The sequence below is a fragment of the Paenibacillus sp. FSL R7-0302 genome (assembly GCF_038006885.1).
In the GTDB taxonomy this organism is placed as follows: Bacteria; Bacillota; Bacilli; order Paenibacillales; family Paenibacillaceae; genus Paenibacillus_AQ.
The window spans coordinates 2,998,154-3,228,839 of the sequence record NZ_JBBOWB010000001.1 but is presented as its reverse complement, the minus strand read 5'-3'; the positions used below and the strand labels follow the sequence as shown (position 1 = coordinate 3,228,839).

Annotated in this window: 215 protein-coding genes and 2 pseudogenes (1 of these 217 only partly in view); 167 read left to right on the top strand and 50 right to left on the bottom strand. The window is 52.6% G+C overall.

Annotation, left to right across the window (positions count from 1 at the left end; translation table 11 throughout):
* Window positions 1-9: 9 nt before the first annotated feature.
* The 7 genes from MKY96_RS14110 to mnhG all read left to right on the top strand — a co-directional run bounded on the left by MKY96_RS14110 (window position 10) and on the right by mnhG (window position 6,499).
* Window positions 10-618: a hypothetical protein gene (locus MKY96_RS14110; protein WP_340941157.1), complete on the top strand. Its 609-nt coding sequence runs from the start codon at window positions 10-12 to the stop codon at window positions 616-618.
* A gap of 66 nt (window positions 619-684) precedes the next feature.
* Window positions 685-3,549 carry a Na+/H+ antiporter subunit A gene (locus MKY96_RS14105; protein ID WP_340941154.1) on the top strand — a complete coding sequence of 955 codons (2,865 nt, stop codon included), beginning with the start codon at window positions 685-687 and terminating at the stop codon, window positions 3,547-3,549.
* Complete coding sequence (locus MKY96_RS14100) at window positions 3,549-3,884, top strand: Na(+)/H(+) antiporter subunit C (protein WP_036729053.1); 336 nt, start codon at window positions 3,549-3,551, stop codon at window positions 3,882-3,884. Before MKY96_RS14105 ends, MKY96_RS14100 begins: the two co-directional genes overlap by 1 nt.
* The gene (locus MKY96_RS14095; protein WP_340941153.1) at window positions 3,881-5,359 is read left to right on the top strand and encodes a Na+/H+ antiporter subunit D; all 1,479 of its coding nucleotides are present in this window, start codon (window positions 3,881-3,883) and stop codon (window positions 5,357-5,359) included. Before MKY96_RS14100 ends, MKY96_RS14095 begins: the two co-directional genes overlap by 4 nt.
* Before the next feature lie 6 nt (window positions 5,360-5,365).
* Window positions 5,366-5,845 carry a Na+/H+ antiporter subunit E gene (locus MKY96_RS14090; protein ID WP_340941151.1) on the top strand — a complete coding sequence of 160 codons (480 nt, stop codon included), beginning with the start codon at window positions 5,366-5,368 and terminating at the stop codon, window positions 5,843-5,845.
* The gene (locus tag MKY96_RS14085) at window positions 5,842-6,135 is read left to right on the top strand and encodes a Na(+)/H(+) antiporter subunit F1 (protein WP_340941149.1); all 294 of its coding nucleotides are present in this window, start codon (window positions 5,842-5,844) and stop codon (window positions 6,133-6,135) included. Before MKY96_RS14090 ends, MKY96_RS14085 begins: the two co-directional genes overlap by 4 nt.
* Window positions 6,110-6,499, top strand: coding sequence for a monovalent cation/H(+) antiporter subunit G (gene mnhG, locus MKY96_RS14080; RefSeq protein ID WP_340944560.1), 390 nt, complete (start codon window positions 6,110-6,112; stop codon window positions 6,497-6,499). The genes MKY96_RS14085 and mnhG overlap by 26 nt, the downstream gene beginning before the upstream one ends.
* A 67-nt stretch (window positions 6,500-6,566) precedes the next feature.
* Here mnhG and MKY96_RS14075 read toward each other — a convergent pair whose 3' ends face one another.
* Window positions 6,567-7,820: an MFS transporter gene (locus tag MKY96_RS14075; protein ID WP_340941148.1), complete on the bottom strand. Its 1,254-nt coding sequence runs from the start codon at window positions 7,818-7,820 to the stop codon at window positions 6,567-6,569.
* A gap of 464 nt (window positions 7,821-8,284) precedes the next feature.
* Here MKY96_RS14075 and MKY96_RS14070 point away from each other — a divergent pair, with 464 nt between their 5' ends.
* From MKY96_RS14070 to MKY96_RS14055, 4 genes are all read left to right on the top strand, one after another.
* The gene (locus MKY96_RS14070; protein ID WP_340941147.1) at window positions 8,285-9,397 is read left to right on the top strand and encodes a metallophosphoesterase; all 1,113 of its coding nucleotides are present in this window, start codon (window positions 8,285-8,287) and stop codon (window positions 9,395-9,397) included.
* 120 nt (window positions 9,398-9,517) lie between these two features.
* Window positions 9,518-9,904, top strand: a complete 387-nt coding sequence (locus MKY96_RS14065) for a GntR family transcriptional regulator (protein ID WP_340941146.1) — start codon at window positions 9,518-9,520, stop codon at window positions 9,902-9,904.
* Window positions 9,894-10,757, top strand: coding sequence for an ABC transporter ATP-binding protein (locus MKY96_RS14060; protein ID WP_340941144.1), 864 nt, complete (start codon window positions 9,894-9,896; stop codon window positions 10,755-10,757). The genes MKY96_RS14065 and MKY96_RS14060 overlap by 11 nt, the downstream gene beginning before the upstream one ends.
* A gap of 1 nt (window position 10,758) precedes the next feature.
* Window positions 10,759-11,397: an ABC-2 transporter permease gene (locus tag MKY96_RS14055; protein WP_340941141.1), complete on the top strand. Its 639-nt coding sequence runs from the start codon at window positions 10,759-10,761 to the stop codon at window positions 11,395-11,397.
* A 34-nt stretch (window positions 11,398-11,431) separates the two neighbouring features.
* On the opposite strand, the gene MKY96_RS14050 is transcribed toward MKY96_RS14055, so the two are convergent.
* Window positions 11,432-12,790: a cryptochrome/photolyase family protein gene (locus MKY96_RS14050; RefSeq protein ID WP_340941140.1), complete on the bottom strand. Its 1,359-nt coding sequence runs from the start codon at window positions 12,788-12,790 to the stop codon at window positions 11,432-11,434.
* Window positions 12,791-12,824: 34 nt separating this feature from the next.
* Entirely contained in the window at window positions 12,825-13,355 is a 531-nt protein-coding gene (locus MKY96_RS14045) for a MepB family protein (protein ID WP_340941138.1), read from the bottom strand.
* A 154-nt stretch (window positions 13,356-13,509) separates the two neighbouring features.
* On the opposite strand from MKY96_RS14045, the gene MKY96_RS14040 reads away from it, so the two are divergent.
* Window positions 13,510-15,435 (top strand): serine hydrolase domain-containing protein, encoded by a 1,926-nt coding sequence (locus MKY96_RS14040; protein ID WP_340941137.1) that lies wholly within the window; start codon window positions 13,510-13,512, stop codon window positions 15,433-15,435.
* 306 nt (window positions 15,436-15,741) lie between these two features.
* Here MKY96_RS14040 and MKY96_RS14035 read toward each other — a convergent pair whose 3' ends face one another.
* Window positions 15,742-16,221: a MarR family transcriptional regulator gene (locus tag MKY96_RS14035; RefSeq protein ID WP_340941135.1), complete on the bottom strand. Its 480-nt coding sequence runs from the start codon at window positions 16,219-16,221 to the stop codon at window positions 15,742-15,744.
* A 232-nt stretch (window positions 16,222-16,453) separates the two neighbouring features.
* On the opposite strand from MKY96_RS14035, the gene MKY96_RS14030 reads away from it, so the two are divergent.
* Both MKY96_RS14030 and MKY96_RS14025 read left to right on the top strand, forming a co-directional pair.
* The gene (locus MKY96_RS14030; RefSeq protein WP_340941133.1) at window positions 16,454-16,909 is read left to right on the top strand and encodes a RidA family protein; all 456 of its coding nucleotides are present in this window, start codon (window positions 16,454-16,456) and stop codon (window positions 16,907-16,909) included.
* Between the two features lie 24 nt (window positions 16,910-16,933).
* Window positions 16,934-18,430 (top strand): monooxygenase, encoded by a 1,497-nt coding sequence (locus MKY96_RS14025; protein WP_340941132.1) that lies wholly within the window; start codon window positions 16,934-16,936, stop codon window positions 18,428-18,430.
* A 108-nt stretch (window positions 18,431-18,538) separates the two neighbouring features.
* Here MKY96_RS14025 and MKY96_RS14020 read toward each other — a convergent pair whose 3' ends face one another.
* From MKY96_RS14020 to MKY96_RS14000, 5 genes are all read right to left on the bottom strand, one after another.
* Complete coding sequence (locus MKY96_RS14020) at window positions 18,539-19,462, bottom strand: carbohydrate ABC transporter permease (RefSeq protein WP_340941131.1); 924 nt, start codon at window positions 19,460-19,462, stop codon at window positions 18,539-18,541.
* A 17-nt stretch (window positions 19,463-19,479) separates the two neighbouring features.
* On the bottom strand, window positions 19,480-20,442 hold the full coding sequence (locus tag MKY96_RS14015) for an ABC transporter permease (RefSeq protein WP_051493410.1): 963 nt from the start codon (window positions 20,440-20,442) through the stop codon (window positions 19,480-19,482).
* 118 nt (window positions 20,443-20,560) lie between these two features.
* Window positions 20,561-22,243 (bottom strand): ABC transporter substrate-binding protein, encoded by a 1,683-nt coding sequence (locus tag MKY96_RS14010; protein WP_340941130.1) that lies wholly within the window; start codon window positions 22,241-22,243, stop codon window positions 20,561-20,563.
* A gap of 119 nt (window positions 22,244-22,362) precedes the next feature.
* A complete protein-coding gene (locus MKY96_RS14005) occupies window positions 22,363-24,105 on the bottom strand; it encodes a sensor histidine kinase (RefSeq protein ID WP_340941129.1) in 1,743 nt (580 codons plus the stop codon).
* Window positions 24,106-24,123: 18 nt separating this feature from the next.
* Window positions 24,124-25,677 carry a response regulator gene (locus MKY96_RS14000; RefSeq protein WP_340944559.1) on the bottom strand — a complete coding sequence of 518 codons (1,554 nt, stop codon included), beginning with the start codon at window positions 25,675-25,677 and terminating at the stop codon, window positions 24,124-24,126.
* 577 nt (window positions 25,678-26,254) lie between these two features.
* Between MKY96_RS14000 and MKY96_RS13995 the strand changes: the two genes are divergently transcribed.
* The gene (locus tag MKY96_RS13995; RefSeq protein ID WP_340941128.1) at window positions 26,255-26,455 is read left to right on the top strand and encodes a hypothetical protein; all 201 of its coding nucleotides are present in this window, start codon (window positions 26,255-26,257) and stop codon (window positions 26,453-26,455) included.
* A 109-nt stretch (window positions 26,456-26,564) separates the two neighbouring features.
* Here MKY96_RS13995 and MKY96_RS13990 read toward each other — a convergent pair whose 3' ends face one another.
* Entirely contained in the window at window positions 26,565-26,933 is a 369-nt protein-coding gene (locus MKY96_RS13990) for a hypothetical protein (protein WP_340941126.1), read from the bottom strand.
* Between the two features lie 37 nt (window positions 26,934-26,970).
* Window positions 26,971-27,870: a formylglycine-generating enzyme family protein gene (locus MKY96_RS13985; protein ID WP_340941124.1), complete on the bottom strand. Its 900-nt coding sequence runs from the start codon at window positions 27,868-27,870 to the stop codon at window positions 26,971-26,973.
* A gap of 204 nt (window positions 27,871-28,074) precedes the next feature.
* Between MKY96_RS13985 and MKY96_RS13980 the strand changes: the two genes are divergently transcribed.
* A complete protein-coding gene (locus MKY96_RS13980) occupies window positions 28,075-29,343 on the top strand; it encodes a hypothetical protein (RefSeq protein ID WP_340941122.1) in 1,269 nt (422 codons plus the stop codon).
* Window positions 29,344-29,423: 80 nt separating this feature from the next.
* Here MKY96_RS13980 and MKY96_RS13975 read toward each other — a convergent pair whose 3' ends face one another.
* The 5 genes from MKY96_RS13975 to MKY96_RS13955 all read right to left on the bottom strand — a co-directional run bounded on the left by MKY96_RS13975 (window position 29,424) and on the right by MKY96_RS13955 (window position 36,828).
* Complete coding sequence (locus tag MKY96_RS13975; protein ID WP_340941120.1) at window positions 29,424-31,484, bottom strand: methyl-accepting chemotaxis protein; 2,061 nt, start codon at window positions 31,482-31,484, stop codon at window positions 29,424-29,426.
* Between the two features lie 153 nt (window positions 31,485-31,637).
* The gene (locus MKY96_RS13970) at window positions 31,638-32,384 is read right to left on the bottom strand and encodes a (2Fe-2S)-binding protein (protein ID WP_340941118.1); all 747 of its coding nucleotides are present in this window, start codon (window positions 32,382-32,384) and stop codon (window positions 31,638-31,640) included.
* A 13-nt stretch (window positions 32,385-32,397) separates the two neighbouring features.
* Complete coding sequence (locus MKY96_RS13965; protein ID WP_340941116.1) at window positions 32,398-33,327, bottom strand: ABC transporter substrate-binding protein; 930 nt, start codon at window positions 33,325-33,327, stop codon at window positions 32,398-32,400.
* A gap of 153 nt (window positions 33,328-33,480) precedes the next feature.
* Window positions 33,481-35,133, bottom strand: a complete 1,653-nt coding sequence (locus MKY96_RS13960) for a helix-turn-helix domain-containing protein (RefSeq protein ID WP_340941115.1) — start codon at window positions 35,131-35,133, stop codon at window positions 33,481-33,483.
* A 201-nt stretch (window positions 35,134-35,334) separates the two neighbouring features.
* The gene (locus tag MKY96_RS13955) at window positions 35,335-36,828 is read right to left on the bottom strand and encodes a 4-hydroxyphenylacetate 3-hydroxylase family protein (protein ID WP_340941113.1); all 1,494 of its coding nucleotides are present in this window, start codon (window positions 36,826-36,828) and stop codon (window positions 35,335-35,337) included.
* A 244-nt stretch (window positions 36,829-37,072) separates the two neighbouring features.
* Here MKY96_RS13955 and MKY96_RS13950 point away from each other — a divergent pair, with 244 nt between their 5' ends.
* Window positions 37,073-37,978: a hypothetical protein gene (locus MKY96_RS13950; RefSeq protein WP_340941112.1), complete on the top strand. Its 906-nt coding sequence runs from the start codon at window positions 37,073-37,075 to the stop codon at window positions 37,976-37,978.
* 178 nt (window positions 37,979-38,156) lie between these two features.
* Here the strand turns inward: MKY96_RS13950 and MKY96_RS13945 are convergent, their stop codons facing one another.
* Window positions 38,157-38,603 carry an OsmC family protein gene (locus MKY96_RS13945; protein WP_340941110.1) on the bottom strand — a complete coding sequence of 149 codons (447 nt, stop codon included), beginning with the start codon at window positions 38,601-38,603 and terminating at the stop codon, window positions 38,157-38,159.
* Between the two features lie 217 nt (window positions 38,604-38,820).
* Complete coding sequence (locus MKY96_RS13940) at window positions 38,821-39,732, bottom strand: sulfurtransferase (protein WP_340941109.1); 912 nt, start codon at window positions 39,730-39,732, stop codon at window positions 38,821-38,823.
* A 166-nt stretch (window positions 39,733-39,898) separates the two neighbouring features.
* On the opposite strand from MKY96_RS13940, the gene MKY96_RS13935 reads away from it, so the two are divergent.
* Window positions 39,899-40,834: a phosphotransferase enzyme family protein gene (locus MKY96_RS13935; RefSeq protein WP_340941107.1), complete on the top strand. Its 936-nt coding sequence runs from the start codon at window positions 39,899-39,901 to the stop codon at window positions 40,832-40,834.
* A 293-nt stretch (window positions 40,835-41,127) separates the two neighbouring features.
* Here MKY96_RS13935 and MKY96_RS13930 read toward each other — a convergent pair whose 3' ends face one another.
* Window positions 41,128-41,727 (bottom strand): hypothetical protein, encoded by a 600-nt coding sequence (locus tag MKY96_RS13930; protein ID WP_340941106.1) that lies wholly within the window; start codon window positions 41,725-41,727, stop codon window positions 41,128-41,130.
* A 417-nt stretch (window positions 41,728-42,144) separates the two neighbouring features.
* Window positions 42,145-42,516 carry a hypothetical protein gene (locus tag MKY96_RS13925; protein WP_340941105.1) on the bottom strand — a complete coding sequence of 124 codons (372 nt, stop codon included), beginning with the start codon at window positions 42,514-42,516 and terminating at the stop codon, window positions 42,145-42,147.
* A 286-nt stretch (window positions 42,517-42,802) separates the two neighbouring features.
* On the opposite strand from MKY96_RS13925, the gene MKY96_RS13920 reads away from it, so the two are divergent.
* The 5 genes from MKY96_RS13920 to MKY96_RS13900 are packed head-to-tail and all read left to right on the top strand — an operon-like array spanning window position 42,803 to window position 46,334.
* Window positions 42,803-43,777, top strand: a complete 975-nt coding sequence (locus MKY96_RS13920; RefSeq protein ID WP_340941103.1) for an ABC transporter ATP-binding protein — start codon at window positions 42,803-42,805, stop codon at window positions 43,775-43,777.
* On the top strand, window positions 43,770-44,516 hold the full coding sequence (locus MKY96_RS13915) for an ABC transporter permease (RefSeq protein WP_340941102.1): 747 nt from the start codon (window positions 43,770-43,772) through the stop codon (window positions 44,514-44,516). Before MKY96_RS13920 ends, MKY96_RS13915 begins: the two co-directional genes overlap by 8 nt.
* A complete protein-coding gene (locus tag MKY96_RS13910; protein ID WP_340941101.1) occupies window positions 44,516-44,899 on the top strand; it encodes a GntR family transcriptional regulator in 384 nt (127 codons plus the stop codon). The genes MKY96_RS13915 and MKY96_RS13910 overlap by 1 nt, the downstream gene beginning before the upstream one ends.
* A 5-nt stretch (window positions 44,900-44,904) precedes the next feature.
* Window positions 44,905-45,606 (top strand): ABC transporter ATP-binding protein, encoded by a 702-nt coding sequence (locus MKY96_RS13905; protein WP_340941100.1) that lies wholly within the window; start codon window positions 44,905-44,907, stop codon window positions 45,604-45,606.
* Complete coding sequence (locus MKY96_RS13900) at window positions 45,600-46,334, top strand: hypothetical protein (protein WP_340941099.1); 735 nt, start codon at window positions 45,600-45,602, stop codon at window positions 46,332-46,334. The genes MKY96_RS13905 and MKY96_RS13900 overlap by 7 nt, the downstream gene beginning before the upstream one ends.
* Before the next feature lie 81 nt (window positions 46,335-46,415).
* Here the strand turns inward: MKY96_RS13900 and MKY96_RS13895 are convergent, their stop codons facing one another.
* Window positions 46,416-46,691 (bottom strand): PilZ domain-containing protein, encoded by a 276-nt coding sequence (locus MKY96_RS13895; protein ID WP_235218399.1) that lies wholly within the window; start codon window positions 46,689-46,691, stop codon window positions 46,416-46,418.
* Between the two features lie 248 nt (window positions 46,692-46,939).
* Here MKY96_RS13895 and MKY96_RS13890 point away from each other — a divergent pair, with 248 nt between their 5' ends.
* From MKY96_RS13890 to MKY96_RS13855, 8 genes are all read left to right on the top strand, one after another.
* The gene (locus MKY96_RS13890) at window positions 46,940-47,545 is read left to right on the top strand and encodes a pentapeptide repeat-containing protein (protein ID WP_340941098.1); all 606 of its coding nucleotides are present in this window, start codon (window positions 46,940-46,942) and stop codon (window positions 47,543-47,545) included.
* Between the two features lie 154 nt (window positions 47,546-47,699).
* On the top strand, window positions 47,700-49,331 hold the full coding sequence (locus MKY96_RS13885; RefSeq protein ID WP_340941097.1) for a diguanylate cyclase domain-containing protein: 1,632 nt from the start codon (window positions 47,700-47,702) through the stop codon (window positions 49,329-49,331).
* Window positions 49,332-49,745: 414 nt separating this feature from the next.
* The gene (locus MKY96_RS13880) at window positions 49,746-49,826 is read left to right on the top strand and encodes a YjcZ family sporulation protein (protein ID WP_245368211.1); all 81 of its coding nucleotides are present in this window, start codon (window positions 49,746-49,748) and stop codon (window positions 49,824-49,826) included.
* Window positions 49,827-49,991: 165 nt separating this feature from the next.
* Window positions 49,992-50,795 (top strand): glycoside hydrolase family 73 protein, encoded by an 804-nt coding sequence (locus MKY96_RS13875; RefSeq protein ID WP_340941096.1) that lies wholly within the window; start codon window positions 49,992-49,994, stop codon window positions 50,793-50,795.
* 5 nt (window positions 50,796-50,800) lie between these two features.
* Window positions 50,801-51,082, top strand: a complete 282-nt coding sequence (locus MKY96_RS13870) for a holin (RefSeq protein WP_340941095.1) — start codon at window positions 50,801-50,803, stop codon at window positions 51,080-51,082.
* 129 nt (window positions 51,083-51,211) lie between these two features.
* Window positions 51,212-51,634: a hypothetical protein gene (locus tag MKY96_RS13865; RefSeq protein WP_340941094.1), complete on the top strand. Its 423-nt coding sequence runs from the start codon at window positions 51,212-51,214 to the stop codon at window positions 51,632-51,634.
* A gap of 152 nt (window positions 51,635-51,786) precedes the next feature.
* On the top strand, window positions 51,787-51,921 hold the full coding sequence (locus tag MKY96_RS13860; protein WP_209873522.1) for a YjcZ family sporulation protein: 135 nt from the start codon (window positions 51,787-51,789) through the stop codon (window positions 51,919-51,921).
* Between the two features lie 176 nt (window positions 51,922-52,097).
* On the top strand, window positions 52,098-52,349 hold the full coding sequence (locus MKY96_RS13855; RefSeq protein WP_340941093.1) for a YjcQ family protein: 252 nt from the start codon (window positions 52,098-52,100) through the stop codon (window positions 52,347-52,349).
* Between the two features lie 113 nt (window positions 52,350-52,462).
* Here MKY96_RS13855 and MKY96_RS13850 read toward each other — a convergent pair whose 3' ends face one another.
* The gene (locus tag MKY96_RS13850) at window positions 52,463-53,038 is read right to left on the bottom strand and encodes a hypothetical protein (RefSeq protein WP_340941092.1); all 576 of its coding nucleotides are present in this window, start codon (window positions 53,036-53,038) and stop codon (window positions 52,463-52,465) included.
* A gap of 231 nt (window positions 53,039-53,269) precedes the next feature.
* On the opposite strand from MKY96_RS13850, the gene MKY96_RS13845 reads away from it, so the two are divergent.
* The 4 genes from MKY96_RS13845 to coaD all read left to right on the top strand — a co-directional run bounded on the left by MKY96_RS13845 (window position 53,270) and on the right by coaD (window position 55,651).
* The gene (locus tag MKY96_RS13845; RefSeq protein WP_340941091.1) at window positions 53,270-53,695 is read left to right on the top strand and encodes a hypothetical protein; all 426 of its coding nucleotides are present in this window, start codon (window positions 53,270-53,272) and stop codon (window positions 53,693-53,695) included.
* Window positions 53,696-53,769: 74 nt separating this feature from the next.
* Window positions 53,770-54,171: a hypothetical protein gene (locus MKY96_RS13840; protein WP_340941089.1), complete on the top strand. Its 402-nt coding sequence runs from the start codon at window positions 53,770-53,772 to the stop codon at window positions 54,169-54,171.
* A gap of 369 nt (window positions 54,172-54,540) precedes the next feature.
* Window positions 54,541-55,149 carry a 16S rRNA (guanine(966)-N(2))-methyltransferase RsmD gene (gene rsmD, locus MKY96_RS13835; protein WP_340941088.1) on the top strand — a complete coding sequence of 203 codons (609 nt, stop codon included), beginning with the start codon at window positions 54,541-54,543 and terminating at the stop codon, window positions 55,147-55,149.
* A complete protein-coding gene (gene coaD / locus MKY96_RS13830) occupies window positions 55,133-55,651 on the top strand; it encodes a pantetheine-phosphate adenylyltransferase (protein WP_339256363.1) in 519 nt (172 codons plus the stop codon). Before rsmD ends, coaD begins: the two co-directional genes overlap by 17 nt.
* On the opposite strand, the gene MKY96_RS13825 is transcribed toward coaD, so the two are convergent.
* Window positions 55,623-56,882, bottom strand: coding sequence for a nucleoside recognition domain-containing protein (locus MKY96_RS13825; protein ID WP_340941087.1), 1,260 nt, complete (start codon window positions 56,880-56,882; stop codon window positions 55,623-55,625). The two genes, coaD and MKY96_RS13825, sit on opposite strands and share 29 nt — an antisense overlap.
* A gap of 159 nt (window positions 56,883-57,041) precedes the next feature.
* Between MKY96_RS13825 and MKY96_RS13820 the strand changes: the two genes are divergently transcribed.
* A complete protein-coding gene (locus MKY96_RS13820) occupies window positions 57,042-58,082 on the top strand; it encodes a SepM family pheromone-processing serine protease (protein WP_340941086.1) in 1,041 nt (346 codons plus the stop codon).
* Here the strand turns inward: MKY96_RS13820 and MKY96_RS13815 are convergent.
* Entirely contained in the window at window positions 58,072-59,310 is a 1,239-nt protein-coding gene (locus MKY96_RS13815) for a tRNA(Met) cytidine acetate ligase (protein WP_340944557.1), read from the bottom strand. The two genes, MKY96_RS13820 and MKY96_RS13815, sit on opposite strands and share 11 nt — an antisense overlap.
* A 139-nt stretch (window positions 59,311-59,449) precedes the next feature.
* On the opposite strand from MKY96_RS13815, the gene MKY96_RS13810 reads away from it, so the two are divergent.
* From MKY96_RS13810 to MKY96_RS13710, 21 genes are all read left to right on the top strand, one after another.
* Entirely contained in the window at window positions 59,450-59,971 is a 522-nt protein-coding gene (locus MKY96_RS13810) for a YceD family protein (protein ID WP_340941084.1), read from the top strand.
* Between the two features lie 50 nt (window positions 59,972-60,021).
* On the top strand, window positions 60,022-60,195 hold the full coding sequence (rpmF, locus tag MKY96_RS13805; protein WP_019911234.1) for a 50S ribosomal protein L32: 174 nt from the start codon (window positions 60,022-60,024) through the stop codon (window positions 60,193-60,195).
* Between the two features lie 273 nt (window positions 60,196-60,468).
* A complete protein-coding gene (fapR, locus tag MKY96_RS13800) occupies window positions 60,469-61,065 on the top strand; it encodes a transcription factor FapR (RefSeq protein WP_076077798.1) in 597 nt (198 codons plus the stop codon).
* Window positions 61,049-62,038, top strand: a complete 990-nt coding sequence (gene plsX / locus MKY96_RS13795) for a phosphate acyltransferase PlsX (RefSeq protein ID WP_340941083.1) — start codon at window positions 61,049-61,051, stop codon at window positions 62,036-62,038. Before fapR ends, plsX begins: the two co-directional genes overlap by 17 nt.
* A gap of 8 nt (window positions 62,039-62,046) precedes the next feature.
* Window positions 62,047-63,036 (top strand): beta-ketoacyl-ACP synthase III, encoded by a 990-nt coding sequence (locus MKY96_RS13790; protein ID WP_340941080.1) that lies wholly within the window; start codon window positions 62,047-62,049, stop codon window positions 63,034-63,036.
* Between the two features lie 89 nt (window positions 63,037-63,125).
* The gene (gene fabD, locus MKY96_RS13785; protein ID WP_340941079.1) at window positions 63,126-64,049 is read left to right on the top strand and encodes an ACP S-malonyltransferase; all 924 of its coding nucleotides are present in this window, start codon (window positions 63,126-63,128) and stop codon (window positions 64,047-64,049) included.
* 51 nt (window positions 64,050-64,100) lie between these two features.
* A complete protein-coding gene (fabG, locus tag MKY96_RS13780) occupies window positions 64,101-64,850 on the top strand; it encodes a 3-oxoacyl-[acyl-carrier-protein] reductase (protein WP_036728883.1) in 750 nt (249 codons plus the stop codon).
* 123 nt (window positions 64,851-64,973) lie between these two features.
* Window positions 64,974-65,207 (top strand): acyl carrier protein, encoded by a 234-nt coding sequence (acpP, locus tag MKY96_RS13775; RefSeq protein ID WP_036694165.1) that lies wholly within the window; start codon window positions 64,974-64,976, stop codon window positions 65,205-65,207.
* 222 nt (window positions 65,208-65,429) lie between these two features.
* Window positions 65,430-66,668 (top strand): beta-ketoacyl-ACP synthase II, encoded by a 1,239-nt coding sequence (gene fabF, locus MKY96_RS13770; protein WP_081751295.1) that lies wholly within the window; start codon window positions 65,430-65,432, stop codon window positions 66,666-66,668.
* Between the two features lie 14 nt (window positions 66,669-66,682).
* Window positions 66,683-67,387, top strand: a complete 705-nt coding sequence (rnc, locus tag MKY96_RS13765) for a ribonuclease III (RefSeq protein WP_036728876.1) — start codon at window positions 66,683-66,685, stop codon at window positions 67,385-67,387.
* A gap of 207 nt (window positions 67,388-67,594) precedes the next feature.
* Complete coding sequence (gene smc / locus MKY96_RS13760) at window positions 67,595-71,164, top strand: chromosome segregation protein SMC (protein ID WP_340941078.1); 3,570 nt, start codon at window positions 67,595-67,597, stop codon at window positions 71,162-71,164.
* A 61-nt stretch (window positions 71,165-71,225) separates the two neighbouring features.
* Window positions 71,226-72,218, top strand: a complete 993-nt coding sequence (gene ftsY, locus MKY96_RS13755) for a signal recognition particle-docking protein FtsY (protein ID WP_036728871.1) — start codon at window positions 71,226-71,228, stop codon at window positions 72,216-72,218.
* Window positions 72,219-72,598: 380 nt separating this feature from the next.
* Complete coding sequence (locus tag MKY96_RS13750) at window positions 72,599-74,062, top strand: circularly permuted type 2 ATP-grasp protein (RefSeq protein ID WP_339314045.1); 1,464 nt, start codon at window positions 72,599-72,601, stop codon at window positions 74,060-74,062.
* Between the two features lie 33 nt (window positions 74,063-74,095).
* On the top strand, window positions 74,096-75,049 hold the full coding sequence (locus MKY96_RS13745; RefSeq protein WP_340941076.1) for an alpha-E domain-containing protein: 954 nt from the start codon (window positions 74,096-74,098) through the stop codon (window positions 75,047-75,049).
* Complete coding sequence (locus MKY96_RS13740) at window positions 75,046-75,912, top strand: transglutaminase family protein (protein ID WP_340941075.1); 867 nt, start codon at window positions 75,046-75,048, stop codon at window positions 75,910-75,912. Before MKY96_RS13745 ends, MKY96_RS13740 begins: the two co-directional genes overlap by 4 nt.
* A gap of 205 nt (window positions 75,913-76,117) precedes the next feature.
* On the top strand, window positions 76,118-76,927 hold the full coding sequence (locus MKY96_RS13735; protein WP_340941074.1) for an SDR family oxidoreductase: 810 nt from the start codon (window positions 76,118-76,120) through the stop codon (window positions 76,925-76,927).
* 172 nt (window positions 76,928-77,099) lie between these two features.
* The gene (locus MKY96_RS13730; RefSeq protein ID WP_445671483.1) at window positions 77,100-77,867 is read left to right on the top strand and encodes a DUF2087 domain-containing protein; all 768 of its coding nucleotides are present in this window, start codon (window positions 77,100-77,102) and stop codon (window positions 77,865-77,867) included.
* Entirely contained in the window at window positions 77,839-78,273 is a 435-nt protein-coding gene (locus tag MKY96_RS13725; RefSeq protein ID WP_340941072.1) for a GIY-YIG nuclease family protein, read from the top strand. Before MKY96_RS13730 ends, MKY96_RS13725 begins: the two co-directional genes overlap by 29 nt.
* Before the next feature lie 163 nt (window positions 78,274-78,436).
* A complete protein-coding gene (locus MKY96_RS13720) occupies window positions 78,437-78,847 on the top strand; it encodes a DnaJ family domain-containing protein (protein WP_340941071.1) in 411 nt (136 codons plus the stop codon).
* 189 nt (window positions 78,848-79,036) lie between these two features.
* Window positions 79,037-81,532 carry an ATP-dependent helicase HrpB gene (gene hrpB, locus MKY96_RS13715; RefSeq protein ID WP_340941070.1) on the top strand — a complete coding sequence of 832 codons (2,496 nt, stop codon included), beginning with the start codon at window positions 79,037-79,039 and terminating at the stop codon, window positions 81,530-81,532.
* A gap of 108 nt (window positions 81,533-81,640) precedes the next feature.
* Complete coding sequence (locus MKY96_RS13710; RefSeq protein WP_340941069.1) at window positions 81,641-82,285, top strand: general stress protein; 645 nt, start codon at window positions 81,641-81,643, stop codon at window positions 82,283-82,285.
* 415 nt (window positions 82,286-82,700) lie between these two features.
* Here MKY96_RS13710 and MKY96_RS13705 read toward each other — a convergent pair whose 3' ends face one another.
* Window positions 82,701-83,219: a GNAT family N-acetyltransferase gene (locus MKY96_RS13705; protein WP_340941068.1), complete on the bottom strand. Its 519-nt coding sequence runs from the start codon at window positions 83,217-83,219 to the stop codon at window positions 82,701-82,703.
* Between the two features lie 22 nt (window positions 83,220-83,241).
* Complete coding sequence (locus MKY96_RS13700; RefSeq protein ID WP_340941067.1) at window positions 83,242-83,694, bottom strand: MarR family winged helix-turn-helix transcriptional regulator; 453 nt, start codon at window positions 83,692-83,694, stop codon at window positions 83,242-83,244.
* Between the two features lie 580 nt (window positions 83,695-84,274).
* Here MKY96_RS13700 and MKY96_RS13695 point away from each other — a divergent pair.
* Complete coding sequence (locus tag MKY96_RS13695; RefSeq protein ID WP_340941066.1) at window positions 84,275-84,634, top strand: helix-turn-helix transcriptional regulator; 360 nt, start codon at window positions 84,275-84,277, stop codon at window positions 84,632-84,634.
* Window positions 84,635-84,698: 64 nt separating this feature from the next.
* Here MKY96_RS13695 and MKY96_RS13690 read toward each other — a convergent pair whose 3' ends face one another.
* Window positions 84,699-85,262: a TraR/DksA C4-type zinc finger protein gene (locus MKY96_RS13690; RefSeq protein WP_340941065.1), complete on the bottom strand. Its 564-nt coding sequence runs from the start codon at window positions 85,260-85,262 to the stop codon at window positions 84,699-84,701.
* Between the two features lie 187 nt (window positions 85,263-85,449).
* Between MKY96_RS13690 and MKY96_RS13685 the strand changes: the two genes are divergently transcribed.
* From MKY96_RS13685 to MKY96_RS13660, 6 genes are all read left to right on the top strand, one after another.
* On the top strand, window positions 85,450-85,845 hold the full coding sequence (locus tag MKY96_RS13685) for a DivIVA domain-containing protein (protein ID WP_036728841.1): 396 nt from the start codon (window positions 85,450-85,452) through the stop codon (window positions 85,843-85,845).
* Window positions 85,846-85,916: 71 nt separating this feature from the next.
* Entirely contained in the window at window positions 85,917-88,649 is a 2,733-nt protein-coding gene (locus MKY96_RS13680; protein WP_340941064.1) for a CHASE3 domain-containing protein, read from the top strand.
* Between the two features lie 186 nt (window positions 88,650-88,835).
* Window positions 88,836-89,702: a PRD domain-containing protein gene (locus MKY96_RS13675; protein WP_340753842.1), complete on the top strand. Its 867-nt coding sequence runs from the start codon at window positions 88,836-88,838 to the stop codon at window positions 89,700-89,702.
* 21 nt (window positions 89,703-89,723) lie between these two features.
* Window positions 89,724-90,239 carry a PTS sugar transporter subunit IIA gene (locus MKY96_RS13670; RefSeq protein ID WP_340941063.1) on the top strand — a complete coding sequence of 172 codons (516 nt, stop codon included), beginning with the start codon at window positions 89,724-89,726 and terminating at the stop codon, window positions 90,237-90,239.
* 43 nt (window positions 90,240-90,282) lie between these two features.
* The gene (gene nagE, locus MKY96_RS13665; RefSeq protein WP_340941061.1) at window positions 90,283-91,737 is read left to right on the top strand and encodes an N-acetylglucosamine-specific PTS transporter subunit IIBC; all 1,455 of its coding nucleotides are present in this window, start codon (window positions 90,283-90,285) and stop codon (window positions 91,735-91,737) included.
* 141 nt (window positions 91,738-91,878) lie between these two features.
* Window positions 91,879-92,193 carry a hypothetical protein gene (locus MKY96_RS13660; RefSeq protein WP_340941060.1) on the top strand — a complete coding sequence of 105 codons (315 nt, stop codon included), beginning with the start codon at window positions 91,879-91,881 and terminating at the stop codon, window positions 92,191-92,193.
* Between the two features lie 182 nt (window positions 92,194-92,375).
* On the opposite strand, the gene MKY96_RS13655 is transcribed toward MKY96_RS13660, so the two are convergent.
* The gene (locus MKY96_RS13655; RefSeq protein WP_445671438.1) at window positions 92,376-92,636 is read right to left on the bottom strand and encodes a hypothetical protein; all 261 of its coding nucleotides are present in this window, start codon (window positions 92,634-92,636) and stop codon (window positions 92,376-92,378) included.
* Window positions 92,637-92,808: 172 nt separating this feature from the next.
* On the opposite strand from MKY96_RS13655, the gene MKY96_RS13650 reads away from it, so the two are divergent.
* The 5 genes from MKY96_RS13650 (at window position 92,809) to MKY96_RS13630 (ending at window position 97,920) form a co-directional block, all read left to right on the top strand.
* Window positions 92,809-94,074 (top strand): stalk domain-containing protein, encoded by a 1,266-nt coding sequence (locus tag MKY96_RS13650; protein WP_340941059.1) that lies wholly within the window; start codon window positions 92,809-92,811, stop codon window positions 94,072-94,074.
* 321 nt (window positions 94,075-94,395) lie between these two features.
* The gene (locus tag MKY96_RS13645) at window positions 94,396-94,911 is read left to right on the top strand and encodes a sigma-70 family RNA polymerase sigma factor (RefSeq protein WP_340941057.1); all 516 of its coding nucleotides are present in this window, start codon (window positions 94,396-94,398) and stop codon (window positions 94,909-94,911) included.
* A gap of 23 nt (window positions 94,912-94,934) precedes the next feature.
* Window positions 94,935-96,053 (top strand): hypothetical protein, encoded by a 1,119-nt coding sequence (locus tag MKY96_RS13640; protein ID WP_340941056.1) that lies wholly within the window; start codon window positions 94,935-94,937, stop codon window positions 96,051-96,053.
* Window positions 96,050-97,042, top strand: coding sequence for an ABC transporter ATP-binding protein (locus MKY96_RS13635; RefSeq protein WP_340941055.1), 993 nt, complete (start codon window positions 96,050-96,052; stop codon window positions 97,040-97,042). The genes MKY96_RS13640 and MKY96_RS13635 overlap by 4 nt, the downstream gene beginning before the upstream one ends.
* The gene (locus MKY96_RS13630; RefSeq protein WP_340941053.1) at window positions 97,039-97,920 is read left to right on the top strand and encodes an ABC transporter permease subunit; all 882 of its coding nucleotides are present in this window, start codon (window positions 97,039-97,041) and stop codon (window positions 97,918-97,920) included. The genes MKY96_RS13635 and MKY96_RS13630 overlap by 4 nt, the downstream gene beginning before the upstream one ends.
* A 96-nt stretch (window positions 97,921-98,016) precedes the next feature.
* Here the strand turns inward: MKY96_RS13630 and MKY96_RS13625 are convergent, their stop codons facing one another.
* Window positions 98,017-98,343: a winged helix-turn-helix transcriptional regulator gene (locus MKY96_RS13625; RefSeq protein WP_340941052.1), complete on the bottom strand. Its 327-nt coding sequence runs from the start codon at window positions 98,341-98,343 to the stop codon at window positions 98,017-98,019.
* Between the two features lie 208 nt (window positions 98,344-98,551).
* Between MKY96_RS13625 and MKY96_RS13620 the strand changes: the two genes are divergently transcribed.
* The 7 genes from MKY96_RS13620 (at window position 98,552) to MKY96_RS13590 (ending at window position 105,269) form a co-directional block, all read left to right on the top strand.
* Window positions 98,552-99,334, top strand: coding sequence for a GTP cyclohydrolase II (locus tag MKY96_RS13620; protein WP_340941051.1), 783 nt, complete (start codon window positions 98,552-98,554; stop codon window positions 99,332-99,334).
* 110 nt (window positions 99,335-99,444) lie between these two features.
* Window positions 99,445-100,500 carry an ABC transporter ATP-binding protein gene (locus MKY96_RS13615; RefSeq protein WP_340941050.1) on the top strand — a complete coding sequence of 352 codons (1,056 nt, stop codon included), beginning with the start codon at window positions 99,445-99,447 and terminating at the stop codon, window positions 100,498-100,500.
* 70 nt (window positions 100,501-100,570) lie between these two features.
* The gene (locus MKY96_RS13610; RefSeq protein WP_036730060.1) at window positions 100,571-101,365 is read left to right on the top strand and encodes an ABC transporter permease; all 795 of its coding nucleotides are present in this window, start codon (window positions 100,571-100,573) and stop codon (window positions 101,363-101,365) included.
* 8 nt (window positions 101,366-101,373) lie between these two features.
* Window positions 101,374-102,159: an ABC transporter permease gene (locus tag MKY96_RS13605; protein WP_340941048.1), complete on the top strand. Its 786-nt coding sequence runs from the start codon at window positions 101,374-101,376 to the stop codon at window positions 102,157-102,159.
* 233 nt (window positions 102,160-102,392) lie between these two features.
* The gene (locus MKY96_RS13600; RefSeq protein WP_340941046.1) at window positions 102,393-103,382 is read left to right on the top strand and encodes an ROK family protein; all 990 of its coding nucleotides are present in this window, start codon (window positions 102,393-102,395) and stop codon (window positions 103,380-103,382) included.
* A gap of 308 nt (window positions 103,383-103,690) precedes the next feature.
* Window positions 103,691-104,623 (top strand): NAD-dependent epimerase/dehydratase family protein, encoded by a 933-nt coding sequence (locus MKY96_RS13595; protein ID WP_340941045.1) that lies wholly within the window; start codon window positions 103,691-103,693, stop codon window positions 104,621-104,623.
* A 115-nt stretch (window positions 104,624-104,738) separates the two neighbouring features.
* Window positions 104,739-105,269 carry a hypothetical protein gene (locus MKY96_RS13590; protein WP_209870284.1) on the top strand — a complete coding sequence of 177 codons (531 nt, stop codon included), beginning with the start codon at window positions 104,739-104,741 and terminating at the stop codon, window positions 105,267-105,269.
* A 138-nt stretch (window positions 105,270-105,407) separates the two neighbouring features.
* Here MKY96_RS13590 and MKY96_RS13585 read toward each other — a convergent pair whose 3' ends face one another.
* Window positions 105,408-105,851, bottom strand: a complete 444-nt coding sequence (locus MKY96_RS13585; RefSeq protein WP_340941042.1) for a DUF4395 domain-containing protein — start codon at window positions 105,849-105,851, stop codon at window positions 105,408-105,410.
* Between the two features lie 208 nt (window positions 105,852-106,059).
* Here MKY96_RS13585 and MKY96_RS13580 point away from each other — a divergent pair, with 208 nt between their 5' ends.
* The 10 genes from MKY96_RS13580 (at window position 106,060) to MKY96_RS13535 (ending at window position 114,487) form a co-directional block, all read left to right on the top strand.
* Window positions 106,060-106,629, top strand: a complete 570-nt coding sequence (locus MKY96_RS13580; RefSeq protein ID WP_340941041.1) for a TetR/AcrR family transcriptional regulator — start codon at window positions 106,060-106,062, stop codon at window positions 106,627-106,629.
* 66 nt (window positions 106,630-106,695) lie between these two features.
* A complete protein-coding gene (locus tag MKY96_RS13575) occupies window positions 106,696-108,150 on the top strand; it encodes a DHA2 family efflux MFS transporter permease subunit (RefSeq protein WP_340944552.1) in 1,455 nt (484 codons plus the stop codon).
* A gap of 182 nt (window positions 108,151-108,332) precedes the next feature.
* Window positions 108,333-108,665: a PadR family transcriptional regulator gene (locus tag MKY96_RS13570; RefSeq protein WP_036694109.1), complete on the top strand. Its 333-nt coding sequence runs from the start codon at window positions 108,333-108,335 to the stop codon at window positions 108,663-108,665.
* Complete coding sequence (locus MKY96_RS13565; protein ID WP_340941040.1) at window positions 108,665-109,558, top strand: permease prefix domain 1-containing protein; 894 nt, start codon at window positions 108,665-108,667, stop codon at window positions 109,556-109,558. Before MKY96_RS13570 ends, MKY96_RS13565 begins: the two co-directional genes overlap by 1 nt.
* A complete protein-coding gene (locus MKY96_RS13560; protein ID WP_340941039.1) occupies window positions 109,555-109,995 on the top strand; it encodes an FtsW/RodA/SpoVE family cell cycle protein in 441 nt (146 codons plus the stop codon). The genes MKY96_RS13565 and MKY96_RS13560 overlap by 4 nt, the downstream gene beginning before the upstream one ends.
* A gap of 69 nt (window positions 109,996-110,064) precedes the next feature.
* Entirely contained in the window at window positions 110,065-110,832 is a 768-nt protein-coding gene (locus MKY96_RS13555; RefSeq protein ID WP_340941037.1) for a M15 family metallopeptidase, read from the top strand.
* Window positions 110,833-110,931: 99 nt separating this feature from the next.
* The gene (locus tag MKY96_RS13550; RefSeq protein ID WP_340941035.1) at window positions 110,932-111,708 is read left to right on the top strand and encodes a stalk domain-containing protein; all 777 of its coding nucleotides are present in this window, start codon (window positions 110,932-110,934) and stop codon (window positions 111,706-111,708) included.
* Window positions 111,709-111,912: 204 nt separating this feature from the next.
* Window positions 111,913-112,527 carry a TetR/AcrR family transcriptional regulator gene (locus MKY96_RS13545; protein WP_340941034.1) on the top strand — a complete coding sequence of 205 codons (615 nt, stop codon included), beginning with the start codon at window positions 111,913-111,915 and terminating at the stop codon, window positions 112,525-112,527.
* Window positions 112,528-112,569: 42 nt separating this feature from the next.
* Entirely contained in the window at window positions 112,570-114,057 is a 1,488-nt protein-coding gene (locus MKY96_RS13540) for a DHA2 family efflux MFS transporter permease subunit (protein WP_340941032.1), read from the top strand.
* A gap of 142 nt (window positions 114,058-114,199) precedes the next feature.
* On the top strand, window positions 114,200-114,487 hold the full coding sequence (locus MKY96_RS13535; RefSeq protein WP_340941031.1) for a hypothetical protein: 288 nt from the start codon (window positions 114,200-114,202) through the stop codon (window positions 114,485-114,487).
* 484 nt (window positions 114,488-114,971) lie between these two features.
* Here the strand turns inward: MKY96_RS13535 and MKY96_RS13530 are convergent, their stop codons facing one another.
* On the bottom strand, window positions 114,972-115,871 hold the full coding sequence (locus MKY96_RS13530; protein ID WP_340941030.1) for a DMT family transporter: 900 nt from the start codon (window positions 115,869-115,871) through the stop codon (window positions 114,972-114,974).
* 120 nt (window positions 115,872-115,991) lie between these two features.
* Here MKY96_RS13530 and MKY96_RS13525 point away from each other — a divergent pair, with 120 nt between their 5' ends.
* Window positions 115,992-116,873 carry a LysR family transcriptional regulator gene (locus tag MKY96_RS13525; protein ID WP_340941028.1) on the top strand — a complete coding sequence of 294 codons (882 nt, stop codon included), beginning with the start codon at window positions 115,992-115,994 and terminating at the stop codon, window positions 116,871-116,873.
* Between the two features lie 172 nt (window positions 116,874-117,045).
* Here the strand turns inward: MKY96_RS13525 and MKY96_RS13520 are convergent, their stop codons facing one another.
* Complete coding sequence (locus MKY96_RS13520) at window positions 117,046-118,359, bottom strand: transcriptional regulator (RefSeq protein ID WP_340941027.1); 1,314 nt, start codon at window positions 118,357-118,359, stop codon at window positions 117,046-117,048.
* A 235-nt stretch (window positions 118,360-118,594) separates the two neighbouring features.
* Here MKY96_RS13520 and MKY96_RS13515 point away from each other — a divergent pair, with 235 nt between their 5' ends.
* The 5 genes from MKY96_RS13515 (at window position 118,595) to MKY96_RS13495 (ending at window position 124,085) form a co-directional block, all read left to right on the top strand.
* Window positions 118,595-119,812, top strand: a complete 1,218-nt coding sequence (locus tag MKY96_RS13515; RefSeq protein ID WP_340941026.1) for a M20 metallopeptidase family protein — start codon at window positions 118,595-118,597, stop codon at window positions 119,810-119,812.
* Between the two features lie 29 nt (window positions 119,813-119,841).
* On the top strand, window positions 119,842-120,681 hold the full coding sequence (locus MKY96_RS13510; protein WP_340941025.1) for an enoyl-CoA hydratase/isomerase family protein: 840 nt from the start codon (window positions 119,842-119,844) through the stop codon (window positions 120,679-120,681).
* A complete protein-coding gene (locus MKY96_RS13505; RefSeq protein ID WP_340941024.1) occupies window positions 120,668-121,507 on the top strand; it encodes an enoyl-CoA hydratase/isomerase family protein in 840 nt (279 codons plus the stop codon). The genes MKY96_RS13510 and MKY96_RS13505 overlap by 14 nt, the downstream gene beginning before the upstream one ends.
* Before the next feature lie 17 nt (window positions 121,508-121,524).
* A complete protein-coding gene (locus MKY96_RS13500; RefSeq protein ID WP_340941023.1) occupies window positions 121,525-122,733 on the top strand; it encodes an L-serine ammonia-lyase, iron-sulfur-dependent, subunit alpha in 1,209 nt (402 codons plus the stop codon).
* A 191-nt stretch (window positions 122,734-122,924) separates the two neighbouring features.
* On the top strand, window positions 122,925-124,085 hold the full coding sequence (locus MKY96_RS13495; RefSeq protein ID WP_340941022.1) for a Gfo/Idh/MocA family protein: 1,161 nt from the start codon (window positions 122,925-122,927) through the stop codon (window positions 124,083-124,085).
* A gap of 168 nt (window positions 124,086-124,253) precedes the next feature.
* Here the strand turns inward: MKY96_RS13495 and MKY96_RS13490 are convergent, their stop codons facing one another.
* Window positions 124,254-125,147: a helix-turn-helix domain-containing protein gene (locus MKY96_RS13490; protein WP_340941021.1), complete on the bottom strand. Its 894-nt coding sequence runs from the start codon at window positions 125,145-125,147 to the stop codon at window positions 124,254-124,256.
* 124 nt (window positions 125,148-125,271) lie between these two features.
* On the opposite strand from MKY96_RS13490, the gene MKY96_RS13485 reads away from it, so the two are divergent.
* Entirely contained in the window at window positions 125,272-126,159 is an 888-nt protein-coding gene (locus MKY96_RS13485; RefSeq protein ID WP_340941020.1) for a sugar phosphate isomerase/epimerase family protein, read from the top strand.
* Between the two features lie 15 nt (window positions 126,160-126,174).
* A complete protein-coding gene (locus MKY96_RS13480) occupies window positions 126,175-127,245 on the top strand; it encodes a Gfo/Idh/MocA family protein (RefSeq protein ID WP_340941019.1) in 1,071 nt (356 codons plus the stop codon).
* 90 nt (window positions 127,246-127,335) lie between these two features.
* Here MKY96_RS13480 and MKY96_RS13475 read toward each other — a convergent pair whose 3' ends face one another.
* Entirely contained in the window at window positions 127,336-129,273 is a 1,938-nt protein-coding gene (locus MKY96_RS13475) for an AraC family transcriptional regulator (RefSeq protein WP_340941018.1), read from the bottom strand.
* A 314-nt stretch (window positions 129,274-129,587) separates the two neighbouring features.
* Between MKY96_RS13475 and MKY96_RS33920 the strand changes: the two are divergent.
* Window positions 129,588-129,695 (top strand): annotated as a pseudogene (locus tag MKY96_RS33920) (class I SAM-dependent methyltransferase); the annotation flags it as partial.
* Window positions 129,696-129,785: 90 nt separating this feature from the next.
* On the opposite strand, the gene MKY96_RS13465 reads toward MKY96_RS33920, so the two are convergent.
* Window positions 129,786-129,992: a DUF1657 domain-containing protein gene (locus tag MKY96_RS13465; protein WP_340941015.1), complete on the bottom strand. Its 207-nt coding sequence runs from the start codon at window positions 129,990-129,992 to the stop codon at window positions 129,786-129,788.
* A 219-nt stretch (window positions 129,993-130,211) separates the two neighbouring features.
* On the opposite strand from MKY96_RS13465, the gene MKY96_RS13460 reads away from it, so the two are divergent.
* The 7 genes from MKY96_RS13460 to MKY96_RS13430 all read left to right on the top strand — a co-directional run bounded on the left by MKY96_RS13460 (window position 130,212) and on the right by MKY96_RS13430 (window position 138,407).
* Window positions 130,212-131,072, top strand: coding sequence for a DUF421 domain-containing protein (locus MKY96_RS13460; protein ID WP_340941014.1), 861 nt, complete (start codon window positions 130,212-130,214; stop codon window positions 131,070-131,072).
* A gap of 140 nt (window positions 131,073-131,212) precedes the next feature.
* Entirely contained in the window at window positions 131,213-132,646 is a 1,434-nt protein-coding gene (locus tag MKY96_RS13455) for a spore germination protein (RefSeq protein ID WP_445671482.1), read from the top strand.
* On the top strand, window positions 132,643-133,803 hold the full coding sequence (locus tag MKY96_RS13450) for a Ger(x)C family spore germination protein (protein WP_340941011.1): 1,161 nt from the start codon (window positions 132,643-132,645) through the stop codon (window positions 133,801-133,803). Before MKY96_RS13455 ends, MKY96_RS13450 begins: the two co-directional genes overlap by 4 nt.
* Before the next feature lie 16 nt (window positions 133,804-133,819).
* On the top strand, window positions 133,820-134,908 hold the full coding sequence (locus MKY96_RS13445; RefSeq protein ID WP_339256455.1) for a GerAB/ArcD/ProY family transporter: 1,089 nt from the start codon (window positions 133,820-133,822) through the stop codon (window positions 134,906-134,908).
* Window positions 134,909-135,009: 101 nt separating this feature from the next.
* Window positions 135,010-135,987: an AAA family ATPase gene (locus MKY96_RS13440; RefSeq protein WP_340941009.1), complete on the top strand. Its 978-nt coding sequence runs from the start codon at window positions 135,010-135,012 to the stop codon at window positions 135,985-135,987.
* Window positions 135,988-135,990: 3 nt separating this feature from the next.
* Window positions 135,991-137,079, top strand: coding sequence for a DUF58 domain-containing protein (locus MKY96_RS13435; RefSeq protein WP_340941008.1), 1,089 nt, complete (start codon window positions 135,991-135,993; stop codon window positions 137,077-137,079).
* Window positions 137,076-138,407 carry a hypothetical protein gene (locus MKY96_RS13430; RefSeq protein WP_340941006.1) on the top strand — a complete coding sequence of 444 codons (1,332 nt, stop codon included), beginning with the start codon at window positions 137,076-137,078 and terminating at the stop codon, window positions 138,405-138,407. The genes MKY96_RS13435 and MKY96_RS13430 overlap by 4 nt, the downstream gene beginning before the upstream one ends.
* Window positions 138,408-138,590: 183 nt before the next feature.
* On the opposite strand, the gene MKY96_RS13425 is transcribed toward MKY96_RS13430, so the two are convergent.
* The 3 genes from MKY96_RS13425 to MKY96_RS13415 form a co-directional block, all read right to left on the bottom strand.
* Complete coding sequence (locus MKY96_RS13425) at window positions 138,591-138,917, bottom strand: AzlD domain-containing protein (protein ID WP_340941004.1); 327 nt, start codon at window positions 138,915-138,917, stop codon at window positions 138,591-138,593.
* Window positions 138,908-139,672 (bottom strand): AzlC family ABC transporter permease, encoded by a 765-nt coding sequence (locus MKY96_RS13420; protein WP_083684804.1) that lies wholly within the window; start codon window positions 139,670-139,672, stop codon window positions 138,908-138,910. Before MKY96_RS13420 ends, MKY96_RS13425 begins: the two co-directional genes overlap by 10 nt.
* 710 nt (window positions 139,673-140,382) lie before the next feature.
* Window positions 140,383-142,446 carry a beta-galactosidase gene (locus tag MKY96_RS13415; RefSeq protein WP_340941003.1) on the bottom strand — a complete coding sequence of 688 codons (2,064 nt, stop codon included), beginning with the start codon at window positions 142,444-142,446 and terminating at the stop codon, window positions 140,383-140,385.
* A 144-nt stretch (window positions 142,447-142,590) separates the two neighbouring features.
* Here MKY96_RS13415 and MKY96_RS13410 point away from each other — a divergent pair, with 144 nt between their 5' ends.
* The 5 genes and pseudogenes from MKY96_RS13410 (at window position 142,591) to MKY96_RS13390 (ending at window position 149,714) form a co-directional block, all read left to right on the top strand.
* A complete protein-coding gene (locus MKY96_RS13410; RefSeq protein WP_340941001.1) occupies window positions 142,591-143,424 on the top strand; it encodes a helix-turn-helix transcriptional regulator in 834 nt (277 codons plus the stop codon).
* A 184-nt stretch (window positions 143,425-143,608) separates the two neighbouring features.
* Window positions 143,609-146,218 (top strand): hypothetical protein, encoded by a 2,610-nt coding sequence (locus tag MKY96_RS13405; RefSeq protein WP_340941000.1) that lies wholly within the window; start codon window positions 143,609-143,611, stop codon window positions 146,216-146,218.
* Window positions 146,219-146,271: 53 nt separating this feature from the next.
* Window positions 146,272-146,937 (top strand): annotated as a pseudogene (locus MKY96_RS13400) (ABC transporter ATP-binding protein); the annotation flags it as partial.
* Between the two features lie 263 nt (window positions 146,938-147,200).
* Window positions 147,201-148,586, top strand: coding sequence for an ABC transporter permease (locus MKY96_RS13395; RefSeq protein WP_340940998.1), 1,386 nt, complete (start codon window positions 147,201-147,203; stop codon window positions 148,584-148,586).
* A 27-nt stretch (window positions 148,587-148,613) separates the two neighbouring features.
* Complete coding sequence (locus MKY96_RS13390; RefSeq protein ID WP_340940997.1) at window positions 148,614-149,714, top strand: efflux RND transporter periplasmic adaptor subunit; 1,101 nt, start codon at window positions 148,614-148,616, stop codon at window positions 149,712-149,714.
* A gap of 142 nt (window positions 149,715-149,856) precedes the next feature.
* Here MKY96_RS13390 and nagZ read toward each other — a convergent pair whose 3' ends face one another.
* Window positions 149,857-151,203 carry a beta-N-acetylhexosaminidase gene (gene nagZ, locus MKY96_RS13385; protein ID WP_340940995.1) on the bottom strand — a complete coding sequence of 449 codons (1,347 nt, stop codon included), beginning with the start codon at window positions 151,201-151,203 and terminating at the stop codon, window positions 149,857-149,859.
* 115 nt (window positions 151,204-151,318) lie between these two features.
* On the opposite strand from nagZ, the gene MKY96_RS13380 reads away from it, so the two are divergent.
* From MKY96_RS13380 to MKY96_RS13325, 12 genes are all read left to right on the top strand, one after another.
* Entirely contained in the window at window positions 151,319-151,822 is a 504-nt protein-coding gene (locus MKY96_RS13380) for a ferritin (RefSeq protein WP_036728710.1), read from the top strand.
* Between the two features lie 322 nt (window positions 151,823-152,144).
* Complete coding sequence (locus tag MKY96_RS13375) at window positions 152,145-153,008, top strand: cation diffusion facilitator family transporter (protein ID WP_340940993.1); 864 nt, start codon at window positions 152,145-152,147, stop codon at window positions 153,006-153,008.
* Between the two features lie 404 nt (window positions 153,009-153,412).
* Window positions 153,413-154,318 carry an NUDIX hydrolase gene (locus MKY96_RS13370; protein ID WP_340940991.1) on the top strand — a complete coding sequence of 302 codons (906 nt, stop codon included), beginning with the start codon at window positions 153,413-153,415 and terminating at the stop codon, window positions 154,316-154,318.
* A gap of 120 nt (window positions 154,319-154,438) precedes the next feature.
* Window positions 154,439-154,852, top strand: a complete 414-nt coding sequence (locus MKY96_RS13365; RefSeq protein WP_340940989.1) for a bacteriohemerythrin — start codon at window positions 154,439-154,441, stop codon at window positions 154,850-154,852.
* Window positions 154,853-155,045: 193 nt separating this feature from the next.
* Window positions 155,046-155,699 (top strand): HIT domain-containing protein, encoded by a 654-nt coding sequence (locus MKY96_RS13360; RefSeq protein WP_340940987.1) that lies wholly within the window; start codon window positions 155,046-155,048, stop codon window positions 155,697-155,699.
* Window positions 155,700-155,877: 178 nt separating this feature from the next.
* Window positions 155,878-157,068 (top strand): metallophosphoesterase, encoded by a 1,191-nt coding sequence (locus tag MKY96_RS13355; protein ID WP_340944551.1) that lies wholly within the window; start codon window positions 155,878-155,880, stop codon window positions 157,066-157,068.
* 172 nt (window positions 157,069-157,240) lie between these two features.
* Window positions 157,241-157,687, top strand: a complete 447-nt coding sequence (locus MKY96_RS13350) for a MarR family winged helix-turn-helix transcriptional regulator (RefSeq protein WP_339256489.1) — start codon at window positions 157,241-157,243, stop codon at window positions 157,685-157,687.
* Window positions 157,688-157,810: 123 nt separating this feature from the next.
* A complete protein-coding gene (locus MKY96_RS13345; protein ID WP_340940986.1) occupies window positions 157,811-158,629 on the top strand; it encodes an NAD(P)H-binding protein in 819 nt (272 codons plus the stop codon).
* Between the two features lie 38 nt (window positions 158,630-158,667).
* Window positions 158,668-159,345 (top strand): response regulator transcription factor, encoded by a 678-nt coding sequence (locus tag MKY96_RS13340; protein WP_339256491.1) that lies wholly within the window; start codon window positions 158,668-158,670, stop codon window positions 159,343-159,345.
* Window positions 159,342-160,733 (top strand): sensor histidine kinase, encoded by a 1,392-nt coding sequence (locus MKY96_RS13335; protein WP_340940984.1) that lies wholly within the window; start codon window positions 159,342-159,344, stop codon window positions 160,731-160,733. Before MKY96_RS13340 ends, MKY96_RS13335 begins: the two co-directional genes overlap by 4 nt.
* Window positions 160,734-161,009: 276 nt before the next feature.
* Window positions 161,010-162,134 (top strand): ABC transporter permease, encoded by a 1,125-nt coding sequence (locus MKY96_RS13330; RefSeq protein ID WP_340940983.1) that lies wholly within the window; start codon window positions 161,010-161,012, stop codon window positions 162,132-162,134.
* Window positions 162,131-162,808 (top strand): ABC transporter ATP-binding protein, encoded by a 678-nt coding sequence (locus tag MKY96_RS13325; RefSeq protein ID WP_340940982.1) that lies wholly within the window; start codon window positions 162,131-162,133, stop codon window positions 162,806-162,808. The genes MKY96_RS13330 and MKY96_RS13325 overlap by 4 nt, the downstream gene beginning before the upstream one ends.
* Before the next feature lie 425 nt (window positions 162,809-163,233).
* On the opposite strand, the gene MKY96_RS13320 is transcribed toward MKY96_RS13325, so the two are convergent.
* Both MKY96_RS13320 and MKY96_RS13315 read right to left on the bottom strand, forming a co-directional pair.
* Window positions 163,234-164,088, bottom strand: coding sequence for an SDR family oxidoreductase (locus tag MKY96_RS13320; protein WP_340940980.1), 855 nt, complete (start codon window positions 164,086-164,088; stop codon window positions 163,234-163,236).
* A 48-nt stretch (window positions 164,089-164,136) separates the two neighbouring features.
* Window positions 164,137-164,829 (bottom strand): GntR family transcriptional regulator, encoded by a 693-nt coding sequence (locus MKY96_RS13315; RefSeq protein ID WP_340940979.1) that lies wholly within the window; start codon window positions 164,827-164,829, stop codon window positions 164,137-164,139.
* Window positions 164,830-164,984: 155 nt separating this feature from the next.
* Here MKY96_RS13315 and uxaC point away from each other — a divergent pair, with 155 nt between their 5' ends.
* Together uxaC and MKY96_RS13305 are read left to right on the top strand one after the other, a co-directional pair.
* Window positions 164,985-166,394 (top strand): glucuronate isomerase, encoded by a 1,410-nt coding sequence (gene uxaC / locus MKY96_RS13310; RefSeq protein WP_340940977.1) that lies wholly within the window; start codon window positions 164,985-164,987, stop codon window positions 166,392-166,394.
* A gap of 169 nt (window positions 166,395-166,563) precedes the next feature.
* Entirely contained in the window at window positions 166,564-167,064 is a 501-nt protein-coding gene (locus tag MKY96_RS13305; protein ID WP_340940975.1) for a hypothetical protein, read from the top strand.
* A gap of 47 nt (window positions 167,065-167,111) precedes the next feature.
* Here the strand turns inward: MKY96_RS13305 and MKY96_RS13300 are convergent, their stop codons facing one another.
* Window positions 167,112-167,951 (bottom strand): AraC family transcriptional regulator, encoded by an 840-nt coding sequence (locus tag MKY96_RS13300; protein WP_339256504.1) that lies wholly within the window; start codon window positions 167,949-167,951, stop codon window positions 167,112-167,114.
* Window positions 167,952-168,110: 159 nt separating this feature from the next.
* Between MKY96_RS13300 and MKY96_RS13295 the strand changes: the two genes are divergently transcribed.
* Genes MKY96_RS13295 through MKY96_RS13280 form a run of 4 tightly spaced genes read left to right on the top strand, consistent with a single transcriptional unit; the run spans window position 168,111 to window position 172,244 of the window.
* A complete protein-coding gene (locus MKY96_RS13295; protein ID WP_339256506.1) occupies window positions 168,111-169,274 on the top strand; it encodes a Gfo/Idh/MocA family protein in 1,164 nt (387 codons plus the stop codon).
* 53 nt (window positions 169,275-169,327) lie between these two features.
* Entirely contained in the window at window positions 169,328-170,104 is a 777-nt protein-coding gene (locus MKY96_RS13290; RefSeq protein WP_340940974.1) for a sugar phosphate isomerase/epimerase family protein, read from the top strand.
* Window positions 170,101-171,189, top strand: a complete 1,089-nt coding sequence (locus MKY96_RS13285) for a Gfo/Idh/MocA family protein (RefSeq protein ID WP_340940972.1) — start codon at window positions 170,101-170,103, stop codon at window positions 171,187-171,189. The genes MKY96_RS13290 and MKY96_RS13285 overlap by 4 nt, the downstream gene beginning before the upstream one ends.
* Window positions 171,190-171,227: 38 nt before the next feature.
* On the top strand, window positions 171,228-172,244 hold the full coding sequence (locus MKY96_RS13280) for a Gfo/Idh/MocA family protein (RefSeq protein ID WP_340940970.1): 1,017 nt from the start codon (window positions 171,228-171,230) through the stop codon (window positions 172,242-172,244).
* A gap of 82 nt (window positions 172,245-172,326) precedes the next feature.
* On the opposite strand, the gene MKY96_RS13275 is transcribed toward MKY96_RS13280, so the two are convergent.
* On the bottom strand, window positions 172,327-172,884 hold the full coding sequence (locus tag MKY96_RS13275) for a TetR/AcrR family transcriptional regulator (protein ID WP_340940969.1): 558 nt from the start codon (window positions 172,882-172,884) through the stop codon (window positions 172,327-172,329).
* 362 nt (window positions 172,885-173,246) lie between these two features.
* On the opposite strand from MKY96_RS13275, the gene msrA reads away from it, so the two are divergent.
* From msrA to MKY96_RS13220, 11 genes are all read left to right on the top strand, one after another.
* Window positions 173,247-173,762 (top strand): peptide-methionine (S)-S-oxide reductase MsrA, encoded by a 516-nt coding sequence (gene msrA, locus MKY96_RS13270; protein WP_339256516.1) that lies wholly within the window; start codon window positions 173,247-173,249, stop codon window positions 173,760-173,762.
* 366 nt (window positions 173,763-174,128) lie between these two features.
* Entirely contained in the window at window positions 174,129-175,499 is a 1,371-nt protein-coding gene (locus MKY96_RS13265; RefSeq protein ID WP_340940967.1) for a glycoside hydrolase family 64 protein, read from the top strand.
* Window positions 175,500-175,643: 144 nt separating this feature from the next.
* Window positions 175,644-176,363 (top strand): HAD family hydrolase, encoded by a 720-nt coding sequence (locus MKY96_RS13260; protein WP_340940966.1) that lies wholly within the window; start codon window positions 175,644-175,646, stop codon window positions 176,361-176,363.
* A gap of 484 nt (window positions 176,364-176,847) precedes the next feature.
* The gene (thrS, locus tag MKY96_RS13255; RefSeq protein WP_340940965.1) at window positions 176,848-178,761 is read left to right on the top strand and encodes a threonine--tRNA ligase; all 1,914 of its coding nucleotides are present in this window, start codon (window positions 176,848-176,850) and stop codon (window positions 178,759-178,761) included.
* Window positions 178,762-178,820: 59 nt separating this feature from the next.
* A complete protein-coding gene (locus MKY96_RS13250; protein ID WP_340940964.1) occupies window positions 178,821-179,417 on the top strand; it encodes a GNAT family N-acetyltransferase in 597 nt (198 codons plus the stop codon).
* Between the two features lie 274 nt (window positions 179,418-179,691).
* Window positions 179,692-181,197: a hypothetical protein gene (locus MKY96_RS13245; protein ID WP_340940963.1), complete on the top strand. Its 1,506-nt coding sequence runs from the start codon at window positions 179,692-179,694 to the stop codon at window positions 181,195-181,197.
* Between the two features lie 12 nt (window positions 181,198-181,209).
* Window positions 181,210-181,968 carry a DUF6063 family protein gene (locus MKY96_RS13240; RefSeq protein ID WP_340940962.1) on the top strand — a complete coding sequence of 253 codons (759 nt, stop codon included), beginning with the start codon at window positions 181,210-181,212 and terminating at the stop codon, window positions 181,966-181,968.
* Window positions 181,955-186,466 (top strand): hypothetical protein, encoded by a 4,512-nt coding sequence (locus MKY96_RS13235; protein ID WP_340940960.1) that lies wholly within the window; start codon window positions 181,955-181,957, stop codon window positions 186,464-186,466. The genes MKY96_RS13240 and MKY96_RS13235 overlap by 14 nt, the downstream gene beginning before the upstream one ends.
* Window positions 186,467-186,523: 57 nt before the next feature.
* Window positions 186,524-187,354 carry an aldo/keto reductase gene (locus tag MKY96_RS13230; RefSeq protein WP_445671437.1) on the top strand — a complete coding sequence of 277 codons (831 nt, stop codon included), beginning with the start codon at window positions 186,524-186,526 and terminating at the stop codon, window positions 187,352-187,354.
* Window positions 187,355-187,480: 126 nt separating this feature from the next.
* Window positions 187,481-188,968 (top strand): TPM domain-containing protein, encoded by a 1,488-nt coding sequence (locus tag MKY96_RS13225; protein WP_340940958.1) that lies wholly within the window; start codon window positions 187,481-187,483, stop codon window positions 188,966-188,968.
* 108 nt (window positions 188,969-189,076) lie between these two features.
* The gene (locus tag MKY96_RS13220) at window positions 189,077-189,586 is read left to right on the top strand and encodes a GNAT family N-acetyltransferase (protein ID WP_340940956.1); all 510 of its coding nucleotides are present in this window, start codon (window positions 189,077-189,079) and stop codon (window positions 189,584-189,586) included.
* Between the two features lie 69 nt (window positions 189,587-189,655).
* Here MKY96_RS13220 and MKY96_RS13215 read toward each other — a convergent pair whose 3' ends face one another.
* Window positions 189,656-190,195, bottom strand: coding sequence for a DUF4303 domain-containing protein (locus MKY96_RS13215; protein ID WP_340940954.1), 540 nt, complete (start codon window positions 190,193-190,195; stop codon window positions 189,656-189,658).
* Between the two features lie 82 nt (window positions 190,196-190,277).
* Window positions 190,278-191,219, bottom strand: coding sequence for a hypothetical protein (locus MKY96_RS13210; RefSeq protein ID WP_340940953.1), 942 nt, complete (start codon window positions 191,217-191,219; stop codon window positions 190,278-190,280).
* A gap of 151 nt (window positions 191,220-191,370) precedes the next feature.
* Here MKY96_RS13210 and MKY96_RS13205 point away from each other — a divergent pair, with 151 nt between their 5' ends.
* The 4 genes from MKY96_RS13205 (at window position 191,371) to MKY96_RS13190 (ending at window position 195,590) form a co-directional block, all read left to right on the top strand.
* The gene (locus tag MKY96_RS13205; RefSeq protein ID WP_340940952.1) at window positions 191,371-192,510 is read left to right on the top strand and encodes a phosphodiester glycosidase family protein; all 1,140 of its coding nucleotides are present in this window, start codon (window positions 191,371-191,373) and stop codon (window positions 192,508-192,510) included.
* Between the two features lie 125 nt (window positions 192,511-192,635).
* Window positions 192,636-193,568: a LysR family transcriptional regulator gene (locus MKY96_RS13200; RefSeq protein ID WP_076078080.1), complete on the top strand. Its 933-nt coding sequence runs from the start codon at window positions 192,636-192,638 to the stop codon at window positions 193,566-193,568.
* A 15-nt stretch (window positions 193,569-193,583) separates the two neighbouring features.
* The gene (locus MKY96_RS13195; RefSeq protein ID WP_340940951.1) at window positions 193,584-194,702 is read left to right on the top strand and encodes a 5-methyltetrahydropteroyltriglutamate--homocysteine S-methyltransferase; all 1,119 of its coding nucleotides are present in this window, start codon (window positions 193,584-193,586) and stop codon (window positions 194,700-194,702) included.
* A gap of 483 nt (window positions 194,703-195,185) precedes the next feature.
* The gene (locus MKY96_RS13190) at window positions 195,186-195,590 is read left to right on the top strand and encodes a GNAT family N-acetyltransferase (protein ID WP_340940950.1); all 405 of its coding nucleotides are present in this window, start codon (window positions 195,186-195,188) and stop codon (window positions 195,588-195,590) included.
* A gap of 117 nt (window positions 195,591-195,707) precedes the next feature.
* Here the strand turns inward: MKY96_RS13190 and MKY96_RS13185 are convergent, their stop codons facing one another.
* Window positions 195,708-196,118 (bottom strand): hypothetical protein, encoded by a 411-nt coding sequence (locus MKY96_RS13185; protein ID WP_340940949.1) that lies wholly within the window; start codon window positions 196,116-196,118, stop codon window positions 195,708-195,710.
* 615 nt (window positions 196,119-196,733) lie between these two features.
* Between MKY96_RS13185 and lysS the strand changes: the two genes are divergently transcribed.
* The 14 genes from lysS (at window position 196,734) to MKY96_RS13115 (ending at window position 210,075) form a co-directional block, all read left to right on the top strand.
* Complete coding sequence (gene lysS, locus MKY96_RS13180; RefSeq protein WP_340940948.1) at window positions 196,734-198,296, top strand: lysine--tRNA ligase; 1,563 nt, start codon at window positions 196,734-196,736, stop codon at window positions 198,294-198,296.
* A 94-nt stretch (window positions 198,297-198,390) separates the two neighbouring features.
* Window positions 198,391-199,110 (top strand): YebC/PmpR family DNA-binding transcriptional regulator, encoded by a 720-nt coding sequence (locus tag MKY96_RS13175; RefSeq protein ID WP_076078109.1) that lies wholly within the window; start codon window positions 198,391-198,393, stop codon window positions 199,108-199,110.
* 90 nt (window positions 199,111-199,200) lie between these two features.
* The gene (locus MKY96_RS13170) at window positions 199,201-199,635 is read left to right on the top strand and encodes an NUDIX hydrolase (RefSeq protein ID WP_340940947.1); all 435 of its coding nucleotides are present in this window, start codon (window positions 199,201-199,203) and stop codon (window positions 199,633-199,635) included.
* 29 nt (window positions 199,636-199,664) lie between these two features.
* On the top strand, window positions 199,665-200,342 hold the full coding sequence (locus tag MKY96_RS13165) for a TSUP family transporter (RefSeq protein WP_340940946.1): 678 nt from the start codon (window positions 199,665-199,667) through the stop codon (window positions 200,340-200,342).
* Between the two features lie 23 nt (window positions 200,343-200,365).
* Window positions 200,366-200,806 (top strand): GNAT family N-acetyltransferase, encoded by a 441-nt coding sequence (locus tag MKY96_RS13160; protein WP_340940945.1) that lies wholly within the window; start codon window positions 200,366-200,368, stop codon window positions 200,804-200,806.
* A complete protein-coding gene (locus tag MKY96_RS13155; protein WP_340940944.1) occupies window positions 200,803-201,975 on the top strand; it encodes an alanyl-tRNA editing protein in 1,173 nt (390 codons plus the stop codon). The genes MKY96_RS13160 and MKY96_RS13155 overlap by 4 nt, the downstream gene beginning before the upstream one ends.
* A gap of 53 nt (window positions 201,976-202,028) precedes the next feature.
* Window positions 202,029-202,847 carry a GNAT family N-acetyltransferase gene (locus MKY96_RS13150; protein ID WP_340940943.1) on the top strand — a complete coding sequence of 273 codons (819 nt, stop codon included), beginning with the start codon at window positions 202,029-202,031 and terminating at the stop codon, window positions 202,845-202,847.
* 34 nt (window positions 202,848-202,881) lie between these two features.
* The gene (locus MKY96_RS13145; protein ID WP_340940942.1) at window positions 202,882-203,442 is read left to right on the top strand and encodes an AAA family ATPase; all 561 of its coding nucleotides are present in this window, start codon (window positions 202,882-202,884) and stop codon (window positions 203,440-203,442) included.
* Window positions 203,443-203,537: 95 nt separating this feature from the next.
* The gene (locus tag MKY96_RS13140) at window positions 203,538-204,521 is read left to right on the top strand and encodes an aldo/keto reductase (protein ID WP_340940941.1); all 984 of its coding nucleotides are present in this window, start codon (window positions 203,538-203,540) and stop codon (window positions 204,519-204,521) included.
* 9 nt (window positions 204,522-204,530) lie between these two features.
* Window positions 204,531-206,567, top strand: coding sequence for a translation factor GTPase family protein (locus MKY96_RS13135; protein ID WP_340940940.1), 2,037 nt, complete (start codon window positions 204,531-204,533; stop codon window positions 206,565-206,567).
* Window positions 206,560-206,961, top strand: coding sequence for an NUDIX hydrolase (locus MKY96_RS13130; protein WP_340940939.1), 402 nt, complete (start codon window positions 206,560-206,562; stop codon window positions 206,959-206,961). Before MKY96_RS13135 ends, MKY96_RS13130 begins: the two co-directional genes overlap by 8 nt.
* Before the next feature lie 185 nt (window positions 206,962-207,146).
* Window positions 207,147-207,572 carry a DMT family transporter gene (locus MKY96_RS13125; protein ID WP_340940937.1) on the top strand — a complete coding sequence of 142 codons (426 nt, stop codon included), beginning with the start codon at window positions 207,147-207,149 and terminating at the stop codon, window positions 207,570-207,572.
* Between the two features lie 18 nt (window positions 207,573-207,590).
* Window positions 207,591-208,094 (top strand): DMT family transporter, encoded by a 504-nt coding sequence (locus MKY96_RS13120; RefSeq protein WP_340940935.1) that lies wholly within the window; start codon window positions 207,591-207,593, stop codon window positions 208,092-208,094.
* 658 nt (window positions 208,095-208,752) lie between these two features.
* Window positions 208,753-210,075 carry an IS4 family transposase gene (locus MKY96_RS13115; protein WP_076086935.1) on the top strand — a complete coding sequence of 441 codons (1,323 nt, stop codon included), beginning with the start codon at window positions 208,753-208,755 and terminating at the stop codon, window positions 210,073-210,075.
* Between the two features lie 316 nt (window positions 210,076-210,391).
* Here the strand turns inward: MKY96_RS13115 and MKY96_RS13110 are convergent, their stop codons facing one another.
* Window positions 210,392-211,441 carry an anthranilate phosphoribosyltransferase gene (locus tag MKY96_RS13110; RefSeq protein WP_340940934.1) on the bottom strand — a complete coding sequence of 350 codons (1,050 nt, stop codon included), beginning with the start codon at window positions 211,439-211,441 and terminating at the stop codon, window positions 210,392-210,394.
* Between the two features lie 12 nt (window positions 211,442-211,453).
* Window positions 211,454-212,050, bottom strand: coding sequence for an ANTAR domain-containing response regulator (locus MKY96_RS13105; RefSeq protein ID WP_209990328.1), 597 nt, complete (start codon window positions 212,048-212,050; stop codon window positions 211,454-211,456).
* A 339-nt stretch (window positions 212,051-212,389) separates the two neighbouring features.
* On the opposite strand from MKY96_RS13105, the gene nirB reads away from it, so the two are divergent.
* The 5 genes from nirB (at window position 212,390) to MKY96_RS13080 (ending at window position 217,378) form a co-directional block, all read left to right on the top strand.
* The gene (nirB, locus tag MKY96_RS13100; protein WP_340940931.1) at window positions 212,390-214,819 is read left to right on the top strand and encodes a nitrite reductase large subunit NirB; all 2,430 of its coding nucleotides are present in this window, start codon (window positions 212,390-212,392) and stop codon (window positions 214,817-214,819) included.
* Between the two features lie 18 nt (window positions 214,820-214,837).
* Entirely contained in the window at window positions 214,838-215,149 is a 312-nt protein-coding gene (nirD, locus tag MKY96_RS13095; RefSeq protein WP_340944547.1) for a nitrite reductase small subunit NirD, read from the top strand.
* A gap of 39 nt (window positions 215,150-215,188) precedes the next feature.
* Window positions 215,189-216,058, top strand: a complete 870-nt coding sequence (locus tag MKY96_RS13090) for a formate/nitrite transporter family protein (protein WP_340940929.1) — start codon at window positions 215,189-215,191, stop codon at window positions 216,056-216,058.
* A complete protein-coding gene (gene cobA, locus MKY96_RS13085; RefSeq protein WP_340940928.1) occupies window positions 216,055-216,822 on the top strand; it encodes a uroporphyrinogen-III C-methyltransferase in 768 nt (255 codons plus the stop codon). Before MKY96_RS13090 ends, cobA begins: the two co-directional genes overlap by 4 nt.
* A 235-nt stretch (window positions 216,823-217,057) precedes the next feature.
* Window positions 217,058-217,378 (top strand): iron-sulfur cluster biosynthesis family protein, encoded by a 321-nt coding sequence (locus MKY96_RS13080; RefSeq protein WP_340940926.1) that lies wholly within the window; start codon window positions 217,058-217,060, stop codon window positions 217,376-217,378.
* A 495-nt stretch (window positions 217,379-217,873) separates the two neighbouring features.
* Here MKY96_RS13080 and MKY96_RS13075 read toward each other — a convergent pair whose 3' ends face one another.
* Complete coding sequence (locus MKY96_RS13075) at window positions 217,874-218,632, bottom strand: SDR family oxidoreductase (RefSeq protein WP_340940925.1); 759 nt, start codon at window positions 218,630-218,632, stop codon at window positions 217,874-217,876.
* Between the two features lie 125 nt (window positions 218,633-218,757).
* Here MKY96_RS13075 and MKY96_RS13070 point away from each other — a divergent pair, with 125 nt between their 5' ends.
* Complete coding sequence (locus tag MKY96_RS13070; protein WP_340940923.1) at window positions 218,758-220,155, top strand: sedoheptulokinase; 1,398 nt, start codon at window positions 218,758-218,760, stop codon at window positions 220,153-220,155.
* A gap of 185 nt (window positions 220,156-220,340) precedes the next feature.
* Window positions 220,341-221,258 (top strand): class I SAM-dependent methyltransferase, encoded by a 918-nt coding sequence (locus tag MKY96_RS13065; protein WP_340940922.1) that lies wholly within the window; start codon window positions 220,341-220,343, stop codon window positions 221,256-221,258.
* Here the strand turns inward: MKY96_RS13065 and MKY96_RS13060 are convergent.
* Entirely contained in the window at window positions 221,248-221,847 is a 600-nt protein-coding gene (locus MKY96_RS13060) for a hypothetical protein (protein WP_340940921.1), read from the bottom strand. The genes MKY96_RS13065 and MKY96_RS13060 overlap by 11 nt on opposite strands.
* Before the next feature lie 192 nt (window positions 221,848-222,039).
* Between MKY96_RS13060 and MKY96_RS13055 the strand changes: the two genes are divergently transcribed.
* From MKY96_RS13055 to MKY96_RS13030, 6 genes are all read left to right on the top strand, one after another.
* The gene (locus MKY96_RS13055) at window positions 222,040-222,540 is read left to right on the top strand and encodes a GNAT family N-acetyltransferase (protein ID WP_340940920.1); all 501 of its coding nucleotides are present in this window, start codon (window positions 222,040-222,042) and stop codon (window positions 222,538-222,540) included.
* A gap of 275 nt (window positions 222,541-222,815) precedes the next feature.
* Window positions 222,816-224,813 carry a hypothetical protein gene (locus MKY96_RS13050; RefSeq protein WP_340940918.1) on the top strand — a complete coding sequence of 666 codons (1,998 nt, stop codon included), beginning with the start codon at window positions 222,816-222,818 and terminating at the stop codon, window positions 224,811-224,813.
* Complete coding sequence (locus tag MKY96_RS13045) at window positions 224,813-225,298, top strand: hypothetical protein (protein ID WP_340940916.1); 486 nt, start codon at window positions 224,813-224,815, stop codon at window positions 225,296-225,298. Before MKY96_RS13050 ends, MKY96_RS13045 begins: the two co-directional genes overlap by 1 nt.
* Window positions 225,299-225,556: 258 nt before the next feature.
* Window positions 225,557-226,561: a hypothetical protein gene (locus tag MKY96_RS13040; RefSeq protein WP_340940914.1), complete on the top strand. Its 1,005-nt coding sequence runs from the start codon at window positions 225,557-225,559 to the stop codon at window positions 226,559-226,561.
* Between the two features lie 35 nt (window positions 226,562-226,596).
* The gene (locus tag MKY96_RS13035) at window positions 226,597-227,094 is read left to right on the top strand and encodes a hypothetical protein (RefSeq protein WP_340940912.1); all 498 of its coding nucleotides are present in this window, start codon (window positions 226,597-226,599) and stop codon (window positions 227,092-227,094) included.
* A gap of 336 nt (window positions 227,095-227,430) precedes the next feature.
* Window positions 227,431-230,686, top strand: the 5' portion of a protein-coding gene (locus tag MKY96_RS13030; protein ID WP_340940910.1) for a discoidin domain-containing protein. Its footprint extends 653 nt past the window's final position; only the first 3,256 of its 3,909 coding nucleotides appear in the window; its start codon is at window positions 227,431-227,433; its stop codon lies off the right edge, out of view.

Here is a 230,686-nt window from a genome sequence, read left to right as displayed (position 1 = left end):
GAAAAGATTATGGTATGTGTTCATTACGGCCCGCATGGCGAGCGTTTGATCCGGCGTGGAGTCCAGTTATCCGAGTTGATCGGGGCACCGCTGTATGTGCTCAATGTGGATAGTTCAGACAGTGATGAATATAATCAAAGCAAAGAAATGTATATGGCGGTCTGGAAGCGTCTGGCTGAAGAAGCCGGTGCTGAATTCATGGTGCGCAAGCGCCGCGGCCGCAAGACCACGGATGTGATCGTTGAAGCGGCAGAAGAACATGAAGTCACTCAGGTTATTATCGGGCAATCGGCCCAGACCTTATGGCAGGAGCTGACTAAACGCAACTTCGTCAATGAACTGATCAGCAAGATGAAGATGATGGATCTGCATGTAGTGGCAGTTCAGCGTATGCGCGCCGGTCTTGAAGAGACCCATGAAGAAGGGGTAACCGCTTATTTGGTGAAGAACGACGGAATGTATCAGCTCAGCGATGAGCCGGAAGGTTCAGACTTCATCAAAGGCAAATTCTTCCACGAGTTACACACTGAATTTGAGAATGGCTTGTTCAAAATTGAGCAAGATGGTAAAGCAAGATATTTGCATATCTGTGAAGGCAACTTGGCAGATCCACTATAATTAGTCTTGTTGACAGGAAGTAAGTACCAGTGTTCACAACCTATATCACTGAAGGGAAAAGGAGGCTTGCCTTTGCTGCATATAACCGTTCTTGTTCCGTTTCTTATGGCCCTGCTGATAGCGCTTCTACGCGGGAGGGTACGCAAGCTCCACAGAGGATGGCTTGTACTGGCCGCACCGCTGATGTTATTTATCTACTTCTTTACCCGTATTCCGGTCATCAAGGGAGGGGATCTCGGATATGAGACATTGCCATGGATTCCTTCCCTTGGGATTGATCTGGTCTTCCATCTCGATGGATTAAGCCTGCTGTTCGCCTTGTTAATCACGGGAATGGGCACCCTGGTCTTTATCTATTCCATCTTTTATCTGGACAAACGCAAGGAAGAGCTGACTCCATTCTATGTGTATCTGCTGCTGTTCATGGGAGCTATGCTGGGAGTCGTCCTATCCGATAACCTGATGGTGTTATACGGATTCTGGGAGCTTACGAGTGTCTCATCCTTCCTTCTGATTGCCTACTGGCACCGGAGACAGAAATCACGCTACGGCGCGCAAAAGTCGATGCTGATCACTGTCTTCGGCGGTCTGGCGATGTTCGCAGGCTTCCTGATGCTGTATGTGATGACAGGTACCTTCAGCATCCGCGAGATCTGGAGCCAGGTGGGCGACATCAGCGGACAAACGCTGTTCATCCCCGCAATGCTGCTTATTCTGCTGGGTGCCTTCACCAAATCGGCCCAGTTTCCGTTCCACATCTGGCTGCCTGATGCAATGGAAGCGCCGACTCCGGTCAGTGCGTATCTGCATTCAGCAACCATGGTCAAAGCCGGTTTATATCTGGTAGCACGGTTCAGCCCGGTGTTTGCGGGGCAACATGAGTGGTTTTGGATAGTGTCGGGCGTCGGCCTGATCACCTTGATCTATGGATCGATCCAGGCGATGAAGCAGACGGACCTGAAGGCTCTGTTAGCTTATTCTACAATCAGCCAGCTCGGTCTGATTATGGGATTACTCGGCATGGGATCGGCAGCTTCCTTTTATACAGGGGAACAGGCTGTATTCTATACCGCCGCAACAACGGCAGCACTCTTTCATTTAATTAATCATGCCATATTCAAAGGTTCGCTCTTCATGGTGGTCGGAATTGTCGACCATGAGACGAATACCCGTGATCTGCGCAAGCTGGGGGGGCTGGTGTCCCTGATGCCGGTAACCTTCACGTTAGCGCTGATCGGCAGCTTCTCAATGGCGGGCCTTCCGCCGTTTGCCGGATTCCTGAGCAAGGAAATGTTCTTCACGGCTGTGCTGAATATCAGACAGCTGGATATCTTCAGCCCCGGGGCCTTCTTTACAATATTCCCGGTGCTGGCGTGGATTGCAAGCATATTTACCTTTGCATACAGCATGATTATGGTCTTCCATACCTTCTTTGGCAAATATCAGCCGGAGAAGCTGGACAAAAAACCGCATGAAGCGCCCCTCGGCCTTCTGCTTCCGCCAGTAATTCTGGCACTGCTGGCCGTGATCACCGGCTTCTTCCCGAACATACTGTCGGGGACACTGATCGTGCCGGGGATGAATGCCATTCATCCGGAGCTTGCAGCCAGCTCGCCTTTTTACGTCAACATCTATTTCTGGCACGGGTTCACCGCCGAGGTCTGGATGACGCTGGGCGTGATCCTTCTCGGGATTATCGTATACCGCGTATATGGCCGGTTCAGCCTTGTGGATAAGGAATGGCGCAGCGGCCTCACGCTGACACAGGTATATGACGGGAGTATCCGGCTCGTGGAGGGACTGTCCCGTGCGGTGACAGGGCTATACATGACCGGTTCGATGCGTCATTATCTGATGTATATTTTCACCCTGATTATCGCCGTAGTAGGCGGTACTATGCTTTATTCGGAGGGCATTACGTTTGGCCAGGGGAGCTACGCTCCGGTCACCTTCTTTGAAGTTGTTGCCGTACTGGTCCTGCTGACCGGTGCGCTCGCTATACCATTCGCGAAGTCCAGAGTCTCGGCGATTCTGCTTACCGGAATGGTCGGTTACATGGTGACGCTATTGTTCATCCTGTTCCGCGCACCCGATCTGGCCCTCACCCAGATGATTGTTGAAGTGGTCTCGGTCACGCTGTTCCTGCTCTGCTTCCGGCATCTGCCGAAGCTGAAGCGGGAGAAGGTCAAGCTGCGGGTCAAGGTGCCGAGGCTGATCATCGCCTTAGGCTTCGGGATCACGATGACGCTGGTGGCGCTGGCCGCGCTAGGCAGCAGTCCGTTCGAGTCTATCTCAACCTACTATGTGGAGAATAGTTATAAGCTTGGCGGCGGCAAGAACATCGTCAATGTCCTGCTGGTGGATTTCCGCGGCTTCGATACCATGTTCGAAATTACGGTGCTGGGGCTGGCGTCGCTGGCCATCTACTCGATGATCAAGCTGCAGCTGGAGCAGGATCATACGCCTGTTCTGACCAGAAACAAACCGGAGGAGAGCACGCGCCGCTATACCCGCAGCAATGATGTGTTGCTGCAATCGGTGGCAAAAGTAGCCTTCGTGATCATCATCACTTTCTCCCTGTATCTGTTCTTCGCGGGTCATAATCAGCCGGGCGGCGGCTTTATCGGAGCCTTGATGGCTGCTGCGGCGCTGGTGCTGGTCGCGATTGCCTTCGGTACGGAGTTTGTGGAGAAGGTGCTGCCGGTCGATTACCGCAAGTTAATCGCAGTCGGGATTATGATCGCTTTTCTCACCGGAATCGGTTCCTTTGTCTTCGATGCTCCGTTCCTGACCCAGGCCTTCGGTTACTTTGAACTGCCGGTCATGGGCAAGACGGAGCTAACCACGGCGATGCTGTTCGATCTGGGAGTCTACCTCTCGGTGATTGGTGTCACGATGAATATTATCTTTACGATCGGGAGGGATAACTAATGGAGATCCTTATTGCCCTGGCGATCGGTGTCTTGTTTACCGTAGGTGTCTATCTGGTCCTGTCCAAAAGTCTGCTCCGCATCCTGCTCGGGACGACGCTGCTGACGCACGGCGTTCATCTGCTGCTGCTGACGATGGCAGGCCTGAAGACGGGCGCTTCACCTCTGCTTGGCGAGAAGGCGGACAGTTATGTCGATCCGCTGCCGCAGGCGCTTATCCTGACTTCCATTGTAATCAGCTTTGGGGTATCCGCGTTCTTCATCGTTCTGGCCTACCGGGCTTACCGCTCGGCGGGGACGGATGATGTGGAAGGAAGCAAGGGGGAGAGACCATGAACAACCTGCTTGTACTGCCTTTGCTGATCCCGGCCTTTACGGCGGTCATCCTGATTTTTCTCAAGGAACGAATTAAGCTGCAGCGTATCCTCAGTGCCATCAGTGTGCTGGTGAATATCGCAGTAGCGCTTATCATTATGTACCAGGTCCATACAGATGGGATTCAGACGCTGTATATGGGAGGATGGATTCCGCCTTACGGCATCGTCTTCGTAGCTGATATGTTCGCAGCGCTGCTCGTCTTGACGGCTGCGGTGGTAGGGGCAGCTTGCCTGTTCTTCTCCTTCGCCAGCATTGGAGAGGAGCGGGAGCGGTTCTACTACTATACATTCTTCCATTTCCTGCTCACCGGTGTGTTCGGCTCGTTCCTGACAGGTGACCTGTTCAACCTGTTTGTCTGCTTCGAGGTGCTGCTGGTTGCCTCCTACGCCATGATTGTTCTGGGTGGAACCCGGATACAGCTGCGTGAGACGCTCAAGTATATCCTTGTCAACGTAATTTCCTCCACCTTGTTCGTAGCGGCGATTGCTTATCTGTACGCGGCGACAGGCACGCTGAATATGGCTCATCTGGCCATCCGTGTGGGAGAGGCCGGGCAGGGCGGAGTCATGAATGTGATTGCTGTACTCCTGCTGCTTGTGTTCTCGCTCAAAGCAGGCCTGCTGCTATTCTTCTGGCTGCCGGATTCGTACAGTGCTCCTCCGCAGGCGGTAAGGGCATTGTTCGGCGCACTGCTTACCAAGGTGGGGCTGTATGCCATCACCCGAACGTTCTCGCTGATTTTTGTCCATGACATGGGCCTGACCCATTCGCTGATCGGCTGGATGGCAGGGGCCACTATGATTCTTGGAGCCATAGGGGCACTCGCCTATAATGATCTAAGCCGGATCTTCAATTATAATATTGTCATCAGTGTGGGCTTCATCGCCTTCGGTATCTCCGTGGCTACCCAGGATTCGCTGAGCGGGGTGGTATTCTATCTGATGCACGATATGGTTGCCAAGGCACTGCTGTTCTTCCTGGGCGGTCTGATTGTCGCAGCTTCGGGGACGGAGCAGCTGAGGCTGATGGGCGGTCTGATCCGCCGGTATCCGTGGACGGGCTGGATGTTCTTCGTCCTGACGCTGGCGCTGGTCGGCGTTCCTCCGCTTAGCGGTTTTGCCGGGAAGGTCATGATGGTCCGCAGCGGCTTCGGGGAGCAGCATACCGCGCTTGCGCTTATCGCTCTGGCTTCCAGCTTCGTCGTCTTATATTCACTGATCAAAGTCTTCCAGCAGGTATTCTGGGGAGGCGAGAAGAGCGATGAAGAGATCCGTCCTCTGCGCTACAAAGCTATGATGGTACCGGCTGCGGCACTGTTTGTGCTCGTCATCCTGATGGGTATCGGCGCCGAGTGGGTGAACGGCTATGTGGGGCAGGCAGGCGCAGTCCTCGCTGATCCGGCAGCGTACATTAATGCTGTCATGAAGGAGTAGATGAAGATGGCCTTTCAAATATTGTTGAATCTCATGATCGCCTTCCTGTGGATGTTCCTGAATAATGACTGGACGGCCTCCGGCTTCATCGTCGGTTATGTGCTGGGGGTGGCCGTACTGGTGGTCATGCGGCGCTTCTTCGACGGACGGCTGTACCTGGGCAAAATATGGGCGATTCTGAAGCTGATGGCCTTGCTGCTCCGGGAGCTGGTGGCCTCCAGCTATGTAGTGGTGAAGGCGGTTCTTCGCCCGAATCTCAATATCCGCCCGGCTATCCTGATGTACCATACGGAGCTGGAATCGGACTGGGAGGTGGCGGTGCTGATTACTATGCTCTGCCTCACGCCGGGTTCAGTCGTGCTGGAGGTGTCCAAAGACAACCGGACCTTATACATTCATGCCATGGACATACAGGATGTGAAGCAGTTCGATGCGAATATCCGTAATACCTTTGAACGCGCGATTCTGGAGGTGACCCGTTCATGATTCAATCGATTCTCATGGTGGCGCTGTCGATCATGGTCATCTCCATAGCTATCTGTGCCTGGAGGCTGGTCAAGGGGCCGTCACTGCCTGACCGGGTAGCCGCACTCGATACCATCGGTATCAATCTGCTGGCGATGGTCGCCGTCCTCTCGGTCCTGTTCAAGACGCAAGCCTTTATAGAATATATTTTGCTTATTGGAATCCTCTCTTTTATCGGGACGATGGCCTTGGCCAGATATATCGAAAGGGGGGTGGTGTTTGAACATGGACATGATCAAGACGGTCATTGAGTATGTGTTTGTCCTGCTGATTCTGACCGGAGCCTTGCTTAGCGCAGTCAGCTCTGTAGGTCTGATCCGCTTGCCCGATGTATACCTGAGATCACATGCCGCGGCCAAAAGTGCTACGCTCGGTGTGCTCTGTGTACTCAGCGGCGCATTTCTCTATTTCGCCTTCTTCCTCGATTTCATCAGTGCGAAGCTGCTGCTCGGAATCGTGTTCGTATTCATGACTTCTCCGCTCTCCGCTCATCTGACCGGCCGGGCGGCTTACCGCTCCGGCGTTCCGCTCTGGAGCCGCCGCGTTCAGGATGATCTCAAGGAGGCGCTGGAGAAGGAGCAGGAACAGGTGAAGACCGATTCATCCTCATCATAGATTAGTATAAAAGCACAAACAGGGATGCTCAACGGCCGTAATGGGTCCGAGGGGCATCCCTGTTTGCTTACTGCTGAGCTTGCTGCGGAATAGTGTCTTTGTACGCCGTCCGTCTGCGGTACAGGTGCAGCAGCAGATACGAGGCGACGAACGCTGCGGTTACCAGCCACAGCGGAATTCGCGGGTCGAGCTTGTATGCCCAGCCTCCGATAATGCCCGCAGGTGCGGTGAAGACCAGGATCAGGACTGACAGCATGGAGAAGACCTTGGCCCGCTTCTCATCCTCAATGGCATTCTGCACGGCTGCCTCCAGATAAGGAGAGCTGATCATCAGGCCTACGGCGGCCAGGATGGTGCTCAGCCCGATCCAGACAAAGCTCGCTGACGGGTAGACAACCAGCATGGCATTCGACAGAGCAGATAAGCCGAAGCCTGCCATCATGGCGCGGCTTGCGCTCTGATCCGGGATTCTGGGCATCAAGAGCCACAGGGTCAGCAGCATGATGACAGAGGATACCGCCGGGAACATAGACAGGATGCCGCTGTCCAGATGGATGTAATCTGCCAGATACAGGTACAGGTAGGTGCTTTTCAGCGTAGCCTGGAAGTTGAACAGAATGTATACGCCGAAGATCAGCAGCAGATTGCGCTCAGCCCCCAGATCACGGAAGGCGCCGCCGTATTCAATCATACTCTCTCTAAGGCCAAGCTCCCGGGTCTCCTGCCTTTTGCGGATGCCTGCCTCGGTCTCCCGGGTAGTCAGATGACGGCCCACGAACTGGAAGGTCATGAAGAGGAAGGCCAGCACGTACATGATCCTCATGCCCGTGACCATTCCATACTGGTGGACAAGCAGACCGCCCAGCGGTGCGAACAGGCCTCCGATCACCCCGATGATCTGCAGCAATGTGAATACATAGGTCCGGTCAGCGGGCCGGGTATCTTCAACAATCAGGCAGTAAAAGGCGATATGCGGCACACGCTGGAAGCCGTTAATCACTGCAGCTGCGGCGAAAAACCACAGGTTCTGGGAGAAGGCCCATAACAAGGTGGCAAGGCTCCAGCTAAGCAGGTCAAAATACAGAATAGCCCGCTTGCGTCCCAGCCGGTCCGTCAAATAACCGCTGAGCAAAGAGGAGAATACCTGTACGATGAGTCCGATGGTCGTTATCCACCCGATGTTCACCTCGGTCAATCCAAGCTCATACATGTACAGGGTGGCATAGGTAGAGAACATGCTGTAGGGAATCAGGAAAAAAGGCTCAAAGGTCAAGCAGCCCCGGCTGTTTCCCTCCAGCCGCGGAAAGAAAGGTTTTGCCATGATGAAATCCTCCAGGGAACCGTTTCAGGTCAGGTTATTTTCCATAATGGAATAGATGCTTTCTATATTGGAATTGTTTGTATGGCGACCGCGCGTTGAAGCTGTGCAATAGTCATGGGTGATCATCCTATCTGAATGTATAGTGGATTCTGAAGTAGAGTGGTGTATCGCGACCTTTATATATTAACAAAAATAGTTCCAAGAAGGAGTACAAATGAGGAAAAAGAATGTAAAGAAGATGCTGTCGGTTATGCTGTTGGTGTCGGACCCTATACAGGATCTGCGGACGGGAAAAAAGGTGCAGTGCAGGTGGAAGTTACCTTCTCGGAGCATGCCATCGACGCTGAAGCTGTCAGCAGAGGCAGAGGCGGATAAGCTTAAATAAGCCCGGCTATCCCTATAGTGGAAAAGACCAAGTTGCCATGAGATAATATGTTATCCGAAAATTAGATAAGGTGGTTAACATGTTTATCATCATTGGGCTAGTATTCATTGCTTTATACGCATTAATTGTCTTCTATATTGGCTGGAGCGGCTGGGGCTGGATCAAGCCGGTCGTCTCCGGACGGTTCCGGCTGTTCTACATCATTGCGCTGATCTTCCTGGCCAGCTCGCTGATCCTCTCCAGAGTGGTGGCGGGGTCAGCGGTCTTAAGCGTCATTGGCAGTTACTGGCTGGCCGTATTCAGCCTGCTGCTCATGCTGCTGCCGCTAGTGCACCTTACGGTCTGGCTCGCGAAGCTGGTCAGGCTGCCACGCCGGGCCGTTCAGAAATGGTCCGGTATTCTAACGCTGGTGGCGCTGGTGAGCCTGCTCGGGTATGGAAGCTATAATGCATACAGCCCGGTTGTGCGTTCCTACGAGGTACAGATTGACAAGCCGGGTCCGGCCAGCGGTAAGCTTCATATCGTGATGGCTTCGGATATGCATTTCGGTTATTTATCCGGCAAACGCCATGCGGAGCGGATGGTACAGGAGATTAACGCCTTGCACCCCGATCTGATACTGCTCCCGGGCGATATCGTGGATGATGATGTCAGGCCGTATAAGGAGAAGGGACTCGGCGCTGTGCTGGCGAAGCTTGAAGCTCCGCTCGGAGTGTATGCTTCCCTGGGGAATCATGACCGGTTCAAGGGCGGGACGGAGGAGATCATCAGCCTGCTGAAGGAGAGCGGGATGCAGGTGCTCTATGATGAAGACGTCGAGGTGGGCGGCTGGCTGACGCTGATTGGACGGAAGGACTACAGCGATAAGGAGCGGGCCAAGCTGGCTGATCTGACCAAGGACATAGATCATTCCAAGCCGGTGTTCATGCTGGAGCATCAGCCGGTGGAGTTCGGGATTGCTCAGGAGCAGGGTGTGGATCTGATGGTCTCCGGCCATACCCACCGCGGGCAGATCGCGCCGGCCAATCTGATCACCTCCAGAGTGTTCGAGAATGACTGGGGCTATCTGCAGAAGGGGCAGCTTCATACCATCGTGTCTTCAGGCTTTGGCTTCTGGGGTCCGCCGATCCGCATCGGGTCGCGCTCAGAGATCGTGTCCATTCAAGTGCAGTTTTCTAACGCAGACCAGTAAGTTGACAGGGCTGACCCGAGATGGGTTAGCTCTTTTTTTGGATAAAGATTTACAAATACCTGTAGATCAGCTATATTGTACTGGTACAATAAGTACACTGTTCACGCAAGGAGGCAGCGTGTGGAGATCATCATCAGTAGTAACAGGAACAAGCCCATTTATGAGCAGATCACCTCGCAGATCAAAGGCAAGATTATGAGCGGAGAGCTTCAGGCAGGAGATCCCATACCTTCGATGCGTGCCTTGGCCAAATCCATTCAAGTCAGTGTCATCACCGTACAGAAGGCGTATGAGGATTTACAGCGCGACGGCTTCATTGAGACTACGGTGGGCCGGGGGAGCTTCGTTTCCGCCGTGAGCCAGGCCCTGTTTCAGGAAGAGCAGCAGAAGCAAGTGGAGGAGCATCTGATCACAGCGGCCGAGATCGCCCGCGCAAGCGGAATCAAACTGGAAAAGATGGTGGACATGCTGACTGTCTTTTATACGGAGGGTAATCATGAATCTTAGTTTGGAAATCACCGGACTGACCAAGTCCTATGCCGACTCCGGCTTTATGCTGGACAATGTATCATTAGCAATTCCCAGCGGGACCATTATGGGGTTCGTGGGTGAGAATGGAGCAGGGAAGACGACAACCATCAAGTCTATTCTGAACACGGTTCATAGAGACAGCGGGACGATCCGGCTGTTAGGCCAGGAGATGACGGATAGGGATACTGCATTACGCGAAGACATCGGGGTGGTGCTTGATTCAGCTAATTTCTCGGCGATATTGACCCCCGGCAAGCTTGCTAAGGTAATGCGCGGAATCTACCGGCAATGGGATCAGGAGCTCTATGTGAGGCTTACGGACAAGTTCGCCCTGCCCATGAATAGGAAGATCAAGGAATTCTCCCGGGGCATGACGATGAAGCTTGCCATAGCCGCCGCCATGTCGCATCATCCTAAGCTGCTGATCCTCGATGAAGCGACCTCAGGCCTGGACCCTGTGACCAGAGAAGAAATACTGGAGGTGTTCCTGGAGTTCGTAGAGGATGAGCGCCACGCTATACTGATGTCCTCCCATATCACAAGCGACCTTGAGAAAATTGCCGATCACATCACCTTCATACATCAGGGGAAAATTATTCTGACAGCAGTGAAAGATGAGCTGATCTATGACTACGGTGTGGCCCGCTGCACCAGCGACCAGTTCCGGCGTATTGCTGAAGGTGACAGGCTGGCTTACCGGGTGAAGGAGCATCAGACCGACGTGCTGGTGAAGGACAGAAGAGGCTTCGGGCAACAATACAGCGGGATTACGGTAGATCAGGTATCCATTGATGAGATTCTGCTGCTGCTCGTAAAGGGGGAGAAATAATATGCACGGGCTGCTGTTAAATAATTATTACTCACTGCAAAATAACATCAAATCCTCCCTCGGCATTGCGCTGCTTCTGTCGCTGGTTTCCTTTGCCGGGGTGGATCACAGTGTACTGAATGCAGTCATCGCGGTGCAGATTTGGATTTTTGTGTTGAGCATCGGGGCCTCCCTGCAGATGGATGAGGCTTCTAAATGGAACCGGTTTGAACTCACCATGCCGATCAGAAGGAGAACGGTCATCCATGCGAAGTACCTGTCCTTCCTGATGTTAATCCTCATGGGCACCGCTGTAAGTCTGGTTACTCTGGCATTAACCTATGTAAGCAAGGGAGACATAGCACATTTGAACCTGTCCACCGGGTATACCTTCGGTTTATCTTTATCTATCTCCACCCTGGCGATCTATTATCCGGTCATTCTTAAATTCGGTGTGGAAAAAAGCGAGCAGATGGTGATGATTTCGGCAGGTCTATCGGTGGGCCTTCGTTTCCTGGTGTGGATGCTGCTGAACCTGTATATGGACGATGTGAACTTTAATGGTCCTGAGACCGGGTATGCCACCCTGATCCTTGCTGTTCTCCTGTTCGCGGTCTCCTATCTGATTGCCGTGCGGATTCATCGGAATAAAGAATTCTGATGATCACCGGAATCAGATTGCGATCGGTAGACTATCAGCCTTGCCGGCTCTGCATAATCCCCTTATAAACTTCTATAGCGAAAGCCCGGGACCGCTTCAGATCTACTATGGCATCTTCATCGGGGAGGTGAATGTCTTTGTCAGACCAGTCCGCGCGTTCCGGCAGCCAGGTACGGATATAGCTGCCGCCCGGATCATGGGTCTGGGATTGGGTGACCGGATTCATCACCCGGAAATAGGGAGAGGCATCGAAGCCGAGCGAAGAGCTCCATAGCCAGCCGCCACGGTTCTGGGCGTTGTCGTAATCGCTTAGCTTCAGCCGGAAATAACGCTCGCCATAGATGAAGGGACAGCCCAGATTCTTCGTCAGGAACATGGCCGTTATCATCCGCAGCCGATTAGGCATCCAGCCGGTCTCATTCAGTTGGCGCATGGCAGCATCGATGACCGGAATGCCGGTCTTGCCCTGAGCCCAGGCCTCGAAGTGCCCGGTCCCTAGCGCAGAGAGATCATATACATTCTCATAGGTGAAAAAATCCTTGTCCAGCCGTGCCTGACCCAGATAGAAATCCCTCCAGGCTAATTGTCTCAGCCAGTCTTCGCCGATATCCTCTTCTTCAGTAAGCCTGCTGTATAGGGTCCGTGCCGAGATCGCTCCCGTATTCAAATGTCTGCTGATCCGGCTGGTCCGTTCTTGCGCGTAATGATCGCGGTTGACCTTGTAATCCTGCAGATCCGCATGCAGGAAACTCTCGAGCACATGATCCGGGTTCATCTGCTCTGCAGCGGGAGCCAGCGCTGTAAGCTCCCGGGTAATCTCTTCGGGAAGCCGGAAGGCGTCCGCGAGCTGCGGGTGAAGATCAACGGTTCGCAGACGGCTTAGCCCGGCAGAGTAAGGCGGCTGGAACCGCTGCGCTAGAAAAGTACGCCAGCGGCGGTAGAAGGGAGTAAACACCTTGAACGGCTCACTCCGGCCGCACCAGCCCATGAATGCTTCCAGATCACAGAGCATGCTGTCATGCCGGGCATGGAACCGGAGGTTCAGCGCATTGGCGGTGTCCTGCAGCAGCTGGTCGCGCTTAAGGGCATAAGGGGTATAGTCCGCATGTAGGCTGACCTCCTGAACAGGGTGGAGCTGTGCCAGCCGCCGGAGGATCACCTCCGGCTCCCCATACAGGAGATGGAGCAGCTTGCCTTCTTTCGCATATTCCTGCTGAAGCCGGGCAACATGCTGAAGGAAATTCTGTCCGCTATGCTCCAGATAACGCTTATTCCTTAGCAGAAACGGCTCCATTATTAATACATGCAGCGAGTCTTCCTGCGCCGCAGCTATAGCGTCGAAGGCTGGCAGATCAGAAGTCCGCAGGTCCTTGCGGTGTATAAATAGAATCATAGCTGTAGTTCCTTTCAGATGCAGATGCCATCTCTTAAATTGTAAACGGTAGTTCTGGCAGATACAACCGGGTCAACACCTGCATATGGTGATGGTTCATCGGATCAACTATTCCGAAATAAGGGAGCTGCCATGTCTGAGTAGCTACAGCCTGCTTATTGGTCACGGTATCCCAGGCTGGATATATCCGTATCGCCATTTTCCCCGGTGCATTATCGGTTGCCAGCACACCATGTTTTTTCAGCAGGTCCTTCGGAAAGACAAACTGTCCAAGCTCCCCGCTAACGGGATGGAAGGTGTTAATGACCAACAAATCAGGGGCATCGGCATAGGTGAAGGCCTGGTTTTTACGCTCGGCATTTTTTTCCCACATTGCGACAAATTGACCGGTCTTCGTGGGGGTGATTTTGGCAACCCGAAACCGGACCGACAGGGCACCCAGCTGGAATGTACCGGCTCCATATTCGGCATTCTGCGGTTCTTCACGTATGGAATCGGCAATGAAGCCGGCTGGTGCGTACAATGTTTCATTAATATAAGCTAATGTGGTGTGGAATTTATTCATGCACTGGCCCTTCTTCCATGAAGATAATCATGTTGCTTCTCCTAAAGATACTATCAGTGAAATCGCCCGAAAGGAAATTTTCCGGTAATCGCAGAGGTTTTTTGTTAGAATAGGGGGACTGCAGGATTTTACTCGACTAAAGGAGAGATTATATTTGTTGTTGAAAAAAGGATTTACAGTTCTGCTATTGGCATTACTGCTGCTATCGGGCAGCATTACAGCATTTGCGGCTGAGCAAGGCAGCGTAGAAGCAGGGGGAGTTACCCCGTCCGGTATACCGCTGACCGGTTTGGAAGCTTTTGCAGATGATTATGTAAAAGAGTACATAGGAAAGCAGACCGTAGGCGCGTCCGTTGTGATGGTGAAGGATGGACAGGTCGTGCTGTCCAAGGGGTACGGCTACGCCGACGTGGAACAGCAGATCCCCGTCTCCCCGGATACGGTCATGGAATGGGGCTCTATCAGCAAGCTCGCCGTATGGACATCCGTAATGCAGCTGGCTGAGCAGGGCAAACTGGATCTGAATGAAGATATCCGTAAGCTTTTGCCGGAGCATTTCCTGACCAAGCTGGAGTATGACGAGCCGATCACCATGCTGCATCTGATGAACCACAATGCCGGATTTGAAGAGTATATGTTCGATATGGCCTACCAGTCGCCTGAGGAAGTGCGGTCGCTGGAAGAGGGACTGAAGCTGGCTCAGCCGGCACAGATCTACAGACCGGGGGAGGTAGTCGCTTATTCTAACTATGGCAACTCCCTGGCTGCCTACATTGTAGAGAGAATCAGCGGGCAGCCTTATCATGAATATGTCCAGGAGCATATTTTTGAGCCGCTGGGCATGAAGCATTCCATGGCGTATTCCGTGGTGGAGGACCGCCCGGAGCTGCTGAAGCACAAGGCCAAAGGGTATTTCTTCGCCGGAACAGGCTCCTTCAAGCAAGGCCCGTGGAATTATATGTCTATGTACCCTAATGGCGGCAATAACGGGACTGCGGAGGATCTCGCCAAATTTGCCATGGCCCTCATGCCTGCAGCCGGAGAGCAATCTCCGCTGTTTCAGAAGTCAGGAACGCTGGATACGATGCTGACCCGGAGTCATTCCGCTGCGGAAGGCATGCCTGGCATCGCCCACGGGTTCTGGGAGTATCCCGGGGCACACCGGACGCTGGGACATGGCGGGAACACGATTGCTTTTGCCACCAACCTTATGCTTGTGCCTGAAGACCGGTTTGCAGTTGTCGTCATGACGAATCAGGCGGGCGAATCCCACATTGTTCATGGTCTGACCAAAGCAGTTGTGGGACAACGAGCGCAGACGGAGGCAGCCGTTCTGCCAGACGTGTCAGAGGTGGAAGGCCGATTCGTCGCGGCTCGCCGTCCCGGTCATGGCTTCATGAAGCTGTTCCCATATCTGACGATGATGAAGCTTGAGCCTCAGGGAGCAGATCAGCTTAAGGTGTCACTTGCCGGGATGAGCGGAAGCTATCAGCAGGTTCAGCCTTACCTCTATGAGAAGACGGGTGGGGATTCAGGACTGGATGCCTGGCCGATGCTGTATGCCACAATGAAAGAAGGGAAGGTAGCGTCTGTCTCGGTGTACACCTCCGATTATCTGCCGCTGTCTCCGGTCCGGTCCATGCCTGTATTGCTGATCAGTGCAGCACTTGCGGCGCTGGCGATCGTCTATTTTGTAATCGCTCCGTTTGTGTGGCTGGTACAGATGCTTATGGGCAAAAGGAGAGCACATCGTAACCGTCATGCACCCCGATCCTCCAACCGGAAGCTGACGGCCGGACTGACCTTAACCGGTACCGGTCTGGTGGTGAACAATCTGGTGCTGGCCTTACGGATGCTTGGCAACAATGAACGTGCCTATGCGGAGGTGTATCCGCAGATTATAGTGAATATTGCGCTAACCGGACTGGCTGCACTGCTTATCGCTGCGCTGTTTATAACCTTGATGAAGCGCCGGTCCCCGTCTGTCTCACCGGCCCGTAACCATTGGCCGGCCATCGTGCCCATGGTGATGATGGCAATTCTGCTGGCCCAGCTGGTATTCTGGGAATTTTACAGTTAAGTCGCAGAGGACAGGCTGAGAAGCGGCAGCTCTGAGGGGAAAGAGGCCAGGGTGCGGGGGAGAGCGGGCGTACGTTTTTCCACTTGCCTGCTACTATAGAATTACTTATTACATCCCACGTGTGCGACAATCATCTGTTCGTGGCGATGGACAGAATACCTTTCATTTTCTGTATAAATGGCTACGCTGTCCTTAAGAGGATGGCGTAGCCGTTCTCATTTCTGCAATAGGGCTAAGCAGCCTCTCACTTGAACTGTATCCCCAATTATTATTGATGTCTAACCTATGTACAATTTATTGGGTTCGTTAGCGATAGAAGTCCACCATATCTCCAAACAGCCGTTTAATAAATTCGAGCTCGCTTTCGTTATATCTTTCCAAAAATTCGTACATTCTTTGCTTTTCCTTCGCATGAAGCCCCTCATGAGCAGCAAATAGCTTTTTGCCGATAGGCGTTAGCCGAAAATACACTTCCCTTTTGTTGTCGTTGAACTGGGCTTTTCGCACCCAACCTGCCTTTAGTAATTTATTTGCGATCTTGGAGGTATTTCCTTTACTTAAATTGATTCTCTCCGCGATGGAAGTGAGATTGATCGGCTCCTGCTCTCCGATGCACGCAATCGTGTGCAGTTCCGTCATATTCAAGCTGAATTCTGATTCAATATGCTTCCGGATATCCTTCAGGTATGTGGCAGTTATTCGGGTTTCATATTGCTCTTTATGCTCAAGAAACTGAACGAAAAATTCATGAATGGCAGTTTTGTTTTTACTGGCAGTATCCATCATTATGCTGGCTCCTCGACTTATTTGTTTTATTATAGCATAGATTGTTCTCTGAGAAACATACGGGCATACCCATATTGGGATTGGGGTTGACATGGTAAAGAGTAAACAAGTAGAATGATATTGTTTCGTATGAAACTAAAATTGTATATAATTTTTATCACACTTGTTTTAACAGGCAATATAAAAGGTTCTAACGAAACAATAATTGATGAAGGAGGTTTGCCGGAAGTACTTGTCCACTTTTCAAGAGGAAATTTATAAATATGGAAATGGAGCGTACCTGCCTATGGAAATCGCAAATCCGAAGACCTTGACGGATAAGGTTACATCTGTAATTTCTCATGTCGTGGTAACTACTGCTTCCAAATTGGCCTTCATCTCAGGTCAGGTTTCTGTAGATGAAACAGGATCATTGGTTGGTTCAGGGGACTATTATGCGCAAGCGATTCAAGTGTTCACCAACCTTAAGTATGCATTGGAAGCCGTGCGAGCAGATCCCTTGTACATTGTAAAAATGAATATTTTTGTTGTAAACCACAACCCGGAATTGATTTCGATTATTTTTCAGGCAGGTTTTCATGTGTTTGGCCCTAACTGGCCGAAAACAGCAAGTACCTATATAGGCGTTCAAGCACTAGCCGATCCTGAATGGCTTATCGAAATAGACGCTATCGTGATCTTCCCATAATGTTTAAGAAAAGAGGGTTTTGATATGAAATATGAAGTCATCCTGATCGGTGGCGGGCCTGTCGGCATGATGCTGGCCGGGGAATTGGCATTAGCCGGTGTAAAGGTCTGCGTCATTGAGCGATTAAAAGAGACAACCCCTTATTCACGTGCGCTTACCGTACATCCTCGAACTCTTGAAATAATAGATATGCGTGGAGTGAAATCACATTTAATCAGTCAAGGCCGCTTACTTTCGAGAGGGCATTTCGCCGGATTAGAAACTCCTTTGGATTTCACGGTGTTGGATTCTTCTTCCAATCACACTCTCTTTTTACCGCAGAGTGAGACGGAGAAGGTGTTGGAGGAATGGGCGCTTAGCCTTGGCGCAGAGGTCTGGAGAGAGGTTGAGGCTTTATCTGTAAACCAGGACGAGGATGGGGTTGACGTTAAAATCGCAGGACCTCATGGAGAAACAACGTTAAGATCAGCTTATGTGGTAGGTACGGATGGAGCCAGAAGTTTGGTTCGCAAGCATGCAAATATATCATATGAAGGTACAGATGCGACCTTCACGGCGATTCTGGGGGATGCCGTTCTATCTGATTTGGCTCCTATGAGTGTCATATCCCGGATTACAGAACAAGGATTGGTCAGTATCATGCCGATCAATGATCATATGTATCGGGTCTTGATGATCGATATGGAGAGACGTAACATCTCTAAGGATGAGCCCGTTACATTGGAAGAGTTTCGTTCATCGCTCATCCGTACGACCGGAAGCGACCTGGGATTGAACGATGTGAAATGGATGTCCCGTTTCGGAAATGCGACGCGGCAAGCAGGACGCTATCGGAATGGTCGATTGTTCTTGGCGGGAGATTCGGCGCACATTCATTTTCCCGCTGGTGGACAGGGAATGAACGTCGGCTTACAAGAAGCGATGAACTTAGGCTGGAAGCTTGCAGGAGCAATCAAAGGCTGGGCTCCGGACTGGCTATTGGACAGTTATCATGCCGAGCGCTTTCCATGGAATACGGCCTTGCTCCGGAATACCGAGGTCCAAACCCTGCTTCTGGACGTGACTCCCCCTATCACGGAACTTCGAAGCATGTTAGCTAAACTGATTCAAATACCGGAGGCTAATTATCAAATCGCCGCACAAGTTTCCGCAATGGATGTACATTATGATCCAGACGCCGAAGCGCCTCCCCATCCTTTAAATGGGAAACGTTTCAAGGATCTAAGCTTAAAGCTGAAAGGCGGGCCATTGATTAACGCCTATCCGTTACTACACAAAGGTACTTTTCTTCTGCTGCATTTTCATTCTAATGAACAGAATAGCGGTCAATGGGAAACGTATAGCAACCTTCAAGTTGTACATGCCTCTTTGGCTGAGGCTGACGAGGATTGGAACGACGTCCACACGGCGCTTATTCGGCCGGATGGGCATATTGCCTGGGCGATTCCTCTATCCGTTCCAAATCCAATACAAAGCATAAATGAAGGAATCACTCGCTGGTGCGGAGACAGTACCGTGTAGTAATTCGTTCGAGGTGCGTAACTGATTCGAAAACAAGCGACCCTCCAGAGGCCGACAGCCCTGGTGGATCGCTTGTTTGTGTTAACGGTATTATTTGGCCCGTAAGACTTAGCCTTTGACCCCGCCGACAACCATCCCTTTGACGAAATACTTCTGCAGGAACGGATAGACGATGATAATCGGCACACTCGCTACGATAGTCATCGTGGCACGGATTGAGGTCGGTGTAACGGTCGCTTTGTTGCCCTGCGCGTTCGCAAAGGCATCGGCTGCCGAGGAGCTGGACATCGCGGTGTTGGATGTTGACAGCATCTTCATCAGCTCGTATTGCAGCGTACTCAGGCTTGGCATGGAGGAGTTGTACAGGAAGACGTCAAACCAGGAATTCCACTGATAGACCGCTACGAACAGGGAGACGGTAGCCAGCGCCGGAACGGTCAGCGGAAGCACAATGCGCGAGAAGGTGATGAAGTCGCCTGCGCCGTCGATTTTGGCCGATTCCATCAGTCCCTCAGGCAGTGCCTCAATGAAGGAGCGGATGACGATCATATTGAAAACGCCGATGATGCCCGGAATGATATAGACCCAGAAGCTGTTCAGCATGTTCAGCTCTTTGATCAGCAGGTAGCCTGGAATCAGACCACCGCTGAAGTACATGGTGAAAATAAATGTGACGGACACAAACTTCTTCAGCTTATATTCCGGACGGCTTACCGTATAGGCCAGCATCGCTGTACAGAATACGGAGACCACAGTACCGATGACCGTCCGTGCTGCAGAGACAAACGTTGAAAAGAAGATGTTGGATTCACTGAATACATACTCGAAGTTGCGCAGCGTCCATTCACGAGGCCAGATATAAATATCCCCGCGGACAGAGTCATTCGCTTCATTGAACGATAGAGCAAACATATTCAGGAACGGATAGAGGGTAACAATAACCAAGAGAATCATGAAGATCGTATTGCATATATCGAAGATTCGGTCACCAAGCGATGAATTCCGGTATGAATTGGTTTTGGATTTAGCCATTACTTGTGTCCTCCTTTCTAGTACAATCTGCTTTCGCCCATACGCTTGGCGATATTATTGGCTGCGATCAAGAAGATGAAGCTGACCAGCGTCTTGAACATACCCGCTGCGGTGGCAAGCCCGAAGTTGTTCATCTGCATCCCGTACTTCAGTACGAAGATATCCAAATTCTCCGAGTAGTCGAGGTTCATCCCGTTACCTAACAGGTACTGCGCCTCGAAGCCGGACTCTAGAATATGGCCCAGGTTCATGATCAGAATCAGAACGATAACCGGCTTGATACCCGGCAGGGTAATATAGAACATTCTTTGCAGACGGGATGCCCCGTCAATCTCAGCCGCTTCATATTGAGAAGGGTCGATGGAGGTGATGGCTGCCAGATAGATGATGGTATTCCAGCCGACATTCTTCCAGACTTCCGTAACCCCGAGTATTCCCCAGAAGTACTTGCCTTCGCCCAGCCACAGAATTGGATGATCAATAAGCTGCGCTTTGACCAGCAGCACATTGATGATCCCTTCCGGTGCCAGTGCCATTTGCACAATATTGGCCGCTACGACCCAGGAAATGAAGTAAGGCAGGTAACTGATCGTCTGCACGGTGCGTTTGAAGAACACATTGCGCAGCTCATTCAGCAGCAGGGCCAGTACGATGGCTGTAACAAATCCGAGAACCAGGTTAATGGAGCTCATAACCAGAGTATTACGAAGGACGCGATAGAATTGCTGTTCCTGGAACAGGAATTTGAAATTGTCCCAGCCGACCCACTTCTGGTCGAACAGATCCTTGGCTGGCTTGAATTTCTGAAAAGCAATGGTCCATCCCCATAGCGGGAGGTATTTGAATATAATCACCCATAACAGAAAGGGCAATGACATCAGCATCAGCATTTTTTGTTTAGATAGCTCTTTAAAAAAGGTTTTGAAGCGCGAAGTACCGGTATTATTCGATTTTGCCAACTGCACAGCGGTTTTTCCCACCTGTACCGTCCCCTTTCCAAGCTCCATATTCTCTCTTTGCTAACAAGTGTAGAAGGGAAAAGTGAAGGCTGTGCTTCACTTTTCCCGGTTCATCATGCTGCATCTGGGAAGCGGATGCTTACCATTTGCCGTCGATGCGGTCCTTGATCTTGTTAGTCATGAATTCTTCGTAGCCCTTAGCATCGAGCTTGTTGTATTCGGCCAGGTATTCACTCCAGACCTTTTCAAATTGGCCAGGGGCAGCAAGCACCATACGAGGATAGTACTTCTGCTGCAAATCGCCGGCTCTCTGGCTGAAGAGCTGCTCAGGGGAGCCAGGTTCTTTCTCAATACTCCAGGCAGGATACCATGGACGCTCTACCGGCTCGGCATAGAAGTCGGAGAAGGTCTTCAGGTTGTATTTCTCCAGCAGTGTTTTGTCGCCATCTGTGTAGTTGATCGCTGCAACTTCCGGCTGGTTGAACGGAACGTGGGCGTTGCCGTCATCATACACGGAATTGTCGCCATAACGCGGCCATTCATAATCGAAATATGCGAAGCCGAATTTACGTTTGAAATCATTGTCGTTGCGGTTTGTCAGCTGTTCTTCGCTCATCACCATACGGCCTTCAGCGTTCTTCGTGTAAGTTTCGCCTTCAATGCCCCACTCGACAAGCTTCTGGTTCTCATCGGTCAGCAGGTTGTCAAAATACTTGATGATGCGGACCGGATCTTTTGCGCTGACAGAGATACCCAGCCCGCGGTTGTTCACGAAGGACGGAGGATCAACATAAGCATCTTTAATGCCTTCGTCAAATACGATCGGAAGGGCAACGTAACGCAGATCGTCATTACCGGCGGATCTCAGATTGTTCGTGGCGTCGTTAATCTGCCAGGAATAGTTGACATATCCGAGTACACGGCCGGAGGTCAGCTTCGCCAGATACTGGTCTTTGTTCGCTGTGAACGTCTCAGGGTCAACCAGACCCTTGCCGTTCATTTCGTTCAATTTAGCCAGCCAGCGCTTCTCATCTTCGGTTCCCTGATACAGCTTGGCTTCATGAGACTCCATGTCCACCAGGACGCCGCCTTCATTCGGATAACCGGCCAGATGCATGGGCTGGTTGGTGATGGTGAAGAATTCACCGGCTGTACCGGCGAAAGTAGCGAAGCCGATGGTGTCTTTACCATCCACCTTAGGGTACTTAGCTTGGTATTTCTCAATCAAGTCAAAGTACTGGTCAAGCGTCTTCACTTCCGGGTAACCGAATTCCTTAAGGACGCGTCTCTGCATCCAGAAGGTGCTGCTTGGATCTGGCGGCGATAAGTATCCGTTTACATTTGCAGTGAAGGGAAGGATATAGATATTGCCTTCTTCATCCTTGATCTTGTTCATGTAGTCGCCATAGACACGCTTGATGTTAGGGCCATATTTCTCAATCAGATCATTAAGCGGAATGTATGCACCGGCATCGAGCAGCTTGGCCAGCTCGCCGACTGGAGAGATGACATCAGGATAGTCGCCGCCGGCAATCATAACACCGGACTTGGTGCTTCCATCGCCAACTACGTATTCCATTTTCCAGTCTACACCTGTCTGTTCCTGAAGCTTCTTACCGATGGTGGTATCACTGGCCATGGTATCCTTGTTGGCCCCGAAGCCGAAGTAAGTGAATGTTACCGGTTCTGTGCTGACTTCGCTGTTTTCTCCGCCGGACGCGCTGTTCTTTTCCCCTGAGTTGCCGTTGGAGCAGCCAACTACGAGGAGTGCGGACGCCATAACAACAGCCAGTCCGGTTTGCAACCATTTCTTTGTACGCATTTCATATCCCCTTTCTTTTCTTTGTGCTATTGAACATCCTCATTATAAAAGAAAGCGTTTAACTTTGTTACAGGGCAAACCTTAGATCAGTCTTTGAATAATTAAGGTATACCCTATATTTATTTATTCTCCAGGGGCAGACGCAGCAAAATGCGGGTTCCTGCTCCGGGCTCGCTCGTGATGGAGAAGGTGAACGAATCCCCGTAGGTGATTCTCAGTCTGGTGATTACATTCTTCATCCCGATCGAATCACCCATGGCGGACGCATCCTCCAGGTAATGCATAAGCTCACTGATTTTTGCCTGGTCCATGCCTACGCCGTTATCTGCAATGACGAAGACAATCTGCCCGTTCTCCTGGGCGATCTGAATGTTGATATACCCGATGCCGGCTATATTCTCAATCCCGTGAATACTGGCGTTCTCCACATACGGAAGGAAGGCCATCTTCGGAATTTCAATGTCGAGCAGTGACTGGTCCACCTCGATGTGATATTCAAGCTTGTTGTCGAAGCGGTATTTCTGAATCTCCAGGAAGCTCTCGATTAATTCAAGCTCCTCGCGGATCGTAACGAAGCTGCTCTTCCACATGATTGATTTGCGGAAAATCTTCGCCATGTTCTGAATCGTCCGGGCCGTCTGAGTCTCGCCCTTCATCATACTGCGCATCCGGATCGTCTCCAGCGCATTGAACAGGAAGTGAGGGTTGATCTGGCTGTGCAGCGCATGCAGCTGAGCCTGCCGTTGCCGGAGCTCAAGCTCCTTCTTCTGGATTTCTGCAACATATACATCATTGATCAGGTTCTCAATGCGTTTACTCATCCGGTTGAACTCGACGGTAAGCTCGCCAATCTCATCCCGCTCCAGGTGGTAGGGGATGAGTCCGAAGTTTTTGTCTTTTACAGACTTCATATGCCTCAGAATGTTCTTAATACGCGTGTGAATAGAACGCGACATAATCATAATTACGATGGTAGGAACCAGGAAGTTAATACCGGCAAACCAGAGGATAAATTGCCCGGATTGTCTGACGTCAGACAAAATAAGGGTCTCATCCAGGACGCCGTAAATCGACCAGCCGCTTAGATAGCGGTTATTCTGGTAAGTTTTGTCGATTACAATGGCCTGCTTAGGCTTGGGAATCTCAGTTGGGGTCAGGGTGTGCGCCGCAGTAATCAGCCCGCTGGGCTGACCGCTGGAGAGACGGCCGAAGCGGGCCTGGCCCGACGGGTCGAGAATATAGAAATCACCGCTGAAGCTGGATAAATCCAGAATCTGCCGGATATAGTTCATGTTCAGGTCGATTTTGAGCACATGCTCGTAGGTCTCCAGCCTGCGGTCGGTAAGGCGCTGGATCACGCTGATGCTGTCGGGCGTTACATAGAGATGAGGGTGGGTGTTACTGAATTGGCTAATTTGCTTATACCAGTCCTGCTGGCGCATACTGTCCTCCAGCTTAATGATATGGGCTGAGGCCAGAACGGTTGGGTTGTCGGTCATAATCACCGAGGAGCTCAGCACCTTGTTCTCTTTGTCGGTCCGGTTGAACAGATTCGATATGGCATTCAGCGACTCCACATAGCGGTCCGTTGAAGCATAGGTGGTATTCAGATGCTGGATCAGCTGCCGGTCAATAGAGTAGAGGTAGGATATGCCTGCTGCATCCTCAATCACGGTCCGCAGCTCAGCCTGCAGCAGATTCATCGCCTGCTCGGCATCCGCGGTCTTCTGATTCTTGATATTGGCGGTGGTCACCTGATAGAACATTACATTGGTCAGGATGATCGGGATGAACACGCATACAATGTAGATGACAATCAGCTTGCTTCTAAGCTTCATATGATTCAGACGGAAGTTGAACACGGCAGGGAGCCTCCTTATTTACTGCCCAATCATCATATTGCGATAATCGGTCGGCGTCATATTCTCAAGCTTTTCAAACTGGGTGGCAAAATAATCCGCATTCTGGAAGCCGACCAGCTCCGCGATTTCGTACATCCGCTTCTTGGTTTGCCGCAGCAGGCGTTTGGCCTCCTCAATCCTCAGGGACAGCAGGTATTCATTGAAATACACACCGTAGGTTTTGCGGAATAACTGTCCAAGATAGACCGGGTTCATATCAAAATCGGCGGCAATACCCTTGAGGTAGATATTTTCACGGTAATGCCCGTCGATATATTTTTTGATCCGCTCAATATTGCCTTCGCTCTTGCCGCCGCGCTTCTCTGCGATATATTCTGCGGCTTCGGCGATAAACTGCTGGAATATCTGCTTCAGCTGCTTCAGATTGCGGTATTTCAGCGGCCAGTTCAGCAGCTCATGCACCGATTGCAGCGTATTCTCGTCACCTTCGAGCTGCCGTATAATATTAATGATGGCAATCATGCTGCGCCGGATCGTGTTCGTCACCGCCCCGGGGGCGAAGTAGCGCTCTTGGAACATGGTGAAAATAGCGTCCACAGTTGAGCTGTAACCCTTGTTGTCATTGGCTTCGACCTCGTAAATCAGCTTACTGTGCAATCCTTCATCGATGTCGAAATAGTATAAGGGCAGCTCCAGCAGCTCGTCCGCCATATATATGCCCTCGAAGCCGGCGGCAAAACGGTACTGGAGACATTGCTCGGCACTGGCCCCGGAGTCTGCAATCTGCTTGAGATGGCTTACCTTCCGGCCAACGAACAAAGCAATGCTTGTTCCAACCTCCCGTTCCAGTGCATCCAGCATCGTGCGGTAGTCTCCCCACGGAGATGGATTGGGTTCATCGATCCAGTGGCCGGGTACGATCACCCCGTATTGATTATTCGTGCGTACATGAAGGAGCAGGGTCTGAGCCTCTTGCCGGAAGTAACGCAGCAATGAGTCCTTCAGTGCAGGCAGGTAATCGACTTCTCCGGCGGGGAGCTGATCCTGCATTTCTGCGATGAGATACGTATAGGAAGAGGTGAGAGGAAGCTCCAGCGCGTAGGCGATCCGCCCCATGACCTGGTCGTCGGGTTCTGTCTGCAGCAGGCTTTCGATGACCGTCTCGACCAGAGGCTTTTCACGGGTGATGGAGAGAAGCTGCTTCTTGTTCAACATATGGGCGATTTTGCCTAGGGCTACTGTAAGCTCCTGTTCGTCAACCGGCTTGAGGATATAATCGGACACATTGTACCGGAAGGCTTGCTGGGCATAAGAGAAGTCGGCATATCCGCTCAAAATAATAAAAATCGGCTCCTGCACAAGGTCCGTCTTCACTTTCTTGATCAGTCCCAGCCCGTCCAGCACGGGCATACGGATATCGCATATCACCAGCTCCGGGTTCAATTGTTCAATCAGGGTAAGCGCTTGCTCCCCGTTCTCGGCCTCACCGCAAATTTCGAATTGCGGCGAGCATTCGCTTAGAATCCGGATCAAGCCCTTCCGCACAAAAACTTCATCATCTACAATCAGCACCTTATACAATGGACTTCCTCCTTGGGGTTATTCTGGATTGCTTAGTCGTGTTCCATTCTCGGTCAAGTCGCAGTGTGATCATTATAAGCTAATTCCCTGACAGAATTCGAGTGGAAACGACTTTTTATTCTAGCATCTGCTGGAATATCCTCTTAACATGAAGAGCCTGCATCGTTAGACACAGGCTCTTGGGTATTGTATTTTCCGCTATGCGCTTAGAACACAATGTGCCAAAGCGAGTTGCGCGGGCCAAATGTATGCGGAAAACCGAACACATATCGACTTACGGGCGACCTAGACTACTCCTATCCTGCCGCATATGGAAGCATCCATCCGTACTTTTACGAACTCTGCGTGCTCAGTATGTCTCTTCTGCGCTCAGCATGCCTCACCCTGTGTAAGCCCGGATGCTCCGCATTGGGTGAGCCGGGTCTTTCCCGTATAATAGTAGACGTTACGCCGGATGTGACTTTAGAGCTTCTGTCTGGCGTATGAACTCTAGCTTCAGGAAGGGAATGAAGAAACGTTGACTTATACGAAACTGTTGGAACGAAAAGGCGAAATTCTCAAGCGAACCGTGGAAACCTGGATCATGAAAGAGAATCGTGACGGGCTGGACCGTCAAGAAGCCCATATCTACAGGAATATGGTCAAGGAGCTTCATCAGAATGAGCAGGAACTCCATGTGGCACGTGTGGAGGAACTGGATAAGAGCCCGGATTCGGACCTGGATGGAACAGCTTCCGCTAAGCGCGAGCTTGTATCACAAGGTGTATGAACCCGGTAGCCTATGAAGCTGTATTATTACCAAATCATACAATGAAAAAAGCCGCCCGGCTTCGCTTGATGCGAAGGAAGGGCGGCTTTTCGCTGAAATAAACTTCATGTCAGGGCAGCCTGATCCGGTAACAGCTGGCAGCGGCCACCTCTGTGCCTTTGGTCGTAGCGAAGCTATAGTGATCGCTGAAGGCGTAACGATTCCCGCCGCGAGTTACCCAATTACCGCTCACAGCAGCGATTTTGCCGTGAGAGATAGCGTGTTCAATCTTCAGTGCAGTGAGCTCAGGAACTGAAGCTGATCCCTGGTGAACGGCAGACAACGGATAACGTTCGCTGCCTATAAGTTCTACAACAGCATCGGCTGTCAGCAGATGGCCTAATGTCTTGGTATCTCCAGTGATAAGGGCGACTGCTAAATCTTCAGCCAGCTTATTCTTTGGTGAATTGCCGCACATGCCGCTTAATTGTATTTCCATTGCTTGTGTCTCCTTCAATAATGTGTGAATGGACAGTCTAAAGTCTCACTATACGCCGGTAGACTAGGCAATCCATCAGATCCGGCCAATCCAGCTCGGCTTCATAAGGATCGCGGAAAGCGGTCGCGGTTGGGAGATACCCGAGAGCGACACCCTGGCCGCCGTGCAGATTGCAGCCGCCGTCGCCGCCCTTGCCGGTGATGCCGTCCGGTGTGAGAACCAGCTCCTTTTTGTAAGGATCGCCGGGGAAGAGAAGACCGAACGCATTCGGCAGCTCAAGCGGGTAGGGGCCTGAATTACCGGTCTCAGCAGAACCGGATACATGCCTAAGACGTATGGATTCGTCAATCTCTTCACCCCACGGGAACAGTGTCCGTGCCCCTGCGCTGTACAGATACTCCCATTCATCCTCAGTCGGCAGGGTGAAGCCCTCCGGCAGCTCCGACTCGTACCATTCTTCGAACGATTCGCTGTCATCGAACAGGAACACTACGATCTGTTCCCCGTCCCGCTCCAGCCGGAAATACTGGGAGTACTCATAGCTGGTGTGCGGACCCTGACGGAACTCCTCTATAGCTTCGAGAATATCCCTGTCTTCTTCAGGGTCCAGCTCCTCAACCGCATATTCATACCAGCCTGCGGAAATAGGGTGACGCTGGACAAGCACTGGTCCGATCACAGCCTCGCGGACAGGAGACATCTCCGCATACATATGTGCATCCGCCCGGCCCAGGGTCAAAGTGTCGCCCGGTACGTACACATATTCACTGTCCTCATATCTGAAGACACCTGTTTCTATGGACTGTCCGTAACGTTCGAACCTTTCGAGGCGCAGCCATATGAAGCCGGCGGGCAACTGCTTAATCACCTCCTGCATCCGGTGCTTTTTCTCTTCGTTCGTTAATTGCCCCCATGTGGCGCGGTTCCATGCTTCCATGTCATACTCTCCTCCCGGGAATCGGCATTGTCAGCCTGATTACTGTCATTGTAATGGACAGCCCGGGTTACTGGCAAACGCGCCGGGAATGCGGCCGGACACACTGGTTAGATAGCATCCATTTATAACCTGTCCTTATGGTTGGTGTGCTCATATAATAGTTTAGATTGGAACACAAATACATAGACAACGAGGGATGGAAGTATGAAATCAAAACGCTTGAAATTTTTCACCGCAGGCTTTGCGCTATTACTGGCGGCACAGGTACTGCTTCCCGGGCGCTCATCGGCGGCAAAAGTTATGGAACAGCTCCCTAAGCCGGAATGGAGCTATACGCTGCCGGATGGCCTTAGCTTCTGGGGCACTATAGACACCTTACAGAGCAAGCAGCGGATGTTCATTCCGCTAGTCAAGACCGTAACGGTGTCACCGGGCAAGACGAAATCTTCCGGCATGCTGTACTCATCCATTGACCGCATTAACGGTTCTGCCAACTGGGTATATGACTATTCGGACATGGCCAACGACAAGCCGTTCACTGCTCATCGTTTTTATTCTGCCAGTAACGGCTACAGCTATTTCTATAAAATGTGGGGCGGCAAACCCTATGATCTTACCGTTGTTGATCCGAACGGCAAACGGAAATGGACCAAAATCATAACCGGGTCCTACTCGCCGGTGGTGCTGGATAACGGAAATATTGTGATTCTAACCTTGGTTAGCGGCAATGTCGCTTCTCGTGGTATTACCGAGTACAATCAGGACGGGAAGCAGGTACGCAAGCTTAAGCTGACCGGCAACTGGACCGCAGGGATGCTAGAAGTGCTTCCAAACGGGTATGTGGTGCATACTGAATACGATAAAAATAAAGTTAGCGTATACCGGAGCTTGGGCGCTCTGACGACACCGCTGGCTACCTACACTGTTCCCAAAACGGTGAACAACCCCTATTTCCAGGTGCAGCCGCTCCGTGGAGGGTCGTTCCTGATCCAGATGAGCAGCGCGGATACCTGGCTGCTACTCGGCTATGACGCTAACGGCACCAAGAAGTGGGTGCGTCCTGTGAACAAGATGGATCGGATTGATACGACAGGCAACAACTATCTGATCCGGAGCGACAACGTCTACAAATTGTACAGCAAAGACAACCAATTGCTTGGTAAACAACAGATCGGTGAAGCCGGGGACCGCGAATGGTACAGCCGGATAACGCCATCGGGCGAGATTACGGTCGAGAAGCAGTACCAATGGCAGGAGCGTCCGGCTGTGATTGATCCTGAGACCTTTGAGGGGGATATAGCGAAGGAAGATTTCTATGTGCTTGACCCGGCGAACCTGCAGATCAAATATCATCTCTCCACAAGCTGGCATGACTACGAAACCGGGCATAATTACATTTATGCGGGAGACGGGGAGCTGTACATTTCAAGGAGTTATGCGCCTAAGACGATAAGCAAATATATGTTAAAATAGCACGAGCCGAGCATATGCCTCCGAATGATAAAAACAACGCCAAGCGGGTGATCCGCTTGGCGTTGTTTTGGCATATTCCGCTACTCCAGCTTGAACTGCCGCAGCTCCTCCTCCAGCTTCAGGGAGATCACGCTCAGCTCCCGGGATAATTCCGCGACCTGTTCAATACTGCCAAGCTGCTCTTGTGTGTTGGCGCTGACCTCTTCGGTGGAGGCGGAATTCTCCTCGGTGGTGGAAGAGATGACCTCAATCGCCTGCAGGATTTCATCCTTATGCTTGTGGACAATCGAAGTGTTATTGCTGATCTGCAGCATCCGAACCTTCAGCTCCTCGAGGTCACTGTTCAGGCTGAAGAAGAGCTGCTTCGCATTCTCTACGGAGTTGGCGTTCTCTTCAGCAATCGTAAGGTTAAGCGTAGTGTGTTCTACGGACAGGTTTGTTTTTTCCTCAATGGCGCTGACCTTCTTGTATATTTCCTCGGTAGCCCGGGCCGTCTGCTCGGCAAGCTTACGCACCTCACCCGCCACCACGGCAAAACCTCTGCCATGTTCACCTGCCCGGGCAGCTTCAATGGAAGCATTCAGAGCGAGCAGATTGGTCTGGGTGGCAATTTGATTCACTGTGCCTACGATACCCGATATCTCATGACGGCTCAGATCAATATCCTCAATGAGGGATGACATCGCCTGTGTGGATCTGTGATTGTCTTCTGCGGCTTTGGAGAGCTGTTCCACCAAGTCAAGGCCTGAACTGCTGAGCTGCGCAGAGGTCTGTACCATGGTTCCTACAGCCTTGGCTTCACTGGTGATTTCGTCAATTTGATCCGATAATGCACCGGTTTTGTGGAGAATGCTCTCGGATTCAGCGGACTGGTAGTTGGTGGCATTTGCGATTTCATTGATGGCCGTAGCCGTTTCGTTCATAGTTATCGCGGTTTTGGTTGAGATGGCTTGCAGGTTGTGGGAGGACTGGGCCAGCACCTGAGTCGTATTATGGATGACCTGAATCATGCCTTGAATCTTCTGGACCATGCCCGCAATGCCATGAGCAATCTGTCCGATCTCACCCGTGGAGGCGTCACTCAGCTGAACCGTCAGGTCTCCGTCTGCAATCCGTTTGATAGCGGCCAGCAGTTTTGGAATGGAGCGTAACAGGTAGCGCAGTGTGAGATAACAGATGAACACCAGGACAACAGCGGCGACAGCAAAACCGGTAATGGTTGTCCGGGTGAAGGCCGTCAGCTCGCTAAGCGCCTCTTGCCGGGTAATGGTTAAGCCTACAGACCATCCGGTATCCTTGCTGGTGGCATAGCCGATATAACGGGGGTCACCATTATCATCAATAAGCGATACGCCGGATTCGCCGTTAATCATTTTTTTACCGATGGCTCCGAAATCGCCCGGACTCTCTGTAATTTTCTCCTTCAGTACCTTGGCTTCATCCGGGTGGTAGAGAATATCGCCAGAGCGGGTAGCCAGAATGGAGAACCCGGTGCTTCCCAGGGAGTAGCTCTGCATGATCTGCGGGATGTCATCGAAGGCAATATCTGCGGCAATGAAGCCGATCATTTGGCTGCTCTCATTCAGAATCGGATAGAAAATGCCCATCAGCATTTTGCCACTAATGACGTCGGCGTAAGGTTCAGAATAATAGAGACCCTTGGATTCGGATACAGGCTTGAAGTAGGGGCGGGCGCGGATATCAAAGTCCGATTTAGAGGTCAGACCGTCATGTTGGAGGAAATATCCCTTCCCGGATAACCCGGCCACCCAGGCATCTGCGAAGGAGGGCTCAGACTTTACAATGTCTGCCAGTGTGGCGAGTGCTTCTGCGGCGTGGGGGGAAGTGGTGATTTGATCTGCTGTAGTGCTCTCAATATATTTTTGAAAAATCGAGTTGGTGGACATTTGTTTGACCAGTGAGCCCTTCTCCTTGAACAGGGCATCGAACTGGCTGACAATTCCCTGTGTCTTGGTCATCAGCATCGACTCTTGCTGGCTTACTAGAATGCTTCGGGTGCTGGAATAGAAAAAGGTACCCAGGATCGAGAAGACGACAAGAATAATGACTAGCAGTACAATGGCCAATGTGTTGGCAATGCTGGTTGAGCGGACTGGCCGTTTTGGAATTAGCTGTGACATAGGTCATCTCCCGGATATGTATTAGAGCGAAAGCTCTTAAATAATATGTCGGAATATGGCGGATATTCTTGTAGAGTGAAGTATGTTATTTCACAGAAAAAACCGGCTGGGAAAAGGTTCCAAGCCGGTGAGTAGTCTATTAGGCCGTGCCGGTTAAATGATAGGACATCCGCCGCAATAGTCATGATCCGCTCTTAGCTGGTAGGCCAGACAGCAGGTAGCCTTCACAGATATCGCATCGTGCGGAGGGTGGGGGTCTCTCCGGAACTTGGGTGTGATACGGAATGGATTGCTGCGAAGTCCGAATGCCTCCGGCGTCAGCTCCCAGAGTACAGCTTGGAATTGCCTGTGGATCTGGCTGCGGCTGCACTCATTGGAGGCGTCAAGAGCATCCTCTTCGATAAAAGTATACAACTGATTATAGACATGCTTCCACAGCATCACCGCTTTGGTCTGTGAAGCCTCGGCAAGCGCAGCTATAATTGGTCTGACCTCGTTCGTGTAGAACAACCCTAGCTCATCTATGATCTCATTTCCATTTCTGTTCCGGTTGTAGATACCCTCCCGATGGTTATGGATAGGGAAGGCGAATTCGGGATACCCATCCGTGCGGACGAGCTGCACAGACAGGTTATTTAGTCGCAAGGCATGAGCCAGCGGGTCTGCAGCTGTGAGCAGTGCGTATTTGGCTCCGCAGATCCCGGCGATCCATGTGCAGAAGATGGCTGCCGCTATACGTTTATCCTCAGTCCCGAGCATGGAAGCATAAGTGGTAAGCAGATGCTCAGCATGTGCGGGCATACATAATTCTGTCAGTCGTAAAGTAACCACTGCGTTCTCAATAGGTTCGGGGAAGATGAAATACCGTTCAGCCCCCTGGAGCCCGTCAGTGTTGCCCATCTGAAGTCCCCCTTTATTTGGAGTTGCCTTCAAAGGCCTGAAGCACCGCATCCACCGCATAACGGTTAGCCAGAGGAGACATCCCCAGGTTGAACCAATCCTTGCCGGCCATGGTGTAGAGCTGGTTCTTTTTGACCGCCGTCATGTTCTTCCATAATGGACTCTTCAGCAGATCTTCATAGGTTTTCTTCACCCCGGCATCGTCCTCGTTATTCAACTGAAGGAAGATGTGATCGGGATTATACTCCGGCAGCTTCTCCAGGGAGATGGATAGGGAAGGATCTTTAGTCGGGAAATTCGGGATCATCTCCAGCCCAAGCGTAGTGTGAAGGAATTTTCCGCGGTCAATCTGATCCCCGTAAAGAACGAAGCTGCCCGGCATCACCATCATGTACATCACCGTTTCATTACCCACCAGATCATCCAGCTTCTGCTTGGCTTCTGCCTCTTGAGCCTCCAGATCCTTAATTACCTTCTCTGCAAGCTCCGTCTTGCCGAGTACCCCGGCGATATCCTTCAGCTCATCCCGCCAGTCATCGCGCTGCGGCAGCAGAACCGTCGGAGCGATCCCCGACAACTGGTCATAATCCTTAGCCGACCACCATGTAGGGGCGAGGATCAGATCAGGATTGGCAGAGAGAATCATTTCAAAATTCGGAGTTTGGGCTATGCCCATCTTCAGCGTATCCTTGAAGGGCTCCTCTAGATAAGTTGGGAACTCCTCCTGGTAGTTCTGTACAGCAACGGGCGTAACCCCCAGGGCCTGCAGGAATTCCGGGTAGACCACAGACAATCCAATCACTCTGGCCGGGTGGGCGGGGATTTTGATCTCGCCTTTCTCACTGCCTACTACCCGGGAATCTGCTTCAGCGTCTGCGGCCACCTTGGCCTGTCCACTGTTGTTGGAGCAAGCCGTCATGACCAATGTTAATACTATCGCCATGCAGAACACCATTCTTTGTCTCATCTGTCGCATATCTTCACTAACCTCCTGAGTATCAATACCTGTCTTCCCACCTGAGAGTGAGAATCAATATCACTGTTAGGAGTATAAAACAATCTGAAGGATTCGACTATTGACAATCACGCCAATATTTCATGTCTGATTACGCCAGAGTGCCAGTGCGGAGTCAAGAACCAGCTCCTGGGTGAACGAGTTATACTCTGTCCAAGGGTAGGGAGGGAGGTATTCGATTCGTGAAAACCCTGCGGGATCAGGGGGCAGCAAGGACTCTCTGTCCCGGAACTCAGACCATACGGCCTGCGAAGCTGCATCCTCATCCACTATGAACAGCAGCTTGTCCGCATCTGACGACCACAGCTCCTCCGGGGTTAATGTCTGATTGCTCAGTCTACGATCCACAACGGACGCCGGAATGAAATTCAGATCATCATAGAATACCTCAGCTAAGCTTCGGGTAGACAACACGGTGATGGACTGCCCGGATATGCGGGCAAGGAGCAGCTTGCCCATGGCTGAACCTTGACCTAATTGCGCCCGGATGCTCTTGGCCTTACGCTCATAGTTGTTCAGCCAAGCGGCTGCTTCCGGTGCTCTGCCCACGCATTCTCCAATGAAGTGTAATTGCGTGCGCCAATCCGTCTGGAGCGTAGACACAAAGAACGTGGGGGCGATCGCCTGAAGCTGCGGTAGCATCCTCCGGCTGACCGATGGTTCCAGCCCCAGAATGTAATCAGGGCGTAGGGAAGCAAGCTGCTGGATGCGGATAGCGTCATCTAGGGCAAGCGGCAGCACCGCATCTGTCTCATATTTACGGCGGTAATATTCTGTCCAGGGATGGTCAGCCGGTGCGGCGCAGGGAATAATATTCAGGGTAAGCAACGTCCCAATCAGGCTGCCGTGGTAGGCAACGATCTTCAGCTTGGCATTCCGCATGAAGGTCGCGGGAGCTACACCGGTAATTTGCTTGAATTTGCGCCGGAAATAAGGAACGTCCTTGTAACCGACATAAGCGGCGATATCCTTCAATTCATAATTCGTATGCGGCAGCATAAGACTTCTTGCTTGTCTGATCCGGTATTCGGTCAGGTACTCGATCGCGCTGAGACCATAGGTCTGTTTGAACAGCCGGATGAAATGCCTTACGCTAATGCCCGCTTCCCCAGCCAGCAGGGAGATGGACAGCTCTTCACGGTAGTGCTGTTCTATATAGGTCTTGGCGCGTTCCATAATCGTATCGGTATCGCTATCGCTAGGCTGCAGCTGCCTGGCATCGCTGAGCAGACTGAACAGCAGCTCATAGAATCTGCTCTGGGCAAGCAGCTGCTGTAAGGGGTCAGTACTGCCAAGGGAAGCGGTGATAGCCTCGCAGTGTTTGCTGTATGTAATCGTTGACTGAATGGCTATGTTTCCTTCCAGGGGGAAGGGGACATGAAGCTCAGTAGAGTGAACCTGCTCCGGTTGTTCAGGCCGACAGGGCTGGCTTAGCGCATCGAACCGCAGAATGAATACACTCTGTTCGCCTGTATCCTCCATTGAGGCTTCAATTAATTGCCCCGGCTGACAGACGAACACACATCCCGCCTTTAATTCGTAGTATTTGCCGTCCACTATGATGGAGCCCTGCCCCGCAATGGGAATCAGCAGCATATACGATTCCAGAAATTGCAGCCGCAGCGGCCACTCTCCCCCTGGATTACTGCCATGTGTGATGCTCCGAAGCCTGAACCACATCTGATCAAGCTGTCCGAAGGCACCCGCAGGCGGGATTCCATCCTTACTGTTCATTCTTTGCACCCCCGTTCGCTATACGCAGCTTCAATTCATAACATGTATTATATCTCACTTGATGGGCACATCCTATTTTGGAGAGGCGTAGACACCCTGATCGAGCAGGTGCCGAAGCTGCAGGAATAGACACTCTCCTCAGAATAATGAGAAGAGTGCCTTGAAGTCACAGGATTCCCCGCATAACTAATTCAGTCATTTTCAGTCATTAGAAACTCCATCCGTTGTTAAATCAGGTGAACTTTTTTCTGGCGCAATGAACTCGTGAATGATGTGACGGAAGGATTCGTGATTATCATAGCTGTTGTACATGCGCCAGGCCAGTGTGTGGGAGCTGCCAAAAAATAACCGCTCAAACTGGATTTGTCGCCCCCCGAATGCACCCGCTCCCAGTTCCCAAGCAAGCCGGAATAGAGCGTTTCGGAACCGCGCCTCCGAAGCCGTACCCTTCAAATACTGGCTGAGGTACGCACCAGCGCTTGTATCGAAGTCGGACTCCGAGAGGATCATGATGAGACCGCTTGAACTGAGATTTTGAACCATTTCAATCAGTTCTGGATAAAACTCCGAAAAGTGAACGGACGAAGCCAAAAGTGGACCTTTGTCTGGAACGAGATATCCGAATTTGTCTGGGGAGGCCCCTATTTCAGAAGCAAGTCTCAAGGCTTTGAAGGTCTCTAAATAGGTTATCGTTCTGGAAATAGGCTGAATAGTATGGGGCTCAGGGATAATGTTTTGTTCTTCTGCCAAAGATTCCAGCAACCCGAGAAAGAACTCTGTTTTTGCAATATAGCGGGTGTTGATTTGATGGGCCAGATGCGTATGGAAGTGACTTTCGCCGAATAATCGGGAACAGTACATTTCATCTCCGTAATAAAATACACGGTCATGAGGGATAAGAACGCGGTCAAATATGACTAGTGTATCCATTTCTTCATATCTTGAGCTTAGCGGATGATCGTAGGCAGATGAGGCTGCGTAGCTTTCACGGCAAAAAAAAGTCATCCCGTGCAGATCATTAGGCACTGCAAAGGCAAACGCGAACGGATTATCATCATCCACAAACGAGGGGGAAGGGGTCGGGAATACAAGCATTTCATCGCAGGTAGCCCCTTGTGTTGCCATCATAAAAGCACCGGTTACAATCATCCCTTCATCATTGATTTCAACGACTTTAGCAGCGATAGAATCCTCTGTAGCATCAAGCTGGCCGGATATTTTGCTTGCTTGAGGCTGGATGAAGGCATGGGATAAGGTAATGTCATGATCCCGGCAGTAAGCATAGTACTTCCTGAGGTTCTCAGCAAATTTCGGATTTAGCTCCTCAAGGATATCGGCCGCTGTAAACAGAGACATGAGGGCTGTATTCATATAATCCGGCGAACGTCCTAAAAACCCATGATGGCAGCTGGACCAGAGTTCAATCATTTTTCTGCGGCGCTGTAAATCTTCAGCATTCTTGGGTGGAAGAAAAGATAGACCAACAGGCTCTCCTGTAGCGGGTGAAGGGTAGGTCATCTGTGCTAAATAACGCTCATCACACTGCATGTTGTACATTTCGGCTTGGGTTTGTAGGAGACCTTGAAATGCGGGATGCTTGGATAAAGGGCCTTCGATCCGTGTTCCTTTGTAAAAGATATTGATATTTTGCTGGTCGATACGTTCGATGTATTGGCTACCTGTTTTAATAGGCACACGGTTCACCTCTTTAAAAGACAGCTTTCACTAAAAAAAGCCGTGATATTGCTGTTATTATACGTAACCATGATCTGCTTTGTACATTGTCCGTAGATCGTGTGAGAGAGCCCTAATCCATCTGCAATTTCAGTGAGCCCGAATATGTTGTATAGCATTCTTTTACCGCCTGCTCCAAAAAAGATATAATTACGTTAATGCTCCATTCCAGATAGAAAAGGTGAACCACGCTATGAATCCATTTATGAGAAAAGTCAATGTTCCTTACGTCAAATTCCGCAAAGCCAACACCCTCCGAAATGACTCGACCCAGCATGATTGGCAGCACTGGGCGGGCTACCGGGATCAGATTCAGCAAGTTCTGGAGCGAACGCTGGAACATAACCGCTGCGGGCGCGGGCATATTTTACTGCTCGGGGCCGGGAACGGAAACGATGTGCCCATTTCGTATATCGAGTCTATATTTGAACGGATCACGATCGTCGATATTGATGAAAAAGCGCTGGACCGTTTTCTGGCCAAGTCGGCACACCCGGAAAAATACGAACGGGCAATCATTGATCTGACCGGAGTAGGAACGGAAGTGTCTTCACCGGATGACTTGAAAGCAAAGGTTGACGATTTGCTGCCCAAGGTGGATTTTTCGCCGTTGCATCCTCCTTTTGACGTGGTCATGAATTTATGCTTCACGACGCAGCTCATTTCCGCCTTTTTTTACCGGAAGAAAAACAAGGTTGCCCATAAACCGGAATTCAGCGCTCAGCTGGATCGGCTGCTTGAACGGATTCATATCAACATCTTTCAATCTTTACAGGGCCTCCTGGCAGCGGACGGGGTGATTGTCCATTTAACCGATACTCTGCTGTTGCAGCGCGTATCAGCAACCGGCTATACCAGCCCGGCTACTGTGAAGACTCTGGAGCTGACGGGAGGAAATCTCCGTGAAAACTTGGACCTGATTTACGGGCATCTGCCGGAGATGGCACAACAAGGCTTGTGCCTGCCGGGAGCATTTGTCCACGTTCATCCGCAAATTATGCGGTTGTATAAAGTTGAATTAAGGTTTTCGCTGCTGTGGGAGTTCGTCCATGATGAATACGAAGACAGGGATTACTTTGTGAGTGCGCATGTGCTGACCAAACTGCAGTAGGAGGTAGCCGGACCGGTCATAGGTAGACCTGACGAAGGGGAGTGGGGGCTGCTAACCCGGAACGTTTGCAAGTTGTTGACAGGAAAGCCCAAAGAGGGCTGGGAAAGGTCACTTCCTCCTAACCTTTCCCAGCCCCCAAACCCGCGTCCGACGCGGCTCCTCGGTTCTTATCAGTCGCTTAGCTTTCGATAATTATGCTGTCCAGTTTGAGATTAACCGGATATGCAAGGGTATCTCCAACTGGGCATTTGCTTTCCAGGAACCGTACAAATTCTTCAACCTGTTCTTTGGGCGAATCTGTTTTGATTCGGAATGTATACCGAATGTCAGAATAGCCCGGACGTACCTCCGACCTGTTGAAAAAGCCATCCAGGTCAAGATCGCCTTCTACTTCCACGAAGAAATCCTTGAGGTTCACGCCGAATTTAGGCGCATACACTCTGGCCACGATAGACTGACATGCTCCCAGCGAGGCCAGCAAAGCTTCGACCGGATTCATTCCGGTATCGGTTCCGCCCAAGCTTTTGGGCTCATCGATAATAAACTCAAAGCTTCGGGAGGCTACTTTCACTTGGACTCCGTCTTGCAAATGCGCAGATGCTTTAAAGGTTTGGAGAGCGGCCATTTTTTAAGTCTCCTTTTGTAGTTTAGTTAATATTAAATCACACTAATCCGCTGTGATTATTTTAATTTGGATGCAGCACACTGTCAATCCTTAAATTACTAACTTGTCGAACTCAGGAACCGCGCGCGCGAAAATGCCAAAAAAGGGCCGTGGGCAGCCTGCCTCCCGGCAACCTGTCACAGCCCCAAAATTCGAGTCCGATGCAGTCAATCGGCTCTTACTCGTCTCCTGCCGCCACCGGGTTATCTTCATAGCTGATCCAGTCACTCCAGCTCCCCGCATACAGCCGCACCTTCGTGTATCCGGCCTTCTCCAGCGCCAGTATATTCGGGCAGGCTGTAACACCTGAGCCGCAGTAGACGATGATCTCGCGGTCTTTGTCGAGTCCGTCAAAATGCTCCTCAAGTTGCTCCGCGTTCTTGAAGCTGCCGTCTGCATTCTGCGTATCTTTCCAGAAGTAGTTCAGGGCGCCCGGAATATGTCCGGCCTTTTTGTCCAAGGTCTCGTTCAGCCCGCGGTAGCGGTCATTCGCGCGGGAGTCGATCAGAACCGGGAGAGCGCTAGGTGAGGACGATACACCTGTGCCATCATTCGTCTGGACCTCAGCTTTTGCAATCGTTCCAGCACCTACCGTTTTCTCCGAAACCTCCCGCACCTCATCAACTCCCGCCAGCATCTGCGGCTGAACATTTGCCACGAATGAGCTGGGCACGCGAATCGGCTGATGATCTGTTACCGGATATTTATCCTCTTTCCACTGGCTGAAGCCGCCCTCCAGAATGAAGACCTGCTCATGCCCAAGGTAGCGCAGCAGCCACCACAGACGGGCGGCATTCATGCCGTTCTCATCATCATAAGCGACAATCCGTGAACCGTTGCCGATTCCGAGCTTGGACAGCCGGGATGCCAGCACTTGCGTGTCGGGAAGGGGGTGTCGTCCGCCATGCCCGCCTACAGGAGCAGACAGGTCGAGTTCCAAATCGAGATAGACCGCGCCGGGAATATGCTCTTTATTATAACGTTCTTTGCCCTCCTGAGGCTTGCCCAAGGTGAACCGGCAGTCTACGATGGTCTGTTCCGGCTCATAGAGTCTGGCTAGCAGCCAGCGTTTGCTTACAGTAGAGTCCATAGGTATACCATCCTTTGCTAGTGTTATATGGTGTCTATTATAGCGGATAATTAGTTGCCCGTATAACGGTACGGCTGGCTGATCATTTGACACGGTCCTGATCTGATTCTACAATGGCTGGATACATAACCTACTATGAAAGGGGCACAAGCCTACGGAAGCCATCGTGAGTCAGGTCTGGCCTGAATGGAAGGGAACCTTGCGCAAACGGAGCGGGGGCTGGAATAATACAACGTATTTCGTGGAGAGCGGGGAGCGCCGCGCGGTGCTGCGTATCTATGACACACATAAGGATAGGAACAAAATAGAGTTCGAACATACGGTGCTGCTGAAGCTGGCCGCTGCGGGTCTGCCGTTCAGTACACCTCTTCCGATCCGAACTGCCAGTGGAGAGACCTTGGTTCAACTTGAAGAGAGCGGGAAATTCGCCTGCTTGTTTGCTTACATCGAAGGGGAATCCCCGTCCGGGCAAGCTGCGGATTACTATGAGTCTTTTGGAGAAGCGGCAGGCATCTTGTCCGCTGTACTGGCTGAGATCGATACGGGCATTCCGTCCGTATACCGTCCATACTACGAGCTGCGGACCTCCTATCCGCTATGCACCCGTGAAGCGCTGCATGGTCTGGTGACGGACCCGCCCGAGTCTCTGAAGGAGCTGCTGCCGGAGCTTACCCTATTAGTGGATGCTTACGACAATGTGGCTGACTCTCTGGAACAGCTTCAGAGCCTGCCGCATCAGCTGGTGCACGGCGATCTGAATGCTTCCAACCTGTTGGTGGATGAAGCGGATACGGCCCGGGTGACGGCGCTGCTGGATTTTGAATTCTGCACCCGGGATGTACGGGTTATGGATGCTGCTGTAATCCTGTCGGCCTTGCTCAGTCATGAGGACTCAGAGCGGATCATCCGTGATTTCTGGAGGGGTTATAACAGCAAAGTTACACTGACTCCCGAAGAACTGGCAGCTATTCCGGTGCTTATGCTCCTGCGCAAGATAGACGTATTTCTGCATTTTGTCACCCGCTACTGGGAAGGGACCGATGAGGTGAATGTCCTGCAGCAGCAGGTGAGGGAGCTGGCGGCAGAGGTAGCTGCGATGTAGGCGGGAAGCTGCAAGTGTAGGCACCAGGACCAGCAGCAAAGGCAAGTTTGCGGTTGTACGTTTTTAAGTAATAACATTTAGAGTCCTGATCGGATTGCAGCTTCCAGACCCCGGTTCTCACACTATGCAGCCTGTAGTTTGCCAAGACCTGAAAGCTGCCAATGTTAGACTGAACCTGCTCGTACAACGCTGTTGGATGGATATCCAGTGGCTTCATATTCTGTTGGTCCTCCTCGTGGAATGCCATATTTACCATAATACACCTTCTGGCGCGATCGTGTGGCCTTAAGCCTTCACTCCAGCCAGCCCTCCGCCGTACGGATATTAATAATTCTGCGGGAGGCCGGGAGATAGCGGAGGGCGGTTATGTGCGGCTCGTAAGCCAAAATAAGGCTATTCATATAGCCGTTTACACGGAATCTTCCCTGGTTCGAGGTGTCTACGACGAGCGTGCAGCTGCTGTTGGGCCCACAGCTTTTGTAGGTGTTGGTAATCTGGACAGGCTTCTCGGTGAAGCGGCTGCTTGTCCAATACTGCACCAGATCGGCTGACTGCTGTGGAGCCTGGAAGACCAGGGTAAGCAGCAGCAGGACGGCAGCGGGCCAATTCAAGAAGCTGAAGTAATAGAAGAAACGGTAGCCGCCTTTGAATTTATCTTTGGCTCTGACCGTAATGAGGTACAGCTTCAAGGTTAACAGGATGCCAGTGAGCCACAGCAGCGCAGCTTGCACGGTTTTGGCCGTAATCAGCCCCTGCTGCACCCCAAGTCCCAAGGCTGTGACATAATAGCGGTCAGCAAACGCCAGTGTGTATAAGGCAAGAGCCCCTACAGCCAGGAGCCAGAAATACTTTTGGAAAAACGGCTTGAGATGCTGCTGCGCAGTATTCTTCACCGGCCGGGAGGGGGCAGGGCCTGGCGCGCCCGAGTTCAATTTTGTACTGGAAAATTTAGATAGTCGCAATTTGATCTTCTCCTTGATGTAGTTCTTAACTATTTAAGACACACTAAAGAAATTTACAAAAAGCAAAAAGAAGCGGAGGGGAAAGTTGGAACTGTAGGAGCGGTAGCGACCGCCTTTGTGTTTGAATTTCTACCGCTAACAGTGGTTTTAATCAGGAAAATTCAAACACAACAGCGGCCGGAAGTCCAAATGTTCACCGCAGCGACGACCAAGCTTTGAGTTCTAATCTTAAGTGAGTCTTTAATAATAGTTTTTCCATGATTACCCGTATTCTAATCTATTGAACACAACAGGGCACCCTCCGGCTAGGCGATACCGGAGGGTGCCCTGTTCAGCGTGCGTATTCTGTTAGATTAAGCGGTAGCCTGCTGGAAGATCCCCGCTGCTGCGGATACGGCGGATCTGGTCCAGCGTCAGTCTCTGGTTGGTAGAGATGATCGATTCTACGTCATTGCCGGAAATGAAGTCATCCAGATCACGGATGCTGTGGTTGCCGCGAAGCACGCGGAAGCTGCCTCTGAAGCGGGTTCTGCTGAACAGAACGAGTGTAGCATTGCTGCTGGTGGAGAAGAAGCGGAGGCTTTCGATGCCATCCAGAATATTGTCCGTATCGCGGATACCGAGATTGCCTCTGTAGATTCTGCTTCTTCCCCGGAAGTTTTCTTCACTATACACTGTGAGTCTAGGATAAGTCTGCGAGATATGAACCTCTTTGTTCATGTGTATTCCTCCTTGAAGCGGTTTTGGCAAAAGCAGCATGATACTGCCACCTGCAATACTATTCTATGTATGCTGATAGCGATTGGTATGGTTAGAACCCCTGCACGGATAGCCTGTTTACATAGTGCTTCAGGAAATTTTTCACAAACCTGCTTTACAAACCAAAATCACTAGTGTACTATTTAACTAACACACCAATACAACGATGAGCATACACCTGTTTCAGCTCAGCAACAACCTGTGGAATTGCTATTCCACCCATACCTATCTTCACAAGGAGGCTGTCATGAATTCAACCGCTCTTAAGGCTCAGGGGCCGTCTGGCCCGGCGCAAGAACAAACCGTCCTGGAAATGCAGGGCGTCAGTAAAGTGATTAAAGGTAAGGCCATTGTAGATAACCTAAGCTTCAAGATTCAGAAGGGAGAGATCGTCGGGCTGCTGGGACCAAACGGCGCCGGCAAAACGACCACCATCCGGATGATGACCGGACTGATCCGCATGAGCGGAGGGGATGTTCTGATTCACGGGCACAGCATCCGCAAGGATTTCAAGCAGGCGATCTCACAGATCGGGGCGATTATTGAGAATCCCGAGTTCTATCCGCATATGAGCGGGTACGATAACCTGTTGCAATATTTACGTATGAGTGACGGAGCCGGGGCATCGCGGATCAAGGAGGTCGTGGAGCTGGTGGGACTGCAGGAGGCGATGAACAAGAAGGTTCGGGCCTACTCACTCGGTATGCGCCAGCGTCTGGGGATTGCTCAGGCCTTGCTCCACTCGCCGAAGCTGCTCATTCTGGATGAGCCGACCAACGGGCTGGACCCCGCCGGCATCCGGGAGATGCGCGACTATATGCGGAGAATAGCAGAGGTAGAGGGCATTGCCATTCTAATCTCCAGTCATATGCTGGCCGAGATTGAACAGATCTGCCACCGTGCGGTGGTCATTCAGAACGGCAAGCTTGTAACGGTGACACAGCTTACGGAAGTGCCAGAGGCGCAGAGTGAGGTAACGCTTGCTATCCGGGTAGACAAGATTGAAGCTGCACGGACTGTGGCCGGAGCCCTGCAGGGCGTCAAAGTCACTGAAGCGGATGAAGCCCATTCCGAGCTGCATGTGCAGCTGCCGGATGGAGCTGTACCGGAGCTGGTGGCGGCACTTAGCGAAGCCAAGGTCGGCATATACCGGATTACTGAGAATAGACAAAGTCTGGAAGAGGATTTCCTGAAATGGACAGGGGGCAACCGCATTGCGTAAATTTAATCTGCTTGTGCTGAATGAATGGCTCAAAATATCGAAGAAACGCAGCAATATCATTCCTTATGTCATCCTGCTGGTGCTGTCGCTGGCAGTGGGCTATATGACTCGTACATTTGCCGCAGATATGTATGCTTCAGCGGCGGATTTTACAGCGGATTCCCTTCAGCCCAGAGGCATTGGCCAGCTTCTGGCCATCCTGATCATCGTCGGGACGGCGGGAATTGTATCCAGGGAATACAGCCAGGGAACGATCAAATTTCTGCTGATCCGTGCCCGCAGCCGCACGGCGATTCTGGCTTCCAAATATGTAACTGTACTGCTCTATACACTTAGCATGCAGGTAGTTGCGACGGTGGGGCTTTTTCTCTCAGGAGCGGTCTTCTTCGGATTCAGCGGAGGGGAAGCAGGAATCAGTGAGATCCTTACTTCGCTGCTGTATTCAACTGTCTACTGCACCGTCTACGCTACGATCGGGTTCATGCTGGGGATTCTGACGAAATCAACGGGCGTAACGATCGGGGCGACCATCTTCGCCACCACTATTGATAAGCTGGTTATTTCCCGTGATTTCTACAAATATGTGTTGTTCCCTAATCTAAATCTTGCAGCCTATCAGGATGGCGGGGCACCGATGCAGGGAATGACACTGAGCTTCTCCATTATCCTGCTGTGCATCTACATGGCGCTGTTCCTGCTTGCAGGCTTCGCCGTCTTCAGACGCAGGGATGTTGCTTGATGGTGATCGAATTCGATAATAACCAGCCGATTTATCTCCAGATCATGAATTACATCAAGGGAGAGATTATCACCGGCAAGCTGAAGCCTGGAGATAAGATTCCTTCTGTCCGTGAATTGGCCGCTGAACTGCAGATTAACCCGAATACCGTGCAAAGAACATTTCAGGAACTGGAGCGTGAGACCATCGTGGAGACCCGCCGCGGTATGGGCAGATATGTGACCGGAAGCGAAGAGACGATTCTGACCATCAAGAAGGAGATGGCACAGGAGGTGCTGGACCGTTTTATCCGCGGAATGCAGGAGCTTGGCTTCCAGGGCGAAGATATACTAACTGCAGTGGCAGAGAACATTCACCAGCGGGACCAAGAACAGGGGGAGTAAGAAGAGTGGACGATATAGTTGACATTCAGAATGTAAGCAAACAGTTTGGCCCCAGACAGGCGCTGAACCAAGTCTCCTTCAAGCTGGGCAGCGGCACCATCACCGGCCTTCTGGGAAGCAACGGCAGCGGCAAAAGCACGCTCATGAAGCTGATCGCCGGACTCGCCTGGCCCGGATCGGGCCGGATCTCAGTCCTCGGGGTGCCCGTGGGCGTAGAGAGTAAGAAGCTCGTCTCCTTCATGCCGGATGTGCCGGTAACGGAGTCATGGATGAATATTGGGGATGCGCTGAGATTCCAGCAGGATTTCTACCCCGATTTCGATCAGGCCAAGGCGCTGCGGATGCTGGATTTCATGAAGCTGCGTACAGCGGATAAGGTGCGGACGTTATCCAAAGGAATGAACGAACGCCTGCAGCTGACATTAGCTCTCTCCCGCCGGGCCAGATTATATCTGCTGGATGAGCCGATTGGAGGCGTTGATCCGGTGGCCAGAACTAAGATTTTGAATGCGCTGATGGAGTTCTATGAAGAGGACAGCAGCATTCTGCTCTCCACCCATCTGGTGACGGATATCGAACGGATCTTTGATGAGGTGATTTTCCTGAAGGAGGGGGAGGTTGTACTGCATCGTCCGGTGGAGGAGCTTAGACAAGAGCATGGGAAGAGTGTAGATGAGCTGTTCAGAGAGGTGTTTGCCGAATGCTGAAGCTATTTAAATATGATCTTAAACGCAGAAAGGAACGCATTCTCGTCTTCATTGTAATTGCGTTACTCGCGCAGACCGGGCTGTGGATCTCCAGTGCAAAGGTAGACGTAAACCTGGCCTCCCTGAACCTGGCTGTATACTGCATACTGGCCATTTCGATGATATTTATAGCGGTCACCGGATATTTCCGTAATCTTAAATCCTATCAGCGGCGGCTTCTGCCGGTTACTGCGCTGCAGACGGTCCTGTCTCCCATGCTGCTGGCGCTGCTGCTGATTGGGGTGGTGATCCTCCTCGGTCTGGCCCATCTGGGGATCTACGAGCTGCTGTACACGATGGATTTCCTGCCCGGTAATCTGCTGACGGCTGGCCTCCGCGCATTGCTGCAATCGGTCTGGTCATCCTTATTTCTAATGGTGATGGTGATGTTTTCCTTTACAGTAGCCTTTAGTCTGCGTATGAAGGGGAGAATCTGGATTGGCGTAGCCCTTCTGGTCACGCTGGAGAATGTATTTGGTTATCTGGAGAAGTTTCTCTTCGACAGCTATTTCAGCGGTCTGGATAATGCCTTTAACTTCGAGATTTACCCTGGAAGACTCCAGTCCGGTAGTGATTTCACTATACAGTATCTTCCGTTCAATCAAGGGGCGCTGCTGTTTGAAGTGGCGGTGGTCTGCCTGATGGTCTATGGAATGGTTACGCTGGTGAGGAGAAGAATCGAAGTGTAAAAGATACGTTCCTATTTCACGCAAGCAAGGCTCCTAATCAGCCTTGCTTGCGTTTGTGTGCATCAATAAGGCGAGGGATAGCTATAAGCCTTGCGCGCTTCTTCCGCTGGTCCAGAGCTCCAGCTCCCGCAGCAGCTGTTCTTCCTCGTCTTCCTGCAGGTCCAGCCTTACCCCGTACTGGTATTGCCCCAGGCCGAACATCCAGCCCCAGCGGACACTGCCTTCATACTGCAGCTTCTCTTCCGCCAGCTGAAAATGAATAATCAGCTTCGTATCCCCTGCGGTGAAGCGGAGGTTCAGCGACGTGCGGACCTTACAGCCGGAGCGGCTAAGGTCAAGCAGAATACCTTCAGTCAATTTTCCCGCTCCCGGTCCCGAATTACTGGCGGGAATTTCAAGCCAGCAATCGATGGGCTGGTTCATTACATATCGGAATGGTTCTTTTCTGCTGGAGTCATCCATCATTTACCTCCGCTATTTTATTTGCTATTATATCGAAACGGCTACACTTGGACAATCTCCTAAAGTAGTATATTTAAAGAATAATATAGTATCTGTTATACCATACCTTTGCTCCAATACCCAGATAAAGAGGTGCTTAAACTATGTATCAATACCATAATGAAACCTTTAATGAGCATAATTTTGATTACGCAGCATTGCAGGATGGAGAAATAAACGGCTGCACCTTTGAGCGCTGCTCCTTTCGGGGAGCTTCTATGGAAGAGATGACCTCCACTGGCTGCCGGTTTGTCGATTGCGATTTCACCGGTGCCCTGCTGAATGCTTCGCTGCACACGGATGGCGCGTTCACCAACTGCAAGTTCACCGGAGCCAATCTGTTCGTGGCGAAGTTCGAGAACTGCAAGATGGTCGGATCGGATTTCGCCAATGCCTATATGGACGGTATCACACTGAGCGGAGGGGACTGGGCCTATACGAATCTGCGCCATCTGAATCTCAGCAGGCAGGATCTGCGGGGCATCCGGTTCACCGAGGCAGACATGCAGGGCTGCGATTTGCAAAAGGCGGATCTGCGCGGGGCGGATTTAAGCCGGGTGCAGCTTGCGCAGTGCAAGCTTACAGGGGCCGATCTGCGTGACGCCAAGCTGGAGGGGATTGACCTGAAGAGTCTGGATCTCAAAGGAGTGCGGCTGGATGTGGAGCAGGCTGTGCTGCTGGCCCGTTCCATGGGAGCGAAGGTAGGATAACGACTCAAGAAAAAACGGCGGTGTGCCTGAAAGCTGTATTATATTTCTGCCGGACTCTTCCGATAAAGAAATATCGACCCATTTCGACATGTTGCCGCAAGATATCTTCAGTGGTCGGAAGCATGAACAAGGTCATCGGAAGAGGAGAGTGTACATGTCATTAAGTCTTCGTACTTTATTTTCAACAGCATTTGCGGTTATTATCATTCTGATCACGGCTATTCTCAGCTATGTCATCGGCAACCGCTCCACCACTTCTGTGGAAGTCAGTATCGGCAGCTCCCTGGCCGCAGAGGCCAATCAAATGTCCGAGAAGCTTGATCAGTTCATGTGGTCACGTTCCGGTGAAATAGAAGTTTTGAGTAAGCTGAATGCTTTTCAGGAGCCCGTTGAACAAGCAGAGGCCGGCGGATTGCTGAATCAGCTGAAGAAGAGTCTGCCGGTATTCACCTGGGTGGGCTTCCTGGATAAGACAGGGAATGTGGTTGCTTCCACGGATCGGATTCTACAAGGAACGAATATCAGCCAGAGGCCTGTCTTTCAGCAGGCGCTTAAGGGAACCTTCGTCGGGGATGTCCACGATGCGGTGCTGCTCTCTAAGCTGTTGCCTAATCCTACAGGGGAAGCCCTGCAGTTTGTTGATGTGAGTGTGCCGGTCATGGACAAGCAAGGACAGACAAGCGGCGTACTGGCGGCACATCTTAGCTGGGAGTGGTCACGTGAAGTCGAGGCCTCCATTGTGAATCCGCTCAAGGAACGGCTTAAGGGCGTGGAGGTGTTCGTGGTCAGTAAGAAGGACGACACCATTCTATTGGGACCAGAAGCCCTCACCGGCAAAAGAATGACGGCTGCGGTCCTGCAGCAGGCCCGCAGCGGCAAGAGCTCATACGTGATCGAACAGGAGCGGGGCCGTGACTCCTATTTAACGGGATACGCCTATGGCGATGGTTACATGAACTACCCTGGCCTTGGCTGGACGGTCATTATCCGTCAGCCGGCAGACATCGCTTTTGCCTCAGTCCATCAGCTTGAACACTTCATCCTGATCAGCGGTCTGCTGACCGCTGCGGCCTTCGCACTAATCGGCTGGCTGCTGGCCGGATGGATCAGCCGACCGTTGAGGGATATCACCCGTACAGCCGACCTGCTCAGCTCCGGTGCCGATGTGGAGATCCCGGCCTCTACCCGGTTCAAGGATATGGCGATTCTGTCGGCCTCCCTGCAGGGCCTGGTGAACAACCTGACCAAGACAGAGACCAAGCTGAGCTATATGTCGGATATGGCGCTGCATGATAAGCTTACCGGCTTGCCCAACCGGGCAGCACTGGATGAGTTTTTGGCCCATGCGGTCACTAAGGCCAAGCAGAAGCGGACGACACTAAGCTTTTTGTATATGGATCTGGACGGCTTCAAAAAAGTGAATGACAGCTTCGGCCATGCGGTTGGAGATGCCTTGCTTCAGGAGGTGGCCTTCCGGCTGATGGATTGTACGCGGGACAATGAGATCGTTGCCCGGCTGGGCGGGGATGAATTCGTGATTATTCTGAATACCTCGGCGGGCAAACCGATGAAGGAAGCGGAGGTGGTGGCTTCACGGATTATCAGCAAGATCAACCAGCCGATTCTGATTAAAGGCGAGGAGCTTCGTGTAGGCTGCAGCGTAGGTGCTGCTGTATGGACTCCGGACGGCGGAGATACCACCCTGACCCTGCGGCTCGCAGACGAAGCACTGTATATCTCCAAGCGGAGCGGGAAGAACCGGATTACCTTCGAGGCGGCATCTTAGGATCAGCAATCAACAGCAGACAGCAACAACAAACAACCTTTTATCGGCAGGATGGGGATGCTTCTCTTGTGCCGGAAAAAAGGTTGTTTGACGTTGTCTCATTACGTTCAGCGTAACCGCTTACGTGGATTAGACCATCTCTTGATCCACAGAAATCCTTCGTCGTCCCGGAAAAACTTAATGCCTATCCAGCTCAGTGGTGTCCAAATTTCCTTGAAATAATATGAAGGCATAGTAAATTAGTCCCTCCGATATAGTTAATTATTACTAGTTTAAGCCAGGATGGAAGATTTAACAATACTTTTTTTTACATATAAATCCCATATTGTGCGTTCGCCCAGTTTTTTTGGGACTACAGGCATATGATGTAGAGGAATCAAAGCTGGGCATGTGCGTAAGAAAGGGGGGCTTCAGATGAGTGGAGGTCTGAGAACGTCAACGGCGACCATACTGGTGTTGTTTATTTTGCTGATTATTATCCTTAGCGTATTTTAGCGGTAGGGGATATAGGGGGGGATTGAAACAGCGCCGGGGCATCCGCTCCGGCGCTGTTTGCATGCGTATAAGCCGCAGCTTACTTCCATATACATCATAACAGGGATAAGCACAGGCAGTTTGGCAGGGTGGGGCATTCAATATAGTAGGAAAGGAAGTGATGCAATGACAAGCTCCGAATTTATCTCCCGGATCGCATCCTTCGCGGTAGCCGATATGAAGCGCAGCCGTATTGCAGCTTCGCTGACGATTGCCCAGGCGGCGCTGGAATCCGGCTGGGGAACGAGCGGCTTGACGCTGAAGGCTAACAATCTGTTCGGCATCAAGGGCAGCGGGCCTGCAGGCAGCCTCGCGCTTCCGACAACGGAATACAGGAACGGCCAAGCAGTACAGGTGACTGCCCAGTTCCGTTCCTATCATAACTGGGGAGAATCTATAGCGGATCATTCCGCACTGATTACCGGGGGAGTGTCCTGGAACCCCAAGCTGTACAGCAAGGCTATTGGAGTTGACGGCAAAACAGCCGCCCGCGAGATTGCTGCTGCAGGCTACGCAACGGACCCGGGTTATGCGTCCAAGCTGATTCAGATTATGGATTCCTATAACCTGTATCAATATGACGAGCTGAAGGAGGATGAAGAGATGTCGGCTGAAGATAAACAAAAAATTGCGGCGCTGGAAACCGAGCTGCGGGAACTGAAGGAGCTGCTGGCAGGGCTGGCTGTCAGCAGAGATACACTGAAGGCCGGCGTTCAAGAGCAAGGCCAGGCCATTAAAGGTGTCGCGGAACGTCTGGCTGTCATTGAGGGCCGTACAGTAATGAAGGTGCCGGCTTGGGCTGAGCCTGCGGTACAGGCAGCGTCTGCCGCCGGTCTGCTGGATACGCCGTCAGGAGGCAGCTATGATTTCTACCGGATGCTGACCGTATTGAACCGCGCCGGTCTGCTGGTTACAAGCAAAGGGGTGTAGCCGTTATGTACAATGATGCACTTAACAATGTACTAGCTTTTGCATCCGTATTGGCGGTATTCGTCATGGCGCTGGTCCAGCTCGTCAAGAACAGCGTTAATCTTCCGCGCAACGTAGTTCCTGCGGTGGGGCTGGCCATCGGCCTGCTGGTAGGAGCGGCTGCATACCCTTTTACAGACATGGATCTCATTCTTCGTCTATGGGCCGGAGGCCTGGCCGGATTATCGGCAACGGGACTGTTTGAACTGGCGTTCAATAAGCGGGGCGGGACTACCCGAGAGAATTAATACGGTGCAGCTCATAGTAAATCCAAATCTCAAAATAAATCCGAATATAATGAATTTCATTGGTAGATTCATCCAATCATTAATAGAGTTCTGTAAATACACTGATAAGGAAGAAAGGAGGTGCTTGATATGGGAACTTATGTTGATGGCAGAACCTCGCAAAATGCAAGTACTGCCAACTCTATTGCAATTCCAATTTTGGTTATTAATACTCCGCAGCTATTCGGTCAAATTGGCCTAATCACGGCTGGGGTAGGTGCGAATCCGCGTGTAATGCTCAAAGGAACAATATCGTTTCAGCTTCCGCTTGCGCTGGTTGGTGTCACGATTACGATTGTCAGAGGGACCGTAATTACAGACCCTGTGGTATATTCCGCTACCTCCACTTTCAATCTTAGTGTGCTGGCACCGCAGGTTATCACCTTCTCGGCAGATGATTTCCTTCCTCCGGTCACTCCGCAGTTAACCTATACTGCATTTGTCAGTTCGAACCTGCTTGGTACAGTTCGTGTAGGTCCGGAGAGCTTCGATGGAATCCTGGTATCCGATTAAGCAATAGCATGGGACATCTTGGGCTGCCCGCAACGACGGGCGGGCAGGATGCCCTTGTACATACGCCCCAAATTATGTCCGTTTCGCCCAATCTGATAAGGCTGCTTACTCATATGCTGTTCTGTAGTCAACAATATGAAGGAGGTAATCTCATGGGTGCAGATTGCGGATACGGTGGCAATGTAGGCGGCGTGAATACTTGTGGAGTAAGTCCTTGGACATCGACAGGCGCGATTCTGGTTCTTTATATCCTGCTCGTTATTATTCTGAGTGCCTGCTTCTACTAGGAGATCCAATCAGTCAGCGCAGTCCCGGCAATCCGGGACTGCGCTTGTTGCAGGTGCAGGATGGACAAGCTTTGCTGCATGACGGTGAATTTAAATTCGCCTTGCCCCGAATGGATGTGCGATAATAGAAGTCATTGTCTTCAGGGCAATTAGTGCTGGCATGAAAGAGGTGTACGATGGAAGAGAAGGAAAAGATATATGCTATCCTCAAGCGGATTGAAGCGGAACAGGCGGTTAATCAGGAGGTAATGGAACTTGAAGCTGAGGCCTTCGCCGATATAATGGAGGAGCTTATCGACAGCCGGATGGTGGAGAATATTAAGATCTCCCGATCAGGCAGCGGGATCGTGACGGTTAGAACTGCTGAAATCAAATTGACCCGGCGTGGTCATGATTTTATTTTATTGAAGGAGTCTGGCAGAATCTGAACGGAAAATAGAAGTCATTACCCGGCGCTGAAAGAGGCCGGGCTATTTTTTTTGACTAGGGTCCCGGCTTGATTATATATACGGGAGATCCCAGGCCGGAGACATAAGGAGTTTTATTTAGCTTTAATCTCTGACAACGCTTTATCCATCTGCGTTTCATTCGACTGTACGGCTTCACTGTCCACAGTATCAGCTCCGCGGAAGACATTCTTGGTGTTCTGGTAAAAGTCAGAGGCAAACTTCTTAATCGCCTCACCGTCAGGGTGATTCCGCTCAACAACGGTAGCCTTAAACAGGTTCGTCAGCATGTATCCGGCGTCTTCGCTGTGTGCGAGATAATTCCCGGCGGTGTACTCCTCCACGATCTGGGATTCAAAATCCTTAAGCTCCACCGCCGACGGAGTGTATGATTTCGCCAAAACTTCTGCGGCGTCTGCTTTTTGTGTGGCCTCCGTATCCGTAGTCGCGATTTGTTGGATAGCAGATTCCCAGTTCACTGCCCCCTTCCCGGTGGATGGTTCAGTGGCTGGTGCTGGCGTGGGCTGCGCTGCTGTTGGCTGCGCTGTCCCGGCGGGAGTGGGGGTAGCCTGATTAGCCGGAGCGTTGCAGCCTGCGGTTAGTCCAATGACACCGCCGAATACGATTACTAGGGCAAGGGACGACATCTTTTTATACAAGGGTTTCTTCATAGCGGTTCCTCCTGAATCTATCGGATATCCATATACTATATATGTAACCTTGTGTTGCCTGATTGAACTACGCAGCCTAATTACAGTCTTCACCTTAAATGGATAATACATTCCTTGAGAGGGAAACGGGGATAAATGACAAATATGAATATTTTGTGAGTCTGTAGAACTAAGTCATTTGACCTGCTATAATTGGTAAAAAATAGAATAGTAAAGAGGTGCTACTGTAAAATGAAGCGGAAACTGGCAACGCTTTTTGTAGTGTTGATGTTGGCTCTATCCTTAAGTGTGCAGCCATTATCGGCAGCAGGCAAGACTCAGAAGGTGAAGGTTACGTTTGTAAGTGCAGACCTGGTAGAGAATAATCATGTAGGCAATGAGTGGTGGTGGGGCGGATTCGTGAATGGAGAGGAGCTGGAAGAAGGGGATTCAGTCACACTGGATCTCAGTTCAACAGGAAGCATTAAGCTTCGTGCTGAAGCGCAGGAACAGGATAAGATCCCTGAAGAAGGCTCAGCGAGCGCCTCTATTAAGGTGTCAGCCCTGAAGGATACCCAGAACAAATCGCTGACAGTGAAGGTAGTCGAAAACCGCGGGCGGTATTCCGGGAACACTGCCTCCTGGAAGTTTGTTTTCAAGATCGATAAGGTCAAATGACAAGCTGAAATGAAGTAGAATAATACATTTGATTCTGGTACAATCTAAATATTAAGTTTGAAGGAGCGGAGCACATGGATAATGATTTGGTGCAGGTATTAAGATCCGTTATTCGTGAAGAATTAGTTCCTGTTAAGGCGGAATTAGGAACCGTCAACGAGCGTTTAGATCGAATAGAGACAGAGCAGCAGAACATGAAACAAGATCAGCTGACAATGAAGCAAGATCTGCAAATAATGAAGCAAGATCAGCAAACAATGAGGCAAGATCAGCAAACAATGAAGCAAGAACTGCAAACAATGAAGCAAGATCAGCAAACAATGATGCAAGATCAGGAGCAGATTAAACGTGCTGTGCTGGAAACAAACGAACGTCTCATCAACGTCGAGTCTTTATTGGAGAATCAGCACAGAATTATCGAATTGCTCTCAGCGCGCTCCATTGAGCAGGAAGCCAAGCTGAAGCGGATTATATAAGAAGTATATACTCAGCAAGCCCACGCATCTTGATTTCAAGGCGGGGGCTTTTTTGCGTGAAACAAAAATCGAGGCTCCCTTTCGGGAGCCTCTTTCATGGGAGAGGAGAAACCGGACGAAGAGCTTATGGGGAAACGTAAGCCTGCTCCGCGGTTGTCTACGACATTTTGTGATGTCGATAGTTACAGGATGACCCGGAAGCGGGAGTTTTATACATTTGCCTGCCAAATTTCTTCAGTTCCGCATTGTGACAAAGTCGGACAATCTTTTTATTTCATGGAATAATTGTGGTACTATAGGCTTGGACTTATGCCCTGTAACGGCATAGTAATGTAGAGACATAAAAGCTAAAAAGCAGGTGGATGATCGGTGAGAGTCATATCGGGAAGTGCAAAAGGCAGGCCGCTTAAAAGTGTTCCAGGCAATGGCACACGGCCTACTACCGATAAAGTAAAGGAAGCGTTATTCAGTATGATCGGGCCTTATTTTGAAGGAGGTACGGTGCTTGATCTGTATGCCGGTACCGGAGGTCTGGGGATCGAAGCCCTGAGCAGAGGGATGGAAGCCGCGGTGTTTGTGGACATGGAGCAGAAGGCGATTGACACGGTGCGTGCAAACCTGAAGGCGGCCCGGCTGGAGGCGCAGGCTGAGGTCTACCGCAATGATGCGGGAAGAGCGCTTGGGGCACTCGGGAAGCGGGGGAGAGCGTTTGATCTTGTTTTTCTGGACCCGCCTTACCGTATGAAGCATGGAGACGAGCTGATGGTTACGCTGGCGGACAAGCTGCTGCTGAACCCTGATGCAGTGATCGTGCTGGAGCATGAATCGGGGTATACCTATCCCGAGGATATACCAGGGTTCGTGAGAACGAAGCAATCCGTCTATGGAGAGGTTACGATCTCTATCTACCGGTATGAAGCTGCTGTTCCAGAAGCTGCCGCAAACGGCAAGGAGGTTAATGATGAGTCTGCAAATTAGAAAAGAGCGTGTCGCCATCTATCCCGGAACCTTCGATCCGGTTACTCTGGGGCACATGGACATTATTCACCGGGCCGCCAAGCAGTTCGACAGGCTGATTGTGGCGGTACTGAACAACCTGAGCAAGAATCCGTTGTTCTCTGTCGAGGAACGGACAGAGCTTCTGCGCCAGGCGACAGCGGATATACCGAATGTTGAGGTGGACAGCTTCCGTGATCTCCTGGTTAACTATGTGAGGCAAAAGGATGCGCAGGTTATTGTCCGGGGAATCCGGACCGTTACGGATTTTGAATACGAGCTGCAGAATGCTTCCATTAATCATAACCTTGACCCTGAAGCGGAAACTATATTTATGATGACCAATCCGAGATACTCCTATCTTAGCTCCAGTGTGGTGAAGGAGATTGCCCACTTCGGCGGGAAGGTCTCGGATTTTGTAACCCCTGAGGTGGAGCAGGCCATGAAGCTGAAGTTCAGCCGGATGGACGGCGGCTCGAAGTAAACAGCTTCACAGCAGCTGAGAGCAACAGCAACAGCATAACAAGCAGGGTCTGAAGTCCCAGGATCTGTGGGGCCAGGGTCCATATTCTTAGCGAAGTGCCTATGTCTTGGGGCTGTAAGGCCGGGGGAGAGCCGGCTAGAACAGGCAGCGCCGCAGACTGAATATGGAGCAGCGGTGTCCACAGCAGGAGTGTGAATGCAAAGGCCAATAGTCCATGCAGCAGCCTGACTGCGGTGAACGGGAGGAAGCGGACATTCGCTGCCTTCAGCACTGTCAGTGCCTGGAGCTGGGCGCAAATGCCGCTCCAGGCCAGTCCGGCCGACAGCAGTGCCGGGCCAAGAAGACCGCCTATGATGAAGCCTTCGAGTCCTGCTGCGGCCGAAGTCATTGACCGGGCTCCCAGATGAATCTCAAGCATGCTTGCTGTAACCAGAGCCGGCAGCTGAGGGAACAGCCGGGTAACAATACTTACGACAACTGCGAACATAATCATATAGCCGCCTACAATCATCAGGCTCTGTACGGCGGAGGATACGGATTCACCGAGCACCTTGCCGAAGCCCCGTCCGTCCCTTGAACGGGCCTCTGCTGCTGCCTGATGGATACGCCGGGGCAAGGATGGTTTTTTGGCGTGAGAGCGTCCGCCGGTAAGGCTGGGATCACTTTCTTGCGGAATAGGTGAGGTTATCTTATGGGAGCTATTGAAGCAGGCGGATAGAATTCCTGCGGCTACCCCTGACAGCCAGTGGATGGCCAGCAGGGCATACCCGGCGGCTGGACTGTGCAGGAAGGCTGTCCCGACCACAATAAGCAGTGTGACCGGACTGGCATAATGCACGATAGCCGCCAGCCGTCCGGCCTCCTTGTCCGTAATGTCCCCCTGCTTGTGCAGCTGCAGCACTCCTCCGGCTCCTGCCGGGAAGCCGGCGGTAAGGCCGAGCACCAGCGTCCAGCCGCCCGCCCCGGGAAGCCGGAAGCACCGCTTCATCAGCGGCTCCAGCAGGACGCCGATACCATGCACGAAGCCGGATGCGCTCAGCATCTCTGAGAGGATCAGGAAGGGCAGCAGCGCCGGAAAGACCAGGGTCCACCAGAGCGTAAGGCCCGTAAGTGAAGCCTTGAATGAGGCTTCAGGTGCTATGACTATTGCTATAGCTAGCAGAATGGCTGCAGCCCCGGGTATAAATGGAGCTGAACCCGACAGGAAGCGTCTGGATCTAAAGTTTATCATTAGAGTTATCCCCTCTTCATAGCTTAGGACATGGGCACATCTTGTTATCAATTTATGCAGGGGAGACAACCATCATTCCATAGCCGGAGTGAAGCTCCAGGCTAAGGTACCACATTCTAAGTGCCGGGGTATCATCCGCAGGAAAGAAGGGGAAGAGACTTGAGGCAGTACAAACGCCGGGTAGGCATCCGCGCTTCAGCCTATTTATTTTCATTCGTAGTCATTCTCTATGTTGTGGTCTTTATGAACACGCCTTACATTGTATATCAGCCGGGAAGCGCCTCTGAGGTGGCGCCGATGATCAAGGTTGAGAATGCCGATCCGCAGGAGCAGGGAACCTTCATGATGACTACGGTCTCTGCAAGCTATGCGAATGTGGCTCTTCTAATTGCCTCTGTGTTCAACTCGAATGCCGAGGTAGTATTGAAAGAAACCCGTCTGCAGGATAAGACGGAGCAGGAGTATGCGGCGGAGCAGGTGTTCTATATGAACAGTTCACAGTCCTATGCCGTGCAGGCAGCTTATCATGCGGCAGGGGTACCCTATGAGGATGTCGTGGATTATCTGTATGTGTTCTCCGTACCTGAAGCTGCCAATCAGGACCGGTTCAAGCCGGGGGACAAAATCATCAGTGTAGGCGGACAAAAGGCAGCCGATCCGGCCGCGCTGTCCAAATTGCTGTCGGTTCATCAAATCGGGGATACCGTAGAGGTATCGCTCCAGCGTGACGGCAAAGAGATCAAGGAACAGGTCAAGCTGGTGGGGGTCAAGGATAAAGACGCTTCGGCTGCCCGGCCGGGCTTCGGCGTCGTAATTGGTGCGGTTCAAAAGGTGGAGCCTAAGGAGGAAGGCAAAGCTGTTAGTTTCGTGGATACCAACGTGGGCGGACCCTCTGCCGGACTGATGTTCACCATGGAAATCTACAACCGGCTTACGCGGGGGGATCTCACCAAGGGCCGGAAGGTAGCAGGCACGGGTACGATAGATGCGGAGGGGAACGTGGGGCCGATCGGCGGTGTGAAGCATAAGATTGTAGCGGCCGACCGCAAGGGGGCGGAGATCTTCTTCGTTCCGGTTAAGAACTACGACGAGGCCAAGGCAAAAGCCGATCAAATCGGCACGAATATGAAGCTGGTTCCTGTCTCAACCCTGCCCGATGCCCTGAAATACATGGAGGAGCTGCCGGTCATCAAATCCTGACCGGCGGCTCAAGATAATCACTGTACAGATCGCTGCGCAGCGGGTCGGCATAAGCCCCGGCGAACACAGCGGCCGCCTGGAGGTCACGCTCGAGCATGGGATGGGCGTATCGGGCAGGGCTTGTAATCACCGGAAGAACTGCTGTCTGCTTCATCTGCTTCAGCAGCTCCCGGCCGCTCTCGCGGAAGCCAAGGACCCTTATGTAGCCCGGTCCCCGGGAGAGAACGGAGGGGGACAGCTCTGCTTTGCTGTGGTTCAGCAGGGTGTGGAGCAGCAGACGCTGGAGCCTGGTAAGGGTATACCGTCTGCTCTTAAGCTCCTGCAGCAGACCGCCGATTGTGAACTTATCCAGCTGGCGCATGCTTCGGAGCAGCCGGTTCTCCAAGCCCTCGTTCATATCCTGCACTGTGTGCAGCTCCGCAGCGGAGCGCGTATAGAGCACATGGCGCAGCGGCCCGGCGAAGTCTTCTAGCAGTACCGGGCCCCGGCCTGCGTCACGCTCCCGCTCCAGGATGGACAGGGCATACTCCGGCATATAAGCCGCCGGTGATCCGCCCTCCTGCAGCAGCCTGCGGATGGCTGTTGCACTGGCAATGGCCGACCCGCCCTCCAGCGGGTCGTGGAAGCCCGCGCCGGTCCGCGGCACGGTCAAGGGCTCGATCGCGCTGCCAAGCCGCCTTAGCGCGATCAGGTAGTGCAGGCCGAGGCTGTTGTTGGGCTGCCGTAATATATCTTCGGCATCTTCCGGTGTCTCCTCTCCCATGAAAGAGGCCCTCCAGGCCGCCGCCGCCGCTGCGCTGTAGGCGGCGGGGAATCCCGCGCCCTCAGAGAGGCGCGCGCGGATCTCCTCCTTAAGCGCGCTGCTCTCTTCGGCCAGGAAGCCGGCCAGAGGCAGCAGCACGCCCAAAGTGCCGGCTTCGGAGCCGAAGCACAGGCTGTCGACGACGCCGGTCGCCTCCAGCAGGAACACCGCTCCGAAGGCGAACCATTCTGCCGGCTGGACGGCGTACGCCACCGGCAGCTCAATGACCAGATCGGCGCCCATATGCAGCGCCATCTCGGTGCGGGCGCGCTTGCTGACCGCCGCCGGCTCGCCGCGCTGGGTGAACGGTCCGCTCATAATGACAACGGAGCGGTCCGCTCCCGATATTCTTTTGGCCTCGGTGAAATGATGGACATGCCCGTTATGTAAAGGGTTATATTCGGCTATAATACCTACAGTTGCCACAGTTGCTTCACGCCCCATTCTGGTATTTATAATGTATATCATAAATTGTCACGCCCCCTGAAACAATATAAAGGGAAAGTGGTTGACAAAGTCAGGGAATAATAGGTATAATAAATTTTGTTTGTTTGGAGTGATAGTAATGAACATTCACTTTCGCAAATTAGCGAATGCCGACGAGCCACTGGTCCTCCACGAAGTTGTGGATGTCAGCGGGATTGTCACAGGGCGCAAGGATATACTTGCTGTTGCACCACTCTCAGTAGACCTTAAAGCGCTGCCCGCGGGAACCGATAGTGTGAACGTGGTGGGAACACTGAACGGAGAAGTGGACATGTTATGTTCACGTTGTCTCGGTGAGGTCAAGAGCAAGCTGAACATTCCTTTCGCTGAGACCTTCAAGTGGCTTAAGCAGCCAATTCTTCCGGAAGATGAAGATGAGGAACTCATTTACATCACAGATGAGATTGTGGATCTTATCCCGTATGTGGAAGAAAATTTCGTACTGCACTTACCGGATTCGGTATTGTGCAAGGCAGACTGTCTTGGTCTTTGTCAGAAATGCGGACAGAACTTGAACGAAGGCACCTGCAGTTGCGACAACACAGTGATCGATCCAAGACTCGCTGCGTTGAAAGGATTCTTTACCAAGCAAGATGACTAAGAACAAATCCCGAGGAATTGGGTTACAACAAAATCAGGAGGTGTCTAACAATGGCAGTACCACAACGCAGAACGTCCAAGACTCGCCGTGACAAGCGTCGTACTCACTTTAAACTGGTTGTTCCAGGTATGGTGAAATGCGAACAATGCGGAGAGCTGAAGCTTGCTCACCACGTATGTAAAGTTTGCGGAACATACAAAGCAAGAGAAATCATCAAACAATAGTTTGCATTTAAGAGTAGCACTTCATCTGCCGGTGAAGTGCTATTTTTATGGAAATAAAGCAGGGAACGAAGCTTACATGCCTTGCACTGCGCGGGTTTTCAGGCGCTTTTCAAGCCAAAGCTTTATTTTTGCGCCGGCATGCTTTATACTACATATTAGTACCTGGTTCTAAATGGTAAGGAATAACAGAGAAACCTAACTACAGCGGCCACTCTTACGGGCCGGAAAGCTGCACATCAGGCCTGTGCCGGGAGGTGAGCCGCTATCGAGCGGATGTCCAAGAAGGAACGTCAGCAGCAGCTGCTGGCTATAATAGAAGGGAACCCGTTTGTAACTGACCGGGAATTGACCCGCCAGCTGAAGGTAAGTATCCAGACGATCCGGCTGGACCGGCTGGAGCTGGGGATTCCCGAGCTGCGTGAGCGGATGAAGCAGATGGCGGAGCATTCCTATGATCAGGTGCGTTCCCTGCCAGCTGATGAAGTGGTCGGTGATATTGTGGATCTGCAGCTGGATAAGAGCGGGATTTCGATCTTCGAGATCCGTGATGAGCATGTGTTCTCCCGCAACGGGATTGCCCGTGGCCACTACGTCTTCGGCCAGGCGAATTCGCTGGCAGTAGCCATAATTAATGATGAGATTGCCTTAACGGCTTCGGCCGACATCCGGTTTGTGCGCATGGTCCGGCTGGGAGAGAAATGCATTGCCAAGGCGCAGGTGCGCTCACTTGCGGGCCGGAACGGCAAGGCTGAAGTGGATGTATTTACATATGTCGGAGAAGAGCTGGTATTTCAAGGCCATTTTATAGTGTATCGTTCAGCAACTGAAGAGTACAACGAAGGGGGAAACCGGAGTGCGGATCGCCATTGATGCCATGGGCGGGGATAATGCTCCTGAATGTAATGTGGAAGGCGCGCTGGCAGCGGCTGCGGAGTGGAATGACATAGAGATCGTACTGGTCGGTGATGAAGCGCGGCTTGAGCCGCTGCTGAAGACTAAGCCTTCCAACGTTACCGTACGTCATGCGGGGGATGTGATCGGTTCGGATGAAGAGCCGGTGAAGGCGGTCCGCCGCAAAAAGGACTCATCCATGGTCGTAGCCGGACGGATGGTCCGCGAGGGTGAGGCCGATGCCATGATCTCCTCTGGGAATACCGGAGCATTGATGACTACAGGACTTCTGGTAGTCGGAAGAATGGAAGGGATCGAGCGGCCGGCGCTGGCCCCGATGATTCCGACGCTGGATGATGTCGGTGTGCTGGCCCTGGATCTTGGAGCCAATATGGATGCCAAGCCGCAGCATCTGGCACAGTATGCCCTGATCGGCAGCATCTACCGTAACAAAGTGCACGGCATTGCGAAGCCCCGGGTAGGCCTGCTGAACGTAGGGACGGAGCCGGGCAAGGGGAATGAATTGACCAAGGAAGCCTATCCGCTCCTGGAGGCGCTGCAGGGCATTCATTTTGTCGGCAATGTGGAAGCGCGGGATGTGCTCACCGGAAGCTGCGATGTGCTGGTCTGTGACGGCTTCGCCGGTAATATACTTCTGAAGACGCTGGAAGGAACGGCCGGCGCGATGTTCTCCCTGCTGAAGGAGCAGTTCAGCAAATCGCTGAAGACGAAGCTGGGTGCGGCGATCCTGATGCCGGAGCTTAGAAGCCTGAAGGGGAAGATGGATTATAAGGAACACGGCGGAGCGCCGCTGCTCGGTCTTAGCGGCCTGGTAGTGAAGGGGCATGGTTCGTCCGACGGCAATGCGGTGAAGAATGCGGTAAGACAGGCACGGATTGCGCTGAAGGCGGATCTGGTGCCTAGTATATCGAAGGAAATTAGCGGGAAGTGAGTGAAGACATGAGACAATTACGTCCGGTAGGAATTATTGGGACTGGCAAATATGTGCCTGAGAGAATATTAACCAACAGCGATCTGGAGAAGATCGTCGAAACGAATGATGAATGGATTGTCAGCCGCACGGGAATCCGGGAACGGCATATTGCAGCCCCGGAGCAGGCTACCTCTGATCTGGCCTATGAAGCGGCCCTGAAGGCACTGGAATCCGCAGGCATGAAGGCTGAGGAGCTGGATCTGATCATTGTCGCTACAGTAACACCTGATAGTGCTTTCCCGTCCACAGCCTGCATTCTGCAGGACAAGCTGGGAGCCAAGAACGCGGCCGCTTTCGATCTGTCGGCAGCCTGCTCCGGGTTCGTCTACAGTCTGGCTACGGCAACCGGCTTTATCCAGAATGGAATGTATAACAATGCGCTGGTAATCGGTGCAGATACGCTGTCGCGCATTACAGATTATACAGACCGCAATACCTGCGTGCTGTTCGGTGACGGTGCCGGTGCGGTAATCGTCGGCGAGGTTCCGGAAGGACGCGGCTTCCAGTCCTTCGATCTTGGGGCGGAAGGCTCTGGCGGCAGCCTGCTTAATCTTGAAGCGGGCGGCTCGCGTCTGCCAGCTTCCCAGCAGACCGTAGAAGACAAGAAGCACTTCATCTATATGAATGGCCGCGAGGTCTTCAAGTTCGCAGTACGCGTCATGGGATCGGCCACGGAGCGTGTGCTTACCAAGGCGGGATTGACTAAGGAGAATATCGACTTGTTCGTGCCGCATCAGGCCAACATCCGGATTATTCAATCCGCAATGCAGCGTCTGGATCTGCCGCCGGAGAAGGTTGTAGTCAACGTTGATAAATACGCGAATACCTCCGCAGCCTCTATTCCGCTGGCTCTTGTAGAAGCAGCCGAGGAAGGCCGGATGAAGGCAGGCGATGCAGTGCTTATGGTCGGCTTCGGCGGCGGACTTACCTGGGGAGCTTCTGTGCTGATCTGGTAAGAATCGGGGCATTAATAATAGTGACGCAGCAGCTCAATCCGGGGAATATCCGGGCTCGCTGCAGCTAAAGGGAAGGAGCTGTATACCTCATGAGCAAAATTGCATTTGTCTTTCCCGGTCAGGGTGCACAGGCAATCGGTATGGGTAAGGATGTATATGAAGCATTGCCTCAGAGCCGTGCAGTCTTTGAAAAGGGTGACGAGGTACTTGGGTTTCCGCTGAGCGGGCTTGTATTTGAAGGGCCGGACAGCGAGCTTAAGCAGACGGTGAACACTCAGCCAGCACTGGTTACAGCCAGTGTGGCTTATCTGAAAGCGCTAAGCGGCCTTCAGGTTACGCCGGATTATGTGGCAGGCCACAGTCTTGGCGAATATAGCGCTCTTGTGGCAGCCGGCGTGCTGTCCTATGAAGATGCTGTAAGGCTGGTCCGCCTGCGCGGACAATTCATGGAAGAAGCAGTTCCCGGAGGACAGGGGGCTATGGCAGCGGTGCTTGGAGCAGACCGTGAGGCGCTTACAGAATTATGCAGCAGTATTACAGCGGCGGGCACTCCCGTTGAACTGGCGAATGTCAATTGTCCGGGACAGATTGTGGTCTCCGGTTCCGTAGCCGGTGTAGATGAGGTGGTCCAGCGTGTGAAGGAAGCCGGCGGTAAACGGGCGATTCCGCTGGAGGTTAGCGGGCCGTTCCACTCCTCATTAATGAAGGGTGCGGCTGAGCGGTTGGCTGCCGAACTCCAGAAGGTAACCTTCAATGCTCCTGCTATGCCGGTAGTGGCCAATGTGACTGCTGCTCCGGTGACAGACCCTGAAGAAATCCGCAAGCTGCTGGTAGAACAGGTGTATTCTCCGGTACTCTGGCAGGATAGCGTGGAATGGCTCATTGGCGCAGGTGTAGATACTTTTGTAGAGATTGGCTCCGGCAGCGTGCTGGCTGGCCTGATCCGCAAGATTGACAGGAAGGTCAAGGTTGTGAATATCAACAGTCTGGAGAGCGTGCAGGCTGGCTGGTAAGCCGCTTGGCCTAACCGCAGCCGCATGATTATCGAAGGGGGACAACATAGCATGTTTGCAGCACTAAAAGGTCAGACCGCCCTTGTAACCGGAGGGTCCCGGGGGATCGGCCGCAGCATTGCCTTGGCACTCGCTGCTCATGGCGTGAAGGTCGCGGTGAACTATTCCGGCAGCCTTCAGGCGGCTGAAGAGACCGTAGCCCGGATTCACGAGCTGGGCTCGGAAGGAATCGCTCTGCAGGGGAATGTCGGCCGCAGCAGTGACGCCGAGAACCTGGTCAAAGAGGTTATCCAGACCTGGGGGAAAATTGATATCCTGGTGAACAATGCGGGCATTACCCGGGACAATCTGATCATGCGTATGAAAGAGGAAGAATTCGATCAGGTCATCGAGACGAATCTGAAGGGCGTCTTTAACTGCCTGAAGGCAGTAACCCGCCCGATGATGAAGCAGCGTTATGGCCGGATCATCAATATTTCCTCGGTTGTGGGCGTGACGGGGAATCCCGGACAGGTGAACTATACCGCTGCCAAGGCAGGGGTAATCGGCATGACGAAGTCTGCGGCCCGCGAGCTGTCTTCACGTGGAATCACCGTGAACTGCATCGCGCCAGGCTTCATTGATACCGACATGACCCGCGAGTTGTCCGATGAGGTTCGCAGCGAGCTGATCAAGGGGATTCCCTTGGGAGAGCTTGGGCGGGCGGAGGACATTGCGAATGCGGCGGTATTCCTGGCTTCGGAAGGGGCAGCTTACATGACAGGCCAGACGCTTCATGTGGATGGCGGAATGTACATGTAAGGCTTCGCAGGCGTCAGATCATTACGGGGGAAGATGGACAGAGGCGGCCAGGGCAGCGTTTTTTATGCTCTATGGTATTTTGACTTCATATCTCGTATAATACCAAAAGAGGAGGTGAACCGGATGTCCGATGTATTGGAGCGTGTAACACGCATTGTCATCGACCGCTTAGGTGCCGATGAAGCAGAGGTAACATTAGAAGCGTCTTTCAAAGATGATTTAGGTGCTGATTCTCTTGATGTTGTAGAATTGGTAATGGAATTGGAAGATGAATTCGACATGGAAATCTCTGATGAAGATGCAGAGAGAATTACGACCGTGGGTGAAGTTGTGAAGTACATACAATCTCATACCTAGAGTCATATGATTGAGGGTCCCGTTCCTGCCAGGGCGGGACTTCTCCTCATTTTACAGTTCTTTCAGTTAAGCTTCCGCGAAGAGACGCATGAGCATCTTTATGAAGATAATACAGAACCGCAGATTAATTAATCCTGCGGCGACTGCAGTTTATATAGACATCTGGTATGTTTGCGTTTACACATTGTAGAGGTACACAGCCTATAGACGGGGTGATTATGTTTGAATCATAGAGTAGTTGTAACTGGTATGGGTGTAATGACTTCGCTGGGTAAGGATCTTGAGACGTTCTGGGATAGCCTCATGAGCGGCAAGTCCGGAGTATCCCTGGTTGAAGCTTTTGATGTCAGTGAATATCCAACAAGAATCGCTTCCTCGGTCAAGGATTTCGATGCGGAAGCACGCTTCGGCCGCAAGGAAGCCCGCAAGATGGACCGGTTCGTACAATTCGCGGTTGCTGCCGGTGAAGATGCGCTGAAGGACAGCGGACTTACGATCGGTGAAGATATCGATGCAGAGCGGATCGGGGTATCTGTCGGCTCTGGAATCGGCGGCCTCGGCACATGGGAAGATAACCACAACCTGCTGCTCGAAAAAGGCCCGAAGCGGGTCAGCCCGTTCTTCATTCCAATGATGATTGCCAACATGGGCTCCGGCCAGCTGTCGATCAATCTCGGGGCCAAGGGACCGAATACAACGACAGTGACCGCTTGTGCAACAGGCAGCCACTCCATCGGGGAATCCTTCCGTCTGATCCAGCGCGGTGATGCGGATGCGATGATCTGCGGCGGTGCGGAAGCCACCATTCGTCCTACAGGAATGGCAGGCTTTTGTGCAATGAGAGCCATGTCTACCCGCAATGACGAGCCGGAGAAGGCCAGCCGCCCGTTTGATGTGGACCGTGACGGCTTTGTCATGGGCGAGGGTGCGGGAATCCTGATTCTCGAATCCCTGGAGCACGCCGAGAAGCGCGGAGCCAAGATCTATGCCGAAGTCATCGGATACGGTCTCAGCGCCGATGCCCACCACATGACGGAGCCTGATCCTGACGGTGCAGCGCGCTGCATGAAGATGGCGATCCGTGATGCCGGTATTAATCCTGAGGATATCGACTACATCAATGCGCATGGTACATCTACACCGGTAGGCGATAAATCCGAGACAGCCGCTGTGAAGAAGGCGCTCGGAGAGCATGCGTACAAGGTTGCGATCAGCTCAACCAAATCGATGACAGGCCACTTGCTTGGCGCTGCCGGCGGGGTGGAAGCGATTATCTGCGGGCTGTCCCTGCAGAAGGGGATGATTGCCCCTACCATCAATTTGGACAACCCTGACCCGGATTGCGATTTGGACTATGTTCCGAATGTGCCACGTCAGGCGGAGCTGAATATCGCGATGTCGAATTCCTTCGGATTCGGGGGACATAACGCGACCGTTATTCTCAAAAAATATAATAAGTAAGGGGAGACAGTGCAGTGAAAGGAGACCTGAAGCAGTTACAAAGCCAACTTCAAATCCAATTTCACGATCCTGTACTTCTGAAGCAGGCTTTCACCCATGCATCTTATGTGAACGAACACCGGTTCAATCAGCATCAGGACAACGAGCGCCTGGAGTTCCTGGGTGATGCGGTGCTTGAGCTGACGGTGTCCGAATATCTGTATAATCTGCTCCCGGACAGACCCGAAGGAGAATTGACCAAGCTGCGTGCTGCGATTGTCTGTGAGCCGTCGCTGGTCCGGTTCGCCGAGACCTTGGGCTTCGGGCGGTATGTACTGCTGGGAAAAGGGGAAGAGCTTACGGGCGGGCGTACCCGCCCGGCTCTGCTGGCTGATGTGTTTGAAGCCTTCGTGGGAGCGCTCTATCTCGATCAGGGACTGGAGACAGCCCGGAGATTCCTGGATAATCACGTATTTCCGCTGGTGGAAACCGACGGTAAGCTGCAAATGCAGATGAGCGACTTCAAGACAGAGCTTCAGGAACTGATACAGCATCATGGGATGGGTACGCTGGAATATCGGATTATTGAAGAACGCGGACCGGCGCATGAGCGTGAGTTCGTCTCAGAAGTATATATGGCCAGCCGTTCACTCGGCAGCGGCAGCGGCCGCTCCAAGAAGGAAGCGGAGCAGCAGGCAGCGGCAGCGGCGTTATTGCTTCTGAAGGAAGATGGTGCCTGAAGGCACATTTGAACATCTGAAATGCGGAGTAGAGCAGCAATGGTCTGAATGCCGGCGGTTCGGCGGAAGTCAGACTTTTGCTGCTCTTTTTCGAAAGATCAGAAATGATATGTTTTGGAGTAAACATCGAAGCAGGTGCACCACTTTGTGGGGTTGTTTTGGCAACGAAACACTATGTTATAATGGGTCAGAGGTGATTGGCGAGTTATGTTTCTGAAACGGATTGAATTAGCGGGCTTCAAATCATTTGCCGACAAAACGGAGATGGAATTTGTACGCGGAATTACGGCTGTAGTCGGTCCGAACGGCAGCGGCAAAAGTAACATATCCGACGGCATCCGCTGGGTGCTTGGGGAGCAGAGTGCCAAATCCCTGCGCGGCGGCAAGATGGAGGATATTATATTTGCCGGAAGTGATGCCCGCAAGGCGGTCAACTACGGTGAGGTCTCGCTGACGCTGGATAATGAGGATCATGTGCTGCCGCTGGATTTCAGCGAGGTGACCGTGACCCGGCGTGTCCACCGCAGCGGAGACAGTGAATACCTGATCAATAAACAGGCCTGCAGGCTGAAGGATATTACGGAGCTGTTCATGGATACCGGTATCGGCCGTGAAGCTTATTCAATTATCGGACAAGGCCGGATAGAAGAGATTCTCAGTACCCGTTCGGAAGACCGGAGGGGGATCTTTGAAGAGGCTTCAGGTATTGTTAAATATAAATCACGCAAAAAGGATGCCGGCCGCAAGCTCGATGAGACCGAGCAGAATTTGCTGCGGATTCATGACCTGATCAGCGAGCTTGAGGATCAGGTGGGACCGCTGAAGGACCAGTCTGAGAAGGCGATAAGATACAAGGAGCTGCGGGAGCAGCTAAAGCATCTGGAGATTTCGGTATATGTGCATCAGATCGAAGGCATACATACATCCTGGCAGGAGGGTAACGCCCGCCTGGAGGTGCTTAAGACGGAGCAGCTGGAGCTGTCCACTGTAGTCTCTGCCCATGATGCCAAGCTGGAGAGCGGCCGGGCAGAGCTGCGTAATCTGGAGCAGGAAGTGGAGAAGCTGCAGGAACAGCTGCTGCGCAGCAGCGAAGCCAACGAGAAGAGCGAAGGCTACGGAGAGCTGCTGAAGGAGCGCCGCAGGAATCTGGAGCAGAACCGGGAACAGCTCATGCAGACTCTGGGTTCTGTAGGCGAACGCTCTGAGGGGCGGCAGCGTGAGCTGGCGGAGCTTGAGCATAAGCTGAAGCAGACCCTGCAGACGCTTGCGGAGCTGCGGGCACAGCTGGCGGATGAGGAATCGAAGCTGCAGGGTGTGGCCGGCGGCATCAGCCAGAGCAAGGAAGAGAAGCTGAAGAGTGCTCTGCTTGAGCTGATGAACCTGATGGCTCAGGCGCGCAACGAGATCCGCTATGCGGATCAGCAGAAGGAGAGCCTGGAGCGGCGGATGAGCCGCAGCCAGGAGGAGAGCGGCAAGTGGACAGCGCGGCTGGAGGAGCTGGTCTCTGCACAGAGCGGGCTGAAGGATAAGATTGCCGCGCTAGGCAAGGAAATCGGGCTGCTGCGCGGTGCGTACATTACGGAGAGCGAGCAGACCGGCAAACGGCAGAAGCTGCTTGAAGAGACGCAGAGCGGCCTGCGCAAATGGGAGCAGAAGCGCGAAGCCCAGGTGTCCCGGCATGAGACGATGAAGGAAATGCAGGATGATTTTGACGGCTTCATGCTTGGGGTCAAAGAGGTGCTGAAGGGCGCGCGCAAAGGACAGCTAAATGGTGTACACGGGGCAGTTGCCGAATTGATCTCCGTTCCCGAGAAGCTCGAAATGGCAATTGAGACCGCCATGGGTGCTTCCTTGCAGCATGTGGTTATGGAGAATGAAGCGGTGTCCCGGCAGGCGATTGCTTTCCTGAAGCAGCGTCAGCTCGGACGGGCGACCTTCCTCCCGCTGGATGTGATCCGGCCCCGGCAGATTACCGGCAGTGACCGCAGCATGGTTCAAGGTGCCGAAGGGTTCGTCGGTATCGCCTCGGAGCTGGTCGGCTATGAAGACAAGTATGGAAGCATTATCGGAAGCCTGCTCGGCAATGTCGTAATCGCTGAGAGTCTGGAGCAGGCGAACCGCATTGCGGCCAAATGCCAATACCGCTACAGAGTGGTTACACTGGAAGGCGATGTGGTGAATGCAGGCGGTTCGATGACGGGCGGCAGCCAGCATAAGAAGAACAACAGCCTGCTTAGCCGCAAGCGTCAGCTTGACCAGCTCTCCGGCGAGATTGAAGAGAGCGAGCAGCAGATTGCCAAGCTGAAGCAGGGGATCAGCCGCTTGCGCGCTGAACAGGACAAGGGCTCCCAGAAGCTGGAGCAGCTGCGGCATGACGGTGATGAGAAGCGGCTGGAGGAACAGCGCGTATCCGGCGATCTGAAGCAGCTGGAGCAGGAGCTGCGGCATGTGCAGGAGCAGGTCGAGGGCGCAGGCGCGGAGCGCAGCGGCTTCGAGCAGGAGGTACGCGGGCTGGACGAGGCCCGCAAGCAGGCGGAAGCTGAGCTGTCCCGGCTGGAGAAGGAAGAGCAGGAGGCGCACGCAGCTATCCGCAGTGCCGAGTCGGACCGCAAGGCGAATGAATCAGCCAAGGAAGAGCTGCAGGGCAAGCTGACCGGGATGAAGGTCACGGAGGGCAAGCTGGATCAGGAGATCTTCTCGCTGGAGGAGCAGCTGCGCCGGATGAGGCAGGACGCCGGCTCCCAGGAGAAGGAGCTGCGCCAGAGCCGCAGCCTGCTTATGACCATCGAGCAGGATCTGGAAGAGAATGCACGGGAGACCGTGAAGCAGAAGGAAGAGGTCAACAGTCTGAGACTGAGCAAGGAAGATACGTCTGCGAGGCTTGACCTGGCCCGTGCCGACCGCGCGGCGATCTCGCGCAAGCTGGAGCTGGCGGAAGGCGAGACCAAAGACCAGCGGCAGGCGCTCCGGGCGGTCGAAGACAAGCTCCGTTCCACGGAGGTTGCCGTCGGGCGGCTCGATGTGGAGCTGGACAATATTCTCCGCAAGCTGAGCGATGACTACGAGCTGAGCTATGAGCTGGCGAAGCAGCGTTATCCGGTGCCGGAGGATGTGCCTGCGGCACAGCTGGAGGTGCAGCGTCTGAAGCGCAGCATCTCCGGTCTGGGCGAGGTCAACCTTGGCGCGATTGAAGAGTATCAGCGGGTGCATGAGCGGTATACTTTTCTCAGCGGGCAAAAGGATGATCTGGTGGAAGCCAAAACAACGCTGTATCATGTGATCCGTGAGATGGAAGAGGAGATGTCGAAGCGCTTCAAGCAGACCTTCGATGCCATCCGCCGCGAGTTCGGCACGGTGTTCACGAAGCTGTTCGGCGGCGGCCGGGCAGATCTGCAGCTGCTCGACCCTGAGCATATGCTCGATACAGGGATTGATATCGTTGCCCAGCCGCCGGGCAAGAAGCTGCAGAATCTCCAGCTTCTCTCCGGCGGAGAACGCGCCTTAACCGCGATGGCTCTGCTGTTCGCCATTCTGCAGGTCAAGCCGGTGCCGTTCTGCGTCCTGGATGAAGTGGAAGCGGCGCTGGATGAAGCCAATGTGGTGCGCTTCGCCCAGTACCTGCGCGAGTTCTCGGAGCAGACGCAGTTCATCGTAGTGACCCACCGCAAGGGAACGATGGAGGAAGCCGATGTGCTCTATGGCGTGACGATGGAGGAAGGCGGCGTATCCAAGCTCGTATCCGTGCGGCTGGAGGATGAAGAGGCTGAGATAGCTTAACGATATAGACGCAGGATTCATGAAGTGATCCCTATAACCCTTTAGGAGGAAGCATAAGCATATGAGTTTTTTCAAAAAACTGAAAGACAGCATCTCCGGTAAAACGGAAAGCGTAACGAAACAGTTCCGCGACGGTCTGGAGAAAACACGCAAGGGCTTCGTTGAGAAGGTCTCGGATCTGATTATCCGCCGCAAAAAGATCGATGAAGAGTTCTATGAGGAGCTGGAAGAGATTCTGATCGGCGCCGATGTAGGCGTAAATACGGTCATGAATCTGGTGGAGGAGCTGCGTGCCGAAGTGAAGCAGAAGCGGATCGAGGACGCGGCAGAGCTTCAGCCGATTCTCTCCCGCAAGCTGATGGAGCTGCTGCGCGGAGATGATGACAACAGTCTGAACGAGAATCCGGACGGCATTACCGTGATCCTGTTCGTCGGCGTGAACGGAGTCGGGAAGACGACGACCATCGGCAAGCTGGCGCACCGCTACAAGCAGGAAGGCAAGAAGGTTCTGCTGGCGGCAGGCGACACCTTCCGTGCCGGAGCCATTGAGCAGCTTGAGGTGTGGGGCAAGCGTGCCGGAGTGGATGTGATCAAGCAGCAGTCGGGCTCGGACCCGGCAGCGGTGATGTTCGATGCGGTTCAGGCTGCCAAGCAGCGCAGTGTGGATGTGCTGATCTGCGATACGGCAGGCCGGCTGCAGAACAAGAGCAATCTGATGGAAGAGCTGAACAAGATCTTCCGTGTCATTCAGCGCGAGATTCCAAGCGCCCCGCATGAGGTGCTGATGGTGCTGGATGCCACCACCGGGCAGAATGCGCTGACCCAGGCCAAGCTGTTCGGCGAGAAGAGCGGCGTGACCGGCCTGGTACTGACGAAGCTCGACGGAACGGCGAAGGGCGGAATCGTGGTAGCGATCCGCCAGGAAATGAACCTGCCGGTGAAGCTGGTCGGTCTGGGCGAGAAAATGGAAGATCTTCAGCCATTCGACTCCGACCAGTTCGTGCATGCCCTGTTCGCAGGCATGATCTCGGAAGAAGCAGATTCGGAAGAATAACTGCATAACGGCCATCGCACCCTCCCTAAGGAATGAGTCATTCCCGGGGAGGTTTTTTGTGTTATCATCCAGTTCCTCTATATATTAAAAAAACAACATATGAAAAATTCATAATAGTACTGCTTGTCAGCACTCCGGCATACAATTGGATGTGGAATGAACGCGGAGCACCCCGAAAAGCAAGTTTAAGAGAAAGGAAGCGATTCCAAACCAGCAGAATGGTGCGGAAACTCCATTTTGCTGTTATATATATTGACATGGATAATATCATTTACGTATTATGAAGGTAGTAAATCATATTTTCGTGGTGAATTTTTAAAATTTGAACTTATTTGTTAAGAAACATAACACATTATACTGATCCGAGAGGAGTCGGGCTCATGTCCAAACTAGATCCTTTGCCCGGTCTGTCTCCGTATCCGCTGCAGCATTTCTATGATGAGATGTATGCGGATGAACGGAACGTCCGGCCTCATTACAAGCATGTGAACCGCATGTTTTCCGGGATGAGCCCCGAAGAGCTGCAAGGCAAGCAGAAGCTGATGCAGCGTCGGATGATGGAAGAAGGCATTACTTTTACACTGTACAACCCGGCACAGGATCAGCCTATGGAGCGGACGATTCCCTTCGATATGATTCCGCGCATTATCCCCAAGGGGGAATGGGAACGGCTGGAGGCGGGGATTGTACAGCGGATTACCGCACTGAATCTGTTCATTCATGATATTTACCATGAGCAATATATTGTGAAGGACGGAATTGTGCCGCGGCGGATGGTGATCTCGAACTGTTATTTCCGGCCGGAAATGTCCGGACTCCGTGTACCCGGCGGTGCGTACATCACTACTTCAGGCATCGATCTGATCCGCCATCATGACGGCGAATATTATGTGCTTGAGGATAATCTGCGTACACCTTCGGGCTTCTCGTATCTGTTCAAAGGCAGATCGCTCATGAACCAGCTGTTTCCTGAGCTGTCGTTTGCCAGCTCCATCCGCGATGTGGATCACAGCCTGAACCGTTTTCTGTCCGTGCTGCGCAGCCTGTCCCCGTCCCGGACCAAGGACCCGGTCATTGCCCTGCTGACACCGGGGGAATACAATTCGGCTTATTATGAGCATGCTTTTCTGGCACAGCAGATGGGCATTCATCTGGTTGAGGGCCGTGATCTGGTCGCTCAGGACCACAAAATCTACCTGAAGGTGATGAACGGTCTGCGCAGAGTGGATGTGCTGTACCGCCGGCTGGATGATGATTTCATTGATCCCTTGGCTTTTCAGCCCAGCTCGCTGCTTGGGGTTGCAGGTCTGATGAATGCCTACCGGGCAGGAAATATCGCGATTGCCAATGCGCCCGGAACCGGGGTAGCCGATGACAAGGCCATGTATGTGTATGTGCCCGATATGATCCGCTACTACCTTAATGAAGAGCCGATTCTGGGCAATGTGCCGACCTATCTGCTGTCACGGCCGCAAGAGCGCCAGTATGTGCTGGATCATCTGTCTGAAATGGTGGTGAAGGAGACGTCTCTCTCCGGGGGCTACGGCATGCTGATCGGAAGTGAGGCATCGAAGCAGGAACTTATCGACTTCCGGCTCAAAATACTGGCGGAACCGGAGCGTTATATCGCCCAGCCGATCATGTCACTGTCCCGTGCGCCGGTCTTGTCGGAAGGCAGTATGGCTCCGCGGCATATTGATCTTAGAGCGTTTGCGCTGATGGGGGCCGACCGCAAGCCGCATGTCATTCCAGGGGGACTGACCCGGGTGGCGATGCGCGAAGGCTCGCTGGTCGTGAACTCTTCCCAAGGCGGCGGAGTGAAGGATACCTGGGTCATGGCGTAGAGACTACTATCTAAGGTGAAAGGGGGGGCTAGAATGCTGAATCGCAATGCGGAGGCTCTATTCTGGATCGGCCGGTATATTGAACGGGCTGAGAATCACGCCCGGCTGATCGATGTACATTACCATATCCAGCAGGAAGAGGATTACCAGGAAGAGGGTCACAAGTGGTCGCGCCTGATTGATGCACTCGGGGTCCGGAATGAATATCTGCGGCAGTTTGAAAGCTTCAGTGAACAGGACGTCTTATCCTTCATCACGCTGGATATGGGGAATACCAATTCCTTGTTCTCCTGTGTGCATCAGGCGAGGAATAATCTGCGCACGCTGCGCCAGCATCTGCCGAGTGAGCTGTGGGATATTATCAATGGCTTCAACCTGTGGCTCGGTGAACAGTCGGTAACAGATATCATGCGCGGCCCGCATCAATTCTATCAGCAGGTCAAGGAGCGGGCGGCGATGTTCCTCGGCGCGGAGCAATCGGTGATGCTCCGAGGCAATGAATGGCATTTCATCGAGAGCGGCCGGTTTCTGGAACGGGCGGAGAATACGACACGTATCCTGCAGACCGTCACGGTATCCTGCAAGTCGAAGGCTATCAATTCTATCTATACCCAGCTTCAGGCTGTGCTGAAATCGGTGAGCGGCTATCAGTCCTTCCGCCGGTATTACGCCGATGATATGTCGCCGGAATGCATTCTGGAATTCCTGATCGTGAACCCGCTCTTCCCGCGTTCAATCCGCTTCTCCTTCCACAAGCTGGAGGAGCATCTGGCCAAGCTGGAGCTGGATTCTTCAGAGAAGGGCTCAGGGCATGAGAAGGTGATCCGTCAGGCGGGCAAGATCAAGGCGGAGCTGGATTATATGGAGAAGGAAGAGATGTCCGGGGACCTGACCCTGGATGTGCTGGAGTCACTGATGATATCCTGTCAGAGGCTCGGCCGAACGATGGACGGTGCTTTTTTTCGCCGTGAAGGAGTCTCGGTATGAAAATACAGATCAACCACACAACCACCTACAGCTATCCCGAGCCGGTGACGGACAGTGTCAATGAGATCCGGCTGACGCCGCGCACGAACTACCGGCAATCCTGTTATCACCATGAGGTGGAGGTGCATCCGCCGGCTAATCTGCTGACCTATGAGGATTTCTTCGGCAACCGGGTCCATGCCTATTCGGTGAACAAGCCGCATACGGAAATGGTGATTCACACCAAAGCGACCGTGGTTACGCTCGACAAGGCGCAAGGCACCGATCTTCCGCATATTCCGCTGGAAGATCAGGTGAAGCTGCTGAATGACGAGAAGTTTCAGAACCGGTATATTGAGTTTATTCTGCCTACCCGGTACACCGAGGTGACGCCGGAGCTGGTGGAATTCGCGTCGCAGCATCCTTTTGAGGAAGCCGAGGATATGTACGAATGGACCCGGAAGCTGTCGTCCACCATCTACGAGCAGTTTACTTACGATCCCGAGGCGACGAGTGTCAACACTACAGTGAAAAGAGCACTGATGCTAAAGCGCGGAGTCTGCCAGGACTATGCACATCTGATGATTGCGGTCTGCCGCAGTGTCGGCTTGCCCTCGCGTTATGTGAGCGGGTACCATTTTGTAGGGGACCTGCAGGGGGGCAACGCCAACTTCGAACAGGCCTCGCATGCTTGGGTGGAGACACATATTCCGGGTACGGGCTGGCTGGGCTTCGATCCGACCAACAATGCTGAAGTAAGCTGGCGGTATATCAAGCTTGGGCATGGACGGGATTATAAGGATATCGTTCCGGTCAAAGGGGTATACCGCGGAGCAGCGGGCACGCTTACGGTTAAGGTGGATGTACGGCAGCTGGAGAATTGAATGAGTCAGAGGAGACCCCGCAGCTGCGGGGTCTTTGTTGCTGACGGTAAGCTGCTCATTAGGCCCGGTTAATGGATGCGCTGTGCATGTTGCACAAGGTTTGTGCAATTTTTTGCATAATCTGATTATAATCAAGCATCAATTGGGTAATCTTGAAACAGAGCCATTACATGCAGAATGGTATTCACGGAAGGAGAGTGTACATATGAGCCCAAATATAGCAAAAAAGCAGCGTTTTCAAGGGAAAACAGCCATAATCACAGGTGCGGGCTCGGGAATCGGCAGAGCGGCAGCGATCCAGCTGGCACGTGAAGGTGCGAATGTCGCCTTATTCGATCTGGTGAACGAACGTACCTCGATCCTTGAACAGAAATTGAATAAGCTGCGCAGGGACTGCGCATTAGCGATTGATGTGGACACTTCGGATGCCGGCCGGATGGAGGAAGCGGTGCGCAGAACCGTGGAGCATTTCGGAGGCCTGGATATTGTGTTCGCCAATGCGGGCATTAACGGAGTGGTCGGGCCGATTGAGGAGCTGAGCGTAGGCGATTGGGAGAAGACCCTCTCTGTCAATCTGACAGGCACCTTCCTGACGCTGAAATACAGCATTCCCCATCTGAAGGAGAAGGGCAAAGGCAGTATTATTATTACCAGCTCCATCAACGGCAACAGCAGATTCACCAGCTTCGGCTGGTCACCATACAGCACCACTAAGGCCGGCCAGGTCGCTTTTGCCAAGATGGCTGCACTGGAGCTGGCCAAGTTCAAAATCCGGGTCAATGTCATTTGTCCGGGAGCGATCGCCACGAATATCGACGAGAGCACGGAGTGGAACGATGATGTGGAGTCAATTGTCATTCCCATTGAATTCCCCGACGGTGCACAGCCGCTGGCTGACGGTCCGGGCAAACCGGAGAATGTGGCCGATCTGGTCGCGTTCCTGGCCTCGGATGAATCCATTCATATTACCGGCTCGCAGATTGTGATTGACGGTGCGGAGTCGCTGCTGTCTTAGGCATATTCTGCCGCCCGTTTCTGCTATGAGACACTGCCATGATTGGCGGTGTTTTTCTTTTGTCACAAACAATCTAATTAGATGGTTGTAAAATAACAAACGAAATGATAATATGTCTATATAAAAGCAAACAAAGGGTGTGATGGTCCAGTTGGCAGAAGAGAATGAAGCAGTGCGGATCTCGGAGAAATTCTGGAATGCGTCCATTGCAGAATTGAAGCAGGGCTATAATGTGGAGACGGAAGAGCGAACGGTAAAGTATCATTGTCTGGTCTGCGGAGCTGTCTTCGAGAAGGGCTTGATCTATAAGGATGGCGAGCAGTATTACGAAGCGGAGAAGTTCGCAGCTCTGCATGTGGACAGGGTTCATGGCGGGATGTTCCATTGGCTGCTGACGCTGGACAAGAAGCTGAGCGGGTTAACCGATTTGCAGAAGGGGCTGCTCCAGGCCTTCCGCCAAAGTCTTAGCGATGCGGAGGCCGCCAAGGAGCTGGGGATCGGCAGTACCTCCACAGTGCGTAACCACCGGTTCACGCTTCGCGAGAAGGTGAAGCAGGCCAAGCTGTTTCTGGCGGTTATGGAGCTGGCTGAGGAGAAGCCGGGAGCTTCATCGTCTTTTGTGAGTATACCGCGCACGGCTGTGATGGTTGATGAACGGTTCGCAATTACCGAGCAGGAGAACGCCGAGATTCTGGGCACCTATTTCAAACAGGGGCCGGACGGCCCGTTGTCAGAGTTCCCTAAGCGGCAGAAGCGGAAGGCGGCGATTCTGCGCCATTTGCTTCAGCGTTTTGAGACAGGGCGCAAGTACAGTGAGAAGGAAATCAATGCGGTGCTCGAAGCTGCTTATCCCGATTATGTAACGCTCCGGCGTTATCTGATCGATTACGGGCTGCTCGGCCGTGAAGAGGATGGAAGCAGCTACTGGGTGGAATTATAACGGAGAGATGAAGGGGAGAGAAGAAATGACGGATAAAGCCAGACGCAAGGAACTGGGATATAATTATGCGCACACGCACAGGCCAATGGGGGTATACCGGATTGTGAACACCGCGAATGAGAAAATGTATGTGGGAAGCAGCCTGAACCTGGACGGGGTCTGGAATAAGCATAAGTTCATGCTGGATATCAAAGGCCATGACAATAAGGCGCTGCAGGAAGACTGGAATGAACGCGGGGAAGCGGGCTTCCGCTTCGAGGTGCTGGAGCAGATTAAGCCGGAGGAGGATTTCGTGGCCGATGTGCAGGAGCTGAAGAAATACCGCAAGATGCTGCCGGATATGGAGAGTAAATGGCTGGAGCAACTGTCTCCTTACGGGGAGCGCGGATATCATAAGCAGAAATAGCTTTCTGCCTGGTGATAAGAAGCGATAACTTACAGGCAACCGGGAATGAATTTCAGCAGCACCCGTGCTAAAATAAGGACAAAGCGGTAGCGGCGGGTATGCCGGATGTATGCAGGATGTAACAATAGGAAATCCTCAGCTGCTGATGAAAGGTGCGGTGTGTATGGCTATATTATCTTGGCTTGCAGAACAAAGAATTCAGGAAGCTATGCGCAGCGGGGAGTTCGCCAATCTTCCGGGGCACGGTAAGCCGCTGGAGCTGGAGGATCTCTCGGGCGTACCCGAGGAGCTGCGGATGTCCTACAAGATTATGAAGAACGCCGGATTGCTGCCCGAGGAAGTCACGCTGCGGGCAGAGTGCGTAACGCTCGAAGAGCTGCTGGTGGCTTGCCACCGAAGCGGCAACAGCACTGCCGGGGAACGCAAGGAGCTGGAGGGCAGGCTCTCCCTGAAGCGGCTGCGTCTTCAGATGCTTTTGCAGGAACGGGGGCTGGAAGGCAATGCTGCATATGCGGATTACGGGGACGCGATCGGGCAACGGCTGGCTGGAGTGGAACGGGATGGTAGGGAGTAGACGAGTATTGGAAGATGAGACCTCCGGTTCATGGAACCGGGGTTTTTTGGTGCGAGATTATAGGGGAGCTTAGTGTTGAATGGGTCATCCTCTTCCAGCAGCAATGAACCGCTTGATATCTGGAATGAATTCGCCGATGATAGGGAGATGTAGATTAACTTAACCTTGAGCAGATGATGGAGAGATGAAATGAAGCAGCTTCCGATTATGCAGGTGCTCCCTGACCTGAAGAGAATTCTGACAGACCGTGCAGCGGCGATTCTGATTGCCGAGCCTGGAGCGGGGAAGACAACGGCGGTGCCGCCTGCTTTTTTGGAGGAGCCTTGGCTGGCCGGTAAAACCATTCTGATGCTGGAGCCCAGACGCCTGGCAGCCCGTTCAGCCGCAGCTTATATGGCCTCTTGTCTGGGGGAGAATGTGGGTCAGACTGTAGGCTATCGCATGCGGATGGATACCAAGGTGGGGCGGAATACACGTATTGTTGTGGTGACGGAAGGCGTGCTGACGCGAATGCTCCAGAGCGATCCTTCGCTGGGGGATGTGGGGCTTGTGATCTTCGACGAGTTCCATGAGCGCAGCCTGCATGCGGATCTTGGACTGGCACTGGCGCTTGAAGCGCAGAGTGTGCTGCGCGAGGATCTGCGCATTCTGGTGATGTCGGCGACCCTGGATGGAGAACGCGTAGCTTCTCTACTGGGTGAAGCGCCGGTCGTCCGTTGTCCGGGCCGGACGTATCCGGTGGAGACGGTCTATGTGCCGGACGCTGCCGGTGGCTCCACCCCCGAGAAGTCCGCAGCCGCCGCTGTCCGCCGGGCGCTTGCTGAGCAGCCGGGGGATGTGCTGGTCTTTCTGCCCGGCGAGCGGGAGATCCGCCGGACGGAGCAGGAGCTGGCATCAGGAAGCCTGCCGCCGGGAACGGTGCTCCGGCCGCTCTATGGCCAATTGCCGCAGCACCAGCAGGATGCGGCGGTGGCTCCTGCGGTGGAAGGCGAACGGAAGGTCGTACTGGCAACCTCCATTGCCGAGACGAGTCTGACCATCGAAGGGGTACGCTCGGTGATTGACACGGGGCTTCGCCGGACGCAGGTATTCTCTGCGCGTACCGGCATGCCGCGCTTAACGACGGTGCCGGTCTCGAAGGCCTCGGCCGATCAGCGGCGCGGCCGGGCAGGCCGCACAGCGCCAGGCGTCTGCTACAGGCTGTGGAGCCGGGAGGCGCATGATCATCTGCCGGACGATAGCGTGCCGGAGATCATGGAGACCGACCTGGCGCAGCTCGCCCTGGAGCTGGCGCTGTGGGGCGTGCGCGATCCGGGAGCGCTCGCCTGGCTGGATGCGCCGCCTGCCGCGCCTTACGCGCAGGCGACGGCGCTGCTGCGCCAGCTCGGCGCGCTGGACGCCGGCGGCGCCATTACGCCGCACGGCCGCAGCATGGCCGTGCTTGGCGCGCACCCGCGCATCGCGCATATGCTGCTGCGCGCGGCAGACCTTGCAGCTGCGCCGCTCGCCGCCAGGCTCGCTGCGCTGCTGCAGGAGCGGGACCTCTTCCGGGGTCCCGCGGCTCTAGACAGCGACCTCACGCTGCGCGTGGAGGCGCTGCTCGGGTTCGAGCGCTCCGCCGGCAGCGGCGGAGCGGACCCGGCGGCCTTGCGCGCGGTGCAGCGCGAGAGCCGCAGCTTCCTGGCGCAGCTGCAGGCAGCGCCGGGCGAAGGGCCTGGCGACATCAGCCGAAGCGGCCTGCTGCTGTCGTTCGCCTATCCCGACCGGATCGGGCAGGAGCGCGGCAATGGCGCGTTCCTGCTCTCCGGTGGCCGGGGGGCGGCGATGCGCGAGGGGCAGCCGCTGGCGCGCTCGCCCTACATCGTGGCACCCGGCGTGGATGACCGTGCCGGGCAGAGCCGGATTATGCTTGCCGCAGCGCTCTCCGAGCAGGACCTGCTGAAGCATCATGCGGACAGCCTTCTGGAGGAGCGCGAAGTCTACTGGGACAGTGAGAGCGGAAGCGTGAAGGCGCGAAGAGTGACCCGGCTGGGGGCGCTCATTCTGAAGCAAACGACCCATGAGCGGGCTACTCCCGAGGAGACGGAGAGCGTACTGCTGAAGGTGATCGCGGCGGAAGGGCTACAACTGCTGCCATGGGAGAAAGGGACCACTCAGCTGCGGCAGCGGATGGAATTCATGCACTCACTGCGGGCCGACTGGCCCGATATGTCGGATGAGGCGTTGACAGATACATTGGAGGAATGGCTGGCACCCTTTATACAAGGGATGCGGAATCTCCGTGATTTACAGCGGGTGAAGCTGACGCAGGCGCTGGAGGGGATGCTGGACTGGAACAGCCGCCAGCTGCTGAACAAGGAGGCGCCGACGCATATTACGGTACCGAGCGGTTCGCGGGTTCCCCTGGATTACAGTAATCCGGGGGCGCCGGTACTGGCAGTCAGGCTGCAGGAGATGTTCGGGCAGACGGATACTCCGCGGATCGGCGGAGGGAAGGTCCCGGTGCTGCTGCACCTGCTGTCTCCGGCGAGAAGGCCGATGCAGATCACCTCAGATCTGGCCAGCTTCTGGCAGAACACCTATTTCGAGGTGAAAAAAGATCTGAAAGGCCGTTATCCCAAGCACTACTGGCCGGATAATCCGCTGGAGGCAGCACCGACCAACCGTACCCGTCCTACCAAATAGAATGTAGTTGTGATCAGGCATTAATGCATCCGAAGAAGCTTTTCCTGTTTGGGCACCGCGTGAACGGGTAATACAATAGCGAACAACAATTACGAAGGAGGGCTTCAAGTGACAGAGAAAATTATTGGCGTATTCGATACGGAACAAGAAGCAACCAGAGCAATTGAAAGTTTGCAGAGACAAGGGTTCACGAACGATGAGATTTCAGTAATAACGAAGGATCGAGATGACCTGAAACACATCTCCGAAGATACAGGAACGATGGCGCCGGAAGGCGTTGCTACAGGTGCGGCCACCGGCGGCGTAGTGGGCGGAATTACCGGCCTGCTGGCCGGGATCGGTGCGCTGGCCATTCCGGGAATTGGTCCAATCCTTGCTGCAGGCCCAATCGCAGCTACACTAACAGGGGCTGCCATCGGAGTAGGAGCAGGCGGACTGGTGGGCGGATTAATCGGACTCGGAATTCCCGAGGATGAGGCCAGAGATTACGAAGGCTACATCGACAGCGGCAAAATCCTCGTCCTGGTCGATGACAACGGCCGTGGAAGAGATATCCATACCGTGTTCAGGGGTAACCGTTCACTCAACTCGGGCCGGTACGACAGCCTGTACCCGGAGGATACACTGGCGGACCGCGGAGCAACTAACCCTGATCTGGTCCCTAGGGACACAACGGTTGGCAATACCTTGGGCAACAGAGGCTCGATGAATGCAGACCGTGACCCGGACCTCTACAACCGCGACAAAATCTAAAAATTAGAGCAGGCTTAAGCCCGCTCCTATAGCATACTTAAGGACTGCCTGCGGCGAACATGCCGGGGCAGTTCTTTGTGCTTGTTTAGGAAATTATAATATCCGTCTGCTATGGATAAGGGAGGAACAGAGACCGCATGAGTGAATAAGGAGGAATCCTGCAAAAAGTGCAACAATACAGCCCCAAAGAAGCGGTCTATGATGAAATCCTGCACGAATTGCAACAAATTCAGCGTTAACTTGCTCTAAACACCGAAATTTGTGCAAATAATGCAACATTGTACTTCAACCCGTAAAAGGTATAGAGAAATCCTGCAAAAATTGCAACATTGCTGCTCCTTAAAAGCGGCCGGTGAGAGAGGCATGAGCATCATTCACCCGGCACAGCGATTTTGTGCTGATTAAATTAATTGTGCTAGAGGATGATTCTGGTCATGATCAGATCTGTTTGCTCCTCGTCACCCATATAGAAAGAGTGAGTTCCTGTCTGTACGAAATTCAATTTTGTATAAAAGGCAACTGCGTTTCCGTTTTGTTCCCAAACCCCCAGCCAGAGCTTCCTCTTATTCTTTTCGGCCGCGATTTCCACCGCTTTCTCAATCAGCTTTTTCCCTAGCCCCAGTCTATGAAAGGGCCTTCTAATATAGATCCGTTCCACTTCAAGCGAGTCCTTGTCCATATGTTCAGTTTGGGCATCATCGGCGTTAACCTTCAGGTACCCGGCAATTTCTTCATTATAATAGATGAAATAAAATTCAGAATGGCGGTTGGCGCATTCTTTTTTTAATTGCTCTGTACAATAAGCTCTTTTCAAATAAGCTTCCATAGCTTCTGGTGAATTTTGATTTTTGAAGGTGTCTGTAAACGTTTCAATACTGATTTTTTGCAAGGTCTCCAGATCGCCGGAAGAGCATCTCTTTATCAAAATAGTCATCTATAATTCTCCTTTTGTATAATCAATAGTCCCGTTTGTTTCCCTTTTTTACATATTCCCAGTCTTTTTCCACATTGGACCTGACTCTTTGCAGGAGTTTTACCAGGGTTTCAGCCTCACTTTCGGAGAAGCCGGACAGCGCTACGCTATTAGAATAATCGTTCTCTCTCTTGAGCAGAGGGTAGACGGCCTGCCCTTTCTCTGTAGGGATCAGCCTCTTGATTTTTTTGTTGTGCCGATCTTCATTTTTTTCAATAAAACCGTTAATCTCAAGCTTCTGTATAGCGCGGGCAGCCGTTGTCCGGTCCACCTTAATCATTTCAGCCAGCTTCTCCTGGATCATCCCCGGATGCTCACAGATCCGCACCAGATACAAATATTGCCCCCGGGTAAGGTCATATTGCTTAAATTCGATATTGCTGATGGAGTCCAGTGACCGGGCAATCATTCCAACCTCGCGTAGAATCTCCTTCATAATCGCAGCTCCATTGATCATTTATTTTCCAAGCCTATAGTTTTAAAATAATACATGAATTTTGTTGCAATTACAACAAAATAAATAAGAGTGATCGTCTGTGGAGAGGCAGAGAGGGGGGGGTTATTCATGTCAATTCATCATATGAAAAATTCACAATAATGACCCCGAAATATTAATAAAAGACTTATTGCGTCCACAATAACCTTTATTCTACAGAGGCGTTAAGCAACGGGTGTCAGGGGACGCAAGTTAAAGTCGTTCTCTATTAATATAATTTCATTATATGAAAAATTCACAATAGAAGAACAAAACCACCCACCGTATCTACCTATACCATCTAAACGCCTCACAACATCCGTACCTATCTTCTTCAAAACGGAAAAAGTAAACCTAAACTCCGCACCGAAAAAATGAAACTATAAAATATAACTTGTTGTGAAAGCTGGGAAATAGAGTTTATACTAGAGTTGTAGCTGGAAATGCTACCCACATCATTTGACTGCCGGATTTAAGTGACAAGGGTCTATGGCTGTTCTTCTCTAAGGATTCCACAAAAAAACACCCCGGGAGGTGTCTTATGGCGTTTATGATTGCCCAGCGGGCGTTTATAAAAGTATATCTGATTACGATGGTGGAGCAGCACAAGGGGTATGGTTATCAGATGCTGGAGGATTTGCGCAGAGATTTCAAAGCCCATGGTTATTCTCCTCCCCAAAGTGAAATCTACCGTGCCCTGCATGAGCTAGTGCAGCAGGGGATACTCTACCGCACCAAGCAGTTGAAGGGAAACGACCCCAAGGTCGATTTCCAGGAGATTGTCCTGTATCATTTCACCTCGGACGGGGAGGAGAAGGCCAAGCTCTACAAAAAGCAAGTGAAGACCGACCTCGACCGCTGTCTGGGTATCCTTAATAAGGCGGTCGCTGACAACTTCTGAGCGGGCTTCCGGCGCTTACGAAATTCGTTAGCCCGGAATTAAGATTTGGCTTCGGCCTGCCGGCTCAGGTATCCTCTTCTTCAGAGTCCTGGCCCGGCGGGGTTACCGGCGAGCTTGCGCTGCCATAATCCTCCACGGCTTCCCAGGCACCGGCGTCATCGAATCTGCCGCTATTCTGCTGACGTCCTTCGCCTGCACCGGCTGGCGGCGGGGTCATAACCTCTTCTTCCACAGGGCGTGCGCCGGTGTCACGGCTGGTTGGGGCATGCTCCACGGTATAGCGGGTGTAGGGGATGGCCTCAAGCCGCTCATAAGGAATCTCTTGCTTGCTGGCTTCGCAGATGCCGTACGTTCCGTCATCCATCCGCGCAAGAGCAGCCTCGATCTCCGTTAATTCTTCGGATAGCGAGGTGTTGATGGACAGGTCGCGGCTGCGTTCAAACGTCTCCGTTCCTGTATCGGCGGGATGGTTATCGACTGAAGAGAGCTCGCCCGTAGAGAGGATAAGGGAATCGCCAAGCAGGCTGTCTTCTGCTCCATTGCCGGAGAAATGCTGCTCCAGCTCTGCCTTGCGCTCCTCAAGGGCTGCCCGGAGTGTATTCAATTGGTCTTTGGTTAAGTGGCTCATGTGTCATCTTCCTTTCAGTTGGATTAGTAGTTACACTGTCGTAATCTTTCCTTACCCTAATGTGTTATAGGGCAATCAGCAGGCATCCCTATGCTGAATTGTAACTTTAGTGATATTTTCATGCTGCTTTCACCCTGTTATAATAATACCTGCCGGATGAATGCAGCATACACTTGGAGGTTATGAAATGGACGAACATATGAAACGGCGGCTGGATAAGCAGAGAAAGCTGTTCAGCCAGCTCGGTATTACCCTTGATGCACTTACCATTCATGAGAAGGAATTCAGTATGAAGCTTCGCGGCTATGATGCCGAAGAGGTGGATACGTTCCTGGACAGCGTCATTAAGGATTATGAACGGTTCTATGCTACCATAGCGGATCTGATGGATAAGTGGCAGGAGCAGCAGATTGAGATGAAAGAGCTGAAGGCAGAGGTGAAGACCGCAGCCACTCCGGCCCCGGTTCCGATTATTAAGGGAATTGATCCGCAGGATCTGGAGGATATCATCATCAAGCTGGAAGCCAATGTGCGTCAGCTCAAGGACAGATTGCCTATACCCCGCACGGAGGGGTATTTGTAAGCCCTGTACAGCCACAGCGTGAGAGACAACAATATGCAGCATAAGTATAACTCTGGACGGGGGTTGGACCATTGCCGGAGAAGCATGCTTGGAGCTTGAAGATCCGCGGCAAAATCGCACTTGGATATGTCATCATACTATTAATGCTGGGGCTATTTCTGATTATAGTCTCTGGCCGGATTAACAGCCTGGAGAAAGAAACCGTGTTCTTGAGCGATCATGATATAGAAGTTCATGAACTTACATATCAAATTGAGAAAAATGTACTGGATATGGAGACCGGACAGCGGGGGTACGTCCTTACCGACGATGAGTCATACCTGGCGCCGTATAATGACGGGCTGGTGCAGTGGAGGATTAATGCAGCGAAGCTGAATAATCTCATTGCCGATAACCCGAAGCAGGTACGGAATCTGGACACGATTACGGATAATATCGAGAAGTGGGTCGATGTCGCCGGACAGCATGTGGTTGAGCTGAAGAAGAATGGCCATACGGAAGCGGTCAACGCTTTTTTTCGCAACGATACGGGAAAAAACCTGGTCGACACGATCCGATCCCAGTCCGATTACTTCCGTGACATCGAACGTACGCTCACGAACGACCGGATCAGCAACCTGAAGGACAGCAATCATAAGCTGCTGATTACCATGTACATATTGTGGGGATTGGTGGTCATACTTGCGCTGCTCATCACTTATCTGCTCTCGGCCAGCATTGTGAATCCGTTGCACAGCGTCATACAGGCCATCAACAGTATTGCCTCCGGCGGTAACCGCTCGGAGCGCATTAAGGTGAAGACTCTGGATGAAATCTATGACCTGGGCGAAGCGACGAACGGGCTGCTGGATAACGTGCAGCGGGAGCAGTGGACGAGCGAGCAGCTCACCTCCATGTCGATTGCCCTGCAAGAGACCGTTGATATGCCTTCGCTGTGCAGAATTTTTGTCAGCCGGTTGTCGGTTATGCTGGAAATGCAGTATGCCACTATATACGTCGTGAATAACGAGGAACTGTTCGAGCGCATCTATTCCTATGCAGGCGCAGAGAATAAGGAAGAACGCATCGGGCCGGAGGTTATTCAGCCGGGAGTAGGCCTGGCAGGTCAATGTGCGCTGGATCAGCGGATGAATGTGATTGAGCAATTGCCTGATGACTATATCTCCATCAGCTCCGCGCTGGGCAGAACGCCGCCGAGGTTCGCTGTGATTGCTCCGATTATTTTTGAGAACAAGACCGTTGCTGTCCTGGAGATTGCTGCGCTGACCCGTTGGGCGCCTTACCATTTCGAGCTGCTGAAGGAATTGCTGGACATGATGGGTGTTACCGTGAATTCGGTGAAGACCCGGATGGAGATCCAGAGGCTTCTGCATGAGTCGCAGGTGATGAACGAAGAGCTTCAGGTTCAATCCGAAGAGCTTCAGACCCAGTCCGAGGAGATGCAGATGCAGACGGAGGAGCTTCAGAGTCAGACCAGCGAGCTGCTAACCGTGAACAAGGAGCTGGAGAACCAGAAAGCGGTAGCCGAGAATGCAGCGATCGAGCTGGAGCGGTACAATGAACAGCTGGAGCAGAGCTCGCGCTACAAGTCTGAATTCCTGGCCAATATGTCGCATGAGCTGCGTACTCCGCTGAACAGTATGCTGATTCTCTCGCAGCTCCTGACGGAGAACCGCAATCATACGTTAACCGAGGAAGAATTGGGCTATGCCTCAGTCATTTACAATTCCGGCAGTGATCTGCTTAGTATGATTAACGATATTCTGGATCTCTCCAAGGTGGAAGCGGGCAAAATGCTGGTGGAAATGGACGCCGTTAATCTCACCGAGCTGCCCTCGCTGCTGCAGGGGTATTTCGGTAAGCTTGCTGAATCGCAGAACGTGGAGTTTAACGTAACCCTGAACCCGGAGGTTCCGGATCTGTTCTTCACCGATGAGATGCGCCTGCATCAGATTCTGCGGAATCTGCTGTCCAATGCCTTCAAATTCACTGAGCAGGGCTCTGTGACCGTGGAGATTACCAAGCTGGCGGCATATTCGGATCAGAGTTACATAACAGAAGGGCCGGTGCTGGCCTTTGCTGTCCAGGATACCGGAATCGGCATCTCCGAAGAGAACCGTGAGCTGATCTTCGAGGCCTTCCGCCAGGTGGACGGAACGACTGCCCGCAAATTCGGGGGAACCGGTCTGGGCTTGTCCATCTCCCAGCAATTGGCTCAGCTGCTGGGCGGGCATATCAGCCTGGAGAGCGAAGAAGGGAAGGGCAGTACATTCACCTTGTATCTCCCTTGCCGTGAACTGGACAGTGAAGAAGAACCGTTCCATCCGGCGGAGCTGGCTCAGACTGCAGCCGGGTCGGAGCACTCCAGAACCGTTCATGATACAGGGCAGCCGGGTAATAGCGGTGACTCCCTGTTCGAGAAAGAATACGCCATGCTGCAAGGCAGGACTGTCCTGATTGTGGATGATGATATGCGTAATATTTATGCCTTGCAGAAGGGTCTGGAGCCTTATGGAATGATCATCATGACCGCTCAGACGGGTTATGAATGTCTTCAAGTGGTTAGAGAGCAGCCGGAGGTGGATATCGTACTCCTGGATATTATGATGCCGGTTCTGGACGGCTATGACACGCTGTCTATTATCCGTGAGGAGATGCATCTCACCGACCTCCCGATCATTGCAATCTCTGCCAAGACGATGAAGGAAGACCGTGAGCGTTGCCTGGCCGCCGGAGCCACTGATTTCATCAGCAAGCCGGTATTGATGCAGGACGTCATTACACGAATGTGCCGGTACATTTGACTTTTCCAAAAACCCATTGACGGGAATACAAGGTATGCTTTATGATGGGTTCATAAATGATCATTTATATGCAGTGGCGTGTTACCTTAACAGGGCATGAGCCAAGATTCGTACTCAATACTTTGAGTCCAGTCTTGGCTCTTTTTTGTGCAAAAAATCAGGCAATGGGCGGAAAGGAGGGGGAACTTGGCGAGGGACACTGAACAATTTCAGGTGCTGCGGGTGATTGGGAATAATGTCGTAATGGTAGAGGGCGGCAAGAAGAGCAAGGAATATGTAATTATCGGCAAGGGCATCGGGTTTGCGCTTAAGGATACGGGTGTTATTGATTCGGATGATCCCCGGATTGAGAAGCTGTTTCGGCTGGAGGACCGGGAGGAATGGAGTCAGTATCAGATTCTGCTGGAGGACATTGATCCCAAGGTCATGAGGATTACGGATGAGATTATCTCTGATATCGCCCGTGAGTTTCCCGGCAAGCTAAACGACAAGATCTATTTGGCGCTCCCCAGCCATATCCAATTCACCATTTTCCGCTTGCGCAGCGGGATGGACATTGTGAATCCATTCCTGGAGGAGACCCGGATGACATTCCCCAAGGAATTTGAGATCGCTTCCAAGGCGGCCGGGAAGATCAGCGAAGGCTTTGAAGTGCAGATTCCTGAGGACGAGGTCGGTTTCCTTACTTACCACGTCTATTCTGCGGTCAGCAATGTGCCGGTGGGCCAGCTTGTGAAGGCCTCCAACATTGTCAGTGAACTAATGGAGATGATCCGCAGTGAACGCAAGATCCGCTTTGAGCAGGGCAGTATGAATCATGTCCGGCTGATGGTTCACTTGAGATTCTCGATTGAACGGATTCTGCAGGGTTCGCTCATCGACAATCCTTTTGTGAAGCATATCAAGAAGGAATACAAGGATGAATACAAGCTCGCGCATCGGATGGGCAAAGTCATGCAGGGCAAGCTCAGTGTAGATGTACCCGAAGAAGAAATCTGCTTCCTGGCTATGCATCTGCACCGGCTGTTCCAGACGATAGAGAAGAATAAATAGCAGCAGCAAGGAGTGACTTTTATGTTTTCGAGATGGAAAGCTAAAAAAGAAGAGAAACCTACTGAGGCGGTAAGCCGCCTGGAGATATACGCTCCGGTCAGCGGACAATCCGTACCGTTAACGGAAGTGCCGGACGAGACCTTTGCTGGCGGGCATATGGGCCAAGGTATTGCCATAGAACCTATAGAGGGACGTTTAACGGCCCCGTTTGACGGAAAAATTGCGCATGTGGTTAAAACGAATCACGCTCTAATCCTGGAGCATGCCTCAGGGTTACAGCTGCTGATGCACATCGGAATTGATACGGTCAGCTTGCGGGGGGAAGGCTTCATCAGCCATATTGCCAACGGAGATGAAGTGCAGGCAGGGCAGACGCTGATCGAATTCGATCTGGAAGCGATCCGTGCTGCGGGGTACCGTACCATTACTCCAGTCATTGTGACCCATAACGGGGAGGAACCTCCGGAGGTCGATTGCCATTACGGCCAGGTTACGGCAGGAACAAGCACTATTCTTACAGTAGCTTCACAGGCTTAGAACATACATGTACTAAATATGAAACCAGGGGGATGATTTCATTATGTTGGCTTTTCTACAGAAGTTAGGGAAATCTCTGATGCTTCCAGTCGCAACTTTACCGGCGGCAGCCATTCTGCAAGGGTTCGGACTAATTAATTATGAGAAGGATTTCCATCTGGGCAGTACCGTCGGCGGATTCCTCAACCAGTATGTGGCTCCTTTTCTGAATGCGGGTGCGGGTGCTATATTCGGTAATCTGGCGCTGATTTTTGCAATTGGGGTAGCGATCGGGTTCGCAGGGGATGCGGTTGCCGCGCTGTCTGCCCTCATTGCTTATCAGGTGCTGGACAGTATTCTTAAGGTGCTTCCGGCCCAAATGCCGTTCATCGCCGATGATGTGAAGCTCAATATGGGCGTGCTGGGCGGGATTTTTGCCGGAGCCTGGGCTGCTTACCTGTACAAGAAATATCATAATATTAAAATGCCCGACTGGTTGGGCTTCTTCGCAGGCAAACGTTTCGTACCCATTATCACCGCTATCACCACCATGATTCTCGCAGTGCTGATCGGCATGATCTGGAGCCCGATTCAGGATGTCATCAGTGACTTCGGCACTTGGGTTGTCGGTCTTGGCGGTGCAGGGGCATTTGTATTCGGGACAGCTAACCGTCTGCTGCTTCCGTTCGGCCTGCATCATGTAATCAACGCCATCGCCTGGTTCCAGCTCGGTGATTTCACGAACGCTGCAGGGGATATTGTTCACGGAGATCTGACGCGCTTCTTCGCCGGAGACAAGACTGCGGGAATGTTCATGACAGGCTTCTTCCCGATTATGATGTTCGCTATGCCGGGTGCTGCCCTGGCGTTCATTCACACAGCCAAACCGTCGAAACGCAAAATGGTCGCGTCCATCTTCATCGGATCGGCGATTGCTTCCTTCCTGACAGGAATCACGGAGCCGCTGGAATTCTCCTTCATGTTCCTCGCACCGCTGCTGTATCTGGTACACGCTTTGCTGACGGGTTTTGCCGGATTCCTGATGTATGTGCTGGATGTGAAGCTCGGGTTCGGATTCTCTGCCGGGCTCATTGATTACCTGCTTAACATGAAGCAGTCCACCAACGCGTGGGTGCTGATTCCGGTTGGGCTTGGCTTCTTCGTCCTCTACTATGTGCTGTTCCGGTTCATCATCGTCAAGTTCAACCTCAAAACTCCCGGACGCGAGGATGAGACGGAAGATGACCTGATTGATCTGTCCAAGAGTGGTACAGCCGCGTCGTCCTCTTCCAGAGCCGCCAAGATTCTGGAGAACATCGGCGGTCCTGCGAACATCCGCAGCATCGATGCCTGTATCACCCGCTTGCGTCTTAACGTAAATGATGACAAAGCGGTTAAGGACTCCGCGCTCAAGCAACTGGGTGCTTCCGGTGTCATGCGGCTTGGGCAGGGTGCCGTACAGATTGTGTTCGGACCGCAGTCCGAACAGCTGAAGGATGATATTAAGAAGCTGATGTAGCTTGAAGCTGGTCAGCACAGAAGAATAGCTTTTCCTGGCAGGCATCCTTCATGGGATGTCTGTTTTTTTATGCGCAGACTATTGCAATATCTACAATACCGAGTATAATACTTGGTATAAAGAAAAAAGGAGTCGGTACCTTTGTCAATAGATGATTATCTGGATTTGCTGAATTACGCCAAGGCAATTAACGATGAACAGTGGCAGGCTGATCTCCTGGAGCAATTGAATAACTATGAAATGCTTGCCGAAGAAAAGAAACAAGTGGATAGTGTGAGAGCGCTGTGGTCGCGGTTCGACGATATTAACTTATTGCTGATGCAATTATTCGATAAGCTGAGAGAGCAAGAGGATACAACGGATAGCGGTCTGTGGAGAGAACAAATGTGGGAGCTGAAGATGGAGCGGATTCACGTGGCTAAGCAGCTTCAAGCGCGGTATATCAAGATTAGATAGAGGATAGAGAAGAAATAATCGGAGATATGATTAGGAAGATATAGGGGTAATATAGTTTAACTAAAAAATGGCATGCAGTTAGTCTGCTCAGCCATGACATGCACAATAAAGGTGAATTTCGCAGATTCACTCTCAAGGGCTTGCCGTTGTAAACCTGGACTTACTTGGACATTTCCATTCCATTACGCATCATGGTCATACACATGGTCATCATTTCGTCGCACTGCTGCATTTGAGTCATCATCTTGTCCATATCCATGTTCATCATGCCCATTTGGGTCATGGTTTCCATGCACATTTTCATGTTCTTCATCTTCGACATCAAGTCTTCCATACACATGTTCATCATCATTTCCATACATTTCTGTTCCATCATTAGCTCCACCTTTCAATTTATAATAGTTTACACCTAATAAACTACTATATTTTATTGGCAAGATCAACCTTTTAATGGATATACACCAGATATCAGTCCTACCGCGTGCGGGAGGGCTTTTTCTGTGCGTCAAAAAATCATTTTTTGACTGGTTCTGTTTAAACGCGGGACTGACGGGTTATAAATCTAAAAATCCGTTTATTTTGCGAAAGGATGGGGTATAGGTGAGAAAAAGGCGAATGTCCGGACCTGTGATCCGGCGGTTATGGACGGCTGTCATCTGGCTGGGAGTAGCCGTAGCGCTGAGTGTATCAGCGGGCCAAGCGCAAGCTTCGCCAGCTGCGGGCAAAACGATAGAGGTCAATCTGGATGACAAACCATTGACTTTTGAGAAAGCTCCCTTGCTGGATAAAGGGACAACACTGGTTCCGTTCCGTCCGCTGTTCGAGGCGATGGGTCTCACAGTAGGCTGGAATCCCGCGCAGCAGACAGTAACCGGTACGAAGGAAGGCCTGACCATAGTAATGAAGATAGGCAGTAAGACGGCTACCGTCAATGGCACCAGTGTTCAACTACTGCAAGCGCCAACAATTATAGACAGCTACACGATGGTCCCGCTCCGCTTCGTCGGGGAGTCCACTCAGGCACTGGTCGCATGGAACCCGTATAAGCCGCAGATTCTCGTCTATACCGATCCGTATCTGGCCGCCAATGGTCTGACCAAAGCAACGGCGAAGGCGGCGGTTGACAAGCAAATTGCCGAATTCAAAAAAGTATACGATGAGCAGATCGCCAGCCAGCCGCAACCGACCAAGCCGCCGGCACCAGGGACTGTCCCGAATGCACCTGCCGGAGACGGCTCCTACAAGCCAGCCGCTTCGGACCAGGTGAATCTGAGCAATCTGCAGGGAACGTACTACGGCTTCAGCCCGGACTACGACGGGTATGAATGCGGCGGGATGTGCTGGAATATCATCACCTTCCTGCCCGGTAATAAAGTGGTTGTTGATGCTCCAAAGCAAGGCGGACCGGAGACGATCAACTGCTCGCGTGACGGCTGCCAGACTTACACCATACAGAGTGGTAAGCTGAAGCTAAGTAACGGAGATACTTATGATATTGCGGTCAAATCCGGCAAGCTGCATATTGACGATGTTGAGCTTAGCCGGGTCAAAACAGTCAAGAACGGGCTGACCCTAAGCGGTACTTATGTCCACCGTGGCTTCCAGGGGCTGGCTGGGATATCTGCCGGATCAACTTCATGGACACGGACGCTGGTGCTGAACAGCAATGGAACCTTCACCAGCGACAACCTGATGCTGGGTACCGTCCAGGGCGGAGCACCCACAACAGGCGGGGCCGGCGGTTCAGACACCGGTTCCTACAAGATAAGCGGGAATACCATCGTATTCGCTTTTGGTAACGGTAAGGTATCCAGTTCCCTATTCTTCCAGCATGATGACGGCAGCATCCAGGTTGGGGACGAGAATTACAGCAAGCAATAGTCAGGAATGGAATAGCAAGACGCAAACGGTCCCCGGGATTTTACCGGAGGACCGTTTTTTTGTGACAGATAAGCATTTATATGTTTTGGTGTCCCCGCAAAGTACCTGAGTCATCACCTACGCTAAAGCCCCACTTTGTGGGGTTATTTGGCGGATGTAGATGCATAGGACAGCGCCCGGAGTGGATGTATGCGGGTCAACCGGCCTGCCGTATAATTAGAAGATCAGAATTGCTGGAGAGAAATCTTGAGGCAAGATGATACAAATTAGCCCCAGCCTTCGTCTTACTTATAGCTGCAGCGGATAAGGAGGATTACCCTAATGAATATTCCGGAATCAGACCCATACAAATTAATCTTTTATGAGCATTACCCGAGTGTGCGTCGCAAGCTGGCGGCACTTGTGAGGGACGAGAGTGCTGCCGATGATCTGGCGCAGGAGGTTTTTATCAGACTTTACAGAAACCCGCCGGATGATCCCGCAGCGCTGGGGGCGTGGCTGCATAGAGTGCTAACACGGATCGGATATGATTATCTGAACCAGCGGGTGAGAGAGCGGCGTCTGATCAACAAGCAGGAGCTGTTATATGATGCGGGGGCTTCTGCTCCTACAGGGGAAGAATTAGTCCTCAGCAAGCTGGATCAGGAAGATGTGCGGAGCTGGCTGGAGGATCTTCCTCAGCGGGACCGGCAGGCCCTGCTGCTTAAGTATTCGGGCTACAGCTACGCGGAGATCGCCGGGGAGCTGGGAGTGAAGCCGCCGGTAGTCGGAACCCTGTTAAGCCGGGCGACAGCCAAACTGAAACACCATGCGGTGAAATCCATTCCGCAAGAATAATGAGATCCGGGAGGAAAGAAACCATGAATAGAGCAAACGGGCAGATACAGCCACAGAACACAGATGCAGCCTGGGCGAAATTACAGGAGAAGCTGGAAGACGAGCCGGTCAATCCGGTGTGGGCTACATGGGGCAAGCAAGAGACCACTCTAGAGGAACAGACTGCCAAGGCTGATAGATCAGATAGAACAGAACCGGCAGCAGATGAAGTGCTTCCGGCAGCTAAGGCGGAACATCTTGCAGCAGCGGAGTCCGTACAGAAGACAGGGCGGAAGACGAGCCGGCCTATGAGCCGCAGCCGCAAGTGGGCCGCAGCGGCAGCAGGCGTAGCGATTTTCGCAGCTGTTCTGGCCACTCCGGTAGGGAATACGGCCATGGCCGCCCTGCTGAACCAGTTCAAGATGCAGGAGGCAACCGTCGTCGAAGAAAGCGATCTGCGGGATATGTTCTATCAGGCGTCGGAAGACGGGAACTTCAGCCAAACGATGAATTCCTTCGGAGACATCTCATCCGTTAACGGGAGCATCAGCGGTGAAATTCCGGTTGGCAAAATTCAAGGTTTGCTGGGATATGAGCCTTTGAAGGGTGCGAACATTGCTGCTGCAAAGACAGCAGATGTATCACCAAGCCGGGATATTACTCTAACCCTGAAGGTGGATGAAGTGAACAAGGCACTGAAACGCCTGGGCTCGGACAATCTGCTGCCTACGTCTGTAGATGGCAAGCCGATTACGCTTCATATCCCCGAGCAGGTGTATTATGATCTGGGCACCGGTCAGCACTGGGGGTCCTTATCACAGATGAATACACCTGTCGTTACCGTAGATCCTTCTGTGGATCTGGACGAAGCGATTGATGCGGTCGTGAACTTCCCGCTGATTCCAGATAATCTGAGAAGCAGCCTGCAGAAGAGCCGGATCTTGTCCGGTGATCTGCCGATGCCGCTGATTAAGGGCAGTCATGATGAACAGATTACGGTGGCCGGTACGCAGGTCATTCTTACTGAAATGAAGTTCAGTAACAGCAACAGCTACATGGCTGTCTGGGTGCAGAAGGGGCAGGTTCTGCAGCTTAGCGGCGGAGACCTCTATCCTGACCGCGAGCAGTTCCTCCAGAAAGTACAGGAGTTGATCACACAATGAGCAGTATCCCTGCGATTGATGCGAACGCCTTGACCAAAGCTTATCCGAATGGACGCGGCTGCCGGGATGTTACTTTGACTGTGGGGAAAGGGGAAGCCTTCGGCTTCCTCGGCCCCAACGGTGCCGGCAAGAGTACCTTTGTCAAAATGCTGGTCGGACTCATCTCGCCAACAGGCGGTCAGGCTTCCATTCTGGGCCATCCGCTCGGCTCTATCGAAGCCAAAATGAAGATTGGCTATCTGCCGGAGCTGTACCGCTACCAGGATTGGCTGACCGGTGAAGAGGTGGTCAGGCTTCATGCCAAGCTGTGCCGGATTCCGAAATCCGTCATGGATCAGAGAATTCCCCAGCTCCTGCAGGAGGTAGGCATCGGGCTGCGCGGAAGGGACCGGGTCAAGCATTATTCCAAGGGAATGCAGCAGCGGCTGGGTCTTGCGTGTGCGCTGGTGAATGATCCGGAGATTCTTTTCCTGGATGAACCCTCCTCAGCCCTTGATCCCATCGGGAGAATGGAAGTGCGTAAGATTCTGCAGCGGCTGAAGGAACGGGGAATTACTATTTTTCTCAACTCTCATTTACTTGAGGATGTTGAAGTGCTGTGCGACCGGATGGCTCTGCTGAGTAACGGAGCGGTCCTGCGGCACGGTAAAGTAGCGGAGATGCTGAACAAACGGACAAGCTGGCATTTCAAAGTGGGCGGATACACGCCTTTTTTGCTGTCTTGGCTTAATGAGCATACAGGGCTATCCATCCGGGAATCCGTGCCTGCGGCGGGTAAATCGGGCTATGATCCGGCACAGGAGGAGTCAGATTCAAGCGTCGTGTGGCTGGAGGCGGAGCTGGATCATGAGGAGCAGGCGGGCTGGCTGAACGGGCTGATGGTCCAGCAGGGGATGACGCTGTATCAGGTGATCCGCCAGACGGAGCGGCTGGAGGACTGGTTCATGGATGCGGTAGCCGGGCTAAGTCATAGGGGGGAGAAGGAATGAGAACCATAGTTGCAATGACCTGGAAGGAAATGCTGCGTAAAAAAGTGATGCTGCTAACCCTCCTGCTTACCCTGGTGTTCCTGATTGCCTTCTGGTTTGTGGCCGATACCGTAGGAACGAACGATCAAGGGACCGGAACGCTGGGAAATGGCAGCGGGTTGTTCATGCAGTACATGAACGGCGCTTTTATTCTGAGTCTGGGCTTCTTCTTCGGCGCGTTCGTTATTGCCTTTCTGGCGATTTTCAGCTCTTTCTCGGTGATTGCTGGTGAAGCGGAGCAGGGGGTCATGCAGGCTCTGTTACCCCGGCCCCTGCCGCGCTGGAAATGGTATTTTGGCCGCTGGCTAGGCTTCGTTACGCTGGGAACGATCTATGCACTCATTCTGTTCACCGCAATCCTGCTGATTACAAATGCCCACGCAAATGTTCCCAGAGAAGCGGCCGTGCTGGTGAGGTCATTCCTCCTGTTTGCCTCTGTTGTTCCCTTGTTAATCTCCGTATCCATGCTGGGTTCGGGACTATTCTCGGCGCTTGGCAACGGTGTGTTCATGACAATGCTCTACGGGGCGGGATTTCTCGGCGGGATGGTAGATAAGCTTAGCGGGTCGCTGAGACTGGAGGACGACGGACTGAAGGTGCTGAATAATCTGACTGGAATGATCTCGATGATTATGCCGGCAGATACCTTGCAGCGCCGAATGACAGTCGAGCTGTTCAGCTTACAGGATATGAATGGTATGGTATCGATGGATAACGGTGCGCTTAGTCTGATGAATTTCAATTCATTTCCGTCTAATACCTTTGTCGCATACGCTGTAATCTACACTGTGGTTATCTTTGGGCTGGGGCTTTTGCGCTTTCAGCGTAAGGATCTGTAGGAATCGACCATGCTTATTATAAAATCAAACAAAGCAGCGCCCCGAAGGTTCCTGTTCAGGAGCTTCAAGGGCGCTGCTTCGCGTGCCGTGCGGGAATCATTTGGTCACGCCAATCTCGATCCAATCCGTAGACCAGTTACCGATCTCTCCAAGAATGGGAGCCAGTGCCGTACCTTTATCGGTTAACGAATACTCAATTCGTACGGGCATCTCAGGGTATACAGAACGCTGTATGATCCCTTCAGCCTCCATTTCCTTCAATCGGTCAGACAAGACCTTGCCGCTAAGATTGGACAAGCAATGCTCAATTTCCCCGAACCGCCGCGGACCATCCATCAGGACAAACACGATCAGGGCTACCCACCGCTTGCTAAGCACATCTACCGCTTTCTCGAACCGCGGGCACATTTCAAAATCATTCATAAGGATCACCTCAGCATTCATTATATCATAAACTTACAATAAGTAATTATAAATATTTAAATATATATTATAACTTGACGAAGTTATATTACAATGATAAACTAACTTACAAATAGTTACTACGTCAAAAGTTCAATATTAAAAATTAAATTAATACAATCAAAGAAGCGTATGCTATATGCTATCAAACTTTTAGGACGGTGCTCTTATGATCAACCCAGATATCCTATCTATACTACAGAACAAAATCAACCGGATTCCTATGGAAAACTCTACGAATATATTGGTCGGACCTATTACCCTGCCTGTCAATCTGGACGGGGAGACGATCACCTTCAAATGGTACAGCTGGCTGAATGTGACGGACGAAGAGCTTCAGCGCGCTGAAGGCAAGGAGGCTACCGAGCTGCTCATCAGCCGGTTGTCATCGATGAAGCTTGCGGATGGACAGCAGTCCAGTGTCCTGGTCTACGGAGATTTCGAGCATTCGGAGGAGGCACTGATCCGGATGCACAGCATTTGCCATACCGGGGACATCTTTGGCAGCAAGCGCTGCGATTGCGGCTTCCAGCTGCACCAGTCGATGAAGATGATTGCTCAGCATGGTGCCGGGGCACTCTTTTATCTGGCGAATCATGAAGGAAGAGGCATTGGCTTGTTCAGCAAAGCAATGGCATATCTTCTTCAGGAAGAAGGGTATGATACCGTAGAGGCTAATCTGGAGCTTGGGTTCGCCGATGATTCCAGAGATTACACAGATGCGATTAGTGTGCTTCAGCATTTGCGCAGCCATCCGGTGACTCTGATCACCAACAATCCGAAGAAGCTGGAAGCACTCCGGGCTGCCGGAATGAACACAGTGAAGCGGGTGCCGCTATGGGGCGATGTATCGGTCTTCAATGAGAAGTACCTGCGGACCAAGGTGGCCCGTTCCGGACATCTGGAGGCTGTGCCGGGTGCGGAGTTTTTTGAGGGAAGAGTGGCTAAATAAGCAGGGCGGGCGTAGGTGGAAGGAAAGGGACGAGGAAATAGGTAGTACTTTTGTATTCATTCTATTATAATGGGGTACTGAACCCAATTCTTAGCTTAGTGAGGTAACCTATGAATGCTATTCAAGTGCAGGACTTGCGCAAGACCTTCAAAGTCCAAAAAAACCGCGAGGGCCTCAAAGGGGCCTTCGCTGATTTGTTTAAGCGGCAATATACCGAAGTAACGGCAGTGAAGGACATCTCGTTCAGCATTCCCGAAGGTGAGATCTGCGGATATATCGGGGAGAACGGGGCCGGGAAGTCCACAACGATCAAGATGCTAACCGGAATTCTTGTCCCTACCGCCGGCAGTCTGACTGTCGGCGGCTTCGTGCCGTACGAGGAGCGCGAGAAGTTCGTGCAGAATATCGGCGTTGTCTTCGGCCAGCGGAGCCAGCTCTGGTGGGATATCGGCGTGATTGAATCCTTCCAGCTGCTGCGCAAGGTGTACCGGGTGCCAGAGCAGGCGTTCAAAAAACGGCTGGATGAGCTGGTGGAACGCCTGGAGCTTCAGGATCTGCTGAACCGTCCGGTCCGTAAGCTGAGTCTGGGCCAGCGGATGCGCTGCGAGCTGGTGGCGGCACTGCTGCACAATCCGTCCATTCTGTTCCTGGATGAACCGACGATCGGGCTGGATATTGTCGTGAAGTCGGAGATCCGCGAGTTCCTGAAGGATATGAACCGGGAGCATGGCACAACCATCCTGCTGACCACGCATGATCTGCAGGATATCGAAGCGCTCTGTTCGCGGGTCATTATGCTGGATGACGGGCGGATTATCTATGACGGAGGGCTGGATGACCTGAAGCAGCGCTGGGGAACCGGGCGTGAGGTGCAGTTCCAGTTCGGAACGGCCACGAAGCTGCAGCAGCTGATCGGCTGGACGGAAGGCATGCCGGTTACCTGGACCGCAGAGAATGAGCTGGCGGCCAAGGTCTGGATTCCGCTGGAGCTGAATGTATCGGATGTGCTGGGGCGGGTCGTCGGACAGGCCGATATTACAGACATCAAAATCATCGAAACAAACACGGATGACATCGTCCGCAGTATTTATCAGTCAGGCTCGGCAGAGAAGCCGGAGGAGCGGATCGCCGCTCTCAGCGATGAGAAAGAGGTTATCCATGTCTGAGAAGCTGGCAACCGCAGTTCCCTCCTCCGGCGGTTCTCCGGGTGGTTCCGGGGAGAATGGGCGGAGGCTGCTGCTTGGCGCTTATTTTGATTTTATCCGTATCCGGTTCCTGACGATGCTTGCTTACCGGGTGAATTATTATTCGGGGATTCTGATCTACACACTCAATATCGGGGTGAACTATTTCACCTGGAGAGCGATCTATGGCGATGGTGAGTCGCTCGGCGGCTTTACCGGGGCGCAGATGACCACGTATGTGGCGGTGTCCTGGATGGCGCGGGCTTTCTACTTCAACAATCTGGACCGGGAGATCTCCACCGACATCCGTGACGGGAGCATCGCAATCCAGTTCATCCGTCCTTATAATTATGTGCTGGTCAAAATGATGCAGGGCCTCGGCGAAGGCCTGTTCCGCTTCATGATGCTGATGATCCCGGGCATGGTGATTGCCATTCTGCTGTTTCCGGTGCAGCTCCCTACGGAGCCTTCGGCTTGGGCCGGGTTCCTGGTCATGCTGTTCTTCAGCTTCCTGATCAGCTCGCAGATTAATATTATCACAGGCCTGTCTGCCTTCTTCGTGGAGAACAATGAGGGGATGATGCGCATGAAGCGTGTGGTCGTGGATCTGTTCTCGGGGCTGATTGTGCCGATTACCTTATTCCCGGACTGGTTATCCTCCGTGCTTAAGGTACTTCCCTTCCAAGCGATTACCTATCTGCCGGGTTCTGTATTTACAGGCCGCGTGCAGGGGGTAGGAATCTGGAATGTGCTGGGTATCCAGGTCATCTGGTTCCTGATTCTGCTCATTCCGATTGTCTGGCTAAATCACGCAGCGCGCCAGCGGCTGTTCGTGCAGGGGGGTTAAGCTGAGCTATGTACTACCTGGGCTTATTGATTGAATATCTGAAGAATTATATGAAAACACGGTTAACCTACCGCGCGGATTTCTGGGTGGAGGTTATCTCCGACCTGCTGTTCCAGGCAACGAACTTCATCTTCATCCTGGTCATCTTCATGCACACCGACAGCCTGGGCGGCTGGAATCAGAACGAAGTGGTGTTCGTCTACGGCTTCTTCATGGTGCCGTTCGGCGTATTCAGCTGCTTCGTCAATATGTGGGGCTTCAGTGAACGGTATATTGTCAAAGGCGAAATGGACCGCATCCTGACCCGTCCGGCGCATAACCTGTTCCAGATCTTTCTGGAGAATGTGGACCCGCCGTCCCTGTTCGGCTCCTTCATCGGACTTATTGTCATGGCGATCAGCGGCAGCAATCTGGGCTTGCCGTTTGAATGGTGGACCCTGCCGATGCTGATCCTTCTGACCCTCAGCGCCGTAGCCATTTATACGGGGATCTATACGACATTGACATCGCTGTCGTTCTATTCGGATGCTCCGACAGGCATTCTGCCGCTGATGTATAACATCCAGACGTACGGACGTTATCCGGTAACGATCTACAACCGGGCCATTCAGGTACTGCTTACCTGGATTATCCCGTTTGCTTTTGTCGGGATATATCCGGCAGCCTTATTCCTGCACCGCGATGAGATGCGGACGATGGCGCTGCTGACCCCGCTGGTCGGCGTGGTCTTCCTCAGCATCGGCCTGATGGCCTGGAGCTTCGGCGTCAAGCGGTACAAGGGCGCCGGTTCTTAAGACGCTTGAATGAAATAGTTATACAGTGAGGGTTGTCCCGCAGCGTGAGTATTGGCTGCAGGGGCAGCCCTCTTTGTCAATAAAATAACAGCAACCGCTATCCGCAGGATGTTCGCTTTCAAGTGAAACGTACTATCCATATGCTCGGAAAATGCTACTTATCTAAAAGTTGAAAGCGCATAATAAGAGAAGAGAGGTACAGCATTCTAATGGGGAAAGAAGGATGGGGCAGGATGGAGAAATATATAGTTGGCATTGATCTGGGCGGAACCAATATTAAGGCAGGTCTGTTCGATGAGGATTTCACGGCGGTAGAGGAAATTTCACTACCCACAGAAGCGCAGGAGGGGCCCGCACATGTGCTGGAGCGGATCAGGCTTGCTGTTGCGCAGCTATGTGCAGGAAGCGGGATTTACGAGTCACAGATTGCCTGTATGGGCATGGGAATCCCCGGCCTGCTCGACCCGGAGGAGGGACTGTCGGTCTTCTCACCGAATTTTCCCGGCTGGGAGCAGGTCCATGTGGTCAATGAAATGAAGCCTTACTACGGCTTCGAGGTCTACATAGATAATGATGTGCGGGTTAATCTTTACGGGGAATGGCACCATGGTGCCGGACAAGGATACAAGCATCTGATTCTGCTCACACTCGGCACCGGTCTCGGCTCCGGGATGGTTCATGACGGCAATGTGCTGTATGGGACAACCTTCAGCGCTGGTGAAATCGGACATATGAATATGTACCGGCAGGGACGTCCCTGCCGGTGCGGAAGCTCTGGGTGCCTGGGGCGGTATGTGTCTGCGGTGGGGATGGTGAATACCTTCAAGGAGAAGCTGGAGGCAGGAAGGGTCAGCCTGATTCAGACCTGGACCGGGCAGACCCGCAAGCAGATCACGGCGCAGATGATCTCGGAGGCTTATGATCTCGGAGACCCCTTGGCCATTGAGGTCATGCATGAGACGGGGGAGCTGCTGGGATTCGGGCTGGCGAATGTGATTAATCTGCTGAACCCGGAGCTGGTTATTATCGGGGGCGGCATGTCCGCAGCAGGAGACCGTCTCCTGAATAGTGTCCGCGATACTGTAAATGCCCATGCGCTGAAGCTGTCCGCAAGCCGGTGCCGGATTGTTCAGGCTGAACTGGGCAGCCGTGCAGGTACGCTGGGTGCTGCTGTATATGCTTATCAGAAACAGAAGCATACGCAACCAGCTCATTCTAATTGAGCGGAAATTCGCGTGCTACTGGCGCACCCGCCTGATGCAAAACTATTGATTTCCAATAATTCACCATATGTCCATATAAAAGCTCAAAATCGACATGAATCGTCAAATTAACCCAATGATTACAGTGACTTGCAGGCGATATACTGATAACAACGCAGGTTACTGGAATATATATCCTTCCCTTCTATAGAAGCAGCATGGATGATCCGGTTCTTCAACAACTGCGAATTATAATCACGGGCAAATTGAATGAACCGTTAGCAGGTTGCTGAAGGTATTCATGCGTTCGATAAGGAGCCGTTCATGTTATGAATCTCGTCATTGGGGGAAATGGCGGTCTGGGCCATTCCATCACACAAGAATTACTGTCACGGGGAAGACTGGTGAAGGCTACCTACCACCGTTCCAGTCAGGCTTTACGCAGGCTGAAGGGCCCGCTGTTGACCCTGGCGGCAGTAGATGTAAGGAATGAGAAGGTGCTTGCTGAAGCGCTGAATGGGGTGACAACCGTCTATTTCTGTCTTAATGTACCGTATCAGGATTGGTACTCTGTCATGCCAGAGGCACTGGAGCGGGTAACCCGCCAGCTTAAGACTGGCCAGACCCTGGTATTTCCGGGCAATATCTACGGTTACGGCAAGCTCCAATATCTTCCGGCGGATGAACGCCATCCGAAGGAGGCACGAACCCGCAAGGGGAAGCTGCGGAATCAACTGGAGGAGCTGATTAAGACGGAGGCTGAACGGCGGGGCTTCCGTTACGTGATTCCGCGATATCCGAATTGTTACGGTCCGAATGTCACGAACCGATTATTCGGACCGATCTTCAGCGGAGCCCTCCAAGCCAGAACGATTAAGTGGCCGGTGAAGCTGGACGTTCCGCATGATCTGGTCTATATCCGCGATGCGGCCAGAGCGGCCGTGCTGCTGGCGGAGAGCGGTGAGCAGGGGGAGTGGCATGTGTCCGGCTCCGGAGCGATTGAGGGACGGCAATTTCTGATGAATATCCACCATGCGGCTGGCAGTCCGGGAAAGTGCTGTGCAGTGCCTGGCTGGGCAGTCGGATTAGCCGGTGTGTTCAATAAGGAAATAAGCGAATTCCATGAGCTTCTATACGAATTCGAGTATCCGCTTCTGCTGAATGATCATAAATTCATGATGCGGTTCCCCGAATACAATCCGACATCGTATAAAAAGGCTATTAGGGAAACCATAGAATGGTTCCGTGAAGAGCTGGGTTAGCGGAGTAAGCCAAGGGAAATGAGCAGCAGTGCTTTTCACTGACAAGCTTGCAGAATTGTACGCCGTCCCGGGTAGCATGATATGCTATAGGCAGTAATACACGGGAGGTAATATGATGACACGTGATATACAACATATGCCTTATGGCTATGAACCGCCAGCCAGTGAACGCAAGGGAACGCTGATCTTCTATGATTCGTTCGAGCATATATCGGATATGGAGCTGCTCAAGGCGGCGGAGACGGCAGTGGAGCGCAAGTTCACGAAGCTGGTGCTCTACCCGCTGCATGAAGAAACCGTCCGGCGGATGACGAAGGAGCCGGTGAAGGCCTGGTATAAGCGGGATGACCGGCTGCATGCGTGGAAAAAAGAGCAGGGACAGTCCTTCATCACCGTAGAGAGTCTCGAAGGTAAGCGAAAGAAGTACACTCCGCTGGATTCGGCGCTGCGTCATATCAGCGACATTTACCCCGCGCCGTATTTTCTCTATCTGACTCCAGATATGGCGAATCTGTTCGCCTCCTTCTCCTCCTTCGAGGAGTGGATTGTCAAGCTGCGTCTGCTGCTCTCCGAAGCGCCGGCTGAGGTCCATCCGCGACTGGAGAAGTTCCGTCACCGCTGGGATGTGGCAGGCAGGGAACGCTGAACGGGTACACCTTAGTCCGCCTCATTCCGGCAGGCGCAGGCCAGCCAAGCCTTGACAGTAGTGTTCTACTGCTGCAAGGACTGGCTGGCCTGTTCTGTGACAAGGGGTAGAGGGATGCAGCAGGAAGGGAATCCCGGATTATTTGTGAAGCCCGGCTTGCTTGCGTCTGTAAGTGTACATTCTCCACTGATAATGAATGAAGCAGCCGATGCAGAAGCCGAGTATGGCAACCGTTGCTGCGATTCCGACCATCATGGTGAAGATATATCCGGCGATCGTCCATCCGGCCAGAAAGCTGACCAGTCCGCCTGCCAGACAGAAGACGGCAATCTTCTGGTTGAATTGCTGCTGCTCCGGGTCTTCAAGCACATAGGCGGAGCGCGGCTTCGTCAGCAGCGGGCTGCATAGCCTGATGACGGGATTATATCCGAAGATTAGTCCTGATAATCCGGCCGCAAGCGGGAGAGCGAGAATCCAGTGGAGACCTGTGAGCAAGGCCAGTAATACAGAGATGACAATGAAGGCCTGATTGAGCTTCACTAGCGGGCGGGGAATTCCCTGCATTGCAGGCTTTTGACTCATTGTAATCACACCTTTCACATTGGAATAATTACTTTTAATTCGATTATAGCGGCAGAACAGATGCGTGGCAATCCTTAAGTCTTATGACCCAATAGTGAATATTAAAATTTAAAATTATTATCCATTGACAGGAGGCGTTTTTTTGTGGTTTTATTATGTAGACCAATTGTTATAATGGTTGGATCGTCAAGATAAGGAAGTGTAGAGCTTGTCGAACAAGCCTAATGCACGCGAAGCCATTGTGGATACGGCTTCCAGGTTGTTTTTTACACAGGGGTACCATGCTACCGGACTGAATCAGATCATTAAAGACAGCGAATCGCCCAAGGGTTCCTTGTATTATTATTTTCCCCACGGCAAAGAGGAGCTGGCCTTGACCTGCATTAACCGGACTAGTGAAGAGGTAGCCCGTTTATTGCGCCATTATATGGAGAGTGAAGCGGTGCCGGCTCAGGCTGTGCAGAATTTCATCATGTCTATGGCAAATGAGGCGGAGAAATCCTCTTTTGAAGGACTGGTTCCGTTCAGCTTCTGGGTAGCCGTGGAGACCTCCTGTGTCAGCCATGAGCTGCGCACTGCTTGCCAGTGTGTCTTCAGGGATTGGCAGGATATTATTGCGAAGCGTCTGATCCGGGAGGGGGTACAGGAGGAATCGGCAGAGTGCAAAGCTTCGGTGGTGGTCTCCTTGTTCGAGGGGGCGCTGCTGCAGGCGTTGACCTGCAGAAATATTCAACCGCTGGAAGCAGCAGCAGAGTGCATTCCGGCAATACTGGCTTAACCGTAATACGCAAGACCATAGAGAGATATACACAGATACCAGGAGGATACGAGAGTGAATGCAACTATGACTGACAAGGGTTCAAGTAAGCCCCGGCAATTCAAGACTTTACCCATTCTGATCTCCCTGCTGATTGCCGGCTTCATCGGCATGTTCAGTGAGACCGCCCTAAATGTAGCTTTAAGTGATCTTATGAATGTCCTGCAAATTACACCATCGACGGCACAGTGGCTGACTACCGCCTATCTGCTGACGCTGGGCATTCTGGTTCCGATCTCAGGGATGCTTCTGCAGTGGTTCACCACAAGACAGTTGTTCGTCGCTGCCCTATGCTTCTCCATTCTGGGCACGTTCCTTGCGGCGATGTCGCCGAATTTCGAGTTTCTGCTCACTGCGAGAGTGGTGCAGGCGATGGGAACCGCGCTGCTTCTGCCGCTGATGTTCAATACGATTCTAATCATCATTCCTGCTGAGAAAAGAGGGGCGGCGATGGGACTTATCGGCTTGGTAATCATGGTAGCTCCGGCGATTGGACCTACGATTGCCGGTCTGCTGATTGAGAGCCTGAGCTGGCACTGGATCTTCTGGCTGTCCCTGCCGTTCCTGGTAATGGCTCTAATTAGCGGAATCCTCTTCATGCAGAACGTCACGGAAGTGACGAAGCCTAAGATTGATGTCCTGTCCATTATTCTGTCCTCCTTCGGCTTCGGCGGTATTGTCTACGGCTTCAGCAGCGCCGGTGAAGCGGAAGGCTGGGGAAGTCCGAAGGTTATTATCGCCATCGTGATCGGTGCGATTGCCCTTATTCTGTTCTGTATCCGCCAGTTGACGATGAAGCAGCCGATGATTGATCTGCGCGCCTTCAAGTTCCCGATGTTCGTGGTAGGGGTACTGATGGTCTTCATCTGTATGATGGTCATTCTCTCCTCGATGCTGATTCTTCCGATGTATCTGCAGCAGGGACAAGGGTATTCAGCCTTCAAGGCAGGACTGCTGCTGCTGCCTGGCGGAATCATCAACGGGCTGATGTCGCCGGTCATGGGACGTCTGTTCGACAAATACGGTCCGAAATGGCTGGTTATCCCCGGACTGGTGCTCGTCGCTGTCTCCTTGTGGTTCTTCTCGGGGATTACAGCTACTTCAACCGTAGTCTTCGTGATCGTGCTTCATAGTGTGCTTATGATCGGAATCTCCATGATTATGATGCCTGCCCAGACGAATGGTATCAATCAGCTTCCGCTGGAATACTACCCGCATGGTACTGCCATTATGAATACACTTCAGCAGGTGGCGGGTGCGATTGGTACAGCACTGGCGGTAAGCATCATGACCTCCGGCTCCAAAAGCTACATGCAGACCGTCACTAACCCGGCTGATCCGCTGAACATCGGCGCTGCCTTCACTCATGGGGTGCAGAATGCCTTCATCTTCGGGATGGTCATGGCTATTATAGGTCTGGTGATTGCGTTCTTCCTTAAGCGTGTCATCGTTTCGCACAAGACTCAGGCTTCTATGCATTAATTAATCTGCTATTGACTAAGAACCTCTCCTTGCTAAAATGGGCAGCCATTTGGCGGGAGAGGTTTATTTGTGTTTGCTAATGTATGGAGGCGGATGTGAGGCGGCTGGACTTCGTTTGGTTAATACTGTATATTAAGCATAGATTAACGATGTATAGGTGAAACAAACAGGAGGAAATGCCGATGAAGGTCAGCAAAGAAATGCTGAAGGGGAGCACGGGGACGATGATCCTCACTCTGCTGCTGGACAGGCCGCTGTATGGGTACGAGCTGATTAAAGAGCTGGAGCAGCGCTCGCAGGGAGTTTTTGCCCTGAAGGAGGGTACGCTCTACCCGATTCTCCATGCGATGGAGAGCGAACGCTGGGTGGAAGCGTATTGGATGGAGGTAGACGGACGCAGACGCAAGTATTACCGGCTATTGGATGAAGGCAAGCACAAGCTTCAGGAGAAGAAGGCGGAATGGGCGCTGTTCAAGGGTGCCATGGATACCGTTCTGGGGGAGGGCAGCGGCTGATGGAGCAGAGTAAGAAGGAACTGGAGCGTTATCTGGATACAGTATGCGCAGAGGTTAGAGCCAAAGGGATGCACAGTGAAATCCGGGACGAGCTTAGCGGACACTTCACAGACCTGGTGTCGGAGCGGCTGGAGCTTGGTGCTTCCGAAGAAGAGGCGCAGCAGTATGCAATTGCACAATTGGGTGATCCGCAGGCCATCGGCCGGGATCTGCACCAGATTCATAAACCCAGGATTCCTTGGTCGCTGTTGGCGGGTGTTATTCTGTTGTCGGCGGTAAGTCTGCTGGGGATGGCGGCTGTGGAAGCGGGGTTTGGGGACTCCCCGATTCCTGATGCTCTTATGCTGCGCCAATCTGTGTATATCGTTCTTGGGATCGCGGTAATGGCTATCATGTATTTCGTCAATTTCAAACAAATACAGCGTGCCTCGGGATTTATCTATGGAGTAGCATTATTATCAATCTTTTTCAGCTTGATGCTAGGCATGAAAATGATTAATGGTGAAAACCGTTATATTGAAACTTTGGGAATCCCCTTCGATGTGATCGGATACAGTCCTTATGTGTTTGTAGTTGCTCTGGCAGGGATTTGGAACAGACAAGGCTTCATGAAATCATGGGGCGGACGAACAAGAGACTTAACGGAATTATCGTTATTGCTGCTGCCAGCCGCGATGTATGCGGTTATCCCCGCTTTTCCTGAACTAATTGTATATCTGACCGTATCCTTGATGCTCTATATCTGGATGACAGGCCGCTGGATTAGAGGTGCGGTGATTGCTGTAACCAGTCTAATGGGCGGGGCATTCTATGTGTGGAACCACCTGATCTCCGGGAGCGGTTCATCGCGGCCGTTCAAGCGGATCATAGGGATACCGGAGCAGGCTACTTGAATAGTGTAATTCACAACACGCTAACCTCCGCAGGCTGGAGAGGACAGGGAATGGGCTATAGAGGAGCGGAAGAACGCTTGTTGTTTCCTTATACGGACCTTTTTCCTGTGTACCTGATCCAAAGCTTCGGCTGGGCCGGAGGCCTGCTGCTGCTTGCACTGACCTGCTGGTTAGTACTCAAAATGTTCTCCTACGCCCGCGCGGTAAGCGATACCTACGGCAGGATGCTGATCCTTGCGTTGACGCTGATGCTCTCAATCCGCTTGCTGTATGGCTTATCTATACTCAGCGGCAGAATGCCGCTTGTGTCTATACCGTTCCCGTTCCTGAGCTACGGACAGCATGTGTTCATTGAATTCGCGGCTCTCGGGCTGCTGATGGGGGTCTACAGGCGCAAAGATATGCTCCCAGCGGGTCAAGCTCCATCCTCGCTATAGACGCTCCCTGGGGTTGCACCGTATACTGGAAGGGTAAATATGGGATGAGGCAGGTGAGGAGTAGACATTGTGAATAAGCTGCGATATAGAGGCACAAGACTGGGATTACTGTTAGGCGCAATGATTGTAAGCGGGGCTGCACTTCTAGGCGTCATGACAACGGCAGCAGCGGCACCCGTGACTCCTGAGACACCGTTTACACCAAGTACAGTTGTGAAGAAAAACAATCTCCCCGGCGGTTTTGTCTATCTGGATGAGGTTATTCCATCGGCGCAATATGAGATCCGTTACTATAGCGAGAATAATTTTACCGGCACTAGGGTGGACGGATATAAGGCACCGCTGGCGATCTTCTCGCGGACTGCCGCTGCTGCGCTGAAGAAGGTTAGTGAAGATCTGGAACAGAAGGGCTATATCCTGAGAATCTATGACGCTTACCGTCCGCAGCAAGCCGTTAATCACTTCGTGCGCTGGTCACAAGATGCCGGTGATCTGAAGATGAAGGCGCAGTATTATCCGAAGCTGGACAAGCGGAATCTGTTCAAGCTGGGCTTCATCGCCAAGAAATCGGGGCATTCCCGGGGCAGCACGATCGACCTGACCCTGGCTCAGAAGAGTACAGGTAAGCTGGTGGATATGGGCAGTCCTTATGATTTTTTCGGCGAAATCTCTTACTATAATACGACACTCATCAGCAGCACCCAACATGCTAACCGGAAGATTCTGAAGGATGCGATGACGAAGCAGGGCTTCAAGCCGTACGCCAAGGAATGGTGGCATTTCACACTGATCAAGGAGCCTTACCCGAAGCAATATTTCAACTTCAAAGTCGAGTAGGGCTGTTCCAAAGCTGTATAGAACGGTTAATGAATAATGCAAGGTTAATCTCTGAAGCATGCGTGCATAATATTCGAATATAGGAAAGGTGGGATCGATTTGTTCAAAAGAATCGCAGCCGTATTCCTTAGTGTAATGTTATTTGCAGCAGGAGCAGGTGTATTGACCAGTGATAACGTGAGTGCCACCGGAAGCTTGAGGATTATCGTGAACGGTCAGGAATTGCAGACAGGTGAAGCACCGGCCTATACCAACGGACCGGATGTCATGATTCCACTGCGTGAGACGGCCCAAGCCCTCAAATATAAGGTCACCTTCAGTGGGGCTACCGGAACGTTCCTGCTGGAACGGTTCCAGGAGAGCGTTCAGTTCAGACTATCCGGAAAGGAGCTTGTGCTGGACGGCAAGAACAAAGTACCTTTTACAGGCGGCTTTGAGTTAAAACAAAAAAGAGCGTACGCGCCGCTATCTTTTTTTGCAGCGATCGGGTTAGTTACCTCTTATAATCCGGAAACAGCTCAGGTTGACGTATACACACCGGAGGTAATGGCAAGTGCCGTAGCAGGTCTGCTGGCAACCGGTAACTATCCGGCGCTGAAGGAGCGGTATTACGCCAAGGATGCAGAACCCGCTGCTCTTCCGGTTCTCCAGCAGAGCTGGGATGGGATTAACTCGCTGGCGGGCAGTTACCACGGAGTGAAATCGACCACCAGCACACAGCAGGATGGAGTAATCACGATTGTGAGCGTATTGTCCTTCACCAAAGCGGAGGCTGTACTGACTCTGGAATTTGGCGCTTCAGGCAAGCTCACCAACCTAACTCTAACGCCGGTCCAGGCAGCCAGTGAAGTATTGGCCAGCCCAGGCCAATCCTAAATTCGCATAAGACATAACTTCACTCCCGAGGGAGAATTCCACGGCTTAAGTATAGCTGTAGGAATTCTCCCTTTAACTTTCTGTTGACAGAATGCCGGAAAGAGAGTAATTTTAAATTCGAATTAAACAATGTTTAAATCGTTGATTAGATCAATGATTAAGATTCTGTGACAGAGGAGGGCGACAAGCTGCATTATGGTTAAATTGGGCAACAAAGCTGATTCTTCAGATAAAGATACGAAGCAACTTATCCTCGATGCCACGGTTGCACTGATCCGTGAGGACGGATTCCACTGCATTACCCTGCGCAGTATCGCGGCGAGAGCTGAGACCAATCTGGCCCTGGTGAACTACCACTATGGCTCCAAGGAGAAGCTGTTCGGCGATGCTGTGAAGCAGCTTATGGCTACCTTTGACGATGCTTTCAAGGTGCTGGAGGATACATCTTTACCGCCAAAAGAGCGCTTGAAGCTGTTCTTCACGCGGTACATTGCCAATCTCAGCCGATATCCCGGTATGGCCCGGCAGATGCTTGACCAACGGCATCATATTATGGGCTCGCATGATGAATATGCGAAATATTCCAAGCTGATGCGGATTGAACGGATTCTGGATGCTCTCGGGGAGATTACCGGCGAACCGGACCGCGATAAGCTCATGATGATGAACATGCAGATCTACGGGGCGATTGTCTTCCCGGTCATTATGGTCAGCAGTTTGCCGAAGGAACGGGAGGATCTCCAGCAGATCTTCAAGCTGGCCCCGCTGGAGGAGCAGATTGACGGATTGTTTGAGCAGTATTTTCACAAGTATAACTAATTATGAATAGAGAAAAGAGTGGACAAGAGAATGTCAAAACCTATGAATCCAAGTAGCACCGCCGCCGCAGAGGCGCCGTTCTCGCTGAGAGCTATACTTCCATCGTTGCTGGCGATTATTGTCGGCATGATCATGGTTATTCTGGACAGCACCGCAGTCAATGTGGCCGTTCCGAATCTGGTGCAATATTTCGATACGGACCTGAAGACTGTTCAATGGGCAATTACCGGCTACACGCTTGCGCTCGCTGCTGTAATTCCGCTGGCAGGCTATATGACCGACCGGTTCGGGTCCAAGCAGGTATTCCTAACGACCATTGCCATGTTCGTGCTTGGCTCTGTGTTATGCTCTGTAGCTCAGACTTCGGGACAGCTTGTCTTGTTCCGCGTCATCCAAGGTCTTGGCGGCGGCATGGTCGCTCCGATCGGGATGGCGATGGTCTTCAGACTCGCTCCGGCAGAGCGCAGAGGCTCGATCATGGGGATGCTCGGTATTCCAATGCTGCTGGCTCCGGCCCTTGGCCCGATCCTCGCAGGCTATCTGGTGGAGTATGTGAGCTGGCACTGGATTTTCCTGATTAACCTGCCTATCGGTATCGTGGGTATTATTCTTGGTCTTAAATACTTGCCGGTGACCGAGAAAAAGGGAAGAGCCCACCTCGATATCCTCGGAATCCTTCTGGCCCCGATCGCATTCTCCATGCTGGCTTATGGCGTTAATCAGGGCGGCGGCGAGAGCTGGACCTCCACCGGAGCGCTTGTCGGATTATCGGTCGGCGGCGTTGCACTGGTGCTGTTTGTCATTGTAGAACTGCTGCAGAAGCACCCGCTGCTGGAGCTGCGCGTCTTCCGTTCCTCGGACTTCACGCGCGGGATTATTCTGTCCTGGGTCACACAGGCCGCTTTGTTCGGCTCCATGCTGTTCGTTCCGCTGTACCTCCAGCAGATCCGCAATTACACGCCGCTGGAGACCGGGCTGATCCTGCTTCCCCAAGCGCTGGCTTCAGGGATAGGGATGCCGCTGGGCGGCCGATTGTTCGACCGGATCGGAGCTCGTCCGCTGGTATTCGTAGGTCTCAGTATTATATCGACTGCCCTGTTCCTGCTCTCAGGAGTTACAGTAGACACCAGTCTTCCTGTTATTATGCTGTCTCTGGTTATGATGGGCCTTGGCATGGGTCTGTCGATGATGCCGGTCAATACCCATGTCCTGAACTCTGCGCCGCGTGAATGGGTGAACCGGGTTACCCCGCTTACCGCCGCTGCCCAGCAGGTTGTGGTGTCGTTCGCTGTTGCCGGCATGACCGGGTACCTGACCAGCCAGATTGCGGTGCATATGGGTAAAATGACGTCCGGAAGCAATCCGCTTGCCGCTGCCGTACAGGGCTTCGGGGATGTCTTCTTCCTCTCGGGCTGCATCGCCGTGGCCGGAGTGGTCCTCAGTCTGATTCTGCGCCGTCCGAAGACAGCAGGCGCTGCACCTTCTCCTGAAGAACAGCAGACGGATGCCGCCATGATGATGGGGCATTAATCGGCCACAATTGTTATAGACACAAGTTGTAGACAAATGTTAAAGACATACAAAAAGCGTCCCTGACTGCCGGTTGGCAGGGGGCGTTTTTTGTTGTTCCCGATGAATGATGCGGGGCGGATGTAGGGGGAAAACTGAATGCATGGGCGGGGGAGCGGCGCGTGAGCCAAATGTAATCGAAAAACCGGTTACAATTGGACCGGGGGTGGTGCGTGAGCCGAATGTAATCGAAAAATCGATTACAATTGGACCGGGAGCGGCGCGTGAGCCGAATGTAATCGAAAAACCGATTACAATTGGACCGGGAGCGGCGCGTGAGCCAAATGTAATCGAAAAACCGATTACAATTGGACCGGGAGCGGCGCGTAGACAGAATGTAATCGAAAAACCGATTACAATTGGATCGGGGGCGCGCGTGAGCCAAATGTAATCGAAAAACCGATTACAATTGGACCGGGAGCGGCGCGTAGACATAATGTAATCGAAAAACCGATTACAATTGGATCGGGAGCGGCGCGTAGACAGAATGTAATCGAAAAACCGATTACAATTGGACTGGGGGCGGCGCGTGAGCCAAATGTAATCGAAAAACCGATTACAATTGGACCGGGAGCGGCGCGTGAGCCGAATGTAATCGAAAAAGCGATTACAATTGGACTGGAGGCGGCGCGTGAGCCAAATGTAATCGAAAAACCGATTACAATTGGACCGGGGGCGGCGCGTGGGCCAAATGTAATCGAAAAACCGATTACAATTGGACTGGGCGGCGCGTGAGCCAAATGTAATCGAAAAACCGATTACATTTGGACTGGGAGCGGCGCGTGAGGGTACGTGAGAGTAGCTTTAGCCAGAAGGGAGGAGCGGATGAGCGTCTAAGGCAATTGTCCCGCATCCACTCGATCTGTCAGAAGAAGCTATAAATGCGCCCGCCGCTTCTTCAGCATCCTTGCCGGAGGAACCATATGCAGCTTGCCCAGCAGCTCGGAGGCCAGAATGCCCAGCAGGACAAGGGCGGCACCGGTGTAGCCTTGGAGCGAAAGCTGTTCGTGTACGAACAAGTAGCCGAAGAAGGCAGCGAATACCGGCTCAAGGGCGAAGATCAGACCGGTGCGGGTCGGTGTAGTGTACTTCTGGGCCACCGGCTGCAGGATGAACCCGCAGGCGCTGCAAAAGATCCCCAGAGCCAGAATCGCGATCCAGCCCGGAAGGGTGGACGGGAGCGAAGGCGTTTCGAAGATAGCCGATAGAATCAGGGCATAGCCCCCGGCGAAGCCGAGCTGCAGAATGCCGATATTCAGCGAATCGCAGGTCTTGACCGCCCGGCCCGTCACTAGAATCTGCACCGCATAGAAAACAGCGGACAGAATGCAGAGGAGATCGCCAGGCCGGATCTGAAGCGAGCCGTTCAGCGTAAGCAGCCCGATGCCGCTGATGGCGAGAACAGCTCCGAAGATCTGCGGGGGTGCGACTTTTTTTCGAAATACCAGAACCTCCAGCATCGGAACGAACACAACAGTCAGAGCAACCAGAAATCCGGCATTAGAGGTGGTGGTCGTCTTCAGCCCGAAGGTGATGCAGGTGAATACGCCAAGCAGCAGGAAGCCGAGCAAGGCTCCGTATTTCAAGGTTCTGGCATCGACACTGCGCAGCCGTCTGCGGAACAGCAGCCCCGCCAGGATGAACGCAAGCCCGAAGCGCAGTGCGATCAGATTGAATTCTCCCATTGTACCCAGTCCCAGCTTCATGAACAGGTAGGAGGAGCCCCAGAATAAGGTTACTACAATGAGCATCAGCTCGGCCTTTAGCGGCTTCATTCTTTCATCATCCTTCTTTATTTCAAGTGAGTATAGTATAATACGCTCGAATACATAAGGTAACTGAATGTTTATCATAAGATACATGAGTAATTCTCATGCTAAGCGAGGAGACTGGAGATGAGCCTGATCAAGTATGAAGTGTTCCTGAAAGTGGTGGAGCTGGGCAGCCTGACGCGGGCCGCAGAGGTGCTGGGGTTCACCCAATCCGGCATCAGCCACACGCTGAGCAGCCTGGAGCATGAATTCGGCTTCCCGCTGCTCGTGCGCAGCCGTTCGGGGGTGAAGCTCACGGTGAATGGGGAGCAGGTGATGCAGCCCATCCGGGAGATCCTCAACTGGAATGAGCAGCTCAAGCAGCAGGTGGCGGATATTCACGGTCTGGAGACAGGGACAATTACGATAGGTACCTTCACGAGTGTCTCTGTCCATTGGCTGCCGGATATGATCAAGCAGTTCCGTGAGGAATATCCTTACATTGAGTTCAAGCTGATGGAGGGCGGATATCTGGAGATTGAGCAGTGGATTGAGGCTGGGGTGGTTGATTGCGGCTTCCTCTCATTGCCGACAAGGGAGCGGTTCGAAGTCATTCCGCTTAAGCAGGACCGGATGCTGGCGATTCTCCCGCTGGACCATCCGCTGAGCAAGGCCCCTCATATGCCGCTTGCCCAGATCGCCTATGAGGACTTCATTATTCCGAAGCCCGGCTCGGATTATGATGTGCAGCGTGTGCTGGAGAAGGCCGGAATTAAGCCGAACATCAAGTTCTCGGCCGGGGACGATTACGCCATTATTGCCATGGTGGAAAAAGGCCTGGGCATCAGCATCCTCCCGGAGCTGGTCACCGGGTTCCAGCATGAGCGTGTAGCTATGCTTGAGCTGGAGGAGCGGAGCTTCCGTTCCCTTGGCATCGCGGTCAACTCCATGAAATATGCTTCACCTGCCACGCGGCGGTTCTTGCAGCATGTGCAGCACTGGTCGTCTAGCCAAGGAGCCGTTTAACTTGGTAAAAAGCGCAAAAAAGGCATGTTTTCTAAAATATAAGAAATTATATGTTTCACACGATAACTTATCCTTCTATTTCTCGCTGAAACGGTACCGTCCTTTAAAAGGACGGCAAAGCCGTTTCCACTTGTTTTGAAAACATGCCTTTTTACCAATGGTCATCCGCGTATCATCCGCTTAATTTGCGCCCTTCATTATCGAGAAACAACAGCTCGTAGTATTTTTTGGGCCGCCCCTTACTGTTGTCTCTTTTTTCAAATACTGTTTGTACTTGTTTGCTTTCCTCGATTTTGTTAAGGATGCGGTTTGCACCTTTGACGGTCATGGACAGGCACTCTGCAACATCCTCAGAGGATAATTTATTGGTTCGCATGATTTCTGCGTAGGACATGATTTTCTGCAAATTGATGTTGTTGATTCCGATGGTTTTGGCTAACGCAAGGATGTCCGGGTCCCCCTGTTCGGAGAACTGTATGACATTCATGCTCCGCATGGGGCCGGCAACCTTCTGATTCTCGTCTATAAAAAAGCTGCTGCTGCCCGTATAGGCTTCCGCCTGTCTGTGAGCCTTGGTGGCATTGACGTTCGCTTGAAAATATTCATGCCCCGAGCCCCAGCCGATCTTCACCTTGCCCTGTATGCGCTCCTCCAGATACTCCAGCAGGGAACAGTTATGAGCGTTAGAGGTGATTCTCATGAAATTGCCGAAGGTGGTGTACAGTCTGACATAGCCTTCTGAGATTTGGGCCGTGTTCGCCAGATTCACGCTGCGCAGAAACCTGCCGACAAGGACTTTCAACTCTTGAAGCTGCTCTTCAGATGCCGGCTCAGCCAATTGAACCGATAAACATGCGACCACTGCCCGCTGGTTCTTAAGCTTGAGGATGGTAATCTCGTTGATGATCTCGCTGATGGTCTCTTTAACGCTCTCCAAAGTGGGCCGGATTAAGATATATTTGACGCCGTGCTTTTGGAGTTCCGGAACAAAGTGGCCGAAGGCCGTGATGGACAGATCTATTTTCTTGTCTTCCCACAGACTGATATGGTTCTCCAGCATGGTCTCCACCCGTTCGGACAGATCTCCGCTGTCAACGGGCTTTCCCTCATGAGTCAGGTATTGCTGGAATTCGCTGAAGGATTCGATGATATATGCATAATCCACATAGATCCGGGAGATATCAAGTCCAGGTTCTGTAACCAGCAGCCGGAAAAGCTCCCTGTACAGCAGGTTCTCATCATCCTGCAAAATGTGAACAGGGACTTTATCATCCAGGCATTCCTTATCGATGGACTCGTAAAGCATCCTGCCGCTGATCACAAATCCATCCACCGCATCTAAGTTTTTAAGATAGATGTCAGTTGTTTCCTGGAAACTGCTGATGGTAAGAAAACGGAACTGGCATAAGGGCCGCATTTCTTCTTCAATGGTGCGGAAATAATCCATATGGGTCTCAGGCGTGATAATACCCAGTTTGATTGTCATAATAGATTCCTTTCATAAAACAGTTCAATCAAAAGAGTTATATCACAATAAATGTGATATTACAATGTTCCGGCAGCCTCTGAAATAATGTTCTTAAAATGTCTTAATATCTCTTGACAGCGAATGAAAATGCCAGTACGATAAAAGCGTTCTTAAAAAGTCTTAAAATAAAAAGGGGGTAATGGTTACTCTAATCTAACTTTCATTTAATTTATGCTTTGGGAGATGTTCATTTGTGATTGAAAAAGCTGGAGACTTAATGAGTATGGCCCAGCAGTTGCAGGACAAATTGGTCACGTACAGGCATCATCTTCATGCGATTCCGGAGCTTGATCTAAGTTTGCCCAGGACAACGGCCTATGTAAAAGAGGTGTTGGAGTCGATGGGGCTTAAGCCCGCTCCCGTAGGGGAATCTGGGCTAACCGTTACCATTGGCGGACAGCAGGGCGGAAAGGTAGTTCTGATCCGTGCGGATATGGACGGGCTGCCCATTCAAGAAGAAACGGAGCTTCCTTATGCATCGTTGAATGGAAACATGCATGCTTGCGGCCATGATATGCATACCTCTATGCTGCTGGGAGCCGCAGAGATCCTGAAGGCGGGCGAAGCGCAGCTTCGCGGGACGGTCAAGCTTATGTTTCAGCCTGGTGAAGAGACGCTGCATGGGGCCAAAATGATGCTTGAAAGCGGGATTCTCGATAATCCCCAGGTGGATGCAGCCATGATGCTCCATGTGTTGACCGGAATGCCGCTGCCTCTCGGACAATTTGTAGTGCCTGAGGAAGGTGGAGCGATTTCAGCTTCCTCGGATTGGTTCGAAATCATCATCCGGGGGAGGGGCTCACATGGCGCTATGCCCGAGGCCGCAGTGGACCCCTTAAATGTAGCGGCTCATCTTCATCTGGCGCTGCAGGGTATTCTAAGCCGGGAAGTTTCACCGATTGACAATGCAGTGCTTACCATTGGCGTGATGGAAGGCGGAACTACGAACAACGTGATTCCCGATACGGCCAGATTGAAAGGCAGTGTACGCACATTTAACACCGCATTGCGGGGTAAAATGGAGACCCGTATCCGCGAAATTGCAGCAGGTATCGGAGAAACTTTTCAGGCAAATGTGGAAGTGATCTATACGCGGGGTTGTCCTGAGGTGAAAACGGATGGCGGACTTAATGAGCAAATGAGGGCTTCGATTGCAAATACCTTTGGCGACGGCTCCTATATCGGTATAACTGAGCTGGTACCCGGCGGTAAATTAATGGGCTCGGAAGACTTCGCCTTTGTCTCACAGACGGTGCCAAGTACCACAGTGTTCCTAAACGCAGGCAATATCGAAGAAGGTTATAGTTACCCTGTACACCATCCAAAGACGATGTTCGCGGATGAGGTGCTTCATAGAGGGGCTGCGGCTTATGCAGCTTTTGCCAGAGACTGGCTTGAACGAAACAGTTAAGCTCTAAACCAAACTTAGGAGGAATTACAATGACAGAGAGACGTATGATTGGACCCACCAAATTCGAAGAGTACTCGGAGAAATACAAGGAATTCCTGTTAATGACCCGCCGTGACGGTATCCTTGAAGTTCGTCTGCACACCGATGGAGGTTCGTACACGCACAATTGGGAAGCTCATACCGCCTGGTCTCATGCCTGGTCAGATATTGGCCGTGACCCTGAGAACGAAGTCATGATTATTACGGGAACCGGGGATAAATGGCTGATTGGCGACCCTGAGGTCTGGAATACGAAATTCATGGACTGGCCGAAGCAAAAGAAGCTCGAACAGTATCATGAATCACTGAGACTGCTTGAGAATTTGATCTTCTGCATTGACATTCCGACGATCGGGGCGGTTAACGGGCCAGGAACGCACTGTGAACTCGCAACGCTCTGTGATATTACCATTTGTACGGAAGACGCGGACTTTTTCGATCCGCATTATCTGGGAGGCACGCCTCCGGGAGATGGAATGCTGCTCACCCTGCAAAACATGATCGGGTTCAAAAAAGCAGCCTACTACGCCTACACCGGCAAGAATATCAATGGTCAGACCGCATTGGACCTGGGTATCGTCAGTGAAGTGCTGCCCCGCGAAAAGCTTCTTCCGCGCGCTTGGGAGCTGGCGGAGATGATCATGCAGGCACCGCGTTCAACGAGACATCTGTCTCACTCCATTATCTCCCGGCCATGGAAGCAGGCGCTGGTCGCCGATCAGGGATTCCAGCTGGCCCACCAGATGTACGACATGGCCATTGATGAAGAAGGAGCGCTGGAGCGGCTGAAGAAAATGCAAGGACGCCTGATGGGCAATGATGTTCAATAGAAAGATGACGGGACCTACCCGGCTCGAAGAGTATTCTGAGAAGTACAAGGACTTATTCCTCATGACCCGCCGCGGCGGCATCCTCGAAGTACGTATGCACACTGACGGGGGACCTTTACATTTCGACTGGCCGGTCCAAGCGGCATATGGTCAGGTATGGTCAGATATTGGCCGTGATCCTGAGAATGAGGTCATGATCCTTACAGGGACAGGAGAGCTGTGGCAGACAGGCAATCCTGAAGTCTGGACCACCAAATTCATGGATTGGCCGAACCGCCGGAAGCTGGAGATGTATCATGAATCGCTCCGAATGATTGAAAATATGGTTCATTGCCTGGATATCCCCACGATTGGGGCGATCAATGGCACAGGCGCGCACTGGCAATTGGGAACGCTTTGTGATATTACCATTTGTGCGGAGGACACCGTGTTCTTCGATGCCCATTATCTGGGCGGTGTTCCGCCTGGAGACGGAATCGTCCTGGCCCTTCAAAGGATACTGGGAACCAAGAAAGCGGCATACTATGCATACACGGGGATGAACATTACTGCAGAGGAGGCACTAGACCTCGGACTGGTCAGTGAGGTATTGCCTCGTGAACAGCTTCTTCCACGGGCATGGGAGCTGGCAGAGATGATCATGCAGGCCCCCCGCTCTACAAGACATCTTACGCATTCGATTGTCGCGCACCCGTGGAAACAAGCTTTGGCAGAGAATCAAGGTCTTCAGCTTACTCACCAATTGGTTGACATGGCGATTGATGAAGAGGGGATTCATGAGCGGCTGATGAAGCTCAAGGAACGTTTTCAGAGGAATGACAACTGAGAAGGGATAAGGGTGCTATGAGATCGTTGACTGAGCTATTTAAGATTGGCAGCGGACCGTCCAGCTCCCACACCATGGGGCCGGAGAAGGCGGCCGGAATCTTCAAAGCAGAAAATGAAGACGCAGACCAGTTCAAGGCACTGATCTATGGTTCCCTTGCCAAAACAGGCAAAGGCCATATGACGGACAAGGCCATTATTCGGGCATTGTCACCCGCTTCAGCGGAGGTTGAATTTGTTCCGCAGCCTGACTTTGATCTGCCCCATCCCAATACTATGGACTTGTTCGCTTACAAGGACGGTCAGCAAACCAATTCCATGCGTGTTGCCAGTATCGGCGGCGGGGAGATCGTGATTGATGGGCGGGAGGAGACGCGGGGACCTGATGTCTACCCGGAGAACAGCTTTGCCGAGATCAGCGCCTATTGTAAAGCGAATCATATCCGTCTAAGCGATTACGTCGAGCAGCGTGAAGGCATACAGATCTGGGAGTTCCTCCAAGGCATCTGGGAAGCGATGAAGCGTTCGATCGACGAGGGATTATCCGTCACAGGTATTCTGGAAGGCGGGCTTAATGTTGAGCGCAAGGCGAAATTTCTCTATCATCAGGGACATGCGGATGAGAGCCCGGAGACGCGTGAGAACCGGATCGTCAGCGCGTACGCTTTTGCCGTCAACGAACAGAATGCGGCTGCCGGTACAGTCGTAACGGCTCCAACCTGCGGGGCCTGCGGTGTTGTACCCGCCTCGCTCCGTTATATGCAGGAGAAGCTGCAGGTCCCGGACGAACAGATTCTCCGGGCGCTGGCGGTCGGCGGGCTCATCGGTAATCTGGTCAAGCAGAACGCCTCGATCAGCGGCGCTCAGTGCGGCTGCCAGGCGGAGGTGGGCACGGCTTGCTCTATGGCTGCGGCTGCACTCGCCGAACTGTCGGGTATGGAGATCGACCAGATTGAGTATGCGGCGGAGGTGGCCATGGAGCACCACTTGGGGTTAACCTGTGATCCGATTAACGGACTGGTTCAGATCCCTTGTATTGAGCGGAATGCTGTGGGTGCGATGCGGGCGATCAATGCGCTGAGTCTGGCGAAGTTCTTGTCCGGTTCCCGTAAAATATCCTTCGATCTGGTTGTACAGACCATGTATGAGACAGGCCTGGACATGAACAGCAGGTACCGTGAGACTTCAGAGGGCGGGCTCGCTAAGTTCTACAACATGGGCAGTTAAATGAAAATGATATCGCTATAGACGAGGAACGTCCCTGGCTGCCGGTTGGCAGAGGGGGCGTTTTTTCGTTGTGCGGGAGGATCTGTAGGACGGAGCCCGCTGTAAGAAAAGAAGTGATTTGACGGAGGGCGGCCGGGATGAGAAAATGTATGCGTGTACATCGAGTAGTCTATTCAGTGAGGAGGCACCAAATGAAACAGCTACGCATTGGAATGATAGGTTATAAATTCATGGGCAAGGCCCACAGCAACGCTTACCGCAGTCTGCCGATGTTCTTCCCCAAGGCAGTTAAGCCGCAAATGTCGGTCATCTGCGGACGCAATGAGGAAGCGGTTACAGAAGCGGCAGCACAGCTTGGCTGGTCAGAGAGTGTGACCGACTGGAAAGAGCTGATTGCCCGCAGCGATATTGATCTGGTCGATATTAATGCGCCAAGTAATGCCCATAAAGAGATTGCAATTGCGGCTGCGGCCGCAGGCAAGCATATCTTCTGCGAGAAGCCGCTGGCGCTGAATCTGGAGGATTCCCGCGAGATGCTGGAGGCTGCTGAAAAGGCGGGAATTGCGCATATGATTGGCTTCAACTACCGTTTCTCCCCGGCGGTGCGGCTGGCGAAGCGTCTGATTGATAGCGGCCGGCTGGGCACCATCTATCACTTCCGCGCATGGTTCCTGCAGGACTGGATTCTCGATCCGGAATTCCCGCTGGTCTGGCGGCTTCAGAAGGAGGTTGCCGGTTCGGGATCGCATGGTGATCTGGGGGCGCATCTGATTGACCTGGCCCATTTTCTCGTAGGGGATGTGGAGGAGGTTATCGGGATGAGCGAGACCTTCGTCAAGGAGCGGCCGCTGGCAACGGAGATGACTGGTCTGAGTGCCAAGGCAGGCAAGGATGCGCCGCGCGGTCCGGTAACCGTAGACGATGCAACGCTGTTCCTGGCCCGCTTCAGCAGCGGTGCGCTGGGCAGCTTCGAGGCGACACGCTTCGCAGCCGGACACCGCTCGACCAATTCCTTCGAGATCAACGGCAGCCTGGGCAGTGTGAAGTTCGACTTTGAACGGATGAACGAGCTGGAGGTCTACCTGACCTCGGACGACGCGGATGTGCAGGGCTTCCGCCGCGTACTTGCCACCGATCCGGCGCATGACTATGCAGACGCCTGGTGGCCGCCGGGCCACACCATCGGATTCGAGCATACCTTCATTCATGAGATGCTGGAGCTGTCGAATGCCATTGAGGAAGGCCGTCAGCCGGAGCCGAACTTCAACGACGGCGTGAAATGCCAGGCGGTGCTTGAAGCGGTCGAGCGTTCGATTGAGCAGCGGCGCTGGGTTCCGATATCAGAGATGTAAGGGAAGACAGGGAAACACCGCCGGCCGCTTGATGGCCTGCGGTGTTTTTTTTGGCTGTGGCCCGGACAGGCCGGGAAGGCGTATGAGCCAAATGTAGTCGAAAAACCGACCACATTTGGACTGTACACGCCACATAGGCTGGATGGTCAGCAGTAGCGCCCCATTCTTTCACCCCTGTTTCCGTGCCTGGGAAGGGGTTAGACCCTTGTATTGCTTGTACAGCTTGGTGAAGTAATTCGGATTGTCACAGCCGACCCGGCCTGAGATCTCGGTAATGCTAAGGTCTGTTTCCAGCAAGAGCCGCTGCGCCTCATCCATTCTGCAGAAATTCACATAATCGATGAACGTCCGCCCGGTCAGCCTTTTGAAGGTTTTGCAGAAATGAAAAGGGTTCAGATTCACAAACCTGGCGGCAGCCTCAATCGACATCTTCTGATCTGTGTGGTTCTCCAGGTGTTCCAGCAGCGGCTTGAAGCGTTCGCGGTGGATGCCGCCCCGTTCCCCCTGCTCCCGCTCGCTGCGCTGCCGGGCCGGGAAGGCCCGGGACATCAGGGTGAAGAACAGGTGCAGCTGATTCTTCACCACGAGCTGAAAAGCCGGCTGCTTCGCCTCCACTTCGGCAATCACCCGCTCCAGCAAATGATAATACGCGGCGCATTCAGGCTGCTGGGCCGCAGGCATAACCGGGAATTGATTCAGATTATTGAGGTATGGGGCTACGAATTGCTCATGCTGGGAATCCTGGTTCCGGTCCTTGAACAGCGAGGCATGGAACACAATTGAGACATACGACAGGTCACCGCTGCACAGGCTATAGCCGACATGAAGCCCGCCGGACGGCACCATAAGGACATCCCCCGGACCGGCCTCATAAGGCTTGCTATCCACATGGAAAATAGCTTGGCCTTCGCGCATAATAATGATCTCGAAATGCTCATGCCAGTGCAGAAACAGGATGTTCTGTTCAGGCGACACCTCCCGGCAGGTGTTGAAGAACAGACGGAACGGATACGTTTTCTCTTCCAGCCTTGGATATTCCTTGAGTTCCTTCGGATAGTTCATGCTTGGTTCAACTCCCGCAAGATTCAGCTAGTTTAGCACAAGATAAGTAGAGATTTTGCCCAAAATGAGCGATATACTAGGAATGTTGCATTAACTATAAACCAATATTGGAGTGGCATACAAGATGCAGGATACATTAAGAATCGGAACACTGGTTGGAGGCGGGGATGCGCTCAGAGTCATTCCGCAGATTATTGGACATGGATTCGAATCCTTCAGCTTAACCTTCTGGCAGACTACAGGGACTACTGATTTGGCAGAAACAGCGGCACGGGTGCGTGAACTGGCTGCGGAGCATGATTTCACAATTTCTTCAGTCGGCATATTCGGGAATCCGCTTACAGGGACAGGCGATAATTCAGATACGGTAGCCAGCTGGGAACGGCTGATCGACCATGCCCATTTGTTCGGGACGGACCTGGTCTCCGGCTTCACCGGACGTCTGCCCGGCGTATCTATAGATGAGTCGATTCCGAAGTACGCTGAGGTGTTCGGTGAGCTGTCGAAGCGGGCGGCGGAGCGCGGAGTCAAGATCGCTTTTGAGAATTGCTCGATGGATGGGAACTGGCAGGCAGGGGACTGGAATATTGCGCATAACCCTACAGCCTGGGAGAAAATGTTCAACGCGGTCAATGCCGATAATCTCGGCCTGGAATGGGAGCCCTGCCACCAGATGGTGCAGCTGATTGACCCGATCCCGCAGCTGCGCAAATGGACGGACAAGATCTTCCATGTCCACGGCAAGGACGCAACCATCGCCTGGGATATTATCAAGGAATACGGAATCCACGGGCCTAAGCCTTATGTGTGGCACCGGACGCCGGGCTTCGGGGATACGAACTGGACCGATGTGATCTCGATTCTTCGTCAGGCCGGGTATAAGGGAACGATCGATATTGAAGGCTGGCATGACCCTGTCTATCGTGACGATCTGGAGATGACCGGTCAGGTCCATGCACTGAATTATCTCAAAACCTGCCGGGGCGGCAGCTTCATCCCGAACCCGGTATAACAGGAGGAACGAGCTATGACAGCAGGACATCGTGTGGTTGTGGCGGGCTGCGGGGCTATGGCTAATGAATGGATCACCTATGCACTGAAGCATGCTGATGGAATAGAGATTGTAGCACTCGTGGATATCCGGCGGGAGTCCGCTCAGGCCATGGCAGAAAGGCACGGGCTTACTTGCCCGGTATTTACTGAAGTGGAGCAGGCAATTGCGGATACAGCAGCTAATCTGGTATTTGATGTGACGGTACCGGCCAGCCATTACAGTATTGCCAGCAGCGCGCTTGAGGCCGGATGCCATGTATTCGCGGAAAAGCCGCTGGCGGAGACGATGGAGCAGTGCAATTCGATCGTCAGCATCGCTGAACGTACCGGCAGGAGCCATGCGGTGATGCAGAACCGCCGGTATGATCCGCGCATCCGTTCTTTGCGGGAGCTGATCACTTCAGGGGTTATAGGGCGGACAGGCTCTATCAGCGCGAACTTCTTCCTGGCTCCGCATTTCGGCGGCTTCCGGGATGCGATGGACAGCCCGCTGCTGCTGGATATGGCAATTCATACCTTCGATCAGGCCCGCTATATCAGCGGCGCTGATCCGGTAAGTGTGTATTGCCAGGAGTTCAACCCGCCGGGATCGTGGTATGCAGGGAATGCGGCGGCGGTCTGTATTTTTGAAATGTCGGACGGCTCCGTGTTCTGCTATCAAGGCTCCTGGTGTGCGGAAGGCGCGCCTACGTCCTGGGAAGCTTCTTGGCGGGTTCAAGGTGAAAAGGGCGCTGCTATCTGGGATGGCCGGGTTCTGCCTTATGCCGAGGTGATTAGTGCCGGGAGTGAACACTCCGGCCAGTTCCTCCATGAATTCGAGCGGATCGAAGCGCCGGAGGTACAGATGGAGGAGACCTTCCATCAGGGCTGTCTCGATGAAATGTTTCGTTCGCTTGCCGAAGGCCGTCCGGCCGAGACGGATTGCCGCGATAACCGCTACAGCATGGCCATGGTGCTGGGCGCTCTGGAGAGTGCGCGGACTGGCCGCAAGCTTAGTATTGCCGAATTCATAGAGGGCGCTAAGCTGGCAGGCAGTAAGGCGTAGGAGATTTTAGCAGGGGAAGCAAAATGGAATGCAAAAAGGCATGGGGAAAGCCCCATGCCTTTTCTTTTACCGCCGTCTTCTCAATTCTGGTTATTTATCTGTCCCCAGTAACAAGTTCACAACCGTATCCAGCTGCTGCTCCAAAGAATAAGGGTCCTCCATGACAAATTCATCATGGTAATTATCCCCGTATAAGAAGACTTTTCCATTCTTCACGGCAGGTACACTTTTCCATATATCACTTTCCATTGCCTGGTTTGTAATCTCAGCATCGCCATTATATACAAAGATATAATCACCTAAGTATTCAGGAAGCACCTCAAGCGAGATTGATTCGAACCCCTCTTTCATATGTAAGGCACTTTCTGTTGGAGGCAGCTGCAGCATTTCGTAGATAGTGGAGGAACCATAATTTCCGCCCGTTGCCGCTAACACATAAACCGTTTTTTCGGCAAACTGTACGATGGATACCGTCTCGCCTTCTTTAATGACGTTAGAGACCTTTAACCTTGCTTCAACAACCTTCTGTTCGTATTCCGCAATCCATTCCTCTGCCTGCTGTTCTTTTCCGAATATTGAGGCTACTCTTCTGAATTTATCAAGCGGTCCGGCCGTTGACAGCTCTTCCCAATAAGGCAGAAAAACAGTGGTGCCGATCTTCTCATATTGGTCAACATAATCTTCGATGGAACCGATAATGAGGTCTGGCTCCAGCATGGTCAATTTCTCCAGATTCATCGGGAATTCTCCCAGATCTTCGATTCTTTCGAGTGTTTCTTGTGGAATCTCCGCCTTGTCCATCCAGCCTTCGTCGAGCATAAACGTTCTTGCCCCGACGGGGACAATGCCCAGTTTCAATAAATGGCCCATATATTGGTCTGCCGCCACTTTTACCGGCTCTGCGGGTACTTCAATATCTCCTCTTGGCGTGGATACGATCCGTGTCTTCGGACTTTCTTCAGAGGCAGCCGGAGTTGCTTGATTTACGTTAGTGTTCCCGCTGCTTGAATCAATTGCTGCTGTGTTCGTCCCGTTGGAGCAAGCACTGAGCAGCAGGGAGCCGCACAGCAGGATAGCAGCCATGGCCACAGATCTCGTTGGTTTAAACATATGTATTTCCCCTTTGTCCGTATTATGATAATGATTATCATTATTAATATACAGATCCGCACTATATTCAGAAATAGAGGATGTGGGGAAGTTTAATGGACTTTCAGCAACTTTGTGCTGCTCCAGCTCTCTATTTCTATGATGAGCAGGGGCTACACCTTTTCGTTTTTTATAAATCCTGCTGAAATAATACACGTCTTGATACCCGATGCTGGCCGCAATGTCCCCGACTGAAGCATTAGTTGTCATTAGAAGCTCTGATGCAAGGTCAAGCCGGTAGCGGATTAAGTAATCAATCGGACTGATGCCTGTATGCTCCTTAAATAAGGATGACAAGTGATAAGCACTGAAATTGAATACTTCGGCAAGTGAATCTAAGGTAATAGGTTCCGCATAATACTCCTGGATATAAGTGATTACCTGGACTGCAACAGAAGTTGTTCTGACCTCGGTCTTATGCTCTTGCAGGCGCAATTCCTTTAACGTCAGATGAACGAACTGGTAAAAAAGTGCTTTTACCTGAAGTCGCTCTTCCGGCTTGTCCCATTTCTGATGCATCTGCTGAATTCTGTTATACAGTAAAAGCGGTGCCTCAGGGCTAAAGCAATACTGCGATTGAAAAGGATTCGCTTCATGGAGCAAGGCTTTGTAGTAAATGATGTAGTAAATAAATTTATCGTTAACCGAAACGATGCTTAGGGCCGCCCCTTTGCCGCTATGTAAAAGTTGAAAGCCTGTGCAAGAAAATTCAGCCTGGTCTACCTGAACTTGTGCGCTTCCTTGTACCGACAGTAAGAATATATTGGCGGGTATTATGAACGCAGGAAGAGCTTCGCCTTGTGCTAACTCCATCTGCCGGATATCCACCAGCCTAATTGCAGCCTGATCCCAAAGTAATAATTGATTGCTGTTGTGCATGATGCGTTATTCCCCTCCGTTATCTGTCTGCTTCTCATTTTAAATGATAACCATTATCAATGACAGTCTGAATAATAATCGTGAAATTGAAAGTCACATAAATCCATATTATCCTCACATCGATGTATTCCAGATCTGTGCAATGAAGACTAGAGTAAATAACAGATAGTGGATGTAACGAACAAGGGGTGATCTTGATGGCTGAGCGGTTAAGAGTTGTGATTGGGAGCGGCGGAAGTCGGCATAACCAGGGTTGGCTGCATACGGAGGCGTCGGAGCTTAATCTTTTGAATGAAGAGGAGTGGGCCAACAGGTTCAAGAAAAGCGGAGGGTTTATCTACCGTTCCAGGCGCTTCGACCACCGCAATACAGAGGGAAGGTTAGGCTTTGTCTCGCTGATAGTGGATGCCGTTAAGGTGTGAAAATAACATCCGCCGCCAGCAAAAAGGCTGATCTCCCCAGCACAATGCGCTGCATCGAGATCAGCCTGTACTCCAATCGGCCAGCCCGGGCTAGAAGCCCCGGTACTGCGGTTCTTCCTTTTCCAGCTCGGTTACGCGTCCTTCCACCTGCGTGACAATCTGCTGGGTCTGCTCGGCCGCTTGGGTGAACAGGGTCTTGGCTTCCTCGTTTTGAGTCTCCATGGCGAATTGCTCCAGGCTGGCCTGGGCGCTTTTTAGCGATGCTACGCACGTCTTGACTTGTGAGGCGACAGTCATCGGTATACCCTCCTCCATATCATAGAAATGGATCATCATCCACGGATTCTAGTATCTGCATTCCCGCAGCTCATATTCTGGAAAATCACTCCAGCCTCACGAGAGCATAATCAGCTGACACGAAATCTTATGGTTAATTCACCCCTGGTTTGACAAATACTGAAGCAGAATGTCTGACGACACAGAGCATGAAATATCACATTACAGGGGGTTATTCGAATGCCTGAAGCGCTGGAAGTTGTCCTGCGGACCTTATTCGCTGTGGTCGTAATGTTTTTTCTTACCAAGATACTCGGCAAACGGCAGGTTTCGCAGCTGTCTTTTTTTGAATACATTACGGGAATTACGGTGGGGAGCTTGGCGGCGTATATCTCGCTGGATACGGATAAGACCTGGCATCTGGGCCTGATTGCCTTAGGCGTCTGGGTTGCCTGTTCGCTGGGCATCGAATATCTGCAAATTAAGAGCAAGAAGGCCCGTGATTTCATTGACTTCAAATCGACGGTCCTGATTAAGGACGGTAAGATTCTGGAGAATAATATGAAAAAAGAGCGTCTGAGCGTCGACGAGCTGCTGGAGGAATTGCGCAAAAAGGATGTCTTCAAGGTGGCCGATGTGGAATTTGCGATTATGGAATCGGATGGTGCGATTAACGTGCTTTTGACCAAGGAGAATCAGCCCTTCACCCCGAAGGACCTGGGGATCAAGGTTGCACCGGAGAAGGAGACGCTCGCTGTGATTATGGATGGTGAGATTCTGGACGAGCCTCTGGATACGCTGAATCTGTCCCGGAAGTGGCTGCAGACCGAGCTGGAAAAGCTGAATCTGACCGTCAAGGAGGTTTTCCTCGGACAGGTAGACTCTTACGGTGAGCTTACCGTGGATCTCTACGCTGACAATGTCAAGGTGCCGCAGCCGCAGGATAAACCTCAGCTGTATGCGCTGCTGAAGAAATGTGAAGCCGATCTGGAGCTGTTCGGCCTGTCCACCAAGAACAAAGCAGCGAAGCAAATGTACGCAAATTGTTCAGAGCAATTGCAGGCGCTGCTGCAGAAGCTGAAGCCTTTTATCCAGAACTGACAGCATGGGCAGTTTCACAAGCAGGAGCCGGTGATCCGGCTTCTTTGTGGCATGTCCGGGCATAAATCCAGGAATGAACTGGAATACTAAGGCAGATTCCCCATTACCGGAAGGAGGCACCCAGATTGCCTGAACAGGATATGCTGGAGCTAATCAAGGAGCAGCTGACAGACTGCAGCGATGCGGTCTACCAGTCTATTAATGTCTACGGGCATTCCTGTATGCTGATCTATATTCCTTCCATCGTAGATACACTTAGCCTGCAGGAATTTGTCGCCACGCCCCTGAAGGCAGAAGCCAATGCGGAGCCGCACTGGCCGGATTTCATGGAGCGCCTGGATCACGGATCTGCATTCGCTATACCTTATATTAAGGCCTATCATCCCGGCCGGGTAGTGGAGCTGATCGTCAGCGGGAATCCCGTACTCAGCATCGCAGGCTTGCCGTATGTGTATTATTTTGAGATTGCCCACTATCAGAAAAGGGCGGTGTCTGAATCACAGAATGAGCTGGTGGTCATCGGGCCGCAGGAAGCTTTTATTGAGGATATTCAGACGAATCTGTCGCTGCTGCGCCACAAGATCAAGCATGCGGATCTGAAGACCAAGCATTTTGCTATCGGCAAATATACCAAGACCGATGTATATCTGGTCTATCTCGAAGGGCTCTGCAAGCCGGAGATCCTGGCGGAAATGGAACAGAAGCTGGGCAGTCTCGATGTAGACGGGATTCTGGGCATCAGCTATCTGGCGGAGCATATGTCCCGGGGGCGATTCTCCCCTTTTCCGCTCTATCAATATACGGAACGCCCTGACTCTGTCGCCGCCTCGCTCATGGAAGGCAGAGTCGGCATTCTGCAGGACGGCACACCGTCCGCTCTGTTGGCGCCGGTAACTTTTTTTGCGCTGCTGCAATCCTCCGAGGATTATTACCAGAGCTTTTATGCAGGCAGCTGGATCCGGCTGGTCCGCCTCTTTTTCTCGCTGATCTCGATGATACTGCCGTCATTATATGTCGCCATTACAACCTTTCACTCACAGATCATTCCCTCTGATCTGCTGATAACGATAGCTGCGGCCCGCGAGAATATCCCGTTCACTGCCCTGACGGAGGCGCTGATTATGGAGCTTACGTTCGAAGCCCTGCGTGAAGCCGGGACCCGTATTCCGAAGCCAGTGGGTCAGACCGTCTCCATTATCGGAGGTATCGTTATCGGACAGGCGGCGGTCCAGGCGGGAATTGTCTCGGCACCGATGGTCATTGTAGTGTCCATTACGGGGATCGCTTCTTACATCATTCCGCATCTGGAGCTTGGACTGACCTTCAGGCTGCTGCGCTTTGTGCTGCTCGTTCTGGGCGGAACCCTGGGACTGATCGGCGTCTTTATTGCGGTATTTATGATCTATGGGCATTTGGCCCATCTCCGGTCCTTCGGCTCACCCTACCTGCAGCCGCTGGCGCCGCTTGTTTTGGAAGACTGGAGAGATACCCTGTTTCGCGTCCCCTCCCAGTATATGAATAAGCGGAGCAGCTCTTTTACCGACAGCAAAAATAAAAGGAGGCAGAAGCCATGAGAGCCGTCAAGCTGGGCATGGCACTGCTGCTGCTCTTCAATCTGACCGGCTGCTGGTCCAAAACGGAGCTTGATAAATTGACCTTTATCTATGGAATATTCATTGACAAAGGGAAGGAGCCGGGTACCGTTGAAGTCACAATCAGTTCGCCGCTGCCGAACCGGCTGATGTCAGGGGCCCAGGGAGGGAGCGGCGCGTCTGACGGCAAGGCTTATTCGATGATCACCAAGACAGCACAGACTATACCGGAAGCAGTAATCCTGATTCAGAAGGATCTGTCCCGAAAGATTGAGATTTCCCATATCAAGATTGTGGTCGTGGGGAAGGAGTACGCAAGGGAAGGCATTGGGGAAATGCTTGAATGGTTCAAAAGGCAACCGGAGATCCCCCTGGGAACCTTCATCATGGCTGCACCCGGCAAAGCCAGCGAGATTCCCAAATTGTCTCCGATCTTCGAACAGTTACCGGATCAGGTACTCAGCAACATTGCCCAAGAAAACCTCCTGTTCAGCACTACGATCAGAGACTGCATGCTCTCGGAGGCCTCACATATGGGGTATGCGATGGATTATTTATCTTTTGGACTAAAGAGCGACAACACTGAGAAGAAGGAGGAGTACTGGGTTGGGGTCGGCGGTGTAATGCTGTTCCAGGAGATGAAGATGAGAGGTCTGATGAATGTCAGTGAGGGCAGAGCCTTGGCCTGGGCTGCGGGGAATCTCGCCGGACACATCGCGTTTCCGGTATATTCGATAGACTGGGATGATGACGGCACAGGAGCTGCAAATGCCATCTTCCTCAGGAACACCGCAGCTTCCTCAGTAAGCATGACCCCCGAAGGTCCGTTGTTTCATGTGAAAATAAAAGGACATGCCAGCATCACCTACTTCAAGGATTCGGAGCACCGCGATGCGAACAAGCTCAGCTCCCTGCTTCTGAGCAAGCTTGAACAGAAGGTGGCCGGAGAAATCACAGCCGCCCTAGACCGTATTCGGCAGGAGGGTGTGGATGTGCTGCAATTGGGTATGCTGGTGGAATGGAATGATCCGGCAGAGTGGAGAAAGCTGCATGAGCGCTGGAAAGACTACTATACCTCGGAAGCCCGGATTAAGGTGACAGCGAAATTCGTTATCGAGGATTTCGGTTCAGAAAAATAAGGGGAAGAAAAACAGTATGCAGACAACGAAATGGCAAATCACCAGGTTCTCTATCGTATATCTGGGCTCCCAGAGCACCATGTTTCTGGTTCCCGGCCTCATTGAATCCTCCGGCTATCAGGGGTGGATCGGAATTCTGGCCGGCTATGCCCTGGCGCTGATTCCGCTGTTCTTCACCGTTCAGATCGGGAAGCTGAAGGCCGGGGCAGGCTGGGTGGTTAGCGGCGAGGAAATTACGGGGAAATGGGTGCACCGGATGATAGTTCTCCTCCTCTTATGCTGGTGTGTCTACTATGCTTCGTATGATATCGAGAATTTTGTCCTGTTCTTCGGATCTAACTATCTGCGCGGAACACCGCCGCTGCTTATCCAGCTCCTTATTGGACTGGTCATTATGTACACGGCTCATCTCGGAGTCACCTCTATAGTGTATATGTCTGACGGCATATCGCTTATTTTCGTAGCTTCGACGATGCTGAGCATCTATCTGTTCATCCAGCATGCCAATTACGCCATTCTCCCGGCGTTTCTTCATTACCATGATCCGTTTATCGCGTTCAAGGACTCGTTAACCGTCATGTCCTGGCTGGGGGAATGGGTGGTGTTCCTGTTTGTTGCCCCGGAGCTCAAAATCAGCAAGAGCACCATGAAAAAGCTGGCCCTTGGAGGCATGTGCGTGATGCTGACGATTCTGCTGGGCTGGGTAATGACCTTGCTGAATTTCGGAGCCTATCTGGGCAAAGAGCTGGCGTTCCCCTATCTGCAGCTCGTCCGCAGCTCGTCCAACAACGAGCTTCTGGGCAATTCGGATCCCCTGCTGATCGGCATCTGGTCCGCTTCTATGTTCATTCACAGTTCATTTCTGATCTATGTAGCGAGTAAATGTGCTGCCTATCTTACCGGCCAGAGAGCGAAGAAGCTGCTGATTCCCGGCCTGACAGTCTGCTCTGTGACGATTGCCTATCTCTATTCCAGAAATCTGGCCCGGTATGATCACGACTATTACTCCTTCAATACGGCTCTTGTGTGGCTGATTGTAGAGTTTATTCCGATGTACTATTTCTTTGTGTTAATGCTCCGGAAGAAGCGGCAGCCGCAGGCATAAGCCAGGGCTGCAATTTTCGCTATTATATAATGTAGGCGCTTTCTGGTATGATTAGTTTATATGTACATACCTTTTTCTGGAATAGGATGGTGTTATTATTCATGAATCTTCAAGAAGCAACCGCTCTAGTTGAAGCGATCCGAAGTAATCTGGCACAAGTTATTGTCGGCAAAGAGGGCGGCGTGAACCTGCTGCTGACCGCCTTGCTGGCGAATGGCCATGTGCTGCTGGAGGATGTTCCCGGCACCGGAAAGACACTGCTCGCCAAAACACTGGCCCGCTCCCTGGACTGCACGTTCAAGCGGATTCAGTTCACACCCGACCTGCTGCCGTCCGACTTAAGCGGTATCAATTACTATAATCAGAAGACCGGCGAATTTCAATTCCGCCCCGGTCCGGTATTTGCCAGCATTCTGCTTGCGGATGAGATCAACCGGGCTACGCCGCGCACCCAGTCAAGCCTGCTGGAGTGTATGGAGGAACGGCAGATTACGATTGACGGCGTGACACATGAGCTGGAGCGGCCGTTCCTGGTCATTGCTACCCAGAATCCGGTGGACAGCCAGGGGACCTTTCCGCTGCCGGAAGCGCAGCTGGACCGGTTCCTCATGCGGATTACCAGCGGGTATCCGACATTTGAGGAAGGGGTACATATCCTCCAGAGATTCCGCCAGAATAACCCGCTGGAGGATACCGCTGCGGTGGCTACGGCCCGGCAGATTCAGGACATTCAACGTCTGGCTGCGGAGGTTACTGTCAGTGACGAGCTGCTCGCTTATATGATGCGTGTGGTTGAGGCTACCCGTACCTCCCCGGCGGTCCGGCTGGGAGCAAGCCCCAGGGCAGCTTTCGCCTTGCTGCGCGCTTCGCAGGGATACGCACTGATCCAGGGCAGAAGCTACTGTATCCCGGATGATATCAAAGAGGTTGCGGTTCCTGTGCTGGCGCACCGGCTGATTCTTCAGCGCGGCCCCGGAGTCCGTGAAGGCCAGTCGGCAGAGGTAGTGCTTCAGGTACTGCGTGAAATTGAGGTGCCGGCTGAACCTGCTGTCCTGTCCAGAGGCGGAAGGGTGGAGTGATCCATGTCGCTGCCGTGGTTCATTGCAAGCACCTTCATCCTGCTGGTCCTGATCTCGCTGGTCTATGACCGGAATGCGCTGAAGAAGGTCAGCTATACCCGTTACTTCTCTGCCAAAGCGGTGTACGCCGGTGAGCAGGTAGAGATGGTTGAGGAAATCATGAACAAGAAGCTGCTGCCGCTGCCGTGGCTGCGGCTGGAATCCAGCATAGCTAAGGGGCTTGAATTCGGTAACCAGGAGAATCTGGGCATCAGCAGCGGAGAGATTTCCCAGAATCATGTCAGCCTGTTCTTCCTGAGGTCTTTCCGCCAGATCAAACGGCGGCATCATATCACTTGCAGGGAGCGGGGGCTGTTCGTCCTGGAGACGGCAACCATGACTACCGGCGATCTGTTCGGACTGAGCCGCAGCGCCAAGACCTTCCCGCTTCATCTGGAGCTGCTGGTCTACCCCGGACTGCTGCGTTTCCATGACCTTCCGTTGCCGGTTCACAGCTGGCTTGGAGAGCTGCCGGTCAAGCGCTGGATTGTCGAAGATCCGTTCCTGACCGCCGGTACAAGAGAATACAGCGCCGGGGATTCTCTGGCGAGCATTAACTGGAAGGCGACAGCCCGGACGGGAAGTATGCAGGTGCATCAAAAGGATTACACCGCCGATTCCCGGCTGGTCATCTGCCTGAACGTGGAGACGAGCGAGTCCATGTGGAGAACGGTTACCGATGTGCAGCGAATAGAGCTGGGAATCCGCTATGCGGCAACTGTAGCCGAGTATGCGATCAGCCACGGTATTGAGGTCCGGCTGCTCAGCAATGGAAGACTGGAGGGGAGCGGGGCGAGAGATTCGGTGGACACCTGGTCCATTGTTCATACCGAGGAGTTCCTTGGCCTGCTGGCCAGACTGAATCTGGACCGGACCGTGCCGATGAGCAGGCTGATGGAGATTGAAGCGGACAAGGGTGAGGCAGATAAGGATTATCTGATCATTACCTGTCACCGGGGGGCAGAGCTGCAGCTGGCAACTTCAGGCTTAAGCTTCCTCGGAAACGGCGTAGAGTGGCTGGATATTCCTTCTGAAGGGGGCGGTGAGCTATGACTTCCCGAATCCCGGATGCTTTCAAAGAAAATTACGCCATATGGATGGCAGCCTTCATCGAATGGCTGCTGCTGCTCCCGGTATGGCTGGTGCTCCAGACTTATTTCCAGCCGGAGGCCGAGGCGCTGCGCTGGATCTATCTGCTGCCGGTACTGGCCGCAGCCGGTGTGCTGCTGCGGGAGAAGTGCAACCGCCGCTGGAAGCAGCTGCTCGCGGCGCTGGTTCTCGGAGCTATATCAGCGGCGTTGACCGGTACGCTGACACTTATGGGTCTTCCGCTGGCAGCCGGAGCGGCAGTGTCTGCCTTCCTTGGCATGACAGCAGCCACACGGGTGAACCGGCTGTGGCTGTATATCAGCGGGATCATGCTGTATTTTGTCGCTTCAATTGCCTTCTCGCGCATCCCCGGTCTCCAGCCGAGTGCACCGGTGCTCACCTGGAGCGGCAGCTTGTGCCTAATCCTGGCACTGCTCGCTACGAACAGCACCCACCTGCGTTATAGCTCCTTGAACGGAGGTGCAGGAAATCTGCCTCAAGGACTGCGGCGGCATAACCGGATGTTCGTAATCGGCTTCATTATCCTGGCAGCACTGCTTGCAGCGGGGGGCGGTAGGGCGGTTGGGATGCTGCTGTGGAATATGATACGGACATTCTTTGCCTGGCTCAGCCGGTTATCCTCCGGTTCCGAGGAGGCACCGCCAGCAGAAGCTCTGCCTGAGGCCATCCCACCCATGCCGGCAGCGGAGCCGGGGGAGCCTGGCTTGTTGTCGATGATTTTAAATATAGGCTTCTATATTCTGGGTGCGGCAGCCATTCTTGCCCTGATGTATTTTATTCTGCGTTGGTTGTACAGAAATACAGGAGGTATCCTGCGAAGAGCGATGGACAGGCTGCTGTCCCTGCTGCGCAGAGACACACCTGCGGCTGCGGGGTATCAGGATGAGGAGACCAGCCTGTTCAACTGGGAGCAGACGGTCCAGGATTTCCGGCAATACGTGCGTTCCAAGCTGACACCAGCCAGCCGCCGGGACCGCTGGGAGGGGATGGACGGCAGCCGCGAGCGTATCCGCTGGCTCTACCGGCACTGGCTGCGGGCCAGACATGCGGAAGGGTATGAGGTGAAGCCCTACCTGACCCCGCAGGAGACAGCCGCCGATGTAGCCGCCTGGTCGCAAGGCCAGAAGCGCTCAAGCAAACACCCTGGCGGAGATGCCTCTGCCAATGACCGGCTGCTCGGCCTATATAACAAGGCCCGCTATACGGAGGAGGAGCTGCCTGAACTTACTGCCGCTGAGGCGGCAGCGCTTAAGGAGCAGTTGAAGCTGTAGGCCAACTCCAAATCTGGAAGAACATGTGGTGCGCCTTTCAGCTAATGGCTGCCATGCTTCCTGAAGCGCAGCAGGCCATCGGGAACATAGGCAGCTTCATTAAGAGAGTATTGCAGCTGGAGGGTAGGCAAGATTAGCATCCGCAGTAAGAAAATGATCGTACAGCGTATCCGGTGGACAGGGTCAGAACAGCAGACGCAGCAGCATCAGTGTCACAATACCGGTCAATACGGTAGCCAGCAGGCTGCGGGTCTTGATGGCTACCCAGAAGGTGGGGAGGGCGGCGATTAGCTCCACATTGGTGGACAGGGCTGCGAACCTGCCGCCGGTTACGAGCAGCTCTTGGGCAACCAGTGCAGCCATGACAGCAATCGGCACATAGCTTAGCCAGCGCATACCCCATTCCGGGATCGTGATCCGGCTCAGCAGCATCAGCGGAAGGACACGTGGAATGAAGGTGACGAGAGCAGCTCCGAGAATAATTACAGCAATATCGAGTCTTATTTCCATTGTTCCATCACTACTCCAATCGTTGAGGCTACCAGCGCCGCAGCTATAACGCCCATGCTGGGAGACCACAGCACAGAGACGAGCACGGCAACAACAACAGCCGCTAAGCCGACAGTGATATCCAGTCTATACTTGCGCCGTCCCATAATGGTCAGGACCAGCAGCCCGATGAACATAGCCGGTAGGGCGAAATCCAGTCCCCACTTTTCGGGGCTGGATATCCATTGACCGAGAATAGCGCCGGCGATATTGGCCAGGAACCAGTTCAGATAAGCGGTAATATTCAGGCCGTGCATCCATCTCTCGCTGATCTGCTTCCTTGCGGCGCTCTTCTGAATGGCTACGCCGAAGGTCTCATCTGTGAGCAGCGAGCCGATCAGCAGGTTGCGCAGCGGGGTCAGGTGGCGGAAGTAAGGCGACAATGCTGCACTTAACAGCAGATGCCGCAGGTTAACCAGCAGAATCGTAATGACAATACCGGAGGCGCTGCTCCCGGCGGCAATCATGCCAGCGGCAATGAACTGGGCCGAACCGGCGTACAGGATAATGGAGATCATGGCGATTTCGGCAAGGGTCAGCCCCGCTGTTTTCTCCACAACACCTGCGGCGAACCCGATGCTTAAGTAGCCGAGCAGAGTGGGGAGGCAGTCCTTGACCCCTTGCCAGAACGTATCGCTGCTCTCCGGCACACTTGGGCTATCTGTAACCAGGCTGCCGCCGGACAGCGGCTCCTGATGAATGGATTCTGGCTTCATAGGCATGCTCCTTCTGGGTCATGGAATAACGGCTGGTATCAGACCTTAACGAGCCAGCGCCCCATTCCCGAAGCAGTCCTTCGGATGCTGTACGTGCTGGAACGCTAGCAACTGCATTTAGTACAATGGAATGCTGTAAAAAAGGCTTCGAAATAGAATCTATTGTATTCTGTACAATGGAATGTTGAAAAAAGGCCGTTTTTCACTTAAAACACAACATTCTACGGTATGAAATACAATAGAATCTCATTTTACGGTCAGCAATGCGGTTTCTATTGCAGGAAATACAATCTGCTACTTGAATGTAAGAGTAGAAGTCGGCAACGGGCGCCGTATCAGCCTGATTCGCGCCCCGATTAGAGTGCATAAGTAGGCTTAATTGCAATCTGTACAACTAAATCGCCCTATATGCCGCTGAATCTCTATTTAGGTGTATTTCGTGCAATTAAATGCCCCCTATACCTTGATTTTCGCCCATCGTGGCAGATTTAGTTGTACAGAATACAGTTAGGAGAGGAAAGCCTTCCGTGTCACTGTTTTTAGTTGCACAGAATACACTTATCTCTAAAGGGTACGCTTCGAACAGAAATACATTGTATTAATATCTAATAATCCATAGCGAATTGCAAGGGAATATTAGCTGTAACTGTAAAAAGGGTTCCGCCGTCCACAGAGCGATCTGCGGCAGCGGAACCCTTTTGGATTCATGGTTATTTCAAGACCAGTACGCCGAACCCTTCCATCGTATAGCTCCCCGACAGGGTCTGGCCGCTTAAGAGATCCGTCTTGGCTGTCTTAAGCACAATCTGCGCCGGTTCTTCGCTGTAGTTGAGCAGGAAGGCGACACCGGAAGAGGCGTCTTCCCCCATGGCACGAATCTGAAGTTCAACCTCTGGCGGCAGCTCCGCCCAATCGGCGGCTGGCGAGGCCAGCCCCAGGCTGCCAAGCATCTGCAGCACAGCAGGCTCATTGAACACGGCGCCGTAATACCATACTTCGCCTTTGCCCCGGGTGTTGCGGGTTACCGCCGGCTTGCCGGCATAGTAGTCGGTCGCATAGGTTGCCATGACCTCCACACTGTCCTCTTCCACATGCAGGATATCATTGAAGGCATCTGCACCGGTCAGCGCCTCGGGATCATGATTCCAGCGGATGGAGGTAGGCTTGCGTGTTCCTTTGACCAGCGTGAAATCTTCAACGGTTACCCCGCACATCTCCTGTGCCGCTCCGGGAAAAGGCCGCATGTAGCATTGTCCGGTAATATCCTTGTAGCCTGTGCGGCAGCCGAAGACCAGCTTCCCGCCTTGCTGCACATACTGGTCCAGCAGGGCCGCCGTATCATCGGTCATAATCGCCGGATGCGGGTAGACCAGCACTTCATAACGGGCAAGCTCTGCAAGGGTTGTATGGCTGCGCAGGTACAGAACGTCATTCGGAATATGCTTCCGCTGCAGAGCCTTGAACCATTCCTTGTTGCTCTGCCACATGAACGGGCCATGCCAGACATCATATTCCCCGTCCCACTCATTGTCATAATCACGCACGATAGCAACGTTCGCCTGAGTCCGGCTGCCGATGAACTGCTGCCCGATGCTTGCCAGCTCGCGGCCGATCTGCTCCGCTTCTCTTACCCGCCGGTTAGGCTGGTTATGGTAGTCGTTCAAGCCATGCCAATAGATCTCATTGCCCATGGTGACGGTCCGCCAGCGGAAATAGAGCAGCATATCAGCGCCGTGGGCGACCGACTGGTAGGTCCACAGCCGCATCTGTCCCGGCTTCGGTGAAGGCATGTCCAGCCGGTTGACCCAGCCCCCCGGACCGGATTGCTGCTCCATGACACAGAAATTGCTGCTGACCGAACGTACTGCCGACAGGGACAGGCCCCAGCCGCGGTCAAGCATCGGGTTCACCTCAGACGGATCGAAGCCGATGGTGGAGAACTGCGGATATGAGTCATAGCTGAAGAAATCCAGCAGCTCGTCATTCAGCTCATGGCTGTCCAGATGTCCGAACAGCCCGTTCGTGGTCACCCACTGATTAGGGGCCAATTCCCGGAGGATATCTGCCTGGATTTTGGCGAAATGGATGGTGTTATCAGAGATGAAGCGCTTCTCATCCAGAGCCTGGTGCGGATTCGGCTGATTCGGTGAAGGAGTAGGCCGGGTGAGGCAGACCTGTGACCAGCTCGTATAGGTCTGATTCCAGAACACCGTGCCCCAAGCCTGATTAAGCTTGTCCAAGGTGGCGTACTTCTCCTGCAGCCAGAGGCGGAAGGCCTGATGATCGCTCTCCGAGTAGAATACATTGATCTCACAGTTCAGCTCGTTGTCAATCTGCCAGCCCACGACGCCGGGATGATTGCCGTAATGTTCAGCAAGCTTCGTTACAATCCGGGCACAGAGCTCACGGTATTTGGGACTGCTGTAGTTGTAATGGCGGCGCATGCCGTGCTGTAGCGTCACACCTTCATAAGTAACATTCAAGGCCTCAGGATACTTCTCTGTAAGCCAGGCAGGCGGAGTAGCCGTAGGCGTTCCCAGAATAACCTTCAGCCCGTAGCTGTGTGCCATGTCGACCGCACGGTCAAACAGATCGTATTGAAACACGCCTTCCTCCGGTTCAAAAATGGACCAGGCGAACTCAGCTAGACGAACAATGGTGAATCCGGTTTCAACCATACGCCGGTAATCGTCAGCCCACATGGATTCAGGCCAGTGCTCGGGATAATAGCAGACGCCCAGTTCAAATCGTTCTGCTGCAACAGGTTTCTTCATCTTAACCTCCAAGTGTAAAAATATGCTTTAATTAAGCTACCAATCTATTGTATTATCAGCAGTGTATCCACTTATATAACAGAATATTGCTATTATATCATTATATTGCGTGCTTGATTCAACGCAGGGCAGGAGGAGATTCACATGAGAAAACACTGGGTTCTGCCGCAGCCTGCTTATGCCCACTATGTATGTTATCCGGAGATGCTGGGGCATTACAGCGACTTCCCGGAGCATGCAGAGCGCAGAAGCGAGGGGTTCCTGAACAGCTATAATCTCCACATGGTTTTCGGGGGAGAAGGGTATGTATTTCAGGGAGGGGAGCGGATATCCATGAGGCGGGGCAGCGGCTTTCTTTTTCCCAGAGGGGCTTATCAGCAGTACGGTTCTGATCCCGGCGCCGCCTGGGATGTGCGCTGGATGCACTTCGCCACGGCGATGCCTCTGCCTATGCTGGAGGAGGCGGATCAGTCACGCGGCTACTTCTTCACCTTCGATCCCGGCACCGGTTATGAAGCGCTCTTCGAGGAAATGTACCGGCTCAGTGCAGGCTATGAGACCCGGAGTGAACCGCGCCTCTCCACACTGCTCTATGAGATTCTGGTTACGCTGATGCAGAACTCCGAGCCGCTCCACGGCTCCGTTCCGCTGGAGATCCGGCATTCCATCCGGCTTACAGCCGACAGGATCTATAGTGAGTGTGAGCGGCCCTGGACGCTGGAGTCTATGGCCAGACTTGCCGGTTATAGCAGCTACCATTTTCTCCGCCTGTTCCGCAGCATTATGGGCAAGACGCCGAACCGGTATTTGAGCGATTGCCGGATGGCCCGGGCGAAGCTGCTGCTGGCTTCCACCAAGCTGTCCGTTGCGCAAATTGCGCTGCAGAGCGGCTTTCAACAATCCAGCTATTTCATCAAGGTGTTCAGACAGCTCGAAGGGATGCCGCCGAACCAATACAGACGTTCCTTCAACTCGTAGAATCAAGCCTTTTTAGGACCAAGTATTAAGAAAGTTTGTTACATTTATGGCAGAGTTCACGCCGCGATAGCCTTGGTTAGGTGACAAAAAGTTACAAATGGATACAAAGGGTTACAAAGTGGATACAAATTCCACGCGCCAAGCAACTATACTATTGCTAGTAAATACATCTGGAGGGAAATAAATGAGAAAGTATAGAGTTACATATGCTGCATTGCTGGTGAGTTCACTCGTTGCCGGCCAGGTGGCTGGCAGTATCACTGCGCCTGCTGCACATGCAGCCCCGGCGGCGAAGGCCCCCGCAGTATCCGCTCCGGCGGCATTCAAGTTCAATTCCGTTCCCATGGGTGCCGGAGTGACCGCAGTACTGGAGAATATCAACATATGGAGCCAGTCCAGCGGAAACATATTGTCATACACACTTAAATATACGAATTCCGGCAATTCAAGCGCGAGTCTGATGCATTATTTCTCACGTGTGGTCACTCCGGGAGGATCAGTGCTTCCGGGTAATCCCTTAGGTGCGGACGCCCTGAAGAAGAAGGTCGGCGCCAAAGAAAGCCTTAGCGTGACCTATTATGTAAATGTGGGACAAACCTCCTCCTTGCAGGGGATCAAAATCTCGATGCTGGTCTGGGATGCCAAGACGAAGGGGTATCTGAAGCAGACGGGATCTTTTGGAGTGCCCGCTAATTATTCAACTACGGCTGCAGTTGGAACAAGCCTAAGTACAGTCATGAACGACATTCCCGTCGCGGCCAGTGCAGACTCCCTCCAGCTCTACAAATACAGCGGCAAGGTCTATGCCAAAGTAGGAGTCAGTCTGACCAACAAGGGCAATAAAGTCCTCAGTGATCCGGGCTATTCGGCGTATCTGGTATCTGCGAGCGGCACCTCCTTCGAGCTGGCGCTGAGCGGTACACAGGCGGATTACAAGATTCAGCCGCAGGAGAAACGGAGCATTTATTATATTACGGAAATCCCGGCCTATCTCAAAACAGATAATATGAAGCTGCAATTCACGCAGAGGGACGAGACCACGAAGCTGGAGCTGGCTAAATCTTCTTATAAGCTGCCCGCAGCAAGCTCGCCTAATCTGGTAGTGGGCAGCGGGGTAGTCAAAAAGATTGTAGTAAATAACAACACGGTAGACACGCTGCTCCGCAATGCCAATGTGTACGCACAGGATGCAGATGCGGTATGGACGTTCCAGATGCAGCTTAAGAATACCGGCAACAAGGCGGTAACCCTGCCAAGCTACGACCTGGCGGTCAAATCGGTGAAGGGCAAGGTTTTTCCGGTGAATGCCAAAGGTGTAAGCGGAGTAACCCTCAAGCCGCTAGAGACCAAAATTGTACCGCTTACGGTTCGCGTACCGCTTGAAGTCGATCAATCCGGATTGCAGCTTATGATGATCGAATCCGTAGGCGCAGAGAGCTCAAGTATGCCTGAACCGAGCGGAACCGGCGAGACAACCGGAAATACCGGGAATACCGGAACGCCGTCCACTTCGCCTCCTGCAACACCGACTGCCAAAATGGTTTTCCCGGTAGCCTATTTCGTCATTCCTTATGCCCTGCGTACGGAGGTAACGACCGGCCAGGAGTATATGACCACGAATTCATACGGTTCGTTCTCGTACAGTATAGAGTCTCTGCAGCGTTATCCTTGGAGAGATGATGACATCGTAGCTGCCAGACTGAGAATCACCAATACCCAGAACGTGTCTCTTACGCTGCCTGAGCTGAAGGGAACCATTAAGCTGGATAAAGAAAACCTGCCCGTGACTACAGAGCTGTATATGGACAATAAGGATTCTTCTGTCCTTGCGCCAGGGAAGTCGGCGGATCTGTATGTACTCGGCAAAATCGCCTATACCTCAGAGTTTCAGAATATGCGGATTGCCCTGAACGGCACACAGAATTCAGAGACCGTTCCGTTCCTGGATGTCAGCGTCAACAACTCGATTAACAGTATTCCGACCATCGAGAAGGGCAAGAGCTACACCATTAGCGGCAAAGGCAAAACGGCCAGTGTACAGGAGAACCGGACAACGATCTATCAAGGGGAGAGCCACAATCTGGTGTACACAGAGCTCTATCTGAGCAGTGAGGAGAAAAGACAGAGCAAAATGGCCCGTCTCCAGGCTTACTATAAGACCAAGGACGGCCAGTATTTCGAAGCGGGCACCAGCCAGTCGGAGAACAGCGCGTCTCCGGGTGCCAAGCAGCTCGTGGTCCTGTGGGCCAAGGTGCCTAAGGCTACGGACCTCGCGGATGTCTCACTCTACCTCGGTTCCGGTATCAAAGAGGGTAAGCTGATCGAGGCCAAGGAGGAAGCCACCGGATTCGTCAATGTGGCAGCACTTCAGCTGAATCCGCAGGCTAACGTACCGAAGAATACGCTGGAATCAACGGCATTATATCCTTATACGATTTCTGTTATCACCTCTGAAGGCAAGCGGATGAAGTCTTCGGATACCCTGGACATTACTATGAACTACAGCCTGAGGAAGGATAATCTATATGATGCAGGCGTTCTTGAGCATAAGCTGATTCTGCAGATTACCGATCCGTTCGGCATCGCGACCGAGAAGGTCCTTACACTGGGCACAGACCTGATTGAAGGGACGAACAACCAGTATTCCTTCTCCCTCAGCAGACCTGTGTATAAGACGATGGACGGCGGCGCTTATAAGTTAACCTTCTATGATGAGTTCCAGGGCGAACGGCTAATGCTGGGCAGCCAAGCCTTTGGGGTCACTAATGTGGTTCCGAACAAGACAGAGGAATAATCTTCATCCGCTCAACTAAACCATTCTTATATTTAAAAAAAGGAGCAGCTTCCATGTTGCGTGTTGAAGATATTACGCATTCGTACAAAAGCGGTAATGAATGGACCTCCGTTCTTCATAAAATCAATTTTGCCGTCAAAAAAGGAGAAATGGTTGCCCTGCTGGGCAGTTCAGGTTCCGGGAAGTCCACGCTTCTGAATCTGATGGCTGGCTTGATGAAGCCCACGGAAGGTCATATCTACATTGCTGATCAGGACATTGTGAAGATGGGCGAGAATAAGCTGGCCGAGTTCCGCCGCAAGAATATCGGATTTATCTTTCAGGCCTATGAGCTGATTACCAGCCTGACGGTCCGTGAGAACGTGGAGCTGCCGCTGGTCTTCCAGTCAGTCTCTCCCAGGGCCCGCAAGGCCAAGGCGCTGGCGCTGCTGGAGCAGGTGGGAATTCCCGACAAGGCGGATCTCTTCCCCTCGCAGCTCTCCGGAGGCCAGCAGCAGCGGGTCAGTATCGCCCGGTCGCTGATCACAGAGCCGTCGGTCATCTTCGCCGATGAACCGACGGGGAATCTGGATTCCAAGACCGAGGAGGAGATTATCAGTATTCTGCTGAACCTGAACCGGACGATGAAGACGACTTTTATTGTCGTTACTCATGAATACAAGGTGGCTGAACAAATGCAGCGGATTTTCACGCTGAAGGACGGCTTCCTGGTCACTGAATCGCAGACAAAACCGCAAGCAGATACAGCACCGCAAATAGAACCGCAGCTTGAGACGCAGACAGAAGTACAGGTTGAAGAGCAAATCGCTGAGGAAGCTGAACCACAGACCATGGTAGAGGTTGAAGAACAATTAGCTGCAGGAGCTGAACAGGAAGCTGTAGAGCCAGTACCGCAGACAGCAGGAGCGGAAGAAGATCCGCCGGCTGAGGAACCTGAACACCAGACCGCTGAGGAAGCTGATCCTGCAGAGGGAGGGAAGCCGTGAAGATCAGAGACATTTCACGGATGGCCTGGGAACAGGTCAAACGGCGCAAGGTGGTTACAGGTCTATGTATGACCGGGATATCCATCGGCTGCGCAGCAATTATCGTGGCTTTGAGCGTAGGCCAATCTGCACAGGTCTATGTAACGGACCAAGTTAATGCCAACTTCAAAATGGATGAGATTACAGTCTCGCCCGGCGGAGGACTTCCAACGAACGGGAAGAGCGGAGGCGGCGGATCGGGTGAGGTGAATGAGAACCTCGACCCCGGCAAGCTGACCGATCAGAAGCTGAAGATCATCCAGGGGCTGAATCATGTGAAGGCGGCTTCGCCTTTTCATCAAGCAGGATATCTGCAGATGGTAACCATAGACAACAAGATCTCCGATGTTCAGGTCGTTGTCGCCGATTTACAGAAGCTGACGGCGTACGACCACAAGTTCAAGCAGGGAGGGGCGAATGGCCAGCTCGGATCTATTGTGCTCAATCACGGGGCTACACTGGGCCTGATTGACCTGGAGACCCGGCAGAAGCTGTTCGATCAGATGAGTGCGGATCCGTTCAACCAGGAGCTGTACCAGCAATATGACAAAATGGCCACTGTGCCTACTGAATTGTACCGCAAGCAGGTTCAGATTCAGGCGCAGGACTACAGCTCTACATCCCCGGTGTTCAAGCTTAGCTCACCCCTGCAGATCTCCGGAATACTGGCGCTTCCCAAGGGGATGGATGAACTGCGGTCATCCTATGAGAAGATTATGTATGTGTCTCCCGAGACCGCACAGCAGCTCTCCAAGGAGCTTGCGTTCGATAATTCCACCACCAGTGTGCTAACTCTCCCACCGGAGGGCAGCTACAACTCGATTACGGTCAAGGTGGACGATGTGGCGAACATCAAGCCGGTGGAGCAGATGATTCAGAAGCTGTCCCTGAACGCTCAAGACAATCTGTTCCAGCAGGAGATGCTGAAGGAGCAATTTGATATGATCAAAATGGCGGCTCTCGGCATCGGGGTATTCATCCTGATCATCGCTTCCATCTCCATCATAGTGGCCATGACCATGTCCACCCATCAGCGGCGTCGCCAGATCGGGATTATGAAGGTCCTGGGGGCTAACATGGGGCAGATCCGTAACATGTTCATTACCGAAGCTGCGCTTCTGGGGCTGCTCGGGGGCATGCTGGGTGTTGCATTCTCCTATCTCATTGTGATGGGGCTCAACAAGCTGGTAGGCAGTGCAGGGGACGGGATGAATTTCTTCATTCCGGCGATGAATCTGCCGGTCGGCATCTCCTTTGCCATTATGACGGGTGTACTGTCGGGGATCTATCCGGCGATCAGTGCCTCCAGAACCGATGCATTAACCGCTATTAAACGAGACTAACCCTAAGCTAGAAAGGAAGCCGAAACGATGAAGAGGACTCTAAAGAAGAGCCTGAAATGGATCATAATCTTAGGTATCATCGGAACTGCCGGTTATTTCGGATATACCAAATTCTTCAAGGCTGATGAGACCGCTGATCTCCCGCCTGAACCGATGCAGGTGATCAGCTTCCCGGTAACGGAAGAGACGTTAACCAGCTCCGTACAGATCAAAGGCAGATCGCAATACCAGAAGGAGACGCTAGTGTATGCCCCCTTTGCCTCCAAGGTTACGTCCTGGAAGGTGGAGAACGGGGCCCAGGTGAAGAAGGGCCAGGTGCTCTTCACCCTGGATCAGAGCACACTCCGAAATGAGATTGCCACGGCGGAGGCAGCCGCCCGCAAGGCGAAGCTGGAGGGGGAGCTGAATGCTTTTGTCGCGCAGCAGGAGGATGATTCCTCGGCCCCGGCGGGTACGGAAGCGGAACGGCTGAAGGCCTTGGCTGCCCAGGAGACCGCCCGTCTGAGCGATGAGCTGAACCAGGTGAATGCTGAGATTCAAGCCAAAGAGCTTACGGAGAAGAAGGCGAAGCTGGGCACTGCGGTATACCATGCTCCGGAGAACGGCATCTTCCTCTTCGACAGCAGTACGGAACGGCCGCAGACCGTCACCGACAATCAGTACATCGGCAAGATTGTGGACACGAACAAAGTAGAGTTCATAGCACAGGTCGGGGAGCAGGATATCTTCCGTATCAAAAAGGGCATGAAGGTGAAGGTGAAGATGACCGCCGTAAAAGATCTGGTCCTGGACGGAGAGGTAACCGGAGTGGCCAAGTTCGCCACGACGACCACCGGACAGAACACAGCCGGCCAGCTTCCGCAATTCGAGGTGGTCATCTCCATGCAGCCGGACGAGCATTTGATGGGCGGCCTTAGCCTGAGCGGAGATGTCGAGACCTCGCGCAAAGAGAAGGCGGTAGTTGTATCCAATATCGCCGTCATCCGTGAAGGAGATCTGGCCTTCGTCATGGTGGACAAAGGAAACGGCCAATACGAACGCAAAGAGATCAAGACTGGAATGGAGACGACCGATAAAACAGAGGTGCTCTCGGGACTGAAGGCAGGAGACACCGTAGTTCTGCAATAGATAGCAGTAGTTAGCAGTAGTTGACAGCATTTGAAAGCCCCAGACCCGGGTCATAACCGGATTTGGGGCTTTTCTGCGGATTGTAGCCTGTGTGTGGGGCGGCAGTTGGATTTTGTCCACTTGTTGCTGACCGATTGGACCATTATTTTTTCTGCATAAACGGTTTACGCCAAGTCTGGATGTCGCTGTTCAGGCCAGTAAGATCAGGCAAGGGCACTGCTTCGTCCGTTAATTGATACTTGGCTTTCAATGCCAGAATACGGTAGACACTCTCGTCAATCCGTGCTTCGGAGATGCTGCCGTTCTTGACGCTGTCCAGCAATGCGGCGCGTACGGCTTGTTCGTTCTTGTATTCATGGGCGACCAGCAGGATATCGCTCCCGGCCAAGACGGATTCTACTGCCGCAGCTGGAAGGCTATAATTCTTAATGATTGCGCCCATGGTCATGTCATCCGTAATGACTACCCCTTCGTATCCCATCAATCCGCGGAGCTGCTGGCCGATAATCACTTGGGACAGGGAGGCGGGCTTGTCCGGGTCGAGCTTCGGATATAGAATATGGGCCACCATTACAGCATCGGCCTTCTCCCGGATCGCTGCCTGGAATGGGAGCCATTCCAGTTCTGCCAGTTGGGCCTCTGTCTTGTTGATGACCGGCAGCTCCAGATGTGAGTCTACTGAGGTATCGCCATGGCCCGGATAATGCTTTACCACGGGAATGACGCCTTCACGCTCGAGCCCCTGCATCTCGGCAATACCGAGCCGGGTGACCAGCTCTGCGCTGCTGCCGAAGGAACGGTTACCAATCACCGGATTATCCGGGTTGCTGTTGATGTCTAGCACCGGCGCGAAGTCCATATTGAAGCCGGAGGATTTCACCGCCCGGGCAAGCAGTTCGCCCATTGTTCCGGCAGCAGCGGCATCATCTCCGCTGCCGACAGCAGCATTCGATGGGAAGGTGGCGTAGTCATCAGGCAGACGGCTAACCTTGCCGCCTTCCTGATCGACACTCATAAACAGCGGTGCGGGATTCCCTGCATTGCTCTGCTTCAGGGCGTTGGTCAGCTGCACCAGCTCCTTGAGGCTGCCGACATTATTAGAATACAGAATGATTCCGCCGACCTTATCTTCGGCAATCATCTTGCGTGCTTCAGCTCCTGCCGCCTTGCCTTGGATGCCGACCAGCAGCATCTGCCCGATCTTCTCCTCCAGAGTCATTCCGGCGAGCTTCCGGGAGACCGGGTCAGGAGTGGCTGAAGCCTCTGATGACGGTGTCACTGGGGCTTCGGTTGCCACAGGCACTGGCGTCTGTGCGGCAGCCGGAGAGGCTGACACCGCTGCCGGAGGAGAGCCTTCGTTTGCCTGTTGTGCGGCATTCCCATTCCCCTCACAGCCGCTTGCCAGCAGCAGGCAGGCGGAGGCGGCAAGCAGGAGGAGAGCGCGGCGGGGTGGAGTAATGTTTATTTTTTGACGGCTGAACCATTTCATAGGGGGAATCTTCCTTTCGATTGCGGTTTGGCGGATAGGGATGATAGAATGAACAAGACATTACATATGACCTGCTTCAAGCATAATCAATACTATAGGATGAGGTGACCTGTCAATGAAAGAGCAATTAATGAACACGCTTAATGAACAAATGAATTTCGAATTCTATTCTGCCCATGTCTATCTTGCGATGGCTGCGTATTGTTCCGGTGAGAGCCTGGACGGATTCGCCAATTTCTTTCTGGTGCAGGCTGAAGAAGAACGGTTCCATGCCATGAAGATCTACAAATTCCTGAATGACCGGGACTACCGGGCCACCCTTGCGGCGATGCCTGAACCGAACAATGAGTATAGCTCTATGCTGGATGCGTTCGAGCATGCCTTCGCCCATGAGCAGCAGAATACGAAGAAATTCTATCATCTGGCGGATTTGGCCCTGGATGAACGGGAGCACGCGACCATCTATTTCCTGAAATGGTTCATTGACGAGCAGGTGGAAGAAGAGGCACTCTTCAGCAACATTATCGCCAAGCTCAAACGGATCGAAACCGACAGCAATGCCTTCTATATGCTGGATGCAGAATTTGCAGGACGTTCATTTACACCGCCAGCGGAGTAGAGGACAGCTAGAGTAACCAATCATACGCAAGCTTAGCGGCATTCTCCTGAAGAGGGGAAGCCGCTTGTTTGTGTGCGCCGACCTTGGGTCTCCCATATACTTAGACTACGTTTTGCGAGAAAAGTTACACGGCCTGTCAGCAGCAGATAGGCTGCAATGTTGAACAAGGGCAAAGAATGTAGGGAGCCGCAACTTACTTCCGGGTTGCCAACTCTATTTAGCGGGGTTAACTCTTACGCTGTCCGGCAACACTGTTTCTCTAGACCCACCCGTAAGTCAGCGTGTAGTATGGAACAATACTAATCTTTGGAGGTCCTTTTTCTTGGAAAATTACAGCGATATCAAACAAAGTGAAAAAGGAGCATGGCTAAGTCTTTTAGCATACATACTCTTATCTGCCGTCAAATTATTCATAGGAACGGTGTCAGGCTCTCAGGCACTCCTGGCTGACGGGCTGAATAACAGCACCGACATTATTGCTTCCCTGGCCATTCTGACCGGACTTCGGATTTCCCGCAGACCCCCGGATTCGAACCATGGCTATGGTCATTTCAGAGCAGAGACAGTTGCCGCACTTGTTGCCTCTTTTATCATGATTGCTGTAGGCTTCCAAGTGCTCTATCAGGGTGTCAACAAATTCATTCAGCCTGCGCTGGAGACCCCTGATCTGATTGCCGCATGGACGGCAGCTGCCTGTGCTGTGGTTATGATCGCAGTCTACCGTTACAACATCAGGCTTGCCCGTAACCTGAACAGCAATGCCATGCATGCAGTGGCGCAGGATAATCGTTCGGATGCGCTGGTCAGCATGGGGGCCTTCGTCGGGATTATCGGCTCACAGTTCGGCATTCCCTGGTTAGATCCGCTCACAGCCACGATTGTCGGATTGCTGATCTGCAAGACGGCCTGGGATATTTTCCGCAAAGCTACACATGACCTCACCGACGGCTTCGATGCCGGTAAGCTTGAGCTGATGAAGCAGACGGTCGCGGAGATTGATGGCGTGGAGTCGATTAAGGATATCAAGGCCCGTATTCACGGCAATAATGTATTGGTGGATACCACAGTGCTGGTGGATTCCAATCTGAATGTGGTGCAGAGTCACGATATTACGGAGGAGATCGAAGATCAGCTTAAGGACCGTCATCAGGTCTCTACCGTACTTGTCCATATCGAACCGATGTGATCAACAGGTGTACAACAAGAATAGATTACATGAATTGCCTCGCTCTCGGTGGGGCATTTTTTTGTGTTAGATAAGGCGCACTAAAGAAATTAATGAAAAGCAAAAAGAAGCGGAGGGGAAATTTGGAACTGTAGGAGCGATAGCGATCGCCTTTGTCACCGGATTTCTACCACGAATAGTGGTTTAAATCAAGAAACCTGGGGACAACAGCGGCCGGAAGTCCAAATGTTCACCGCAGCGACGACCAAGCTTCGAGTTCAAACCTTGAGTACGTCTTATATAGATTGGGGAAAAACGTTCTTCGCCCTGGACCGGACTTGCCTGCATTCCATTAACATGTATATAATATCAATATGTTATTAACAAACGAATCTATTCACCGATTCAAGACAAGGAGAATATCCATGCCAAATCAACCGGTCAAAGGTCCTAACGGCTTAAGCGAGGAGCAATTCCTGCAAAATTATAATGCGGGCAGCTACGAACGTCCGTCTGTCACCGTCGATATGCTGATTTTCACCGTGATGGAGCAGGAGCAGAATAACTACCGCAAGCTGGCGGATAAGTCCTTGCAGCTCTTGCTGATTCAGCGCGGGGAGCATCCTTTTCTGGGACAATGGGCCTTGCCGGGAGGGTTCGTGGGGATCAGTGAGAGCGTAGAAGAAGCTGCCCGCCGGGAGCTGTACAGCGAGACTAATATCGATAATATCTACATGGAGCAGCTGTATACCTGGGGCGATGTAGACCGTGATCCGCGGATGCGGGTAATCAGCTGCTCCTACATGGCGCTCGTGGACCGCAAGGCTCTGGACGTACAGGCAGGGGATGATGCAGCCGCAACTGCCTGGTTCGACGTTTCGTACCACATTCTGGAGACCCGCCGCGAGGTGCTGGAGCAGGACGTCCGCCAGGAGACACTGGTGGAGATTATACTGGAGAGTGAGCAGGAGAAGCTAAGCGGGGTGGTCAAGCTTACCGAGACGATTCAAGGGCATGTCCGGCAGGTCAGCCGTGAGATCGTGCGCAGCACGGGGTTTTCTTTTGACCATCTGCTCATGGTGCAGTATGCCATCGAACGTCTGCGCGGCAAGGCGGAATATACCGATATTATCTTCAATCTCATGCCGCCGTTGTTCACCTTGTCCGAGCTGCAGCGTGTGTATGAGATCATCCTCGGCAAGGAACTGCTCGCCGCCGCCTTCCGCCGCAAAATCGCAGAGCGGGTCATCGAGACGGATCAGAGCACCCGGGATGCCGGACACCGTCCCTCGAAGCTGTACCGGTATAACCGGGAATGGAATTTATTTTGAGAACGCCCTTCTGTCCGGCAACGCCGCCTTGTGATGTTCTTAATAGAACTTTCATAGGGAAAAGCAGACAATTAGTTATATTTTGACTATTTGACTTATGGCAAAGGACAGGGTGAGCCTATGATTAGCTGGAAGGATTCGTATGATATCGGAGTAGAAAAGATTGATTGTCAGCACAGACAGCTGCTGGTGAAGCTGAATGATTTTTTTGAAGCCTGCAGCAACCAGCAGGGCAAAGAAAAAATCGAAGAAACGCTGAAGTTCCTCAAGGACTATACCGTGGAGCATTTCGGCAGTGAAGAGCAGCTGATGAAGGATATCAGCTTCCCGGAGCTGTCGGAACACCAGAAGACGCACGCTGAGTTCGTGCAGACGGTGCTGGAACTGGAGGAGACGATCAAGACCAAGGGCGTATCCGTATTATCCACAATCAAGCTGAACCGGACGCTGACAGACTGGCTGATCAATCATATTCACAAATGCGACAAGCTAATCGGTGAATGCATCGCGGCCAAGGGCAACCGGGCGGTCTAACTGAATGATCGGGAACAAGGAGATGCTGTAAGGCATTTCTTTTTTTATATTAGCTGCTTGGACCGGATGCGCCGCGTAGGCCGAATGTAATCGAAAAACCGATTACAATTGGACTGTAAGCTCTACGTAGGCCGAATGTAACCGAAAAACTGATTATCATAGTATTCAGTTTGTTTAAGGGGGGAGGATCATCATGGATTGCCTGGGGTGCAGAATTGCGAACGGGCTTGAGCCTGACCTGAATATCGTCTATGAGAATGAATATATCACCTGTGTACTCGATATCGATCCCTTCAATGAAGGCCATACCCTGATTCTGCCGAAAAAGCACTATTGGGACGTCGATGAGATGGATGCGAAGACTGCACATACTGTCATGGAGGCTTCACAGAAGCTCTCCGCGCTGCTCAAATATCTGTACCAGCCGGACGGGATCAGAATTATTGCTGACGGCGGTAAATTCAATGATCTGACCCACTATCATATGCATGTGCTTCCCCGGTATGAGGGGGACGGGCTACTGTGGGGAGAACCGCTGCACCCGGACGGAGCAGGGGAACGGCTGGGCGAGACGAGACGGAGAATGGTAGAAGCGTTAGTAGAGAGAGAACCTATGCTGAAAAAAGCGATGGACACGCTAGAGCTTCTGAGCCAGGACGCCGCAGCGCGAATGGCTTATGATGCCCGGATGAAGGCGCTGAGCGATGAGCATTCCCGTATTGAAGGAGCCAAGTCCGAGACAAGTAAAGAAATTGCTATTAAACTTCTAGACCGGGGTATAGACCTGCAAACCATTTCCGAAGCCACCAGCTTACCGGTAGAAGAAATCAAGGGACTAAGACAATAAGTGAAAACACGCATTCCATCAACGGCAGCCGCAGGGCTGTCTTTCTTTTCTTGTCCAAGGGGAACTCAGGTTTATCACAGGTTGGCGGCACAGTTTATACCTGGTGAATACTTTGTGTTATGATTTGAAGTAGATAGGATAGAAACTTACTTTAAGGGAGTGGAATGAAGTGAAAAACATGCGGATGCTGGCCGGGGCTGCGGTAATGGTGCTGGTGCTTGGACTGGTGAATGTCTACATTGGATGGCATCTGTCCGTATTGCTCCAGGCATGGCTGCCGGGGATGAATACTGCTGCGTACTGGACTATCTTTCTTGTCATTTCCTTCTCTTACATGATTGGCCGGGTGCCGCTGCCGCAGGTGCTGAGACCGGTAGGCAGGTTGTTCAAAGTGATCGGCTCCTATTATCTGGCCTGCATGGAGTTCGCCGTGATCATGCTGCCGCTGACCGATCTGCTCTATGGTGTGCTGGCGCTCGCAGGTGCGAATCTCTCCGCATTCGTAACGGAAGCAGGGACTACACTGCTGGTATTGCTCGCCGTCTTCCTGATCTGGGGATCACGCAATGCCTGGAGTACTGTGGTGCGGACCCACCGGCTTAAGGTGGACAAATCCATTGGAACCAGCGTTCCGCTGACGGTAGCGGTAGCCTCGGACCTGCATCTGGGCAACATTGTCGGCAACCGCCATCTGCGCAGAATGGTCAGGGAGATGAACGCGATGAACCCGGATATCATTCTGCTGGCCGGGGATGTGCTGGATGACAGCATTGAGCCTTTTCTACGCAACGGGATGGAGCAGCAGCTGAAGCAGCTGAAGGCACGTTATGGGGTCTACGCCGTGCTGGGGAATCACGAATACTATGGCGGCTCGATTGCGCAGTATACGGAGGTTATGCGGAGTGTCGGCATCCAGGTGTTACAGGATGAGGTGGTGGAGACTTCGGGAGTCTACGTGGCCGGACGCAAAGACAAGACGGCTGAAGCTATGGAGGCTGGTGGACGGCTCAGCGTGGAAACTCTGCTGGAGGGTCTTGACCGCAGCAAGCCGATTCTAATGATGGATCATCAGCCGACAGGCTTCGGGATCGCTTCACAGGCTGGAGTAGATGTGCTGCTGTCAGGACATACCCACCGGGGGCAGATTGCACCGAATCACTGGATTACCCGGCGCCTGTTCGAACTGGATTGGGGCTATCTGCTCAAAAACAAGCTGCATGTCATCGTCTCGTCGGGCTACGGAACCTGGGGACCGCCGATCCGGCTGGCCAGCCGCTCGGAGCTGATTAAGCTGGAGCTTGTGCTGGATGGCAGCATGAGCTATGGTGAAGACAAGGTGTCAGCTGTGGCTAAGCCTGTTCTAATTTAACGGAACCCGTCATCCGGCTGTATCGAACCCTCTGCCTTCCTTAGGAAGGATAGGGGGTTTTTGTTTGGCAACGGGGGGAGTGGATTCATTTCCTTTGACAATCCTGACGGAATCAGCTAATCTATCTATAGAAATAGTTAAGCTATTAACTAAATGGAGTTGACTACTGCAAATGGATGATTTACAAAGTTATGTGCTTGAGCTGCCGCTTGAAAATGAGGTTTTCTTCGCCTTGGTGGGAGCGACAGCCGGCACTGTGGCCGTCTCCGAGAAATACTGGCAGGCGCAGGGGCTGAACGGGGCAAGAATCCGCGTACTGGTTGAGATTGCGAAGGATGGAGGGTCGATCCTGCCTTCGCTGCTTGCTGAGCGAATCGCGGTAACCAAAGCCAATATCAGCCTGCTGCTGACTCCGCTGGAGAAGGACGGCTATATTACACGGGCGGCTCACGCACAGGATGGCCGTAAAACAGTTATTTCGCTGACTGAAGCAGGTAAGCGTCTGCTACTGGAACAGCTGCCGGGGAACCGGGAAGCAGTTGCGGCGGTAATGAACCGGCTGGATGAGCCAGAGCTACACCTGTTGCTGGAGCTGCTGAACAAGCTGAGCAGAGGATAGAGGGTCTGGAATGTTCCGCTTGCCGGGAGGCTGCCCGCAGACAGAGATTATATATAGCGGCTGGAATATGCCGGCGGGGATGTGAAGAGATCTTATTTCAATAAGGAAAGGATGTTATCGCCTATGACGACAATAATGATTACAGGAGCAAACGGGCAATTGGGAAGTCTGATTCTGGAGAATCTGCGCAGCCGCATTCCTGCAATGCATATCATTGCCGGAGTAAGAAGTGCTCCGCAAGCGGACCATTTCCGGGAGCTGGGAATTGAAGCCCGTAAGGTGGATTACGACTTGCCGGAATCCCTGGAGGAAGCGTTCCACGGGATTTCCCGGCTGCTGCTGATCTCCAGCTCGCATACGGATGATGATGTACGTCTCGCCCAGCATAAGCGGGTGATTGATGCAGCGAAGCAAAGCGGGGTCCGCCATCTGCTTTATACGGGTTTTGCTTTTCCGCAGAAGAGCGCTGATCGGAGTAAGCCCGGCAATGTGCACACAATGACGGAGCAGGCGATTATAGAGTCCGGGCTGGAATATACCTTTTTACGCAATGCCCTTTATATTGATTTCGTAGGGGTGCTGGGGCTGAAGGAAGCGCTCTCCAGCGGAGAACTGGTGACGGCGCCGGGCGGATGGAAGTTCAACTCGGTTGGCCGCCGGGACCTTGCTTTGGCTGCTGCTGCTGCACTTGTCGAAGAGGGCGCAGGCAACCGGATCTATGAATTGACCGCTACGCACACCTGGGATTTCGCAGATCTGGCCGAAGTTCTGACAGAGGTTGCCGGTAAGCCGGTGGTGCACCGTCAGGATGTGGGAATTCAGCACTGGATCTATGCTTTTATGAGCCAGCTGGATACGGCTTCCACCTCCGGCGACCTGGAGCAGCTTATGGGCAGACCGGTCACCCCGCTGAGGGACAGCATTCTGCCTTTTATAGTATGATGACATTGATCAGGCAAGCCGGAGGGAGCGTATGTAAGTTGAAAAAGATACTGGTGGCCGACGACGATGTTCATATCCGCACGCTGCTGCGGCATGTTCTTACCAGAGAAGGATATCAAGCGATAGAAGCCGGAGACGGGCTGGAAGCGGCGGCACGCATGAAGGAGCAGACGGTCGATCTGGCGGTGGTGGATGTGATGATGCCGCATATGGACGGATTGGAGCTGTGTGCATACATAAGGGAGAACTATGATATTCCCGTCATTCTGCTGACGGCGCGTCAGCAGCTCAGTGATAAGGAGCAGGGGTATCTGCACGGGACGGATGATTATGTGACCAAGCCTTTTGAACCGGAGGAGCTGATCTTTCGCATCAAGGCCTTGTTCCGCCGTTATTCCATCGCCTCAGATGATCGGATTCGCCTGAATTCGCTGGTGATCGACCGTAAGAATTACGAGATCAGTGACGGGACGGAGGTGCTGCTGCTGCCGGTGAAGGAGTTCGAGCTGCTGGCCCAGCTGGCCCAATATCCGGGACGCCTGTTCACGCGTGGTGAGCTGATTGAGCTGGTCTGGGGAGCGGACTACGAAGGGGATGAGCGCACGGTGGATGTGCATATCAAGCGCCTGCGTCAGCGGTTCAGCGAATACCAGAATGATTTTATCATCCGCACGGTTCGGGGAATTGGCTACAAAGTGGAAATGGTGAACTCATGAGATCGCTCTATGTACGGATGAGTATTATCTTCTGCTCGGTGATTATGATCAGCAGTGTGCTGGGATTTCTGGTCTCCAACCTCTATTACCAGTCCCAAATCAAGCCGAAGAATGACGCCAAGCTGACCCGGATGGCTATAGGTTTGCAGCAGTTCATCGAGGACCACCCGGATGCGGTGGAAGAGTATCTCCTGAGTACGGCTTCCCTGGGATACAAAATGTATCTGGTCAATGCCGATGGAGAGGAACGCTTCTACGGCCTGCCTTTCCGCAAAAATGACCTCAAGGACGAGGCGCTGCGCAAGGTGCTGGACGGGGAGATCTACCATGGGGTGGGGAATTTCCCCGGCCAGCTGTTCGTGACAGGGTTCTTCGATAATCAGCTCAGCAATTCCATTGGCGTGCCGGTCCATATTAACGGGGATACCTATGCCTTGTTCATGCGTCCGGATGCTCAGGTGCAGTTCGGGGAGCTGCGGATCTTTTTCGGCGTGCTGATCGTGGTTATTATTCTGCTGAGTCTGGGGTTTGTGCTGATCAGCGCATTGCATGTGGTGAAACCGATCACCCGGCTGACCGACGCCACGCTCAAAATCTCAAAGGGGCGCTATGACATCAAGCTCTACACCGCCCGCCGCGACGAGATCGGCCAACTGGCTTCCCACTTCATGACGATGAGCCGCGAGCTGGAACGTACGAACCGGGCAAGACAGGAGTTTGTCGCCAATGTGTCGCATGAGATTGAGTCGCCGCTAACCTCTATTCAGGGCTTTGCTCATGCGCTCCAGGACAGTACTCTACCGGAAGCCCAGCGCCAAGAGTATCTGTCAATTATCGGCGATGAGAGCCGGCGGTTATCTATGCTCAGCACGCAGCTGCTCACTTTGTCCTCGCTGGATTATGACGAGCATGCCCTGCAGAAAAGAAGCTTTGATCTGCGCGCCCAGCTGCGCCAGGTGATTCAGATTATGGAATGGCATCTTACGGAGAAGGAGCTTGCGGTGCGGCTGCATGCCGGAGACATCACGCTTACGGGCGATTCCAATCTGCTCTATCAGGTATGGATGAATCTGGTGACAAATGCGATCAAATACACTCCGGCGGGCGGGACACTCAGCATTGCAGCACATGTGGAGGGCCAACAATGTATTGTGACGGTAACCGACAACGGTGCGGGCATTCCGGCGGAGCAGCTGCCGATGATCTTCGACCGGTTCTACAAGGTGGACCAGTCGCGCTCCCGTGAGCCAGGCAGCAGCGGGCTGGGACTGGCCATCGCTCAAAAGATCGTCCAGGCGCATAACGGAACCATCGAGGTAACGAGCACAGTAGGGGAGGGAACTACGTTCACTGTTACTCTGCCCTGCGACCCTAACGATATAGATTGATCTAAATATTTAGAGTTAAAGGAAAAGTGGAGGAGGGGAATTTTGGAACTGGAGGAGCGGAAGCGACCGCCTTTGATTTGAATTTCTACCGCGAAGAGCGGTTCAATTAGGAAATTCAAATACAACAGCGGCCGGAAGTCCAAAACTTCTCTGGAGTCACGGCATTCCCAAAACATAATACCGTTTAGTTCAATCTATATAGTGTAATTCTTTATTCATACTCCGTTCATCTTCACTCTCTAAACTGTGGATATACAGATTAGAAGGAGTGGTTATATGTTCTTGGCAATTCGGGAGATGAGGCACTCCAAAGCACGCTACAGTCTCATTATGGTGATTATGCTGCTGGTCTCGTTCCTGGTGCTGTTCGTCACCGGCCTGGCTAGAGGTCTTGCTTATGCCAACATTTCGGCGCTGAAAAATATGCCCGCCAATTACTTTGCCGTGCAGAGCGATGCGGATCATACCTTCAGGCGTTCACAGTTAACGGATACGGAGCTTGCGGCTGCCCGGTCAGTAGCCGGAGAGGCGAACGCGACTCCGCTGGGGGTACAGACCAGTACAATTACAGCCGCCGGTGCGGATGTTAAGGCGGATATTACTTTTTTTGCCGTAGATATGACGGGAATGTTGGCTCCGAGGGTCATAGAAGGCGCAGGATTCACCAATGAGGTTCAAGGCAGCGCGGTTGCAGACTCCAAGCTGGAACAGTCCGGCGTTACAATTGGCAGTACGATCCGTGATCAGGCTTCCGGCATGAGCTGGACGGTTACCGGCTTCGTGAAGGACAGCTCCTACAGCCATACTCCGGTGGTCTATATCAATCAGCTGGACTGGCAGGCGATGAAGCAAGGAACGGTTCAGGGAGGCGGCGGTTCAGGCAATGCCAATGCCCCATACAATGTTATCGCGCTGGATGTAACGGCGGATCAAGCTGCGCAGATTGCGGATCAGCAGCAGTCCATAGAGGTAATTACACAAAAGCAGGCGATCGCCAGTGTTCCCGGTTATTCCGCCGAGCAGAATTCGCTGCTGATGATGATTGTGTTCCTGTTCGTGATTGCTGCGGTAGTTCTTGCTGTATTCTTCTATGTCATTACGATCCAGAAGACCAGCCAATTCGGTATCCTGAAGGCGATGGGGACCAAGATGTCCTATCTGGCCTGGAGTGTAGTCGGTCAAGTAATGCTGCTGTCTGTCACCAGTCTGGTGCTGGGCATTCTGCTTACGCTGGGGATGAATATGGGCCTGCCCGATTCGATGCCGTTTGAGCTGGACGGACAGACGATGGCGATGACCAGTCTGCTGTTCATAGGGATGTCCCTGCTGGGCTCGTTAATTTCGGTAGCAAGAGTAGCTAAGGTGGATGCCTTGGAAGCGATAGGGAGGACTGGAGCATGAGTGCGAAATTAGTGATGAAGCAGGTAACCAAGACTTACGGGGATGGGGACGGGGCGATGACCGTACTGAACCATCTGGACCTTACGGTGAACGAAGGCGAATTCATAGCAGTACTGGGGCCATCCGGCTCCGGGAAAAGCACGTTTCTCTCCGCAGCCGGTGCGCTGCTTACGCCCACCAGCGGAGAGATCCTCCTCGACGGCGAACCGCTGCGTGACAAGGACAAGAGGGCACTGACGGAGCTAAGGCTGAAAAAAATCGGCTTCATGTTCCAAAGTGCGCAGCTGCTGCCGTTTCTGAAGGTAGAGGAGCAGCTGCTCTATGTAGCGAAGCTGGCTAAGCTCAGCCCGAAGGAAGCGAAGGTGCGTGCCGCCTATCTGCTGAAGCGTCTGGAGATCTGGGAGCGCCGCAATCATTATCCCGAACAGCTGTCCGGGGGCGAGAAGCAGCGGGTGGCGATTGCCCGGGCATGGATGAACAAGCCGGCCATTCTGTTCGCAGACGAGCCTACAGCCAGCCTGGATTACAGCCGTGGCAGGGAAGTGGTACGGATGATAGCCGACGAGGTGCGGAGCGAAGGCAAGGCTGCTGTAATGGTTACTCATGACGAACGGATGCTGGACTGGTGCGACCGGGTGCTGCATCTGGAGGATGGCGTGCTGGTTGAAGCTTAGGGGGAGAGATGACCCTGGCACTCTAAGCCCCACAAGCCTGGCTTATTCACCTTCGCGGTACTAATTGTATTCGTTCCCGCATACATTCGGTCTATATGCCTGCTTGCGAGCACAATGTATGCTGTTTTCCACATACATTTGCTCCATGCCTGCTTGTGCACCGAATGTAAACTGTTTTCCACATACATTCGGTCTATATGCCTGCTTGCGCACCGAATGTATACTGTTTTTCACATACATTTGCTCCATATACCTGCTTGTGCACCGAATGTATGCTGTTTTCCGCATACATTCGGTCTATATGCCTGCTTGCGAGCACAATGTATACTGTTTTCCACATATATTCGTCCTTGTGGCTTCGCAGTTGAACAAAAACCTGAACCTCGTTTTCTGAGGTTCAGGTTTTTGTTATTCAAGCTTCAGGCCTACACGCCCGAATAGGCCATGAAGCCGCCATCTACCGGCACGGTGATGCCGGTAATGAAGCCTGACATTTGTTCATCGGCCAGCCAGAGTAGGGTGCCTAGCAGATCCTCCGGTGTGCCGAAGCGGCGCATCGGGGTCTGGGAGATGATTTTGAGCGAACGTTCGGTCAGTTCACCCTTCGGGTCCTTCAGCAGCTGTTCATTCTGTGCGGTGACGAAGAAGCCGGGGGCGATGGCATTTACCCGTATGCCGGATTCAGCGAGATGCACCGCAAGCCACTGGGTGAAGTTGTTGATGCCTGCCTTGGCCGCGCTGTAAGCCGGAACCTTGGTGAGTGGCGATGCGGCGCTCATGGAGGAGATGTTGATCACCGCAGCTCCGGGGCGGCCGAGCATCTGCTTGGCGAAGATCTGGACTGGAATTAATGTTCCGGTCAGATTGAGGTCAAGGACCGTGCGGAAGCCGCTCACGGAGAGATCGAAGAAGGAGACGACATCGGGATTCTCCAGGTCTCCCGGTTCTAAGGTCTCCTTGGTGGTAATCGCCGAAGGCTGATTGCCCCCGGCCCCGTTGATTAACAAGTCGCACGGACCCCACTGCTTGCAGATCTCATCCGCTGCCTGCCGGACACTCCCGGCATCCATAACATCGCAGGCCAGGGCCAGGGATTGGCCGCCGCCGGAAATGATCTGTGCAGCCAGAGCCGCTCCCTTCGCCTCCGTACGGTTCAGGATAGCTACCTTCATTCCTTGACGGGCCAGCTCCAGCGCCATGGCGCTGCAGAGTGCTCCGGCTCCTCCGGTAATTACAGCGGTCTTGCCTGCCAGTGCAGGCTGTAATGCCAACTCGGACATAGTGATCCAACCCTTCTTGGTGAAAGTTTGATCTTGCGTCAGGTTATATCAGTCTGCGGATCTTTGCTTATAATATTGCGGATATTTCTCCATCAGCATCTCCTGGTCGGCGATCGTCAGGGCCATATGCTCCTGCATAATCTGATCCCCTTGCTGAATATTATGCTGCTCAATGGCTTCATATAGACCATAATGCTGCCGGTACAAATGCTCCCAGTTGTGATCCGCCGTGAGCTTGAGCATCCGGCTGCGGTTCAGGTGAACCTTGATCTGCTGGATGACCTCCCAGGTATTCTTTTTATTGCAGCCCATGAAAATCACATGATGGAACTCTTCATCCAGCATGAACATTTCTTTATAGTCCTGATCCTCGATGCAGAGCTTCTGCTTGTCCAGATTAGCCTTCAGATCGATAAGATTCCTGGCCTGGAAGGTGCTGCACGCTTCCCGGATAACCGCCCGCTCCAGATGCTCGCGCATGAAGCGGGCTTCTTCCACGAGCTCGGAATCAATCAGGGAGACCACCGTTCCCCGCTGGGGGTATACGGCAAGCAGGCCCTCCTGGGCCAGACGGACAAAGGCTTCCCGGACCGGAGTGCGGCTGACGTTGAACTTCAGCGAAATCTCCTTCTCCGAAATCCCGGTTCCGGGCGGCAGCTCCAGCAGCAGAATCTGATTCTTCAGTGAACGGTACACGATGTCCCTTGTGGAGAGTGCTTGTGTACCGATAGTGTATTCCATCGTGTAACCCTCCTGTTATCGATTAATGTAAGCACTACCATACTACCATACAAGTATGGTAGTATGGTAGTGCGAATGGGCATAAGCTCCTGCTGTCCGCTTAAGGACGGTATCCGTGGCCCACCAATATCACAGACGAGAGGCTGGAGAACAATATGAGTACCTCATCTTTTATTCATGACGACTGGCTGCTGTTAAGTCCAAGTGCACAGAGATTGTATCACGATTATGCCGCCGCAATGCCGATTTACGATTTCCACAGTCATCTGAATCCGCAGGAGATCAGCAGTAACCGCAGGTTCCGCAATATCACTGATCTGGCCTTATCCGGGGATCATTACAAGTGGCGGGCGCTCCGCTGGCTGGGCGTTGACGAACAGCTAATTACCGGGAATGCGCCGGACAAAGACAAATTCATGGTCTGGGCGCGTTCCCTGCCTGAGATGGTGGGCAATCCGCTCTACCACTGGACCCACCTGGAGTTGAAGCGCTACTTCGGGATCGACGAGCTGCTCTCCGGGGAGACTGCGGACAGTGTGTGGGAACGCTGCAATGAGCAGCTTCAGGGGGATGAACTGACTACGCAGGGGATTCTCAAAAAGCTCAATGTCAATGTGGTCTGCACAACGGATGATCCTATTGATTCACTGGAGCATCACATCCAGATTAAGAAGGATCATGCGCTTAGCGTGGTGGTTGCTCCGACCTTCAGACCGGACCGGGTGCTGAATATCCGTGATGAAGGGTTCACCGGATACGTGGGCCTGCTTGGGGAGGCGGGCGGTCTTGAGATCCACGATTACTCCGGGTTCCTCCAGGCAGTGACGGCGCGGATTGATTATTTCCATCAGCATGGCTGCCGGCTGTCGGATCAGGCGTTCGGCGAGCTGCCGCATGCCCAGTCTACAGAGCATGAAGCGGCCTACATATTCGCCCGGGCCTTCAAAGGGGAAGAAATCAGTCCGCACGAGGAACAGAAGTTCCAGAGCCATACGCTGATCAAATTAGGCCGGCTCTATCATGAGCGGGGCTGGAGCATGCAGCTGCATATCGGAGCGCTGCGCAACAACAACGCACGGATGTTTAGTAGAATCGGCAAGGACAGCGGCTTCGATTCAATTCTGGATTTCAATATGGCCCGCAGTCTCAACGCGCTGCTGAATGAGCTGGATGCCAGCGGACAGCTGCCGAAGACTATCGTCTACACACTGAACCCTTCGCAATATGAGATGATCGCCACCGCGATCGGCAACTTCCAGGGGGACGGTATCAAGGGCAAGGTGCAGATGGGCTCCGGCTGGTGGTTCCATGATCAGAAGGAGGGCATGCTGCAGCAGCTGAAGGCGCTCTCCAGCATCGGGCTGATCAGCCCTTTTGTCGGCATGCTGACCGACTCCAGAAGCTTCCTCTCCTTCACGCGTCATGAATACTTCCGGCGCATTCTCTGTAACCTGTTCGGCACGTGGATGGAAGAGGGGGACCTGCCGCGAGATTATGCCTTGATCGGCCGGACAATTGAGAATATATGCTACAACAATGCGGATGCGTATTTCGGGATCAAGTAGAGCGCAGGAGCGCGGCATACCATCCATCGATTGACACAGCGTTAAAAAATCAGCAGGTCTCTTAGAGAGGCGTGCTGATTTTTTTATTTGTTCAGGAATTATGTCTTTCAAGGCACAACAGCAGCATGAAAATGAGCAGCGTGCCTAAAACAGAATGTTGTCTGTCCATTTGATTAACATATTTTTACATAAAACGAACGCAATTGGACCGTGTGGGCTACGTAAGCCGAATGTAATCGAAAAATCGATCACAATTGGACTCTGGGCGCCGCGTAGGCCGAATGTAATCGAAAAACCGATTACAATTGGACTCGGAGCGCCACGTAGGCCGAATGTAATCGAAAAACCGATTACAATTGGACTGGGAGCACCGCGTAGGCCGAATGTAATCGAAAAACCGATTACAATTGGACTCGGAGCGCCGCGTAGGCTGAATGTAATCGAAAAACCGATTACAATTGGACTCGGAGCGCCGCGTAGGCCGAATGTAATCGAAAAACCGATTACGATTGGCCTCTGGGCTCCGCGTAAGCCGAATGTAATCGAAAAACCGATTACAATTGGACTTTGGGCTCCGCGTAAGCCGAATGTAATCGAAAAACCGATTACAATTGGCCGTTACAGCGGAATATGGACCAATGCAGCATACATTGTGTTCGCGCGAAGGTAAGCTTATTCACTCGCAGGATGATTACTTTCTGATACTTCCGGTGCATTCTACCGCGTACTGCTCCGGTAAGCAGACGGGGATACGCCGGTGGACTTCTTGAACACCTTGGAGAAGTGGGCCAGCTCCATGCCGACCTGCTCGGCGATACTGGAGATGCTGAAATCGGTGTAGGAGAGCTGCCTCTTCGCGAGCTCCATCCGTTTCAGCTGGACGTACTGCATCGGCGGAACGCCGATGAATTTCTTGAAGTAGGGAATGAAATAGTTCGGGTGCAGATGGACCCGCTCTGCCAGCTCCTCGACCGTCAGCGGCCGCATTAACCGTTGATCGATGTAGCCCAGCACATTCGCCAGCTTGCCCTGGTCGCTCGTATGCGTCAGATCGTCAAGGAAATTGCTATAGCCTCCTGATTCCAGACAGAGGGACAGCAGTGTAAGCAGCGCAGCCTGCGTCCGAAGGGTAGCGAGGAAACCGGTATCCTGGAACCATTCAATCATCTCCGCGAACATCGTCCGGGTGGCCTCCGGATCAGGCACATCACAGATATACAGCTTATTCGCCGAATGAAACAGCGGCCATTCCCCAATCTGCGCATCGAAGTGGCAATAGTAGCGTGTATAAGGATCATCACGTGAAGTATCCGTGGTCTGGGTAGAGCCTGCGGGCATAATCATCAGCTGTCCGGGTCTCGGATAGTACGCCACTCCGTTGATAATCACCTTGCCTTCGCCGGAATCAATGTAGTAGAGCCGGTTGAATGCAGGGGTCTCATTCGTCCGGTTCCATCCCGGATATCTGCTGGTTAATTGGGCATGGGTAACGGTAACCGTCAGGTTGTGCAGCAGGCGTCCGGTCAAATTACCATTGCCTTTCGCAGTCATATTCATATCAGAGCTCCTTCAAATAAGGCTATAAAGCTATTATAACGCTTCCATTTATCCAATACATCTTATTATTATACAAATATACCTTAATTACAGTCATGGCCTCCACCGGCAAATAGGGTTATCCTCATAACATAAACTGTTTCAGGAAGGGAATGGGAGATGGATAAGGTACGTTATGGAATTATTGGCGTAGGGGGTATGGGGCGGACCCATGCACAGAGTCTGCTGAGTGATATTAAGGGGGCCGAGCTAACGGCCGTATGCGACATCAGCCTTGAGCGGCTGGAATGGGCAGAGGAGCATTTGCCGGATCATGTACAGCGCTTTCTGTCGCCGGAGGAACTGTTCAAGTCCGGGATCATTGATGCGGTGATGATTGCCACCCCGCATTATGATCATCCGCCGCTGGCGATTCAAGCGCTGGGCTACGGGCTGCATGTTCTGATCGAGAAGCCTGCCGGTGTCTATACGAAGGCAGTACAGGAGATGAATGACGCCGCAGCGAAGTCTGACCGCAAATTCGGCATTATGTATAACCAGCGGACGAATCCGCTCTATCAGAAGCTGAGAGAATTGATTCAGTCCGGGGAGCTGGGAGAGATCCGGCGCACGAACTGGATTATCACCAATTGGTACCGCTCTCAGAGCTACTACGATTCCGGCGGCTGGCGGGCGACCTGGGGCGGGGAAGGCGGCGGAGTGCTGCTGAACCAGGACCCGCACCAGCTTGATCTCTGGCAGTGGACTACCGGAATGATGCCTAAGCGGGTACGCGCTTTTTGCCAGTTCGGGAAGTACCGGAATATTGAGGTTGAGGATGATGTGACCGCTTATGTGGAGTATGAGAATGGCGCAACCGGGCTGTTCATCACGACTACAGGGGAAGCGCCGGGGACGAACCGGTTCGAGATTACAGGAGACAACGGTAAAATCGTCGTCGAAGACGGCACGCTGACCTTCTTCCGCCTTCGCACCCCGGAGCCGAAGTTTAATGCGGAATATACCGGAGGGTTCGGAGCACCGGAGTGCTGGAAATGCGAGATTCCGGTGGAAGCCGGAAATGGAGAACAGCATAAGGGGATTCTGCGCAACTTCACCAATGCCATTCTGCAGGATGAGCCGCTGCTGGCTCCGGGGGAAGAGGGCATTCACGGTCTGACCCTGTCCAATGCCATGTATCTGTCCGCATGGACCGACAACTGGGTGGACCTGCCGATCGACAGCGAGCTGTTCTATGAGAAGCTGATGGAGCAGGTGGAGAATTCGACTTTTCAGAAAGCGCCGGTCAGCCAGAAAGCCCTGGATGTATCGGGCACCCACTAGACGAACCTTACTCTCTTACGCAACTCAAACTTATCTAGGAGTGGATGAATACAATGAACCGTTCAACGATTGCCGCCCAAATGTATACCCTGCGTGAATATACCCGGACGCCGGAGGACTTGAGAGAGAGCCTGCGGAAGGTGAGCAGCATGGGGTACCAGGCTGTGCAAATCTCCGGGATCGGTCCCATGGACCCTAAGCTGGTGAAGGAATATGCGGATGAATTTAATCTGAAAATATGTGCGACACACGTTCCCTGGGACCGGCTGGTGAATGATCTGGATGCGCTCGCTGCCGAGCATAAGCTGTGGGACTGCAAATACATCGGCCTTGGCTCGCTGCCTGCGGAATATCAGACTAGCCAGGAGGGCTACCGCACCTTCGCCAAGCTGGCTTCCGGCATTGCACGGACACTTAAGGAAGAGTATGGCCTGCAATTCGTTTATCATAATCATGATTTTGAATTTGAACGTTTTGACGGTCTGACGGGTATGGATGTGCTGCTGCAGGACAGTGATCCGGAGGTCTTCGGGTTCGAGCTGGATCTGTACTGGGTTCAGGCGGGGGGCGGAGATCCTGTAGAGTGGATTCACAAGGTGGAAGGCAGAATGCAGGCTGTGCATTTCAAGGATATGACTATTCTGAACCGTAAGGCTGTGTTTGCCGAGATCGGCGAAGGCAATATGAACTATGGAGCGATTATTGATGCCTGCCGCAAGACGGGGGTGGAATGGCATATCGTGGAGCAGGATGTGTGCCAGCGTGATCCGTTCGAGAGCCTGGAGATCAGCCTCCGGCATCTGCATTCCAGATTGGAGGTGCAAGCATGAGCCGCAAGGATGGAATGATGTATGCTCCGGTACATGAGGCGAAGCCTGTGGTGGGGCCGGGTGAATTCGTAATCGCTGCGCTGGCACTGGATCATGGGCATATTTACGGGATGTGCAACGGGCTGGTGGAGGCGGGAGCCGAGCTGAAGTGGGTATACGATCCTGACCCCGAGAAGGTAAAAGCATTCCTGAACAAGTATCCCGGCGTCAGTGCCGCGCGTTCTGCTGAAGAGATTCTTGAAGATCCTGAGGTCCGGCTCGTTGCAGCGGCGGCTGTTCCTTCGGAGCGCGGTCCGCTCGGTCTGCGGGTGATGGCACACGGGAAGGATTATTTCACGGACAAATCTCCGTTCACTTCTCTGGACCAGCTCGCGGCAGCACGCCTTCAGGTGGAGCAGACGGGGCGGAAATACATGACTTACTACAGTGAGAGACTGCATGTAGAGAGCGCTGTCTATGCCGGTCAGCTGGTGCAGCAGGGGGCGATTGGCCGTGTGCTTCAGGTCATGGGACTGGGGCCGCACCGGTTAAATGCACCCAGCCGGCCGGAATGGTTCTTCCAGCGTGACAAATACGGCGGCATTCTCTGTGACATCGGCAGCCACCAGATTGAACAGTTCCTCTTCTATGCAGGCTGCCGCGATGCCAAGGTACTGCATAGTAAGGTCGCCAACTACAACAATCCGGCTTACCCGGAGCTGGAGGATTACGGGGATGCTACGCTGGTTGGGGACAACGGGGCTACGCAGTATTTTCGCGTGGACTGGTTCACACCGTCAGGACTCGGAACCTGGGGCGACGGACGGACGATCATTCTCGGCACGGAAGGCTATATCGAACTGCGCAAATACAGCGATATCGGCCGCTCCAGCACACCGGACCATGTCTACTGGGTGGACGGTGAGGGAGAGCATTATGAGCATGTGGCCGGGAAGATCGGCTTCCCGTTCTTCGGTGAGCTGATTCTGGACTGCCTGGAACGGACGGAGAAGGCGATGACGCAGGAGCATGCATTCAAGGCGGCTGAGCTGTGTCTGGAGGCGCAGCAGCAAGCGGTGAATCTGACACCGGATACGCTCAAATAGTTGCAGGACAGCTATCAGAAGATTGGAAGGTGGATAAGATGAATACCAACGGAGCAGCGATTATCGGCTGCGGGGCGATTGCCCCGCTGCATGCCAGAGCCATTGCTTCGATCGAGAATGTGCGGCTGGTAGCCGTGGTGGACAGTGACCCTGTTCAGGCGGCGCAGTCCGCTCAGGATTACGAATGTGAAGGCCTGACGGATTACAGGGAGCTGCTGGAGCGTGCAGATATCGGCATCGTCCATCTCTGCACGCCGCATCATCTGCACGCCGGAATGGCAGTGGAACTGCTGAAGGCAGGCAAGCATGTGTTAACCGAGAAGCCCATGGCGCTGGATGTGCCTTCGGCCCGCTTGATGCAGGAGGCGGCGGAGCAGGCTCCGGGACAGCTGGGTGTAGTATTCCAGAACCGCTATAATGAACCTTCGGTGCGCATCAGGGAGGTGATCGATTCCGGCAGCCTGGGTAACCTCCTCTGCATGAAGGGCTTGGTAACATGGACACGGACTGAGGAGTACTACACGAACAGTCCATGGAGAGGCCGCTGGGCTACGGAAGGCGGAGGGGTATTGATCAATCAGGCTATCCATACCCTGGATCTGCTGCAATGGTTCGGCGGTGACATCGCTTCCGTGAAAGGCAGTGTAAGCACCGATGTGCTGAACAATGTTATTGAGGTCGAGGACAGTGCACATGCGTGTATCGACTTCAAAAACAAGGCGCGCGGGCTCTTCTACGGGACCAATGCATATCAGGCCAATTCACCGGTGGAGCTGGAGCTGGTCTTCGAGCAAGGGACCCTGCAGCAGCGCCGGGACAGCCTGTATCTGTGGAAGGATGGTCAGGAGACGCTGCTCTGTGAGCCGCAGAGCATCAGCAGCGGCGGGAAATCCTACTGGGGCACCGGGCATTCACGGTTAATTCATGACTTCTACGCCCACATCCGTGAAGGCCGCAGGTTCTGGATTGACGGTGCTGAGGGCATCAAAGCGCTCACGCTGATTGCAGAGATCTACAAGTCCTCGGGGAGCCGGAATCTGGTCCCTCAGGTCTAGCGTACATCATCCGGCTGATGCCGGAATAGGCTGTCTCTTATGCAGAGCTCTGCTTAAGGGATGGCCTCATTTGTGTTATCCGCTACAGCTTAATAGCAAGCCAGCAGGCTTCAATGGTCTGCTGAATCTGCTGCTCATTCAGCGGATATTTTCCGTCCAAGTAGCCTTTGATGACAGCAATTAATATCCCGTAGATCAGCTGATAGCACAGACAAACATTCATTTCCCGGATGATTCCCTGCCGCTGTCCTTCTTCAATGATGGAGAATATCTCTAAGGTTGAGGGAGCCGGCGTGTTCCGCAAGTCCTCGGAAATATAGGGCGAGGAGCAATAGTTCTCTGTGAAATCAACCTCTTTGGGGTATTGAAGCGAATAGTTAGCCGTATTCTTCAGAAGGCTCTTCACACGCTCATAGATGGTTAAGCCGGGGTCATAGCCGTTCATGACGAACTCATTTTTATGTATGCGGACTTTATGGTACAACTCATTGACCAGCTGCTCCTTGTTCTCGAAATAATGGTAAAATGTGCTGGAGCCTACATTGGCCCTTTTGAATATTTTGGCGAAAGTAACAGATTGTAAGCCTTCTTCAGTAATTAAATCAAGGGTTGCCTGAAGAATATCATCTCGTTTACCCATCATTACACCTCACTAGCGGAAAAATCATTCTATAAAATAGTACATCCCCTGCAAGGAAATGTCAATTATCAGAATGTCTATTCCGCTGCAAAGTGGAAAAAAGATAGAATTTGTGGTGAAATAGACAATAAAAGAACTATATTTTTGTCTAAATTAGGAAAAATGGAATTTTCGTTCTGAATTTATTTGAAGTTTGATTTTCTTCCTTTTAGAATATCAATAGAATAAATATTCTATTTCTTAAGCATATGAATGGATTGCTAATACAAGCAATCCAATTGACTTTTAGACCATTAGGCTTTATCTTAGTACAGGGTTTACCTAGAGTCAGCAGAAGAGAGACAGGGAGTGAGAGTATGGCTATGGAACAGGCAATGTTTGCCGGAGGCTGCTTCTGGTGCATGGTTACGCCGTTCGAAGAGCTTCCCGGAATTCACGGGATTGTATCGGGATACGCCGGAGGAACGGTAGAGAACCCTACTTATGAGCAGGTGAAGACCGGTACAACCGGTCACTACGAGGTGGTTCAGATCACTTATGACCCTGAATTATTCCCTTACGAGCGGCTGCTTGCGCTATTCTGGCCGCAGATTGACCCGACGGATGACGGTGGACAGTTTCAGGACCGGGGTACGCAGTACCGCACGGCGGTATTCTATTATACGGAAGAGCAGCGGCTGGCTGCACTTGCTTCCCGAGAGCAGGTGGCGGTCAGCGGCAGATTCGAGCTTCCGGTGGTGACGGAGATTCTGCCTGCGCCGGTATTCTATCCGGCAGAAGACTATCATCAGGACTATCACAAGAAGAATCCAAAGCACTATAAAGAGGACCGTGAGCAATCCGGACGGGATACCTTTATTTCGCAGCACTGGGAATAGTGAATACGAGAGGGAAGCCTACAAAAGCCTTTAATGACCAGGCGTCTGGGAATTAAGGGCTTTTTGCTATTTTTGCAGCACCGTGCGGGTTAAGCTATAGATCATTATGCCTAAAACCAAAATATGGGAACCTAAATCCGAAATTCCGTGCCTACTCAATTGCCGATTGTGCAACTATAATCATAATTGTAAACGGATACAAGCATTGGTAATTCTGGCTCTGATGCAGGCGGGAAGAGGGGGGAGGGAGCAGGGTACGGGTACAGAGGATAGAACAAGCGGCTTGGCGAAATACAGAATGCTCTACAGCTCCTGCAGTTGAAGGGAAGTACTGCAACGCCAATATAATTCAGGAGGAATCTAAGAATGTCCAAAAAATGGTTAATGACGATGCTTGCGTTCGTGCTTTTGCTCTCTTGCTTGCCTTTGTTCAATTCCAAAGCAGCCGCAGCTGATTATACCCAAGGGGTAGATCTGTCGGGAACCTCAGCTACCATCTGGTTCAAATCTACGGTCAGTACCAGCTGGACCGATGTGCATTACAAGGTGAACTCGGGAACCCAGCTAAACTACCGAATGACTTATAACAACAGTAAATCGCGTTATGAGCAGGTGGTTACAGGCGTCGCCAGCGGCACAGCACTCTCGTACTTCTTCACCTACAACAATGGGACTCCGGCTTATGATACCGGCTGGTTCAACTACACTGCGGGAACCGCGCCCACTGCAGCGCCGACTACTCCGCCTTCCGGGTCTTCCGGTTCCATCTATTCTATCGCTGCCTCTTCTATTCCGACACCGCCGGGAGGCTCCGTGTCTGTCAAAGTCATGAACGGAACGGGAGGCGCTTACCCCGATAACCAGGTCTATTGGGGCGTCATCGGCATCAATCCGGCTAACGGCAAATGGAGTTATCTGGATCTTAGCGGCAATCTCATTCCGATCTCGAATGCGCTGAATAATGCTTCCGGCCATCTGACCAAGAACGGGGTCAACTATGCCAATATTTATTATACGGTTAGCCAGACCAGCTGGGTGACGCTGCCCAAAATCACCTCCGGCCGCATGTTCCTAAGTGTTGGCACGCCGTTGTATATTAAGACCTATGATGACGGCTTTGCCGGACCGGATATTGATAATCCGACCGATCCTAACCGTAATCTCTATTTCGACTTCGTTGAATTCACGGTGGATGCTACAGGCTACCATGGCAATACGACCCGTGTCGATGCATTCGGCTTCCCGGTCCAGCACCGGCTGGTAGGCTTGTCCGGCGGCTATGACAAGACGGTAGGCGAGCTGGAATCAGAGACACGCGCCGGAATCTTCAGCAAATACCAGAATGAAGTGCCGTCCGCCTTCAAATCGCTGGGTACCGATCAGGCGCCTTACCGGATCATCGCTCCTGTCCATGGTTCGTTCAAAGCCGGCGGGGCCAACGGCAATTATTTCGCAGGCTATGTCAGCTATAGCACCCAGGATATTCTCCGTAACGATGGCTCGCTTATCGATGCTGCCACCGGCGCTGCCATTAACCGCCATGTCTACACCACTAGTAACTGGAACAATGTAGCTAACTATTACAATGCGGCTCCCGCCAACTTTTATGCAAAATTCTGGCATGACCACAGCATCAGCGGGCTGGCTTACGGCTTCCCGTATGACGATGTCAACGGCCAGGCGTCCTACCTGGAAGTCGGTGACCCCAAAGGCCTGATTATCCGCGTGGGCTGGTAAGCGCGTAAGCCACAGGTAAAGGAAAACTACGATTTTACAATAGAGGCGCCCCGTAAGCCAGATAATGGCTGAATGGGTGCCTTCTTGTGTGTGCAGTGATTATCGGCGCGGAGAAGCCTGTGGAAAATAAACAGGAAGCAAGGTATGATGGATAGCAATTACACACGAAGGGAGCATCCGGGAGAGATGAAGGACAGCTTGCAGCACATCTTATTTGATCTGGACGGCACACTAACCGATCCCAAGGAAGGTATTACCAAAAGCGTGGAGTATGCGCTTAACCAATTCAGCATAGAGGTGGAGCATACTGACCTGCTGATTCCGTACATAGGTCCGCCGCTATATGATTCTTTTATCGAAATTCAGGGATTTACGGCGGAGGCAGCGGCACAGGCTGTAGAGTTCTACCGGGAGCGTTACCGGACGCTGGGCATGTTCGAGAACCATGTGATTCCAGGCATTCCAGACCTGCTGGAGAGCTTGAGGAGTAAGGGATTCGAGCTGTATGTGGCGACCTCCAAGCCTATTGTGTTCGCTGAGCAGATCCTCCGGCATTACGAACTGGACGGGTTCTTCAAGTATGCGGCCGGCAGCAACCTGGATGGCACAAGATCGAAGAAGCGCGAGGTGATTCAGCATGTGCTGGAGGAGAATAATCTTCTTGCTTCGCATTCGTTGATGATCGGGGACCGGGAGCATGACATCATCGGGGCCAAAGCCTGCGGTGTAGCCTCTGTGGGCGTGTTATTCGGCTATGGTTCAGAGGAGGAGTTATCGGCGGCCGGGGCGGATTATATTGCGCATACGGTAGAAGAAGTAGGGGATATTATTCAGCGGTTGCAGCGGAATGAGCTCGGTGGGTAAGGCCCACGGGCTGAGGGATTAAGGGAGTTAAAGTTAAAGGGATTAAGCGGTCAAGCGGGAAGCGGATTTTAAGTTTTTTTCTGCGAAGTATTGACTTCTGGCGAAGACCGTGCGTATTATGTAACCAGCAACACCATAACCAAGGCAATGACCAGAGACAGGATATCCCGTGAGGACTGACCAGAGAGAGAAGTGCAAGGTGAGAGCTTCTTACAGAGACCAGCCGGATGTTACCCCTCTATAGCCGTGACACTGAACCCTCCTGCTGTTAGCGAGGCTGTAAATGTCACCGCCCCATCCCCGTTAACGGATGCCATGAGGATTGTACTGATCACGTTTCCGCCGAACAGCCGGGGGTGAAGTGACGTATAGTCGAATTAGGGTGGAACCACGAGCTTAGACGCACTCGTCCCTTTCCGGGATGAGATGCGTTTTTTTGTGTTCACATATACGAATATACACTGAAGAAATGGAGGCCATAATCATGGAGATTCAAGTGCAGCTGCCGGATGGAGCAAATAGGAGGTATTCGCGTAACACCACAATTGCGCAGATTGCGGAGTCGATTAGCGTAAGTCTAAGGAAGAATGCAGTAGCCGGCAAAATCGATGGCAGACTCGTTGACCTTGATTGTCCGGTTGAAGGGGACAGCCTCGTGGAGATTGTGTCAGCGGACAGCAGCGACGGGCTGATGATTCACAGACACAGCACAGCCCATGTGATGGCCCAGGCGATCAAACGAATCTATGGAGAACGGAACGTGAAGCTGGGCATTGGTCCAGTGATCGAGGACGGCTTCTATTACGATATAGATATTGAACACCCCCTGTCCAGCGAGGATCTTGCTGCGATTGAGCGGGAGATGGGGAAGATCATCAAGGAGAACCTGCCGATCCGGCGCCGGGTGGTCAGCCGGGCGGAAGCGGTGCAGTACTTTGAACAGTCGGAAGAGCCGCTGAAGCTGGAACTGATCCGGGATCTGCCGGAGGACGCGGTCATCAGCCTGTATGAGCAAGGCGAATTCACGGACCTGTGCCGGGGGCCGCATCTGCCCTCCACTGGCCGGATTAAGGCGTTCAAGCTGCTAAGTGTAGCAGGTGCCTACTGGCGCGGAGATGCTGACAAACAGGTGCTTCAACGGATATATGGCACAGCCTTCCTGAGCGCTGCGGCACTTGAAGAGCATCTGCATCTGCTGGAGGAAGCGAAGAAACGGGATCACCGCAAGCTGGGCAAGGAGCTGGGCTTGTTCATGTTCTCCGAGGAAGCGCCGGGCATGCCGTTCTACCTGGCCAAAGGGATGCTGATCCGCACAGCGCTGGAGGATTTCTCCCGCAGGCTGCAGCGCGCGGACGGATATGAGGAGGTCCGCTCGCCGCTGATGATGAACCGCCGTCTGTGGGAGCAATCCGGACATTGGGATCATTACAAGGACGAGATGTATTTCACTAAGGTGGATGAGACAGATTTTGCGCTGAAGCCGATGAACTGTCCCGGACACATGCTGATCTACAAGAACAGCCTCCGTTCCTACCGGGATCTGCCGATCCGCATTGCGGAATACGGCCAGGTTCACCGCCATGAATCCTCCGGCGCGCTGAACGGGATGATGCGGGTCCGGACTTTTTGCCAGGATGATGCCCATTTGTTCGTGCTGCCGGAGCAGATTGAATCCGAGATCTCGCGGGTGCTGGAGCTGATCGATCAGTTCTATTCTATCTTCGGATTCGAGTACAAGGTCGAGCTGTCTACACGGCCGGAGGATTATATGGGGTCCGAAGAGCTCTGGGATCAGGCGGAGGAGTCGCTTACGCGGGTGCTGAAGAATAACGGAATCGAGTACCGGGTGAATGAAGGAGATGGCGCTTTTTACGGGCCGAAGATTGATTTCCATGTCCTCGATGCCCTGAAGCGGAGCTGGCAATGCGGTACAATTCAACTGGATTTCCAGATGCCCGAGAAGTTCGACCTGACTTATATTGGCGAAGATAACAACAAGCATCGTCCGGTTGTCATTCATCGTGCCGTGTTCGGCTCCATTGACCGGTTCATGGGTATTCTTACAGAGCACTATAGCGGGGCGTTCCCGCTGTGGCTGTCTCCGGTGCAGGTCAAGCTGCTGCCAGTCTCTGTGGTTCATGATGAGTATGCCGAGCAGGTCAGAAGACAGCTGGCGGCAGCCGGACTGCGGGTGGAGGTGGATTCCCGGAATGAGAAGCTGGGCTACAGAATCCGTGAAGCTCAGCTGGAGAAAATCCCTTATATGCTGGTGCTGGGAGATCAGGAGCAGAAGGACGGAACAATCTCGGTACGAAGCCGTGCGGAGAACGCACTGTCCACACTGAGGGCACAGGAATTCATTCAGCAATTGACTGCCAGGATTGACAGATGGGAATAAATCGCTTCATATATAATAGGTGAAAAGCTAACAGGTAAAAAGATATAGGGGGAAATCAGTTGACAGCAATAGAAACAGGGCAGCTTGCAGGTAGCGTAATCCGGCTTGTGGCTTTGACGGCAGAGCATAAGCCTGAGCTTAAGAAGCTGCTGCACAATCCGTTGATCTGGGAGTACACCTGGAGACGGATCAGCTCAGAGGAACAGGCAGGACAACTGGTGGATACGGCTCTGACGAATCAGGCGGCAGGCAAGGATATGCCTTATGTGATGGTGGAGCAGGCATCCGGCCGGATCGTAGGGACTACGCGGTTGATGCATCTGGACGGTACGCATCGCAATGCAGAGATCGGCTGCACCTGGATCTCACCGGAATACTGGAGAACTGCGGTGAATACGGAGTCGAAGCTGCTTTTGCTGCAACATGCATTCGAGGTGCTGGGGCTGATCCGGGTGGACTTCTCCATTGTCAGTCACAACCTGCGCTCCCAGCGGGCCATTGAGCGGATTGGAGCGGTCCGGGAGGGCGTCCTGCGCAAGCATCGTATTACCGCTGACGGGGCTGTTATGGACAATGTGCTGTACAGCATTATCGATGAGGAATGGCCTGCGGTGAAGAAGAATCTGCAATATCTGGTGAATGAGAAATATAAATAGCGGTTGCTATGGTGTGGTGTAAAGTAGTGCTTTAACATAGAGGGGTCCCTGCGAGGGCTCCTCTATTTATTTTGCAAATAGCCATATCTATGAAACATTGATATAATAGAATGACATGAGAATAGAAACATACATTCCCATTATCTCGGGGTTCTGAGCATGAACAAACCGTCTATATTTGTATGTTCCGGCCCAACCTTCACCCTGCGGTGCGGATTTGGGTTTATGTTATGTTGTAGGGAAATTATGAAGTGATGGCGAGGTTGGCTAGAGGATGAACTGGAATGATTTCGGAGAACGGAACAAGCGGCTGAATCCCTTATGGAGTCTGGGCGCAGGCATGAATCTGGGTGAGCTGCAGCCGTATAAGGAAATGATTGCGCTTAGTGTGCTGCTGCAGGTCTATTATCTGGAGCTGGAATCGAATGAACAGCGGGCCAGGGAGGATCTGGTGGATCTGGCCTGGAGCTCGCTGGAGCGCTTCGGCATAGAGAAGCTCGGCAGCCCGGAATCGGTCGAGCGGCTGGTGGACGGACTGTTGTGGAGCGGCAGCGGCGGCGATTTCGAGGCCCATTATTATGATGACCATACCCGGCAGATCGGGGTCCAGAAATACAAGTATTTCACTGTGGACGAGGATGCTACGCGTATCAGCTGGGAGGAGAACGGGACGACCATTTACCGGCTCTCCGAGTATGCGATGGAGCTGATCTTCATGAGCCACGAGATTATCGATGAGTTCCAGGTCAGCATCAAGCTGCTGGAGATTCAGATGCATATCAAGCATGGACGGGTTACCCGGGCGATGCAGGATGTGAATGAGCTGATCTCCCGCGTGCGCAAAATGACCCAGCAGCAGCAGGAATACCGTAATGCCCTGCGCCGTAATCCGAAGCATATCTTCAGCGAATACGGCACTCAGCGGCACGAGCGGCTGGAGGAGATCCACCAGCAGTTTGACGAGGAACGCAAGCATTTCGATAATATCCACCGCTCGCTGGCCCGGCTGGCCAATGATGAGAAGGATGTCATTGATTTCAATGAGCTGCGTCAGCTCTCTGAGCGGGTGGAGCTGTCCCGGCGGGTGCATGACGAGCTGGCCGAGGTCGTGCTGAGCATCTTCGAAGCGGAGACGAATCTGCGGCTGAACTTCCCGGAATTATTCTGGGGAGCAGCGGGCTTTAACTTCCGCACCCATGTGTGGGAGGAATGGGTGAAGCCCGAAGGGCTGCGGGACGGGGATAGCCTGGAGACGCTGATCAGCGGGCTGTTCTCGCCCAGCCAGGATTTCATCTATCCGCTGGCCTGGGCCTGGGAAGAGCAGGAGGTTGGCTTCCTGCCGGAGGATACGCCGGATGTGACGGAGGAAGCCGGGGAAGAAGAGGACATCCATTATGTGCCCAGAGATATTCCCTGGACCGAGGTATGTGAACTGTGGCTGCCCGTCATTGCCGGAGTGGCTGCGCAGGGCAGCTTCACCTTCACTGCGGAGGCATTCACGGAGCAGGAGCAGCGGCGCTGGGCGGATTGTCCGGATGCCGTGGATTTGTGGGTGCAATTTTTCCATACCATAATTACTGTCGAGGAGCAGGAAGCGGAAGGCCATGGCGTCGCGGACGAGTGCCAGAAGCTGCTTCAGCGGCTGATGCTGGACCACCCGGAGCTTGCGGTGTTGCGCGGCTTAAGGCTGCGGACTACCATCTCTTCACAGCAGCAGGGCAGCATCCGTATCCCTGGTCTTGAGATCAGCCCTTATACCATTACTATAGTAGAGAAGTGAGATGATTCGGATATGAGTTATTCCTTAGAGCAAGTTCAGCAGGCTTCCAGGCTGTTCTTCGACCTGCTTCGGCGCAAGGTGATTCCGCTGGATGATCCCGCTGCCGCCGAATGTCTGCAGGATACCGCCGCCTATGATGCCCTGCAATATGTAGCCAAAGAAGCCGGCTGCCGGATTATGAATTCCGGTCACCGCCTGCACCTGCTCGTGAGTCCGATCGGCTCCGGGTTCGCCAGCAACTTCACTCAGCTGCGTAATAAATATTCACGGATTGAGCGTAAGACGCATCTACATATCATTAACGTTATTATCCTTGTCTTCCTGGCGGAGATGGATCAGGATGAGCAGCACTTCAAGCCGGGACAGGACAGCATGTCTTACATCCAACTGTCGGATCAGGTATCCGAGTTGTTCCAAGGCTGGATTGGCATGGATGAAGACGGCAGCTTCAGCAAGCAGTGGCGGCTGGATATCCAGGCGATGCACAGAGTGTGGACCAGCCTCTATATGCAGACCCGCAGCCAGGAGGAGGGCGATTCGCTGACCCGCGGTGCAGGCTCCCGGATTGGCCTCATTCACGAAGGAATGAAGCTGCTGGAGGAGGAGCATCTGGTGTTCATTTCCGAGCATGAGAAGCGGATTTTCCCCCGGGAAGAGCTGTACGAGCGGATGCGTTATCTCTACCATGATGTGGACCGGTACAAAGAGCTGAAGGCTCTGATTGGCCGCACACTGAGCGAACAGGAGGGTGAAGCCCATGCCGCGCATTGAGCGAATCCGCATCGCCGGACTGAAATACGAGAAGATGCTGAAGAAATATGAGGATATGATCCTCGATCTGTGTAATGAAGAAGGCCCGGCCAATACCCTGATTACGCTGATGAACGGCGGGGGGAAGGGCGTGCTGCTGCAGTCGATTTTCCAGTTGCTGATGCCTAGAGCCGCCTGGGGTAAGGATAATGAGAACCAGGTCGAGGCCTTCTTCCATAATCACAAAAAACAGCTGAAGCCCTACACCTTCCACGTGGCCATCGAATGGCGGCTCGACGATAAGGAGCGGACGGAGTATGTCACCACCGGGATCGCGATGACGGCCCAGCATTCCATGGACCAGCTTGAGATCAAAGTGGATTATCTGCTATACGCGCTGCTGAAATATGAGGAGTCGGCTGAGCTTACACTCTCCACCCTTCCCTTATATGATCATGAGCTGAATACGCCCGCGAGCTTCGAAGCGATTCAGCAGTTTGTGCGGGAACGGCGGGGTGAGATTAATGTCTACGGCAGCAGCAGCTCCGATCTGAAGAAATACTATGCCTACCTGGCTGACCATGATATCCATATTGATGAATGGCGCAATATGCGCAGAATCAACGGGGAAGAGGGCGGCATCAAGGGCTATTTCCAGAAAAATGACGCTTTCACCAATCATAATCTCTTCGAGCGGCTGATTATTCCAGAGATCGGTTCCAGTCTGGGAGGGAGCCTGCGCGAGGATGAGGGCTCGCTTCAGCGGATGTTCGTGGACACCGCTACGGTTGCACAGCGGCTGCCGATGCTGGAGCAGCGGGAGCGCGCTTTTGCCGAGTTCACCTCTCTTGCGGCTCCTCTGTATGAAGCGGTGAAGCTCGGAACGGAGGCGGACCTCAGCTTCCGGGAGACAGAGAGGCTGGGAGCGCAGCTCTATACCGTTATTCATGATGAACTGAAGCAGGCGGAAGACAAGCGCCGCATAACGGGGGATGAGCTGGCCGGACATTATCTGGAAGCGAAGACGCTCAGATTCGAGAGCGATAATCTGAAGTACCTGCGGCTGAAGGAAGACCATGACGGCAAGCAGGAGCACTTCAGAGTGGTCTCTGATAATCAGACACGGGCCAAGCAACGTCTGGAAGAATCCAAGCAGCGGGAGAAGTCGCTGGAGGTCGCCCATTATCTGGCCCGGCGCAAGCTGCAGCTCCGCCAGATGGAGCAGTGGCAGAAGGAGATTGAAGCCATCGAAGGGTCGCTTGCGATGAAGGAGCGCCAAGAGGTGATTCAAAGCGCCAAGCAGGAGCTGCGGGCACAGTGGGAGCAGGTCTACCGGCTATGGCAGGCGAAGAGCCTGTTCTACAGCGGACAGCAGCATTCCCATGCAGCGGAAGAACAGATTCTGCGCAAGGGGAGGGAGGAATTGCTGCTGGAGCTTGGCAGACTGGACGGGAAGCTCCAGGAATTAACAGCCATGATCCGTCAGTATACAGAGGATCTGGGTGTGTTCGCTTCCCGCCACGGACAGGAAGCCGCCCACTCACCGGCAGCCGCCCTACAGCGGACGCTGATTGCGGCCAGAGGGCTGACTGAGCAGATTGAGGCCTTGAACGAACAGCGCAAGACCGCTGAAGACCAGAAGCTGCTCCTGCATACGCAGCATACCCGGCTGGCTGAGAAGCTGCTGGGGGCTGAGGCTCAGGCTGAGGAGCTGACCGGACGCACCGAAGCGCAGATGAACAAGGAATCACAGCTCTGGTCACAGCTCGTAGTGCTGCTGGAGATGTATGAGGAGCATCAGCGCTTAGGCGCGACAGCTCTATTCGAAGCGAAGCCTCTAATCGAGGAGCGGTTCATTCGCAGGCTGGAGGATACCGAGCAGCAGACGAAGCGGCTGCGGCGGGATTATTATCAGCAGCTGCTGGATGTTGAGCTACAGCAGGAAGCCTACTGGCTGCCTAACCATGATATTGTAACGGTGAAGGATACGCTGGATGCCCTCAAGATTAGTTCTATGACTGGCACCATGTATCTGAACGATCAGCCTTATCTGGTCCGTGAGGAGGAGCTGGAACGCCATCCGCTGCTTCCTTACGGCCTGATTGTCACGAAGCGTGAAGCGGCTAAGCTGCAGCCGGAGCTGCTTAAGGAGCTTCTGCTTAAGGCTCCGGTCCCGGTCTTCGTGCGTGAGGAGATGGCGGAGGGCGGTAGAGACGCCTTCCTGCTGCTGGCCCATCAAGGGCCGCAAATGGTCTTGCAGCCGGATCATTTTCAGGAGTGGAAGCGGGGGATGGCCTCCAGACTCCGTGAGCAGGAGGAGGAGCTTCAGGCGGAGGAAGCGTATCTTGCCAAGCTGAGAAGCGCCCGGCAGGAATATGAGCGCCTGCATCAAGGCGAGCATACCGCAAGTCTGCGGAGCAGACAGAAGAGTGCGGAGACCCTGCTGCAGCAGCTTCGCAGCCAGCTGAATGAAATGAACGCAGAACAGGTACGCTATGAGGAGGTTCTGGCTGGAATTTCCAGAGACCTGTCAGCCTGTGAAGCGGAGAAGTCCGAGCAGGAGACCCGGGCGGCGGCGCTGCGGGAGTGGAGTGAGCGGAGCCGGAAGCACGAGCAGAGCTATACAGACAAGCAAAAGTCTGTGGAACAGAAGAATAACCTCAGCAAAGAGATTGCAGTTAAGGACCAGCAGCTCGCCCGGCTGAAGGCGGAGATGGACAGTCTCGCCTTGCAGCGTGAGAAATGGATCGGGGATGCACGTTATTCCGTATTCCCGCGGCTGCAGAATTGGTTCCCGGACATAGAGTTCCCCGGAGAAGCTGCGGGTGCGAAGGTTCAGGATGCGAATGCTGAGGCGGATCAAGCAGCTGCCGATGAAGTGCTGAATGAGGCGGTACAGGACAAGCTGCTGCAGGTGCTCAGTACGGTCGAGAGTCTTCAGCAGTCGCTAAGCCAGAACGAGCTGGAGATCCGCACCAGAACAGCCCAGATCAAGGCGGCCAGAGAACAGCTGGCTGAGCTGGAAGCTGCGGTGCAGCAGGTAGATGCCGGATGGCCGTCTGCCCCTGAGCCGCAGGAGTCACCGGATATGATTCAGTCCGCCAGAGTCCGCCAGAAGAGTGACACGATGATTCTGGACGAGGACTACCAGCAGCTCCGTGATTCCTTCATCCGCTGTCAGACCGAGCTTGACAGCCTGCGCAAAGAGCTGGGCAAGTCCGAGAAGGCAATCAAGGAGAAGCATGAGCGGACGGTAGAGCTGTGGCATGAGCCTCTGGCACAGAAGGAGGAAGAGATCAGTCTGCGGGTCCGGGAGAATGAGCATCTGCTGAATACCAGTAAGCAGGCGCTGGCTTCCATGGATCAATGGCTGCTCGTTCTCGGCAATCAGAGCCGGATCATGGATACTCATGTCGAGCACCGTGTGTCTCTTCGGGAGGTGCCTGAAGAATTGCAGCTGAAGGTGCGGGAGAGCTGCGAGACGCTGGTGGAGGATTGGCTGCAGCGCAGCAAGGAGAGCCGCAGCCAGCGGGCAGATATCTCCCGCAAGGTGAAGGAAGAGAAGACTGACCTAAGCGGCAAGGTAGCCAAGTCCGGCTGGAATGCAGAGCTTGAGACCAAGATTCAGGAACGCCTGAACAATGTTCACTGGGATGATTTCGCTATCGCCTTACAGGTGCTGGATTCGATGCTTCAGAGCTCACGCGATCAGATGGAGAGCATCCGCAGCGATAAAGAGGATATGGAGCTGTCCCGCAAGCTGTGGGTAGGCCGTGCAGCCAAGCGTGTGGTGCAGATCGTTGATATTCTGAAGCGGATGGAACGCCGGATGATCATTCACAATGAGAACGGCCATGCCTTCCCGCTGGTTAAGCTGAATTACAAGAATATTAATGTTCCACGGACGACCGATGACATCGAACCGCTGGTCAGCGAGTACTTCAACCGCTGCATCAGCAGCCTGCTGGAGCGGTTCCCGAAGATGGAGCAGGTTCCGGCTTCGGCCGTCAGAGAGCTGATTAACGATGGACGCATGGTGTACGCGGCGCTGCAGAACCGCTTCCCGGTGTTGCAGGTGTATAAGCCGGTGACGGAGAATTACTTCCTGTATGCCGCTCCCGAGGACTATCATTATTCCGATTGGGAGGTTATCAACCGCGGCGCGCTGGATGAGGCGGTAGGCAGCGGCGGACAACGCCAGTCTGTTCAATTGCTGGTGGCGATGATGATCATGACCCACAAGCGTGTTAACCGGGAAAATAAAGGCTGGACGGTCTTCCTGTACGATAACCCGTTCGGTGAGATGGTCTCGAATAACGTGCTTGACCCGGTCTTCGAGATTTCGAAGGCGCTGAAGTTCCAGTGGCTGATCGTCACGCCGCCGGAGCTGGTCAAGAATGATGTCAGCATCCGCTTCGGCGTGTACTGGCAGCTGTATTTTGGCGGAGATAAAGGGGATGCCCTGGATTCGACCCTGATCAAAGGCGGCCGCAAGCTGATCCCTGCTTCATTATTCTAGAAATAGAAGCATCACTGGGTAACCCTACAAATCATAGAGACAGGTGGTAGTGTGATTATGATGAACTTAAAATCGGCAACGAAATTAGCTAACGGTGTAGAAATGCCATGGTTCGGGCTGGGCGTATTCAAGGTACAAGAGGGCCAGGAGGTTATTGATTCGGTCAAAGCAGCCATCAAGGCCGGTTATAGAAGTATTGATACCGCATCCGTATATGGAAATGAAGAAGGGGTCGGACAGGCTATCCGTGAATCGGGAGTAGCGCGTGAGGAGCTGTTCATCACCACCAAGGTATGGAATACAGAGCAGGGCTATGATTCTACGCTGGCAGCATTTGACCAGAGCTTAAGCAAGCTGGGACTGGATTATGCCGATCTGTATCTGGTGCACTGGCCGATCCGGGCCAAATACAAAGATACCTGGCGTGCCCTTGAGAAGCTGTATGCAGACGGTAAAGTCCGGGCCATCGGGGTATCCAACTTCCAGATCGATCATCTGGAGGATCTGCTGGCAGACGCCACCGTGAAGCCGATGGTCAACCAGGTGGAGCTGCATCCGCTGCTTAACCAGCAAGAGCTCCGCGAATACTGCAAGGCGCAGGGCATTCAGATTGAAGCCTGGGCCCCGCTGGCCCAAGGTCATCTGCTGGACAATGAGGTACTTGCTGATATTGCAGCCCGACACAACAAAACACTGCCGCAGGTGATCCTGCGCTGGGATCTGCAGAACGGAATCGTGACGATTCCGAAGTCGGTCAAGGCGGAGCGGATTATTGCGAATGCCGATATTTTTGACTTCGAGCTGTCAGAAGAGGAGATCAGCCGGATTAACGGCCTGAACCGCGATCAGCGCTTCGGCTCTCACCCGGACCGGTTTAATAACGAGTAAGCCCGGCAGACTCTTTTGAATAATTACTAGATTCGGACATACACATAAGAGAGATGGAACTATACGTCCATCCCGTGCGTAACCGATATAGTAATAGAAGAGATTTGAGAAGCCGGAGGGGATTTCATGAAGCGTGCAAGAATACTGCAAACAGTGCTGACCGGTATGCTGATCATTATGCTGCTGCCGTTCATTCCGGGGAAGGCGGAGGCGGCAGTACCGGCTCATTCGGAAGCCTTTTATGTGAATGACTACGCGAACGTGATTGATGAGAAGACCGAGAATTACATGGTCAACTATGGGGTGAAGCTCTATCAGGAGACCGGTGCGCAGGTAGTGCTGGTTACGGTGAATTCGACGAACGGCGTATCTATGGAGAAATATGCGACCTCGCTGTTCAATTCATGGGGAGTCGGCTCTGCGGACAAGAATAACGGACTTCTGCTGCTGCTCTCCATTAAGGACGATGATTACTGGGCCGTTCCCGGCAAGGGACTGGAGACTGAGCTGAACAGTGGTGTGATCTCGAAGATTCTCTCGGCATCGCTGGAGCCGGACTTCGCTGCCAAGAAGTATAGCGCCGGTGCTCATAAAACCTATGGCTCCTTCATTCAGAAGCTCGGCGGAAGCTACTCGGAAACACTTGGTACCCGCAGCTATGTCTCGGACAACGCCGGAATCCTCCCGCAAGTTACCAAGGATTATCTGAATCAGTCGAGTAACCGTTACGCGGCTACCACCGGGAGCGGAATCTATGTGGTAACTGTTAAGAATACTGGCGGCAAGAGCCTGCAGGATTACACCTATGCGAAATTCGCCGGGGTTGCTGCCGGACCCAGAGATGTGATGCTGGTAGTGGATATCGGCGGAGATAACTATCATGTGCTACAGGGCAAATCGATCGATAGAGTGCTGACGAATGAGCGGATCAGCGGGATTCTGAATATGGTGCTGGAGCCTAAATTCGCGGCAAAAGATTACGCTGGCGGCGTGGTGGGGACGGCGAATGCCTTCTACAGCTTTTTCCTGGCCCGGGCAGATGCTGCTTCGGGACAAGCCGCAGGCAGCTTCACATCCGCAGCAGCCTCTACTGTCAGCAAAGCACCTGTGACAGCGAAGGAACCTGTGAAGCTGGTGCCTGTCTCCAGATCAAAGGGAATGATGATTCTCGGGATTTTCCTGGTTCTTGTCGCGCTAATCAGTCTTGCGGCTGCCGCGCGCAACCGTTATGTTGCCCGTTACGGGATACGGATAAATCCGCATAACCCGCGCAATATCCGGCGTTATGGCGCCTGGACCGGCCAGCCCGGTTATGGCTACAGCCAGAGAAGAAGATACCGGCGGCCGCACCATCACTCTTCCTCGGGGAGCAGCTCATCCAGCTCCAGCAGCTTCTGGGGCAGTAACTCCGGGGGCGGAGGTTCTTCGAGCGGTGGCGGAGCGGGGCGGTATTCCTCGCGTGACGATGACGATGATGACAGGAATCGTGGCGGTGGCGGATACTCGGGCGGCGGTGGAGCCGGCCGTTATTCCTCCAACGATGACGACGATGATAGCAACTCTGGCGGACGCGGCAGTGCAAGCAGCGGTGGCGGTGTAGGCAGACACGGTTAATCCGAGTCGCTCAACCGCTAAGCTGTGCTAGAGTTAGCGTGAAGCCGTGCAGGAATGCACGGCTTTTTTTCAAAAGCACAGTCCAGCTGGAAAGGAATGATTGACTTTATGAGTACATCTATCACGGTCCGCCGGATGAAGTCCGAGGATATTACATGGATACATGAAGGGCTGGCCCCGCATGATGTCAGCAAACCGGTAGCGTATATTGAACAGTGTTGGAAGGAGAACGAAGGGGAGAAGCGGCTTACGCTGGTAGCCCTTCGTGGGAATGAGTTTGCAGGCTGGGGACATATCGTGTATACGTCACACTATCCTTATTTTGCAGAGAATCATATTCCAGAGATTCAGAATCTCGATGTGATTCCGGCCTTGCGGAAATCCGGTATCGGCATTATGTTGATGGACGCTCTCGAAGCAGAAGCATTCGCCAGATTTGACACGGTTGGCATTGGTTTCGGATTGTATGACAGCTATGGTACGGCCCAAAGGCTGTACATCAAGCGGGGCTATGTCCCGGATGGCCGGGGACTCATGTATGACAACCTGCCCGCTGTTCCTGGAAGTCAGGTGCGGGTGGATGATGAGCTTACTCTATACTTGACAAAATCAAGGTAGAGCACGAATTACCATTGTTACAGCGGCAGTCAGGGACGTTAATGTCCGGGCTGCCGCTGTTGGTTTTTTTTAGATTTCAGCATCATAGCGTGCCATAAATTCAGGAACTAATTCAGGATTTGTCATAAGCGCCACCGATTCATTCTCTAATTCCTCTGCCAGCTCATCGTCGGTCATGGATACAAAGAAGGTAATGTCCTCTTTGGTTTGATTATATTTTGTGAATACATCGTCCTTGGTTTCATTAACAACCTTGGCAATGATGTTGACCATTTCATCTTTATATTGGTATACATTATCCTCAGCATATAAAAAACGGCTGATATGATTAAAATGCGAATGCTCACCATATTGAAATTCGGAAATTCCCCATTTGTAATAAAGCTCTGTTTCAGCATCATCACATAAGCCTTCACTTGTCATATCGGCAATATGTCTGGCAAGTGATTGCTCTGTATTGACAGCAAGGAACAGAGTGACAAAGTCGCTATCTGTACCAATTGCGCAGACATATACCTTCTCATGTGCTACTTCCGCCAATATAGCTTCAAGGTCAGCCACAAAGCCCTCGCGAATCCGTTGTTCAAATTCAGTTAGAAAAGCGTTCATTATAACCCTCCTTATATTACGATTTAGTATGACTTCACTTATAGAATAGTGGCGTTGCGTATAGGAATGCAAGCAGCTGCCTTTATCTCCGGTTTGCCTCTGTCAGCGCATTCTCCCTGATTGTATTCAACTCCTTCACACTGAACAATCCGGCCCGATACAGATTAACGAACTCGTCCGACACACTCTGGTCAAAAATAATCATATCATCCGTATTCACCGTGACTGTGACTCCATAATCATAGAGCTTGCGGATGGGATGTGACCCATAATCAGGCACCCGGGAGAGTAGAACATTGCTGGTGGGGCAGATGTTAAGCTGGATATGATGGTCGGCAAGCCACTTCATCGTCTCTGGCGATTGTGCGGCTGCGATGCCATGCTGAACCTGATCCAGCTCCAGTTCCTCCACCGCTTGTTTTACCAGATCAGATGTACCAAATTCCCCTACATGCGCTTTGAGAATCAGCCCTTTCGCCTTCGCTATGCGGAACGCCTGCTTAAACCCCGGAACAGCAGACTCATCGCCAAAAATATCGAGCGATCTAAAGTAGTTATACTCAAGATATTGTTCGAGCCTCTCAATGGTTTCTTGGATTGGTGTATGAGTAAGAAAGGTAAGCTCCGGCACAAAATGAATCTCCGGCGCAACCCGCTGATGGATGCCCTGAATGGTATGGATCAGTGTTGCTATAGAGCCGTTAAACCACTCTTCTTCTCCCATCGTCACACTCATATGCAGCAATTGAACACCGTCGGTCTTCGCTTGGACAAAAGCAGCCTCAATCCGCTTCTCATACCCGATTCGTCCGGGCAGCAAAGGCTTGATATAGCGGGCATTCCACCAGTTCATCTCCCCAAGATCCTTAAATGTTGGACATTCCGGTATAGCCGTATCGCACCAAGCTGTGATGTAACGTTTGTTGCCACCCCGGGTGATATGGTTGTGCAGATCGCCTTTGGGTATTTGCCGTATCAACTCCCGATTGTTCTGCTCCAAGGCTGTGATGAATTGCTGTTTCATGCCGCTGTCCTCCTATGTTTTAATTGGGCCGGCCTGCGCTTATATGAACTAGTTTACAGTTTCTGGACAGAGTTAAACAAACTGAAACTTTTAAATCAGAGATTTCGTCTATCATGGAAGTTGTGAGTTTATAGACTTAACCATTATCAGTATGTTAGGGAGGATTTCAGAAGTGAGCTCTTTACCACAACGTTCTACTGTCCGCAAGAAGAAGACACCGGCGCGCAAGCGCAAGAAAAGAGGTTTCTTCCACACACTCTTCAGGGTGTTCATGGTCTGTTTCATTCTGGTTATAGCAGCCGGAGGCTGGCTCTATTTTGCACCGTCGGCCCAGAATACGCGCTTCCTGATCGCAGATACGCTGATTACAACTCAACACCGGCACTGGGCCAAATATATTATCGGCGAAGAGGAACTGAAGCACCGCGTCAGCGATTATACCAAGCGCTTCGAGGAGATGGGCGACGAGGTTGATACCCATGAGATCAAGCCTGAGCCTGTAAAGGAAGCGGAGCATACACCGCTCGTCCAGATTGAAGAAGTCACGGGCAGCGGGTATAGCGGCTATGTCATGATTGTGAACGATCCCAAGAAGGTGCGCCTGGGTGTGCCGGGCAAAATCGGCTCCGGGGAGAAGGTATCCAGCATGGTGGCACGGACGGGGGCTATCGCCGGGGTGAACGGCGGCGGCTTCGCCGATCCGAACTGGAAGGGCAATGGCTTCAAGCCGATCGGGCTGGTGATCTCGCAAGGGAAGCTGTTCTACAATGGACTGGGCGGCAAGAAATCCACTCATATTGTCGGCATCGATAAGGAAGGCAAAATGGTTGCCGGTAACTACACGCTGGATCAGCTCAGCAAGATGGGGGTGCAGGAGGCGGTTTCTTTTCAGCCACGGATTATTGTGAACGGTAAAGGCCAGATTAAGAATGCCGCCGAAGGCTGGGGCATCGCGCCAAGAACTGCAATGGGCCAACGGGCGGACGGTGCGCTCCTCTTCGTAGTGATTGACGGACGGCAGCCGGGCTACAGCATCGGGGCGAACCTGTATGATGTGCAGCAGATTATGCTGAAGCATGGGGCGGTCATTGCGGCCAATCTGGACGGGGGATCTTCGACGGTGCTGGTGAAGGACAACGAGATTGTCAACAAGCCCTCTTCGCAGTATGGGGAGCGTTACCTGCCGACGGCATTCCTAGTATTTGATGACCCCGAGAACGCGAAGATCAAGAATATCTGGGAAGGGCTGGACCCGGCCAAGATCGACGCAGGCAAGAAGCGCACCCAGTAGCATCCACAGGTTCCCTGCTTCATAATCTATAGTAGATCAGACGCGGCAGGTGTGCTAGGATAACAAGTAAATTCTTATTTTGCTGAACCTGCCAGGTGAAGTCCTTGATCGGAGGGGGAAAAGGTTTGACTTTGCAGCAGCTCCGCTACGCGATTGAGATTGCGAACAGCGGCTCTATGAATGAAGCGGCCAAACGGCTATTTGTGTCGCAGCCCAGCCTCTCGAATGCTATCAAGGAGCTGGAGAACGAGCTGGGCATCACGATTTTTGAACGGAATAACCGGGGAATCAGCATCTCGGCGGAAGGCATGGAATTCCTGGGCTATGCCCGGCAGATTATTGAGCAGACCGAATTCATGGAGAACCGCTATACCGGCAAGAAGCGCAGCCCGATCTATTTCTCGGTATCTACACAGCATTATGCGTTTGTTACGGATGCTTTTGTGAAGCTGATGAAGGAGAGCAAGGTGCAGGAATACAATTTCAGCCTGAGAGAGACGCAGACCTATGAGATCATCGAGGATGTGCGTACCCTGCGCAGCGACATCGGGATTCTGTATATCAATGAGAGCAATTACAAGATTATGAACAAGCTGTTCAGTGACGGGAACCTGAAGTTCACTCCGCTGTTCAATACGAATCCGCATGTCTATGTGCGGGCAGGGCATGTATTGGCTGCAAAAGAGTGGATCACGGCGGAGGACATTCATCCGTATCCTTACATTACTTTTGAGCAGGGGGATAACAATTCACTGCATTTCTCGGAGGAGATGCTTAGCTTCACACAGATTGAGAAGAATATTAAGGTGACCGACCGGGCCACGCTGACTCATTTGCTGCTCGGAAGTGATTCGTATACCGTAGGGACTGGGATTATGGCCTCTGAGCTGGATGATGCGGGGCTGATTACGATTCCTTTTGACAGCAAGGAAGTGTTCTCTGTCGGCTGGATCGCCCACAAGGACCGCAAACCGAGTGAGATTATGTCTACATATATCGATATTCTGAATGATCTGGTGTCGGGTAATGCTTTCGAGCTTGAATCTTTCTTATTATAAGAGCAGGAGGGACGTATGAGCAGTCCAGTGATCGGATCGACAAGAAACGCACCGCCCTTCCGCTACGACATTGTCGGGAGCTTCCTGCGTACAGAGGAGATCAGGAATGCACGCAGCCTGCATGCGGAAGGTGAACTAACCGCGGGACAGCTGCGGGAGATTGAGAATATAGAGATTGGCAAGCTGCTTCAGCAGGAGAAGGCGCTTGGACTGAAGGCTGTGACCGATGGCGAATTCCGCCGCTCCTGGTGGCATCTGGACTTCTTCCTTGGGATTGAGGGTACTGGAAAAATCACTCTTGGCGGTACTCCCGGCGTTTCCAAGGAGCAGACGAACCGCGCCGAGAGCTTCAGGATTACCGGTAAAATCGCCTACGGTGACCATTCTATGGTCGAGGAATTCCGTACCTTGCAGCAGATGGCCGGAGAGACGCTGGCCAAAATGACGATTCCTTCACCCTCTTTGTTCCATTTCGTGCAGGAGTATAACGGCAACGACATTTATTCCAATACCGAAACGCTGTACGGCGATATCATTCAGGTGTACCGGACGGCGATTCAAGCCTTCTATGATGCCGGTTGCCGTTATCTGCAGCTGGATGATACCACCTGGGGGACGCTGTGCAGCGGCAGACATCGTGCTCATCTGCGCAGCAGGGGCGTTGACCCGGATCAGCTTGCTCAAGACTACGTCCGGCTGATTAACGAGAGCATTGCCGGCCGCCCGGCGGACATGACCATTGCCCTGCATGTATGCAGGGGCAATCTCCGCTCCACCTGGTTCGCCGCCGGAGGGTATGGGCCGGTCGCCGAGGAGCTTTTCTCGAATACGAACGTGGACGCGTTCTTCCTCGAATACGACAATGAACGCTCCGGCGACTTCGAGCCGCTGCGCTTCATCAAGGATCAGTTCGTCGTGCTGGGTCTGGTGACCACCAAGCATGGCGGGCTGGAGAGCAAGGAGCAGCTTATTGCGCGTATCGAAGAAGCTGCCCAGTACGTAGACATCAACAAGCTGTGCCTAAGCACACAATGCGGCTTCGCCTCCTCGGAGGAAGGCAACATTTTAACGGAAGAAGAGCAGTGGGATAAGCTGCGGCTGGTGATTGAGACGGCGAATGAGGTTTGGGTGTAGCGCTCAATGGATCGGGATTAATTGATGTGAATTGGGGAGGATTGCCCGGTGTGGCGATCCTCCTTTTTGCGGAGATTGCTAGGCAGCGGACTGTGGGGAACATAGGTGGATTTCCTCCACTTGCTGATGATGGAACAGACTTTACCGGGGCAGCAGTTGGATAAACGACACTTAATTTCTCCCATATTCCGCCGTAGCGGCATATACCGATGCAGTAGTTGCTGTTTTTCCACTTGTTTACCTGAAAACATTAGAAACCGGGAAATTAAGATACATTATTCCATTTGTTTGCTGTGGAGGATGGGAGTGTTCTGTGTGCTTGCAATTGTAGTCTTTGTCTTTAACCATTCTGTACCAATCGTAGGGATTCCCTCTACAGTATAATGTTGGGAGCGGATTCAATACTGAAGCTATATCTTTGGAGGGAATATGATGGTTATTGAACTACGACCTGTATCGGTCGAGAACTAGTATGACTGCACATTGCTGAAAGTAAAGCTAGAACAACAAAGCGTTTTTCCTGCTCCGGTGGTTAATTGGATTGCTGAAGCAAAATTCGTGCAGGAGTTTGAGCTGCGGGCTATATATTTAGGAACTGTAGTGGTAGGATTTATTGTCTTTTGTACAACTCCCGATGAGGATGGTAACTGCTGGATACCGGCACTTATGATTGATGAACATTATCAAGGACAGGGTTATGCTAGACAAGCCATGGTGAAATTAATACAGCATATGCGAAATGAAGGGTGTAGCCGATTAATGATCGGGCATAGACCCGACAACCGGATTGCCGGAATGTTGTATGAATCGCTTGGATTCCAAAAGGTCAGTGAAGAGTTATACGACGGTGAGGTTGTACGTTGTCTGGAGCTTAATCAATGCATTTGACCACAAATAGCCCTCCTGCAAAGAGGGCTAATCGTTTGGCCATAGGAGCCGGGACATTCGATTCTATTAGTCGCATAGCCCTAAACCGTAATTTTTTTGCTATTTTCGCTATTCCTGTTACATACTGTTGAGAGCGTTTTCTATTTTTACTCCAAACTCTGTTTCGTTTAGCTTGGGTGTTCGAGTTTTTGAATCGACGAGGGGATAATACAGAACTAAATACTTTCCAGATTGGTAGACAATTGGTGCGTGGAAACTAAGAAGCTGAATACTTTCTTCAAAGTGCTTTATTCCACCTTCTCGTTTCTCCTCCGATCCGAAAGCGTAAACTTTTATTATTTCCTCATTACTCAGTTTATAGCTAACAGGTTTAATACCCTCAAGAATTTGGTCGTCAGGTGATTCAATTTTTGTAATGTTTTTTTCAAGGGACATTATTGCTTCATTCACGTTAGAATATTCTTGTTGAGAAGAACAAGCAATAAGAAATAAAAAGCTAATGAAGGTGAAGAATAGATTTTTTTTCATGAATAACCCTCCTTTTTTGTTCAGGACACAGATAAGAAGAGACGAGACCCACCTAATGCAGAAGTTACTAACAAAATTGAGCTTGCCATGTATTCCTTATGATTTTATCAAAAATAGCGAAGAAAAGTATGGCATGGGCTTAGGGTGATGAATTTTCTGGAGTTCTGTCTTTGGTTCCAGAGGCTCAAGCGAAATCCTTGACAGCTATTAACGGTTATTTTAAAACTTATTGACACATTCTCCCTCCCGCAGTATTATTGCAAATAATAACGTACAACAACACAAGCGATGAAGAGAAGAGTAAGCAGGCGGCAGCGTTCACAGAGAGCTCCAGAGTGGTGAAAGGGAGCAGCGAAGCGCCTGATCTGAAAAAAGTCTCCGAGCTGCATAGGGAATTGGGCACAAGTGTCCAAGGATGGTATGCCGGGTTCTCCCGTTACAGAGATAGGGTATAAGCGTCATGGCCGTACCCGAAGAGGCGGATGAGGCAACTTGTCCGTAAACAGAGGTGGTACCACGAAGCTTATCCAAGCTCCCGTCCTCAAGATATTAATCTTGAGGACGGGAGCTTTTTTGCTTTTCAGGTAATTCACAATAAACTTAGAGGTGATTGAGATGCATTGGGCAGAAAAAATTGCAAACCAGTTAATCGCGGAGCATCCGCAGCGGCAGACGTATGTATGTGCATCCGGGATCAGTCCGTCCGGATCAGTTCATATCGGGAATTTCCGCGAGGCGGTGACGACTGCATTTGTGGCGAAGGCGCTGCGGCGGGCGGGGAAGGAGGTGCGTTTTATTTTCTCATGGGATGACTTTGACCGGTTCCGCAAAGTGCCGGCCCACGTGGACCCGGGCTTCGCTCAGTATATTGGTCTGCCTTATTCGCAGGTGCCGTGTCCGTATGGCTGTCATGCTTCGTATTCGGCATATTTCGAGTCGGAATTCGAGCAGGCGCTCCAGGTATTCGGGATTGAGCCGGAGTTCATCTATCAGAGCCGGGAATACCAGTCAGGCCGTTACTATACGCAAATTCTGCACGCCCTGCGCCGCCGGGGAGAGATCTACGATATCCTGATGTCGTTCAAGACAGGTGAGAGTTCGGCGGATGAGCGGGCGGCTTTTTATCCGATCCATTTATATTGCGGGCAGTGCGGAAAAGACTCGACTACGATTCTGAATTTCGACGATCTGGAGGAGAGTGTGGCCTACCGCTGCGGATGTGGTCATTGCGATACCGTACATATTCCTCAGGCGGACAACATCAAGCTGCACTGGAAAATCGACTGGCCGATGCGCTGGCAGCTGGAGCAGGTGGTGTTCGAGCCGGGTGGCCGGGACCATTCGTCGGAGACGGGGAGCTACAATGTGGCTGCGGTAATCGCAGAGCGGATCTTCGGGTATTCACCCCCGGTGTACGAGCCATATGAATTCATCAGCATCAAAGGCAGCTTCGCTAAAATGTCCAGCTCCTCCGGGCACAATTACACTCCAGATGATCTGCTCCGAGTCTACGCCCCTGAGAACATTCTGTTCCTGTTCGCCAAATACCAGCCGAATGCCGCCTTCCATATCGGGCTGGATGAGGATGTGCTGCGCAATTATGCGGAGTTCGAGCGGTATGCTGCGGGAGCACGGGCAGGCACATTAACGGGCGATCTTGCGGGTGTGCTGGAGCTGTCTCTGCTAAACGACTCTCCGGTGAGCACTGGAAGCAACGTTAGCTTCGGCCAGGTAGCCAGTCTGCTTCCCTTAATCAACTTCGACAGGGACAAGCTCCGGGAGATGTTCAACAGAAACGGCGAAGAGGTAGATGAACTCCGGCTGCAGACAACGGTTGGGCGGGCGGAATACTGGATCAGGAACTGGATGCCGCACAAGCTGGTGACGATTCAAACCTCGCCCGACTATGCGTATTATCATTCTCTTACCGGAGTGGAGCTGAGATGGCTGCGGAGCTTGTGCAGTCTGCTGCGGAGCAGGGAGCTGGAAGAAACGCAGCTCATGACGGAGATCTATGCCATCTGCCATCACGAAGATAAGAAAACGATGCGGACCCAGCAAAAAAGACTGTTCACCATCATCTATCAGTTAGTCCTTGGTGCGGAGCAAGGCCCGCGTCTGCCCTGGCTAATCCAGGCAGCTGGAACAGAGCAGATGCTGAATTTGCTGGATTTGTGAAGGTGTGTGGACGGCCCTTTACGGGATCGATTGAACAGAGGTATAATGTACAGGACTGTTTTACATCAAATGTTGGAAAGCGAGCGGTAACGATATGGGTCGTAAATGGAATAATATTAAGGAAAAGAAAGCATCCAAGGATGCTAATACAAGTAAGGTCTACGCCAAGTTCGGGGTAGAAATCTATGTTGCAGCGAAGAAGGGCGAGCCTGATCCGGAATCCAACCGGGCGCTGAAGGTCGTTCTGGAGCGGGCCAAGACCTACAATGTACCGAAGGCGATTATTGACCGTGCCCTGGAAAAAGCCAAGGGCAGCGGCGATGAGACCTACGTTGAGCTGCGCTATGAAGGCTTCGGTCCAAGCGGATCGATGATTGTAGTCGATGCGCTGACGAATAACGTCAACCGCACGGCTCCGCTGGTCCGTTCGACGTTCAGCAAGAACGGCGGCAACATGGGCGTCAGTGGATCGGTTACGTATATGTTCGATCCGACAGCGGTAATCGGGGTGGAAGGCAAATCTGCGGATGAGGTGATGGAGCTGCTGATTGAAGCAGACCTGGATGTCCGCGATGTGCTGGAAGAGGACGAGGCGGTCATCGTGTATGCTGAGCCGGACCAGTTCCATGCGGTACAGGAAGCCTTCCGCAGCGCGGGGATTACGGAATTCACTGTAGCCGAGTTGACGCTGCTCCCTCAGAACTATGTAGCTATTCCTGAAGATGCACAGGCACAGTTCGAGAAGCTGATCGATGCACTCGAAGAATTGGACGATGTGCAGCAGGTCTACCACAACGTGGATTCGGAAGAATAGAATAGTCGTCTATGGAATAAGCGGACAAGCCTGCAAACCGGCTTGCCCGCTTGTTCTTTTTTCTGGTGCAGAAGAGAGAGGGGCAGGTCTGTGGGGGTATTTCGACTGGTTAGTGTCGTCCATGTATTTCTGATTAAGGACGGGCAAGTCTTGCTGCTCAGGCGCGCGAATACGGGACATCATGACGGGGAGTATGGCTTGCCTGCCGGGAAGCTGGAGGGCGGCGAGCCGCTTCATGTTGCCGCCATCCGCGAGGTCCGGGAAGAATGCGGTGCTGTTATAGCTCCCGCCGATCTTACCCTGATCGGAACGATGCACCTGCATACCTCCGGGGATGAGCGGGTGGATTTCTTTTTCAAGGCGGAGCAGTGGACTGGAGAGATCTGCAACATGGAGCCGGACAAATGCGATGAGATATGCTGGTTCCCGGTGGATGCGTTGCCGGAGAATATCATCCCGTTCGTACAGGAGGCCTGGAATACATTCAGGGACGGTGTCTGGTATGCCGCTCACGGATGGAATTAGATTAGAGTAGCAGGGGGAATGGCGCAGTAATGGAAGACTGGACGCTCAGTATGGTTCTTATATTGGTAGTATGCGGATTTCTGGCCGGATTAATTGATTCGGTAGTGGGCGGTGGCGGACTGATCGCGATTCCGGCCCTGCTGTCGGTAGGTATACCGCTTCACCTGCTGCTTGGCAGCAGCAAATTGGCCGGATCGATGTGCTCGCTGACCGGAACGCTGACTGTCCGTCAGGTGCCTTCCGAGTTCCTGAAGCCGCTGGTGATCGTGATGCTGATCGTCATTACGATCTACACCTTGTTCAAAAAAGCCTGGGGAGACGTCTCGACCTTCTCTGCCAGCAACGGTAAATTACGTATGGCGGGAATCCTAGCTGCGCTGCTTATAGGCTTCTATGACTGGTTCTTCGGCCCGGGAACGGGATCGTTTCTGATTTTCGCTTTTCTGATGATGGGGTTTGAATTTGTCACCGCCGCAGGCAACGCCAAAATCCTGAATTTCGCCAGCAATATCACAAGCCTGCTTACGTTCATTGCCCTGGGCTCTGTCAGCTACACCCACGGGCTGATTCTGGGGATTCCGATGGTGATTGGAGCCATTGTCGGCTCTAGGATGGCTATCCGCAAAGGGGCGGCGTATATTCGCCCGTTATTCATTACAGTTACTGTCATATTGATCGGCAAGCAAATATGGGATACGATGCATTAAGCACAACTAATGGAGTGGATGAGATGGAGATCAAGCTTATACATAAGGAAGAAGCATGGAAGCTTAGGCATGAAGTGATGTGGCCTGAGCGTGAGCCGGATTACATTAAGCTTGCGGACGATGACCAGGGCAAGCATTACGGACTGTATCTTGAGGATCGGCTGGTCTCGGTGTTATCTCTGTTCGTCAACGGCACAGAAGCACAATTCCGCAAGTTCGCTACTCTGGAGCTGGAGCAGGGCCAGGGTTATGGCAGTAAGCTGCTGAAGACGGTTCTTGCGGAGGCGGAGCAGGCGGGGGTGCGGCGGATTTTCTGTAATGCCAGAACCTACAAGGCAGGCTTTTATAAGAGATTCGGCATGCAGCCAACCGATGAAGTGTTCAGCAAAGGCGGCAAGGATTACGTGGTCATGGAGAAGTTCTTCGGACCTGTAACGGATGCGAAGGAGGAGCTTAAGGGATGACCAAGAAGCTATATTATGATTCGGCTTATATAAAAGAATGGAGCACTACCGTTACTTCGGCGATAGAGCGTGAAGACGGGATCTATGTGACGCTGGCGGAGACAGCCTTCTACCCGCTCGGCGGCGGCCAGCCCTGCGATACGGGAACCATCGGCGGGATTGCTGTACTGGATGTGGTGCTGGAGGATCAGGAGGTGCTGCATAAGGTGGCGGAGTTGCCCGGACAGACTGATGTGGATTGCGCCATCGACTGGACCCGGAGATTCGATCATATGCAGCAGCACAGCGGCCAGCATCTGTTATCCGCCGTATTCCTGAAGTTATATCAGGCGGCGACCGTCAGCTTCCACCTGGGGAGTGAGTATGCCACGATTGATCTTGATCTGCAGGAACTGTCAGCGGAGCAGCTGGCGGAGGCTGAACAGGAGGTGAACCGCAAGATCTACCAGAATCTAGCGATTACCAGCTACTTTGTGACCGCAGAGGAAATGGCCAAGCTGCCGCTGGTGAAGCTTCCTAAGGTAACAGAGGATATCCGGATTGTCGAGATTGAAGGCGTGGAGCACAATGCCTGCGGGGGAACCCATGTCGCGGCGACCGGGTCGATTGGGATGATTAAGCTGCTGAGGTCCGAGAAGCAGAAGGGCCATGTGCGGGTTACCTTCCTGTGCGGGGGGCGGGCACTTGCCGCCTTCAACGATCATGTTCAGATCATCAGCCAGTTGTCCGTCAAGTTCAATACCGGCAAGGAAGAGATTATGGACCGGATCGGCAAATGGGAGCAGGAGCAGAAGCTGCTGATGGTGGAGCTGGCTGCGGTGAAGGAGCAGAACGACAGTTATCTGGCCCGGGAGCTGTTAGCATCCATGGAAGAAGGAAGTCGGGTGCTCGCGCATATTTCGGAAGATAGAACACTTAAGGACTTGCAGAGTCTTGCAGCGAAGCTGACGGCGCTGACCGACCTTCGGGTGCTGCTGCTGAGTGCGGCGGAGAATAAGGCGGTGCTCGCGAATAGCGGATCTGCGGATTTCTCATGCGGTGCCTTCTTCAAGGCTCATCTGGGCAAATACCAGGGCAAGGGCGGGGGCAGCGACAAGCTGGCTCAGGCTGGATTCCCTTCCTGGGAAGACGCACTGACATTTTACAATTTTGCCAAAGGGCAATTCTGATTGTCATCGAAAATTCAGGGGAGCCGCTATCTCACAGGCATGGAGGAGATATAATGAATGGGCTCATTGAACTGACACCAGATGACTATCCTGCGGTTTATGATTTCTACAAGGTGAAGCTGCATCACCTTCCCGCCTTATCCGTCCTGCTGGAGCACTATCCCGGGCGGGTATTTGCTGATCATTTGGAAGCGCCGACACTGGCTGTGGTATGGGCTACGGGGAGATGGATGTATGCTGCAGGAGATATCAGTACTGAGATCAACCGGCTGAAGATGATGGGCTTTTTGCAGATGGTAGTTGTGCCTGATTGCCAGCAGAGACAAGAGAAAGGGTTCGAGATCTATACGGAAGATAGTGATTCATGGACGGAACTATTGACGCTTGAGATTGCCGGGCTGAGCGTAGACAGACATTTGGAGTTGGTCTATGAGTTCAATATCGAACGATTCATTCAGCTGAAAAACAAGCGTGCTGCTATCCCCTTGGAGGGAGATCTATCTGTCGCCTACGAGGAATTTCCCGTGCTCACCCAACCGGAGCATAACAGGTCTGCAAGACAGGACAGGTTCATTGGGCTGACAGCCACTGGTGCTGTAGTGAAGGTCAGGGATGAAGTGGTCTCCATTTGTAAAAATAACGGCTTCAGCGTGAATAACAGGTACTTCATTGATGTAGATACTCATGCAGAATCGGAGCGCGGGAAGGGCTATGCTACGCTCGCCGCCGCATCGTTAATTAGTCACTATCTCGATCAGGGAATGCTTCCTTTATGGGAAACAACGCATGAGAATACGGCTTCACATAAGCTCGCGTTAAGGCTCGGTTTCGAGCCGGTGGAGAGCTATCCGGTGTTTGCTTTTGTCATATAAGGCTAGTACCTTTTATCGTAGAGGAGTGGTATTGATGAAGAGGTTAGCAATCCTTACAGTCGGTAAAACGCATAGCGGGAAGACCACATTTGCCAGAGAATTAGAGCGGTGCTTACCTGAATCAGCCGTTATTGACCGGGATGATCTGGCTGAATTCATCAATACCCGGTACGAAAGTCTGCTGCCCAAGCAAGGGGCAAATACGCTCAAGGACGCTCTGACCCGAACGTTAGTGGATTATGCCGTTCATGAGACGGAGCAGCACATTATCATGTGTAACGCTAACTCCAATAGGGAAGGCCGACTGCGAATGCTGGATTGGTTTCACCAGAAGGGATTGGTTAGTGTGCTGGTATATTTCACTCTGCCTGATGAGGTGCTGTATTCGCGTGTAGCGAGTAGTCAGCGGAGTACAGCTATCCTTAGAAAATCAAACAGCTTCGATGTAGTGCTGACCCGGCAAATCGCGGATTCACAAAAGGGGCTGGCGCAGCCACCAACAGAGAGTGAGTCGGAGCATCTGTTTGTCATCCGCGATAGCGGCGAAGTACCCGGTACGATTCAGAAGATCGTCCAGATTGCAGGAGGGAAGTGAAATCCGGCCGCCAACTGGACCTGACCGCCCAAACCCTTCATAATAAGAAGAGTTGTGAACGGTTCCACACAAACTCATAAACGGAGGTTCATAGGATGAAATACCGCGAGCTGGGAAATACGGGTCTGTCTGTCAGTGAGGTCAGCTTTGGCACTTGGGCGATTGGCGGGGACTGGGGCAGCAGCAAGGATGAGGACGGGCTGAGAGGCTTGGAGGCGGCGATGGAGCAGGGCGTGAATTTCTTCGATACGGCAGATGTCTATGGCGGCGGCCATGCGGAGGAGCTGCTCGCCAAGGCGACCCGGGGGAAGCAGGATGAGATACATATTGCCACGAAGTTCTGCCGCGCCGGAGATATCCATGACCCGGAGAATTATTCCGCGCGCCGGATCAGTGAATACTGTGAGCAGAGCCTGCGGCGTCTGGAGCGGGAAGCGATCGATCTGTACCAGATCCATTGTCCGCCGATGGAGATTCTGCGTGATGGCAGTGTGTTCGCGGCGCTGGACCAGTTGAAGGCTGAGGGTAAAATCCTTCACTACGGCGTCAGCGTAGAAACTATCCAGGAGGGCTTGCTCTGCCTGGAGTATCCGGGCGTAGCGGCGCTCCAAGTGATCTTCAATCTGTTCCGCCAGCAACCTGCACAGGAGCTGTTGCCGCAGGCTGCGGCCAAGGGGGCGGGAATCCTGGTGCGCCTGCCGCTGGCCAGCGGTCTGCTCACTGGCAAATTTACAGCGTCCAGTACCTTCCAGGAGAACGACCACCGCAGGTTCAACGCGAACGGGGAGCAGTTCAATGTGGGTGAGACTTTTGCCGGTCTGCCTTTTGGTAAAGGTGTAGAGCTGGCGCAGAAGCTGGATTGGATCGCTGAAGGACGCGGCAATATGGCCCGGGCCTCCATGCGCTGGATTCTGGACCATCCGGCCGTCAGCTGTGTGATTCCGGGCTTCAAGAATGAGGCTCAGGTGAACGATAATCTGGCTACGCTGGATGTACCTTCCTTCAGCCCAGGGGATATGGAGCGCCTGGCTGCCTTTTACCAGTCCGAAGTGGTTCCATATATCCGTGGAGGGGTGTAGCGGTACTGTATGAATATAACTGTCGGACTGCTCGCCCATGTAGATGCCGGGAAGACGACCTTCGCCGAGCAGCTGCTCTACCATACCGAAGCCATCCGCAGCAGGGGGCGTGTGGACCATCAGGATACGTTCCTCGATACCCATGAGATTGAAAAAGCACGCGGGATCACCGTCTTCGCCGATCAGGCGGAGTTCACCTATAAGGATGCCCGCTATTTCCTGCTGGATACGCCGGGCCATGTCGATTTCTCCCCGGAGATGGAGCGTTGTCTGCAAGTGCTGGACTATGCAGTGGTAATTCTCAGCGCGGTGGAGGGCGTAGAGAGCCACACCGAGACGCTCTGGCAGCTGCTGCGCCAGCACCGGATTCCCACCTTGTTCTTCATTAACAAAACCGACCGTGCAGGCAGCGACCCTGAACGTGTCCTGGAAGAGATCCGGGAGCTCCTTAGCGGCGATGCCCTGCTTCTGCCGGAGCAGCCGGAAGCGGCGTGGTCCGAGGAGATGAAATCGTTCCTTGCCGAACGCGAGGATGCGCTGCTGGAACCTTATCTTGAAGGCATGCTGACGGACAGCGATTGCCGCAGTGCGCTAAGATCTATGGTGAAGCGCGGAGAGATTTTTCCGTGTATGCAGGGCTCTGCGCTGCTGGACCAGGGCGTGGGTGAATTTCTGGAGGTTCTGGATGCGCTCACGTTCACGGAGTACGATCATCGGCTGCCTTTTGCCGGGAGGGTCTATAAGATCCGCCACGATGCCAGAGGGACCCGCATCACCTACATCAAAGCCCTTCAAGGCGTGCTGAAGAACCGCGAGTTCTTGACGTATGGACCCGAAGCAGAACCAACCTCCGAACGGATTACCGGAATCCGCAAGTACAACGGTACTGCTTATAGCGCTGCTGACTGGGCTGCCGCCGGGGAGCTGTTCGCCGTTGTCGGCCTAAGCTCCGTGCTTCCGGGTGCGGGAGTGGGCGCACTTCAGGACGCGCAGGGCAGCGGACTTATTCCCACCTTGAAATCCAAGGTGCTCTTCAAGCCACCCGTGCACCTGAAGGAGCTGACACATGCTTTCGGACAACTGGGCGCGGAAGATCCGTCACTGAACGTAAGCTGGGATGAAGAGCTCCAGGAGCTGCATATTCATGTAATGGGCGGGATACAGCTTGAGATTCTGGAGCAGATTGTGGTGGAACGGTTTCAGCTTAAGATCTCTTTTGGCGCGCCGGAGATTCTCTATAAGGAGACTATTGCCGGTACGGTCTATGGCTGCGGGCATTTCGAGCCGCTGGGCCACTACGCCGAGGTTCATCTGATGCTTGAGGGCGGGGAACGGGGGAGCGGGATTACCTTCATTAACCGCTGCCACCCCGATGATCTGGCGGCGGGCTATCAGCATCAGATTGAGCAGCATCTGCTGGAGAGCGGCCATCACGGCCTATTGACGGGTTCCCCGCTGACGGATCTGAAGATCACCCTGCTTACGGGAAGGGCGCATAATAAGCATACGAGCGGCGGTGACTTCCGGGAAGCGGCTTACCGCGCGTTGCGCCAGGGGCTGGAGCAGGCAGAGAATCTGCTGCTGGAGCCGGTCTACGACCTGAAGATTAGGATAGATCCGGACGATGTGGGAAAGGTTATGAGTGATATCCAGCAGGCCGGCGGCCGCTTCAATCCCCCGGATATTACTCCGTCCAAGGCCGTGATCACGGGCACGGTTCCGGCCGCAAGCTTCATGAATTACGGGGTGAGACTGGCTGCGATGACGCAGGGCAAGGGATCGATGTCGCTCAGAGTGGCCGGATATGAGCCCTGCCACCAGACCGGGGCGGTGGTGGAGCAGCGGAATTATAATAAAAATGCGGACCCGGCCTACTCCTCGGCGTCTATTTTTTGCGCCAAGGGTGAGGGTTATGCTGTGCCCTGGGAAGAGGCCGGAGCGCATATGCATATTCAAGCAGCAAGCAGGAACGGGTACACGGTTCTTAAAAGAGCAGTGCCGTTTCAGCGTAACATCGAAGGAAAGGTGCAGATTGACAATGACTAATGTGATAGATAAGGTAGCCTGGATCTATGTTGTGGATGGCAAGGTTCTGGGCGCGCGTTCCAAAGGCAAGGACACCTATTATTTCCCCGGCGGCAAGCGTGAGCCCGGTGAGACGGATGCAGAGACTCTGATCCGTGAGATTGAGGAGGAGCTGTCCGTTCAGATCTTGCCGGAGACGATTGCAGAGTTCGGAAGCTTCGAAGCCCCGGCACATGGCAAAGCGGAAGGTATCCTCGTACGGATGACCTGCCTGACCGCAGAGTTCACAGGCGAGCTTATCCCGGCTTCGGAAATCGAAGAATTGGCCTGGTTAACCTATAAGGATATAGACCGCGTGTCGGCGGTCAGCGTCATCATCATGGACAAGCTGCGGGAGATGAGTCTCATCTCCTGAATATAGAAGAGAGAGTAAGCCCGTTTTGAGCCGGAACCCGGCCTGGAACGGGCTTGTTGTCTCTTTAACAGGGCGATGCAGGCGGCGGGGCGAGCACACTTTTATCAAATAGGACATATGTCCTTTTCCAATCCGGCGAACTGGCTTTTAATAAGTACAGAGAAGCAAAAAGAGGAGAGAGATAGATGAGAGGGATCATATTCGCATTTTTGGCCGGAGCCTGCATTACACTTCAGGGGGTAGCCAATGCCAGAATCAGCCAGGATATCGGCACGTGGCAGGCGGCAACCATTACCCAGCTTACCGGATTCATCATGGCGTTAGCGATAGCACTGGTGGTACGTGACGGCAAAAAGCACGGCTTCCGCAAGGCACATCCGTTATACATCAGCGGCGGCGGTCTGGCTGCCTTCGTGATTTTCAGTGAGGTGACGGCCATTCAGAACATCGGGGTTACACTTACGATCTCGGCGCTGCTGATTGCCCAGCTCTGCCTGACCTTTATCATTGATATCAGGGGCTGGTTCGGAGTCGTCCGGCAGAAGATGAAGCTGCCGCAATTTATCGGCATCGGGATGATGATTCTCGGGGTAGTTGTACTGAAGTTCTAAACGAAGGGGACAAGAGATATGTTAACAGGGTTAGTACTTGCACTGATCGCGGGGGCGCTGGTCAGTTTACAGAATATATTCAACGCCAAGGTTAATGAGCACACGGGCTCCTGGTCAACTACTACACTGGTGCTGGGCATGGGCTTCGCCGCCTCCCTCGTCATGGGGCTGATTATGGAAGGGAAGAACATGTTCACGCTGCAGCACATGCAGCCCTGGTACTGGTTAAGCGGAATGATCGGCGTGGGGGTCGTGATCTGTCTGGTCCAGGCCACCAGAATCCTTGGCGCCACCTATGCCATCTCGATTGTACTAACTGCCCAGCTCGGCTTCGCCTTGCTCTGGGATTCACTGGGCTGGCTGGGGTTGGCGAAGGTTCCGTTCTCGTTCAACCAGCTGATCGGCGTGCTTATTATCGTAGGCGGGATATTGGTTTTCAAGCTGGGCGGCACAAGCAATGCCAAAGAGCCCGCCGGGACCCCGGGTTCCGGCAAGCCCCAGGGAGCGCTGCATACGGATTAACGAAAGCATTTGCATTACAGAAAAGAGCGTGCACCGCAGGAATGCGGATGGCACGCTTTTTTCTGTGTGCGAAAAACCGAATACAATAGTGGTTGCGGGGGCGCGTGGGCCGAATGTGTGCGGAAAACCGAATACATTGGTGGTTGCGGGGGTGCGTGAGCCGAATGTGTGCGGAAAAGCGAATACATTCGAGAGCTGCTACTGCTGCGCGGGGCATCAACTAGCCAAAGGTAGGGAATCAGGTGCAGAAGTGCACCCGAATTCTCCAGATATACCCGAAAGCGGGAAATCAGGTGCAGAAGTGCACCCGAATTCGCTAGACACATCTAAAAGTGGAAAATCAGGTGCAGAAGTGCACCCGAATTTGCCAGATATACCCGAAAGCGGCAAATCAGGTGCAGAAGTGCACCTGATTTCGCTAGACATACCCGAAAGCGGCAAATGAGGTGCAGAAGTGCACCTGAAATCGCCAGAAAAACCTAAAAGTGGAAAATGAGGTGCAGAAGTGCCAATGTCATTAAGTTAAGATATAGAGCCAAAAACAAGAAAAAGGCAGGTTATCGAAAAGATTGCCTGCTCTTTTTTTGCACAAAAAAATCTTGACAATCCGTAGAAAACGTGTGGCGAAGCCCCTTGAAAAAACGAGGAGGTTACGCCAATGAATGCTTATGCAAATTCGCTGAAAGACAGACTGACATCTCTCATCCGTGAGATGGCGGCTGCCCCCGCGCCTTACGTCAGAAACCCGGGAAAGGATTTTACCCGAACGAAAAAACTACCCTTTGAAATGGTTATGCAAACCCTGATCTTTATGGGCGGCAACAGCCTCTATAAGGAACTGTTGGAATCGCAGGGCTATGACGTTAACACCGCAACTTCTTCTGCTTTTGTTCAGCAAAGAAATAAAATTTTGCCGTCTGCGGTCGAATCTTTGTTTCACACCTTTACCGCGTCCCATACGGAATTCAAGGATTATCGAGGCTATCGATTATTGGCCATTGACGGTTCCGATCTGCATATTGCAACAGATCCTGCGGACCCGTTGACCTATTCTCAAAGTCAGCCCCACTCGAAAGGCTTTAACCTTCTGCACTTGAACGCTGCTTATGACCTCTGTAACCGGCTTTACGTGGACGCCATCCTTCAACCTCGAAAGCTGCGCAACGAAGGAAGGGCGCTGTCCACGATGGTGGATCGGTCCCCTATTCAGGGGAACGTCATTGTGTTGGCGGATCGAGGATTGGAAAGCTACAATACGTTCGCGCATCTGGAACGGAAAGGATGGAAGTACGTCATACGGGTCAAGGATTTGCATTCGAATGGCATTCTTTCGGGCTTGCACTTGACCTTTGAAGGGGCGTTTGATCAGGAGATTCACCTGACGCTGACTAAAAAACGAACGAAAGCGTTCAGGGATCACCCCGAAATCTATAAAATTCTTCCGGCCACCTCTAGCTTTGATTTTCTGGACATGCAAAAGAACCTGTTTTACCCGATTTCCTTTCGGGTGGTTCGTTTCCTCCTGCCCAGTGGCGATTATGAAACCGTCATTACCAATCTACCGGCTGCTGAATTCTCACCGGATGAACTCCGGGAACTGTATCACCTGCGATGGGGGATTGAGACCTCTTTCCGGGCCTTAAAATACACCATCGGTCTGACCCATTTTCACGCAAAGAAGCAAGAGTCCATTACCCAAGAGATATTCGCAAGAATGATCCTCTACAATTTCGCTGAAATGATTACCTCGCACGTAGTCATTTCCCAAAAGGATAAACGGCACCTCTACCAAGTCAACTTCACGGTGGCCGTTCACGTCTGTAGACATTTCCTGCGCTCCAAGGGCGATGGACCCCCGCCTGATGTGGAAGCTTTGATTCGCAAAAATATTTTGCCGATTCGTCTCACCCGTCCTGGGCAAAGGAATACACGCAGAATACGTAGCAAATCCGCCATTAGCTTCGTCTACAGAGTAGCATAATTCGGTTCGCATGAACATTTTTTTAAGTGGATCTTCCATCCGCTTTGTTTGCTATGCGCTTTTTTCCTTCCTTACACCAAAAACAAACGGCATAGGACGTTTCCCCATACCGTTTTGGATTCTCTTTATTAATTCCAAACTTATCTTTGAACTTATCTTAATGACATTGGCAGAAGTGCACCTGAATTTGCCAGACGCACCCATAAGCGACAAATGAGGTGCAGAAGTGCACCTGAATTCCCAGGAGGCAGCCATACAAGGTTGTGTGCACCTCAATGAACTGGCGAACGGAGAACCCGGGCTCTGCCGGCTACTCTTATCCCTGCCCGAGTGAAGCGACCCTGCTGCCCGCCAGTGCGTGCTGCCAGCGCTGATAGGTCTCCCAAGCCCGCCCGTTATCCAGCAGAGGCTTACAGGTATAGACGCCTTCCTCAATAGAATTCACACGCCCGGCGGCATGCAGTCTCGCAGCGGCATTCAGCATCGTCTGGTTGTAGTAGGCCATATGCCCGCCGCCTTGCAGGACCTCCTCTGCTATACGGAGCTGCCGCAGAGCTGTCCACTCCTGCTCCTCAGGCAGTGTCACCTCCAGGCCAAGCGCCTCGGGGTCAATGATATCCAGCTCCGCCGCTCCATCCTGAATCCGGTATACGCGGTTCGGCCGGTCAATGTACAGATCCTCCGAGCCTTCCACACCCTGCACTACCAGCCCGCACTGATAGCCGAGCTTCACAATGAGCCGGGAGATCCGGTCGAATACCGTATTATGGAATATCCCGAATACAATAAACGGTGAGCAGGAATAGTCAATCAGCTTCTCCGCCGTATTGAGAATCGTCCGCATGCCAATGTCCTCCCGGAGTCCGCGAAGCTCCCCCAGCGGCGGGCACCACTGCTCCGACTTCACGAACAGAACCCCGCTGGCTTCGGCGGCATGAACCGCGTCGCTGCGGCTCAGTCCGGCTACATCCACTCCGCTGGCCTGGATCATATCCTGTAGCGTAATGCCCCATTTGGGCGGTAAGCCCGCTGAACCATGCAGGGTAACCGGCAGACCTGCGGCTGACAGCAGAAAAGCCGTAGGGAAGGTGGCAATGAAGGAATGAACCCTGCCGTCATACGGACCGGCGCAGTCGATTCCCTGGTGAACAGGCTCACGGAAGGCGTATTTACGGCAGACTGCCACAAAAGCCTCCAGCTCCTCCAGGCTCTCCAGCTTCATGCGCTCTGCAATCAGGAACGCGCCGATCTGCACCGGCGAAGCAGCCTGGGTGAGTATGGCTTCCGCCGCATATTCGGCTTCCCCGTAGCTTAAATCCTTCGCACCGCGTTTGCCGCGGGCAACTTCCTTGAGAATATTAATCATATGGTGTTCTCCTTAAGTTTGATCCTGCAGCATCTGGTAGACCTTGACGATGGAGGTTGCTACATCCACGATCCGTTTGCGTTCATTCATCGCCTGCTTGCGCAGCAGGTCATAGGCTTCCGATTCACTGATATTCTTGGCCTTGGACAGAATGCCCTTGGCCATATCGATCCATTTGCGTTCCTCGATCCGGGAGAGCAGCTGCTCCCGTTCCTTCAGCCATTGCTTGCGCTCGAAGCATTGCCTGGCACTGAAATGCAGCGTCCAGTGAATCTCCGGCGGCTTCATGGCAGGGGACAGAATGCCGTCCACCATAATATCGTCGCCGCAGGCAGAGACGGAGAGGTTAGCGGTATGCGGGGTACACCACCAGATTACCGGCGCGATCCTTTGCCGCACCAGCAGGGATCTCCAGTGGCTGATATCCGTCACCGGAAGATTGAGGATGAAGGCGTCGGCGTCGCCGATGAACGGAGCGGCCTGCTCCGGTGATGCTGCGGTTCCTACTACATAGCCGCAAGAGCTTAGGATGTGGTCAGGGCCTCCAGAGGAGCGCGCTTCTGCGGGATTCTCTGTTCCGGCAGGTTCTATAACCAACAGGGAATGCATGGGGGACGACGCTCCTTTTGCCTAAGAATAGAGACATCTTGTATGATTGCTGGCAATCCAATTACAGGATAGATTATGTTATATTATATAACACGAATTCAGCATTCTTGTCGATAAATTAAATTAATTAAATTTTATATGTCATAATTATTGACGTATCGTAGACGGCTGTAGTATAGTCGTTTTAACAAATTCAACAATTCACGAATACAACGATGTATTCGGCTGAAGCGGCAATGGCGCCTGCTCTCACTAATATCGCTTACGGGAAATGTATCTTTTCCGGGCGGAGTGAAGCGGGCTATTTCTGTTGTGCACCTGGAGAGGAGAGAGATACAGATGACAGTGAAGCGTAAAAAACTGATAGTAGTCGGCAATGGAATGGCAGGGGTCAGAGCCATAGAGCATCTGCTCAAATTGGCGCCGGAGGCGTACGAGATTACAATTATTGGCGCAGAACCTTATCCCAATTATAACCGCATCATGCTGTCTTCCGTGCTGGCAGGCGGGGCAAGCCTGGATGAAATCGTAATTAATGATCTCGAATGGTACCGCAGCTTCAATATTACCTTATATACGGGACACACAGTGACTTCTATTGATACTGCTGCACGTACAGTTTATACGGATAAAGGAGTTACCGCCGTGTATGACGAGCTGATTCTGGCGACCGGCTCCAATCCCTTCATGCTGCCGATCCCCGGAACAGAGAAGGAGGGCGTCATTGCCTTCCGTGACATCAAGGATACTCAAATCATGCAGGACGTCTCGCAAAAATACAGCAAGGCGCTCGTCATCGGCGGCGGTCTGCTCGGACTGGAGGCAGCCAGAGGGCTGCTGCATCTGGGGATGGATGTCTCGGTGGTTCACATTCACGAGTATATTATGGAGCGTCAGCTGGACGAGGCGGCATCCCGGATGCTGCGGGGAGAGCTGGAGGCTCAAGGCATGAAGTTCCTGCTGAAGAAGCAGTCGGAAGCTATTCTCGGCAAAAAGAGAGTCAAAGGCCTGCTGTTCGCAGACGGCGAGATGGCGGAGGCCGATCTGATCGTGATGGCGGTCGGGATCAAGCCGAATGTTATGCTTGCCCGCAGCAGCGGGATTGAGGTGAACCGGGGCATCGTGGTGAACGATTATATGGAGACCAGCCTGCCCGGTATTTACGCCGTCGGGGAATGTGCAGAGCATCGCGGCATTGCCTACGGCCTGGTAGCCCCGCTGTATGAGCAAGGCGCTGTGCTGGCCAAAAGACTGGCAGGCGCTCCCACAGAGGGCTACGCCGGTTCAGTCACCTCGACCAAGCTGAAGGTATCTGGTGTAGATGTCTTCTCAGCGGGACAATACAACGAGCAGCCCGGAACGAAGGCACTCCGGTTCCAGGATGAGACGGAGGGGATCTACAAGAAGCTGGTCATCCAGGAGGATAAGCTGATCGGCGCTGTCCTGTTCGGAGATACGAATGACGGCGCGCAGCTCTTCTCGATGATCAAGAAGGGCGAGAATATTAAGGGGCGCGAGAAAGAGCTGCTGCTCGGCCTGGAGGCCGATGCGCTGGCTTCGCCCAAGGGCAACCGGCTGGAGAGGATGCCGGATGACGAGATCATCTGCGGCTGCAACGGAGTCACGAAGGGAACCATTGCCGAAGCGATTACCGCCGGCGGCTGTACCAGTGTGGGCCAGATCAAAGCCTGCACCAAAGCATCCGCCTCCTGCGGCGGCTGCAAGCCATTGGTAGAGGGGCTGCTCCAGCTCTATGCCGGAGAGGCGGCCGTTACCGTCAAGGAGGGAATCTGCGGCTGCACGACGCTCGGGCGGGATGAGATTGTCGCCGAGATCAAGCGGATGAAGCTGACCACGGTGAAGGAAGTCATGCATGTATTGTCCTGGAACAACGAGGAAGGCTGCCCGAAATGCCGCCCTTCGCTGAATTATTACCTGGGTATGCTCTGGCCGGAGGAATATGTGGATGAGAATGAATCCAGATATACAAATGAGCGCTACCATGCCAATATCCAGAAGGACGGGACTTATTCAGTGGTGCCGAGAATCTACGGCGGTGTCACTTCTCCTGCGGAGCTGATCAAGATAGCGGAGGTCGCGGTGAAATACGATGTGCCGCTGGTCAAGTTTACCGGCGGGCAGCGCCTGGATCTGCTGGGCGTGAAGAAGGAGGATCTGCCGAAGATGTGGGAGGAGCTGGATATGCCCTCCGGCCATGCCTACGGCAAGACGCTGCGCACTGTGAAGACCTGCGTAGGCTCCACCTTCTGCCGCTTTGGGACCCAGGATGCGCTGGGGATGGGAATTCGGCTGGAGAAGGCTTTTGAACGGCTGAATGCTCCGGGGAAGGTGAAGCTGGCTGTATCCGGGTGTCCGCGCAACTGTGCGGAAGCGACAATCAAGGACTTCGGTGTGGTGGCGATTGACGGCGGCTGGGAGCTGCATGTCGGCGGCAACGGCGGCGTTCATGTCCGGGCGACCGATCTGCTCTGCGTAGTGAAGACCGATGATGAGGTGCTGGAATGGGCAAGTGCGTTCCTGCAATACTACCGCGAGCAAGCCGGATGGAATGAGCGGACCGCACAGTGGATTGAGCGCGTGGGCCTGGACAGTATCAAGCAGGCGCTGGAATACCCGGAGGAACGGGCGGCGCTGGTGGAGAGAATTCAGAAGACGCTTAGCCTGACTACCGATCCATGGAAGCAGATTGTGAATACCCCGGAGCTGCGCAAGAATTTTGAGGCGATCTCGTTACCCGAGACGGTCTAAGGAGGAATCGAAATGACAATGACTAAGCTGCTAATCGGCAACCTGAATGATGTGGATATCAAAGGATCACGAAAATTACGGGTAGGCGATACCGAGATTGCCTTGTTCCGGCTAAGCAGCGGAGAGGTGCTGGCGGTGGAGAACCGTTGTCCGCACAAGGGCGGCCTGCTCTCGGAGGGCATGGTCTGCGGCTCCAAGGTGCACTGCCCGCTCCATGACTGGCGGATCGAGCTGCATACAGGCGAGGTGCAGGCCCCCGATACGGGACATGTGACCACCTATGAGGTGGAAGTCGATCACGCCACAGGCAGCTTGTACTTAACGATCTGATTCATTCATCCATGGACACGTATAAAGGGGGATTCATAAATGGACTATGTCAAACCAGGCGAAGTGCTGGGCTCCATGATTGAAGCGGGAAAAACCAAAGCAGAACTGGGCATCATGCAGCTCATTGTCCGCGGCAGTCTCGGCGGTGCCATTCTGGCATGCGCTACCACACTGGCCTTCACCGCAGCGGCACAGACCAAGATCCCTATGGCGGGCGCGATTCTTTTTCCGGTAGGCTTCGTGATGATTATACTACTCGGGCTGGAGCTGGTTACCGGCAGCTTCGCCTTGATTCCACTGGCTGTGCTGGAGAAGAAGACCACCATCGGGCGCATGCTGGGGAACTATTTCTGGGTCATACTCGGACATTTGATCGGATGTGCCGTCTATGCCGCATTATACGGGCTGACGATTACGAGGATGGGTACCGATCTGTCGAACCCCATGGTGCAGACACTGATTACAGCAAGTGAAGGGAAGACGACGGCTTATCAGAGCCTGGGGGCAGAGGGACTCGTGCTGGCCTTCATCAAGGCGATGCTCTGCAACTGGATGGTCACGCTGGGTGCAGTGATGGCGATGACCTCGAAATCCACCTCCGGCAAAATCCTCGCCATGTGGCTCCCCATCCTGACCTTCTTCGGACAGGGCTTCGAGCACACGGTTGTCAATTTCTTCGTCATTCCGGCGGGGATGATGCTTGGAGCGAATGTGACTATGGCGGACTGGTGGATCTGGAACGGCATTCCGGTGCTGCTCGGCAACTTCGCGGGCGGGCTGTTGTTCACGGGCTTGCTATTCTATTTGTCGCAAAAAGGCAGCAAACCCGGAGCAACTGCGGCAGCAGAGCTTCCGGGACGCGGAGAGGCGGGGCTCCCGGGCACACCTGCCCTGGAGAAAAGCGTATGAAGCAGGGCAACATATCTATTGTAGGCGCAGGTCCGGGTGATCCCGAGCTGATTACATTGAAGGCGCTGCGGCGCATTCAATGTGCCGATGTGATTCTGTACGACCGGCTGGTGAATGAGGAGCTTCTGGACTATGCCCGAGGCGATGCCGTGCGCATCTACTGCGGCAAAGCGCCGGGCCTGCATTCGATGCCGCAGGAGACGACAGAGCGGCTGATGATCCGCCATGCCGCAGCCGGAAGCCACGTGGTCCGGCTAAAGGGCGGCGACCCGTTCGTGTTCGGCAGGGGCGGGGAGGAAGCGTTGTCCGCTGCCGCTGCCGGTATTCCTTTTGAGGTGATTCCGGGAATCACCTCGGCGGTGGGCGCAGCCGCTTCTGCGGGCATTCCGCTGACCCATCGCGGTGTGGCGGCCTCCTTCGCCATCGTGACCGGCAGCCGCTGCCAGACCCAGGATTCGCCGCTGCGTTGGGATGCGCTGGCCCACGGTGTGGATACGCTTGTGATCTATATGGGCGTAAGCAAGCTGGGGGAGATCTGCAAGGAGCTGCTGGTACACGGCAAAGATCCGCAGACCCCGATTGCACTAATTGAGAACGGAACAACGGTGCGCGAACGGATCGTGACCGGCACGCTTGGCAATATCGACAAGGTCGCCGCCGCGATGAGGATCAGCAATCCGGCCATGATCATTATCGGTGAGGTGGTCCAGGTCAGAGCGGAGCTGCTGAATCTGGAGGAAACTGTACGCTCGCAGATCGGGTGAAGCCGAATAGGGCATGCGCCCACATCTCCGGGCCGCAGGCCGGGTTATGGCAGCGCCTGTTTCTGTGTTATATTCAGGGAGGAGAGTACATCGCTGCTGCGGCATGCTGCGCTGGAAGTCACTTTTTCACATTCTTAGTGACTGCTGTCACACGGGTCTGCGCAGATTAGGGACTATACTTGTCGCCTACAGTTACAGCATGCCGGGCAGATGGCCCTGAAAGGAGAAATTACAGATGCAGATTGAGCTTAATGCAATGACCCGCGAACGGCTGGAGCAGAGTCTGGCCGGGAAGCCCGGACAATTCAAAATGTTCTACGATACGGAGGACTGCGGCTGTAATGGCGTGCTAGTGATCCGGGTAGTCAGCGAGCCTTCGCCGACCGATATTGTGTTTCAGACCGAGCCGTTCACCTTCCTGTGTGACCGCCAGCAGGAATTGCTGTTCGATGACGTAATGCGGCTCGAAGCCGAGGCCGGGTATCCGGCCTACAAGCTGACGAGTGATTCCACCTTGTTCGGGAGCAATATAAGGGTGCAGGATGCGCGGGGCTGAAGGAGATAAAGGTAGCATAAGCCAAGGAGGCCATCTGCCCGCAGAGTGACGGGAGATGGCCTTTATTTAAGGAAAACCGAGCATATCGGGCATGGCGGAGACTCGTGAGCTGATTGTAATCGAAAAACCGATTACAATTGGACTGGGAACGCCGTGTAGGCCGAATGTAATCGAAAAACCGATTACAATTTGACTAGGCGCGCTGCGTAGGCCAAATGTAATCGAAAAACCGATTACAATTGGACTGGGGACGCCGTGTAGGCCAAATGTAATCGAAAAACCGATTACAATTTGACTAGGCGCGCTGCGTAGGCCAAATGTAATCGAAAAACCGATTACAATTGGACTGGGACGCCGTGTAGGCCAAATGTAATCGAAAAACCGATTACAATTGGACTGGGGACGCCGCAGCATCCAGTCCTGATGCGGCCCAAAGGTTGCAAATGAGGGTGCTATTTCGCAATAGTGCCCCTCATTTCGCTTTAGGTCCTCAGCTTAATAAGCAGTCCATCCGCCGTCTGCGGTAATGACTGCCCCATTCACAAAGCCTGCTTCCTCTGAAGCCAGGAACAAGGCGAGCTGTGCGATTTCTGCGGGCTGGCCCATCCGTGGATTAAGCGCCATGCCCGGCTGTGTACGTTCCATGCCAAATGGATGGATATGGGTCATGGTTGAACCAATATTGGTCTCCACACCGCCCGGCGCAATCGCATTGCAGCGGATTCCCTTGGCAGCATACATGAATCCGGTGTTCTTGGTAAAGCCGATAACCGCATGCTTCGAGGCTGTATAAGCCGCACCGGCACGGGCACCGAACAGACCGCCTACCGAGGCAACGTTAATGATAACACCCTGTTGTTTTTCCAGGAAAATAGGCAGTACCTTGCGCGTAGCACGCATTACCGAAGTTGTATTGACGGCGAGAATCCGTTCCCAGCTCTCATCCTCAATATCACCCGCCGGTTCAAAGTTATCCATGATCCCCGCATTATTCACCAGAATATCTACCGTGCCGTAGGTGCTGACTGTGCTGTCGATCAGATTCTGGATATCAGACTCATCTGCAACATTTGCTCGTACCGCCAGGGCTTCCCCGCCGCCAGCTTTGATGTCACCGGCCACCGTCTCCGCAGCCTCCAAATGAATATCCGCCACTACGACCTTGGCTCCTTCCTTCGCATACAGGACGGCAATCGCCTTCCCCATCCCGGATGCCGCCCCGGTCACTACAGCTACTTTGTTGTGAAGTCTCATATATGTACCTCCGTGTATAGTTATTTTTCTCTGGTCTAGTATCTTTTGCTTCATAGTGTTTTATGCGCCCGGTTGACGCTATCCTTCGCGAAGGCTTAACATTGGGCTATACAACAGGGAAGAGGATGGAGCCTATGATTACGGCCGGACTAGATATCGGAACTACATCCATCTCCGGGCTGCTCTATGATCTGGAGAAACGTACGATTCTGTATAGTATTACGGAAGCACAAGCGAGCCTGCCGTTCAGCCTGAATCAGGAATGGGAGCGGCTACAAGACCCGGAATTGATTGTGAAGCAGGTGGAACAAATACTTGAACGTCTGCTGGCGAAGCAGCCGGATGTATCAGGAATTGGCCTGACCGGGCAGATGCATGGCATTGTCTATTTGGATAAAAGCGGGAGGGCAACAGGTCCGCTGTATACCTGGCAGGATGGACGGGCGGGACAGCTCACCGGAGGGATGGACAGTCCTACCTATGCGCAGCAGTTCAGTGATCTTACCGGGTACACTGTAGCTCCCGGTTATGGACTCGCCACCCATTACTATAATGTGTCCGGGCAGCTTGTCCCTGAGCGAGCAGTCAGCTTCTGCACAATTGCGGACTATATTGCGATGAGGCTGGTGAACAGTGAAGTGCCGCTGATTGATGCAACGCAGGCAGCGGGGATCGGGGGCTTCAGTCTGGGGACAGGGGATTTCGATAGAAACGCGATTGGTATGGCCGGCATCGACCCTTCGTTATTGCCGCAGGTCGTCCCCTCCGGGACGGCAATAGGCAGCACGGCACAAGGCATTCCCGTATACACTTCGCTTGGGGATAATCAGGCCAGCTTCCTGGGCAGCGTGCCGCAGCCCGGAGAATCTCTGCTGCTGAACATCGGCACAGGGAGCCAGCTCTCGGCCTGGTTGCCTGACTGCGCCAAAGCTCCTTCCGCGATGGAGATACGCCCGTTCCCTGGCGGCGGGGTGCTGATGGTTGGGGCCGCCCTGAGCGGCGGCAAGTCGTATGCCCTGCTGGAGGGATTCTTCCGGAAGCTGATCACCGCATACACCGGAGAAGCGCCGACAGATCTCTATTCCCTGATGTCCAGGCTGCTCAGTGAAGAGGTGCCGGGAAGCGCCAGCACAAGACTTACGGTGAATACACAGTTTCTGGGGACAAGAACAGACCCGGAGAAGCGCGGCAGTGTGGAGGGAATCACGCTGGAGAATTTTACTCCCGGCAGGCTGGCCCATGCTTTTCTGCAAGGAATGGTAGATGAACTGCGCGGTTTCCTGGCAGAGCTGGAACAGCAGGGCGCGGGTACATTCAGCCGCCTTATAGGCTCAGGCAATGCGCTGCGGAGTAATCCGGTCCTGTGCGCCAAGGCCGAAGCGGCCTTCGGGCTACCGCTTGAGCTTGGTGAACATGCTGAAGAAGCGGCGGTAGGGGCGGCGCTCTGTGCCGCTGTCGGCAGCGGGGAGATCGCAAGCTTCAGTGAAGCTGGTGCTTATCTTAGCAGAGCCCGGCTGAGCTAACGGGAAGGGGGCTGTCCCAAAAAGTGACCAATGGGCTTGTTAAACCAAGGATGAACAGGGAATATTGTGATATCGAACATTGACAAAATAAATTATTTATGCTATAATTTACATATTAATAGTTTGTGTATATAATAAGGTTCTCCTGGCCAGGGGAATCTTATTTTTGCATGGAGGAATCACGAATGAAGCAGAACAAGTCCAGCATGACTGCCTTAGTGGCCGCTTTTGGCCGAGCCTATCACAGTATGTATGACAATCCCAAGATATTTAATGATGATGTGGCGCACAAGCTGATATCTCCGCAGGAGTTCGCGGATATCCGCAAGAATATGGTGCAGGGGATTACTTTCTTCAATCCCGAGATCGCGGAGAGGTACCCGGATGATCCTGAAGCCATCTTGAGATGGATTGTCCAGGTCCAATTATCCCCCACACCGCTGGCACGAGCTGCCTACTGTGAGGCTATTGTGCTGCATGAGCTGAGTCTCGGGCTGGAGCAGTATGTGATTCTTGGTGCGGGGCTGGACAGCTTTGCCCACCGTTATCTTAACCTCATGGAGCGGCTTGCGATTTTTGAAGTCGATGCTCCTGCTACCCAGGCATCCAAGCAGCAGAGGCTCAGGGATGCACAGCTTGAGATTCCGGGGAATCTTCATCTCGTGCCCATGGACTTCACAGGCGAATTCTCGTATTCAGGCCTTTATAAGCAGGGGTTCGATCCTGACGCTAAGACGTTATTCAGCTTGCTGGGGGTATCCTACTACCTCACCAAGGAGGAGAATGCACGCCTGATTACGGAGCTGCTAGCAGGGGTTCCTTCAGGAAGCTCTATCATTCTGGATTATGCGGACGAGTATCTAATGGAAGAGCAGGGCGTATCCGGCCGGGTGGCCAAAATGGTGAAAATGGCTGCTGCCGGCGGAGAGCCCATGCAATCCTGGTTCAGCTATTCGGAGATGGAGGAGCTGCTGGCCGGGGCCGGTCTGCTGGTCTATGAGCACCTCTCTCCGGCAGAGATCAACGAGAGGTTTTTCAGCGGCCGGAGTGATGCTTTAAGCGCTTTTGAGACGATTCATTATGTTCATGCGGTTAAGCGGTAGCTTCTTCTCCATAAATAAAAGCCTCCACCGCCGCTATCGCGACATTCCGGTCGGGATGGGAATTGTCGATCTGCACCACCTGTGCAGACGGGAGCGGCCAGGCTACGGTGCGGGGGCCTAGCGAAGCGCTGAAGCTCTCCCAGTGGGCGAACTTCCAGGCGTCGAGCGCGGAATGTCTGCCTTCAAGCCGTTCACGGAACGTGGCTGCATCCGCAAGTCCTACCAGGACTACCTTGACCTCAACTTCATTCAGTGTGCGCCCGATGCGCGCCAGCTCGCGGCCGATCCACTCCGGATCGGCCGCTTCTTTGGTAAAGGGACCCACCACGTAGATGTCGCTGGACAGACCGATATTATCTAGCGCTGCATCCATAGTAATGCGGTAGCCGAGGTCGCGGCATAGTCTTTTATACTCATCGGAATCCCTGTCGTCAGGATCAAGCCCATGCATAGTCATAATAGCGGTTGCTGCCGGACGCAGCAGAATATCCATATCGAACACTGCCGCCGGACGCCGGGCTGCAACAGCCTTGGCTAAGGTGGTTTTGCCCGCCCCTCCGGGTCCGAGGAAAAATACCAGCTTGTTCATCTGTCTCACTCCTTATCCTGCTTGCAAATTCCAGTATAGCAGGCGAATCGTTCAGCGGGAAGGAGCCAACCGGAGAGGGTGGCCTAGCCAATTGCTAGTGTGTGACAGCAATTAGCAGGCAATGATATGATAGATTAACTGTACATTGAAGAAGGAAACGAAACAGATAGAGGGTAAAAGGAGGACAACGATATGATTACCATCCGTCCCATTGAGCGCAGGGATAATGCGGCCATTGAGGGGATTATCCGGGAGTGCCTGATTGAATTCGGCGGCAACCGCGAAGGTTTGGCTTGGGCAGATGACAGCCTGCAAGACTTATATACCTATTATAATAGCGCGGCGAACCGGGCTTACTGGATAGTGGAAGAGGACGGGCAGGTGCTGGGCGGCTGCGGGATTGCGGCATTCGACGAAGCGCAGCAGATCTGTGAATTGCAGAAAATGTACCTGTCCGCAGCCATCCGCGGCCAAGGCGTTGCAGCAGAGTTGCTGGATACGGCGTTTGCCTTCGCTAAGCGGCATTACCGTAAGTGTTACCTGGAGACGCTGCTGACGATGCAAGCCGCCGGCCGCTTCTATGTCAAGCACGGGTTCAGCCCGCTGGATGGCCCGCTGGCCGGTTCCGAGCATTATGCCTGCGATGCATGGTATATCCGGGACTTACATAACTGTTTTCCTGTGGAACTATGAGCACTATGAAGAATTCGCTTCTATAAACTTAATGGAAAATAAATCCGATAATAAAGGGATATGTATATCATTAATGGGTATATTTTGAATCCTGATATTGTACATTGGAATCCATTCTGGAGAAGGAAGCAGGGATCATAGTGTCTTCCACAAAGCTAGTATTTAACGAAGATGAAGTCCGGCGCCTGCAGACGAAGATCGGCCAGGTGAGCCAGGACACCAACAGGCTGTACCTTCAATTGAAGGGCCAGTCCAGCGGCTGGGGCGGCATTCCCATGGGCGATCATCTGGTCAAGGCCCAGGTTCTGATCAATGAATTAACCGTAGAAGCGGAGAAATTAGAGGATATCATCCGGGTCGCCCTGAGAGGCGTCTCGGAATTGCAGGAAGAGAATAAGCGGGAGGCGGACAAGCTGACGGGGCAATTTAATTTTTTGCTCGCGGCCTTCGGAAGTTTGGGGCTGCAACCAGCCGCCGGACGGTTCTCCATCCCCGAAATTGTGCAGCGAAGTGCGACGAACCTCATCACTTCGATTGCTGCTCTATCGGGAAAAGATGAGCTTAGCAGGGACCCGGTGGTGCAGCAGCTCAGGAATGTCATTCAGACCTCCGGCCTGCTGACCGTAGAGAGTATCGCTGCACAAAGTAAGCTGAACGATATCTTCGCAGCGCGCAATGAGATCGCTAAGGCCCAGATGGCCTTCAAAGTGTATCAAGCGTTCGGCAATCAAGCCCAGATGGAGACAGTTCATGCAAAGGCCGAAGAAGCCCGGCAGAAGCTGGCCTCTCTAGGCGTAGCCAAGATCTACTATGAAACCGGTAAGGATCTAATCGTCCACTACAGACAACCAGCAGTCACCGCCTGTGAGTATGATCCGTCAATTACGGCGGAGAAGGTTCCCTTACTACATAACGAAGAATATTTACTGCTTTTGCGGCTGGCCATGGAGAAGACCGCCGCCGGAGCGTATGCGCGGAGTCAGCTTGCGGCGAAGCGGCAGGAAATTCAGACCGCAGCGGCTCTTAAGCAGGTTCAAGAGCAGATCGAAGCGCAGCGGCGGTTGAACGGGCCGCCGCTCACGCTGCCGGACGGCACGACAATTACCGCAGACAACAAGGAAAATGAGACCACCTGGGACTACTATCAGGCCAAAGTCTATGTGCCAAATGAATATCTCACCCCGATGTACACCAGCTATCTGGGGTGGCTGGATAACACGTACGGCCTCACGAAATGGGAGAGCAAGGTCCGTCAGTCGGGAGATGTGGTGCTGGCTTTTACCGAAGGATTGGTGAAAGAGGTCGTCATGGGCGTGGCGGATACGGCAACCCTTGCCTTCAAACTAGTTGTAGACCCGGTCAAAACCACCACAGAAATGAAGCAGCAAGCGCAATATCTGATTGACCATCCTGAAGTGCTGGTGGAAGCGGCGAAGATGGCGTATCATCAGTTTGACGAGGGTACCCCGGAAGAGAAGGCGAAAATGCTGGGCTCGGTCGCTTCCATCCTCGTTCCTGGATTCCAGGTCACCAAAGCAGGTAAAGTTGGGAAAGTGTTAGGCGAGGTAGAAGACGTTGTCAGCCAAGCGGCGAAGGATGCCCTGCAAGGGATTAAGCAAAAGCTTCCGAATCTGGGTCCGGTAGTGCAGACGCCGGAAGGTTTAATTTTCAAGATAGGGGAGATTCCAGATACTCCAGCCTTGCCAAAGACGCCGGTGCAGCAGCGGTATATGGATGGGTTGGAGGGTGGGGGGAGAAATGTTGAACTTAACGATCCTATAAAAATTAAAACTAATAAAGGGATGGAAGTCGAATTTATAAATTCTTCAGGAAATACCCTTAAGTATGTTGAACAGAATCCCAAAAATATTCCGAATGCCATCGAAAGTGCGAAAAATAGTTCTAATGCAGGAAAAGCAGTTGAAGGTAAGGTAGGAAACTTTGTTCAACAAAAGACTGAAGTTACCGGGTTTGGAGTAGAAGTAAAAAACTTGACTCTGGATAAGAGGGCGACTGATATAGATATCGCTACAAATACACATTTTATTGAAGTCAAAAAATCAGTGAGTGCTATTAAGACAGCTCAAATAGACAGATTAACAAATCCTAATAATATTGATTTTTTCAACCGTGAATTCAAAAATGTTATCTTGTATATTGATGAGCCCATGAAAAATTTAAATAAATTTGATATGGAAAAAATAGAATTTGCCAAGAGTCAAGGCGTAACTATTGTAAATTCATTAGAAGAACTAGGGAGAGTGCTTGAGTAATGGGGACATCAGCATATTTTTTAGACCAAGCAAATAACCATACAAAATTAACAAAGCTTATTGAAGATATTAAAAACATCTGTATAGAAAAAGAATATTATATGAGCCCTGTTTCATACGATCCTCAAAGTGAACATGAAGGAAAACATGCTTCTTTAGAAGTTGCATTAGTTAAACGATCAGATGAAGAGGAGACACCTCCAAATGATGTTTTAATAGATTTATATGAAGAGCCGCATAAATACCAATATCATTGCTTTTCTTGGTATGATGAGCAAATTACTCTTTTTAATGTTGCAGTTATTGATGAAGTATATAACAATGAACAAATAATTTTGGGCTTGTCGAGTGAAATTTTAAAGCATTATCCAGATCTCAAATTATGGATAGAAGAAGATTGGTTCTACACCTTGGGTGACATAGAAAAAATATCAAGAGGACCCTATGATAATGAATGGTGCTATAAGAATCCGATAGATTTGTAAAATAAATTACGGGAATATCTTGAATGCAGAAAAAATACTATGCTAAACAGAGGAAATGCACTACTGGGATGCTAGAGTATTACATTTAGCTTAGCAGCACAAAAGTTATCAATATGTTTCATTAAGGAGAATGGATATTTCCTCGATAGAACTACATTTGAATCTTAATTTTAATGAAAACCTTGAGTGGCTACGTGCCTTTCAAGGTTTTCTGTCGATTATTTTTGCGGTGCGGGAATAAATCGGAGCTCAACCCAGATGAAGGCTGTTCATGCACAGGCCGAAGAAGCCCGGCAGAAGCTGGCTTCTCTAGGCGTAGCCGAGATCTACTATGAAGCCGGCAAGGATCTGAGCGCCCATTATAAGCAACCAGCGGTTACCGCCTGTGAATATGATCCGTCAATTACGGCGGACAAGGTTCCATTACTACATAACCAAGAATATTTACTGCTGCTGCGGCTGGCGATGGAGAAGACCGCCGCCGGAGCGTATGCGCGGAGTCAGCTTGCGGCGAAGCGGCAGGAGATCGAGATGGCGTATCATCAGTTTGACGAAGGCACCCCGGAAGAGAAGGCGAAAATGCTGGGCTCGGTCGCTTCCATCCTCGTTCCTGGACTACAAGTCACGAAGGCAGGTAAAGTTGGGAAAGTGCTAGGCGAGGTAGAAGACGTTGTCAGCCAAGCGGCGAAGGATGCCCTGCAAGGGATTAAGCAAAAGCTTCCGAATCTGGGTCCGGTAGTGCAGACGCCGGAAGGTTTAATTTTCAAGATAGGGGAGATTCCAGATACTCCAGCCTTGCCAAAGACGCCGGTGCAGCAGCGGTATATGGATTGGTTGGAGGGTCAGGGCGGTAGGGTTGAGGGGACGGATAATTCTAATAGTATTGTTAAAATAGTTAAGGACGGAAATAAAACAAATTATAAGAATCCTGCTGGGAATGAGCTATCGTGGACTGATCAGCATCCTAGAAGTATTAATAATGATATTGATGCTAAGTTAAACAGTTCAGACCCGGGTAAGGCTACCGAGGCTAAAGTAGCTTCTTTTGTAAGAGAAAATAAGGAAGTCACAGGGTTTGGACAGCAAGTTAAAAAGGCAGATAATAGTTTGGCTGGTGATTTAGATGTTGTTACTAAAGATGAGATTATTGAAGTTAAAAAATCAATAAAGGCAATAACAGATGTAGAACAGTTTGATAAATATATAAACCCAAATAACGGTAGTTATTTCAATCCCGGTCAGAAGAAAGTTATTTTATGTTAATTCCCTGGATGAACTTAAGGAGGCGTTAAAATAAAATGAGTACTTCGGCAGTTATTTTGACACTAAAAGAAGAATATTCACCTGAGAAATTGTTATCAGATACAATAGTCTCAGTATTCCATGCTAATGCAACTCTATATTTTCATAATAATAAAAATTATTCGGATAATGGGGAATTTTCGTATACTACACTGAACATTAATAACAATTCATTTGCAGAGAAAAGTGAACAATCATTTATTTTTTCAGTTCACGCTATTAACAGTCCAAGTATTGATTTTTACTATCATGAAGATTTGGAACTGGATTCTAATTTATCATTATGTCAAGTTGGTCATATTGAAGATATTTATGGTGTTCAAAAATTAATTTTTAATTTTATTTATGAATACCTCAGATTGAATCCTGACAATTACTTTTGGGTTACAGATTATGATTGGGTTTATAGCTGGGGGGACATGAAAAAAATGAAATCTTTACCGTATGATCCGGATTGGTGTTATATAGATCCAAGGTTGATTGATTTACCTTGAAATATTCTGCAACCTAGTACTTTCCCAGATGGCTTGGGGTTTGGAGAGTAAATATAACAAGACGCTTTTAAGTTCCATAATACAGGTCAATTATGGTCAGAATCTGCCATAGTTGATCTTTTTTTATTCTTGGCTAATCTCAATGATCAGTTTCATAGAATCACCTATCTTTTCCGTAGAAATAGCTCTTAAAGTGTTCGCTGCATTAAATCTATAATGAGTGTGTATTGCAGCGAGGGGAGGGCGGGATAGGGATCTCAACAGTTGTAATCGCTATCATTGTAAGGCTATGAATAAAACTGTGTGTCGTTCCACATCAGATTAAGGAGGAATAGAATGCGCAACAAGTATGTTACATGGTCACTTGTAGTTACGCTGCTCATCTCCACGCTCTTCATGGCGGCTGGACCGCTTACCCGTTCGTCGGCGGCGGGCGGACCGAATCTGGTACTTAACAAAACTATTACCGCCAGCGGGCAATCCCAGAATTATACGCCGGATAACGTTAAAGACAGTAATCAGAATACGTATTGGGAGAGCGCAAATGATGCTTTTCCAGGGTGGATTCAGGTCGATCTGGGTGCGCTCACCAGTATTGACCAGCTTGTATTGAAGTTACCAGTCAACTGGGAGGCGCGGACGCAGACACTGGCGGTACAGGGCAGTACGAACGGCTCTACCTTCACGGATATCGTCGCTTCAGCCGCATATGTCTTCAACCCTGCGGTGGCGAACAACAGTGTGACGGTTAACTTCACGGCAGCGGGTACGCGTTATGTCCGCCTCATGTTCAGTGCGAACAACGGCTGGCCTGCCGCCCAGTTATCCGAGCTTGAGATCTACGGTGCCAGCAGTGCGACAACTGCTCCTACAAGTACACCCTCTGCTACATCTGCCCCGGCAGGCAGCTATGAAGCGGAAGCCGCTGCATTATCCGGCGGGGCCAAAGTTAACACGGACCATGCCGGATACTCCGGCACAGGCTTTGTTGACAACTATCTAACCCAAGGTCCGGCCACCACCTTCACGGTAAATGTGCCTGCGGCGGGTACACGGAATGTTACGCTGAAGTATGCCAATGCAAGCGGAAGCGACAAGACGATCAGCATCTACGTGAACGGAGTTAAGCAGCGCCAGACCACCTTGCCGAACCTGGCGAACTGGGACACCTGGAGCACGAAGGCTGAAGCCCTCCCGTTGAATGCTGGCAGTAATAGCATTGCTTACAAATACGATGCAGGGGATACGGGCAATGTCAATTTGGATCTAATTACGGTAGCAGCTGCAATCATCTCCACGCCCGCACCTTCACCTACAGTAGCTCCAACAACTGCCCCTACACCAACGCCGGTAACTACCCCGGCCCCTACAGCTACGGTGGCACCAACACCAGCACCGACAGCAACACCGGTGACTACACCAACGGTGTCCCCTGGAGGGAACATCGCCATTGGTAAGGCGATCAGTGCATCCTCCAACACACAGAATTTCATTGCCGGTAATGCCAACGATAACAACACGGCTACTTACTGGGAAGGCAGCGGGAATCCCAGCACCCTTACGCTTGACCTTGGAGCCAATCATAATATCACTTCGATTGTGCTGAAGCTGAATCCGGCGGCCGAATGGGCAACCCGGACGCAGAATATTCAAGTCCTGGGACACAATCAGAATTCAACAACCTTCAGCAATCTGGTTGCCGCCCAGAACTATACCTTCAATCTGGCATCAGGCAACACGGTGACTATCCCCGTGACAGCAACCGTTAAGCGGCTTCAGCTTGCTATCGCCGCCAACTCCGGTGCGCCCGGAGGACAAATTGCCGAATTCCAGGTATACGGTACACCGGCAACGAACCCGGATCTGACGATCACCGGCATGAGCTGGACACCTGCTTCTCCGGTGGAGACCAGCGCAGTGACCCTGAATACTGTGGTGAAGAACAGCGGTACAGCCGCAGCCGCAGCGACGACTGTCAATTTCTATCTGAACAACGAGCTGGCGGGTTCGGCACCGGTAGCGGCTTTGGCAGCAGGAGCTTCGGCATCCGTCTCCTACAATGCAGGGACGCTAACAGCCGGAACTTATCCGCTTAGTGCTAAGGTAGATGAGGCGGGCCAGATTATTGAGCAGAACGAAAGCAACAACAGCTATACAAATCCTGCTTCCCTGGTCATTGTTTCTGTCTCCAGCTCCGACCTTATCGGGACCACCTCATGGTCACCGGATACACCGGCAGCAGGCAGCAGCGTAACCTTCTCTGTCAATCTTAAGAATCAGGGCAATCTTGCTTCCTCCGGGGGTGCACACGGAATCACTGTTGCACTGAAGAATCAGGCAGGCGCCACAGTGCAGACCTTCACAGGGTCATACAGCGGTGCAATTGCTGCCGGGGCTTCGGTGAATGTGTCTGTTCCAGGCACATGGAGCGCAGTGAACGGAAGTTACACCGTCACTACGACGATTGCCGCAGATGCCAATGAAGTTATAGCCAAGCAGGCCAACAATGTAAAAACCGTTAATCTCGTCGTATACGCTCTGCGCGGAGCAAGTGTACCCTACAGCCGGTATGACACGCAGGATGCGACCCGCGGCGGTTCAGCGGCGCTGAAATCGGCACCGAATTTCGATCAGATGCTAACCGCTTCGGAGGCTTCGGGCCAGAGCTATATTGCTTTGCCGTCCAACGGCTCTTATGCACAATGGACGGTGAGAGCGGGCCAAGGCGGCGCCGGGGTCACCATGAGATTCACGATGCCGGATTCGGCAGACGGCATGGGCCTTACCGGAGCGCTGGATGTGTACGTGAATGGCGCCAAAGCCAAAACCATTCCGTTAACCTCCTATTACTCCTGGCAGTACTTCTCCGGCGACCAGCCTGGTGATGCACCGAGTGCCGGACGCCCGTTGTTCCGCTTCGATGAAGTACACTGGAAGATGGATACACCACTTCAGCCTGGGGACACGATCCGTATTCAGAAGAACAACGGGGACAGTCTTGAATACGGCGTAGATTTCCTGGAAATTGAGCCAGTACCGGCGGCCATTGCCCGTCCGGCCAACTCAGTGTCGGTCACCGATTACGGCGCAGTGGCAGGAGACGGACAGGACGACCTGGCCGCCTTCAACAGTGCGGTTACAGCCGCCGTCACCAGCGGAAAATCTCTCTATATTCCGGCTGGAACTTTTAATCTGAGCAGTATGTGGGTGATTGGCTCGGTCAGCAATATGATCAACAACTTCACGGTTACGGGTGCAGGCTATTGGCATACCAACCTGCAATTTACCAATCCCAATACAGCCGGGGGAGGGATCTCCTTCCGTATCCTGGGCAAGCTGGATTTCAGCAACGTCTATATGAACTCGAATCTGCGGTCCCGCTACAACCAGAACGCGATCTACAAAGGCATGATGGATAACTTCGGCAATAATTCAGTCATCCATGATGTCTGGATCGAGCATTTTGAATGCGGAATGTGGGTGGGTGATTATGCCCGGACCCCGGCGATTTTTGCGAATAATCTGCTTGTCGAGAACAGCCGTATCCGTAACAATCTGGCGGACGGCATTAACTACTCCCAAGGAACCAGCA

Excerpts from the sequence above, each read along its gene's own strand:
- MKY96_RS14110 (WP_340941157.1), top strand. The coding sequence starts at position 10 with ATGGTATGTGTTCATTACGGCCCGCATGGCGAGCGTTTGATCCGGCGT.
- MKY96_RS14100 (WP_036729053.1), top strand. The coding sequence starts at position 3,549 with ATGGAGATCCTTATTGCCCTGGCGATCGGTGTCTTGTTTACCGTAGGT.
- MKY96_RS14095 (WP_340941153.1), top strand. The coding sequence starts at position 3,881 with ATGAACAACCTGCTTGTACTGCCTTTGCTGATCCCGGCCTTTACGGCG.
- MKY96_RS14090 (WP_340941151.1), top strand. The coding sequence starts at position 5,366 with ATGGCCTTTCAAATATTGTTGAATCTCATGATCGCCTTCCTGTGGATG.
- MKY96_RS14085 (WP_340941149.1), top strand. The coding sequence starts at position 5,842 with ATGATTCAATCGATTCTCATGGTGGCGCTGTCGATCATGGTCATCTCC.
- mnhG (WP_340944560.1), top strand. The coding sequence starts at position 6,110 with ATGGACATGATCAAGACGGTCATTGAGTATGTGTTTGTCCTGCTGATT.
- MKY96_RS14075 (WP_340941148.1), bottom strand. The coding sequence starts at position 7,820 with ATGGCAAAACCTTTCTTTCCGCGGCTGGAGGGAAACAGCCGGGGCTGC.
- MKY96_RS14070 (WP_340941147.1), top strand. The coding sequence starts at position 8,285 with ATGTTTATCATCATTGGGCTAGTATTCATTGCTTTATACGCATTAATT.
- MKY96_RS14060 (WP_340941144.1), top strand. The coding sequence starts at position 9,894 with ATGAATCTTAGTTTGGAAATCACCGGACTGACCAAGTCCTATGCCGAC.
- MKY96_RS14055 (WP_340941141.1), top strand. The coding sequence starts at position 10,759 with ATGCACGGGCTGCTGTTAAATAATTATTACTCACTGCAAAATAACATC.
- MKY96_RS14050 (WP_340941140.1), bottom strand. The coding sequence starts at position 12,790 with ATGATTCTATTTATACACCGCAAGGACCTGCGGACTTCTGATCTGCCA.
- MKY96_RS14045 (WP_340941138.1), bottom strand. The coding sequence starts at position 13,355 with ATGAATAAATTCCACACCACATTAGCTTATATTAATGAAACATTGTAC.
- MKY96_RS14035 (WP_340941135.1), bottom strand. The coding sequence starts at position 16,221 with ATGATGGATACTGCCAGTAAAAACAAAACTGCCATTCATGAATTTTTC.
- MKY96_RS14025 (WP_340941132.1), top strand. The coding sequence starts at position 16,934 with ATGAAATATGAAGTCATCCTGATCGGTGGCGGGCCTGTCGGCATGATG.
- MKY96_RS14020 (WP_340941131.1), bottom strand. The coding sequence starts at position 19,462 with ATGGCTAAATCCAAAACCAATTCATACCGGAATTCATCGCTTGGTGAC.
- MKY96_RS14010 (WP_340941130.1), bottom strand. The coding sequence starts at position 22,243 with ATGCGTACAAAGAAATGGTTGCAAACCGGACTGGCTGTTGTTATGGCG.
- MKY96_RS13990 (WP_340941126.1), bottom strand. The coding sequence starts at position 26,933 with ATGGAAATACAATTAAGCGGCATGTGCGGCAATTCACCAAAGAATAAG.
- MKY96_RS13985 (WP_340941124.1), bottom strand. The coding sequence starts at position 27,870 with ATGGAAGCATGGAACCGCGCCACATGGGGGCAATTAACGAACGAAGAG.
- MKY96_RS13980 (WP_340941122.1), top strand. The coding sequence starts at position 28,075 with ATGAAATCAAAACGCTTGAAATTTTTCACCGCAGGCTTTGCGCTATTA.
- MKY96_RS13975 (WP_340941120.1), bottom strand. The coding sequence starts at position 31,484 with ATGTCACAGCTAATTCCAAAACGGCCAGTCCGCTCAACCAGCATTGCC.
- MKY96_RS13970 (WP_340941118.1), bottom strand. The coding sequence starts at position 32,384 with ATGGGCAACACTGACGGGCTCCAGGGGGCTGAACGGTATTTCATCTTC.
- MKY96_RS13965 (WP_340941116.1), bottom strand. The coding sequence starts at position 33,327 with ATGGCGATAGTATTAACATTGGTCATGACGGCTTGCTCCAACAACAGT.
- MKY96_RS13960 (WP_340941115.1), bottom strand. The coding sequence starts at position 35,133 with ATGAACAGTAAGGATGGAATCCCGCCTGCGGGTGCCTTCGGACAGCTT.
- MKY96_RS13950 (WP_340941112.1), top strand. The coding sequence starts at position 37,073 with ATGAGAAAAGTCAATGTTCCTTACGTCAAATTCCGCAAAGCCAACACC.
- MKY96_RS13945 (WP_340941110.1), bottom strand. The coding sequence starts at position 38,603 with ATGGCCGCTCTCCAAACCTTTAAAGCATCTGCGCATTTGCAAGACGGA.
- MKY96_RS13940 (WP_340941109.1), bottom strand. The coding sequence starts at position 39,732 with ATGGACTCTACTGTAAGCAAACGCTGGCTGCTAGCCAGACTCTATGAG.
- MKY96_RS13925 (WP_340941105.1), bottom strand. The coding sequence starts at position 42,516 with ATGAACAAAGAGGTTCATATCTCGCAGACTTATCCTAGACTCACAGTG.
- MKY96_RS13920 (WP_340941103.1), top strand. The coding sequence starts at position 42,803 with ATGAATTCAACCGCTCTTAAGGCTCAGGGGCCGTCTGGCCCGGCGCAA.
- MKY96_RS13910 (WP_340941101.1), top strand. The coding sequence starts at position 44,516 with ATGGTGATCGAATTCGATAATAACCAGCCGATTTATCTCCAGATCATG.
- MKY96_RS13900 (WP_340941099.1), top strand. The coding sequence starts at position 45,600 with ATGCTGAAGCTATTTAAATATGATCTTAAACGCAGAAAGGAACGCATT.
- MKY96_RS13890 (WP_340941098.1), top strand. The coding sequence starts at position 46,940 with ATGTATCAATACCATAATGAAACCTTTAATGAGCATAATTTTGATTAC.
- MKY96_RS13885 (WP_340941097.1), top strand. The coding sequence starts at position 47,700 with ATGTCATTAAGTCTTCGTACTTTATTTTCAACAGCATTTGCGGTTATT.
- MKY96_RS13880 (WP_245368211.1), top strand. The coding sequence starts at position 49,746 with ATGAGTGGAGGTCTGAGAACGTCAACGGCGACCATACTGGTGTTGTTT.
- MKY96_RS13875 (WP_340941096.1), top strand. The coding sequence starts at position 49,992 with ATGACAAGCTCCGAATTTATCTCCCGGATCGCATCCTTCGCGGTAGCC.
- MKY96_RS13870 (WP_340941095.1), top strand. The coding sequence starts at position 50,801 with ATGTACAATGATGCACTTAACAATGTACTAGCTTTTGCATCCGTATTG.
- MKY96_RS13865 (WP_340941094.1), top strand. The coding sequence starts at position 51,212 with ATGGGAACTTATGTTGATGGCAGAACCTCGCAAAATGCAAGTACTGCC.
- MKY96_RS13860 (WP_209873522.1), top strand. The coding sequence starts at position 51,787 with ATGGGTGCAGATTGCGGATACGGTGGCAATGTAGGCGGCGTGAATACT.
- MKY96_RS13855 (WP_340941093.1), top strand. The coding sequence starts at position 52,098 with ATGGAAGAGAAGGAAAAGATATATGCTATCCTCAAGCGGATTGAAGCG.
- MKY96_RS13850 (WP_340941092.1), bottom strand. The coding sequence starts at position 53,038 with ATGAAGAAACCCTTGTATAAAAAGATGTCGTCCCTTGCCCTAGTAATC.
- MKY96_RS13845 (WP_340941091.1), top strand. The coding sequence starts at position 53,270 with ATGAAGCGGAAACTGGCAACGCTTTTTGTAGTGTTGATGTTGGCTCTA.
- MKY96_RS13840 (WP_340941089.1), top strand. The coding sequence starts at position 53,770 with ATGGATAATGATTTGGTGCAGGTATTAAGATCCGTTATTCGTGAAGAA.
- coaD (WP_339256363.1), top strand. The coding sequence starts at position 55,133 with ATGAGTCTGCAAATTAGAAAAGAGCGTGTCGCCATCTATCCCGGAACC.
- MKY96_RS13825 (WP_340941087.1), bottom strand. The coding sequence starts at position 56,882 with ATGATAAACTTTAGATCCAGACGCTTCCTGTCGGGTTCAGCTCCATTT.
- MKY96_RS13810 (WP_340941084.1), top strand. The coding sequence starts at position 59,450 with ATGAACATTCACTTTCGCAAATTAGCGAATGCCGACGAGCCACTGGTC.
- rpmF (WP_019911234.1), top strand. The coding sequence starts at position 60,022 with ATGGCAGTACCACAACGCAGAACGTCCAAGACTCGCCGTGACAAGCGT.
- fapR (WP_076077798.1), top strand. The coding sequence starts at position 60,469 with ATGTCCAAGAAGGAACGTCAGCAGCAGCTGCTGGCTATAATAGAAGGG.
- MKY96_RS13790 (WP_340941080.1), top strand. The coding sequence starts at position 62,047 with ATGAGACAATTACGTCCGGTAGGAATTATTGGGACTGGCAAATATGTG.
- fabD (WP_340941079.1), top strand. The coding sequence starts at position 63,126 with ATGAGCAAAATTGCATTTGTCTTTCCCGGTCAGGGTGCACAGGCAATC.
- fabG (WP_036728883.1), top strand. The coding sequence starts at position 64,101 with ATGTTTGCAGCACTAAAAGGTCAGACCGCCCTTGTAACCGGAGGGTCC.
- acpP (WP_036694165.1), top strand. The coding sequence starts at position 64,974 with ATGTCCGATGTATTGGAGCGTGTAACACGCATTGTCATCGACCGCTTA.
- smc (WP_340941078.1), top strand. The coding sequence starts at position 67,595 with ATGTTTCTGAAACGGATTGAATTAGCGGGCTTCAAATCATTTGCCGAC.
- ftsY (WP_036728871.1), top strand. The coding sequence starts at position 71,226 with ATGAGTTTTTTCAAAAAACTGAAAGACAGCATCTCCGGTAAAACGGAA.
- MKY96_RS13750 (WP_339314045.1), top strand. The coding sequence starts at position 72,599 with ATGTCCAAACTAGATCCTTTGCCCGGTCTGTCTCCGTATCCGCTGCAG.
- MKY96_RS13745 (WP_340941076.1), top strand. The coding sequence starts at position 74,096 with ATGCTGAATCGCAATGCGGAGGCTCTATTCTGGATCGGCCGGTATATT.
- MKY96_RS13740 (WP_340941075.1), top strand. The coding sequence starts at position 75,046 with ATGAAAATACAGATCAACCACACAACCACCTACAGCTATCCCGAGCCG.
- MKY96_RS13735 (WP_340941074.1), top strand. The coding sequence starts at position 76,118 with ATGAGCCCAAATATAGCAAAAAAGCAGCGTTTTCAAGGGAAAACAGCC.
- MKY96_RS13725 (WP_340941072.1), top strand. The coding sequence starts at position 77,839 with ATGGAAGCAGCTACTGGGTGGAATTATAACGGAGAGATGAAGGGGAGA.
- MKY96_RS13720 (WP_340941071.1), top strand. The coding sequence starts at position 78,437 with ATGGCTATATTATCTTGGCTTGCAGAACAAAGAATTCAGGAAGCTATG.
- hrpB (WP_340941070.1), top strand. The coding sequence starts at position 79,037 with ATGAAGCAGCTTCCGATTATGCAGGTGCTCCCTGACCTGAAGAGAATT.
- MKY96_RS13705 (WP_340941068.1), bottom strand. The coding sequence starts at position 83,219 with ATGACTATTTTGATAAAGAGATGCTCTTCCGGCGATCTGGAGACCTTG.
- MKY96_RS13700 (WP_340941067.1), bottom strand. The coding sequence starts at position 83,694 with ATGAAGGAGATTCTACGCGAGGTTGGAATGATTGCCCGGTCACTGGAC.
- MKY96_RS13695 (WP_340941066.1), top strand. The coding sequence starts at position 84,275 with ATGGCGTTTATGATTGCCCAGCGGGCGTTTATAAAAGTATATCTGATT.
- MKY96_RS13690 (WP_340941065.1), bottom strand. The coding sequence starts at position 85,262 with ATGAGCCACTTAACCAAAGACCAATTGAATACACTCCGGGCAGCCCTT.
- MKY96_RS13685 (WP_036728841.1), top strand. The coding sequence starts at position 85,450 with ATGGACGAACATATGAAACGGCGGCTGGATAAGCAGAGAAAGCTGTTC.
- MKY96_RS13670 (WP_340941063.1), top strand. The coding sequence starts at position 89,724 with ATGTTTTCGAGATGGAAAGCTAAAAAAGAAGAGAAACCTACTGAGGCG.
- nagE (WP_340941061.1), top strand. The coding sequence starts at position 90,283 with ATGTTGGCTTTTCTACAGAAGTTAGGGAAATCTCTGATGCTTCCAGTC.
- MKY96_RS13650 (WP_340941059.1), top strand. The coding sequence starts at position 92,809 with ATGTCCGGACCTGTGATCCGGCGGTTATGGACGGCTGTCATCTGGCTG.
- MKY96_RS13645 (WP_340941057.1), top strand. The coding sequence starts at position 94,396 with ATGAATATTCCGGAATCAGACCCATACAAATTAATCTTTTATGAGCAT.
- MKY96_RS13640 (WP_340941056.1), top strand. The coding sequence starts at position 94,935 with ATGAATAGAGCAAACGGGCAGATACAGCCACAGAACACAGATGCAGCC.
- MKY96_RS13635 (WP_340941055.1), top strand. The coding sequence starts at position 96,050 with ATGAGCAGTATCCCTGCGATTGATGCGAACGCCTTGACCAAAGCTTAT.
- MKY96_RS13630 (WP_340941053.1), top strand. The coding sequence starts at position 97,039 with ATGAGAACCATAGTTGCAATGACCTGGAAGGAAATGCTGCGTAAAAAA.
- MKY96_RS13625 (WP_340941052.1), bottom strand. The coding sequence starts at position 98,343 with ATGAATGATTTTGAAATGTGCCCGCGGTTCGAGAAAGCGGTAGATGTG.
- MKY96_RS13620 (WP_340941051.1), top strand. The coding sequence starts at position 98,552 with ATGATCAACCCAGATATCCTATCTATACTACAGAACAAAATCAACCGG.
- MKY96_RS13615 (WP_340941050.1), top strand. The coding sequence starts at position 99,445 with ATGAATGCTATTCAAGTGCAGGACTTGCGCAAGACCTTCAAAGTCCAA.
- MKY96_RS13605 (WP_340941048.1), top strand. The coding sequence starts at position 101,374 with ATGTACTACCTGGGCTTATTGATTGAATATCTGAAGAATTATATGAAA.
- MKY96_RS13600 (WP_340941046.1), top strand. The coding sequence starts at position 102,393 with ATGGAGAAATATATAGTTGGCATTGATCTGGGCGGAACCAATATTAAG.
- MKY96_RS13595 (WP_340941045.1), top strand. The coding sequence starts at position 103,691 with ATGAATCTCGTCATTGGGGGAAATGGCGGTCTGGGCCATTCCATCACA.
- MKY96_RS13590 (WP_209870284.1), top strand. The coding sequence starts at position 104,739 with ATGACACGTGATATACAACATATGCCTTATGGCTATGAACCGCCAGCC.
- MKY96_RS13585 (WP_340941042.1), bottom strand. The coding sequence starts at position 105,851 with ATGAGTCAAAAGCCTGCAATGCAGGGAATTCCCCGCCCGCTAGTGAAG.
- MKY96_RS13575 (WP_340944552.1), top strand. The coding sequence starts at position 106,696 with ATGACTGACAAGGGTTCAAGTAAGCCCCGGCAATTCAAGACTTTACCC.
- MKY96_RS13570 (WP_036694109.1), top strand. The coding sequence starts at position 108,333 with ATGAAGGTCAGCAAAGAAATGCTGAAGGGGAGCACGGGGACGATGATC.
- MKY96_RS13565 (WP_340941040.1), top strand. The coding sequence starts at position 108,665 with ATGGAGCAGAGTAAGAAGGAACTGGAGCGTTATCTGGATACAGTATGC.
- MKY96_RS13540 (WP_340941032.1), top strand. The coding sequence starts at position 112,570 with ATGAATCCAAGTAGCACCGCCGCCGCAGAGGCGCCGTTCTCGCTGAGA.
- MKY96_RS13535 (WP_340941031.1), top strand. The coding sequence starts at position 114,200 with ATGGGCGGGGGAGCGGCGCGTGAGCCAAATGTAATCGAAAAACCGGTT.
- MKY96_RS13530 (WP_340941030.1), bottom strand. The coding sequence starts at position 115,871 with ATGAAGCCGCTAAAGGCCGAGCTGATGCTCATTGTAGTAACCTTATTC.
- MKY96_RS13525 (WP_340941028.1), top strand. The coding sequence starts at position 115,992 with ATGAGCCTGATCAAGTATGAAGTGTTCCTGAAAGTGGTGGAGCTGGGC.
- MKY96_RS13520 (WP_340941027.1), bottom strand. The coding sequence starts at position 118,359 with ATGACAATCAAACTGGGTATTATCACGCCTGAGACCCATATGGATTAT.
- MKY96_RS13510 (WP_340941025.1), top strand. The coding sequence starts at position 119,842 with ATGACAGAGAGACGTATGATTGGACCCACCAAATTCGAAGAGTACTCG.
- MKY96_RS13505 (WP_340941024.1), top strand. The coding sequence starts at position 120,668 with ATGATGTTCAATAGAAAGATGACGGGACCTACCCGGCTCGAAGAGTAT.
- MKY96_RS13500 (WP_340941023.1), top strand. The coding sequence starts at position 121,525 with ATGAGATCGTTGACTGAGCTATTTAAGATTGGCAGCGGACCGTCCAGC.
- MKY96_RS13495 (WP_340941022.1), top strand. The coding sequence starts at position 122,925 with ATGAAACAGCTACGCATTGGAATGATAGGTTATAAATTCATGGGCAAG.
- MKY96_RS13490 (WP_340941021.1), bottom strand. The coding sequence starts at position 125,147 with ATGAACTATCCGAAGGAACTCAAGGAATATCCAAGGCTGGAAGAGAAA.
- MKY96_RS13485 (WP_340941020.1), top strand. The coding sequence starts at position 125,272 with ATGCAGGATACATTAAGAATCGGAACACTGGTTGGAGGCGGGGATGCG.
- MKY96_RS13480 (WP_340941019.1), top strand. The coding sequence starts at position 126,175 with ATGACAGCAGGACATCGTGTGGTTGTGGCGGGCTGCGGGGCTATGGCT.
- MKY96_RS13475 (WP_340941018.1), bottom strand. The coding sequence starts at position 129,273 with ATGCACAACAGCAATCAATTATTACTTTGGGATCAGGCTGCAATTAGG.
- MKY96_RS13465 (WP_340941015.1), bottom strand. The coding sequence starts at position 129,992 with ATGACTGTCGCCTCACAAGTCAAGACGTGCGTAGCATCGCTAAAAAGC.
- MKY96_RS13460 (WP_340941014.1), top strand. The coding sequence starts at position 130,212 with ATGCCTGAAGCGCTGGAAGTTGTCCTGCGGACCTTATTCGCTGTGGTC.
- MKY96_RS13455 (WP_445671482.1), top strand. The coding sequence starts at position 131,213 with ATGCTGGAGCTAATCAAGGAGCAGCTGACAGACTGCAGCGATGCGGTC.
- MKY96_RS13450 (WP_340941011.1), top strand. The coding sequence starts at position 132,643 with ATGAGAGCCGTCAAGCTGGGCATGGCACTGCTGCTGCTCTTCAATCTG.
- MKY96_RS13445 (WP_339256455.1), top strand. The coding sequence starts at position 133,820 with ATGCAGACAACGAAATGGCAAATCACCAGGTTCTCTATCGTATATCTG.
- MKY96_RS13440 (WP_340941009.1), top strand. The coding sequence starts at position 135,010 with ATGAATCTTCAAGAAGCAACCGCTCTAGTTGAAGCGATCCGAAGTAAT.
- MKY96_RS13435 (WP_340941008.1), top strand. The coding sequence starts at position 135,991 with ATGTCGCTGCCGTGGTTCATTGCAAGCACCTTCATCCTGCTGGTCCTG.
- MKY96_RS13430 (WP_340941006.1), top strand. The coding sequence starts at position 137,076 with ATGACTTCCCGAATCCCGGATGCTTTCAAAGAAAATTACGCCATATGG.
- MKY96_RS13425 (WP_340941004.1), bottom strand. The coding sequence starts at position 138,917 with ATGGAAATAAGACTCGATATTGCTGTAATTATTCTCGGAGCTGCTCTC.
- MKY96_RS13420 (WP_083684804.1), bottom strand. The coding sequence starts at position 139,672 with ATGAAGCCAGAATCCATTCATCAGGAGCCGCTGTCCGGCGGCAGCCTG.
- MKY96_RS13415 (WP_340941003.1), bottom strand. The coding sequence starts at position 142,446 with ATGAAGAAACCTGTTGCAGCAGAACGATTTGAACTGGGCGTCTGCTAT.
- MKY96_RS13410 (WP_340941001.1), top strand. The coding sequence starts at position 142,591 with ATGAGAAAACACTGGGTTCTGCCGCAGCCTGCTTATGCCCACTATGTA.
- MKY96_RS13405 (WP_340941000.1), top strand. The coding sequence starts at position 143,609 with ATGAGAAAGTATAGAGTTACATATGCTGCATTGCTGGTGAGTTCACTC.
- MKY96_RS13390 (WP_340940997.1), top strand. The coding sequence starts at position 148,614 with ATGAAGAGGACTCTAAAGAAGAGCCTGAAATGGATCATAATCTTAGGT.
- nagZ (WP_340940995.1), bottom strand. The coding sequence starts at position 151,203 with ATGAAATGGTTCAGCCGTCAAAAAATAAACATTACTCCACCCCGCCGC.
- MKY96_RS13380 (WP_036728710.1), top strand. The coding sequence starts at position 151,319 with ATGAAAGAGCAATTAATGAACACGCTTAATGAACAAATGAATTTCGAA.
- MKY96_RS13370 (WP_340940991.1), top strand. The coding sequence starts at position 153,413 with ATGCCAAATCAACCGGTCAAAGGTCCTAACGGCTTAAGCGAGGAGCAA.
- MKY96_RS13365 (WP_340940989.1), top strand. The coding sequence starts at position 154,439 with ATGATTAGCTGGAAGGATTCGTATGATATCGGAGTAGAAAAGATTGAT.
- MKY96_RS13360 (WP_340940987.1), top strand. The coding sequence starts at position 155,046 with ATGGATTGCCTGGGGTGCAGAATTGCGAACGGGCTTGAGCCTGACCTG.
- MKY96_RS13355 (WP_340944551.1), top strand. The coding sequence starts at position 155,878 with ATGCGGATGCTGGCCGGGGCTGCGGTAATGGTGCTGGTGCTTGGACTG.
- MKY96_RS13350 (WP_339256489.1), top strand. The coding sequence starts at position 157,241 with ATGGATGATTTACAAAGTTATGTGCTTGAGCTGCCGCTTGAAAATGAG.
- MKY96_RS13345 (WP_340940986.1), top strand. The coding sequence starts at position 157,811 with ATGACGACAATAATGATTACAGGAGCAAACGGGCAATTGGGAAGTCTG.
- MKY96_RS13335 (WP_340940984.1), top strand. The coding sequence starts at position 159,342 with ATGAGATCGCTCTATGTACGGATGAGTATTATCTTCTGCTCGGTGATT.
- MKY96_RS13330 (WP_340940983.1), top strand. The coding sequence starts at position 161,010 with ATGTTCTTGGCAATTCGGGAGATGAGGCACTCCAAAGCACGCTACAGT.
- MKY96_RS13325 (WP_340940982.1), top strand. The coding sequence starts at position 162,131 with ATGAGTGCGAAATTAGTGATGAAGCAGGTAACCAAGACTTACGGGGAT.
- MKY96_RS13320 (WP_340940980.1), bottom strand. The coding sequence starts at position 164,088 with ATGTCCGAGTTGGCATTACAGCCTGCACTGGCAGGCAAGACCGCTGTA.
- MKY96_RS13315 (WP_340940979.1), bottom strand. The coding sequence starts at position 164,829 with ATGGAATACACTATCGGTACACAAGCACTCTCCACAAGGGACATCGTG.
- uxaC (WP_340940977.1), top strand. The coding sequence starts at position 164,985 with ATGAGTACCTCATCTTTTATTCATGACGACTGGCTGCTGTTAAGTCCA.
- MKY96_RS13300 (WP_339256504.1), bottom strand. The coding sequence starts at position 167,951 with ATGAATATGACTGCGAAAGGCAATGGTAATTTGACCGGACGCCTGCTG.
- MKY96_RS13295 (WP_339256506.1), top strand. The coding sequence starts at position 168,111 with ATGGATAAGGTACGTTATGGAATTATTGGCGTAGGGGGTATGGGGCGG.
- MKY96_RS13290 (WP_340940974.1), top strand. The coding sequence starts at position 169,328 with ATGAACCGTTCAACGATTGCCGCCCAAATGTATACCCTGCGTGAATAT.
- MKY96_RS13285 (WP_340940972.1), top strand. The coding sequence starts at position 170,101 with ATGAGCCGCAAGGATGGAATGATGTATGCTCCGGTACATGAGGCGAAG.
- MKY96_RS13280 (WP_340940970.1), top strand. The coding sequence starts at position 171,228 with ATGAATACCAACGGAGCAGCGATTATCGGCTGCGGGGCGATTGCCCCG.
- MKY96_RS13275 (WP_340940969.1), bottom strand. The coding sequence starts at position 172,884 with ATGGGTAAACGAGATGATATTCTTCAGGCAACCCTTGATTTAATTACT.
- msrA (WP_339256516.1), top strand. The coding sequence starts at position 173,247 with ATGGAACAGGCAATGTTTGCCGGAGGCTGCTTCTGGTGCATGGTTACG.
- MKY96_RS13265 (WP_340940967.1), top strand. The coding sequence starts at position 174,129 with ATGTCCAAAAAATGGTTAATGACGATGCTTGCGTTCGTGCTTTTGCTC.
- MKY96_RS13260 (WP_340940966.1), top strand. The coding sequence starts at position 175,644 with ATGATGGATAGCAATTACACACGAAGGGAGCATCCGGGAGAGATGAAG.
- thrS (WP_340940965.1), top strand. The coding sequence starts at position 176,848 with ATGGAGATTCAAGTGCAGCTGCCGGATGGAGCAAATAGGAGGTATTCG.
- MKY96_RS13245 (WP_340940963.1), top strand. The coding sequence starts at position 179,692 with ATGAACTGGAATGATTTCGGAGAACGGAACAAGCGGCTGAATCCCTTA.
- MKY96_RS13240 (WP_340940962.1), top strand. The coding sequence starts at position 181,210 with ATGAGTTATTCCTTAGAGCAAGTTCAGCAGGCTTCCAGGCTGTTCTTC.
- MKY96_RS13235 (WP_340940960.1), top strand. The coding sequence starts at position 181,955 with ATGCCGCGCATTGAGCGAATCCGCATCGCCGGACTGAAATACGAGAAG.
- MKY96_RS13230 (WP_445671437.1), top strand. The coding sequence starts at position 186,524 with ATGATGAACTTAAAATCGGCAACGAAATTAGCTAACGGTGTAGAAATG.
- MKY96_RS13225 (WP_340940958.1), top strand. The coding sequence starts at position 187,481 with ATGAAGCGTGCAAGAATACTGCAAACAGTGCTGACCGGTATGCTGATC.
- MKY96_RS13220 (WP_340940956.1), top strand. The coding sequence starts at position 189,077 with ATGAGTACATCTATCACGGTCCGCCGGATGAAGTCCGAGGATATTACA.
- MKY96_RS13215 (WP_340940954.1), bottom strand. The coding sequence starts at position 190,195 with ATGAACGCTTTTCTAACTGAATTTGAACAACGGATTCGCGAGGGCTTT.
- MKY96_RS13210 (WP_340940953.1), bottom strand. The coding sequence starts at position 191,219 with ATGAAACAGCAATTCATCACAGCCTTGGAGCAGAACAATCGGGAGTTG.
- MKY96_RS13205 (WP_340940952.1), top strand. The coding sequence starts at position 191,371 with ATGTTAGGGAGGATTTCAGAAGTGAGCTCTTTACCACAACGTTCTACT.
- MKY96_RS13195 (WP_340940951.1), top strand. The coding sequence starts at position 193,584 with ATGAGCAGTCCAGTGATCGGATCGACAAGAAACGCACCGCCCTTCCGC.
- MKY96_RS13185 (WP_340940949.1), bottom strand. The coding sequence starts at position 196,118 with ATGAAAAAAAATCTATTCTTCACCTTCATTAGCTTTTTATTTCTTATT.
- lysS (WP_340940948.1), top strand. The coding sequence starts at position 196,734 with ATGCATTGGGCAGAAAAAATTGCAAACCAGTTAATCGCGGAGCATCCG.
- MKY96_RS13175 (WP_076078109.1), top strand. The coding sequence starts at position 198,391 with ATGGGTCGTAAATGGAATAATATTAAGGAAAAGAAAGCATCCAAGGAT.
- MKY96_RS13165 (WP_340940946.1), top strand. The coding sequence starts at position 199,665 with ATGGAAGACTGGACGCTCAGTATGGTTCTTATATTGGTAGTATGCGGA.
- MKY96_RS13160 (WP_340940945.1), top strand. The coding sequence starts at position 200,366 with ATGGAGATCAAGCTTATACATAAGGAAGAAGCATGGAAGCTTAGGCAT.
- MKY96_RS13155 (WP_340940944.1), top strand. The coding sequence starts at position 200,803 with ATGACCAAGAAGCTATATTATGATTCGGCTTATATAAAAGAATGGAGC.
- MKY96_RS13150 (WP_340940943.1), top strand. The coding sequence starts at position 202,029 with ATGAATGGGCTCATTGAACTGACACCAGATGACTATCCTGCGGTTTAT.
- MKY96_RS13145 (WP_340940942.1), top strand. The coding sequence starts at position 202,882 with ATGAAGAGGTTAGCAATCCTTACAGTCGGTAAAACGCATAGCGGGAAG.
- MKY96_RS13140 (WP_340940941.1), top strand. The coding sequence starts at position 203,538 with ATGAAATACCGCGAGCTGGGAAATACGGGTCTGTCTGTCAGTGAGGTC.
- MKY96_RS13135 (WP_340940940.1), top strand. The coding sequence starts at position 204,531 with ATGAATATAACTGTCGGACTGCTCGCCCATGTAGATGCCGGGAAGACG.
- MKY96_RS13130 (WP_340940939.1), top strand. The coding sequence starts at position 206,560 with ATGACTAATGTGATAGATAAGGTAGCCTGGATCTATGTTGTGGATGGC.
- MKY96_RS13125 (WP_340940937.1), top strand. The coding sequence starts at position 207,147 with ATGAGAGGGATCATATTCGCATTTTTGGCCGGAGCCTGCATTACACTT.
- MKY96_RS13120 (WP_340940935.1), top strand. The coding sequence starts at position 207,591 with ATGTTAACAGGGTTAGTACTTGCACTGATCGCGGGGGCGCTGGTCAGT.
- MKY96_RS13115 (WP_076086935.1), top strand. The coding sequence starts at position 208,753 with ATGAATGCTTATGCAAATTCGCTGAAAGACAGACTGACATCTCTCATC.
- MKY96_RS13110 (WP_340940934.1), bottom strand. The coding sequence starts at position 211,441 with ATGATTAATATTCTCAAGGAAGTTGCCCGCGGCAAACGCGGTGCGAAG.
- MKY96_RS13105 (WP_209990328.1), bottom strand. The coding sequence starts at position 212,050 with ATGCATTCCCTGTTGGTTATAGAACCTGCCGGAACAGAGAATCCCGCA.
- nirB (WP_340940931.1), top strand. The coding sequence starts at position 212,390 with ATGACAGTGAAGCGTAAAAAACTGATAGTAGTCGGCAATGGAATGGCA.
- nirD (WP_340944547.1), top strand. The coding sequence starts at position 214,838 with ATGACTAAGCTGCTAATCGGCAACCTGAATGATGTGGATATCAAAGGA.
- MKY96_RS13090 (WP_340940929.1), top strand. The coding sequence starts at position 215,189 with ATGGACTATGTCAAACCAGGCGAAGTGCTGGGCTCCATGATTGAAGCG.
- cobA (WP_340940928.1), top strand. The coding sequence starts at position 216,055 with ATGAAGCAGGGCAACATATCTATTGTAGGCGCAGGTCCGGGTGATCCC.
- MKY96_RS13080 (WP_340940926.1), top strand. The coding sequence starts at position 217,058 with ATGCAGATTGAGCTTAATGCAATGACCCGCGAACGGCTGGAGCAGAGT.
- MKY96_RS13075 (WP_340940925.1), bottom strand. The coding sequence starts at position 218,632 with ATGAGACTTCACAACAAAGTAGCTGTAGTGACCGGGGCGGCATCCGGG.
- MKY96_RS13070 (WP_340940923.1), top strand. The coding sequence starts at position 218,758 with ATGGAGCCTATGATTACGGCCGGACTAGATATCGGAACTACATCCATC.
- MKY96_RS13065 (WP_340940922.1), top strand. The coding sequence starts at position 220,341 with ATGAAGCAGAACAAGTCCAGCATGACTGCCTTAGTGGCCGCTTTTGGC.
- MKY96_RS13060 (WP_340940921.1), bottom strand. The coding sequence starts at position 221,847 with ATGAACAAGCTGGTATTTTTCCTCGGACCCGGAGGGGCGGGCAAAACC.
- MKY96_RS13055 (WP_340940920.1), top strand. The coding sequence starts at position 222,040 with ATGATTACCATCCGTCCCATTGAGCGCAGGGATAATGCGGCCATTGAG.
- MKY96_RS13050 (WP_340940918.1), top strand. The coding sequence starts at position 222,816 with ATGGGCGATCATCTGGTCAAGGCCCAGGTTCTGATCAATGAATTAACC.
- MKY96_RS13045 (WP_340940916.1), top strand. The coding sequence starts at position 224,813 with ATGGGGACATCAGCATATTTTTTAGACCAAGCAAATAACCATACAAAA.
- MKY96_RS13040 (WP_340940914.1), top strand. The coding sequence starts at position 225,557 with ATGAAGGCTGTTCATGCACAGGCCGAAGAAGCCCGGCAGAAGCTGGCT.
- MKY96_RS13035 (WP_340940912.1), top strand. The coding sequence starts at position 226,597 with ATGAGTACTTCGGCAGTTATTTTGACACTAAAAGAAGAATATTCACCT.